We start from the raw sequence: 230,686 nt of genomic DNA, 5'->3' as shown, positions 1-230,686 counted from the left end.
ACCGGAACTGGCTGCGCGGTTGTATCAGCAATTGCAAAAAGTCAGCCCGATAGCACTGCCCGATGTCAGTCTGCCTCCGGATGACAGTGCGGCGCAGTTCAGCCTGCTGTAGCCCCCTGCTGTAACCCCCGCATGTTCTGTACCGAGTGCAAAGCCGGGGCGTGCCAGGTTGCAGCCCCGAACATCAACACTAAGTATTAAAACCGGGCTGAAGCACAAAACCCATGCATCACCACAAAATCCATGCATTACAGCGTAGGACACGCGGCACACTCGGCATAGGGCACAAAGGTCGATTCGGGCCAATCACGGCCGCCAGCCCCGTCAACGCCTCCCCTATCAGCGCTTTACTGCCGCCAAAGCAAATATAAAACACTAAAGACAAACGGGCGCAGATTCACTACAATACGCGACCTTTCAGACGGTGACGGAACACCCGAGCCCGGCTTCTTGCACAGAGCGCCGGACGATAGTTCAGGATCCCTACTCTCAAGTAAGATATTAATGAGGTTCGTGAGAATGGCAGGTCACGACAATATTTTTGCCGCGCCCATCGATAAATTGGGTGATTTCACTTTTGACGAGCGTGTCGCTGAAGTTTTCCCGGACATGATCCAACGCTCGGTACCGGGCTACAGTAACATCATTTCGGCAATCGGCATGCTGGCAGAGCGTTTCGCCAAACCACATACGAACCTCTATGATCTGGGTTGCTCGCTGGGTGCCGCGACCCTGTCAATGCGCCGCCATATCCGACAGGAAGGCTGCCACATCATCGCTGTGGATAATTCCAGTGCGATGGTTGAACGCTGCCGCCTGCACATTGAAGCGTACCGCTCCGACACCACTACCGAAGTGGTCGAAGCCGACATCCGTGATATCGCTATCGAAAACGCATCGGTCGTTGTGCTGAACTTCACCCTGCAATTTCTGGCACCAGAAGACCGCATGACGCTGCTGGAAAAAATTTACGCCGGCCTGCGTCCGGGCGGGATTCTGATCCTGTCTGAGAAATATATCTTCGATGATGAGCAGGTCCACGAGCTGTTAATAGACCTGCACCATGACTTCAAGCGTGCCAACGGTTACAGCGAGCTGGAAATCAGCCAGAAGCGCAGCGCTATCGAGAATGTCATGCGCCCTGACAGCATTGCCACCCACAAAGAACGCTTTGCAAAAATTGGTTTCAGCAGCTCGGAAGTCTGGTTCCAGTGCTTCAACTTCGGCTCGATGATTGCGATCAAATAAGGTTACTCGCTGTTTATGTTTAGTTTTTCAGAGTTTTATCAACTCATTGCCCAACACCCGACGCTGCGTCCCTGGCTTAACACCCTGCCACAACAGCTGGCCGACTGGGAAGAAGCCTCCCATGGCGACATGGCCCGCTGGATGCGTGCGCTGAAAAAATTTCCGACCGACAAGCCGGACATTATCGATCTGAAGCACGCCGTGCGTGTCGAGAACTCGACGCCGATTGCCGACGGTGAGATGAAACGCCTGGAAAGCCTGCTGCGTCTGCTGCACCCATGGCGCAAAGGGCCTTACCACATGCATGGTATTCATATTGATACCGAATGGCGCTCTGACTGGAAGTGGGATCGTGTACTGCCACACATTTCTCCGCTGAAAGGCCGTGCGGTGCTGGATGTCGGTTGCGGCAACGGCTACCACATGTGGCGCATGCTAGGCGAAGGCGCGCAGCTGACGGTCGGCATCGATCCGTCAAACCTGTTCCTGATCCAGTTCGAGGCCATTAAGCGCCTGCTGGGCCAGCAACACCCGGCTTACCTGCTGCCACTGGGCATCGAGCAACTGCCTGAACTGCGCGCGTTCGATACCGTGTTCAGCATGGGCGTTCTGTACCATCGCCGTTCTCCGCTGGATCATATCATTCAGCTCAAGAACCAACTGCGCAAAGACGGTGAGCTGATTCTGGAAACCCTGGTCATCGACGGTGATGAGAATGCGGTACTGGTGCCGACGCACCGTTACGCGCAGATGCACAACGTGTACTTCTTCCCGTCTGCTAAAGCGCTGAAGGTCTGGATGGAAAAATGCGGACTGGTTGACGTGAAAATCGTCGACGAGTGCGTGACTTCCCTCGATGAGCAACGCTCAACAGACTGGATGACTAACAACTCGCTGCCAGACTATTTGGATCCGGATGACCCAAGCAAAACGATTGAGGGCTACCCGGCACCTAAACGTGCGGTTCTGATCGCTCGAAATCCTGACTAAGTACTGACAAGGGATGCTGTTCGCATCCCTTTTTGTAAGTTAAAATACTGCTGCCTAAGAAAAAAATACCGACTTCCCGGGAGAAATAATGCTTCGCCGCTGTGTGCCATTACTGACCCTTGCCCTCCTTTCAGGGTGCTCTCTACCCCAACAACAAGAACAGCATGAACAAACCATGGATGCCTTAAACACCATGGAAAATCGCGTTCATTTCCAATTGGCGACTATGCTCAAGCAAATTGATGAGCAAAACAATTACATCGCTGGGCTGGAAAAAGATCTATCTACGTTGTCGGCAGACGTTGCCCAGCAAAATGCCCAGCTGGCAAAAGCTGCGGCAGAGGAGCGCAGGAAGCAGAAAGCGCTGACATCAACAATCAGTATCACGGATGACACGCGTACTGCTCACGGCAAAGTTATATTAGGTGAAGAGGAATGGGTCTGGTTAGATTCCCTTAAAGCCTCTTTCAAGGCGCGAGTGGATACCGGTGCCACAACCTCTTCACTGAGTGCGACCGACGTTCAGGTATTTGAGCGCGACGGCAAACAATGGGCTCGTTTCAATCTGAACCATGATGCCAATGAACGCCCTGAAGATGCCGATATGGTTGAGGCTCCAGTTGTTCGCTGGGTGAAAATTCGCCAGGCTAACAGCGAGGAACCGCAGCGTCGCCCGGTTATTGAAGCTTGGGTGAAGCTGGGCCAGCTCCATGAAAAGGCTCAATTTACTTTGGCAGATCGGACGCAAATGACCTATCCAGTATTATTAGGTCGTGAGTTTTTCAAAGACATAGCGCTTGTGGATGTGGGTAAAACGTTTGTTCAGGGCAACAACGAACAACAGGTACAAAAAAACTGATAACAATTCGATGAGGATGTCATGACATCAAGAATCCCGTTCTACTTTCTGATCACCCTGCTTATCATTGCGGGTACAGCGCTGAGCATGTACCGTCATGATGTGTATGGTGTGCCCTGGACTCCAGGCGAACAACGCGCGCTATGGGAGCTGGAAGCCCGCATCGAGTTTGATGCTATTGGCGATCCGGTCAAGGTTTCTATGGCCGCGCCGGAAACACAACAAGGTTTTACTCAGATTGACGAAAGCACCTCATCACCGGGTTACGGTGTCGCTCTGATCGACACGAACCAGGGCCGCCGGGCAGAGTGGTCGGTTCGTCAGGCGACGGGCAAACAGGTTCTCTACTACAAGACCCAGATGCTGGTTGATGATCAGGCGAGCTTTAAAGTTGACCCGCCGAAAGGTGAGACGCCGGCTGTCAGCCTGGACAACCCGCAGCAAACCGCGGCCACTGCCCTGCTGACTCAGGCCCGGACTTTATCTTCTGACAACATCACGCTGGCCCGCGAGCTGATTAAACAGTTCAACGACAAGAACAACCAGAACTCCGCACTGCTGCTGAACAGCCTGAGCCGTGAGCGGGCGATCATCAGCCTGTTGTCTCTGGAGAAGATTCACGCCCGTATCGTCGGTGGCCTGCAACTGGAAGATGGCCGTCGCCGCCAGAGCATCACCCCGATGGTTGAGGTCTGGAGTGGCGAGCACTGGGAACTGTTCGACCTGCAAACCGGTCGCGAAGGCAAGCCTGACAACATTCTGTTGTGGAACCAGGAAGGCCATTCACTGCTGGACGTCATCGGTGGCCGTAATTCCAATATCAGCTTCTCGATCATTGCGCAGGATATTACGCCGCAGCAGGCAACCCGTGAAAAAATCCAGGCTGAAGATCTGCTGAACTTTTCGATTCACAGTCTGCCGGTTGAAGAGCAGGCCATGTTTAAGACCATCATGCTGATCCCTATCGGCGCACTAATTGTAGTGTTCCTGCGGATTATCGTCGGTCTGAAAACCTCCGGTACCTTCATGCCAGTCCTGATTGCAGTCGCTTTCGTGCAGACACAGCTGATCACCGGTGTGCTGGGCTTTTTGCTGATCGTCGGTACCGGTCTGATCATCCGAAGCTATCTGTCCAGGCTCAACCTGCTGCTGGTCGCGCGGATATCGGCGGTCATCATTACGGTTATCATGATTATCTCAGTATTTACCGTCGTGGCCTTCAAAATTGGCCTGGTGGAAGGTCTGACCATTACCTTCTTCCCGATGATCATCCTGTCATGGACCATCGAACGTATGTCCATTCTGTGGGAAGAAGAAGGTGCCAAAGAAGTCCTGATTCAGGGTGGTGGCTCGCTGCTGACCGCGATTCTGGTGTACATGGCCATGACGAACCCGATGATTCGTCACCTGACCTTTAACTTTATCGGGATGCAGCTGATTGTGCTGGCCATGATCCTGATGCTGGGTAACTACACCGGTTATCGCCTGAGTGAACTACGTCGCTTCAAGCCGCTGACGGAGGACTAAACCATGTCATTTCTGTCGCAGTTTACTTCGCCTTTCAAGCTGCGCCATCGCGGCATTATGGGCATGAATAAGCGTAACCACAGTTACATTGGCCGATACAATGACCGAAGCCTCTACCCGCTGGTTGATGACAAACTGAAAACCAAAATCATTGCTCAGCGATCCGGTGCGACGGTACCTGAACTGATTGGGGTCATCGACAGCCAGGTGAACGTAAAACGCGTTCATGACATGGTGAAAGACTGGCCGGGCTTTGTGATTAAACCGGCCCAGGGTTCCGGAGGTAAGGGCATTCTGGTGGTGATCAAGCACAAAGACGGCATCTATGTGAAGCCGTCGGGTGCTGAGATGAACAAAGAAGATGTGGAACGTCACATTACCAACACCCTGGCGGGTCTGTTCTCTCTCGGGGGCAAAAACGATGTTGCCATGGTTGAGAACCTGATCCAGTTTGATGATGTGTTTGACGGCTTCAGCTTTGAAGGGGTGCCGGATATCCGGGTCATCGTTTTTAAAGGCTACCCGGTGATGGCCATGATGCGCTGCTCAACAGCTGCATCTGACGGCAAAGCCAACCTGCACCAGGGTGCGGTCGGTGTGGGTATTGATATCGCCAGCGGCAAAGCCGTGCGCGCCGTTCAGTTTAACCAACCGGTTGAGCGCCATCCGGACACCGAGCGCCTGCTGAGTGAGCTCACCGTTCCTTACTGGGAAAAGCTACTGACTCTGGCAGCCAGCGCCTGGGAAATGACCGGACTGGGCTACATAGGCACGGATATGGTGCTGGATAAGTACAAAGGCCCGATGGTTCTTGAGCTGAATGCCCGTCCCGGACTGGCGATTCAAATTGCCAACGGATGTGGTCTGCTGCCTCGACTGCATCACATCGAAAACTTGGGCGTTCCGTCAATCCCGCCTTCTCCGGCTGAGCGGGTGGCCTATGCCGCTGAGCAATTCGGCGCCAAACCTCAATTCTGATCCTTAAGCCCCCATTTTTGGGGGCTTTTTTCTGCCTCGCCGAGACGCCATAATGCTGTCTGATTTTCTTTGCATGGATTGACTCAGTAACCGTCTTCACAGCGTGTGACTTGAACACTCTGGGCAGACCCCGTTTTGAGCCATGTAGCCATATACTGAACCACCTGAAACTAAATCACTTGCTCCGCCCCCATTCACTCAACAAGGATGTCTGCCATGGCGAACGACCCGTTATTTGACCTGCACATTGACCGTACCCAGAGCAACAGTATCAAATGGAATAAATACAAAGGTCAGGACATTCTGCCAATGTGGGTTGCTGACAGCGATTTCCGCGCGCCGGATGCCATTATCAATGCTCTCCACCAGCATGTTGATCACGGTATCTTTGGCTACGGCAGCGCACCCGAAAGCCTCACTGCCGCGCTGATTGAACGCATGAAGCATCTTTACCAGTGGGAAATACAGCCGGAGTGGATTGTGTACCTGCCGGGGCTGGTGTGCGGCATCAATCTGGCCGTTCGGGCACTGACGACCCCGGAACAAGCCGTGGTCTGCCCAACCCCCATTTATCCACCGTTTAAGTCATCCGCCAAACTGGCACAACGGGAGTTAGCCACCCTGCCGGTGACGTTGGATAAACAGCGCTGGCTGATGCAACTGACGCCCAGTCACGTTACTCCGGCATCGCGCCTGCTGCTGTTCTGTAACCCGCTCAACCCGGGGGGAACCGTATACCGAAAAGAGGAGCTGGAGCAGGTGCTGGCCTTTGCCGAACAACATGACCTGCTGGTATGTTCCGATGAGATTCACTGCGATCTGCTGCTGGAGCCCGGCTGCCGACACACTCCGTTTGCCAGCCTGAACGACAGCGCGGCACAACGTTCGGTGACACTGATTGCACCCAGCAAAACGTTCAACATCGCCGGTCTGGGCGCGTCAATGGCGATCATCCCGAATCCGGCATTGCGCAAAGCCTTTCTCCGAACCCGTGCGGGCATTGTCCCGGATGTCAATGTACTGGCATACACAGCCGCCGAGGCTGCTTATACCCAAGGTGAACCCTGGCTGGAGCAACAACTGGCGTTTCTGCGCGGCCATAAGGCCAAGCTGGAGGCTGCAATCAATGCCCTGCCATACCTGAAACTGCATCCGATTGAAGCCACCTATCTCGCCTGGATTGATGCAACGGCTCTGCCAGTTCCGTCACCGCACAAATTTTTTGAGCAAGCCGGTGTCGGACTATCTCCGGGAGCGGACTTTGGTCACCCGGGCTTTGTCCGGCTCAATTTTGCCTGCCGCACGGAAACACTGGATGAAGCATTGCGCCGTATAACCAACGCCATCAACGCACTTGGCTGATTACGCGAAAATTTTCTAAAGTTATCTGTCACCTGACCGATACCCTGAACATCAGCGAGCTTTTCGACTTGTCGCAATGCTCGCATCAGAACATCAGTTCCCGGTAGGTTCGGTCAGGCTTCCATGCAAATCCATACATTAGACAAAGCACAGCTGATAAACGAAGTTCAGCTCGGCAGCCAGCTCAACCAGGCGGTTGAGACAGGTCGTCGTGCTGATTTTGCGCTTATGCTGGCAATGTTGTCTCCGGATCGCCTGGAAACCGTACCGGTTGATACCCTGCCGGCAACGGAACAAACCGAAGGGGATCTCCGGGCATACTTTGAGCTGCAGCCGCCCCGACCGCTTTCAGCCAGCGAATCTTGCTATGAAAACAGTGCCCGACAAGCGCAAGCTTTTCATGATGGCGGGATGGCTGACGTACGCTTGCTCAGCGGATTATCCCCCACAGCCCTGACGTACCCGCCAACTGGCACCAAAGGCATGCCGGAAGAGCTGTACCATAATCTGTCCGGCCATGAACGCCGGATGCTGCCACCTAAAGAAGACGTTGCCTTGAAAGCGTCACCTCAAGACCTGTATTTGTCTCTGGTTCAAGCCAAACGTTTCGCAGAAATGAGCCATCATTTCACGGTATCTGCTTGATTTTACCGCAACAGATCACACTACAATTCTTCCCGCGAAGGACACCCGATATTTTTCGTGACCATCTTCATAGCTTTGTCATTTCGATGCGGCACGATGTCGGCTGTTCGCTAACATTCAATAACAGACATGCACGGTTGGGCTTCAGGATCCTGTTTGATCCCTGCCTGTAATGTTGGGTTATTGATTGAACAACAGGCTGTAGGACGATGCGTCAGGCCACGAGTGAACCAGATGCCTGCCCATCCCTCCGACACGGTGAAGGGAAACCGGAGACCGTTTGCAGTCACCTGAACGAGAGGAAGAGCCATGAATATTGCTCAATCAGTCATACTCGTCACCGCCGCCGGCAGCCCTTTGGGGAAAGCCCTTTCCCTGCATTTCGCTTCTTTGGGGGCGATGCTTGCTCTGGTGGACAGCCACCCTCAGTCGCTACAGCAGACTTTATCGGCATGTCGAGCCGTCGGGGCGCACAGCCAATCCTTTCTGACCCAATATGACGATGAACAACATGTTGCTGAGATTATCGACAATGTCCATCACCATTTTGGCAAAATCGATGTGCTGGTGAATTGCTGGTTAGGAGCAGAACTGCCCTCGTTACTCGGTCCCAGCTCCGTTGATCAATTCAGCCAAACGCTGATCAAATCCATGACCCCTTTCTTTATTTTCGGCAAGATGGCGGCGCGCTATATGTGCGCTCAGAGTTGCCGGGGGGTGATCATCAATCTGGCAGCCGATACTAACTGTGCGCACACAGCGATCCACTCTGGCTCAAAAGCCATGGTTTCGGGACTCACCCTTAGTTGGGCCAAAGAGCTGGCAGAGTTTAATATTCGGGTGGGAGGCGTTGTGCCACTGACCATTGACTGCCCGTGCCGTAACCAATCCCAGAATGTCATCAGCCTGCCGCTCCAGTATGAAATTGTTCGCAGCGCGGAATACATTGTTGCCAATGACTATTTCAATGGCCGAATGATTGAGGCCGAAGTTAGCTGAAGGTGCAGCAAATTAACGTGCATCAGCAGTGAATTTCAGAGAAACACCCACTGAATCAGCTCAGAGACATACACCAAACCAGCCTACGGGCTGGTTTTCTGTTTGTGGGGTGCCTATTTTTTTCTATTTGTGTAGCTGTATCTGTATCTGTATCTGTATCTGTATCTGTATCTGTATCTGTATCTGTATCTGTATCTGAAGGATATTTCTCTTAGTGGCACAGCGGTGCCAGTCGATTCTTTCTTGAGGCGAGTAAATGGCCAGAAACACGCAGATAAAAAAAGCCCGCCAAAACGGCGGGCTGAACGTTAATGTTGTGCGCTAGCGAAAACAGTGATTAGGCTTCAGCTTTCGCTTTTTTTGCTGTAGCAGGTTTCTGGTCTGCTTTTTTCTTGATAACAGTAGTGCCTTCGAAAGTTTCACCTTCTACATAAGCTTTACCGTAGTAAGACGCGACCAGTACATCTTTCAGCTCGCTGATCAGTGGGTAACGAGGGTTCGCACCAGTACACTGGTCATCGAATGCTTCTACAGCCAGTTCGTCCAGTTTCGCCAGGAAGTCTGACTCTGGAACACCCGCAGCCTGAATTGACATTGGGATTTCCAGGTTCACTTTCAGCTCATCCATCCAACCCAGCAGACGCTCAATTTTCTGTGCTGTACGGTCACCCGGCTGAGACAGACCCAGATGGTCAGCCACTTCCGCATAACGACGGCGCGCTTGAGGACGGTCGTACTGAGAGAACGCCGTCTGTTTCGTTGGGTTGTCGTTAGCGTTGTAACGTACCACGTTAGAAATCAGCAGGGCATTCGCCAGACCGTGCGGCAGGTGGAACTCAGCACCAATTTTGTGTGCCATTGAGTGACAAACACCCAGGAAGGCGTTGGCAAACGCGATACCAGCGATAGTTGCCGCATTGTGCACTTTTTCACGGGCAATCGGGTCTTTCGCACCATTTGCGTAGCTAGATGGCAGGTACTCTTTCAGCATCTTCAGCGCTTGCAGAGCCTGACCGTCAGAGTACTCGTTCGCCAATACAGATACATAGGCTTCCAGAGCGTGCGTAACGGCATCGTAACCACCAAAGGCTGTCAGCGATTTAGGCATGTTCATCACCAGGTTCGCATCAACAATTGCCATGTTTGGTGTCAGTTCGTAGTCAGCCAGTGGGTATTTTGCACCTGTTTTGTCGTCGGTAACAACAGCAAACGGTGTCACTTCTGAACCTGTACCTGATGTGGTAGTGATACAAACCAGCTCAGCTTTTTCACCCATTTTCGGGAACTTGTAGATACGTTTACGTATATCCATAAAGCGCATTGCCAGTTCTTCGAAGTGTGTATTCGGATGCTCGTACATTACCCACATGATCTTCGCAGCATCCATTGGTGAACCACCGCCCAGAGCCAGGATAACGTCAGGCTGGAAGCTCTTCATCGCTTCAGCACCTTTCTCAACCACAGACAGCGTTGGATCCGCTTCCACGTCGAAGAAAGTCTGCACTTCCATACCTTGTGCTTTCAGCAGCTGAACCACGTCATCGGCATAACCGTTGTTGAACAGGAAGCGGTCAGTTACCAGGAATGCACGTTTCTTACCAGCCAGGTCACCCAGTGCGATTGGCAGACTACCACGGCGGAAGTAGATAGATTTTGGAAGTTTGTGCCACAACATATTCTCAGCTCGCTTCGCTACTGTTTTCTTGTTGATCAGGTGTTTAGGACCGACGTTCTCAGAAATTGAGTTACCGCCCCAAGAACCACAACCCAGAGTCAGCGAAGGCGCAACATTGAAGTTGTACAGGTCACCGATACCACCATGCGTGGTTGGGATGTTAATCAGGATACGCGCTGTTTTCAGCTTGTCGCCGAAGTATTTGATACGATCCTGGTTAGTGTCCTGGTTAGTGTACAGGCCAGATGTGTGACCGATACCACCGATTTCAACCATAGTCACAGCCTGAGCCACCGCATCTTCGAAGTCGGTCGCACGGAACATACCCAGGGTTGGAGACAGTTTTTCATGAGCAAATGCGTCGTCATAAGACACTTTGTCCAAGCCTTCACCGATCAGTACTTTCGTATCCGCAGGCACTTTCACACCCGCCATTTCAGCAATTTTCGTTGCTGGCTGGCCAACGATTTGCGCATTCAGGTTGCCGTCAATCAGCAGCACTTTACGAACTTTGTCTGCATCTGCTCGACTCAGTACATAGCCTTTGTGAGAAGCAAAACGCTCTTTCACTTCATCGTATACTTTATCAACCACGATAACGGCCTGCTCAGAGGCACACACCACACCGTTGTCGAATGTTTTAGACATCAGAACCGAAGCAACAGCACGCTTGATATCAGCGGTTTCGTCGATAACAACTGGTACGTTACCCGCACCTACACCAATAGCAGGTTTACCTGAAGAATAAGCCGCTTTAACCATGCCCGGGCCACCAGTCGCCAGGATAAGGTTAATGTCATCGTGCTTCATCAGCGCGTTAGACAATTCCACTGATGGCTGATCAATCCAACCAATAATGTCTTTTGGCGCGCCAGCCGCGATTGCTGCATCCAGAACCAGTTTCGCTGCAGCGTTTGTCGATTCTTTTGCACGTGGGTGTGGTGAGAAGATGATTGCGTTACGGGTTTTCAGGGCAATCAGCGATTTGAAAATAGCAGTAGAAGTTGGGTTAGTGGTCGGAACGATACCACAGATGATACCGACAGGTTCGGCGATAGTGATAGTACCCAGGTTGTCATCCTCTTCCAGGATGCCACAGGTTTTTTCGTCTTTGTATTTGTTGTAGATAAATTCAGAAGCAAAGTGGTTTTTGATCACCTTGTCTTCAACAATACCCATACCGGATTCTGCTACGGCTTGTTGAGCTAGTGGGATACGCGCGTTGTTGGCCGCAAGAGAGGCTGCACGGAAGATTTTATCAACTTGCTCCTGAGAGAAAGTCGCAAACTCTTTCTGAGCTGCTTTAACACGTGCAATCATTGCATCCAATTCAGCCATATTAGTTACAGGCATAGTTAACTCCTAACTTAATATTGAAAACTTTTTAGTAAGGATACGTCTTACATCCTTATTGTTACCTTACGAACATCCCGCTCAAACAAATTGGTAACACACACGCTTAGTAAACCGCTTTCGAAACTGATTATATTCTTTCACACCTCGAAAAAAATTGATTTAGATCATTTGCACCTATTTATAGTTACAATTTGATACTCTCAATTTAATATCAATACAAATCAAATGGTTATTATCATTACTTCGAGATGAAGAAAGACAGCAATACGCATTCAAATGCACAAATCGTTCTTTAGCGACCCTCTGAATTTACGTAATAATCCTACACATTTTGTAAAATAGCGTAATAAACTCGACCGAGATCACACAAAAAACCGATGTTCAAATCAACGTCGGATACCGTTCTGTAGCACAGCGCTATCCCACTAAAGGGTAAGCCATAACGAAGCCTTTTTACAGGTAAGCAACAAGAACTTCATAAATTACTTTTTGGGTTTTGGAGTGACAGCGAATTTTATTGTTGGACAACGGACTTTTGGCTTAAAGTATCACCAATCAACAGCCCTACTTGATCATATCTACTGCGACTTCGGGGACTTTTCAGGGGAAAATGGCGCCAGTAAATTGTGCCCCATTTCCCTTGCCGTTCGGTCTCAGCCGGATCATTTGTTGAGATGCACTATCCTGTATCAACGACGACAAGAACCACTACAACACAATGCCATCTATAGAACTTGCTATATTTTTGCAATTTTTCATCGGCCTTATCGCCGCTGTAAACCCCATTGGAATCATGCCTGTTTTCGTTTCGCTGACCGGACATATGACGCCGGAAGAACGGAACAAAACCGCTATCACCGCTAACGTGGCCGTTGCCGTGATCCTCACAGTGTCACTGCTGGCCGGTCAGCTTCTGCTGGATTTATTCAGCATCTCCCTCGACTCGTTCCGGGTGGCCGGCGGTCTGCTGCTGCTGACCATCGCTTTCTCGATGATGAGCGGTAAGCTGGGTGAGGATAAGCAGAATAAACAGGAGAAATCGGAATCAATCAGTCGTGAGCAAGTCGGCGTCGTCCCGCTGGCGATGCCATTGATGGCCGGGCCTGGTGCGATCAGCTCCACCATCGTCTATGGCTCACGCTATCCCTCGCTTGGCACCACATTGGGGATTGTTGTGACAATCGCCTTTTTTGCTTTCTGCTGTTGGCTGCTGTTTCGCGCCGCCCCAATCATTGTCCGCTTCCTGGGACAAACGGGGATCAACGTTATCACCCGTATCATGGGTTTGATTCTGGGCGCACTGGGTATCGAGTTTATTGTCAACGGATTGCGGGTTCTGCTACCAGGTTTGGCTTGATCCGCTTCCCGTCATCAAAGAAAGAAATAAAGATTTCAAAGAAAACCAGGGTAGCTAAGGCTGCCCTTTTCTTTATAGATTACATGGATTATCCGCACACCAGACTAAGCATCTGCGCTTACATTGTTTCCCTCAGCAATCCCCGATATCCTTGTGCGAAAGCGAAAATATAAATATTAAAAAGCAATGCTCCCAAAGCATGCCTCAAAAAGTAATGGCCAAAGAAAAAGGAAAGTAAGCCAGTGGACTCTCCCCGCTTAAAAGACACCCTGTATGAGGTGATTTTCGGTACCCAGACTAAAGCCGGTCAGTATTTTGATATCGCCTTAATCGTTACCATCATTTGTTCTGAGCTGGTGCTTATCCTCTCAACCGTGGGGTCAATCAACACCCGCTACGGGGAAGCGCTGTTTATTCTGGAATGGGTCTTTACCCTGCTGTTTACCATTGAATATGGTGTGCGTCTGTATTGTTCGCCCAAACCCTGGGCTTATGCCAAAAGCTTTTATGGCATCGTCGATTTGATAGCGGTGCTGCCAAGCTACCTGGCCTTCCTTTTCCCGGGCTCACACTACCTGCTCATTGTCCGCCTGATCAGGGTCATGCGTATTTTCCGGATCCTGAAACTGGCCCGCTTCCTGAAAGATTCTAATATCCTGCTGCGTTCACTGCTGATGGCGCAGCGTAAAATCTTTGTCTTTTTCAGCACGGTAGCCATTCTGGTCACAGTACTCGGTTCACTGATGTTTGTCGTTGAAGGGCCGAACAACGGATTTACCAGTATTCCGATCAGTATTTACTGGGCTATCGTGACAATTACTACGGTGGGTTATGGCGATATTGTGCCACAGACGGAAATCGGCAAAGCGCTGGCCGCCTTTACCATGCTATTGGGTTACTCCATTCTGGCGGTGCCGACCGGGATCATCACTGCCGAGCTGAGTCAGGAATTGCGCACCCAGCGGGATTTAATCCGGTGCACCAACTGCTCCGTCAGCGGCCATGAAACCGATGCGCGCTACTGCCGCAAATGCGGCACTGAGTTACCCGAACATCTGTAAGTCCTCGGGAAGCCGAGCGCGCCCTACGTGGGTTAGTCCATGTGGCCGAATCGAAGAAAAGCTAAGTTAAAAGAATACAGATAAAAAAATAGCGGCTTACAGGCCGCTATTTTTTTGATAAACGCTCGGTATTGGCAAAAAGCCCGAGGATGTAGCGCTCGTGATTAGTGCTTTTCCGTCGCCAGGAAGTTTACTGCTTTATCCGGAAAATCGGTGAACACGCCATCAACATCTGCGGTATTGTAGAAAATGTTCAACATGTCATTGAAGTCATTGGCATAGGCCGGAATACGTCCCATATCGCTGCGGAAAGTGTAAGGATGCACCTGCATTCCCTGCGCATGTGCTGCTTTTACCAGCCCTGTCAGCTTGATGTTTCCTTTGGTTGACTCGTCAGAAACAACCATCGGTTTCCACGGACCAATGCCATCAGCATACTTGGCGACCGTTTCCATTCCGCCTTTTTTAAACATCCAGTCGTAGTTATAGGGTGCCGCCTGGCCTTTCTGATCATACACCATGGTCTCATTCCAGTCGGTGTAAGCCATCAGCTGAACCAATTTCACATCCATACCCAGTTTTGGCATCAGTTGGTCATGAATGCGTTTCAGCTCATCAAAATCAAAAGTTTGCAGGTATACCTTACTGTCTTTGCTGGTGTAACCGTATTGCTTCAACACGTTCAGCACTGCCAGACTGATATCTTTCCCTTCATGGCGGTGGAACCACGGCGCTTTGATTTCCGGATAGATACCGATGTCGTAACCCAGGGTTTTGTTTAGCCCCTGAATCATCTCAATTTCTTCCTGCAGCGTCGGCACTTTAAAATCCGATTTCCACATTGGGTAACGCTCAGGGAATCCCTGAACCTGCTTCCCATCTTTAATATCGAAACCTTCTGTCACACTGAGCTGTTTAATCTCAGCCAGTGTAAAGTCAATTGCATAGTAACGGCCATCTTTGCGTGCGCGGTCAGGAAAAACCTCTGCCACATTGGTGACCCGATCCAGGTAATGATCATGTAATACAACCAGTTGGTCATCTTTAGTCATGACCACATCCTGCTCGATGTAATCCGGCTTCATCGCATATGCCAACGCTTTAGCCGGCAGAGTATGTTCAGGCAGGTAACCGGAAGCGCCGCGGTGTGCAACAACGATTTTATCTGAGTCAGCCTGAGCCAGTGCGGGGGTACTGAGGATAGTCGCGCCAATCAGCGCAGTAAGTATGGTTTTCTTCATTATTATCATCCCGTTTGGTGAGCGGTGTTCTCTTCCGCCCAAATCCAGCGAATTACCGAGGCTGATGATAATGACTTACGAACATTAAACTAATATTTCACTTTCTAAATGTGATCATAATGCGCGATTTCGAAATTATTTTATTATCAATGTGATATGTATTGCCAAAATTGACAATAAAAAAACCGGTGCATATACACCGGTTTTTCAATTGGAATCCGAATCGTTGCAATCGGGATAATCGCAACCCGGAATTTACTTACGACGCCAGGTTGTTCCCTGTGGGCCGTCTTCCAGGATGATGCCCATTGCCGCGAGCTTGTCACGCGCTTCATCAGCAGCAGCCCAGTCTTTTGCTGCACGTGCATCCAGACGCTGCTGAATCAGTGCTTCAATTTCCGCCACATCTTCATCCTGACCTGCGCCACCTTGCAGGAAGGCTTCCGGCTCCTGACTCAGCAGGCCCAGCACATCAGCCAACTCACGCATGCGTGCCGCAAGACCAGCGGCCGCCGCTTCATCTTCGCCTTTCAGGCGATTGATTTCACGGGCCATGTCAAACAGTACAGAGTAGGCTTCCGGCGTGTTGAAGTCATCATTCATCGCTTCTTTAAAGCGGATCACGAACTCCTCACCACCGTTAGCTTCTGCAGCAGCATCCAAACCACGTAGCGCGGTATACAGACGCTCAAGCGCTGAACGGGCTTGCTTCAGGTTATCTTCACTGTAGTTCAGCTGGCTGCGGTAATGGCCAGACATCAGGAAGTAACGTACTGTTTCAGCATCATAGTGGGCCAGTACGTCACGGATAGTGAAGAAGTTACCCAGCGATTTAGACATCTTCTCGCGATCAACCATCACCATGCCACTGTGCATCCAGGTATTTACATACTTAGAGCCCGTCGCACAGCAAGATTGTGCAATTTCATTTTCGTGGTGCGGGAACTGCAGGTCAGAACCACCACCGTGGATGTCAAAGTGATCACCGAGGATCGCCGAGTTCATTGCCGAACACTCAATGTGCCAGCCCGGACGACCTGGGCCCCATGGTGATTCCCATGTCGGCTCACCCGGCTTAGACATTTTCCACAGAACGAAATCCAGCGGGCTGCGTTTTGCCGTTTCGATATCAACACGGGCACCGGCCTGCAGCTGATCCAGATCCTGCTTCGACAGCTTACCGTATTCGTCAAACTTGTTGACTTCGAACATTACATCGCCATTGTCGGCCACATAGGCAAAACCACGTTCAATCAGACGCTCACACATTGTGATGATTTCAGCAATGTAAGCCGTCGCACGCGGCTCAATGTCAGGACGCTTCATGCCCAGCGCATCGAAATCAGCGTACATTTCGCCGATCAAACGCTCGGTCAGTGAATCACAGCTTTCGCCGTTTTCTGCCGCACGTTTAATGATTTTATCGTCAATATCAGTGATATTACGAACAAACGTCAGGTCATAGCCCAGGTAGCGCAGGTAGCGGGAAACCACATCAAACGAAACGAAAGTACGGCCATGACCGATGTGACACAGATCGTAAATGGTAACCCCACAGACATACATGCCTACTTTGCCAGGCTGGATGGGTTTGAATTCCTCTTTCTGTCTAGTCAGTGAGTTATAGATCTTCAACATGTCTCTTTGCTACTCATTTGGTGGGGTTACAATATGAAGGAGTAATTACACCTCTAATGGCAGGCTAAGGCAAGGAAAATTGCGTATCTGCCTGACTCTGCCCGGCAATCCTGCTGTCTGATGCGATCTGCGGCACATACAGTGCTTTTGCTGGCCAGCCCTGTCATGCCAATGCCACTATCCTCTTCTATAGTTAAAGCCAACTCTTTCTGCTTTCAGCAGTCAGGCAATCCGGACTGTACAGTCAACATACCGTGAAAATGCAGGCTTTCTCTACAAATGACAGCCCGGCTCGTTATCCGCCGCCAATATTATTGACGCGTTAGACGAGTAAGTTACAATCCAACGTTTAAAGCAATAGATATCCATTAAAGGACAAGCTCATGGTAACGCTTCACACTACTTTTGGTGACATCAAAATCCAACTGAACGCGGAAAAAGCGCCAGAAACAAGTGCCAACTTCCTGCAGTACTGCCGTGACGGTTTTTACGACGGTACGCTGTTCCACCGCGTGATCGACGGTTTCATGATCCAGGGCGGCGGTATGGCGTCAGGCATGGTTGAGAAAGAAACGCGTGCACCTATCAAGAACGAAGCAAACAACGGTCTGAGCAACAAAGTCGGTACCATTGCAATGGCACGTACTATGGAGCCGCACTCTGCAAGTTCTCAGTTCTTCATCAACGTGAACGACAACAAATTCCTGGATTTCAAATCAGAAACACCAGACGGCTGGGGTTACTGTGTATTCGGTGAAGTGGTTGAAGGTATGGACGTTGTTAACAAGATCAAAGCTGTTGCAACAGGTAACTGGGGCTATGTTCACCAGGACGTACCGGTTGAAGAAGTCGCTATCAACGGCGTAACCATCGAAGAGTAATTCTTCATTCAGGGCGGCCTTATGCCGCCCTGCCTTCCTTTATTTATGACAACACTTTTTATTTCCGACCTTCATCTCAGTGCTGAACGGCCCGATATTACTGCCTGTTTTCTGCGTTTTATGGCGCAGGAGGCCCGCGGTATTGATGCGCTGTATGTGCTTGGCGATCTGTTTGAAATGTGGATTGGTGACGACGATGAATCGCCCTTCCACCAGCAGGTGAAACAGGCTTTCCGCGCACTGACCGACAGCGGAGTTCCCTGTTATTTCATTCACGGCAACCGGGATTTTCTGATCGGGCGCCGGTTCAGTGAAGAAACTGGGGTAACATTACTGCCGGAACACTCAGTGATTGACCTGTACGGTACCCCGACGCTGATCCTGCACGGTGATACCTTGTGCACCCTGGATGAGGGGTATCAGCGCTATCGTAAGAAAGTCCATAACCGCTTTATTCAGTGGTTGTTTTTCCGCCTGCCGTTGCGCTACCGCCAGCAAATTGGCCATAAGATGCGAAGTGGCAGCAGCCAGTCGAACCAGATGAAAAGCCAGGCGATCATGGATGTCACCCCCACTGAAGTGCTCAAAGCCATGAACCAGTATCAGGTCAGGCAGATGATTCACGGCCATACCCACCGTCCCGATGTTCATGACATTCTGGTACAGGGGCAACCTGCCCAGCGAATTGTGCTGGGGGATTGGTATGATCATGGCTCCGTGCTGGTTTGCACGCCGGAAGGCTGTGAACTTGAAACCCGGGACTTTCCGGCAGAACTCGCCACGCTGAGCACTCCGGCTTAACCGCATTTACGCAATACGGCCAACCAACAGAGTCACGGCAAACCGATACACAGCACTCAGTCTCACGGTGAACAAGCACGCGGTGAATACCAAGCTACTGATTGAAAAATAAAAGGTACGCAAATGCGTACCTTTTATTTCTTGTGGCATGGCGATATGTACGGTGACAGACCTGGTAGCCTGTAACTCAAAGATATTCCGTCTATTCGTGCCTTTTCAGCCAAGCAGACAACTGATACCTCTGGCTTTTACAAACCAAGCTCTTACTAACCGAGCTCCTCCGCACGGGCAGTCTGCACCGCTGCGTTCTCTTTCTTTACCGACGAGGTCGCTGGAGATGCCGTTGCGCCGAATTTTTCACTCGCCCAGGAACGGTACATAGTGAAAGAGGTATACATCACCACCCCAATCACCAACCAGGCCAGCAATTGCAGATCCAAAGACTTCACCATGTAAGCGGCAATCACCACCCCGATCGGACCGGTAATTGCCACCACCAGCGCAGCACGACTGTTGATTCGGTTGTTTCGGATAAAGCCACCAGCCGCGAAGAAGCTCAAAAATGCACATGAGCACATCATGATAGGAAAAGCTGCCAGCGGATGCATGCCCAGCAGATAAACCATGGTCATGCAGGGTGCATACAAACCAATGCCTACTGTCATCAGCGCACCGAAAAGAAAGTTACCAATCGCGGCCACCGCCAGTTTCCAGCCCGACAGCCCCAGAGCCGTGCCGCCTAACGGAAACAGCTCAAGCTGGCCAGCCAGCATCATTCCGGCTACTACCATCAGAGCGCCACACATGACGATGCGAATGATCTGGCGATCCCAGCCGGAAACCAACCTTGAGCCCATCGTCGCCCCGAAACACGCCGCCAGCACGAGCGTCACCAGCGTCATCGGGTCGACATCAACCGCGGTAAGAAAAATCAGAGACTGAACCACCGTTGCCATCACCGCCTGACAATTCATGGTGCCGGGCAGCAACTGATCGTCAATGAGGTTAAACTGCTTATAACCGACGGTCTTGATAGCAAAACTACCGACCCCGAGGGTATCGCAGAAATTGGCAAAGCCTCCGATGAGGCCAATTGGGAGAATTTTGGTATGTGCTTCCTGCTTTTTGTTTTTGCGCCATGACTTTAAAAGCATGACCACAAAAATACATCCACCTACAAGCAATCCAGCTTGTATGACTGTGAATACCGTCATGAGTTACACATATAATTACAAAAAGGCGGGGATTATCTATTAAGATGAGAGGTATTTCCATGCCTGAGATCAGCAAGTGCTGGCTTTATAGGAAACGCTGTTTATACAGCTTAATTTTTGTCATACTACTACGCCGTGACACGATGGGCCGATATAATCATAAGCCTGCCCGGCAACACCTAGAATAAATCACGACTTAAAGCCTTTTGCCGTATCCATGAATTCGTATCTTGCAAGACAGCCTGTACTCAACCGAAACAAGGAAACCATCGGCTACGAACTATTGTTTCGGGATGGCCCTCAAAACTGTTTCCCTGATGTCGGAGATGAACAGGCAACCCATCGCTTACTGACAGATAATTTTCTGAGTGCCGGGACCAGTGAAGTCACCGCCGGAAAAATTGCGTTTATCAACTTTCCTCAGAGCAGCCTGATCAAACGCACACCGCTGATTTTCCCAAAGCGCAGCTTCATTATTGAAGTGCTGGAAAGCTGCGAACCAAATGACGATCTCCTGCTTGCCATTCAGGAACTGCATCAGAAAGGCTACACTCTTGCTCTGGATGACTTCATTCCGACAGCAGAATGGAACCGCTTTCTGCCGTTTGTCCATATCATCAAATTTGATATTCGTGCCACCCCAATAGCCAAAGCCGGTTTCTTTATTCGACGCCATCGTGAGCAAGGCAGCAAGCTGCTGTTCCTGGCAGAAAAAGTAGAAACCTATGACGAATATCAGGCTGCCAAGCAGGCCGGATTTGATCTCTTTCAGGGCTTCTTTTTCAGTCGCCCGGAAATGGTCCAGCGTAAAACCCTGAATCCTTACGCCCTGACCACCTTACGGCTGTTTAGTGAAATCAGCCAACCCGTGGTGGATTTTGACAAAGTCGAACGGATCATTGCCTCTGATGTTTCCTTGTCATACAAGCTGTTGCACCACGTGAATTGTATGACTTACACCCGCGCGAAGCCGATCTCGTCGTTCAAGCAGGCGCTGGTCTATCTGGGCGAAGAAAAGCTGCGGCATTTCATCACATTCGTGGCTACTGCGCATGTCATGGAAGATAAGCCAATGTCGCTCTACCATCTTTCATTACAACGGGCCTGGTTCTGTGAAAGGCTCAGTATGAACTTCCCTGGCCAGATTGATAAAAATCAGGCATTTCTGACAGGGCTGTTTTCGTTGCTGGATTCCATCTTGGATCAGCCTATCGAAGTGCTGGTTGAACAACTGCCGTTGCCCGCCCAGGTACATCAGGCCCTGATCAAACAGCAGGGTCATCTGGGTGGGGTATTACGTCTGGTCAAAGCATATGATGAGGCCAACTGGCCTCAGGTGCAGCGTTTATGTCAGTTACTGGGGCTCGATGAATCAATCGTTGCAGAGCGCTATATGGAGTCATTAAAATGGTCGGCTGACTTTGAACAGAACATGCCGAAAAATTAATGTATCCACTAGATAAAGCGTGCCCTTGTGGCAGCCAGCGTCCGCTTCGGGAATGCTGCCACCCTATCCATGAAAATGCCTGTCTGGCAGAGCATCCTGAGCAACTCATGCGTGCCCGCTACAGCGCCCATGTCCTTGGCCTGGTTGATTTTGTCGTTGCCACCTATCACCCAAGCTGTGAAGCTGAGCAACACCGAGAGGCCATTGCTGAGTCAGTAAATACAACCTGGCTGGGGTTGGATGTACTACACAGTGAAATTGCCGATTCCGGCGAAGGCTTTGTTGAGTTTCAGGCCTTCTATCGTGATGGACAGGATGAGTACTGCCTGCATGAGCGCTCTCGTTTTTTACGTGAAGACGTACAAAGCGCCAGCAACATGAGCCAGCAGCAGTGGTTCTACATAGACGGTGATTACCCGCAACAACATGAACCTGCCACTGAGCCAAAAGCTGCACCTGTGGTGAGTGACAAAGTGGGTCGCAACGACCCGTGTCCTTGTGGAAGCGGCAAAAAATTCAAGAAATGCTGCGGCTAATCCGCCTTCCGCTTTATTACTCTCGGCGAGCATTCGCCGGGAGCTGTGTGACTGCCCGCCTTACAGTTCACCACGGTTCGGTTGACTCGGATGCCGCCGCTGTCTTGCATTCTGTACCAGCAGCCCTCTTATGCATAAAACCGTCAGGCTAATCCTCTTCTTTGGATGGATAAGGACGTTTACTCTGACTGAGACATTTGCATCCATCTGGCGCATTACGCAACCAAATATGTTACCCGTCTGCAACGCAGGTCTATTTTTAACTGGATGTGGCCTCAGTCACCCTACAATCAAAAATGCGATTAACCCACTGTAATTGAATGTAAATATATTAGTTTTACTGCATGTTCATGTACTGCAGGCAAGCTGGTTTAGCTTTTCTCGCCCATTAGGAAAAATTACCACTCATTAACCTTCCGCCAGAAAATTTCATTTTTCCGTAAAATTGCTATTGCAAAACATCCTCAGCTTGGTTAGTGTGATTGCTAAGCACAGCGTTAATAAAGATTTAAACAGAGTATATAATTATGCGTATCCAAATGGTTTCTCTACATCACCATCATCATCCTGACTAGTCTTTCAGGAGGATACGCCTCGCTCTGGAAGACGCAAAACTCTCTTCCAGCGGTCAGCGATACTACCCTATTCATGGACCCTCGGAAGAGCATTCTTCCGAGGGTTTTTTCGTTTTCGGATTCAAAAAAGTACAGGGATAAGCACCATGCAAACACAACGACTGAGAATTGCAATTCAAAAGAAAGGCCGACTGAGCAAAGAATGTCAGGAGCTGCTCAAACGCTGCGGCGTCAAATTCAACATGATGGGCGAGCGCCTGGTCGTACATTGTGAAAACATGCCAATCGACCTGTTGCTGGTTCGCGATGATGATATCCCTGGCCTGATTATGGATGGCGTGGTTGATTTAGGCGTGATTGGCGAAAACGAGCTGGAAGAAGTGAGCCTGGAACGCCTTGCCCGCAATGAGCCAGCTGATTATGTCAAACTGCGTCGCCTGGACTTTGGCGGCTGCCGCCTGTCTATCGCGATTGATAAAGACGCGGAGTATAAAGGGCCGCAGGATCTGAAAGGCAAGCGCATCGCCACAACTTATCCGCAGTTGGTAAAACGCTACATGGATAAGCAAGGTGTGCCATTCAGCGCCTGTATGCTAAACGGCTCCGTGGAAGTTGCCCCGCGCGCAGGTCTGGCCGATGCTATCTGCGACTTGGTATCAACCGGTGCCACGCTAGAAGCGAATGGCCTGAAAGAAGTGGAAGTGATTCTGCGCTCAAAAGCCGTACTGATTCAGCGCCAGGGCGAGTTCTCCGCCGACAAGCTGGCACTGATTGAGCGCCTGCTGACCCGTATGCAAGGGGTGATTCAGGCCAAAGAATCGAAGTACATCATGCTGCACGCTCCAACCGACCGTCTTGAGCAAATCAAAGACCTGCTGCCAGGTGCTGAAGACCCGACCGTGATGCCGCTGTCAAAAGACAAAACCAAGGTTGCCATTCACCTGGTCAGTGCCGAGAACCTGTTCTGGGAAACCATGGAACGCCTCAAAGAGCTGGGCGCCAGCTCCATTCTGGTACTGCCAATTGAAAAGATGATGGAGTAACACGATGAAAACTGTAGTCTGGCAATCTCTGAGCGATAACCAGCAGGAAAGCCTGCTTGAGCGCCCGGCCATCACAGATGGCCGCAACATCAGCCGTACCGTTTCCGATGTCATCGATGATGTCCGCCAGCGCGGTGATCAGGCCCTGCTCGAGCTGACTGAAAAGTTTGATGGTATTCGTCCAGCCTCGTTGAAAGTCAGTGCTGACGAGGTAAAAGCTGCATCATCGCGCCTCAGTGATGACATGAAAGCCGCACTGAAACAGGCTTACAAAAACATTGCCACCTTCCACAAAGCGCAGAAACCTGCAACGCTGCGGGTGGAAACCCAACCGGGTGTTGTCTGTGAGCAGATCACCCGCCCGATTCAGTCCGTTGGCCTGTACATTCCGGGCGGCAGCGCCCCTCTCCCATCAACCGTACTGATGCTGGGTGTACCGGCTCAAATTGCCGGTTGTCAGGAGGTGGTCCTGTGCTCGCCGCCGCCCATTGCTGATGAAATTCTGTATGTGGCTGAACTGTGTGGTATTACTGACATTTATAATGTCGGCGGCGCGCAGGCCATCGCGGCCATGGCCTATGGCACTCGAACCGTCACCAAGGTTGATAAAATTTTCGGCCCGGGTAACGCTTATGTAACTGAAGCCAAACGGCAAGTCAGCAATGACTTCCGCGGCGCGGCAATTGATATGCCGGCGGGTCCGTCCGAAGTGCTGGTGATTGCAGACAGCAGCGCTGACCCGGATTTTATCGCCGCGGATCTGCTCAGTCAGGCAGAACACGGGCCTGACTCTCAGGTTATTCTGGTCACTCCGGATCCGAGCATTGCCGATCGCACCGCTGATGCTATCCAGAAGCAGCTGAAAGCGCTGTCACGTGCCGATATTGCCCGTCAGGCTCTGGGTTCCAGTATCCTTATCGTCGCGGACAGTCTGACGCAATGTGTCTCTATCTCTAACCACTATGGTCCGGAGCACCTGATTGTACAAACCCGCCACCCGCGTGAGCTGGTTTCCCAGCTGACCAATGCCGGTTCTATTTTCCTCGGCAGCTGGTCACCGGAGTCGGTTGGCGATTATGCTTCAGGTACGAACCACGTATTGCCAACCTATGGCTATACCCGAACCTATTCCAGCCTGGGACTGGCTGATTTCAGCAAACGCATGACGGTGCAGGAGCTCACTGCCGAAGGACTGGCTGAGTTAGCCCCGACCGTCGTCACTATTGCTGAAGCGGAAGGACTGGATGCCCACAAACGAGCCGTTACAATTCGGGTCGAAAAACTAACCGCCCAATCACAACGCATTAAATAACGAGGCTAATTATGAGTATTGAACAACTGGCGCGAAAAACAGTACGTGAGCTGACACCCTATCAGTCAGCCCGGCGCCTGGGCGGAAGCGGAGACATCTGGCTCAATGCCAACGAGTCCCCATTTGCAAATGAGTACAACATCCAGTGCGCTCGCCTCAACCGCTACAGCACCTGCCAACCGGTTGAACTGATTGAAGCTTATGCGGATTACGCAGGCGTCCGTGCCGATCAGGTACTGACTTCACGCGGGGCTGATGAAGGGATTGAGCTACTGATCCGCACTTTTTGTGAGCCGAACAAAGACAGCATTCTGTACTGCCCGCCAACCTACGGGATGTACGCCATCAGTGCCGAAACTTTCGATATTGAGCGCAAAGTGGTGCCACTGACAGCCGACTGGCAACTCGATATGCCAGCCATCACGGCCAACCTGGATGGGGTGAAGCTGGTTTTCGCCTGCAGCCCGAATAACCCGACCGGCAACCTGCTTAACCGCAATGATCTCGAAGCGTTGCTGGATAAAACGGCCGGTAAAGCCCTGGTCGTGGTCGACGAAGCCTATATCGATTTCTGCCCGGAAGCGACCATGGCGAACCTGCTGGATCAATACCCAAATCTGGTCATTCTGCGCACCCTCTCCAAAGCCTTTGCTCTGGCCGGACTGCGCTGTGGTTTCACCCTGGCGAACCCGGATGTCATTCAGCTGCTGCTAAAAGTCATCGCGCCTTACCCGGTGCCGGTGCCGGTCACGGACATTGCAGTGCAAGCGCTCTCCCCGGCGGGTCGCGCCAAAACCAAATTCCAGGTTCTGGATTTAAGCGCCAACCGCGCGTACCTGCAAGCTGGACTGAGCATGCTAAGCGGCGTTACCGTCTATGAAGGATACGGCAACTACCTGCTGGTCAAGTTCCCGGATGCCGACAGCCTGTTTAACGCCCTGTGGGAGCACGGCATTATTTTGCGTCGTTCGCCGATTAAAAACTGTATCCGCATCAGTATCGGCAACCGGGATGAGTGTGAGAAAACCCTGGCATTTATCCGGAAACAGCTAGAACAGAATTAATTCAGTAAGGACAGCACTGTGAGCAAGGAAAAAATCTTATTTATCGACCGCGACGGCACCCTCATCGTCGAACCGCCCATTGATTTTCAGGTTGATCGGCTGGACAAGCTGGCCCTTGAACCTTTCGTGATCCCGGCTTTGCTGAAGCTACAGGAGGCCGGATACAAACTGGTGATGGTCACCAATCAGGACGGCCTAGGGACTGACAGCTACCCGCAAGCTGACTTCGATGCGCCACACAACATGATGATGGCGATTTTCGAATCACAGGGTATCCGGTTTGACGATGTTCTGATATGCCCTCACTTTGAAGCGGATAATTGCAGTTGTCGTAAACCTAAGCTGGGGCTGGTGAAAACCTACCTGCAGCAAGGTCGGGTCGACTTTGCTCACTCTGCCGTGATTGGCGATCGTCAGACTGACCTGCAACTGGCTGAAAATATGGCAGTGCGAGGTATTCAGTACCACCCACAAACCATGGGCTGGCAGCAGATCGTCAAAGATCTCACAACACAACCGCGCATCGCCGAGGTCGTTCGCACAACCAAAGAAACCGATATCCGGGTTAAGGTGAATCTGGATGAGACCGGCGGCAACCAGATCTCCACCGGGATGGGGTTCTTTGATCACATGCTGGATCAGATTGCGACTCACGGGGGATTCCGTCTCGAGCTGAATGTCGAAGGTGACCTGCACATTGACGATCACCACAGCGTGGAAGATACCGCACTGGCATTGGGTGAAGCGCTGAAAAAAGCACTGGGCGACAAACGCGGGATTGGTCGCTTTGGCTTCAGCCTGCCGATGGATGAGTGTCTGGCACAATGCGCGTTGGACTTATCCGGCCGACCGTACCTGAAATTCGAAGCAACCTTCAGCCGCGATAAAGTCGGCGATCTGTCCACGGAAATGGTATCCCACTTTTTCCGCTCGCTGACCGATACGCTGGCCTGCACCCTGCACCTGTCGTCGGAAGGCAATAACGACCACCACATTGTGGAGAGCCTGTTTAAAGCATTTGGCCGTACTCTGCGCCAGGCCAGTCGGGTGGAAGGTAATGAGCTGCCCAGCAGCAAAGGAGTGCTGTAATGACAGGGAAAAACCAACAAGTCGTCATTATTGATACCGGATGTGCCAATGTGTCATCAGTGCGCTTTGCCATTGAACGCCTCGGTTATACCGTCACTGTCAGCAAAGATCCTGACGTCGTGCTTGCTGCCGACAAACTGTTTCTTCCCGGAGTGGGAACAGCCAGCGAAGCCATGAAAAACCTGCGCGAGCGTGATTTGATCGAGCTGGTCAAACAAGTCGACAAGCCGCTGCTGGGCATTTGCCTCGGGATGCAACTGCTGGGAGAAATGTCTGAAGAACAAGGCCAGAACGGCAAAGAGCTGGTGCCATGTCTGGGGCTGTGTGAAGCCCCGGTCAGAAAAATGGAAACCGGTGCGTTGCCGTTGCCGCACATGGGCTGGAATACGATTTCCCCGAAAGCCGACCACCCGCTGTTTAAAGACATTCCGGATGGCAGCTACTTTTACTTCGTGCACAGCTACGCCATGCCAGTGTTTGAGCAACCGGGAGGGCGCACAATTGCCCGTTGCGAATATGGCCAGCCGTTCACTGCGGCAGTGCAAAGCGGCAATTATTACGGGGTCCAGTTCCATCCGGAACGATCCAGTAAGGCCGGTGCACAACTGATTAAAAACTTTCTTGAAATGTAAGGGCGACAAGGACTGGTTATGATTATTCCCGCATTAGATTTGATTGAAGGCCAGGTAGTCCGCCTGTTTCAGGGGGACTATGGCAAAGTAACTGAATACAAGGTCAATCCCGCAGAACAGTTTCAGGCTTACTACCAGGCTGGTGCCACCTGGCTGCACCTCGTGGATTTGACCGGAGCCAAAGATACCTCTGCCCGACAGCTCAGCCTCATCCAACAACTGCTGGCCAGCACCCCGGCCAATATTCAGATTGGCGGTGGCGTCCGGACCGAACAGGACGTGGCCAATCTGCTTGCGGCCGGTGCCCAACGCGTGGTTATCGGTTCAACGGCAGTCAAGCAACCAGAGCTGGTCAAAGGCTGGATCGAAACCTACGGCCCGGAACGCATTGTTCTGGCGCTGGATGTAAACATTGACCACAACGGCCAGCGCAACGTTGCGGTATCTGGCTGGCAGGAAGATTCCGGCGTGACGATTGAAGCACTTCTGGAAGACTTCCTGACTGTCGGCCTGAAACATGTCCTGTGCACGGATATTTCCCGCGATGGCACGCTGGCAGGCTCCAATGTCGAGCTATACCGGGATCTGTGCACGAGTTACCCGGATATCCGGTTCCAGTCATCCGGCGGAATCGGCTCGCTGGACGACATTGCCGCGCTGAAAGGCACCGGGGTTGCCGGGGTCATCGTCGGCCGGGCACTGCTGGATGGCAAATTCACCGCCGAGCAGGCTTTCGCCTGTTGGAATGACTAGACCGGGGAGAGACAGAAATGCTGGCAAAACGAATTATTCCTTGTCTAGACGTGCGTGACGGCCAAGTGGTCAAAGGCGTGCAGTTTCGCAATCACGAAATCATCGGCGATATCGTACCGTTAGCCAAACGCTATGCCGAAGAAGGTGCCGATGAATTGGTGTTTTATGATATTACCGCGTCCAGTGATGGCCGGGTGGTAGATAAAAGCTGGGTTGCTCGGGTAGCAGAAGTGATTGATATTCCCTTCTGTGTCGCCGGAGGCATTAAATCGGCCGAAGACGCCAGCCGGATTTTGCAATACGGCGCAGACAAAGTCTCGATTAACTCACCGGCGCTGGCCAACCCGCAACTGATCACCGATCTGGCCGATAAATTCGGGGTGCAATGCATTGTGGTCGGGATTGATTCCTACTTTGATGCCACTACCGGAAAGTACCAGGTGTACCAGTTCACCGGTGATGAAAGCCGTACTCAGGCGACGCAATGGGAAACGAAGGACTGGGTACAGGAAGTTCAGCGACGCGGTGCCGGAGAAATTGTCCTGAATATGATGAATCAGGACGGCGTTCGCAACGGCTACGATCTGACCCAGCTGAACATGGTCCGTGAAGTGTGCCACGTTCCACTTATCGCATCCGGCGGGGCCGGTGAGATGATCCACTTTGCCGATGCTTTCAAACAGGCGAATGTCGACGGCGCTCTGGCGGCTTCGGTCTTCCACAAGCAAATCATCAATATCGGCGAATTAAAGCAATACCTGAAACAGAATAACGTGGAGGTCCGGGTATGAGTCTGAGCAGTAAAATTAACTGGGAAAAAGTCAACGGCCTGATCCCGGCGATCATCCAGGATCACACCAGCGGTCAGGTGCTGATGCTGGGCTACATGAACGACGAAGCGCTAACCAAAACGCTGGCGTCCAATCAGGTAACGTTCTGGTCACGGTCGAAAAATCGCCTGTGGACCAAAGGAGAAACGTCCGGCAATGCGCTGAATCTGAAAAGTATCCGCCTCGATTGCGATCAGGATACGCTGTTGATACAGGTCGCGCCGGTTGGGCCAACCTGCCACCTGGGCACCACCACCTGTTTTGATACCGATGCATCTGGTGAAGAACAGACTGAACAACCGGCTCTGGTGTTTCTTCATCAACTTGAGCAGGTCCTGGCTGCTCGTAAAGGTGCCGATCCTGAGTCGTCCTACACTGCCAGCCTCTACGCGCGTGGCACCAAGCGGATTTCGCAGAAGGTGGGAGAAGAAGGTGTTGAAGTCGCGCTTGCGGCAACGTCGGGTGACAAGGCGGAGCTAGTGAATGAGTCGGCCGATCTGATTTACCACCTACTGGTGTTACTTCAGGATCAGGGGCTGTCACTGGCAGATATTACCCAGCGTCTTCAAGAGCGTCATAAATAACCGCACTGCTATTGAAGCCAAACATATAAACCTAGCGCTTAAACACAGCGGTTAAATAAAGCAATTAAATAAACCGTTTAAAGAGTACCTAAGCAAATCGAAAAAAACAAAAGCCCGGCTCTACAGGCCGGGCTTTATTATTCATTCATGCGTCCACCATGCCGGACAAAGCTATGCTGAAAAAACCAACTTCAGCGGACATATCCGACACAGCGCAAGGGCAGCGTTATTTTTCGAGCGCGTCTTTGTAGTGAGTACGACACACCGAGACATAACGTTCATTGCCGCCAATCACGACCTGATCACCATCAGCAATTGCATTGCCGTGCTCATCCTGACGAATCACCATATTGGCTTTACGGCCGCAGTGGCAGATTGTTTTGAGTTCAACCAGTTTGTCAGCCCAGGCCAGCAGATAGCGGCTGCCCTCAAACAATTCACCGCGGAAATCTGTCCGTAAGCCATAGCACAGCACCGGAATATGCAGCTTATCGACCACTTCTGTCAGTTGGTAAACCTGCTCTTTCGTCAAAAACTGACATTCATCAACCAGCACACAATCCAGTTTCTGCGTCGTATTCATATCCTGCAAACGCGCATACAGATCGTCCGTCACGGAAAATAGCTCAGCATCTTCCTGCAGACCAATACGTGAACTGACTTTCCCCTTCCCGTAACGGTCGTCAATTGCCGCAGTAAAAATAACCGGCGTCATCCCACGCTCACGGTAATTAAACGATGACTGCAACAAGGTGGTAGATTTACCCGCATTCATTGCCGAGTAATAGAAGTACATCTGAGCCATTAAGTAAGCTTCTCTGATTATCTTTAGAATGGTAAGAAAAAACTGGCGAGATGCTACAGAAATCCCAGCCAAATTAAAAGGAGCTCTGTCACCCGTTGCCCGATCGCTTGTATCATCCGGATCAGAGCAACTGCCGCAAACCGCCAAAAAGAAAGCCTGCACATGGCAGGCTTTTCATTACAGTATCAGGACTTAGCGTTCAAGCTTAACGCTGAACCTAAGAGATTGTTCAGGCTTTCGCGGCCAACTCACTAGGACGGCGAGACAACCAGGACAGGATCGCACACACCACCACAAACATAACAGTTGCGCTCATGAACGACACCGCCAGTGAGCTGGTGAAACCCAGTACCAGGAAACCCACTGTCGATACCACAGCGACAGCCAGCGCATACGGCAGCTGCGTTGACACGTGGTCAATGTGATGACAACGCGCACCAGTAGACGACAGAATAGTGGTATCTGAAATCGGTGAACAGTGATCACCAAACACCGAGCCTGCCAGTACAGCACCCAGCATCGGCAGCATCAGCATAATGTCAGTTGCCGCAGCCAGATCACCGGCGATTGGTAGCATGATACCGAATGTTCCCCAAGAGGTACCGGTTGAGAACGCCATCAGCCCTGCCAGCAGGAACAGGATCGCAGGCAGGAACATCGGATTGATGCTGCCTTCAACCAGGGTCGACAGGTATTTACCGGTCGCCATATCGCTGATCACACTACCAATGCTCCAGGCGAACAGCAGGATCAAAATCGCACCAAACATTGACTTAGCACCAATCCACAGTGTGGAAACTACTTCACTGGCAGGAATACGCTGACGCAGCACTGGAATCATGGCAGCCGCCAGGCCGATTAGCCCACCGTATACCAGAGAGGCACCCACATCGGTATTTTCAAACGCGCCCAGAACATCAAAGGCTTTACCGTCTGCCAGCAGCGTCTGATACCCAGTGAAAATCATAAAGAAGAACGTTGCCACGATCAGAGCCACAATCGGCATCACCAGATCGCCTACGCGGCCGTGCTCACTTTCCTGAATTTCCAGTTCATCGTTCAGGTCTTTCGCCAGGGTGTCATCATCCCCTTCATCAAAGCCGCGGCAATGGCTGGCTTCCAGCTCGTGTTTTTTCATTGAGCCGATATCCAGCTGGAACCAGGCAACAACAAATACCATCAGCAGGGCGAAAATCGCATAGAAGTTCATCGGGGCCAGTTGCAGGAATGCCCCCAGAGGTGTGTATTCAGTGACACCGTGTGTCACCAGAATGCCGCCGATAAGCGTGATAATGTACGCCCCCCAGCTAGAGGCCGGCATCAGCACACACATTGGCGCAGCAGTTGAATCAAGAATATAAGCCAGCTTGGCACGGGACACATAAAAACGGTCCGTGACCGGGCGAGAAATTGAACCGACAGCCAGGCTATTAAAATAGTCGTCTACAAAAATGAATACGCCCAGAAATGCAGCCAGTAGTTTTGCGCCACGCTTACTTTTAATTTTCGTTTGTGCCCACTCAGCGAACGCACGGGTTCCCCCGGACAGGGTCAGCAAAGCGGTAGTCATGCCCAGCAACACCAGAAACGCGACAATGCTCATATTCCAGGTGTTAATGCCGCCGTCCTCAATGAATAATCCCTTTACAGTGTTGCCGATATATCCGGCCATTCCCGTAACGGAATAATCATTTAGCAATAAGGCACCAAGCAGAATACCTACGCCCAGAGACAACAAGACGCGACGCGTCGCAATAGCCAGGCCCAGTGCCACCAGCGGGGGCAACACAGACACAGCGGAGTGTGAAAAATCTACAATATTCATGATCTCTACTACAACCGATCTTGGTTGGAGATCTACTGCTGGCCACGTTTTAAAAACGTGAAAAATGAGTGAAAGAAAGAGAGGTGCCCCTTTTCCGACTCCACAGTAGCGCTCCATAGTTAATGTAATTATATACTATGGCAGTGTTGCCTCTATTCGATGACAACCCCAGCGAGCAGGCATGATGACCCTCTCTCACTTCGGCACCGGCTCCTTTTGCAAGCCCTCATCGGAATCACCCTCCGACTTGCTACTGATAGACGATGCGCCTCTACCCTTGGTCAAGGTATAGTCGATTCTACGGCTTTAAGATCTGATTGCAACAACTTGAAGTGAAAAAATTAACATTAATAGTGAATAGTCTTGCCTGAGTGATTAAAAAACCACCACCCCAGGCAAACCGATATTAAGCCAGCTTATATGAAACTCATTCCGTTTTATTAAATTGGTCACTTATCCCCGGCCACAATGTTAATTCCTGTCGCTGTTAATCCCATTATTAAGAATGGTTAATTACTTAAGTTAACATGCCGATAATAAGCCCCAAATTATTTATATTCAGGCTCATAATAACCATTTTAGTTATTGCAATTATTGATTTAAGACTGCTAATATTATTTTCATAGTATTACTCCAACAGGAAATAAAAATGTCTGATGCAATGAAAGTGCTATTAAACCTCCGAAGCCTGCGTGCCCTATCTCGTGAATATTCTCTGGAGCAACTTCAGGAAGCGCTGGAAAAGCTTCAAACAGTCGTTACTGAGCGTGAAGAAGCAGAAGCTGAAGAGCGTGCAAAAGAAGAAGAACGCATGGAGAAACTGACTCAATACCGTGACATGCTAATTGCTGACGGTATCGATCCAGAAGAACTGCTTGCCGCTATCAGCAAAGCACCTAAAAAACGCGCTCAGCGTCCAGCGAAATACCGTTTCATTGATGAAAACGGTGATGAGAAAACCTGGACAGGCCAAGGCCGTACACCAAGCGCACTGAAAAAAGCGCTGGATGAAGGTAAATCTCTGGAAGATTTTGAGATCTAATCTCCTACCTCTGAATCTTATAAAAACCCGGTTTTATACCGGGTTTTTTCTCACCCGAAACACAACCATAAGCTATTGAAAATAAATAAAATAATAAAATCCGGATTACTTATAGAGTATTTACTTTACCTTGAGATGTCCCGCTGAAAGATTTTCATTTATTCATAATTTATAGTTACCATCACATTTTTGCTTATTTCAACTCGCCACTGTCACTATTCTAAATACCCGTCACTGAATATAGCGCTATCGCGTTATTCGATGCTTCATCGGCCAAAGATAATGGAAATATTTTGCTTGTGGTCTGTCCGCTGAAATGTACAAAAAAGCCAGACGTTAAAGTCTGGCTTTCCATTCATTTCACCAAGCAATATTTAGCGAATACTGTCTGCCAGATAACTCACAGCCAATGCAAAATAGTGAGACCGATTCCATTTTAATAGTGACTGATAATTGCCATACACCAAATATGCCCTTCCGTGATTATCATCAGGTTGAATAAGCCATGCATCAATCGCAGTATCTGGTAAATTCTGCCCATTCATACGGCGTACACCCAACTTCTGCCACTCAGACAACGAACGGCCTTTCTCTGGCTGAACACCCAGCAATGTGGCATCAATGTTATCCGGAATCGAAACTTGTCGGCCCCAGGTATATTCATCATTCCAGCCGGCTTCATGCAGATAATTCGCCGCAGAAGCAAAAACATCGTCTTTGGTTTGCCAGATATCCGCCTTGCCGTCATTATTTCCGTCACGGGCATAAGCCAGGAAAGAAGTTGGCATGAACTGAGGTTGTCCCATTGCCCCGGCCCAGGATCCTTTCATTTCTTTGGCGGTAATATGGCCGGCATCGATAATTTCCAGCGCCGCCATCACCTGATTACGGAAAAAGGCTTCACGACGACCTTCATAAGCCAGCGTCGTTAACGCTTCAACCACATTGTAATTGCCCGTCAGGCGACCGAAATTACTTTCAACACCCCACAGGGCAACCACAAACCGCGGCTGGACACCATATTGCTGACCAATTCGATCCAGCACCGCTTTATGCTCCTGATAAAGCTGGTTCGCTTGTTTCTTTTTCCATTCCGGAACGGCACGCGGCAGGTATTCATCCAGCGTCAACTTACGCTCAGGCTGATTTTTATCTGCTTTAACGGCACGCTCAATAAATGTAATACCATCAAACGCTGATTGAATGGTCTGCTCCGAAATGCCTTTTTCCCGCGCTTCGGTTTTCAGTACATTTACATAGGTATCGAAACCTTCATCCGCGGCCATCACCGCTGATGACATTCCTAAGCCCAGGGCCACCAGGGCCGTGATCAATTGCTTACGCATAAACTATTCCTGAGATGGTGAAGCGGCTTTCTTTGCGGCTTTATATTCTTCCAGTAAATTCGTCACCGGCGGTGGGACCTGCAGATAAAACCCTTTTTCCAGCAGTTCACTTTTCACTTTTTCAATATCGGCCAATGCCAGTTTCTTCCGGTCGCCAATTTTCAGGACCATGACAAACTGTGGTGTGCCAAAAGTGCTCAGCAGCGCTTCAGGCACCGCAGAGAAATCGTCTTTCTTATTGATGTAGAGATAAGTGTTGTCTTTCTTTGGGCTTTTATAAATTGCACACAACATGCTGATAGAACCTTTTGATAAAACTGACTCAGTATCAGACCACAACATCGCGACTTCTCTCCCTCCGGAACCCACAGCCCACGGGGGATGCGACGCCTGTCTGAATTTACAACGCTAAAGCAAGGATAGCTTGCTGATATACGGTTTGGAATATAACATGCAAGGTACTAAAGAGATAACGAACCTGAACGGCTAATTTAGCGACAGTCAGCTAGACAAATGACAAAAGTAGCAGAACTCAAGGGAGGCTCTTTCACCCTCTCTGCCCTTCACCTGGTGGACGGCGACATCCATAAGGCTGCCGACTTTCTGAAACAGAAAGTAGAGCAGGCTCCTCATTTTTTTGCATCCGCCCCCGTAGTTATCGATGTCAGCCAGGCTGGCGATTCCATCGATTTCTCACTGCTGAAAAATAAAGTCAGCGAAGCCGGTGTGATTCCGGTCGGCATCAGCGGATGCAAAGCGACCCGGCTCCAGGAGAAAGCCAAAGCAGCAGGATTTGCGATCATGAATGCTGCGCGTCAGGCCAAGGCGACAGAGCCGGTTATGGCCCCTACTCGCATCATTCGCACCCCGGTTCGGTCAGGCCAGCAGATTTATGCTAAGAATTGTGATCTTGTCATCATGAATCATGTCAGTGCGGGCGCGGAAGTCATTGCCGACGGCTGCATTCACATCTACGGTACATTGAGGGGACGCGCAATAGCCGGTGCCAGCGGGCAACAGGAAGCGCAAATCTTTTGTCACAACCTGCAACCTGAGCTGATTTCAATTGCGGGTAACTATTGGCTGAGCGACAACATCCAGGAAGATTTCTGGGGGCAAAATGTCGTTATCTCGCTGAACGAAAATAATTTGAACATAGAGCACCTGGCTCTATAGCGTTTAATAAGGAATCAAGAATGGCACGAATCATCGTGGTAACCTCTGGTAAGGGTGGCGTTGGTAAGACGACCTCTAGTGCAGCTATCGCATCGGGCCTTGCTCTGAGCGGCAAGAAAACAGCAGTGATCGATTTCGATATCGGCCTGCGGAATCTTGACCTTATCATGGGCTGTGAGCGTCGTGTGGTGTATGACTTTGTTAATGTCATTAACGGTGAAGCCAATCTGAATCAGGCGCTGATTAAAGATAAGCGTGTTGAAAATCTATATGTTCTGCCTGCTTCACAAACCCGTGACAAAGATGCTCTGGCTCGTGAAGGTGTTGAGCGCGTCCTGAAAGATCTGGATGAAATGGGTTTTGAATTCATTATCTGTGACTCACCAGCGGGTATTGAGTCCGGTGCGCTGATGGCTCTGTATTTCGCAGATGAAGCGATTGTAACAACAAACCCTGAGGTCTCATCCGTGCGTGACTCCGACCGTATCCTGGGTATCCTGGATTCGAAATCACGTCGTGCTGAGCAAGCCGAGTCTCCGGTTAAAACTCACCTGCTGCTAACACGTTACAACCCTGCCCGCGTGACACTGGGTGAGATGCTAAGCGTGACTGACGTGGAAGAAATTCTGCATATCCCGCTGCTGGGTGTGATCCCTGAAAGCCAAGCTGTACTGAATGCCTCCAACAAAGGTGAACCGGTGATCTTCGATACAGACTCTGATGCCGGTTTGGCATACCAGGACACAGTTGCTCGTTTGTTGGGTGAAGAGCGTCCATTCCGCTTCCTTGAAGAAGAGAAGAAAGGTTTCCTGAAACGTCTATTCGGAGGGTAAAGACATTATGGCACTGTTAGAATTCTTCCGCCCCAAGAGGACAACAACGGCCAGCGTCGCCAAAGAGCGCTTGCAGATTATTGTTGCGGAGCGCCGTTCAGCCGATCAAAGTACACCAAGCTACCTCCCGCAGCTTAAGCAGGACATTCTGGAAGTGATTCGCAAGTACGTTGCGATTAGCCCGGATCAGGTAACGGTTAATCTCGATCAGAAAGAAGAAGATCTCTCTGTTCTGGAGCTTAACGTCACGTTACCGGACGAAGACAAGTAAAAGATTGAAGATATAAAAAAAGCCCCTTTATGGGGCTTTTTTGTGGATGCTAAATACTGATTATCTTTATAACCGACGTGTCTTACACAGTTTTCAGCAACGGCAAAACACGCTCTTCAAACAGCGGCTTACGCCAGCTTTTCAGCATTTCCGGCAGGCTATCTTGTGGATACTGTTTCTTCCACGCCCAGCTGATTAGCTGGTTAATCTGTTTCTTCGACGCCAGAAATTCACTCATCAGCCCGGTTTCTTCAGCAACCGCATTGACGACATCTTTAATCTCTTTAACCCGCTGCTTGTACCCCGGTAGATCCACTAATCGGACAATCTTTTCCGGATACTCCGCCGGTGACATGCGCTCGACTTCATTCACCAGTGAAATCAGGCGATTACCATGACGCTGGATTTCCATATTATCGAAGCCTTCTTTATCCATCACAGCTTTCGACTTGATTTCAAAGCGAGCCAGCTTCCACAAATTCAGCTCTTTTAGTACGAAGTTCAACGCAAGATCGCGTTTCCTGGCTTCAAGAATTCGCCATTTTGCTACTTTTTGCAGGATAGCCAATTGTCTCGGGTTAAGCTGCCATGCATTTTTCACATCCAGGTAAGCCATATCAGGGTCGACGGTTCTCATCCGTTTAAGTACCTGTGCGGCACATTCCTGCTCCAGTGCCTCAGACCAGCCTTTTGCTTCCACTAGCGGCAGCAACTTATCAAACAGGGGCTTTAGGTAATACACGTCAGCCGCAGCGTAATCGAGCTGGCGATCGGTCAGCGGACGGGCCAGCCAGTTCGTGCGGGCTTCACCTTTGTCCAGTTCCACCCCGAGAAAATCTTTCACCAGTGTCCCGAAACCGGCAGAGACCCCGTATCCCAGAAATGCAGCCATCACCTGAGTATCGATCATTGGCACCGGCATGGTGCCTGCGTAGTACTGGAAAACTTCCAGATCTTCACCGCACGCGTGCAGTACTTTGGTCACCGACTGATCACGCAGCAGCTCCCACAACGGCTCCAGGTTGTCGATCTCCAGCGGATCAATCAGCGCAAGGGTTTCGCCGTCATACAATTGCACCAGTCCCAGTTTTGGGTACAGGGTTCGGGTCCGGACAAACTCAGTGTCCAGCATGACAGCCTTCTGGTTTCGCGCCTGAAGGCAAACAGTTTCCAGGCGCGTGGCACTGGTAATTACTTCAAAATTCACAATTTTCCTACCAACAAAATGCCGGCTTACGCCGGCATTGGATTCGTTTTCGTCCGTCAGGCTTGCTGAGCAACCTGCTTATCGGATTCTTCCCGCAAGGCGCGGCGCAGAATCTTGCCGACATTGGTTTTCGGCAGTTCATCACGGAACTCGACAATTTTCGGTACTTTATAGCCGGTCAGATGCTCCCGACAATGGCTGAGCAATTCTTCACGGGTCAGGCTGGCATCTCGCTTCACAACGCAGATTTTCACCACCTCGCCGGACACCTCATGCGGCTGACCGATTGCCGCCACTTCCAGCACTTTACTGTTCAGTGCGACCACATCTTCGATTTCATTCGGGTACACGTTAAAGCCGGACACCAGAATCATATCTTTCTTACGATCAACAATGTGCAGGAAACCTTCGTCATCAAAACGCACAATATCGCCGGTCGACAGCCAACCGTCATCCGACAGCACTTCTTTGGTCGCTTCCGGACGCTGCCAGTATCCCTGCATCACCTGCGGGCCACGGACCTGCAGTTCACCTGTCTGGTCGTTACCCAGTACATTGCCTTCATCATCAACAATACGTACTTCTGTTGACGGTACTGGCAGACCAATAGAGCCATTATAGTCGACCAAATCATAAGGGTAAGCCGCCACCAGTGGTGAACACTCAGTCAGACCATACCCTTCTAGCAAGTAATTGCCTGTGATCTGCTTCCATTTTTCAGCAACGGCACGCTGTACAGCCATGCCTCCGCCGACCGACAAGCGCAGATTACTGAAGTCGATTTCGTGGAAATCTTCGTTATTTACCAAAGCGTTAAACAAGGTGTTCACGCCGGTAATCGCCGTGAACGGGTAGCGCTGCAATTCTTTCACAAACGTCGGAATGTCACGCGGGTTGGTGATCATCAGGTTACGTCCGCCCATTTCAATAAACAGCAGGCAGTTCACCGTCAGTGCAAACACGTGATAAAGCGGCAACGCGGTCACAATCAGCTCGCGGCCTTCCGTCAGGACCGGGCTATAGGCCCCTTTCGCCTGCATAACGTTTGCCAGCATGTTGCGGTGAGTCAGTATCGCCCCTTTCGCAACTCCGGTGGTACCACCGGTATATTGCAGGAATGCCGTATCTTCACCGGACATAAATGGCTTCACATACTGCATGCGGCGGCCTTTGCGCAGCGCCATGCGCATAGATGTCGCGTGTGGCAAATGATACTTAGGCACCATCTTCTTGATGTACTTCACGATGAAGTTCACCAATGTCCCTTTCGGTCGGGACAACTGATCCCCCAGGCTGGTCAGTACAACGTGCTGCACTCCGGTATTTTTCACAATACTTTCAAGCGTGTGCGCGAAGTTTGACACGATAACAATGGCTTTGGCACCGGAGTCATTCAACTGATGCTCAAGTTCGCGCGGCGTGTACAGTGGGTTAACGTTCACCACCACACAACCAGCACGTAAAATACCGAACAGTGCAATCGGGTACTGCAGCAGGTTTGGCATCATGACCGCCACGCGATCACCTTTTTGCAGATTGAGTTCATTCTGCAGATAGGCAGCAAATGCCCGGCTACGCTCTTCCAATTTACGGAAGGTCATGACCTGACCCATGTTGATAAACGCAGTCTGATCGGCATACTTCTGAACAGACTGCTCAAACATTTCGACTAACGACGGATACTGATCCGGGTTAATTTCTGCCGGTACATCTGCCGGATAGCGGTTAAGCCAAACCTTATCCACTTTGCACTCTCCTTATCGATTCTGGCGCGAGGCCAATGCTGTGCTGTAGGGAAAATCAAACATCTGTTTACACCGCATTACAGCACAAGTAACAACTAATTAACACCAACTTGTCAGACCAGTGTTTTGAATTTTGACGCGAACGACACTATATGTTCAACGGTTGCCCGAGGGCTTTCGAGGTGGCAATGATGCCCCCCGCTTACCCGGGTCTGGCTCAGGTTCTGCCACTGCTGCTGTTGCTCTGACGTCAGCTGCAGGCTTTGATAACCCTGCTCACCAATAATGGATAGCACCGGACAGCTGACCGCAGCCCGCATCGCCAGGCTATGCCCATCCGCCATGCGATACAACGAATCGCAACGCAGCCGCGGATCATGGCGCCAGTACCAGCGGGAATCCTGACAATACGTCGCCCGCTCCACCAGCGGAATAACTTGCTCGGGAGTTAACGCATTCACCTCACACCGTAATGTGACTGCCTGATCGAAAGAGGTCATCCCCCGTCGGACAGACGCACGTTTACGGTATCGCTCCCGACTGAGAATCCCGTCTCGCAGTCGCGTCGCGGCATGCTCAGGAGGCTCGGATAATGGCCCCAGCCCTTCAATCAATACCATGGATGCAACCCGCTCAGGAAAAGCGGCGGCATAACAGGTACTGACCAGCGCCCCCAGAGAATGCCCCAGTAAATGCACACGACTAACCGGCAATAGACTCAATAACTGCGCCAAATCGTCTACGTAGTCGACAAAATGGTAGAAGTTACCGTCAGGTCTCGCCTGAGACAGTCCATGACCGGGCCAGTCAATTGCCAGCAGGTGGAAATGATCCGCCAGCGGCTCAAACAACGGCGCGAAACTGGCCGCATTGTCCTGCCAGCCATGCAGCATCACCAACACCGGTTTATCCGGTGTCAAACAGTGCGTGTCCTCCGGCCAGGCTTGCGGGTCAGTTATGACCTGATCGCCCGGCGAGCACGAACAAAGTCCGGCAAGACGTAACGCATCCAGCTGAAACGTAATACTTTCCATCGTGAAATGTGTCATGAGTTCCATTCGCAGTATGTTTCCGTGTTTTGCCCAGTGCTTAGTGGGTAACACGCTCCCGAATTTCACCGCGGGTGTATCCGTCCCGGATCCACACCGGCGGGCAATAGGCACCAACGCAATGGGAAAAGCGGTCAAAGTCATCCAGCCAGACTTCCTGTTTCACCTGCCAGAGCTGGACTCCGGAGGCTTTCACGACCGGATAAAGGTAGGGATAATCTCCCACCTGCCCGGATTCCGTTCCGCTTACCTGACCGGCAACCGTAATCAGACGTCCCGGCTGATATTGCATGGGTTCCAGAAATCCGCTGACATAAGCCGCAAACCGCTTCTGCAATGCTTGATCCGGTTTGGGTTTACCATCGCGGCCAATTGGCATAGCAACAATTTCCAGCCTGGTTTCAGTGGCATCATTTCGAATGGCTGCAATCATCCCACCGAGTCGCACTTCCTGACCCACCGCCTGCGTGCCCTGCTGGTGCAAAGCTGTAATATCCGTCAGCGGGTGATCGGTGGTCGTCTGCAAGCTCTCCGGTACTGCGGCGCAGCCTACCATAATCCCAGTAAGCAGCCCAGCCAATAGCTTCCTAAACATCTTGAATTCCTACCTGATTGATGAATATGCGCGCAACATCAGGACCGTTCGCGACCGCAAGCCGGGAACCCGCCTCATGGCTAAGAAACAATGAAGAGCACAAGTGGATCAGACATACACATCGACACCAACCATTGCCGAGAGTTCATCTCGACGCTGTTGATGCATCACACCAAGGTAAGAAGCTAAGGCTTCGCGATGCTTACCTTCCGGCTGATCATACTGAATGTGCTGACGGGCATCCTCAAGGGTCTGGGGATCACGAACAGAAAGGGCAACCGCGGTAGCCACCGCTTTGGGTTTACCGGGCGCAGCAGGGGACTTGCCGGGTTTCGTGCTGGAATTGGGTTGAGTGAGAGTAACCGGAAGACGCTGAATCGAAACCATAAGCAATATCCAGAAAGAAAACCGACAGATGGGGGATTGGCACCCTCCCCAGCCAGTCCTTCCCTTACGTCAACTCAAGAGAAAAGAGACATAAGTTAAGTTGTGACCGGGGATTCCACCACCATACCGCTTTAATAGTACGGCATAGTGGTCAAATTGCCTTATTCACGACCTGGTAATTTTTTCCAGGTCACGGTATCACGCAGATACACCGGACTAGCCGATTCTGCGGCCACCACTTCACCACGGGCCAGAGCAAATTTCGCCAAATGCACCATATCCGCAGATTCAGGGTAAAGCACCGACCCTTTCACGACCTCTGTTGGCAATTGCGCTAAAACCTCAGCATAGCTTTCCCAACCTGTCCCGGCCGTAAACCAGCGCGCATTCAGCGTTTCAATCTGGCCAACCAGCAATTCTGGCTTGATCACCTGCTCTTCACCGTGTACCAGCCAGTCACCATCAGCCTGACGGATATACTGTCCCCAGTATACCTCATCCATACGAGCATCAATTGCCGTCATGACATGCTCAGCCTGGTGAAGGCGGTAAGTGCCCTGTGCCATCGCGGCAAGGGTCGAGACCCCGATCATCGGCAAATCTGCACCAAATGCAAGTCCCTGCGCAATACCAATGCCGATACGCACACCGGTAAAGCTGCCCGGACCACGGCCATAAGCCAGAGCATCCAACTGATTCAGGGTAATTCCGCCCTGAGCCAGAACCTCATCAACCATTGGCAGAATTTTTGTGGTGTGCTCACGCGGTGCATATTCACAACGTGAAATCACTTCATCGCCCATTAAAAGGGCAACAGAACAGTTTTCGGTAGCAGTATCTACTGCAAGAATTTTGTTGCTCATTCAAGCCTCTGAATGCTGGTCTTCAACGGCTGACGGCGCTTGCTGGCCATTAATTGAAGACAAAAAGTGCCCGACCTGTTCCACGTCTCGGGTACGAGGAATCGGCGGCAGGCTGCGTAAAAAAACCGCACCGTATGGGCGCGTTACCAATCGGTTGTCGCAGATCACCAGTACACCCTTATCCTGTTTATCACGGATAAGTCGCCCCACTCCCTGTTTCAGGGTAATGACGGCATCGGGGATCTGGACTTCAGAAAATGGATCGCCACCACGCAGGCGGCAATCTTCAATCCGAGCTTTCAGCAGCGGGTCATCCGGTGCTGTAAACGGTAGTTTGTCGATAATAACACAGCTTAATGCCTGGCCTCTAACATCCACCCCTTCCCAGAACGCACCGGTGGCAATCAGCAGGGCATCCCCCCGCTCCAGATACTCGGCCAGCAGTTTCTGCTTGGTGGTTTCCCCTTGTGCCAGCACCGGAAGCGCCAGTCGGGCACGAAACCCTTCGGCCAGATCACGCACCATCTGATGAGAAGTACAGAGGAAGAAACAGCGGCCATTGTTGGCCTGAATCACCGGTGCCAGCATGTCGACCAGACGATCGGCCAGGCCAAAGCTATTTGGCTCCGGTAGAAAGCGAGGAACGCAGAGCAAGGCTTGCTGCTGATAATCAAAGGGACTTTCCAGGGAAAACTGCTGCTTCGGTTTTAAACCCAGACGCTGGCTGAAATGCCCGAAATCGTCGTTCACGGCCAGGGTAGCAGAGGTAAAAATCCAGGCACCACCCTGCTCGGTGATTTGCTCATGAAACTTGTCAGCAACAGACAGCGGGGTTATGTGCAAACTGAAATGGCGGGGAGTACATTCGTACCAGTACGAATAGCCAGTGATGCTGGTGTCGCACACCCGCTCCAAACGGGCTTTCACCAGGGTTGCCCGTTCAAATGCACTATCCAGCAGCTGACTGCGGCCAAGGGCCAGTTTCAGCACTTCATGGGTCAAGTCCAGCGCATCCTGCAAACGGGTGATTTCCCGTTGTACCGCCGGACTATTGATCACCTCTCGCCAGTTGCCCCTAAACCCCGGCTCGCCCAGCACAATCCGCAGATCAGACGCAGCCTGATGCAGGCGATCCGCCGTTTTCTGGAGTTGGCGCATGTCTTTGGCTTCAGTGCGATAGCCAATTTCAATGTCCTTGGCCAGCTCTTGCAGCTGACGGCTGGACAGACTCTGACCAAAATACTGACTGGCAATATCCGGCAGCTGATGGGCTTCATCAAAGATGAACATGTCTGCTTCGGGGATCAGCTCGCCGAAACCGGTCTCTTTAATAGCCAGATCCGCCAGAAAAAGATGGTGGTTAACCACGACCACATCGGCTTCCATCGCCCGACGTCGTGCTTTTACGACAAAACACTCATCATAGGACGGACATTCCCGGCCCAGACAGTTGTCGTTGGTTGAGGTAATCATCGGCAAAACAGGGCTATCTTCGGCGATATCATCACATTCACCGAGATCCCCGCTTTTGGTCGAGGACGACCAGCTGCGCACCTGAACCAGCTGGCTCAGCAGCTTGGGATCTGCATGGATACCATGGCTTTCGGCAATCTGACGGCTCATCCGATCCAGACACAGGTAGTTGGCACGGCCTTTCAGCAGCGCAACCCGGCCAGTAAAGCCCAGCGCCTGTGTCATTAACGGAAGATCCCGGTGAAACAGCTGCTCTTGCAGGTTTTTGGAACCGGTAGAAATGATTGCCTTCTTGCCACTGACTAATGCAGGCACCAGGTAGGCAAATGTCTTGCCCGTTCCCGTCCCCGCTTCGACCACCAGCTGGGATTCGGTCTGGATAGCATCGGCAACCGCTTCAGCCATATCGATTTGAGGCTGGCGCGCCTGAAAACCCGGGATCGCTTTATCCAAAGCGCCTCCGGGTGCAAAAAACTTGGCAATCATAAAATCAGAATCGTGGCCGTCAGTATTGGTTATTTATACAGTAACTTGACTGCCCATTATGCCAACTTTCCCCTCAGGCGACCATCATTAATTCCCAGGCTGATTCCCGGGCTTAGGTGCGCGGTTACTCCGATTTCGCGTCATCCGAACCCTCGGCCGATTTCACAATGGCAGCTTTGGTCGAATACACGACTTCCAGCATGTCTTCCTGTTCTTTTTCAGGAATTTGATATTTATTGAAGGTTTCCCGCAGCAACTGAACCATACGTTGCCACTCTTCGAGGGTGATGTTCAAATGACTGTGTGCTTCTTCCATGGTGCGGCCGGTATAAGCACATGGCCCACCTGTGGCTTTGCAGACCATAGAGGTAACCTGGTATTTCAGGTACGGCGACGGGACTTTTTTGCGGGCGGCATCAATCGCCGGGTTCGCATTCAGCACGTCATCGACCACCATGACGTTGATGAAATCATCCACCACAACCGAAATGGCTGATAACCCACCAAGGCGGTCATACAGGCTTGGTTCTTTTGCTTCTTCCGCAGACACAGTCGCAGCCACGGTTCCGGCCAACAATGGTCCCAGCAGGCAGAGTGATTTAAGACAAAATTTGCGTTGAACAAACATAGTTTATCCTCGTATTGCACTCACGACGAATACCCCAAATCCTTTTGCCCAACATTTATGTTTTGACCCCAAAATCAATCCAAGGTAAATATCAATAGAGACCCAGACCATTGACCTTTCGGTACGCACGTCGCTGGCGCGCCGAAAGGTCAATTGATCTCGTACTACAGTTTAGTTCAAGGAAGAGCATGGAAAAGAAAACACTGCTGACAGATTGCCCGGATGCCATCGGCCTGATCAGTAAAATTACGAACATTTGTTACAAACATCAGCTGAATATCGTTCATAACAACGAATTTGTGGACCATGCTCATAACCAGTTCTTTATGCGTACCGAGCTGGAAGGCTACTTCAACGACAGCACCTTCCTTGACGATTTGGATCGTGCCCTGCCGGCCGGCAGCCATCGCCGACTCATCAGCTCAGCCCGCAAACGCGTTGTGATTCTGGTTACCAAAGAGGCGCACTGCCTGGGGGATATTCTGGTTAAGACCTTCGACGGTACACTGGATATTGAGATTGCGGCCATTGTCGGTAACTATGACCATCTGGCCGATCTGACGACCAAATTCAATATTCCGTTCCACCATGTCAGTCATGAGGGGCTTAGCCGGGAAGAGCACGAGCAGAAACTGCTCAATGCCATTAACCAATACACACCCGACTACGTGGTACTGGCAAAATATATGCGGATCCTCTCGCCCAACTTCGTGGCGCAGTTTCCACATAAAATCATTAACATCCACCACAGCTTTCTGCCGGCGTTTATTGGTGCTAAGCCGTATCAGCAAGCCTTTGAGCGTGGCGTCAAAATCATCGGGGCCACGGCGCACTTTGTCACCAATGACCTCGATGAAGGTCCAATCATCACCCAGAACGTTATTCCGGTCGATCACAACTTCAGCGCGACCGATATGTCACGTGCCGGTCGGGATGTCGAAAAATCGGTACTGAGCAAAGCCCTGGGGCTGGTGATTGATGACCGGGTTTTTGTCTACGGTAACCGTACCGTGATCCTGTAAGAGGCAGCTTTACACGTCAGTTTCGCTGTCAATCACGGCTTTCAGTGAACAAGGGTGGAGTTTGATACAGACTCCGCCTTTCTTAAAAGCATACGTCGGGTTCGCCAGACGTTCTTTCTCACCAGATGGCGAACTGGCTTTTACTTTGATCCCTTTGTCTGTCAGATTTTCCCACTGCGCTGCCAGGGACGGGAACCTTGCGTCCAGCTCCAGCTTCAGAGTATCGGTATCGGCCGCATCAGACGGAATCACAAATTCCACATGCTCCCACCCTTCCTGCGGATATGCTTTGTCACCCGGATACGGCAACTCCAGCGCCTCAATGGTCCAGCATCCGATTTTAATCGGTTCATGGAAACCAATCACAATAATGGGGCGGCCATTAATCTGGTTGTTCGACCATTCATCGCCATAAGCCAGCCATGCCTGATGCAGGACTTCCGCCGTTTCCCAGTCATTGACCCGTAAAGCAAGGTGATCAGCCTGAAACTCAGACAAAGCCAGTCCCAATTCGGCAGCCAACGCTTCTATCCGCGCAATGAAAGCCGGTAAATCTGCCAGCATCTGAGCCGGAAGCAGCCCCTTTTGTTCAAGCTTCTGCATGTATTTTCTCCAATTTTTCGAGCCAAGCCGTTCAACGCATAATTATCCATAGTTTTGGGTTTAAACAACAGCCCCGTCAAGTCTGTAAAGGCCTTGTGGCGACTTGCTTCCTGCATAATTTTCACCCATCGGACAAAGTAAAAAAAAATTCGCATACTGAAGCCTTTATACCTTGCCAAATGACCTAAATTTGTGGGTATTATTAGGGCAATGCAAGCAACGTATTCAAGATGTTCCCCCTCTCCGAGCAATCAGAGGCGGCCCCGTCAAAAATACTCACGTTATCCACTGAACCCTAGGTGCTATCTTTAAGCCCATTGGGCGTGATTATTTTTGACGGTCAGTTCCTTGAATACGGTGACGCTTTTGCCTCGCCAGTCAGTCCTGGCGTTCCAAACGAATTTGAAGGATATGCGTGTGAACATTCAAGCACTAATTAACGACAAAGTCTCTCAGGCGCTGGAAGCCGCTGGTGCCCCAGCTGGTAGTCCTGCTGCAGTCCGTCAGTCTGCGAAAGCCCAGTTTGGTGATTACCAGGCTAACGGTGTTATGGGCGTTGCCAAGCAACTGGGTACTAACCCACGCGAGTTCGCACAAAAAGTCATTGAGCAACTGGATCTGGACGGTATCGCCGAGAAAGTTGAAATCGCCGGTCCTGGCTTCATCAACATCTTCCTAAGCAAAGAGTGGCTGGCTGAGCAGGCTGAAAAAGCCCTGGCTGACGAGCGTCTGGGTGTGGCAAAAGAAGAGACCAAAACCATTGTGGTTGACTACTCTGCGCCAAACGTTGCCAAAGAGATGCACGTGGGTCACCTGCGTTCAACCATCATCGGTGATGCGGTTGTACGTACCCTTGAGCACCTGGGCCACAAAGTCATCCGTGCGAACCACATCGGTGACTGGGGTACTCAGTTCGGTATGCTGATTGCTAACCTGGAGCGCGTTCAGAAAGAATCTGGCGAAGTGTCCATGGAACTGTCAGACCTGGAAGCCTTCTACCGTGAATCGAAGAAACTTTACGACGAAGATGCTGACTTTGCCGAGCGTGCACGTAACTACGTGGTGAAACTGCAAGGTGGCGACGAATACTGCGCTGAGATGTGGAAGAAGCTGGTTGATGTAACCATGATTCAGAACCAGCGTAACTATGACCGCCTGAACGTATCACTGACGCGTGATGATGTCATGGGTGAATCCATGTACAACGACATGCTGCCTGGCATCGTGGCTGACCTGAAAGAGAAAGGCCTGGCTGTTGAAGATGACGGCGCGCAGGTTGTTTTCCTGGACGAGTACAAGAACAAAGACGGCGAACCTATGGGTGTGATCATCCAGAAGCGTGACGGCGGTTTCCTGTACACCACCACTGACATCGCATGTGCTAAATACCGTTACGAAACTCTGGGTGCAGACCGCGTGCTGTACTTTATCGATTCCCGTCAGCACCAGCACCTAATGCAGGCATGGACTATCGTTCGCAAAGCTGGCTACGTGCCAGAAGATGTGACGCTTGAACACCACGCATTCGGTATGATGCTGGGCAAAGACGGTCGTCCGTTCAAGACACGTGCTGGCGGTACGGTACGTCTGGCTGATCTGCTGGATGAAGCAGAAGAGCGTGCGACTAAGCTGATCGAAGCGAAGAACCCGGAACTGGATGCAGAAGAAAAAGCAAACATCGCGAAAACAGTAGCGATGGCTGCCGTGAAGTACGCTGACCTGTCTAAGCACCGTACTACCGACTACATCTTCGACTGGGATAACATGCTGGCGTTTGAAGGTAACACCGCGCCATACATGCAGTATGCTTACACCCGTGTAGCGTCTATCTTCAAGCGTGCCAACGTTGAGCAGTCTGACCTGACTCACCCAGTTATGATCACCGACGAGAAAGAGCAAGCGCTGCTGTCTAAACTGCTGCAATTCGAGGAAGCCGTACAAACTGTTGCCCGTGAAGGTCACCCACACGTAATGTGTGCATACCTGTTCGAGCTGGCAGGCCTGTTCTCAAGCTTCTACGAAGCATGCCCAATCCTGAACGCTGAAGAAGCTGTTAAGCAAAGCCGCTTGAAGCTGGCTCTGCTGACCGCCAAGACCATCAAGCAAGGTCTGGACCTACTGGGTATCGAAACCCTGGATCGCATGTAACAATTCGTCGCACCGATAACGTGCTAATTCGCTAATATTATTGAGCCTTCTAAGGTATCCTTAGAAGGCTTTTTATTTCTGTATCATTTACATGGATATCCACCTTCCGGATGTTGACGGGGATAATCCCCTCGCCTCCTCGCTGCTGAACATGGATAAAGGTTATGCGTAACGACAGCTTTGTGAAATCAACAGAGACACTCAAAAAAACAGTGCCTTTGATGATAAAACACAAGGTCCCAACGACTCCTACCAACTATGCACTCTGGTATACCTATACCTCCCAGCAAAACCCGGCACTGAATGCCGCACTGGACCAGAGCCTGGCCGAGCAGGGGCATTGTACCCCCACCCTTTGTGATGAGCTTTATCAGGCCTACCTTGCCAGCGAAACAGACCGCGATGTCCAGCAAATCAAACTTAGCCTGACCGCGATGATGCAGGAGCTGTCGCACAGCATGGCCGACACCCTGAGCAGTACGACTGACTTTGAGGATGTCCTCGAACATACCTTCGATAAGCTGGAGCAAGCGGAAAATGACGGGCTGTCCCTCGAAGAAACAACGAACTTGGTGAAGGGTCTGCTGAAAGAATCGCGCCATCTGCGCCAATCAGCAGGTAACTTCAAAGGCCAGCTCGACTCTGCCCAAAAAGAGATCGCCAGCCTGCGCGCCGCGCTGAATAAAAGCCAGCAGGAGGCGAACGAAGACGCCTTAACCGGGCTGTACAACCGTCGAGCCTTTGACCGCGACATAGAAAGCATTAGTCAGAAACAGGTTCCTTTCAGCCTGATCCTGCTGGATATTGACCACTTCAAATCGTTTAACGATAACTACGGCCATCAGTTGGGCGATCAGGTTCTGAAGCTGGTTGCCAGCCAGCTCAAAGTCAGCTGTCAGGACGGCGCAACTGCCTACCGTTACGGCGGGGAGGAATTTGTGGTACTGCTAGCCGACCAGTCACTGTCTGCAGCCCGCCAACAGGCTGAGATCGTGCGCAAAGCCATTGAGCGTATTTCATTGCAGGATAAAAAGTCTCGTGAGCGAATGAAGCCAATCACAGCTTCCATGGGGCTGGCCTGCAGCGAAAAAAACGAGAGTCCGGTTCAGGTCATCACCCGCGCCGATCGATATCTCAATCAGGCCAAACAACTGGGACGGAATCGGGTCTTACCGATTGCTTGAAGCCTTGAACCGATTACTTAAGGTCTTGAACAATAAAAATTGCCCGGTTTAACCGGGCAATTTTCTATATCACATAAATTTATTGAAATCCGGGTATCTTACTGTCCGAATCGCTGCCCGCCTTTGTGCAACCAATCCAGCTCCTCCTGAGTGGAAAGGCGACCATAAACAGAATTACGATGAGGGAAGCGGCCAAAGCGCTTTATCACCTCATAATGACTGAGTGCATACTGGTAGAACTCATCAAATTTCCGGGAATGTGCCGGTGTCACCGACTGGCGTAACCGATCGTACCGAAATACGGCCTCTTCCTGATCTTCCATAACCTCCGAATGCTCAAGCGGCAGGTAAAAAAAGACCCGCTCAATCGGTGTCAATTCAAGATCCTGATTCTGGGCCAGACCTCGCTTGCACAGCGCCAGCGCCAAGGAGTCATAGCGAAAAGCCGCGCCCAGCCCGCGGTAAATATTGCGGGTAAACTGATCGAGCAAAACAATCAGCGCCAGCGTTCCCTGCGGCTCTTTCGACCAGTGACTGAGCTCGCCGAGCCCAGCGCGGCTCACCGTATCCCGAAAACGGTTTGTGATCAGCACATCGGTCTCAGGGCTGCCACCGAACCAAAGCTGAGAGTGGTCCTCAACGGTCATTTCCTCGCCCACTTCACCGAACCAGAAATCCAATACTTCTTGATACTCTGCCACCATGGTTCCCCCTTGATGATGGAGACAATAAAACGCCTTCCACCTGAAATTTTGCGCTATTCCCTGAATGAATACCGAGGTTTATCAGCTATCAATCATTGCCTCACTGATTGATAGCCACTATCTTACTGGCATCATAATTTTTTCTTCTGCCTCTATCCTACCTCAGCCAGCGCAATAGGCTGTGGCAAAACTCCCAGCCTGTGAGCTGAGCAATACAATTAAGGAATACAGAAATGCAGTTTTCACTTCATCCGAGACTCGAAGCAGATACCACAGTACTGGGTGATTTCCCTCTGTGCCGGGTGCTCCTGTCGAAAGAAGCTCTGGGGCCATGGGTCATCTTAGTGCCTCGTAAAGCAGAGCTCAGAGAAATTCATCACCTGCCGCAGGAAGAACAATTCCAGCTGATGCGTGAGTCCAGTGCTGTTGCCGGTTTACTGGAGACCCAATTTCAGGCCGACAAAATTAACGTCGGTGCGTTGGGCAATCTGGTGCCTCAGCTGCATCTTCACCATATTGCGCGATTTAAAGAAGATATCGCCTGGCCAGGACCAGTTTGGGGAAACACGGACGGCACTCAGCGTTCCGAGGCCGTTCAGCAGGCTCTGGCGGAAGAGCTTCAGGCCCTGATGGCTGAACTGGACGGTTTTGTTGCCGCGGCGCTTTAACCCAGTCACGAGTTAACTCTCCGGCCGACGTTCACTAGCTTACCGGGAATCCGAAACAAAGCGACTGAAGCAGCGTAGCTAGAACAGAAACACCAAAGAAAAGAAACCAGAACAAACAAGCTGGAATAGTAAACTGAAAAAGGCAACCCGAAGGTTGCCTTTCTTGTCAGTGACGCGCTGTAAATACTAATCCCGTATGTAACAGGACGAATTGGCGTTAATTTCTCACCACAGTTACAGAAAGCTCTTGTTCGGCCAGGCAACGATACCAGACGTCACTGGCTCCCTGACAGCACTGGCGGCTGTCACAGCCTACCAGTTCACGCCCCAGCTTGCCTTTTCGCACCCAGACTTCCAGCATGGCATCAACGCCATCTTCTGACATCGCAAAGTGCGATGCCATTGCTTTACGACTGCTACGCCCGTGTTGCTCGATGTACGCTTTAAGCTGATGCAAAATCATACGGCCAACACCTGTTCATCTGCCTGCTTGCGCCCCTGACGCTTAAACCACACCAGCAAGGCCGTGTTCAGTATCACAAAGAACGCTATCCACAATGCACTGGCCATCGGATGATCTGTAAACGTTGCCAACTGGAAGTAAATACCGGCAAACGTGTAGGCCATCAGCATGGTCCAACTGGCGATAAACAGCGCAAATTTCTGGCCGAATTCACGTACATACGCACCCATTGCCGCGGCACAAGGGGTATACATCAGAATGAAAATCAAATACGCCATCGCACCGGCTGCGCCGGTAAAGTGCGCCTGAATATTGCCAAAGATCGAGGAATCGACTTCCTGCTCTTCCGCAGCCACCGCCTGATCTTCCAACTCACCCACCGTAATCCCCAACGGATCGCTGTAGCTCAGGTCAGCCAGGTTCGCCGGAATAGACGCGACTGCCTCATGCAGACTTCCCAGCAAATAATAGTCAGCCTCCTCACCAGACTGTGATGGGGCATACAGATTATTCAGGGTGCCGACCACCGCCTCTTTGGCAAAAATACCAGTGATAATACCCACGGTTGCCGGCCAGTTGTCTTCCTGAATACCGATCGGGGCCAGAACCGGAGTCACAACCTGCGCCGCCTTAGACAGCACAGAGTTGGCCGAGTCTTCATTGCCAAACGTACCGTCAGTACCCAGCGAGTTGAAGAAGCTCAAGACTGCCACGACAACCACAATGGTCTTACCGGCCCCCATGACGAATTTCTTCAGCTTCTGCCAGGTTTTGATCCCAACATTGCGCATGGTTGGCAGCTCGTAGTCCGGCATTTCCATAATGAAGCTATCACTGCTTCCCGGATAAATGGTATGACGCAATACCAGCCCCGTCAGTACGGCAGCGGCAATCCCCAGCAAATAAAGGGCAAACACAACGTTCTGGCCACTTTCAGGGAAAAAAGCGGCGGCAAACAGTGCATAAACTGGCAAGCGTGCTCCACAAGACATAAACGGTGCCATCGCCGCAGCCAGCTTACGTTCACGCTCCTGCTCCAGCGTACGGGTCGCCATGATAGCCGGCACATTACAACCAAAGCCCAGCACCAGAGGAACAAACGCTTTCCCCGGCAGGCCAACTTTCTGCATCACCTTATCCAGAACAAAGGCAGCCCGCGCCATGTAACCGGAACTCTCCAGTACAGCCAGGAACAGATACAGACAGGCAATCACCGGAATGAAGGTCGCCACGGTCTGAATACCGCCGCCCAGACCATCCGCAATCACGGTCACCAGCCAAACCGGCAGGTGACCGTCCAGCAGGTAGTGGCCGCCGTCCACCAGCAACGCGCCGACGCTGATATCAAAGAAATCAATGAATGCACTACCAATGTTGATGGAGAACATAAACATCAGGTACATCACGATGAAGAAGAACGGAATACCGAAGGCGCGATGCAGCAGAACCCGATCAATTTTATCACTCAGGCTGTGGCTCAGTTTTCCTTCCTGGCGACGCACCTTCTGACAAACATTATGCAGATAACTGTAACGGGTATCCGCCACCTGAATATCAGGATCCAGATCCACCATCAATCGGTTACGGGCATTACACGCAGCGTTCTTTGATTCGTCATCCAGTCTATTAATTACCAGGGTATCGTTTTCCATCACCCGGATAGCTTGCGCTCGTGGTTTCAACTGCTGGCCGTCAAACAGCGACTCAATCTCAATCACTGCCTGCTCGAAACGCGTCCCGTAATCCAGACAGAAGTCGCTCACAGCAATGCCCTGCGCCAGCATCTTGTGCAGCTTCACCTTAAACTCATTGACTTGTTTAAGGTTGTTCGCCGACAGGCAAATCACCGGGCAGCCAAGCGCTTTTTCCAGCCCTTTGACATCCAGTACCTGACGCTGGCGAGCCAGCACATCCATTTTATTCAGCACCACAACCATGGGACGGCCAAGTTCGCGAAGCTGCAATGTCATATACAGACTGCGCTCCAGGCAGGATGCATCAACCACGTTGATGATCACATCGGCAGGTGTGGTCAGAATCGCCCGAGAAGCAATGGCTTCATCAAGACTGTTGGCATCGTTGGCACTGTCCAGGTTGTAAATCCCCGGCAAGTCCGTCAGGGCAAAACTGTCACCGGCACACTCGTAGCGGCCGGTTTTCTTTTCAACCGTCACACCCGCCCAGTTACCCACCTGCTGACGAGCGCCCGTCAGGCCATTAAATAAGGTTGTTTTACCGCTGTTTGGATTGCCGACAGTGAGAATGTTGTATTGCATTATTTGACCTCTACCTCGATATCTTCAGCCAGCTGCTTACGCAGCGCGATATCCACACCACGGACGCGAATCTGAATCGGGTCACCCAGAGGGGCAACACGTACAACAGCGACTGGCGTATTCGGCAATACGCCCATCACCATTAATTTCTTTCGGGTTGCTGCGGAAAGGCCGGACATCCCGGTCACGATACCTTCACTGCCACAGGAAAGTTCTGACAGTTTCATATAACCAACACCTTAAATGGTAATAATTTTCATTCATTTTTATCAATGTTACAGATTGAAACACATTTGGCTTTGTTTTAAATCAATAAACCCTTTCCATTTATGGGTTCATTGATTGCAGCTTTGATTTCACTGATAGAAATATCGCCAAGTAGACGCTAGATAAGAAAATAAACCGTGTTTTTCCATACCGGGCTGGAGCCATTCTGAGATGAACGGCTCCGTAAACGGGTCATCCCACAACGGTTGAAAATAAAAGACGGGGTTAAACAGGCAAGAGCAACATTAGAAGATGGGAAATCAATGTGGGCGAAAAGAATCTAGCCCATATAGAATCAGACAGGCACCGAGTCGAACAGAGGGTAACTGTCATATCAGATCTGAATGAGTACAGATAAGCCGTAATTACCACTGTATCCTTACCCCTACCGTTCATTTGGCGATCCTCACTTGGAAAGCGGCTCACTTGGCAAGCAACTCTCTTGGCAAGCTTAGTAAGAAGGCTGTTCTCTTAGTAAGCCGCTATCATCAGCTATACTGGGCAATCAGCCAAAATCTCTTCGGGTTCACGGCCTGTTGCCGCTCTGAACCGGGCGATGAAGACCTCGACATCCTGAAAACCGCATGACCGGGCAACCTCACTGAGGGGCTCCCCCTGCTCTAGGTGGCTCATTGCCTGCTCAATCCGGTACTGCGTAACATAGTCTTTGAAGGCGAGACCAAACTTCTGTCTGAATTTACGTTGCAGGCTTCGTTCCGATAAGAACAAGGCCTTGGCTGCGATAGAGGTACTGAACTGAGGGTCATGATAATGGGTCGCGATAAGAACCCGGACATTATCACACCACAGCTGATCGGGCGTAGGGACGGCCTTATCGTCCGTTGAGCTATCCTCCTTGGGATGCATCAATTTATTCAGGCGTGCTCTGACATCCCGGTTATCCGCCGGCCATGTGATCAGCTCATGTGCCCAACCGGAAAGCAGGATATCCGTGCTATCAAGGCTACCACTGTCATCAACCAGCAAAATACGGGGCTCATACCCATCGGGCAACTCTTCAGCCAACCGCTGCAGCAGCGGCACTCCTGCCAAACCGGGCAACGTCGCAGAAGCAACTAATAGATCCGGGGTATTTTCCAGCATAGCGATCAACGCTTCATAACCATCTCTGACGCAAGTCACCCGATACTCTTCACTCAACAGGGACTGCCACCAGGCAATCATCGGTGTTTCTGCGCACGCCAGCAACACGGCGGGTTTACTGGTGGCTGGTGCCTGCGCAGCACAAGTCTCAGCTTCCGACGCCATTTCCGGTTCGGCATGTTGTGCTGCTGAATGATAGAGCGGTAAACGTACAATAAATTCGCTGCCCACGCCCTGGTAGCTGATCACCGAGATATCCCCCTGATACCTCTCCACCAGCTGTTTCACTGTGCTGAGCCCCAGACCGAATCCGGCTTCCGGGCTGAATACCGGCTCTTCCTGATAATAGCTTTCAAACAAATGTGCTTTGGTTTCGGCGCTCATGCCTTTGCCGGTGTCACTGACCGAAATCACCAGCTGTTGCTGCCTTTCTTTGACAGTTACCGTAATGCCACCGTTACGATCAGTGTACTTCAGCGCATTAGACAGCAAATTCCCCAGAATGATTTCCAAATGGTATGGGGCAAGAAACACACTGCATCCGGCGGATTCATCCTCCAGACAAAGGGCTATCTGTTTTTTCTCGGCCTCAACCTGCCAGCTCATGCAGCTCGCCTGTACCACAGGGCTGACCCATTGCTCACACAGCTTATCCGGCTCTGCCAGTGCCAGCGCATCTTTCGACAGCAACTGCTCAGCCACGTGCAAGGCATGAGCTAGATTTTTTTCGATAATCGCGAGCTTACCTTGCTCGCTGCCCTGCGGTTTTACCCCTTCGAGCAGGCTGAGAGACAGACTAAGCGGTGTCCGTAGTTCATGTGACAGTTGTGCCATCATGTTCTGCCGAACTTCCAGTATCCGCTGCAACTGCATATTGCTGGCATTGATTTGTTTTTTCTGCAGCTCAATACGGGCCGTTTTCTTAAAAACAGCCTGCTTAAGCTGCATATTCTGCTGGTTATTAAGCACATTTCGCCAATAGAGGGCTGCTGCCACCAAAGACACTACGCCAGCCATTACCAGTAGCGTGATACCTGTCGACAGATACCATGGCCGTTCAACATCAAAGTCCAGTCTCAAAACCTTGTGGCCCCCCAAGGCGGATTCCGGTGAAGACAATGAGGCTTCCAGCACGAAATGTCCTGGTGACAGGTGATCCAAAAAGACGTTAGGACTCGAAACAGACTGCCACGCGGAGTCCTCTCCGTCTTCAGAACGAATCCGGTAGAAGAAATTGGTCTGCTGCTGCCAGGGGGTGATCGTGAATTCAAAACTGATCGCGGCACCATAAGGTAACTGCAGCGGCTCATCGCTGGTTCCGCCCATCTGGTACAACTGGTTATCGGCTCGAACCTCACTCAGTGTCAGTTGCTCCGGTAACTGCTCGTGCGCCAGCAAGGTATTTGGTGTAAATGTCAGCAATCCCTCACGGGTCGCAAACAACAAATTACCCGCCGATGATCGCAGGCAAACCGGTGCGGAAAACTCTTGTGGCAGCACACCGTCAGACTGCGATAGGTGCCGGATCAACTGCGCTTCAAAAGAGAGGTGAGACAGTCCCTGACTGGATGAGACCCAGACCCCGTTACTGTCCCCCACCACACAATAAGGATATGCGCGAGATCCCACTATCGGCACCAGCTGTAAAGCCAGCGGTGTCAGGGTTTGTGAATATTGCAGCCCGTAACGATTAGCCACCCAAAGCTGCCCCAGGCGGTCTTCGTAGATGTCCCTTACCCCGCCCAGCTTTTCCGTGTCTGACACCAGATACAGATGACCAGATTCAAACTGATACAACCCGTAATCCGTCCCCACCCAGATTTGATGTTCACTGTCTGCATACAGCGACGTAATTTTCTCCTGCCCTAACGGGTCTTTAAGCCAGTGCTCGCCGAATTCCATCCACTCGGCAGAATCCGGCCAGTAACGATAAAGTCGTGAACCGGCGGCCAGCCACAGCGAGCCGTAATGATCCACCATCAGAGTGGTTAGGCTCTCATGGTTTAGCCCCGGCGGCAGGGCCAGCGGCAACCAGTGATGCCGCAACCTGGAGTATTGATACACGCCAGAGGCTGTCAGCAGCCACAAATTATGACGATAGCTGTCAAGCTTCTGAACCGCTCCCAGCCCTTTATGGTGGCGTAAAATATCAAAAAACAGTGAGACTTCAATCAGGCCATTGTCCGTAGCCAGCCAGTAACTCCCGTCACTGGTGAAAGCAATATCGTTGACCTCCGTTGCCGGCAGCAACCCCTTGCCATCACCCAGCCGCAGCCGCTTCACCAGCCCCGCCGCCTGAGGCAAAAAGCGAATCCCCCGATCAGTGGCAATCCAGAGCGCGCCGAGCGGATCCCGATGCAAATTCAGAATTCGGTTTCCCGGCAGCATAAAATCTTCCTGGACCGAGGCGGTATAGCGACGGGCAGTCAGCTTGCTGCGATCCAGCAGATACAGCCCCTGCTTTGTGCCCACCCACAGACCTTGCTGAGTCTGGCTAATAGCGGTAACCGCTGTCGTACTCTGGCGCCTTTCCTCACTCGGCAAGGTCACCGGCTTACCGTCACGTCCTTTAAATAACCCCTCGTAAGTGCCAAACCATAACTGCTTATCATCATCCATAAAAACGGCGGTGACTGTTTGCTCCGGCATCAACAATGTCGCAGGACGAAGGCTGTCAGCATATTCATACACACCTTGCTGGGCAGCAACATACAATGCGTCACCAGCGACATGTATACCAGTCAGCCGCAGCGGGTGGGCGAAGGGGGTAAAAGCAGGAGGCGTTTGGGGTTCGGAGAGCTGGTACAAGCCTCGTCGGTTGGCAAACCAGACGTTTTTTGAAGTGGTCGCCACAGCTTCCACCGGGATCTGGCTGAGATTCAGCTTAGAGAGTTTTGCCGTCGAAGGTTCATAGTAATAGGCACTGCCCTCTTTAACCAACCAGAGTTTGTCGGCCAATAAGGCCGCATCGGTAACCCCAGTAATGGCATTACCCTGTCTGTCTTTGGCCGGTTTCAGGCTTCTGCCGTCATAGTAATAAAGCGCCTGGGTGATATCTATCAGCCACAGACCACTCTGACTGCCATTGAGCACTTTTTTTGCTACCACCACACTACTCGGATCCTGGCTTGGTAGCGGATAAAACAAATAATCAGACGCATAACTGTTGGCAGTTCCAAACCAAACCGCTAACAAAAAACACCAAAAAAGCAAAATCCGCCTAATCATAGTCTGTGGTAAAAAGCCCTCACCCTTGTCATAAAAGTTGGACTCATTATGCAATATCCAGAGTATTTAGATAAGCTGGCATTTATAAAATGAGGTTAAATGCATAAAAAAACGCACCGAAGTGCGTTTTTTTAGACCTGTATCAGAAAACCGTTTAGTGATTCCCAATGAGGAGATTCCTTCATTACCCGGGCACAACTTCCTTGAGCTTGTCACGTTCCTGACGAGCCTGTTGCAGGAATTGCTTACGTTCCGCAGACGGAACCGGCGCCGCCTGAGGCAATGGGACTTTCATTGCATTAACCGGTCGGTTCTTCTTGATCAGTTCATAATGCAAGTGTGGCCCGGTTGAGCGCCCGGTATTGCCACTCAGCGCGATACGCTGCCCCATGGTGACCTTATCGCCGACTTTCACCAAAATGCGGTGCAAGTGCAGATAGCGGGTCATATATTCCCGGCCATGCTTAATAACGACAAAGTTACCGGCTAACGGGTGTTTCTGCGCCTTTACTACAACCCCATCACCAGATGCCAGCACCGGCGTACCGACTGGTGTGGCGAAATCCGTCCCGTTATGCGGAGAAATACGTCCGGTTACCGGGTGTTTACGGTTAGGATTGAATGAGGAGCTGATCCGGTAGCGCTTCGCCAACGGAAAACGCCGTAACGCCCGATTCAGGCTGTGGCCTTCCACATCATAAAACTGCCCGTCACTATGACGCATCACAAACACTTCACGGTTGCCGGACAGGTAGTATAACGAGCGAATATCACCACGGTTCACCGCAGTTCCATCAATAAATTCACGATCAACGGTGACCGCAAAGCGATCCCCTTTTTGGCTCTCACGCCCCAGATCAAACCGCCATTGCATCGCCTGTACCAGAGTCTGAATCTGGTTAGGCGACAGCCCGGCCGCCAATGCAGAATTATAGAAACTGCCCGAGATACGACCGGTCAGGAAAACGGGTTTAATCTCCCCTTTTTCCTCAATGGTCTGAAAACGGTATTGCTTGCCAACCAAAGTATACCGATCCGTTTCTTTGGCATTTCGCTTAATCGCAAACTCACTGACCTGGCCATCATCATTCAAAGTCCAGGTCAGGCTTTGGCCAACGCCAAGACGTTCGATGGCTTTGTTCACCCCGATCATCTTGTACATATCCGCAATCGGCAACGCATATTGGTTAAAGATGGAGCCCAGATTGTCACCGGAGGCAACATTATGGCTGTGTGCCGTTTCAACCACTTCATCCAGTTGTTGTTCCAGCTCATCTTTCTCAACCTGGAATTCAGGATCCTGCGGGTCAATAACCGCACCAAGCGGTTCACTGTTCTGCTCTGACAGCACTTCGATATCATCCAGCGGCAGCAAGATATCTTTGCGGCCGGAAACCGACGAGTGATCGACATGAACCCCAGCGGGCTGCCACAAAATGACAGCCGCCATCAAACATGAGGTCGTAAGTAGCGCAATTCGGTGCTGACGCGGCAGCCGGGAAAGGGCTTCCGTTGCAACCTTTACTTTTGCTTTCATTATTATTTAAGACACTTGGTAAAACTCTGCCCCAAATGGCGCAAAAACTGGACGTATCCACCCTGCTCTTCAGCAATCTCTGTTGCCATCGGATCCAGGGTGCCAACGCTTACTTCCGTGCCGTTAATAACACTGTTCACCACAGCAGGCGAGAACTGAGGCTCACTGAACACGCATTTCGCCTGCGCTTCTTTCAGTGAGTGACGAATTGACACCAGCGTTTTTGCGCCTGGACGGCGGTCCGGTTCAACCGTAAAATGACCCAGCTTATTCAGACCAAATTGATCTTCAAAATACCCGTAGCCATCGTGAAAGACGAAATAGCCTCGACTTGAGAGCGGCTGCAGCTCCTGCTCAAGCGCCTGAATTGTGTTATTGACCTCGGAAGTAAACCTGGAAAGGTTAGCTTCATACTGTTGTTTATGCAATGGATCAAGATCAATCAGCTTAGCAGTAATCACTTTTGCCGCCTGTAGAGACTGTTTTGGCCCCAGCCACAGATGCGGATCAATGCCGTCATGGCTGTGCCCGTGATGGTCAGCATGGTCAGCATGGTCAGCATGGTCAGCATGGTCAGCATGGTCAGCATGGTCAGCATGGTCAGCATGGTCAGCATGGTCAGCATGGTCAGCATGGTCAGCATGGTCAGCATGGTCAGCATGACTGTCTTCGCCATAGTAGCGGAAGTCAATGCCTTCCTGAGCGGTTAGCGCCAGTGCACGAGGATTATCCTTAAGCATTTTTGTCAGAAACATTTCCAGCTCTGGTCCGGCCCAAATCACCAGATCAGCCTGTTGAATTTTTTTCGCATCTGACGGCTTCAGCGCATAATCATGGGGAGAGCTGCCCGCAGGAAGCAGACTTTCACTGGACGCCACGCCGTGAGTCAGCTCCTGCACAATCAGGTTTAGTGGCTTCACGGTTGTGACCACGTTCAGATCAGCAGCGTGCAAATGAGAAGAAAACAGTAAGCCCAGTGAGCTACATGAAAGAAGGAGTCGACGCATACTTTGTTCCCTGAATAATTCTTGATTACAACAACCGGCACAGATGTTATATTATAACATCTCACTTTGGCAAATATCTTAAGCAACGAAATAATGGCAACCTTAGTTGAATTACAGGCAGTGACAGTAGCGTTTGAAGGACGCCATGTCTTGGATCAGGTCTCTGTCAGACTTGAGCGCGGCCAAATCACTACCCTTATCGGCCCTAACGGTGCCGGCAAGTCGACCCTTGTCAAAGTCATCACCGGTCTGCGCAAGCCGACCTCAGGTAACGTTATCCGCTCCCGCGGGCTGCGCATCGGCTATGTTCCGCAAAAACTGGCTCTCAATACCGCCCTGCCACTGACGGTGGATCGTTTTCTTCGTCTGGCAGGACGCTACCGTGAACAGGAGCGTATTGAGGCCCTGGATATGGTCGGCGGCCAGCACCTGCATCACAGTAGTATGCATGCACTCTCAGGTGGCGAAATGCAGCGCGTCCTGCTGGCCCGCGCCCTGCTGCAAAAGCCGGATCTGCTGGTTCTTGATGAACCGGTTCAGGGCGTTGACGTCAACGGCCAACTGGAACTTTACAGCCTGATCCAGTCACTGCGCGATCGGCTGAACTGCGCCATTCTGATGGTGTCCCATGATCTGCATCTGGTGATGGCAAAAACGGATCACGTTATTTGTCTTCATCACCATGTCTGCTGCTCCGGAGAGCCGGAGGCGATTACCACGCACCCTTCATATGTCGCCCTGTTTGGCCGCCAGCAGAGCGAACAACTGGCGTTGTACCAGCATCATCATAATCACGACCATGATTTATCCGGCAGTCCGGTAGGCCCTTGCCAACACGATCATCACACTCACGAACACCCTAAGAATCAAGAGAAACACAATGCTTGAGTTTTTGCTTCCCGCTTTGATTGCCGGCATTGGCATCGCCCTTTTAGCCGGTCCGCTGGGGTCGTTCGTTGTATGGCGAAAAATGGCCTATTTTGGCGATACCTTATCTCATGCCTCGCTGCTGGGAATCGCATTGGGGTTCCTGTTCAACATTAACCTTAATCTGGCACTGATCATCTGCTGTCTGTCACTGGCCGTCATTCTGGTGAGCCTGCAGAAGCAGAAATATGTCGCTACTGATACCTTGCTGGGTATTCTGGCTCACAGTGCGTTATCTCTGGGCTTGGTGGCTGTCAGTTTTCTGGACCATGTCCGCATCGACCTGATGTCGTACCTGTTCGGCGATTTACTGGCGGTAACAACACAGGATCTGCTGTGGATTTACGGTGGGGGAATTGTCGTTATTGCGATGCTGGTTGTACTGTGGCGCCCACTGCTGTCCATGACCATTAATGAAGAACTGGCTCAGGTGGAAGGTGTTAATGTAGAGCTGATGCGTCTGCTGCTGATGCTGATGATCGGCTTGGTTATCGCGGTGGCAATGAAGTTTGTCGGCGCATTGATCATCACTTCTCTGCTGATTATCCCTGCGGCAACCGCACGCCGCTTTGCCCGAAGCCCGGAAGCCATGGCGGCCATCGCCTCAGGTTTAGGCACGGTCGCTGTCATACTGGGTCTGGCCATGTCATGGCACTACGATACGCCAGCTGGCCCGTCTGTGGTTGTCGCAGCGGCAGGGCTCTTTATGCTGAGTCAGTTTAAACGTACTCATGCGTGAAGAACTGCATAGATACAGCACAAAACCGCACAACAGGCTGCCACGCGCAGCCTGTTTTTTTATGTTTTGCCAGTTTCAAAACTCGAACAAACCGAGATGCCGACGATAACAAATGTTTCTGATTTTGTGGGTCACCTGCTCACTTTTTGAAGCCGGTAAGTACTCCAGCAAACAAGAAAAATACGCCTCGTCTTTGCCCGACAGCATGAAATTATCGATGTAAAGTCGATGACAGGCGTAGGTGATGACATTCACTGCCAACGCCTCTTCCGCTCCGGACACATGCTCAAGCACGCAATCCTCATATCCGGCTTTGTCTTCCTTTGCCGATACATTGCTGACCGTAACGAAAGCGCCCAGCAATAACGCAACGACTCGTTTCATCACCGGCCTCCATCTCCGCTCGTACACCCTTGAAAATTTGCAAATCATATTCCCGTTAATACAGGTTTCATTCTGGCGGAGGATAGTCTTGAATTGACAAACGCCAGAATTTCACAATTTATTAACAGGCTTTTTGGCAGCCACATCAACACACCCAATGAGTATGAACCATCCATGGAAAGGAGTTAACCATGTCGACTGAAACTGTTGGCTTTCAACAGTCCACACTGTTGCAACGCTTTTCGTTCCTTTGCACGACCCTGGTGCAGCGCTACCTACCGGATCCTTTTTTATTTGCAGCAATCCTGACCTTTGTGGTCTTTTTGATTGCGATGCCTGTAACCCAACAAAGCCCGATGCAGATGGTCGATGCTTTCGCTGGCGGATTCTGGAACTTGCTGACGTTTGCGATGCAAATGGCGATGGTCGTGGTAACCGGGCATGCCATGGCGTCAGCCCCGGTGTTCAAGCGCAGTCTGGCCTACCTGGCGATGACCGCCAAAACGCCGGGCCATGCTATTTTTATTGTTACCCTCGTCAGTGCCATTGCTTGTTGGATTAACTGGGGATTTGGTCTGGTTGTAGGGGCTATTTTTGCCCGAGAACTTGCAGCCAAAGTCAAAGGCGTCGACTATCGCCTGCTGATTGCCTCTGCCTATACCGGTTTTTTGTTCTGGCATGCCGGTCTGTCAGGCTCGATCCCGTTAGCGCTTGCCAGCGGAAGTAATCTGGAGGTTGTCACCGCCGGGGCCGTCACTCAGGCGATTTCTACCAACGAAACCCTCTTTTCTGCATCCAACCTACTGATTCTGGCTGTCATGCTCCTTGTGATTCCATTGCTAAACAAAGCAATGCACCCGAGCCAGGCTGGCGAGGTCGTTACTATCGACCCGGCGCTGCTGCAAGAACCGCCGACTTCGCAACCCTCTCATCCGCTTACGCCAGCTGAAAAACTGGAACATAGCCCTTGGGTCAATCGCCTGCTGGCCTTACTCGGTTTTAGCTACATTATTAGCTACTTCGTTGAGCACGGATTTGCCCTGAACCTAAATATTGTTAACTTTATTTTCCTGTTCACCGCCATCCTCCTGCATGACTCACCAAAGCAATTGATCGCTGCGGTGGCAGAAGGCACCAAGAACACTGCTGGAATTTTGCTGCAATTTCCATTTTACGCCGGGATTATGGGGATGATGGTCGCTAAAGGTCCGGAAGGGATCTCTTTGGCGGGAGCCGTTTCCGACTGGTTCGTCAGTATTTCCACACCAGGTAGCTTTCCGCTCTTTACTTTTCTGAGCGCAGGCATTGTCAACTTCTTCGTCCCTTCTGGGGGTGGTCAATGGGCCGTCCAAGCACCAATTATGATGCCGGCAGGTGAAGCACTGGGTGTCCCAGCCGCGAAAACCGCCATGGCCATCGCCTGGGGCGACGCATGGACCAACATGATCCAGCCGTTCTGGGCCCTGCCAGCCTTGAGTATTGCTGGCCTGAACGCCAAAGACATTATGGGCTATTGCCTGGTTGCGCTGTTGGCTTCCGGCCTGATCATCGGCTTGGGACTCGTACTGTTCTAAACGGGTAATTCAGTGGCCTGCGAGGTTTAACCGCCGAGCAGGCTGCTTTTTTGCCAACGATTTCCATCATTTTTCAGCCCCGCAATCGACCATTCTCCACAATAATCACTCACAATAACCACTCAAAATAACCACCAGCATTACCAATGCACTATCATCAACTAACACCCAATTCCATTCCCGGCCTGCATGTGCTGGCGCGAACGCCCTGTGCCCGATCCCAGGATTCAAGTCTGCATCACTGATACCACTAAACATATCAGTTACATTGGTCAATTCCGCTCAATTCGGCGAGGGGTATCTCATCGACGCTAAACCCGCCGGACAGCGCTTTGAAAAACTTTCCGGCACTGCACTTGAGAATGACTCTCCTGTCGCCGTTTTATCAACCTGTTATCAAGCAAAAGGGATCTCATGCTGGATAAGATGGCTTTTTTCGTTAATGTCATACGCTGCGGTTCAATCTCGGCCGCTTCTCGTAAATTTGATATATCTGTCTCTGCTGGCAGCCGCTGGCTGCAAAGTTTAGAGTCACAATTTGGCATGCCCCTGCTCAGACGCACCAACAAACTACTGACACCCACTCCAGCCGGACAGAAACTGTTCGAGGAATTTGCGCCGCTGGTTGATAGCGCCCACCACATTCAGCAGTCCCTGCTCGACTATCAGGAGCATGATAAGGGACATATCAATATTGCCTGTACTCCCGTCTATGCCAATCATTTCCTGATGAAAGAAATCAACGACTACCTGGTCGAGCAACCGCACGTCACGTTCTCTTTAAATATTACCCCCTGGGCTTTAGATCATGCCGGTGAAGCGGACTTGATGATCAGTGCCAATGCCACCTATCAGGGCTATCGGGAGCAAGATCTGCACCTGGTGCGCAGAGAGATTATGCAGTGTCCGTTTGTTCCCGTCGCCTCACCCGCTTATCTGGCGTTATACGGCACCCCGCAGTCTCCCGAAGCACTGAGCCACCACCGCTGCCTGTTTGCATCAACATTGACGGGCAGCAACGACTGGATCTTTACCTGCGGACCTGAAACCCAAATGATTAAGATCCCGAAAAATCTGGAGGTCAACGACAGCGACATGCTGCTGCAAGGGGTAAGAAATGGCACGGGGATTGGTTACTTACCCGAATTCGTCGTACGAAATGACATTCAAAACGGGTACTTAGTGCCTTTATTCAGCGACTATGGAACCAGCACCTGGAGCCTCAACTTGTACTATTACCCTCCGCAACGAGCGTCAGCGGCAGCCAGTAGTTTTAAGGCCTTTCTGCTTGAGCGTGCATTGGGCTAGCCCAGTTTCAGCGAGACCGACCCCGCGTCTCGCTGGCCTTCTTCCAAACAACACCCTCGCTTGCATATTCGCAAATTCGCTTTGCCGCAATAGCGCTAACGCTCCACTCTTCTCGCCCCATACACTCAAATGAACCACGACCCCAGTTTCTAAGCGCCCCACATCTGTACTAGCATGTGGCTGACGCTGACTGTTTGAGGCAAAACCAATGAAGAAGAATATCAACCGCAGCGAAATCGAGTCTCTCCTTCGTGATGGCATGACCATCATGATCGGCGGATTTATGGCAAATGGCGCTCCGGAACAACTGATTGACATCCTGCTGAGCAGCTCAGTGAAGAATTTAACCCTAGTCACCACTGACACCGGCACACCTAACTCCGGTTCCGGACGACTCATTGCCGCCAGACGTGTCCGCCGGTTGCTGGCATCACATATCGGCACCAACCCCGAAACCGGTCGGCAAATGGTTACCGGAGAACTGGAAGTTGAGTTAATCCCACAAGGCACTCTGGCCGAGCGGATCCGAGCAGCTGGCGCCGGACTGGGTGGATTTCTGACCCCAACGGGGCTGGGCACTGTAATTGCGGAAGGAAAACCAGTCATCGATGTCGATGGCCAGATGTTCTTACTGGAAAAACCGCTGCGTGCTGATCTGGCGTTAATCCGCGGCTCTGTCGTCGATAGCAAGGGAAATACTTTCTATCGCCGAACCACACAAAATTTCAATCCGCTGATGGCCATGGCGGCGGAGACGGTGATTGTCGAAGCCCACGAGCTCGTTGAAACCGGTGCCATCGCGGCGGAGAACGTTCACACGCCCGGCTTATTTATCGATCACATCTATCACCAGGAGGCTTGAGCCATGTCAAACGACAATGATAAACAACACGTCCGCTGTACCATTGCCCGGCGGGTTGCCCGGGAGCTGCGTGATGGCGATATCGTTAATCTAGGCATTGGCCTGCCTTCGTTAGTTGCCAACGAAATCGATGCTGACATTGAAGTGTTATTTCAATCCGAGAACGGGCTGTTAGGGATCCAGGGTCTGGCCAATGAGCACAACGTTGATCCGGATTTGGTCAATGCCGGAGGACAAGCGATCTCCGCCATTCCCGGTGCCAGCTATTTCAACAGTGCTGACTCCTTTGCCATTATTCGAGGTGGACATGTGGATGTCACTGTCCTGGGCGCGCTTCAGGTCGATGCGCAGGGAAATTTAGCGAACTGGATCATCCCCGGAAAAATGGTACCGGGTATGGGCGGGGCGATGGATTTAGTGGTTGGCGCCAAAAAGGTCATTGTGGCAATGGAGCATACCGCAAAAGGACAGCCTAAAATTCTTAACCATTGCAGCTTGCCACTCACTGCAGCTGGCCAGGTCAATGTCATCATCACCGAAATGGCCGTTTTCGTTGTGGAGCCAGAGGGGCTTGTGCTGACCGAAATCTCACCACATTTTACGATCTCGGATATCGAAGCAGCCACCGAGGCCCCCTTCACCATTAGCCCTGCACTCAAGCTCATGGCAGCATAGCCACTGGCTGCAACGGCTGCTATAGCGTCAACTCATCACTTTTCACTATAAATATAAAAAAACCGCTATCCATTAAACTGGATAGCGGTTTTTATTGTGCATAGTCAGTAACTGAGGAATTACCAGCCAGTTACTTCGCGCAGCGCCTTACCGATATCGGCCAGGCTCTTAACCGTTTTAACGCCAGCCGCTTCAAGTGCCTGGAACTTATCTTCTGCAGTACCTTTACCGCCAGAGATAATTGCACCTGCGTGACCCATGCGCTTACCTGGAGGGGCTGTTACACCCGCGATGTAAGAAACAACAGGCTTAGTTACATGCTCTTTGATGTATGCTGCCGCTTCTTCTTCCGCTGTACCACCGATTTCACCGATCATTACGATGGCTTCTGTCGCTGGATCTTTCTCGAACATCGCCAGGATATCGATGAAGTTTGAACCCGGGATTGGGTCACCACCGATACCAACACAGGTAGACTGGCCAAAGCCTTCGTCAGTCGTTTGCTTAACCGCTTCGTACGTCAACGTACCTGAACGTGAAACGATACCAACTTTACCCGCTTTGTGGATGTGACCAGGCATGATACCGATCTTACACTCGTCCGGTGTGATCACACCCGGGCAGTTTGGACCAATCATGCGAACGCCAGCTTCATCAAGGCGTACTTTCACGTCCAGCATATCCAGCGTTGGGATACCTTCAGTGATGGTAACGATCAGCTTGATGCCAGCATCGATCGCTTCCAGAATCGCATCTTTACAGAAAGGTGCTGGAACGTAGATAACCGTCGCCGTTGCGCCTGTTGTTTCAACAGCTTCACGAACAGTGTTGAATACTGGCAGACCCAGGTGCGTTGTACCGCCTTTACCCGGAGATACACCACCAACCATTTGCGTACCGTACGCAAGCGCTTGCTCAGAGTGGAATGTACCCTGACCGCCGGTGAAACCCTGACAGATTACTTTGGTGTCTTTGTTGATTAGGATTGACATTATTTACCCTCCGCTGCAGCAACTACTTTTTCCGCTGCTTCAGTTAGGGATGTCGCAGCAATAATGTTCAGGCCACTCTTAGCCAGTGTTTCTGCACCAAGGTCAGCGTTGTTACCTTCAAGGCGAACAACAACCGGTACTTCTACGCCAACTTCTTCAACGGCACCGATGATACCTTCGGCAATCAGATCACAACGGACGATACCACCAAAGATGTTAACCAGTACGGCTTTCACGTTTGCGTCAGACAGGATGATCTTGAAGGCTTCTGTTACACGCTCTTTCGTCGCGCCACCACCAACATCCAGGAAGTTTGCAGGCTTACCACCGTGGAGGTTCACGATGTCCATGGTACCCATTGCCAGACCAGCACCGTTTACCATACAGCCAATGTTGCCATCCAGAGCAACGTAGTTCAGTTCCCACTTCGCTGCATGCGCTTCACGCTCATCTTCTTGCGATGGGTCGTGCATTTCGCGCAGTTTTGGCTGACGGTACATTGCATTCGAGTCAATGTTAATCTTACCGTCCAGGCATAGCAGGTTGCCTTCGCCAGTGATGATCAGAGGGTTGATTTCAAGCAGCGCCAGGTCGTAGTCAGCAAACATTTTGCCCAGACCCAGGAAGATTTTGGTGAATTGCTTGATTTGATCGCCTTGCAGACCCAGTTTGAAAGCCAGCTCACGACCTTGGTATGGCTGAGGGCCAACCAGTGGATCGATAGCCGCTTTGTGGATCAGCTCAGGGGTCTCTTCAGCAACTTTCTCGATTTCAACGCCGCCTTCAGTAGACGCCATAAATACGATGCGGCGAGTAGCACGGTCTACAACCGCACCCAGGTACAGTTCGCTCGCGATGTTAGAGGCTTCTTCTACCAGGATTTTTGAAACAGGCTGACCGTTTGCATCTGTTTGGTAAGTTACCAGGTTTTTACCCAGCCACTTTTGTGCAAATTCTTTGATACCGTCTTTGGTTTTGTGCAGTTCCACACCGCCCGCTTTACCGCGGCCGCCAGCGTGTACCTGACATTTCACGACCCATTTGTCGCCACCAATTTTGCCAGCAGCTTCTGCTGCTTCTTGCGGTGTATCACACGCATAACCTTCCGGAACTGGCAGACCGTACTCAGCGAACAGCTGTTTCGCCTGATATTCATGCAGATTCATGATGTTCTATCCGTTTTCATATCCCTTAAGGGACTTGTTATATCCATGCGAAATACGCTGGGGTATTTCTTCGTTCTTCACTGCATATTAAATAGGCCGGACGTTGAGCCTGCCCGGCCTGATACAGTGTTATACGTCCAGAAGCAGACGTGTTGGGTCTTCTAGAAGCTCTTTGATAGTAACCAGGAAGCCTACTGACTCACGGCCATCGATCAGGCGGTGGTCGTAAGACAGTGCCAGGTACATCATTGGCAGGATTTCAACCTTGCCGTCTACCGCCATTGGACGGTCCTGGATTTTGTGCATACCCAGAATCGCAGCTTGTGGCGGGTTGATGATTGGCGTAGACATCAGGGAACCGAACACACCACCGTTGGTGATAGTGAAGTTACCGCCAGTCAGCTCTTCAACTTTCAGCTTGCCGTCACGGCCTTTGATAGCCAGGTCACGGATGCCTTTTTCAATTTCAGCCAGGCTTAGCTTGTCACAGTCACGCAGAACCGGAGTTACCAGGCCGCGAGGTGTTGACACAGCGATGCTGACGTCAAAGAAGTTGTGGTACACGATGTCGTCACCGTCGATAGAAGCATTCACTTCCGGGTAACGTTTCAGCGCTTCAACCACAGCTTTCACGTAGAAAGACATGAAGCCCAGGCGAATGCCGTGACGCTCTTCAAAGATGTCTTTGTACTGCTGACGCAGATCCATGATTGGCTTCATGTTCACTTCGTTGAAGGTCGTCAGCATCGCAGTGCTGTTCTTCGCTTCAAGCAGACGCTCAGCCACACGCTTACGCAGACGAGTCATCGGAACACGTTTCTCGCTACGGTGAGCAAGAGGCGCTTCTGCTTTCACTTCAACCGCAGTGTCAGCAACCGGTGCCGCTTTCTTACCGTCTTTCACGTAAGCTTCAACGTCTTCACGAGTGATGCGACCGCCAACACCAGTGCCTTTCACATCCGTTGCGTTAATGCTGTGCTCAGCCAGCAGGCGACGAACCGCAGGGCTCAGTGCTTCATTTGTTTCTTCACTCAGCGCGGCTGTACTGCGCTTGTTTGGTGAAGCTTCGGCTTCCGCCGGTACATCTTTAGTTGGTTCGCCAGCAACGGCGCCCACTTTGATCTTACCCAGCAGCTGCTTGGTCAGAACTGTCGTACCTTCCGCTTCCAGAATAGATTCCAGAATACCGTCTTCAGGTGCTGGTACTTCCAGCACAACTTTGTCTGTCTCGATATCAACCAGAACTTCATCACGTGTAACTGCATCACCTGGTTGTTTGTGCCAGGTTGCCACTGTCGCATCAGCAACTGATTCAGGTAAATCGGGAACCAGAATTTCGATCGTCATATCGGCTTTGTCCTTTTTGTTCCAGTTCAAATCAAGCTATTGTTAGTGCGTCTTCAACCAACGCTTTTTGTTGTTTCAGGTGAACCGACATGTAACCTACCGCCGGTGAGGCTGATGCCGCACGGCCTGCATAGTTCAGTTCAGCGCCTTGAGGCAGAGCAGCACGGAAGTTGTGCTGGCTTGAGTACCAAGCGCCCTGGTTCTGAGGTTCTTCCTGACACCAGATAAAGTCTTTAACGTGCTGGTAATCCGCCAGCGCCGCTTCGACGTCCTCTTTCGGGAATGGGTAAAGCTGTTCGATACGCACGATGGCAACATCGGTCTGCTCATTCTTACGACGCTGTTCCAGCAGATCGTAATACACCTTACCTGAACACAGGACGACACGTTTCACCTGTTTCGGATCCAGATCATCAATCTCGCCGATAGCAGGCTGGAAGTTGCCGTTAGCCAGGTCATCCAGAGTAGAAGTACACAGTGGATGGCGAAGCAGCGACTTCGGAGACATCACAATCAGCGGGCGACGCATTGGGCGTACAACCTGGCGACGCAACATGTGGTAAACCTGAGCCGGTGTGGATGGGATAACCACTTGCATGTTCTGCTCAGCACACAGCTGCAGGTAACGCTCAAGACGGGCTGATGAGTGCTCAGGGCCCTGACCTTCATAACCATGAGGTAACAGCATAGTCAGACCACACATACGGCCCCACTTCTGCTCACCCGAGCTGATGAACTGGTCAATCACTACCTGTGCACCGTTAGCGAAGTCACCAAACTGGGCTTCCCATACAGTCAGGCCGCCCGGCTCAGCCGTGGCATAACCGTATTCAAATGCCAGTACCGCTTCTTCCGACAACACAGAGTCAAACACCTGGAAAGGCCCCTGCTTGTCATGAATGTTTGCCAGCGGGATATAAGTGCTTGCATCGTTTTGGTTGTGCAGAACCGCGTGACGGTGGAAGAATGTACCACGTCCTGAGTCCTGGCCAGTGATACGAATGCGATTGCCTTCGTCAACCAAAGTGGCGTACGCCAGTGTTTCTGCCATACCCCAGTCGATAGCTTTTTCGCCGCTCGCCATAGACAGGCGATCGTTGTACAGCTTCTGAACCCGGCTTTGCAGAATGTGACTTTCAGGGTACTGACAGATACGTTGCGCCAACTCAATCAGGCGGCCTTCGTCGTACTGGTTTTTCCACTCAACAGTCCAGTCGTGGCCCAGATATGGAGCCCAGTCAACGGAATGGAGTTTCATTGGACGCCATTCTTTCACGACGCAATCACCACGATCCAGCGCATCACGGTACTCATTGATCAGTGCAGTCGCAGTTTCCAAATCAACCGAACCTGCATCAGTCAGCATGTCAGCATACAGCTTACGTGGCGTTGGGTGCTTCTTGATCTTCTGGTACATCAGCGGTTGAGTCGCATTCGGCTCATCCGCTTCGTTGTGACCATGGCGACGGTAACACACCAGATCAATCACGACATCGCGCTTAAAGGTGTTACGGAAATCCAGTGCAATACGAGTAACGAATGCAACGGCTTCCGGATCATCAGCGTTAACGTGGAAGATTGGTGACTGAACCATCTTGGCGATGTCAGTACAGTACTGAGTCGAACGGGTATCCATCGGGTTGGATGTAGTGAAACCAACCTGGTTGTTCACGACGATGCGAACAGTACCACCCACACGGTAACCACGAGACTGGGACATGTTGAAGGTTTCAGCTACCACACCCTGACCGGCAATTGCAGAGTCACCGTGGATGGTAATAGGCAGAACTTGCGAGCCATCTCTGTCGCCAAGGCGATCCTGACGGGCACGAACCGAGCCCACAACAACCGGATTCACAATTTCCAGGTGCGACGGGTTGAATGCGAGTGCTAAATGCACGTCACCGCCTGGCGTTGCGAAGTCAGCAGAGAAACCCTGGTGGTATTTCACATCACCAGTACCCCAGCTTTCGCCGTGCTTACCGGCAAACTCGTCAAACAGGTCCTGCGGCTTTTTACCCAGAACGTTGACCAGCATGTTCAGACGACCACGGTGTGCCATACCGATTACCACTTCACGGGCACCATTAGTACCTGCGTAGCGAATCAGTTCTTTGACCATAGGGATCAGGGCATCACCACCTTCCAGTGAGAAGCGCTTCGCACCAGGGAACTTCGCGCCCAGATAGCGCTCAAGACCTTCAGCAGCTGTCAGCTCTTCCAGGAATGTCTGTTGCTCTTCCTTCGTGAAAGTACCACGACCCACCACAGATTCCAGACGCTGCTGAATCCAGCGTTTTTCTTCTGTATTAGTGATGTGCATGTACTCGGCACCGATCGAACCACAGTAGGTTTTCTTCAGCGCATCATACAGCTCAGAAAGTTTCATGGTCTCTTGGCCGATAGCGAAAGAGCCCACGTTGAATGTTTCGTTGAAATCATCCGCTGTCAGGTTATGGAACTCAGGATCGAGGTCTGCGACTCGCTCCTGTTGCCACAGGCCTAACGGATCTAAGTTCGCGTGCTGATGTCCGCGGAATCGGTAAGCATTGATAAGCTGCAATACCTTAACCTGCTTGGCATCAACGTCTGGATCGCTGACGGTAGCACTTAGATGAGTCGTCTCTTTCGCCAAACGCCGGAAGTAGTCACGAACCCGTGAATGCGGCTGCTCAACGGCAGTTTCACTCACAACAGGCAGATCACTGAATACGTGACGCCATTCTTCGTCCACTAACTCTGGGTCGCTAAGATACAACTCGTAGAGATCCTCTACATAAGTTGCATTGGCGCCAGCCAGGTGTGAAGACTCTAACCAAGTCTTCATAACGCCGTTCTGCATTGTTTTCCCTTAACCACTAGTTATCGCCATTTGCGCCGGATTGGGTACCGGGCTAAAAGCCGGCTCCCGATTGCGAATCAGAGAGCCAGCATATCGATAATTCGAAAAATTATACTGCGCGCTTGAGCAACATCGACTTGATGTGGCCAATCGCTTTTGTCGGATTCAAGCCTTTCGGACAAACATTTACACAGTTCATGATGCCATGGCAACGGAAAACACTAAAAGCGTCGTCCAGATCAGATAAACGTTCGTCAGTCGCGGTATCACGACTATCAATTAACCAGCGGTATGCCGCCAGCAGGCCAGCCGGGCCAATAAATTTATCCGGGTTCCACCAGAATGACGGGCACGATGTGGAACAACATGCACACATGATACATTCGTACAGACCATCAAGGTGGGCACGATCTTCTGGTGACTGAAGGTTTTCACGAGCCGGTGGCTGTGCGCCTTCATTAATCAGGAACGGCTTAACCTTGGCATAGTTGGTGTAGAACTGATCCATATCGATGATCAGGTCACGAATCACAGGCAAACCAGGCAACGGACGGATAACAATGGTCTTTTCGCCTGTCAGCGCCGACAGCGGCGTGATACAAGCCAGACCGTTTTTACCGTTCATATTGATGCCATCAGAACCACATACCCCTTCACGGCATGAGCGACGGAACGCCAGTGACGGATCCTGTTCTTTCAGAAGAATCAGGGCGTCCAGTACCATCATGTCAGAGCCTTCCGGCACATCCAGGGTGTACCCTTTCATGTGCGGCGCGTTGTCTACGTCAGGGTTGTAGCGGTAAATCGAGAAATTGAGTTTCATAATCTATCTTCCCCTTAGTAAGTACGCGCTTTTGGCGGGAACGCTTCACGATGAACTGGCGACATATTTACATCACGCTTCGACATTTCTTCTGTCTCAGGGTTGTAAATAGAGTGGCACAGCCAGTTTGCATCATCACGCTCAGGGAAGTCGAAACGTGCGTGCGCACCACGGCTCTCAGTACGGTAGTTAGCCGCAACAGCGGTGGCAAACGCCGTTTCCATCAGGTTGTCCAGTTCCAGACATTCGATACGCTGGGTATTGAATTCTGATGAAGTATCGTCAAGACGGGCTTCTTTCAGACGCTCACGGATCACTTTCAGCTCTTCCAGACCGGTTGCCATTGCTTCACCCTCACGGAATACCGAGAAGTTGTTTTGCATGCAGCGCTGCAGATCTTTACGGATTTGAACCGGATCTTCACCTTTCTGGGTGCTGTTCCAACGGTTCAGACGAGCCAGTGACGCTTCGATGTCAGATTCAGTTGCAGGGCGGGCTTCAGCCTGCGCCAGCAGTGTTTCACCCAGGTGAAGACCGGTTGCACGGCCGAATACCACCAGGTCAAGCAGTGAGTTGCCACCCAGACGGTTCGCACCGTGTACTGATACAGAGGCGATTTCACCACATGCGAACAGACCTTGAACTTCAACGTCCTGACCGGAAGCTGTTTGTTTGATTGCCTGACCTGAAACCTGAGTCGGTACACCACCCATCATGTAGTGACAGGTTGGGATAACTGGGATTGGCTCTTTCACCGGATCAACGTGCGCGAAAGTACGCGACAGTTCACAAATACCTGGTAGACGAGATTCCAGTACCTCTTTACCCAGGTGATCCAGTTTCAGTTTGATGTGTGGACCCCATGGGCCATCGCAACCGCGACCTTCACGAATTTCGACCATCATTGAACGCGCAACAACGTCACGGCCAGCCAGGTCTTTCGCGTTCGGTGCGTAACGCTCCATGAAGCGCTCACCGTCTTTGTTCAGCAGGTAGCCCCCTTCACCACGACAGCCTTCCGTTACCAGAACACCGGCACCGGCAATACCCGTCGGGTGGAACTGCCACATTTCCATATCTTGCATCGGTACACCGGCACGCAGAGCCATACCAACACCGTCACCGGTATTGATGTGAGCATTCGTCGTCGATGCGTAGATACGGCCAGCACCGCCTGTTGCCAGGATGGTTGCTTTAGACTTGAAGTAACAGATTTCGCCGGTTTCCATGCACAATGCAGTACAGCCCAGAATAGCGCCATCTTGGTTCTTAACCAGATCCAGTGCATACCATTCTGAGAAGATAGTAGTTTTGTGCTTCACGTTTTGTTGGTACAGCGTGTGCAGCAGTGCGTGGCCGGTACGGTCAGCTGCAGCTGCAGTACGTGCTGCCTGCTCACCACCAAACTCTTTCGACTGACCGCCGAACGGACGCTGGTAAATAGTGCCATTGTCAAAACGAGAGAACGGCAGACCCATTTTTTCCAGCTCAATTACGGATTGTGGGCCAGTCTTACACATGTACTCGATCGCGTTCTGGTCACCGATGTAGTCGGAACCTTTTACGGTATCGTACATGTGCCATTGCCAGTTGTCCGGGTGTGAGTTACCCAGAGCAACGGTAATACCACCTTGCGCAGATACCGTATGTGAACGGGTCGGGAAAACTTTAGACAGCAGCGCACATTTCAGGCCCTGCTCAGAAATTTGCAGTGCGGCGCGCATCCCAGCACCACCAGCACCAATTACAACGGCATCAAATTCTCGAACTGCAATGCTCACTTACGCACCCCACACAATGAAGAAACCTGAGAACAGGTAAACCAGAAGAACAGCAACAACACCAAACTGAAGACCCGCACGTAGCGCAGCAGGTTTAATATAATCAGTCAGTACCTGCCACAAACCGATCCAGGCGTGAACCAGAATGGATAGCAGTGCCAGCATGGTGAAGACTTTAGTGCTTAGCTTGCCGAAGAAAGCACTCCAGGTTTCAAAGGTCAGATCAGGCCCGAAGGCAAAGAAACCAACCATATAAAGGGTGTAAAGCGTAAGAATGATTGCCGTTGCGCGGATCAGAATAAAATCATGAACGCCATTACGGCCGACTGTAGAAACGTTGCTTACCATACCAGGCCTCCAGCGAACAGAGACAGTACAGCAACGATTGCAAAACTTACTTTTGCACTCGCAATACCGGTTTCCATCTCTTCAAAATATCCCATATCCATCAACAAGTGACGAATACCGACTACAATGTGATAGAACAGTGCAGTTAGTACTCCCCAAAGAACGAACTTCACAAAGAAACTGTCGACAATGTCAGCAGCACTTGCGAAACCTTCCGGGGAAGACAGGGAGAGGCCCAGTAGCCACAACAGGATAGCTACGGATACAAAGGTGATCACGCCTGAAACGCGATGCAAGATAGACGCTATCGCAGTTAGAGGGAAGCGAATCGTCTGTAGGTCGAGGTTAACAGGTCTTGGCTTGTTTACTTTCACGGTGATTGCCCACTCAGCTCCATTGAAGCAATTTTATTGTTATCACTCTCCGCTTCCGCTTAAGCCGTACAACTGCGTTAACCGTTAACATTGTTGTAACTTGAGGTTGCAATTATGTTTTACCCTGAAATAGCGATAAAACGGTGCCTTACCTAACTTACGAAAATTATTGATAACTTGAGCATTTGTATCTGGCGGCGGCAGAACCAGAGACCTGCGGCGAGTATACGCCTCGCAACAGTCAATTACAAATCCTGTTACATGACCTCTAACACGCTTTTAGAAATTTACCCCTTTTATCCAAAGTTATTAACAAGCGCACACAAGTGAGCACAAAAATTGACAATCACTCCACCGATCGGTACAACAAATGCACATCCGCCTAGGACTAGGATCGGATTAGGATTATAAAAAAACAAAGGAGATTGTTATGGCAGACAAGAAAGCTACTCTTCATATTGAAGGGAATGCACCGATCGAACTGCCGATTATCGGGGGCACTGAAGGGCCTGAAGTAGTTGACGTACGTAAGCTTGGCGCTAACGGTTACTTTACTTTTGACCCGGGTTTTCTAGCCACTGCGTCATGTGAATCTCAAATTACTTACATTGATGGTGATAACGGTATTCTGCTTCATCGCGGATACCCGATTGACCAGTTAGCCAATAACGCTGACTACTTGGAAGTCTGTTACATTCTGCTGTATGGCGAAGTACCGACCCGTGAGCAGTACGAAACTTTCCGTACCACGGTGACACGCCATACTATGGTTCACGAGCAAATTTCGAGTTTCTTCCACGGTTTCCGTCGTGATGCACACCCAATGGCTGTTATGTGTGGCGTAGTAGGCGCACTGGCAGCGTTCTATCACGATTCTCTGGATATCAATAACGATACCCACCGTGAAATCACGGCTTTCCGCCTGCTATCGAAGATGCCGACTCTGGCAGCAATGTGTTACAAATACTCGATTGGCCAGCCGTTTATCTTCCCGCGTAATGACCTGGACTATGCGGAAAACTTCCTGCACATGATGTTTGCCACTCCGTGTGAAGAATACGAAGTGAGCCCTGTCGTTGCTCGCGCGATGGATAAAATCTTCACGCTGCACGCCGACCATGAGCAAAACGCGTCAACATCAACAGTCCGTCTGGCAGGTTCTTCGGGTGCTAACCCATTTGCCTGTATCGCTGCGGGTATTGCTTCTCTGTGGGGTCCTGCCCACGGTGGTGCAAACGAAGCTTGTCTGAAAATGTTGGAAGAAATTGGCAGCGTAGACAAGATTCCTGAGTACATTGAACGTGCTAAAGACAAGGATGACCCATTCCGCCTGATGGGCTTTGGTCACCGTGTTTATAAGAACTACGACCCACGTGCAACCGTAATGCGTGAAGCGTGTCACGATGTACTGCAAGAGCTGAATATTCAGGATCCGCTGCTGGATGTGGCGATGGAACTTGAGCGTATCGCTCTGTCTGACGAGTACTTCATTGAGAAGAAACTGTACCCGAACGTTGATTTCTACTCAGGTATCATCCTGAAAGCAATCGGTATTCCGGTATCTATGTTCACTGTGATCTTTGCAATGTCTCGTACCATCGGCTGGATTGCCCACTGGAACGAAATGCACAATGATCCGCACAACCGCATTGGCCGTCCTCGCCAGCTGTACACCGGTTACAAGCAGCGTGCGTTCAAACCTCTGCATGAGCGTGAATAAGTTACTTCACTAAAAAAGGGCCTTACGGCCCTTTTTTAATTCGTCTTTCTTTCGCATCATCGCTTGGCACGACGAACTTAGTTACTACACTGGGTTATCGATATCAATAAAGGTCACGTCAAAGCCATGGTTAGCTGCCAGGTATTCACCCAGTGCTTTCACTCCATAGCGCTCGGTCGCATGATGACCCGCGCTGAAATAATGAATACCCAGCTCGCGGGCAGTATGCACAGTACGTTCCGAAATTTCCCCGGAAATAAAGGCATCCAGCCCTTTCTGAGCAGCCAGTTCAAGAAAATCCTGACCTCCCCCAGTACACCAGCCAACGGTCTTGATCTCTGCCGGCCCCGTATCACCGATGTGCAGCGGTTCACGATGTAATGCGATGGATAAACGTGCTGCCAGCTCATCACCACTCAACGGTTCAGCAAACTGGCCAAAAACAGATACTGAGTTCGGATTACCCGCCTCAAGCCCGCCCAGCATTTCAATATCCAGCAGCTTGGCTAATTGCGCATTGTTCCCAAGGGTTGGGTGCACGTCCAGCGGTAGGTGGTAAGCGTACAGATTAATCCCGTTTTCAATCAGCGCCTTAATACGACGGTATTTCATACCACGAATTTCAGAAGGTTCCCCTTTCCAGAAATAACCGTGGTGGACCAACAATGCGTCTGCTTTTTCTTCAATCGCTCGGTCAACCAGCGCCTGGCTGGCCGTCACGCCGGTGATAATGGTTTTTACCTCAACTTTCCCTTCAACTTGCAGCCCGTTTGGGCAGTAATCTTTGATCAGGTGCGGACTCAGTAATTCATTGAGCAAAGTTTCTAATTTTAAGTGATTCATGGTCATTTCCTTTTGCGTCTATGATCCTATTCTAACGTGAAACCGGGCTGAAAAAAGCCGTGATAAGGCCATACACCCTGCTCCTAACCTGTTACCATCAAGAGTAATAAAGGCAGCATGCCCGACATTGCAGGAAAATCGCGATAGGTAAGGCACAAATACCATCTCGCTACCCACTGACGACGCAAAAAATAAACCAGAGCTGTTTATAAGTCGCCATAGTTATCCACAAGAGCCATTATTGGCATGGTGATATCGAAGAAATCTCCTGCGATATGAGAATCGGACGAACTTTTTAGTCCATCTATTTATATAAAAAGGCGATTTATATCAAAATGTCATCAAACCAGCTATTGCAAAACCAGCCGCTCAACCATAAGCAGAGCTCGCCTAACCCGTTTGAGGCTGTCTTACATCTGCCGCCCCTGCTCACGGGGCATGACTACATCATCGACCAAGATTGGCTGGCGCAATTTCGCCAATCCGCCAATATTCCAGCGGATTCATCCTACCAGGGCAATCCACGGTTGGGCTTTTACTATCAGTGGCTTTGGCAACAACTCATCCTTGAACACCCGCATTATGATCTGGTTGCGGAAGAACTTCAGCTACACGACAACAAACAAACATTGGGGGCGATCGATTTCCTGGTTCGCAATCTGATGACAGGTGAACTGGAACACTGGGAAGTGGCAATCAAATTTTACCTAGCCTGGGAGCAGAGTTGGCCGGGTCCTAACGCCAAAGACAACTTAGATAAAAAAGCAAAGCGAATGCTGGAGCACCAGTTAGCCCTTTCTGATCACATGGCTTATCAACAACAGCTCTCCCCAATCTTCGGTCAGGTTGCGGTTAGACGTCTCATCATGCAGGGTCGACTGTTTTACCCGGAAGATCAAACCAGCCAAGGTTCCGGCATTTCTCTTAATCCGGGAGCCAGCATCGGACGCTGGTGTTACAGCCACCAGCTTCAAGACAAGATATTACGACCGCTGACAAAACGGGAATGGATTGCTCCACCGCCATTTTCAACGCTGGCGACGCCGCCTTTAACGGGCGTGATTTCTCATCCGGCCATGGCGGTCGATGCGCAAGAAAACCTCTGGTTCGTAATGCCGGATCACTGGCCTGCTCAGCAACCTGAACACAGGCTAGGACATCAGATGGTGAAATAGAACAGTTCGACATACAGGATTGAAGAAAACACGGGATCGCGATAGGCCCTATGAAACAATAATAAAAGTGGAACAATATAAAACGAGCAATATAAAACGAGGCAATAAAAAAACGCCCGGCAAAGCGGGCGTTTTTAAATTTCAGTCAGCAATCGACCTGATCAGTAACTCGAAAGCTGGAAGCTTACATACCAGCGTCAGCGAAAACCTTACTGACAATCTCCTGCGCTTCTTGTTCAATCAGAGCGAGGTGTTCCTTGCCCTTAAAGCTTTCACAGTAGATTTTATAGATGTCTTCTGTACCTGACGGACGTGCAGCAAACCACCCGTTCGCAGTTGTTACTTTCAGGCCACCAATTGCGGCACCATTACCTGGTGCATGGGTCAGACGTGCAGTAATAACATCCCCAGCCAGCGTCTCAGCAGCAACCATTTCCGGCGACAGTTTGCTCAGCACGGCTTTTTGCTCGCTGTTTGCGACCGCTTGCAGGCGGCTGTAGGCCGACTCACCGTGCTTGGCAGCCAGTGCTTCGTAGTACTGCTGCGGGTTCTTACCCGTTACTGCGGTAATTTCCGCAGCCAGCAGACACAGAAGAATACCGTCTTTGTCTGTCGACCAAGGCGTACCGTCCATTCGCAGGAAAGACGCTCCGGCACTTTCTTCGCCGCCAAAGCCCAGCTCACCACTGTACAAACCGTCCACAAACCACTTGAAGCCAACCGGTACTTCGCAAAGCTCACGCCCCAAATCAGCTACAACACGGTCAATCAGTGCACTAGATACCAGCGTTTTACCAACCGCAACATCTTGTCGCCATTCAGGGCGATGGCGATACAGGTAGTCAATACAAACAGCCAGGTAATGGTTCGGGTTCATTAATCCGGTAGGCGTTACAATACCGTGACGGTCATAATCCGGATCGTTACCAAAAGCCAGATCAAACTTATCTTTGTGTGCCAGCAGACCCGCCATCGCGTACGGTGACGAACAGTCCATCCGCACGACGCCGTCTTTATCCAACGACATAAAACGGAACGATGGATCAATCGACTCATCAACCAAAGTCAGATCCAACCCGTAACGAGCAGCTATCTGACGCCAGTACTCAATACCCGAGCCACCCAGCGGATCCACACCCAGTTTCAGGTTCGCTTGCTGAATCGCAGCCATGTCGATAACGTTAACCAAATCATCAACATACGGAGCAACCAGATCACGCTCTTCCACCAGCTCACTGGCAAAAGCATCCTGAATCGTTACACGCTTAACGTCCTGCAGCCCAGCGGCGATAATCTCGTTGGCACGAGATTCAATGGCACTGGTCAGGTTCCCTTCAGCCGGGCCGCCATGTACTGGATTGTATTTGATCCCACCATCTTGAGGCGGGTTATGTGACGGGGTAATAACGATACCATCGGCTTTTGCCTCATGGTTTTTGTTATGGCACAGAATAGCGTGTGAGATCCCCGGCGTTGGCGTATAGCCACGGCCTTGTTGAATCACAACCTGTACGCCATTGGCAACCAGCACTTCCAGGGTGGAGGTGAAAGCAGGCTCAGACAGCGCATGGGTGTCTTTACCTAAGAAAAGCGGACCCGTTACCCCATTCGCAGCGCGAACTTCTGCAACGGCCTGGGCAATTGCCCAAATATGATGCTGGTTGAAGGTTCCCTTGTCAGCCGTTCCCCGGTGACCGGAAGTCCCGAAAGCCACTTTCTGCTGCGAGTCTTGAACGTCCGGCTCGATCAGAAAGTAATTTGCCACTAACGCAGGAATATTATGCATATCTTCTTGCTGGGCACGCTGCCCAGCTCGAGGATGAATCGCCATTAACTTATCCTTGTAAAATCAAAGGCTTTTGCCTGTTAAATTTCACCGCAAACTTTTTCGATGATATCCGCGCCGAAGCTCATCTTGTTCATCAACTGCTCAACCATCTGGCGTTTGCGATCAGTATTGGTATTCGTAATGACCCAGAATGGCGTCTCCGGGATAGCTTTCGGCTTCGTCGTTTTACCACTGGCCAGCAGCTTTTCTTCGCTGTCAGCAAAATACACGCGTGTACGACCTTTGATTGCCGCGGCTTCTGCAAAGCCTTCCGGATCGATACGATAAAGCGAAGACAGAACCAGCATAAATCGGCCAATCGCTTTTTCCTGAGCGGCAAACTCATCGGAGATCAGCAGAGATCGCATTTCTTTGACACGATCAGCCTGCTCGACCTTGCCCGCATCTTTGCTGACTACGATCCCTTTTTGGCGAACCGGTATAGCAACTTCAGTGTGAACGGCTAATCCGGATTGATCAGGCATCATCAGCAAGCGGCGCAGGATATCGGATGCACTCTCGCCAATATGTTGAGTCTGGCTGGCGATGTAGCGATATAGCTCTTCGTCTACCTCAATAGTCTTCATCGTAGTGTTCATTGTCGTTCCGTTTAAAAATCACCGGGAGATTATAACGTGAACCGAGGTTATACTCTACGGTAAAGCGTTAACAACAAGAGAAATTAGTCAGTGAAACTTCATTATCAGGTTGATGGCGAAGGCGATGTGATCGTCTTGATCCACGGTTTATTCGGCAGTGCAGATAACCTTGGCCTGCTCGCCAGATCCTTGAAAGAACAATACAAAGTGATCAGCGTGGATCTTCGCAATCATGGACGCTCCCCTCACAGCGACCGTTTTACCTACCGTGACATGGCCACTGACGTGCTGAATGTTGTGGATCAACTGGATATTGAACGTTTTTCCGTCATTGGTCATTCCATGGGCGGAAAAGTCGCCATGGCGATGACTGAGCTGGCCACTACCCGCCTGAATCACCTGATGGTGCTGGATATGGCACCGGTCCACTATCAGGTTCACCGTCATCAAAATGTCTTTGCCGGATTACGTGAAGTTGCCAGCCATCCGGTCAGCAAACGCAGTGAGGCCGAGCAGTACCTGGCCATGCATGTGGTTGAGCCGGGCGTCCGTCAGTTCCTGTTGAAATCTTTCGCCAAACAAGAAAGCGGCGACTACGGATGGCGTTTTAATGTCGATGGGCTGATTGCTAACTACGACACAATTATGGGTTGGCCGGAAGTCGCGCCTTACGCAGGAAAAACCCTCTTTATTAAAGGACAGAATTCAGAGTACATTCTGCCAGAGCACCGTGAGGCGATCAGCCGCCAGTTCCCGAATGCCAAAGCTCACATGGTTGCCAATACCGGACACTGGCTTCATGCCGAAAAGCCGGACACGGTTAACCGTATCATTTTAAACTTCTTACAAGCTGCTTAACGTTAACAGTACCATTATGTCTGTGGTATAGTTCGCGCCTGACTCAGCAACAACGTTATGGCTGTAAGGAGACGCAAATGCTGTATGAGCACATGGACTTGCTTGAATCTATCGGGCTGGATTTAATGTTTGCCGCCATTTTCTTCTTAATCGGTATGGCGATCAAAGATGTGCTGAAGCAAGGTAATGTTCCGCCTTTTGGCCGCAAAATTGTGTGGCTGGTCCTGTTTTTGGGCTGTGCAGGATTCGTTACCAAAGGGCTGATCCAGATTAGCTGGGAAGGCGCCGGCATCGGTTAAGCTGAATTTTACAACGCCAATGGTTATCATTGCAGGTATAATCGCTGCTTTCAGCCGAATGACCATTGGCGACCGGAGCATTTGGCTCTCGGGTTAATTTATGTATATCGTGAGCGTTTTCGCTGACGGTCAACAATTAAATACGGGTAATCTCTACTATGGCGAGTGTAGGACTCTTCTTTGGTAGCGACACAGGTAATACAGAAGCTGTCGCTAAAATGATCCAGAAGCAACTGGGTAAAAAGCTGGTTGAAGTCAAAGATATTGCAAAAAGCAGCAAAGAAGACATCGACAATTTTGACCTGCTGCTACTGGGTATCCCAACCTGGTACTACGGCGAAGCACAGTGTGACTGGGACGACTTCTTCCCAGAGCTGGAGCAGATTGACTTTTCAACCAAGCTGGTAGCGATTTTCGGTTGTGGTGACCAGGAAGACTACGCAGAATACTTCTGTGATGCCATGGGCACAGTACGTGACATCGTGGAAGGCCGTGGCGCAACGATTGTTGGTCATTTCCCAACAGAAGGTTTTGAGTTCGAAGCATCTAAAGCCCTGGTGGACGATAGCCACTTTGTTGGCCTGTGTATCGACGAAGACCGTCAGCCAGAACTGACGCAAGAGCGTGTTGAGAAATGGGTTAACCAAATTTACGAAGAAATGTGTCTGGCAGAACTGGCCGACTAATTTCCTTCTCACACAAGCAAAACGCCAGGTTTTACCTGGCGTTTTTTATTGGCTGACGTTTGAACCGAGACATGCAACCTAATCTTTTAAAAAGAAAAATTACTCGTTGCTCTCTGGCTTAATTGTCGATTTGTACCACGTTGTTCATTGCCCGGCTTAAGATAACACCTCGCTTTCCGCCTCATTGCCGGCTTCACGGTATTGCGGCTTTTTACGGACATACAGTACCCGTTTCACCTGTGACACGACCTCACCGTTGGCATCTTTGACATGTACAACGAATTCAGGAAAGTACTTATCTCCCCCTTCCGTCGCTTTATGAATGTCGCTCAGGCAGTCTTCACTGATGACAAAATCTGCAAATAAATCAGTCTGTCCCGGTTTGATAAAGTTAATTTCAGCGTGCTTGTCCCAGACAAAATATTCTTTACCCAGAATCCCCATCAGCATCAACGCGTAGACAGGATCCGTCAGAGAAAAAATACTGCCGCCGTATTGAGTACGATTAGCATTTTTATTCCACCATCTTAACTTCAGCCTGATCTTAACTTCCCGAAAATCGTCGGAAATATGGACGATACGAATGCCGGCTCCCCAAAAAGGCGGCCATATATTCAGGGCTGCTTTGACAATGCCCGGTTTGTAGAATCGATACACGTAGTTTCTTCCTGAATACTGGTACGATGAGCCAAAGCTTACTCTACACCGCGACAAATGTACATTCCATTAACAAGAAAGCAACAGAAGAAAAAGTTAGAGATCAGCAAGATTGACCCGCTTTTAGGTTTATTGTTACCTTGTGGTCACTTATAATGAATAAAGAAGAGAAAGACTACCGTGCCATGAGGGTGCGGATAGCCAATAGGAAAATCCAATGTCAGATAATAATCACGCACTTAAACAAGCTGGCCTGAAGGTAACGCTTCCACGTCTAAAGATTTTGGAAGTGCTGCAACAGCCTGAATGCCAGCACATCAGTGCTGAAGACCTATACAAGAAACTCATCGATATCGGTGAAGAGATTGGCCTGGCAACTGTTTACCGTGTACTGAACCAATTTGATGATGCAGGCATCGTCACACGCCACCATTTTGAAGGTGGTAAATCGGTGTTTGAGCTGGCTACCCAGCACCACCATGATCACCTGGTTTGCCTGGATTGCGGTAAAGTGATTGAATTTTCTGACGATCTCATTGAGCAGCGTCAGAAAGAAATCGCAGCCAGCTTCAATGTCACTCTTACTAACCACAGCTTGTACCTGTACGGTCACTGTGCGAATGGTAATTGCCAGGAAGACGAAAGTCTTCACGACGAGAAATAATCAGTCACAACCATAACGACCAGGGCCGGACGGCTCAACACTGGCCACTGACACTGATATTTCTCCCTCTATAAAAAAACCAGCCTTTCGGCTGGTTTTTATCTTTGAGCTACTGAGACTTAGTCTCAGTCACCAATTTTTGCCCAAGTATCACGCAGACCAACAGTACGGTTAAATACCAGACTCTCTGCTGATGAGTCTTTGCTGTCGGCACAGAAGTAACCCATACGCTCAAACTGGTATGCTTTTTCTGCTTCTGCTGAAACCAGCGCTGGCTCGACGAAACCTTTCAGTACCACCAGAGATTCAGGGTTGATGACAGAAACAAAGTCTTCTGCTGCTCCTGGGTTTGGTACAGTGAACAGGCGATCGTACAGACGGAATTCCGCCGGAACACCTGCTTCAGCCGATACCCAGTGAATCACACCCTTCACCTTACGACCATCTGCCGGGTTTTTGCCCAGAGTGTCATTGTCGTAAGTACAGAAGATCGTGGTGATATTGCCCGCTTCATCTTTTTCGATACGTTCAGCTTTGATGATATAAGCACCGCGCAGACGTACTTCTTTACCCAGCACCAGACGCTTGTACTTCTTATTCGCTTCTTCGCGGAAATCTTCACGCTCAATGTACAGTTCACGCGTGAATGGTACCTGACGGTTACCCATTTCAGGGTCGTTAGGGTGGTTCGCGATTTCCAGCATTTCAGTGGCACCGTCGAAGTTTTCAATCACCACCTTCACCGGATCCAGAACCGCCATTGCACGCGGTGCGATGTCATTCAGATCATCACGGATGCATGACTCCAGAGAGCTCATCTCAATGGTGTTGTCTTGCTTAGTTACACCAATACGCTTACAGAACTCACGAATAGACGCAGGCGTAAAGCCACGACGGCGCAGACCAGAGATGGTAGGCATACGAGGATCATCCCAGCCAGAAACCAGCTTTTCAGTCACCAGCTGATTCAGCTTACGCTTGGACATCACGGTGTATTCCAGGTTCAGACGGCTGAACTCGTACTGGCGTGGACGGCAGTCAATGGTGATGTTATCCAGCACCCAGTCATACAGACGGCGGTTGTCCATGAATTCCAGCGTACACAGAGAGTGAGTAATACCTTCCAGTGCATCGGAAATACAGTGGGTGAAGTCATACATCGGGTAGATGCACCACTTGTCGCCTGTCTGATGGTGAGTAGCGAAACGCACACGGTACAGAACGGGATCGCGCATTACCATAAACGGTGATGCCATATCGATTTTCGCACGCAGGCACATTTTGCCTTCTTCCACTTCACCGTTCTTCATTTTGTCGAACAGCTCAAGGTTTTCTTCTACGCTGCGATCACGGTATGGACTGTGCTTACCCGGCTCAGTCAGGGTACCACGGTACTCACGGATCTGCTCTGGGCTTAGCTCATCCACGTAAGCCAGGCCTTTGTTGATTAGTTCAATGGCAAACCCATGAAGCTTGTCAAAGTAGTCAGACGAGTAACAAACTTCACCGTCCCATTCGAAACCTAGCCAGTTAACATCTTTCTTGATTGACTCAACGTATTCGATGTCTTCTTTCTCTGGGTTCGTATCATCGAAGCGCAGGTTACATTGACCCTGGTAGTCCTGAGCGATACCGAAGTTCAGACAAATAGATTTCGCATGGCCGATGTGCAGGTAGCCGTTTGGCTCTGGCGGGAATCGGGTATGAACGCTGGTATGTTTGCCACTGGCTAAATCCGCATCAATGATTTGACGGATAAAGTTCGTTGGACGAGCTTCAGATTCACTCATCTAGGTACACCTCGTGTGCTGAAGGATTTTTGATTTCCCTATGATCCATAAATATGGGGTATGACTCAACAAATAGTATGCATTGTTTGTCGATATGGATAAAAAAACCCCGCTATTCGCGGGGCAATCGAGAGATTATTCTCAGCAATTAAATGGCTTTCAGATAAAAGCCGAATACAACATTCCACTCAGGTGCCTATCAGGGATAGCGGCAGCCCGGTTTGAAGCAGTGCAAACCGCTTCTATATCGATACTGCGCAAAGCGAAAAACAGATACAGAAACGACCTAACGCCACACCTTTCCCCTACTCTGTTTTTGTATTTTGTACTCACGTTAGCAGACCAAGCAAGTGGGAAAAAAATCGGCCTCTTACTGAGGCCGATTTGCAGAGAACCCTTTGGTTTCAGATAACCAGCGGCATTTCTCTTATGGCAGTTTTACTGCGGACAGATCTTCGCTTGCTGGGATTTTCTTCATTTCACCAGCCACAATCTCTGCCAATGGACCCAAGATAACCTGCAGGTTATTTGAACCCAGTTTGACAACTCCCATCGCACCCAGTGCTTTCAGAGTTTTCTCATCTGCCAGGCTACGATCTTTCAGAGTCAGACGCAGGCGAGTGATACACGCATCAATATTTTCCAGGTTTTCATGACCACCCAGCGCTTTCAGATACTGTTTCGCCAACTCACCCGTTTCCTGTGAACCGGTAACAGCAGACGACTCGGTATCTTCGTCTTCACGGCCCGGTGTTTTTAGGTTGAACTTCACAATCACCGCACGGAAGATAAAGTAGTACAGTGCGAAGAACACCAGACCCTGAACAATCAGCATGTACCAGTTAACCGCCAGTGGGTTACGCGTCGACAACACAAGGTCAACCAGACCGGCAGAGAAGCCAAAGCCCGCAATCCAGTGCATTGATGCCGCAATGTACACAGAGATACCCGCCAACAGTGCATGCAGAACGTACAGACCCGGAGCCAGGAACATGAACGCAAATTCCAGAGGCTCAGTCACACCAGTGAAGAAAGACGCGAAGCCCGCTGCAATCATGATAGAGGCAACTTTCTCTTTGTTCTTCGCTTTCGCAGTGTGGTACATCGCCAGTGCAGCACCAGGCAGACCAAACATCATGATTGGGAAGAAGCCCGCTTGGTACATACCCGTTACACCCGGTGTTGCTGTACCTTCCGCGATTGACTTAGCGCCACCCAGGAAGTTAGGAATGTCGTTGATACCCGCTACGTCGAACCAGAATACAGAGTTCAGCGCGTGGTGCAGACCAACAGGAATCAGCAGACGGTTAAAGAAGGCATAGATACCAGCACCCACTTCACCCAGACTCTGGATACCTTCACCGAACGATACCAGACCGCCATAAATTGCAGGCCAGATGTACATCAGGATAAAGGCAATGAAAATCCCTGCAAACGACGTCAGGATAGGAACCAAACGCTTACCAGAGAAGAAGGCCAGAGCTTTGTGAAGCTCAACATGGGAGAAGCGATTGTAAATTTCAGCCGATACAATACCAACCAGAATACCAACGAACTGGTTGTTAATCTTGTTAAACGCAGCCGGTACTGAGCTTGGGTCGATACCTTGGATTTGTGCAACAGCCCCCGGAGACAACAGCGTGGTTACCACCAGGAAGCCAACGAAGCCAGACAGTGCCGCCGCACCATCCTTATCTTTAGACATACCGTATGCGACACCAACCGCAAACAGTACCGACATATTATCAATGATGGCGGAACCGGCTTTAATCAGAAAAGCTGCCAGAGCGCTGTTCGCCCCCCAGCCATTCGGGTCAATCCAGTAACCAACACCCATCAGGATTGCAGCAGCAGGCAGCGTGGCGACTGGCACCATTAACGCTTTACCTACTTTTTGAAAGTATCCAAGAATATTCACCCTCAGTTCCCCCTATGGTTTTCTCAGATGCGATATGAATAACTTATTTTAGTTATCCGATTAAGTAATATGCAGTGTAAGAAATTAATTTCGCCCCGCAAATTAAAACCTCTTCAATTGTGATCATAATCACCTGCAAACCCAATCAAACAGCGATTTTGCTAGCTCGATCATAAAACTTATTTTATTATCCAAAACAAACCCCGAATCGCGCTAGAATTGACCCATAATCGAAACTTGGAATGAGGTGTCGCCGTGAGACTAATCCCACTGAACAATGCTAAAGATGTAGGTCTGTGGTCTGCTCGCTATATTGCTGATCGTATTAATAAATTTAAGCCTACCGCAGAACGTCCTTTCGTTCTTGGACTGCCTACCGGCGGTACGCCACTGGCTACATATAAGCGCTTAATTGAGCTTTATGAAGCAGGAGAAGTAAGTTTTAAACATGTTGTAACATTCAACATGGACGAGTACATCGGTATCCCGTCGGATCACCCGGAATCTTACCGTAGCTTCATGTACAACAACTTCTTCAATCACATTGATATTCAAGAAGAAAATATCAATCTCCTGAACGGCAACACTGGCGATCACGACGCAGAATGCCAACGTTATGAAGCAAAAATTAAGTCTTACGGCAAAATCAACCTGTTCATGGGTGGCGTAGGCAACGACGGTCATATCGCATTTAACGAACCAGCCTCATCGCTGGCTTCACGCACGCGCATTAAAACCCTGACCGAAGATACTCGTATTGCCAACTCCCGCTTCTTTGACGGCGATATCAGCCAGGTGCCGAAATACGCACTAACCATCGGTGTCGGGACGCTGCTGGATAGCGAAGAGATCATGATCCTGGTAACCGGCCACGGTAAAGCACAGGCTCTTGAGGCCGCTGTCGAAGGTTCAGTTAACCATCTGTGGACAGTATCAGCCCTTCAGATTCATCCTAAGTCACTGATTGTCTGCGATGAACCTGCCACGCAGGAACTGAAAGTGAAGACTGTGAAGTACTTCAAAGAGCTTGAAGCAGAAAACATCAAACATCTGTAATTGAAGGAGTTATTCATGTACGCGCTGACCAACTGCCGCATTTTTACCGGGAGCGATGTGCTGAATAACCACGCCGTCATCATTGACGGCGTGAACATTCACGCTGTTTGCCCTGAGTCTGACCTACCTGCCGGAATAGCAACCTACGATCTGGAGGGGGCTAACCTCACACCGGGTTTTATTGATTTACAACTGAATGGTTGCGGTGGCGTCATGTTCAATGACGAAATTAACGCCGACACCATTCATACCATGCATCGCGCCAACCTCAAGTCGGGCTGCACCAGCTTTCTGCCCACTCTGATCACCTCTTCAGATGAAGACATGAAAGCGGCTATCCAGGCGGCTCGTGAATACCAGAGTAAATACCAGAATCACTCTCTGGGCCTGCACCTTGAGGGACCATACCTTAACGTGATGAAAAAAGGGATCCACTCTGTTGACCATATTCGTCGTTCTGATGATTCGATGATTCACGCGATTTGCGAGAATGCTGATGTGGTCACCAAAGTGACCCTGGCACCGGAGCTAAACGCCCACAGCCATATTGAACAGTTGGTTGAGGCTGGCATTATCGTCTCGGCAGGCCATACCAATGCAACGTATGTGGAAGCCCGTAAAGGCTTTGCGGCCGGTATCAGCTTCGCTACCCACCTGTTCAACGCCATGACCCCAATTGCCGGACGTGAACCCGGTATGGTTGGTGCCATTTATGATACCCCTGAGGTATATACCGGTATCATCGCCGACGGTTTCCATGTGGACTACGCCAACATCCGAATGGCGCATCGCATGAAAGGTGACAAACTTGTTTTGGTCACCGATGCAACTGCACCCGCAGGAGCAGACATTGATCACTTTATTTTTGTCGGTAAGAAAGTATATTACCGAGATGGTAAGTGTGTTGATGAAAACGGCACACTGGGTGGTTCGGCACTCACTATGATTGAAGCAGTTCAAAACAGTGTCGAGCATGCAGGTATCGCCCTGGACGAAGCGATTCGTATGGCTACCTTGTATCCTGCTCGCGCAATTGGCGTTGACAAGAAACTGGGGGCCATCAAAAAAGGCATGGTTGCTAACCTGACTATTTTTGATCGTGACTACCGTGTCCGGGCGACTGTTGTTAACGGCGAATACGAGCAGAACTAAACTATGACAGGCGGACAAATTGGTAATGTAGATCTGGTAAAGCAGCTAAATAGTGCAGCTGTTTACCGGCTCATTGACTTGCAGGGCCCTATTTCACGAATCCAGGTTGCTGACGTCAGCCAGCTAGCCCCGGCAAGTGTTACTAAGATCACCCGCCAACTGCTGGAGCGCGGCCTGATTAAAGAGGTCGCGCAGCAGGCATCTACCGGCGGTCGGAGAGCTATCTCCCTGACAACGGAATCAACCCCTTTTCACTCAATTGCGATCCGTCTGGGCCGCAATTACATCGAACTGACGCTGTACGATCTGAGCGGTAAATTCATTGCCGGTACCGGCCATGCATTTCATTACACCAGTCAGCAAGCACTGATTGACGGCCTGCTTGACCATATCCGGCAGTTTATCGCTGATAACCAGAGCATCATGCGCGAACTGGTAGCATTCGGTATCACGTTACCGGGATTGATTGACCCGGAGACCGGTGTGGTGGATTACATGCCGCACATCGAGGTTGATAACCTGCCACTGGCAGACATCATTACCGACAAATATGGCGTAGCCTGCTTTGTCGGTAACGACATCCGTGGCTTGGCACTGGCCGAGCACTACTTTGGTGCCAGCCGTGACTGCCATGATTCAATTCTGGTCAGTGTTCACCACGGTACCGGTTCAGGCATCATTGTTAACGGCCAGGTATTCCTGGGATATAACCGCAATGTGGGCGAAATCGGCCACATCCAGATTGATCCATTGGGCGACAAATGCCAGTGCGGTAATTTTGGCTGTCTTGAGACCGTTGCCTCTGAACCGGCGATCATCAAGCACGTTCAAGCTCTGCTGGCTCAGGGCTACCCAAGCAGTTTACAGGAGCTGGAAGAGGTCACGATGCCCGCTATCTGCGAAGCGGCAAACAAAGGGGATGAACTGGCTACTCAGGCACTGATTAAAGTCGGTAACCATTTGGGTAAAGCACTGGCGATGACGATTAACCTGTTCAACCCACAGAAAATTGTCATTTCCGGCAACATTGTACAGGCGAAAAACATTGTGTTCCCGGCGATTCGTCGCTGCATTGAGACCCAGTCGCTGTCGACCTTCCACAAAGATTTGCCAATCGTCGAATCAGAGCTGTATACCCAGCCGACAATTGGTGCATTTTCAATGATTAAGCGTGCCATGCTAAACGGTGTATTGCTGCAGAAATTGCTGGAAGAATAACCAAACAGCTAGCCGATTCAGCGGGTAGACAGCTCGCTAAGTTATTCATATTGTAACAATTACAAGGAGCATGTTCCTATTCGGAGCATGCTCCTTGTGTTATATTTCTGCGCAAAATGTGTCCCCCGTCAGACGGGGCATCGTCTTCTAACCATAAGAAATTTCAGTCAAGCCATGGAACTTGTATATATCATTGCTGCCTTTTTGGCAGGTTACATTGCCCTCAGGTGCAAATTGCCTCCGCTTGTGGGCTTTCTTGTCGCCGGGTTCGCGTTAAACATCTCAGGCTATGAATCCACCGCCACCCTCTCCTCACTGGCAGATCTGGGTGTCACATTACTGCTGTTTACCATTGGCCTGAAACTCGACGTCAAAACCCTGCTGGCAAAAGAGATCTGGGGCGGTGCAACCCTGCATAACCTGCTGACAACCGGCCTGTTTACCCTGGCTCTACTGGCGCTCAAGCAGCTCGGTATTGGTATTATGGCTGACCTGGATATCACGCAACTGGCTCTGCTGGGTTTTGCATTGTCCTTCTCCAGTACCGTTTTTGCCATTAAAGCGCTGCAGGAAAAAGGCGAGCTGAATGCCACCTACGGTACCTTGTCGATCGGTATTCTGGTGATGCAGGATATCTTTGCGGTCATTTTCCTGACTATTTCGACCGGAAAAGTCCCGGACATTACCGCCCTGGCGCTGTTCGCACTACCGCTGTTGCGCCCTTCCCTGTTTAAAATTCTGGATCGTGCCGGCCACGGTGAGATGCTGGTTCTGTACGGCGTATTCCTGGCGCTGGTTGCCGGAGCAGGATTGTTTGAAGCCGTCGGGATGAAACCGGATCTGGGGGCATTGATCATGGGTATGCTGCTGGCCGCCCACCCGAAAGCATCAGAAATGTCGAAGTCACTGTTTAACTTCAAAGAGCTGCTGCTGGTCTGTTTCTTCCTCAATATCGGTCTTTCGGAAACCCCGACCATTGATGGCCTGCTGATGGCACTGCTGCTGATCGCCCTGTTGCCACTTAAAGGGATCCTGTACTACGTCATTTTCAATATGTTCCGCTACCGTGTCCGCACTTCGCTACTCGGTACCCTGACGCTGTTTAACTACAGTGAATTCGGTCTGATTGTGGGTGGACTGGCATACAGCATGGGCCTCCTGCCTGGCAGCTTCCTGGTCGCCATTGCCATTGCAGTATCGATGTCATTCCTGATCGCCGCCCCACTCAACAGCCTTGGCCACCGTCTGTACAAAGATGCCGCCAAATGGCTTAAAGAATTTGAACCGGAAAAACTTAACGCCAGCGATCGCCTGATAGACCTCGGTGAGAAGCAGATTCTTATTCTAGGGATGGGCCGTATCGGTACCGGTGCCTATGATGAGCTGGTTGCTCGTTACGGGGATCAGGTGATTGGCGTCGAAACCCGTGAAGAATCCGTGGCCCAGCATCGAGAAGAAGGCCGTCATGTCATTCACGGCGATGCAACTGACCCGGACTTCTGGGCCAGGGTCATCTCCAAACGCAACACCAAGCTGATCCTGCTGGCAATGCCACACAGCCAGGCCAATAACTTTGCGCTGGAGCAGATTCGCGAACGTGACTATCAGGGGCAAATTGCCGCCATCGCAAAATACAATGATGATGAAGCCGAACTGAAAGAGTTGGGTGTCGATGCCGCCTTCAATATCTACAACGAAGCCGGTAGTGGCTTTGCTCGCCACGTCGTTGAGCATTTGTCGCCACAAATTAAGTCAAAGCTTTAATCCTCCTTTCCCCCTCCAACGGCAGCTCAGGCTGCCGTTTGTTTTTTCGTACGAAATATCGCCTCAATATAGAAAATATTCTGTATTTTTTGTTTTTATTAAAAAATATTCACCATAGGTGCTTTTTGTTTATTGAATTGGAGTTAGAGGTTGCATTTCATTATCGAATACGCAATTTTAAAAACCAACAGGGAAACGACAAGTATGTAGTCAGGATCTGCCTGACAGATTAGTCAGCCGGCTACATCTCGATTCCAACAGTTACATGGATAGCAATCAGCCATTAGATTTGGGGTAGGAAGTATGTGTTCAGTATTCGGGATTCTAGACATTAAAAGTGATGCAACCGCGCTGCGTCAAACGGCACTCGAAATGTCAAAAAAAATGCGCCACCGTGGCCCGGACTGGTCCGGTATTTATTCATCAGACCGTGCGATTCTGGTGCACGAGCGTCTGGCCATTGTTGACCTGAACAGCGGCGAGCAGCCTCTCTACAACGCCGACAAAACTCATGCCCTGGCTGTTAACGGCGAAATTTACAACCACAAAGAACTTCGCGCAGAGTTTGCCCCTGATTACCCGTTCCAGACTGAATCTGATTGTGAAATCATTCTGGCACTGTACAAAGAGAAAGGGCCGGAACTGCTGGACTACCTGAACGGTATTTTTGGCTTCATCCTGTACGATGAGCAGGAAGACGCATACCTGATTGGCCGTGACCACATCGGTATCATCCCGCTGTACCAAGGTTATGATGAGCACGGAAACTACTACGTAGCCTCTGAAATGAAAGCGCTGGTACCGGTTTGTAAAACCATCAGCGAGTTCCCTCCAGGCCATTACCTGTGGAGCAAAAAAGGTGAACCGGTTCGCTACTACAAGCGTGACTGGATGGAGTTCGACAGTGTTGCCGAAAACGTTACTGACAAAGTCGCTCTGACCAACGCGCTGGAAGGTGCCGTAAAACGCCAGCTGATGACCGACGTACCATACGGTGTATTGCTGTCCGGTGGCCTGGATTCTTCCGTGATTTCCGCAATCACCAAAAAGTTTGCGGCTCGCCGAATTGAAGATGATGAGCAATCTGAAGCCTGGTGGCCAACCCTGCACTCATTTGCGATTGGCCTGGAAGGTGCACCGGATCTGAAAGCCGCGAAAAAGGTTGCCGACCACATCGGTACGGTTCACCACGAACTGACCTACACCATTCAGGAAGGTCTGGATGCGATTCGCGACGTGATTTACCACATCGAAACCTATGATGTGACCACTATCCGTGCATCAACCCCGATGTACCTGATGTCACGTAAGATCCGTGCAATGGGTATCAAGATGGTTCTGTCTGGCGAAGGCGCAGATGAAGTATTCGGTGGTTACCTGTACTTCCACAAAGCACCAAACGCCAAAGAGTTCCACGAAGAAACCGTACGCAAGCTGCTGGCTCTGAACATGTTTGACTGTGCTCGTGCGAACAAATCAATGGCGGCATGGGGTATTGAAGCTCGTGTTCCGTTCCTGGATAAAGAGTTCCTGGAAGTGGCCATGCGTATCAACCCACAGGACAAAATGTGTGGCAACGGTAAAATGGAAAAACACATTCTTCGTGAATGCTTTGGCCACTACCTGCCGGAATCTGTGGCCTGGCGCCAGAAAGAGCAGTTCTCTGACGGTGTAGGTTACAACTGGATTGACACGCTAAAAGAAGTGGCTGAAGCAAAAGTCACGGCACAGCAGCTGGAAACTGCGAAATTCCGCTTCCCGTACAACACGCCGACCACCAAAGAAGCGTACGTGTACCGCGAAATCTTCGAAGAGCTGTTCCCACTGGAAGACGCAGCGAAATGTGTACCTGGTGGTCCATCAATTGCCTGCTCAAGTGCTAAAGCGATTGAATGGGATGAGAGCTTTAAAAACAGTGCCGATCCATCTGGCCGTGCAGTAGCCGCCGTACACAACGAGGCATACCAGAAAGCGTCGGTATAAATGTATTCATCAACACCTGTACGTTTCTGACTCAGCACGTTTTTGACTAAGAACAACGTTACATTCGGACACATGCAGCGTCGGGGCTGGCAATACCAAACCAGCCCCATAACCATAAAAAAAGCGAGAGCCTTGGCTCTCGCTTTTTGTTTGTTCGCTGATTGAAATGTCATCAAGCCATAGTTCAGTAGCTTGTGACAAGTACTCCATCAGAAGTAGAAACGGGTACCGAAGATGAAACGGGTAAAGCTGTCTTCCAGACCATCTTTGGTGACACTGATATCATCAGTTGAGATGTTGTAGTTCACTTCGGCACTCAGCGCGACATGCGGGTTGATGAAATACTTGATACCACCGGCAATCTTAATGTTCAGCGCCGTCACATCTTCAAAGTCAAATTCAAAATCCCCGTTATCCCCTGACAAGTTCGCCACCTGTGCGGCAGCCCCCAGGTAAGGCACCCAATTCGACTGGTTCGTAAAGTTATACTCCGTAAAACCACCAAACTGGAAGGTCTGAGTGCTGTCACTCATATTGATATCCAGTACCGCACCAATCTCCCAGTCTTCCCGGATAAAATAACCATAAGATGTATTTAGGATGAACAGGTAATCATCAACGTAGTCAAGATCCAGACTACCTTGTAAAGCCAGTTCCTGCGTCCCTTGCGGTAAAGAAACCTGAGCCCACACAGACGGCGCGCTGAGCGCTCCCATCACAGCCAATGCCACTGCATATTTTTTCATTTTTATCCCACTCCTTGTTGAGGTAACTCAAACTAAGACTAGGAGCCGGTCATAAAATATGCCAAAAAATTTGTGTAAAGTTTGTCCTAAACAGAATAAAAAAGGCCAACTTACGTTGGCCTTTGTATTCTCTATGGGAATTACCGTTCCCAGTAAGCTTCCTCGAGGCTGTCCTCTCGTTCTGGCAGGCCACGAGACAAACGCGGCGAATGCTGTGCCAGTACTTCATAACTGACTCGGTTTGAGTACAGACAAATTTGCGAGAAAGACGAGTACGTCAGGTAAGTGTACTGGTGCTTACTAGATTTCGGCACATTTTCGCGATGGTAGCGGTTTGCTGACATGTCGTGCAGCAAGGCTGACAACGCACCATCACCCGCACCGTTGGTATTTTTGATACGCTCCGGGCCACCCATGTAAGGCGCGATGTGAGAGTATACCTTAATGGCATCCTGGCAGTCGGCTTTCAGCATCGGGCGGCTGAATTCGTAGCGATTGAACTCAGGAATTTCCCCCGGTAGCAGCGGCAGGCTGGTTTCACGCTTCGCTGCGTTTTCTGTATAACCCGCCATGTACAGGCCCACAGGCCCCGCGGTACACAGCACCAGGTCAACCCATTCCAGGGTTTTTTCAGACGCCATCAGCGGATCGGTTTCCCCGGTCAGCGCTTCAGCTTCGTCTTCATTCATAGCAACCACAGTCACGTGTTCACGCAGGAAATCACGCCACCACTGCGGGTCATCAGCAATCACAAACTTGGTACCCAGCGTCAGTACCACAGGAACATCATACTTTTTCGCGTATTCGATGGCCTGCATCGTTGCAGCTGGCATTGGGTCACCTTCTTTACAACGCACCAGATACGCCGTCAGTACCAGCGCTGATGCATCTTCAAAGACGTGTTCCGGGATGCTGTCCGGACGCAGTTGGTTCATGCGGCCTTCGTTGATAGCAAACGTACGTTCGCCATCGCTGGTAATGAGCGCAAAACAACGGCCAATCGGACCTTCAACCGGTTGCAGGTAGTTCATGTCCATACGGCTGGATGTGTTGCAAAGATAGCGGTAAGCGTAGCTACCGATTTCAATGTCTTTACTCATCACACCCAACAACAGAGATTTGTCATCTGCCAGCACTGAGTAGTTGTGCAGCGTGTTACCAATGGTACCGCCGGCAAACTCGTGCGTGATCAGCTCTTTCTCTTTCAGTTCACGGTACAGGGCTTCCGCCTTTTCATCCGTGATCACCAGTGAGTGACCTTTACTCAGCTCATAGCGCTCCAGGAATTCATCATCAACACAGGCTTCAATATCCACCAGCGTCTGATCAATACCGATGATGTGAGTACGAGCGAGTCGCTTTTCTTGTTTTGACTGACTTAGAAGAGGATCACGTGCGTGTACTGGAAAGTAATGCTTGGACTTTCGTTGGCCTGGAAATTTCATGTCGATGAGCTGTCTGTAGAGAAATTTTGCGAATTCTATCACAGAATATAGAACAAGAAAGAAAAAGCTCTCGAACAAATCGAGAGCTAGTTAACGGAATGAGAATTTCCAGGACGCCGTATTTCAGCTTGTCAGCACTGGCCTACCAGCCTTGGGTGTGCTGTTTTACCAGTGCCTGCATCATTGCAATATGCTCAGGCTGGTCGTTCAGACAAGGGATCAGATTGAACGTCTCCCCGCCAGCTTCAAGGAAAACTTCCTTACAACCCACAGCGATCTCTTCCAGGGTCTCCAGGCAGTCCACCGAAAACGCCGGACACATAACATCCAGCCGTTTAACGCCTTTCTCAGCCAGAGAACGAATCGTCCCTTCCGTATATGGTTGCAGCCACTTTTCCCGGCCAAAAATGGACTGATAGCTCATGCTCATTTTTTCCCGCGCCATCCCCAGCTTCTCCGCCAGCAACGCCGTGGTGCCATTGCAGTGTTCCGGATACGGATCGCCATTGTCAGCATACCGCTTCGGGATGCCGTGGTATGAACACAGCAAATAATCCGGCTCACCATGTTCTGCCCAGAACTGTGTGGCGGAATCAGCCAGCGCTGAAATATAGTCCGGGTGATCGAAGTAGTGATTGATAAAACGCAGCTCCGGCAAATACGGACGCTGCCTCAACCCCTTCGCCACTTTATCAAATACCGCCGCGGTGGTTGTGCGCGAGTACTGCGGATAGAGCGGTAACACCACCACTCGCTGACACCCCTGAGCCTGTAAAGCGGCCAGACCGTCCTCAATGCTCGGCTTGCCATAGGTCATCCCCAGCTCGACAGGCACGTCCAGCGCTTCAGCCAATTTTTGCTGCTGGCGACGCGAATACACCATCAGCGGCGAGCCCTCTTCCATCCAGACGCTCTGGTACAACTTGGCAACTTTAGGGGACCGGATTGGCAGGATGACCCCGTGCAGAATCGGGCACCATAACCAACGGCTCATATCAACGACACGCTGATCGTGCAGGAATTCAGACAGGAAATGCTTAACACCTGCCGATGTCGCACTTTCCGGCGTACCCAGGTTAACCAGGAGAACACCGTAGGAAGGCGTATGTTCAATGTGGTCTGTGCTTTGTTCGCTCATAATGTCCTTCGTACTTCACGCAGCCAAATAATTGAAGTGAAACGTTTGTCACTTTAACAGTTTTTAATTCAGCTGGTTATACCGAACTTAACAATAATACGATCACTGGCGATTTCCTCACCAACTATTCAAGCATATAAAATCAGGCATAAAAAAGGGCCAGCCTGACAGGCTGACCCGATTCAAAGTGGTTTAGCTACCCGGCAGAATTACGCCAGTGCTTTCTCCAGCTCTGCACTTACTTCTGTTACAGGCTTAGTACCATCGAATTTCAGGTACTTAGTGTTGCCTGCTTCAGCTTCTTTGGTGTAGTAAGCGATCAGTGGAGCAGTTTGCTCATGGTATACACCCAGACGAGCACGTACTGTTTCTTCTTTGTCGTCATCACGTACAACCAGGTCTTCGCCAGTTACGTCGTCTTTACCTTCAACCTTTGGCGGGTTGTATACAACGTGGTAAGTACGGCCAGAAGCCAGGTGAGCACGACGACCCGCCATACGCTCAACAATTACTGCGTCTGGCACGTCAAATTCGATCACGTAGTCAACGTCAACGCCGATTTCTTTCAGACCGTCAGCCTGAGGAATCGTACGAGGGAAACCGTCCAGCAGGAAGCCTTTTGCACAGTCGTCTTCAGCAATACGCTCTTTAACCAGACCTAGGATAATGTCGTCAGACACTAGTTGACCAGCATCAATAACGGCTTTCGCTTGCTGACCCAGCTCAGTCCCTGCCTTGATTGCTGCACGTAGCATGTCACCGGTTGAAATTTGTGGAATACCAAACTTCTCTTTGATGAATTGTGCCTGAGTACCTTTACCTGCACCTGGAGCGCCCAGAAGAATGATGCGCATCTTGATCCCCTTAGATTTGAATGGAGTTTTCAAAAAAATGAAAAATACACTGATTAGCCCTTAGTCGCAAGCCCGGCTGCCCTGCCTGACTGCTATTACATACTGTCTCAGCATACAATTTGACATAGATAGGGGGGATTAGACCTTAGTCACATCCCCCCGCCTGTTTATTGATTTAACTGGCTGATTAAATTTCTTTATACCAGCAGCTGGTTCACTGCTGACAGGAACTTGGATGGATCATCCATGGTACCTTTTTCAGCCAGCATCGCCTGTCCCAGCAGCATCTCGACCCAGCGACCGAACACTTCCTCGTCGGCTTCGTCAGCCATCTTGCGGACGACCGCGTGCTCCGGGTTCAGCTCAAAAATGTATTTTACTTCAGGAGCAGAATGACCCGCTGCAGCCAGCAGTTTCGCCATCTGTGTTCCCATTTCATTTTCGCCGGTCACAACAACCGCTGGCGTGTCTTTCAGTTTGAAGGTAGTACGCACATCCTGAACGCGATCGCCCAGGTAGGTTTTCGTGCGCTCAACCACTGACTGGAAGGCTTCCTCTGTTTCTTTACGCTTCTCTTTTTCTTCCTCGTCATCAAACTTGGACAGATCCAAATCCGCTTTGGTAATCGCCTGGAAGGCTTTGCCTTCAAACTCCGGCAGGTGACCCATCAGCCACTCATCGATGCGATCAAACATCAGCAATACTTCCAGACCTTTAGCACGGAACTGCTCAAGGTGCGGGCTGTTCTTAGCTGCCGTGAAGCTGTCGGCAGTCAGGTAGTAAATCTTGTCCTGACCTTCTTTCATGCGGCCGATGTAGTCTTCCAGCGATACCGTCTGCTCTTGGGTTTCCGCATGGGTAGAGCTAAAGCGCAGCAGTTTGGCAATTTTGTCACGGTTAGCGAAGTCCTCAACCGGGCCTTCTTTCAGCACCATGCCGAACTCATTCCACAATGTCTGGTACTTCTCGGCATCATTGTTTGCCAGACGCTCCATCATGGTCAGGGCACGTTTGGTACAAGCTTTGCGCAGCGACTGCGTGACTTTGTTGTCCTGCAGAATTTCACGTGACACGTTCAGCGGCAGATCGTTAGAATCGATCAGACCACGCATGAAGCGCAGGTACGACGGCATGAACTGCTCGGCGTCGTCCATAATAAACACGCGCTGCACATACAGCTTCAGGCCATGCTTGGCATCACGGTTGTACATGTCCCACGGGGCTTTTGACGGGATATACAGCAAGCTGGTGTAGTCCTGCTTACCTTCTACGCGGTTGTGGCTCCAGGTCAGCGGCTCCGCAAAGTCATGGGATACGTGTTTGTAGAACTCTTGGTATTCTTCATCGCTGATATCGGCTTTGTTTCGTGTCCACAGAGCCTGAGCCTTGTTGATTTGCTCCCACTTACGGCCGGTTTCTTTGCCTTCGTCATCACGCTCAACAGTCTGGATATACACCGGAATGCCAATGTGATCCGAGTATTTACCGATGATGTCACGCAGACGGTATTCGCTCAGGAATTCTTTTTCATCGTCACGCAGGTGAAGAATAATCTCGGTGCCGCGGCTTGCCTTTTCGATGCTCTCAACGGTGTAGTCGCCTTCACCGGTCGATTCCCAGGACACCGCTTCATCGGCTGCTACACCCGCCGCACGCGTATTCACGGTTACCCGGTCGGCGACGATAAAGGCCGAGTAGAAGCCCACCCCAAACTGACCGATCAGCTGAGAATCTTTCGATTCCTCTTCGCTCAGCTTGGCAAAAAAGTCTTTTGTTCCGGATTTCGCGATCGTACCCAGGTGTTCAATCACCTCATCTCGCGTCATACCGATGCCGTTATCACTGATCGTCAGTGTTCCTGCTTCCGCATTAAACGACAATTTCACACCCAGATCCGCATCATTTTCATACAAGTCTGGTTGAGACAGTGCACGGAAACGCAGCTTATCTGCAGCATCCGACGCATTCGAAATCAACTCCCTCAGGAAGATTTCTTTGTTCGAATAGAGAGAGTGAATCATCAACTGAAGCAGCTGTTTGACTTCAGACTGAAAACCACGGGTTTCCTTATTTTTGTGGATAGTTTGTTCGCTCATTTCGACTCCGAAACTTGTATTTTGCACTTGTAACTTGCATTAAGAGGACGTGCAGACGTCGAATCTGAAACCCCGGTGACACAGCTGTTATAAAGTGAGTCACCGCTAACTTTCAGACGATTTTCGCTGTCTGGAATACCTTTTCCCACCCTGTTTTTTCATCACCGGATGGCCGTCCCAATTCACTACTCTGTATACATGTGGGCTTCTCGGCGGTTTTCAACCTAAAAGTTTGCATTTATCTCTTTGAGGTTTTTTCAGAACACTTTTTTATGTTTTTTACATTCAGGCATAATTCAGCCTTTTCATGCTATATATCTGCATGATTTAACTTTGTTAATGCTAAAAATGAATAAAATAGAAAGTAAGTTACTTATTGGGCAGCGTTTTGTTTTTGACCCATACGATAATAGTCTGGTCGACAAGCTCGAAGAGGATGAGCTCACCCGTCTTGGGACAAATGAAAGCCGGGCACTGTGCTTGTTGGTGGAAGAACCGGGTGCCATCATTACACGCACCCGATTACATAACTATGTCTGGCGCGAGCAAGGATTTGAAGTCGATGACTCAAGCCTGACCCAGGCAATTTCCACCCTGCGAAAAGCCCTGAAAGATTCCACCAAATCACCTGAATTTATCAAAACCGTGCCAAAACGCGGCTATCAGATGATTGCATCGGTGGAAACCCTGTCTGACTCGACACCACCTGTTTCTGAATCGGAGCCTGCGGAAGCAATTCTGGATGGCCTGCCAGTCGCTGAGCTTGACGACGCGGTAACCGTTTCAACGCCTTCTGCAAGCGGTCAGACTAACACGGCGGCAGGTGCCAGCCACGCTTCAGTCAGTCATCACTACATGGCACAAAACCATGCCGGTTTTGGCAGCTTAAGCCACACCAGCGCCGGGCTGAAACTGGCCAGTATCATCGCTTTATTGCTGGCTTTCGTCATGCCGCTGATCGTTACTGTGATCATGCCGCAAAAATCCTCTGCGTTTACCCAGCTGACGCAAATCGACGGTATTCCGGTACTGGTACCGCAGAACCACCCTTCGGTATCGCAATGGGAAACCATGATCAGTCAGTGCGTTGAATCTTATCTGGAATATCACCAAGGTGATCGTCGGCCGACCGAAGTCATTGCAACCGGCGGACAAAGCTCTCAGCTATGGCTGAACTATGTACACAATGACAAAATTCCCAATGAAAACGTGACTCTGCGTTTGCTGACCAGTAACAAGGACAACGCCACATTATGTCAGTAACAATTAAGCCTTCAGCTCTCAAATTCCTGGCTGCAAAATATTGGGCATTTATTCTGTTAGGCATTTCCTGCCTGTTTAGCGGTTGGCTGTACTTTTCCAGCGATTATAAGCTGGAGCAACTGCTGACCTCGCGTGAGTGGCATGCTAACTCGGTCAGCCGCATCAAGGACACCACCCTGGAAGAGCTGGGGATGCTGCGACAGGTCGAGCAGACCAGCCATGTGATTTACCTGCCAAACAATACTTACTCGCGAATCACGGTATTGAAGCTGTTCAGTGATGAAGCTACACCACTGACGCTGCATATTTCCGAGTCCGGTAACTGGGATGTCAGCGGTGGGTATTTACTTACTAAGCCATTGGAATTTAAAGATATCACATCTGGCCACAACCTGGACTTTAAACCCAAGCACCTGAGCATTGTGAAGCAGATTTTCCGGATGGATGCCGAGCAAAGTCGCCGGGTTGATATCCGCAATGACAAGTCGATTCTGCTGACCAGCCTGAGCTTTGGTTCCACGATCCTTTACTCACTGTAAGCACTGCTACTCGCCGTCAGTGGCGTCCTGAACCTGCCTCCTGAACGCTATCAGGGGGCAGAGACCAGCTTTATCTCCACATCTCACGTTCTTAACTTTCCCCCTCCGTCTTGCTGAGTCGCCATACACCTAGCGTTCGTCCCGCGACGTTGTTTTTCTGTTCGCACGGTAATTGCGTTCTGGGTTCGTGGAAAAAGAGCGTTGGGCTTGGTATCAGGACATACGCTTGGACTTGGGCTTGGATTTAGGCTTGCTTGGACTCAGGCACGGAGGGATTAACACTCAGTGCCTCAGGGGTTTTGACTCGATTCGACCAGCCAGTTTGGGAACACTGTGTGGGCAACACCTAGATTATCGGTGTTGGCTAGACGGCTATCGCTTTGTGTTATCAATACACTGGCGTTACTTGCGGCAATAAAAAAGGGAAGCGAACGCTTCCCTTGATAATGAACAAAACAGACAAATTATTAGAAGTACAGACGCATACCGATGGTGAAAGCACTGTCATCCATCATCTTCTGGCCATCAATTGCGGTTTTTTCTTCATCGTAGCTCATGTCAGCGTATTCCATGTATGAAACCACTTGGCTGGTCAGCCAGTAGTCGGCACCCACGGTGAACTGATCCAGCGTGTTGTCTTTGGTGTCGTAGTCAACATAATCATACACACCGTACAGGCCCACGCCGATTGGGAAATCGTAGCGTACCATCGCACCCACACCGGTTTGCTCATCGCCCGCAAAATCATAGTCTGAGTACATCGCTGCCAGTGACAGGCTATTCCACGCGTATGTGGCGTTCAGTGTCCATGAATCATCTTTGTCATCGCCAAAGTTCTTGTCTTTTTCCGTACGCTCAGAGCTGGTGTAGGTACCGGACAAACCCAGACCGAAATCTGATTCCCATGCTACACCCAGTGCATAGGCCTGATCGATTTCGATGATGTCACCGCTGATCACACCATCACGGTCATCATATTCCTGGCCAGTGTGGTACTGAGCCATCACAGTGAAACCGTTCTTTTCAAATTTGTACTGCACGCCGTTGGTCAGGCGATCTGTTGCTGACCAGTCGTTTTTAATGTTGGCCGTACCACCGTATTCCCAGGTGATATCGTACTGACCGGCCAGCGTATCCTGCACTGCTGACATTCGACCAATTCGGAATTCACCGAAATCACCACCGATCGCAGCAGAAGCGAATTTCGTGAATTCTTCATCATCAAAGCCGTTGCCGTCTTCAGGAATGATGTTCAGCTCTTTAAGGACATCACCGTTCACGTACAGGCCGTTTGGCATGAAGTAGGTCATGTTCAGACCCAGCTCTGTCCCTTCGCCGGTGAACGTGTCGTCAGCGCCCATGATGCCGTTATCGGTCGTCTCGTAACGAACACGCAGGTTACCGTAAATGTTTACTGAAAGGTCATCGGATTTATATACTTCCGCTGCCATTGCTGATGCACTGGCAACCACAGAACCGATCACAGCTGCTACAACTGTCTTTTTCATGTTCACTCCTAATTATTGTCTCTATCAGCCCTTCTTTGGGCGTCAGTTTTTTATTTTTCACTGCTACCTGCCGGATGAAAGCGGTACAAAAAGCACACAACTTCAGCCAGCATGTTTCCCGTAAGGTGTGTTGGCCATTAGGGAGACACGGACTATTAAACACATAGAAACAAAGGGTTATGAACAAAAACAGTCTTAAACGATATTTAAATAGTTATCCTTAGAAATTAAGGTGATATAAAAACTAAATCAGACTCTAAAAATCTCAATCAGCTAAAAACTCATCATTGAGCGCAAAGAAATACGGGCTTTTGCCGCGGAAAGATAAAAAAATACCAACGCCCGACTAAATCGAGAGTTGGTATTTTTTTGAGTTAGCTAACGCTACGTATTGCGCTGCCGTCAGATCAGCTTGTGTCGACCGGCCAGAGAATGGGATAAGGTCGTGCCATCCACCAGCTCCAGCTCACCGCCAACCGGTACACCATGAGCAATGCGGCTGGCTTCAACCTGGTACTCGCCACACAGTTCAGCGATGTAGTGAGCTGTCGCCTCCCCTTCTACGGTCGGGTTGGTTGCCAGAATCACTTCACTGATGGTTTCGGTCTGCATCCGGAATTCCAGAACATCCAGCCCGATATCCGATGGCCCGATGCCATCAAGCGGCGACAGGTGTCCCATCAGCACGAAATACCGGCCGGAAAACTGCCCGGTGGCTTCGACCGCCAGAATATCTGCCGGACTTTCCACAACACAGATTTGGCCGTTTTCCTGACGACGCGGATTTGAACAGATGGAGCACACCTCTTCTTCCGTAAACGTCCGGCAATCACGGCAGTGACCGATTTCCGTCATGGCTTTTTGCAAAGCATCCGCCAGTTGCAGGCCACCCTGACGATTTCGCTGTAACAAACTGAAGGCCATCCGCTGTGCTGACTTGGGGCCAACCCCAGGCAGACAACGTAAGGCCTCCATTAATTGCTCCAGTAATTGACTGGTACGCATTTATCAGAATGGCATCTTAAAGCCAGCTGGCAGGTTCATACCGCCAGTCACGCTTGCCATCTTCTCTTTTTGAGCTTCTTCAATACGACGTGCCGCATCATTGAACGCCGCAGCAATCAGATCTTCCAGCATGTCTTTGTCGTCTTCCATCAGGCTGTCATCCAGCTCAACACGACGCACGCTGTGGCTACCAGTCAGAGTCACTTTTACCAGGCCGGCACCGGACTCACCAGTGACTTCCATACTCGCGATCTCTTCTTGCATTTTCTGCATGCGCTCCTGCATTTGTTGCGCCTGCTTCATCATGTTAGCCATACCGCCTTTACCAAACATATGTTCTCTCTCTATGGTCTGGTTAATCTATAAGGGTCTTACGCTATCTTCATCCAGTACAGCAGCAAACCGCTGACAAATGAAATTCACGTTGGGATCAGCCATCAGGCTTTGCCGGGCTTGATCCAGTTTTTCCTGATAGAGGCACTCCCGCCATTCCAGCGGTGTACGTCCCCTATCACTTAATTCGATGGTGAGGCTGATAGCCGCACCAAACAATTCGCTCAGTGCCTGAGCCAGTTGCTCACGCGCTTTCGGTGTATCCAGGTGCTTTTGACTCGGCCGCAGCGTCAGTGTTACCGCATCGCCACTGCGCTCAAACGCAGAGTTCAGGGCAAGCTGTTGAACCATACGACCTACATTAAGCTTAGTCACCCAATCCGACCAACTATCCTGATTTGCCGCTTCGTTGACAAGCAAATTCACCATTTCAGGTGTTTTTTCATGCTCCAACGCCTGTTTCATCTGGGCAGGAGCAACTTCGGTTACAACAACAGACTCATCAGGCTCCGCCGTTGGCCGCCACTGGTATTCCTGCGGTGCGGTAGAGTGCGGTGCCGCTTGTGACGATGAACCGCCTCCCGGCATACCCGGTACCGGCATCGCATCAGGTGCGGCAGCATGACGACCGTTTTGCTTACTGGCAATTCGATCGAGAACGCTGACGGTCGCGACTTTTTTAGCCTGTACCGGTTGGGTCTTTTTTCCGCTGGCCGGTGCCGCGCCATCACGCTTCACCTGACTCCGTAATTTGTTCCTTGCCGCCAACAGACCAGAAGCTGCCGAAGCCGGACGCTCTGCCGCCGGTTGCGCTGACTGAGTGTGCACTGGCTGATTATTCGCTTGCTGATTATGCACGGGCTGGCTGAGCGCAGCCTGACCAGACGGTGGCGATTGCGGATACGCCACACTCGGATCCACATGCTGAGACTCCGGACCGTATGACTCAGAGTAATCAGGCACTGGCGGCGCGTCGTAAGCTGGCGGATTCTCATAGTGGTGAGTCGCAGGCATCGGCCTTTGCGCCGCCGTGTCCACCGAAGCAGGCGTCGCCGCCGGCTGAGCCATTGGCTGAGCAGCTGGTGTCTGCATCTGCGCTCTCAGGGCCTGTACGCGCTGCATCCCCTGGCCTTGTCCGGCAGGCGTTTGGCCCGCGGGATGTTGCCCCATAGGACTTGGCGTTCGTGCGACCGATGGAGTCGCCGGTTGCGTTGCTGGTTGCGTCTCAGGAACAGCAATCGTCTGAGGCGTCACCGTTGACACTGCAACAGGACGGAACGCCAGCATGCGTAACAACACCATTTCCAGACCGGTACGGCCATCCGGCGCGTAAGCCAGATCCTGTCGCCCTTGCAACGCAATTTGATAGCACAGCTGCACTTCCTGCGGCGATACCGCTTTACTGAGCAGCACAATACGCTCGGCATCCGGTACAGAATCATCAAGCGATGCCGGTAATGCCTGGTACATGGCAACGCGGTGAAGCTGGGAAGCCAGCTCACGCAGCAGGCTGTCCCACTCAACGCCGACACCCGCCAGTTCTTCCAGGCAAGCCATGGCTGGCTGCGCTTCCCCTTGGGCAACCGCTTCCAGCAAATACAGAGCTTGTTCCGTGTTCAGGGTGCCCAGCATTTCCGACACCGCAGTCGCGTGAACATTGCCGTTCCCCAGTGCAATGGCCTGATCGGTCAGGCTCAGTGCATCACGCATACTGCCTTCAGCTGCACGGGCCAGCAGACTTAATGCGCGAGGTTCAAATTCAACCTGCTCTTGGGTAAGTACGTACTCAAGCTGCGCCTGAATCTGAGTATTATCCAGATGTTTGAGATGAAACTGCAGACAGCGCGACAAGATCGTCACCGGCAGCTTTTGCGGATCTGTGGTCGCCAGAATGAATTTAACGTATTCCGGCGGCTCTTCGAGTGTTTTCAGTAAGGCGTTAAAGCTGTGACGAGAGAGCATGTGCACTTCGTCAATCAGGTAAACCTTGTACCGTCCCCGAGCTGGCTTGTATTGCACGTTATCCAGCAGATCTCGAGTATCTTCAACCTTGGTGCGTGAGGCGGCATCGATCTCTAACAGATCGACAAAGCGTCCCTCATCGATTTCACGACAAGTCTCACACTGCCCACACGGTGAAGCCGTGACACCCTGCTCACAGTTCAGGCCTTTCGCAAAAATACGGGCGATCGTGGTTTTACCTACCCCTCTTGTTCCACTGAACAAGTAGGCATGGTGCAAACGGTTATGGGCAAGCGCATTTTCCAGTGCTGTCAAAACGTGGGACTGACCCACCACATCAGCAAACTGGTGCGGGCGCCATTTACGTGCCAGAACCTGATAACTCATGTTAACTAACCTTACAGAATCAAGAACTCAATGCTAGCACAGGGAGGATAATGGGGCGAGAGGGCGCTCGACGAGCGCCCAATGATTAGCCAGTCACCTGGCCAGACAGCCTGTCAGTGGCCGTCAAAATCACAGATGCTGAAGACCTTCAGGCCGATACCTTGCAGACGCTGTTCGCCGCCGATATCAGGCAGGTTAATGACAAATGCTGCATCTTCAACAATACCGCCCAAACGACGTACCAGCTTAGTGGTCGCTTCAATCGTACCGCCTGTTGCCAGCAGATCATCTACCAGCAGGACTTTGTCCCCTTCGCGGATAGCATCTACGTGGATTTCAAGCGTATCCTGGCCGTATTCCAGCTCGTAGCTTTCGCCGATCACTTCACGCGGCAGTTTGCCCGGCTTGCGTACCGGCACGAAACCGACACCCAGTTCCAGTGCGAGCGGTGCACCAAACAGGAAGCCACGCGCTTCAGTACCAATCACTTTCGTAATGCCCTTGTCTTTGTACTGATCAATCAGCACCTGCATCGTTGCACGGTAAGCCTCAGGATCTTCCATCAGGCTGGTCACATCACGAAACAGAATCCCTGGTTTTGGGTAATCAGGGATTGATTTAATACTGTTTTTAATCAACGCGAGCTTATCTTGATTCATATTCGATTATCCGTGCCCCTCCCAACGGGGCAAATGTAAGTGAAACGGCTAAAAGCCGATAAAAACCGGCTCAAATAGTAGTGATTTTCCGCAGCAGGAGCAAGGACTGGCGCCAGATCTGCACCACCCAATGTCACATAGAGAGTGTCACTTAGAGAGGATCAGATAATGGCGGGTTTTCCCTGACTGGCAGACGGTTAAACCAGAACAACAATATTGCCAGCATGACCAGCAACATGACTTTGTGCCAAATCAATGGCACCCAATAAATAGAGAAGGCAAAACTAAGCACCATCATAATGTTGGCGCGGCGTTTCACCCGAGGTGAAACCGAGCGGTGACGATGCCAGTTCTCAAGCACCGGGCCAAATTGCGGATGGCTCAGCAACCAATGGTTCAGACGCGGCGAGCCCCGCATGAAACAGGCACTGGCCAGCAGCAGGAAGGGTGTTGTTGGTAACAGCGGCAGAAAAGCACCGATCATGCCCAATACCACGCAAATCCAACCACAAACCAAGAGTATTGTTCTTTTTACCATACATCACATTCCGGTACTGTCCTCTTGGCAGTGTAGCAACAAAAGAAAACGGCCAACAACACTCTTGTTGCTGGCCGTTCAGAAAGACGGGAGTTTCTGCCTGATTAAGAAGACAGAATGCCCAACCAGGTCAGACTTGCTGGCAGTGTTGGCAATGCCATTGCCAGCAGAAAACCGAAAAAGTACTTTACGCTGTATGGGTCTTTAAAACCATGCTCCATGGTACACTTCCTTTATTGGCTGATTGATTTTAGGCTGATAATCGTTCACGGCTCTTGGGCCGCTCATCTCATTAACCCTGCTAATATAGCGGATAAAGGGTGTCGCAAAAACCGAGAGAAAATACGGGTATTCCGGAATAACCCCGACTTTGTTTGATTCAAATCACAATCAAAGTTAAGAATCGACTTAGACTAAATTTACCTAAAACAAAAATGATGATCTTATGGCAACGTCAGAATTAACTTATGAACCGCTGCGGGTTCGCCTTGAGCAGGAGCACGCTGCACTTTATTCCGAGCTTAAGCAAGAAATGTTGCTCAATACTCTGCTTCCGTCATCAGCTGCAATTGAAGGCGCGGAATTGAGTGATTTAATTGTTATGGCTAAATCATCATTTATTCCGAATTTGTTTGATTTAGCAACCCGACTGGAAAAAGTGGATGCCGCCATTTGCTCAATTAAACTGGGCATGTACGGCCTGTGTGCTGATTGTGAAGATGAGATCGATATAGAAGATCTGGAAACAGATCCGGCTCAGCCTCGCTGCCAGCACTGCCGAGAGCACAGCCGCTATCACCATGAGGCCTGAAAAATCCGTTCAGCGCCGTTAAAACGGCAATAAGCGGGACATTCCCGCCTATTGTTTTTCATCAGTTCTGCCTGACCTGGTTTCGTCAGGCCGACAACGCCGTCAAGCTTCTGACGGCTTATAGCAGATTACTGATTCGCCTGAGTTTTTACCCACTGCTCAAACGCTGCTTTTTCATCAGCATTGGCTTTGCTATACCACAGTTTCAGCTGAACCAGCGCATCACCGGTGATACTGATTTCACCTTTATCGCTGACTTCTACCGCGGCTTTTTCCAAATCTACCGCATAACCTTCTTCAAAGGTAATGCCGTGCTCGCGGTTGTATTCCGCAACCAGCGCTTCCATGTCACTGAATGCGGCAAAACCTTTACCTTGCAACTCTACGTATTCCAGCGGTTGTTTTGCACCACCAGCCAGCTCCAGTTGCCACTCTGGGCCACGCTGAAAATAAGATTCTGCCTGAGACAAAGTCGAAAGACGAGGCAGTGTAATGGTCGCGTTCTGGGTAGGTACTTCCATCTCAAACAGATAAGGGCGAGTCGTATAGATACGGGTTTTCGAGCCGTCTTTCACTTCTCCGTCATAACGCACAACAATCTGGTGTTTGCCTGCAGGCAGATTCACAGCGCTGGTCTCAGACCAGAAGGAAGACGCTACCTTTTTGCCGTCAACCACCAGTAATTTAATGTTTTCACCCGTGCTTAATGTGCCTGCCTGTGCAGCCAGAGGCAGCGCCAGGCTACCAAGCGCTAGAAACCACTTTTTCATGTCCAAGTTGTCCTTTTTTGTCCTGTTATAAGCCCATCAAGATAGCAAAAAGCCGCCATAAAGGCGGCTTTTTTCAGAAAGTTTTCTAACTGTGGCTCACAATTAGAATTTAACTTCCATACCAACCAGGTAACCTAGATCTAGGTCAACATTGTCAGCGTCTGCCCAGCCCAGCTCACCGTAAACTTTTACGTTGCTGTGTAGCTGGTGAGTGATGTTCGCGTAAACGTTGTCTACGCCGTCACGAGTGATGTAGTGACCAACACCGTCGATGTCTGTATCAGCATGGTTGTAACCCAGAGCAAAAGTGTTTTTGCCCATAGTGTAAGAACCGTTGATTTCGTAAACGTCTACATCAGACTTGTTAGCACGGTTAGTGTTTTGCTCGTACTCAGCGTTGCCGTAAGACGCTGCGAATGCGAATGCACCCATTACGTATTCAGCTTCGATGTTGAACGCGTCAACATCAGTGTCGCCCAGGTCTTCAGCTGTGTAGTAGTAACCACGAACGTCGAAGTTTGCAAAACGTGCACCGATACGAACGTCAGTAACAGTACCATCGCTGTTCAGGTAGTCAGTTGCAGGGCTAGAGCCGTCTGCATCCAGGTCGTGAGTCAGACCGAAGTAGAACTGACCGTTGTCGAATACGTATTTGATTGCTTCGTTACCTTCAGTTTTAACGAAGTCAACTTGGTCGAAGCCCAGCTCGTAGTCTTTACCGATGCCCATGTCATCAGAGATGTACAGCATACGACCGAAAGTCAGTGTACCGAAGTCACCGCCAAGACCAACCCACAGCTCGTCGTTTTCAACGTCGCGCTTTTCGAACTTGAAGCCGATACCAGCAACAGCGTTCAGTTGGTCAGTTACAGCGATAGTGGTGTTCAGTTGCAGATCACCATCATCCAGGTGCAGGCCAGCGTCATCAGTGTTTGATGCATCGCTGTCTACGTAGTTTTGGAAGTACTGAACTTCAGCTGCACCAGACAGGTCAACTGTTACACCGTTTGCATCGTATAGGTTGATGCCTGCGTTTGCAGAACCTGCTGCTAGTACTGAAAGTGCTAGAAGTGTTTTTTTCATGATATCCACTGCCTTTTCTTATTTAGACTGGAATTCCTGTTTCCAGAATTCCTTTTCATTATTTGTCTCTCAGCTTCCGTCATCCTCTATAAACATAAAGAATGATAAAAGAATCCAAGAGCAAGAAATTTGCGGACTTCATCCTGACAGAAGATTCCTCTGAATGTCAAATACCTCTAAACAAAAACTAAAAAAACATCAAAAACATCAAATATCAATAACTTACACCAACAAAAGCCTACTAATTGAGCATTGTTTTTATCAAAAAAGCATGAATATTTGATGACAATCAAAACACTCAACCAAGATTAAAAACTGAAATTTAGATAAAAAAACAACACATACAGGACAAAATATTACTAACAGCAGGTTTTTACAGTTAATTTCTTCACCTCAAAGGGTGTTCACCATATTGATAGAATAGTTCAATTACAATTCGTGAGGTGATTCGCATTTTGGATAACTATTTGAACAAAATATGCAGCCGCTCACATTCAGACCTTCGTGCTATAATGCCCGGCCCTGCCACTACGAAGTTTCAAAAATGTTACACAACCAGATTAAGCAAGATATCAAAAAGTGCTATGAGAACCTGGGTAACCAGCTCGATAACTTTATACCCAGAAGGGCTCAAAACTATCTGGTTGCTGAAATCGCCAAAACCCTTGGTGGTGAATACCATAAGAAACATCGGATGTTGGTGGCCGAAGCCGGTACCGGGATTGGTAAGTCGCTTTCTTACCTGCTCGGGGCGATTCCCTACGCGATGTTCAACAATAAGAAAGTCCTGATTTCTACTGCGACCGTGGCCCTGCAGGAGCAGCTCATCAACAAAGATCTGCCTCTGTTTAATCGTATTTATCCTAAGGAATTCAGTTTCATCCTGGCTAAAGGCCGCCAACGCTATTGCTGCCACCACAAACTGGAAGCCAGCTGTAGCAGTGAAATTGGCCAACAGGCCGCTTTATGGGATGAAAAACCCAAAAAGTCAGATCTCGATTTGCTCAAGCGGATGCTCAAAGCAAGTGAAAGTCAGAAATGGGACGGTGACAGAGACAGCTGGCCAACCACCATTCCCGACCGTGTCTGGCAGCAGATTGTGGCAGATAAACACAGTTGCCATTCCGGACTGCCAAAACATCGACACTGCCCGTTTGCCAAGGCCAGGGAGCATTTGGAAAAGGCTGATGTGATCATTGCCAACCATGCCCTGTTAATGGCCGATATTGAGCTGGGCGGCGGGATTATTCTGCCTGAGCCGGAAAAAACCATTTATGTGATAGATGAAGCCCATCACCTTCCTCAGGTTGCCCGCGATTTTTCTGCCGCCGCCGCCAGCCTGAAAGGGGCGGCAAGCTGGCTGGAAAAACTCAACCAATCCGTCGGGAAATTGGCGGAGCTGGCCGACTATAAAAAATCCGGCCGTTTCCAGACAGCACTCAATGAAAACATCGCCCTGCTCATCCCTTCGTTAAGACAAATTGCCAGCACGATTGACCCGGCCATGTTTAATAAAGACGGAGTTTACCGCTTTGAGCATGGTGAGTTGCCCGCCTGGCTGCAGGAAGAAGCGAAAGGGTGCAAGGAATCTTGCAAGAAAGCCTTGCAGGCACTGGGAAAAATTCACGATCTGATTGCGGAGCGCAATAAAGACAATGAACTGGCCCCTCGTTTAGCCGAACCCGCGCTGGCCGAGTCCGGTTTTTACCTGCAACGTCTGGAAAACCTAGAGAAAGTCTGGAGCCAGATGGCCCAGCCAAATAAAGATAAAGGGGCGCCGCTGGCACGCTGGCTGGAAAAAAGCCCGGATCGGGAGAACGACTATATCGTAGAAGTGTCGCCATTGGAGGTAGGACACCGTCTGGATCAGTTACTGTGGAGCCGGGCGGTCGGGGCTATTTTGGTATCGGCGACCCTTCGAGCGTTAAACAGCTTCGACTATTTCTGCCGTCAGGCGGGAATTTTTGAAAAAGAAGCAACACGTTTCCTGGCACTGGCTTCGCCGTTCGACTATCAGAATAATGCCCGGCTGGTTATCCCAGCAATGCCGCTGGAACCTCAGGCTGAACAGTTCACAGAGCTGCTTATCGAGAAACTGCCGGAGTTCCTAGAAGGTGAAACCGCCAGCCTGGTGCTTTTTTCTTCATACTGGCAAATGAACCAGATCGCGGACAAACTGCGCCCACTGGCAGTAAAAAATCGCTGGGAGCTGCTGATTCAGGGTGAGGAATCCCGTCACATTATTCTAAAAAAACATAAAGAAAACTGTCAAAAGGGTAAAACCAGTATATTATTTGGAACGGGCAGTTTTTCAGAAGGTCTTGATCTTCCTGGCAATTTGCTGACCAACCTGATTATTACGAAAATTCCGTTTGCCGTTCCCACTTCTCCTGTAGAAGAAGCACATGCAGAATACATCGAAAGCCGTGGCGGAAATCCCTTCTTGCAGATTGCCGTTCCTGAGGCCAGTAAGAAACTGATCCAGTCGGTAGGACGTCTACTGCGTAAGGAAGAAGATTCTGGTAGAGTCGTGCTGCTTGATCGCCGTGTGCTGACCCGCCGCTACGGTAAAGCCCTACTCGACTCACTGCCACCGTTTAAACGTGTCATCGAACAGAGCCTGAATACAAGATAAGACTGAATGATTGAAATGATAGAACCAGGCATGCTGTTGGTGCTTGGTCTGGTAGCCCTGATTGCTGGATTTATTGATGCCGTCGCCGGTGGCGGGGGCATGCTGACTGTGCCCGCTTTACTGTCTATCGGCTTACCGCCGCACATTGCGCTGGGCACAAACAAGCTGGCGGCGACTTTCGCCTCGTCAACGGCCGCCTGGACCTATTACAAGAAACAGCTGTTTTCTCCGTCGTTCTGGAAACTCTCATTCATCGCCACACTGGCCGGTGCGATTCTGGGCACACTGGTCGTCGATTTAATCAGTACCGAGTGGCTGGAAAAAGTGCTGCCGCTGATTATTCTGGCGGCTGCGGTCTATACCGTCTGGCACCCGCATCCTAAAGGCAACAACCATGAACTGCCCGAAAAGTGCGAAAAATTTGCCCGGAAACAATGGCTGCAAGGCACCACGCTAGGGTTTTATGACGGACTGGCCGGCCCCGGCACCGGCGCTTTCTGGACCGTTTCGAACATGGCGCTGTACCGGTTAGATATTTTGATGGCATCTGGTTTGGCAAAAGCCATGAATTTCACCAGCAATCTGACCTCACTGGTGACCTTTGCCATACTGGGACATATCAACTTTGCACTGGGTTTGACCATGGGGGTCTGCCTGATGTTGGGCGCTTACATAGGGGCCCATTCTGCCATCCGTTTTGGAGCTAAATTCATCCGTCCGGTATTCGTGACTGTGGTGATTGTGCTTGCCGTTAAACTGGCCTGGCAAGCCTGGTTCTGATTTCGCTTCCTGAGGAAATAGCATGCCTGATCTCCAACGTCTTGAAACGCTTATTGATCAGCTGGGTAAAGACGCTGCCCAGCTTGACCGTACCCGCGGGGAATCGGAACGTCCTCTGTTCGACGAGCATCTGTTCCATTGCCGCAGCAAACTCCTGACGCCTTGCGTTAACGAGTTGCGGGATGAAATTCGCGCGTTACGTATGGAACGTCGAACCGGCCGACTTGAAGCGGCTCGCACCCAGTATGTGTGTGAAAAGCTGGTGTCACAAATCCAAGCCATTCAGCGCGAGCTGGCGACTCAGCAAATCCGCAAAAATGAACCTAAGCGCACCTCTGGCTGGCGTAAACCCATCCATCAGCTCTATCAGGATCTGGCCCAGCACCAGGACTGGGAACGCCGTTTGGCGGCGATGCTGCGTGATAAAGAGCACCTGCTCAACCGCAGTACCTCACTGACAGAGCGCCAGACACTTCAGCAGGAAGTGCTGGCACTGGGCGGTCGCCTTACCCGCTGCCGTGCTGCGTTGAGAAAAATTGAAAAAGATATCAGCCTGCAGGAGCGAAAAGGCTAATGACGTTACCTCTGGTTTATCACCCTATTTACTCCGAACTCGATCTACCGCCGGCGCATCGTTACCCGATCAGTAAATATCGACGTCTGTACCAGTACCTGCAGGACACCCTGAACATTGAGCAGCACCCGGCCATCCGGCTGTTTCAGCCGGAGCCCATCAGTGTCGACGAAATCAAGGCATTGCATGACCCGGATTATATCGACGCGTTGTTTTCCAATGCCCTGCCCGCGGCGAAAATGCGCCGTATCGGCTTTCCCTGGAGTGAGCAGCTGATCACCCGAACCTGTATGTCATCCGGCGGCACCAAACTGACCGTTGACTTGGCTCACCAGTACGGGTTGAGTATTCACCTCAGCGGTGGCTACCACCATGCCCACAAAGACTTCGGCAGCGGTTTCTGCCTGGTCAATGACCTAGCGCTGGCAGCGAAGCATGCACTCACTTTGCCCGGTGTCGATACCGTGATGATCATTGACTGCGACGTCCACCACGGTGATGGCACCGCGACCATTTTGGCCGATGAGCCGAACGTGATTACGTTTTCTGTGCATTGTGAGAAAAACTTCCCGGCCCGCAAACCGGACTCAACGCTCGATCTGGCCCTGCCAATAAACACCACGACTGAAGAGTACCTGAACGCCTTTGAGGGCTTGTTACCGCTGGCACTCGCCCAGTATCAGCCGGACCTGGTGATTTACGATGCCGGGGTTGATATCCACCAGGATGACGAGCTGGGCTATTTCAATGTGTGCGTCGAAGGTATCTATCAACGGGATCACCTGGTGCTGAGCCGATGTCGCGAAGCGGGCATTCCGGTGGCGGCGGTCGTGGGTGGCGGTTATCGCCATGACCATCAGCTACTGGTCAATCTGCACGCCCAGCTTATATACTCAGCCATGAATATTCTGGAGCTGGGCTGAACCACCAGCCCGGCTGTCTATCCCGCCGTTACGAGTTGTCCCATGAGCGAAAAAAACACCGCTTCCCTGAATGATGCCCCTGCCGATATTAAACTGGCAGTCGATTTGATTTACTTGCTGGAAACGAACGAGATTGACCCCAAAACGGCGCTGTCAGCGCTGGAAATCGTCAAATCTGACCTGCTGGCCAAGTTAAAAAAAGACAACAGCGAACAGTAAAAGCCGCGACTGCCAGCGTGAGTCTCAGCGTTACAACATGAAAAATTTGACCTTTCCCTAGGGGGAAGGTTTACACTTCAAGGGTATATTTTTGTAACTTGAACGCTGTTGCCGTTCTCGCTTTCAATCGGTTGTGACATGACGTTTTTGCGTGCCCCGTACAAATTGACAGCTTTTACCCTGCTACTGGTGGTCAGTCTGATCACCGGTCCGGCTATGGGCATGTCTTTTTCGCACGCGACCACAATGGCGAATGCTACCGTGGCAATGAAAAACGACGGCATGACGATGACTGACGCCAGCATGAGCATGATGCATGGCGACATGACAAAGCACGATCCATCAATACACGGCTCTGGGTTGCACGGTGAAAATCCGGCTAACGCGGCGTCGCCTGCTCCACATACCGGACATCACTCAGGCCAGAACAGCGCCTCGATGGTTCATGCCACACCCGATACCCCGAATCCAGATTGTCAGCACTGCGGCAGTGGGGCCGAAGCCGCCGACAACTGCACCTCTTCCGATATGTTTTCCGATTGCAGCAGCTGTGACAGCCGTCACTGCCAGTCCTCGGTCATCATTGTTCTGAATTCTGAGCCAAGCACTCTCTATCCTGACAGTGTCCGTCCTGTGCTGACGACACTGCAGCCTGTCTCGCGCGCGGAAAACCCGCTACGCCCGCCTATTCACTGAACGCACTGCGCCCTTTTTCCGGGGCATATGTCAACGATGACAACTGATCGCCATTTGCAGGCCGTCAGTCAGTACTAACTTCGTTCAAGTGAATTTTTATGTCAAAACATTACCTTGCCCAGCCGTTGGGCATGGCATTGATGCTTATGATGCTCAACCAGGCATACCCAGCCCTGGCGCACGCCGCATCCATGCCGATTTCTTCATCCCCTGAGCTGCAGCCATATGCTCAGCCTGATTTAACGACTCTGATTCAGTGGGCCATTGACCACGATCCGGGCCAGCAGCAATTTCACTATCAGGCTGATGCCATCAGCGAAATGGGGATCGCCAGCAGCCAGTTGATGGATCCGAAGCTCAAACTGGGCGTGGGTGGTCTGCCTGTCGACAGTTTTGCGTTTGATGAAGACCCGATGACCAACATTTCCGTCGGGCTGATGCAGGAATTTGGCCGCGGCGACACCCAGACTCTGCAACAAAAGCAGAGTGAACAACAGGCAAGCGGTGTACGCCAGCAGGCCGATATTCGCAAGCTGGATATCACCAAAGCTGTGACCAACGCCTGGATTGAGCTGGCCTATCTGAACCAGACCCGTACGCTGATGGTGCAAAACCAGTCATTGTTTCGCGAGTTATTGAGCTACCTTGAAACCAACTACGGGTTGGGTGCCAATCAGGCTCAGGACATTATTCAGGCCGAGCTGCAAATCAGCCGCATTGACGAACAATTGCAGGCTAACCAACAACTGCAGCAGCGCTGGCGGGCGCAGCTGTCAGAATGGTTAGGTAGCCAGTCTGCATCGTTAGTGGTCACCTCCTATCCGCAATGGCAGACCCTGACCCAGTACCTCACCACCCAACCGGCCAATCATGTCTCAACGCTGGCGTCGCACCCGGCGGTGCAGGTGCGTGATGCCCTGATCAAAACCTCCGAAACCGGCGTCGATATCGCCCGTGAAGCCTACCAGCCCCAGTTCGGTGTGGAAGTGATGTACGCCTACCGTCAGGCCGATCGCATGGACGGCTCGCCGGCTCCGGATCTGGTCAGTGCTTATCTGACCATGGATCTGCCGCTGTTTACGGAAAAACGTCAGGACAAGAAACTGGCCGCGGCTCAGCATCAGGTTGGCGCCGCGCGTACCCAGCGCGATCTGCTTATCCAGCAAATGCAGGCGCAAGCCGCCGCGACCGACGCAGACCGCAGCCATATTCAGCAACGCCTGGCCCGCTATCAGCGCACCCTGCTCAAGCAAGCCAGAGAGAAAACCCGCGCGGTGGAGCGCGGTTACCAGAACAACACCAGCCAGCTAGACGAATACATCCGAGCGGCCAGCGATGAGCTGGCGCTCGAACTCGAACAAGCGCGTCTTGAGGCCGATCTCAACCAGGCCAATAACAATCTGGCGTATTTGCTGAATCAATATTAAGGGACAACATGAACAAAACATTTTCTGTCGCCGTGCTGGCACTGGCCATCGGTGGCGCGCTGGGGTATCTCATCGCCACGACAACGACCGAGCCGACCAGTGAAGCGTCTGCCGCGGCCAGCAACGAGCCCCTGTATTGGGTGGCTCCGATGGATCCGAATTACAAACGGGATAAGCCGGGCAAATCCCCCATGGGGATGGATTTGATCCCGGTGTATGCCGAGGATTTGGCGGGTGACAAGCAGGATCCTGCCGGCACAGTGACGATTACGCCCGCGGTTGAAAACAACCTCGGGGTCAAAACGGCTGCGGTTCAGGTACAGGCACTGGTGCCGAACATTGACACGGTCGGGTATATCGCCTTTGACGAAAGCCAGTTATGGCAGATCAACAGCCGGGTCAGCGGCTGGATCCAGACCCTGAACGTCAATGCGATTGGGGAACGCGTGCGCAAGGGTGAGATCCTGTTTGAACTCTACTCTCCCGATCTGGTGCGCGCGCAGGAAGAACTGTTGAATGCGCAACGTCTGGGCAAAGCCGTACTGGTCCGGGGAGCCAAAGATCGTCTGCGCTCTCTGGGCGTCGATAATGCACAAATCGATGAGGTGCTGCGGCGTAGCAGTGCCAAACAGCATATTGCGGTCAAGGCGCCGGCCGATGGCGTTATCGCGACGCTTAATGTCCGCAACGGGGCGTACCTGTCACCGCAACAAACTGTGATTACAGGCGGGAACCTCGACACCGTCTGGGTCGATGCCGAAGTGTTCGAACGCCAGGCGCAGTGGATCACACCCGGCACTGCGGCGGAGATGTCCGTGGATGCCCTGCCGGGGAAACCATGGCTGGGAGAGGTTGATTACATCTACCCGATTCTGGATCCCAAAACCCGTACCTTGCGTGTACGTCTCAAATTTCCAAATAAAAGCGGCGAGCTGAAGCCGAACATGTTTGCCAACCTGCAACTGCGTCCCAACAGTCCCGAGGCGGTGATAGTGGTGCCTGAGCAGGCAGTGATCCGCGCCGGGAATATGAGCCGGGTCGTTCTGGCGGCTGGTGACGGGAAATACCGCTCCGTGCGCATCGAGACCGGGCGCAGTGCCGGCGGTATGGTGGAAGTGCTGGCCGGACTGCAAGCCAACGACCATATCGTGACATCCGCCCAGTTCCTGCTGGATTCCGAATCCAGCCAGAGCGCCGATCTGGGCCGGATAGAAACGTCATCCGCCGGTGAACCGCCGACATCAGTCACCGTCACCGGTGTGGTTCGTCACGTCATGGCTGCCCACAACATGGTGACCATTGAACACGACGCTGTTCCGGAATGGGACTGGCCGGCCATGACCATGGATTTCACTGCCAGCGAGGATACCGATCTCAGTGCCCTGATTGGCGGTTTGCGCATCCGGTTTCTGATCCACCAGCAACCGGATGGCCAATACACCGTCAGCGATGTAGTCGCGGCAGACGCGGCTCATCGTCAGATGGATCACAGCAAGATGGATCACAGCAAGATGGTGCCGGCCACCAAGGCAGGTGAGCAATGATTGGAGCAATCATCCGTTGGTCAATCAAAAACCGCTTTCTGGTGCTGATTGCTACAGCCTTTCTGGTGGCCGCCGGATTGTTCAGTGTCAGGCAGACCCCGATCGACGCCATCCCGGATCTGTCGGATGTTCAGGTGATCATCAAAACCAGCTATCCGGGCCAGGCACCGCAGGTAGTGGAAGATCAGGTGACCTACCCGCTGACCACCGCCATGCTCGCGGTACCGGGGGCTGACACCGTACGCGGTTATTCCTTCTTCGGGGATTCCTACGTTTACATCATCTTTAACGATGACACCGACCTGTACTGGGCCCGTTCACGGGTGCTGGAGTACCTCAGTCAGGTGGCGCCCAAGCTGCCGCCGAGTGCCAAACCGACGCTGGGTCCGGATGCCACCGGGGTGGGCTGGATTTACAGCTATGTGCTGGTTGATCGCACCGGCCAGCACGACCTGAGCGAGCTGCGCAGCCTGCAGGACTGGTTTCTGAAATATGAGCTGCAAACCGTCAATGGCGTGTCTGAAATTGCCACCGTCGGCGGCATGGTCAAGCAGTACCAGATTCAAATTGATCCGGCCAAGCTGCGTGCCTATAACCTGACTCTGCAACAAGTAAACAAAGCGATTCAGGCCGGTAATCAGGAAGCCGGAGCCTCGGTGGTGGAGCTGGCAGAAGCGGAACACATGGTGCGGGCCACCGGCTATATTTCCGGTATCGACGATCTGAACAACCTGCCGCTGAGCGTTACCGATAAGGGCACACCGCTGCTGCTGGGCGATGTCGCCACCATCAACACCGGTCCGCAAATGCGCCGCGGCATTTCTGAATTCAACGGCGAAGGGGAAGCCGTCGGCGGCGTTGTGGTGATGCGATTCGGCGAAAATGCCCGCGAGGTCATCGGCAATGTCAAAGCCAAGCTGGAAACCCTGCAGCGCAGCCTGCCTGACGGGGTTGAGATTGTGCCGACCTATGACCGCGCCGGGCTGATTGATCGGGCGGTCGACAACCTATACGACAAGCTGCTGGAAGAGTTCATTGTGGTCGCCGTGGTGTGCGCCCTGTTCCTGTTCCACTTCCGCTCGTCACTGGTTGTGATGATCAGTCTGCCGATTGGCATTTTATCGGCCTTTATCATCATGCACTGGCAAGGCATTAACGCCAACATCATGTCGCTGGGCGGCATTGCCATTGCGATTGGCGCCATGGTTGACGGCGCCATCGTGATGATTGAGAACGTCCACAAGCATATCGAACGTACCCCGCTGACCGATGAGAACCGCTGGCAGGTGATCGGTAAAGCCGCAGAGGAAGTCGGTGCGCCGCTGTTCTTCTCGCTGATCATCATCACCCTGAGCTTCGTGCCGGTGTTCGCGCTGGAAGGTCAGGAAGGCAAGATGTTCTCGCCACTGGCGTTCACCAAAACCTATGCCATGGCCGCGGCGGCCGGGCTGGCGATTACCCTGGTGCCGGTACTGATGGGTTACCTGATCCGGGGCAACATTTTGCCGGAGCACAAAAACCCGGTGAACCGTCTGGTGATCGCCCTGTACCGGCCGCTGCTGAACATCAGCCTGGCCTATCCGAAAACCGTCATCATCCTGGCTCTGGCCCTCATGGCCTCGGCGCTCTACCCGCTTCAGCGCATGGGCAGCGAGTTCATCCCACCACTGGATGAGGGCGATCTGATGTATATGCCGACCACCTACCCGGGCATCTCCATCGGGAAAGCACGCGAACTGCTCCAGCAGACCGATAAGCTGATCAAAACCATTCCGGAAGTCAACACCGTGTGGGGCAAAATCGGCCGTGCGGACACCGCCACCGACCCAGCACCGCTGACCATGATTGAGACCATTATTCAGCTCAAACCACGGGAAGAATGGCGGGAGGGAGTCACCACCGAAAGCCTACGCCGCGAACTTGATGCCTTGATCCAGTTCCCGGGCCTGACGAATGCCTGGGTGATGCCTATCAAAACCCGGATCGACATGCTGGCCACCGGTATTAAGACCCCCATCGGAATCAAGATTGCCGGGCCGGATCTCAAGGAGATTGAGAAAATAGGCACGCAGCTGGAAACCCTGCTCAAACCGGTACCGGGGACAGCATCGGTCTACGCCGAACGGGTGGCTGGCGGACGTTACATCACCATGGATATCAAACGCCGGGAAGCCGCGCGCTACGGTCTGAGTATTCAGGATATTCAGCAGGTCATCAGTACCGCCGTGGGTGGCATGAATATCGGTGAAACCATTGAAGGGCTGGAGCGCTACCCAATTAACGTGCGCTACCCGCAACATTACCGCGACTCGCTGGTGAAACTGCAAAACCTGCCACTGGTGACGCCGAACGGGGCGCGCATTGCCCTGGCCGATGTCGCGGACATCCGCTTTGAAGACGGCCCGCCAATGATCAAGACCGAGAATGCCCGTCCGAACGGCTGGGTATTCATCGACATTGACGGCCGGGATTTGGGCTCTTATGTGCAGGAAGCGCAGCAGGCGGTGGCCGAACAACTGGCCTTGCCACCCGGATACTCGCTAGTCTGGTCCGGTCAGTATGAATACATGGAGCGCGCCAAAGCCCGGCTGATTGTCGTCGTGCCGGCAACGCTGGCCATCATTATGGTGCTGCTGTACCTGAGTTTCCGTCGGGTCGGCGAAGTGCTCATCATCATGGGGACGTTGCCGCTCGCCATGGTCGGCGGGATCTGGCTGATGCACCTGCTCGGCTACAACTTCTCGATTGCCGTCGGGGTCGGCTTTATCGCCCTGGCCGGGGTTGCCGTCGAAATCGGCGTGATCATGCTGGTGTACCTCAACCAGGCCTGGCACACCCATCAGCACCAGGCGGAACAGTCACAGGAACCGCTCACCCAGCGCCTGCTGGTACGCGCCATTCGCGAAGGTGCCGGGTTACGGGTACGCCCTGTAATGATGACCGTTGCCACCGTCATCATCGGTCTGATCCCAATCATGTACGGGTCAGGTACCGGATCGGAAGTCATGCAGCGGATTGCCGCACCGATGATCGGCGGAATGTCATCAGCCCTGCTGTTGACGCTGGTTGTGCTGCCTGCCGTTTTCAAGCTCTGGAAGAGCTATCACTACAAACTTAATCCTTAATTCATCCCATCATTCCCCGGCACGGTGTGCCGGGTAAAGGAGTTACCATGACATCAACAAAACTGCTTTCTCTGGCCTTTCTTCTGGCAGCCGGTAATGCGTTGGCCGCTGGTGGCCATCATGATATGAGCAACATGAACGGCATGAGTGATCATGGCATGGCTGGTCACGATATGGCAGGCCATGGTCAGATGGCCTCATCCGTCGGTATGCCTGCACCAGCGGCTCAGGCAAGCAAAACTTATCAGGTCATCCTGACCGATGACATGAAAATGCGCTTTGAGCCAGCGCTGTCATTGAAACAGGGCGATGTGGTGAATTTCATGGTTAAAAATGAAGGTAAAATCCCGCATGAGTTTTCCATCGGCAGCCTTGATGAGCAGGCCAAACACCGTGACATGATGCGAGAAATGCCCAATATGGAACACCATGACGGCACCACAGTCACGCTGGCTCCGGGAGAAAGCGCCGAGATGGGCTGGAATTTCATGGGAGAGCGCTTTGTTGAGTTCTCCTGCAACATTCCCGGCCATTCGGAAGCCGGTATGAAACGTAATACCGTGTTGAAATAATCAGGGAGTCACACATGAACCTCGTATCCCGTTACCCACTGATCGTCGCTACCCTGCTGTCACTGTCTGCCCCTCAGGCCTATGCCGAGACACAAGCCGACACGTTTCGCCAGCTGTCTGCCGAAGACGCACTGGAAGCCTCTCACCAGTGGCACCATACCGGTGAAGCCAGCGTCAAAGTTTATCCCGACCGGATTGAAGCCAGTTTTGCCGACCAGTCCAGCGCCACAATTCCAACCGGCGACCAGTTCCTGCTTTCTGTCGCGCCATATGAAGACGTCACCCACGGCTGTACTTTCCACGTCCCGACCGGTTGTCAGGGCGAAATGGTGGAAAAAGCCATGATGGTCAAAATCACCAATGCCGAGACTCAGGAAGTGATTCAGTCCGGCATGGTGCGTACACAGAAAGACGGATTCATTGATTTCTGGCTGCCAAAAGACCATCGCTACCAGTTCACTTTTACATACAAAGGAAAGACGACATCGGAAGTATTGAGTACCGATGCCAACAGCCGCACTTGCATCACAACCATGCAATTGCTGTAGCGAATAATCCGCATATTGAGCATATGCAGAACCTCCGGGTTCAGGAGTACTCATCCCAAAATCAAAGGGCGGAATTCCGCCCTTTTCCCTTCGTTATCCCGCCATTTTTTTTAATTTATCGCCGCATTTTTCCCTTAAAAAGCGTACCTCACGATCCCCCTCAGAAACACAATGTACTTAACATCCCAATCCCTTTGTAAACCAAAATATTTGACAGTCAAAATAAATAAAACCAATATACTTTGACATTCAAACTATATTGCACTCAAACCACTATACTTATTCGAGTGCGCCATTTTCTTTTTCATTGAAGAGCAGGTATCCAAGCATGCACCGCACCGATCTCTCATCCTGGCAACACCGCCATGATTTTGCAGAAAACAATATTTTGGGTGAAAAACGAACATTCTGGGTTTTTCTCCTTACCCTCGTCACCATGATCGCGGAAATCCTTGCCGGGACTTTTTACGGCTCCATGGCACTGCTGGCGGATGGCTGGCATATGGGGACGCATGCTGCCGCTTTTCTGATTACACTGTTTGCCTATCGCTATGCCCGCAAGCATGCCGACAACCCGGTTTTTTCGTTTGGTACCGGCAAAGTCAGTGTGCTAGGCGGTTTCAGCAGTGCAATTGCGCTGGGCATTGTGGCTTTGATCATGCTGGTTGAGTCTACGCACCGCCTGTTCAGCCCCGCACAAATCCATTTTAACGAAGCGATCCTGGTGGCCGTCATCGGATTGATCGTGAATGTGGTCTGTGCCTTCCTTCTTCATGACGCCGATCACCCTCATGGCCATACACACTCTCACCATCATCACCTTGAACATGGGCATGAGCATGAAGATCACAACCTGCGGGCGGCCTACTTTCATGTTCTGGCCGATGCACTGACTTCGGTACTCGCCATCATCGCGCTGGTTCTGGGTAAATACCTCGGCCTGAACTGGCTCGATTCCGTCATGGGGATCGTCGGTGCACTGATTATTTCACGCTGGGCGTTCGGGCTGATCAAACAAACCAGCCCTATCTTGCTCGACAACAGCATCGATCCCCATTATCAGCAGCGCATGATTGATACCCTTGAAGCGGCCGACGATAACCAGGTCTGCGATCTGCATATCTGGAAAGTCAGCGCCGATCATTATGCTGCTGTGATTTCGCTGGTTACCCAACACCCGAAACCTGCTCAGGAATACAAGCAATTACTGACAGAATTCGATAAAATCAGCCACCTCACCATTGAGGTAAACCAGTGTCGGGAGCCACACTGAGGTACGGGATACGAATGAAAGACATTGAACAGTTAAACCACACCATCATCGAGTTTTATGAAAAGCTCTCTTCCTGGGAGCAATCGGTCGTGCGTGGCAAAGGGTTTTCCCTGCCGCAGGTGCATGTGGTTGAGATTCTGGGTGTCCACGGTGCCATGCGGATGAAAGAGCTGGCTGACAAGCTGGGGGTCACGACCGGAACACTGACTGTTCAGGTCGACAAAATGGTCAAGATGGGGCTGATTGAGCGGCGTCCTCATGAATCTGACCGTCGCTCGATTCTGGTCGTTCTGACCGCAGAAGGCGAAGCGCTTTATCAGGAGCATGACCAGCTGCACCTGAGCCTGACCCAGGATCTGACGGCGAAACTGAGTGATACTGACCGTCAGCATCTGCTGGCGTGTCTGACCGCAATCAACAAAGAGTTTTAGCGGCGCACACTCCATATAACGAGTCTGTTAGTACTCACCCGTCACTCACCGCTGAGATGTAAAAATATCAGTCCTATCACAAACACAAAGAGCCTGAATAATCAGGCTCTTTGTGTATTTTTGGTCTTCAGACCTGTCTCACGCCGCTGTCTATTTCGGCATCAGGCATTCTCTAGGATGCTGACTCGCATGCCCTCTTCCACCTGCTGCAGTGCTTCCACCAGTTGCTCGGTATCAATATCAACTGGCACATCGAGATGTAACTCGGCAAAGAACAACGTTTTCCCGATATCCTGTACCCCGATTCGGTGGTTTTCCATTTTCACAATACCGATCCCGATGTTATCGAGAATATGCGTCAGATCATGAACAAGACCCGGACGATCCGCCGACTCCACTTTCATCATCACATGATCCGTTTTGATCTGCGCCTGTGCCGTTAACGCCTCTATCACTCGCACATCCAGCGTCGACTGAGAAGCAAAGGCTTGCTTGAGTGCAGGCACCGCCTCTGTCGGCAAGTCAATTTTCAGAATACCGACGACCTGATTGTCGAGGCGGTTTATTTTGCTGACCAGCCACTTGCCCCCCAGCTCATGGGTTTTCGCGGCCAGGGTATTGATCAGTTGAGGGTGATCTTCACCCGCCAGTGTTACGGTTAATAAAGTATTCATAGGCGCCCCCTCTACAACGTAGCTTAAATGCTGCTTGTCCTACTCAGACTAGCAAGCAAGTCGCTCTCCTGCCGTGATTTGCCTCTCTATTGCCGGACAAACCTTCCCCCGCCACATCTGGCAATCCTGATATTAGGCGGGTTGCTGCAAGGCCGCGGAAAACAAAACCACAAAAAAGCCAGCGACGAGCGCTGGCTTTTCGAGCTTTTATTTTATGGCAACTATCACTACATCTGAGAAAACATGTTCATGATCACTGCGCCGGTAATGATTAAGCCCATTGAAATAATCGCAGGGAAATCCGGTTTTTGCTTATAAAGCACCATAGAGAAAATGGTCACACCAATAATCCCGAAACCACACCACAGTGAATAGGCGATTCCAACAGGAATGTATCCCATGGCTTTTGTCAGAGCAAAATAACAGATACTGTAAGCACTGATCACCAACAGTGATGGTGCAAGTTTACGGAAGTTATTGGTTTTTTTGATAAAAGAAGTGCCTGTAATTTCTGAGCAAATTGACAGTGCCAACCATAGTACGCCTGCATTTAACATTGTGCTTCTCCTTCTTTATCCGCGACAACCCGTTGCGTGTCTTCCGCTTCTTCTTCGCCCATTTTCGAGAATAAGTTCATAATGATGATGCCGCTGGCAATGATAGTCATCCCGATCATAGCGGCCATGTCAGGGTGCTGACCGTAGAACAGCATCCCCAGTGTCGAAACCAGCAAAATACCGGTACCGGACCAAGTCGCATAAGCCAGACCCACCGGCAAATATTTCACCGCTTGGGACAGCGCGTAGTAACACACGATGTACAGCAGGACAATGACCGCAAGCAGGGCAGTTTTAGTAAATCCCTCACTGGTATCAAACATTTTCAGGGTTGAGGTGGCTGAGGTTTCAGATGCAATGACCAGCACCATCCATAGCCATTTTTTTATCGATTCAGACATAGGAAGCTCCTAAATTTAAGTAATAAAATTGTCTAACGTTTGGATTTAAAAATTACGATTGTTGTTGTTCTCTCAGGTATTCTGCTGCCAGATCGGTAAGATTATCCTGAAGCGTAAACGTCCCCACGCCACGTTTTTTCACGTCACTGAGGGTGATATACCCGCTAGGTTTACTGAGTTCAGACGACTCGGACTCTGCCACGTCTTTGCCGTTAATAGCCGCCTCGACCTGTGAGAGAGTGCCGGTAATCATTCCCAAGGCCCTGACTTGAGCCAGCTGAGACACAACCCGTGCCGCCATGGCTTGGCTACGATCCAGTCCCACTAACTGATTCAACTCACTGGCCGGATTGCATTGGTAATCAAAAGCAAAGACCGGAATCCCCTTCATCAGGGCATACTGACAAAGCTGGCTGGCCGGGCTGTGATACACACCCAGGCTGATTTCCGCCAAGGTGGCAAAATCGAGAAACGGCATCACAATCTGGTCAAAGCGATCTAGCCACTCTGTCGGTAACTTACCGTCCCACTGGACAGGCTGTCCTATTCCGTCCAGCACCACCAACTCCTCTTCCGTCCCCTCGCAGGCAAGGATTTCCCATCGGATGCTTTCCCACTGGCGGAGACGGGCGGCGATTTCCGAACGATAGCCCGTTGCCGGTGTGACTATCATTAACGTGCGAGCACGCTGCTCGGCCAATATGCGGTCAACCAAGACCCGAAGTTGTTGCTCATCCATCCGCGATTCCTTCTAACCGACCAGATAAACAGGATCCCCCGACCGAATCCCGGCGGCGTTGGCTTCATCGGTATCAATATGAAATTCGAGGGCAAAGCGCTCATTCACCCGTACCACAACCTGCTCGAACACCAGACCACACTGCTCACCGGCCCGCACTTTCACCTTCTGGCCATGCTGTACGCCCAATTGCCGCGCATCCTGCGGCGACATATGGATATGACGCTGAGCACAAATCACCTTGGACTGAAGATTAGCGTACCCTGCCGGGCCAACCAGTAAGGCATCCGCTGACTGGTAAAGGTCACCGGATTCACGAACCGGCGCTTTGATCCCCAGGGCGTAGCAGTCCGCCTTTGAGACTTCCAATTGCGTTTCAGCTCTGGCGGGGCCCAACACCCGCACTTTACTTATCGAACCTTTAGGACCAACCACCATCACGCACTCTTTGGCCGCAAACTGTCCCGGCTGACGCAGGGACTTGAGCGGGGTCAGCTGATAGCCCAGGCCAAACAAGGCCTCGATATCCGTCTGAGACAAATGAACATGGCGATTTGACACACCAGTCGGAATACCAACCTCCGTTGCTATCTGCCCTGCTGACCAGCGCTGTGGTAATACCGTTAAACGCTGTTCAATTTGCGTCATCAACGCTGCGTTGATCATGACTTGCCTCCCCGTGAACTAACCTGGCCCGCACTTTTTTTCTGCCGAGTGGAAGTTGAACGGCTGGTGGTCACTTTCGCGTGAGTTGAAGCCAATGCCGATACAGGAGAAGCCATCTTGACCGCTTCTACGGTATCCACCTTGCTGGCATCCAAAGGCTCCTTACTCGCCTGCCCCTGGAATTCGGCATTCTGAGTGCCGGCCTCCTGAGCCATCTGCGCCAGATGTTCGGCTGCTTGGGCCTCCGGCATTTGGATAAGAACGTCCTCCCCCGGTAGGTCAGTTTCCGGCGTCACGCTACTGCTCAGAGACTCCGCTTCGGTGACACAACCACCGGCGTTTTCCAGCATTGCCAACACACTGGGATCTGGCCGGGCCATCACGATCGCGGCCGTTACATCGGTTTGGTTTACTATCGCTTTAACCCCGCTATCGACCGCCACTTTAACTGCGCTGATTTCCCCCTGTAAGTAAATAGAAACCAGACCAGAGCCGACTTTGCGGTAGCCGGTCAGAGAAACCCCAGCCGCTTTACAGGCTGCATCTGCGGCGTGAATTGCCGCAGTCAGCCCTATCGTTTCAATCACACCAAGACTGATTGTCATAGCGCCTCCTTAATGCCTTACCAGGCGGATATCGAAATCAAACTGCTTGAAGAAAGTGCTGAGCTGATCCAGTTCCTCGTTGCTGTAACCGATGTCTTGCGTAATCGGATAAATCATGTCGAGTTTGTCGTATTTGGTTTTGCCAAACTGGTGGTATGGCAGGACATCAATTCGCTGAATGTTGCCGCGTTTGGCCAGTTCCATCACATATTCAAAAGCACCGGTAATGGCATCGTAAGAATCGTTATAACCACGGATTAGCGGCATGCGAATCACGATGTTGGCACCCAGCTCAACCAGACGCTCCAGATTGCGCTTCACCCCTTCGTTACCAATACCAAAGAGCTGGCGGTGTTGGTCGGTATATATTTGTTTGATATCAAATAAGAAAAGATCGGTGCAGGTGGCCAGCTTCTCGTAATTGTCGATGCTGGTGGTACCCTGGGTTTCAATTGCCGTATTGATCATCTGCTTTTTGCATTCAGTCAGCAGGGCGGCGGCAAAATCGGTCTGCAAGCTCAGCTCGCCTCCCCCCAATGTCACGCCACCGCCGGATGACATGTAAAAGTCATAATCCTGCATGATCACCGCCATCAACTCGGCAACCGTGACATCTTTACCCATGACATCCAGTGCGCCACCTATACAAACGTCCTCACACTGACGACAACCGATACAGTCCACATTGCGGTCAATTTTGTGCACCTTGTTGCCTTCGGCATCCGTGGTCATGACATGCACCCCAGCCGGACAAACATCAGCACACTTACCGCAAGACACACACTTATCGTGGCTGCACATCACCTGAAACTTGCTGCTCAGTCCTTCTGGATTAGCACACCAGTCACACCGGAGGTTGCACCCTTTAAAGAAGATCAGTGTGCGAATGCCGTCACCGTCATAAATGGAATATTTCTGGATATTGAAAATACGACCTTTCAGCTCGCTGCCATTGCTCACTTGTGCTGTCCCAGTCATTGTGACTACTCCTCACTGCGTCTGAAGGCAGTGTTTTTACAGCGGGAGCCATAGCGGCCCCCGCTTCTGGGTTAGAATTTTTCCAGTACAGTACGGCTAATGATTTCGTCCTGAACTTCTTTACACAGTTCAACAAAGTAGGCGCTGTAACCGGCCACCCGCACAATCAGATCGCGGTACTTTTCAGGCTCTTTCTGAGCTTTCTTGAGCACTTCGTTATCCACGTAACTGAACTGCATCTGGCCGTTACCCAAAATGGACGCGGTGCGCAGCAGGGTGATCAGGCCATTTTTACCTTCCGGCGTGTCAAGCAGCCCTTTGAGGAACTTGAAGTTGTGCACCATGCCGATGTTCATGGTTTCCACATTCATCTTGCTTACTGACTTGATGATGGCGGTAGGACCGTGCTTATCCGCCCCTTGCGTCGGGCTGATACCATCAGACAGCGGCATCCAGGCCAGACGACCATTCGGAGTGGCGTTGGTCAGTTCACCAATCGGGGTGTTGTTTGAAATAGACAGCGTGCCGTGGCTCAGACGCGAATAAAGCATCTGGTACTTGCCACACTCGCGCTCGGTCCACTCGGTGATATCCAGCGCGAACTCATCGGCGTAGTTATCATCGTTGCCGAACTTCGGCGCATTGAGACAGTCACGGCGCAGCTCTTCATAACCGTCGAAGTTGGCCAGCATCGCATCGCGCATTTGCTCCAGGGTGTATTTCTTGTCTTCGAATACCAACTTGCGGATCGCTGCCATGGAGTCGACATAGGTTGCCAGGCCGGAGAAGATCAGCCCCGGACCGTAGTTCACCACGGCGCCCCCGGCACTGACGTCTTTGCCCTGCTCCATACAGCCTTCAACCAACAGAGACATCAAGGGTTTGGGGGCCACATCACGGTGCACACGCTGGCTGATCACCGTACCAATGGCCGACAGTTTGATGATGTATGCCACCTGCTCTTTCACTGCGGCATCAAAGGCTTCAAAACTGGTCAGGCTATTCAGATCGCCAGTATCCAGTCCCTGATAGCTGTCAAACAGCACCATGCGGCCACGGTTCAGTACAAACTCAATCGCAATCGGCCATTGGGTGTAACCGGTAGAGGTCCACTGGTAAATTCGGCCAGACTTCTGCGGCTCAACGCAACCCATCAGGCAGTAGTCACGGGCATCTTCAAAATCGTAGCCCTTGCGCAGCATCATCTTGATGTGGGAGTCATCGAAGTGACAGGCCGGGAAGCCCATCCCCGCTTTGACGACATCAACGATTTTTTCCATGTAGTGCTGCGGTGACTGATTATGAATGCGGCAGGCCAGAGATGGTTGATATACCTTCACGAAGCGCACCGCATCCATGATCAGCAGCGTCAGATCGTTGGTCGCATCACCGCCGGTACGCTTCTGGCCACCCACGGTCAGGTTGATGAACGGCTGATAACCGGCAAAATACTTCGCCCCCAACTCACTCGACATCCACATCAGCTCGGCACACTTGATAATAAAGGCCTGCATCATTTCCAGCGCCTGTTCGTGCGTCAAACGCCCCGAGTCAATATCCGCGCGGAACATCGGGTAGCAGTACTGGTCCAAACGTCCCAGCGACAGGCCAGTCTGGTTCTCTTCCACTTCAAACAGTGACTCGACGGTCCAGATACTTTGCAGAGCTTCTTGTAAGGTCTTCGGCGGGTTCGCCGGTACATTTTCGTTGACGTCAGCAATAGTCAGCAGTTCAGCGCGACGCTGCGGATTCATTTCTTTTGCGGCAAGCTCGCGGGCATGAGCAGCCAGACGGCGGCCATACGCCATCACACCTTCGCAGGTTTCGATTGACGCTTTGTAGTAATAGATCTTGTCGATATCATCCGGGTTTTCCATGCTCAGCGCTGCCAGCTTAGCTTCGGCATCTGCTTTAATGCCGTTCATTCCTTTGGTGAACAGCAAAATGTCGTAGCCCGGACAGGTATCACCCCCACCGTTAATCTGGTGGTAAGACAAATCACTGACATATGTCTCACCACTGAATTCCCACAAACCGGCTTCGCGATACTGCGCTTCACAGATTTCATCCAGCGAACGGCCTTCCCAGAATGGCACCAACTCTTCGCGAATGACTTTCTTATCTTCTTCAGAGATCAGGAACGGATCCTGAGGGCGGGTACTCATGGTATCGAGTTCATCGCGAACCCAGCGCCAGGCGATATCCGGCGAAAATGCTCCGGCTCGAGGCTTACCGCAAGGGTGACCGACAATCAGCTCGTCATCCTGAATCAGCAAAGGGGCGGTTTCACAGGCTTTACGGAACGCTTTAGCTCGCAGCAATATTGGCGGCAAACCCAGGTTTTGCTTGGTCACTTCAGTGAACGCAATCGCCCGATAAATGGACACACTTGGTTTGGCTTTCAGGTAGTTACTGCGAAGGCGCTGCATACGAGGGGTCAGTCCTTCCATCGCCGGAGTGCTTTCATCGACAGGCAGAACATTGCCATTACACAGTGTAACCTCCGCTGGTTTGGCACCGCCCTGATACAGACGGACTGTCAGAGAGCGATTTAACGCAGCCAGGTTATCCCGGGCAGCAAGCAGCATGGCGGACAGTTCATTCTGTACCATCTGGCTGTCACCGTTCTGACCGCCCTGAACCAGCCAGTCAAACATCGGGTAACCGTCAACAGCACGATCGGCACGTACTTCTGACAACTCGGCCAGTTTCAGCCACAGGCATTCCACCAGCTCATACGCCTGCGCCGGAGTAATGAGGCCGGCATTGATATCCCGCTGGTAATACCCAAACAACGCCTTATCAAAACCAGTGCTGCCAATGGCATAACCGCCGTTATCAAGGTGCATCAATAGCTGAATCAGATAGAAAGCCTGACAGGCTTCTTTGAATGTCCGGGCAGGCTGAGCCGGAATATGACGTAACATCGCCGCAGATTCTTCCAGCTCTGCTTTGCGGTAAGGATGACTCTCTACACTGGCTTTGGTTGCCAGCGTATCGGCCAGTTTATTGGCAAAATAGATCGCCCCCTGGCAGGCCATGATCATCGCGCGGCCCTGATTGACTTCATCCATGCCGCTACGGCTGATCGCGCTACCGATATTTTTCAGGCGCGTTTCCATGTGCTGTTCCAGTACCTGAAAACCGGTACTGATAACGGTCATGTAGTCAGGCGTTCCCGTGGCATCGCTGCTCAGAAAACCAAAGACAGATTCACTGCTCAACTCTTCTTCGGTGTGGAAAATCGCGCCTCTCAGCGCAGATGACTGGCTGCCGACAATCAGTTCATCCTGACCAATGTAAATCGGTAACTCCGAGACCAGCTGATTAAAGCGCTGGGCTTTTTTAACCAGAGGCGGCATGCCGGCAATATCATCACCGATAGCAGCCAGGATATTGGCTCGCTCAGCACAGATGATGCTGTTTTTGGCCAGCAGTTGTTCTGCCAGCACTTTTACGCGTGGCGTCAGGGTATAGTGGGCCATGGGCCTCTCCTTATAATTTTGTTTCACGATGGCAGGCTGCAACCTACCACTGGGTATTAGGGTGTCGTGTTAGCGCCCGGTCGTCGCTTTGGGTATCAGCTCTTGGTATTCGCTTTTTGTGTTCACTTTTGGGCACTAGCGCTTGGCATTCGCATCACTGAGTTGCCGCCGATCGAAAGCTCTGTTGGTATAACTGCTCAATGTCGAGCGCCGATGCTTTACGCGGGTTTGTCGGGGTACAGTTGTCTTTCAGTGCTTGTGCCACCAATGCTGGCAACGCCGCTTCAAATGCCGGCCTCTCCACACCGGTTGCGGCAATGCTGGCCGGTATGTCCAGTTGTTCACGCAACACATCAATGGCTACCAGTAAGCTCATCACGCCTTCTCGGGTATCGGAGGCTGGTAGTCCAAGCAACTTGGCCAGACGCGCATACTTACAGGCCGCCGCGTTATTACACTGGCCGTGGTAATCTGCGTTAAAGGCCACCACCTGACTCATCAGCAGGGCATTCGCACGACCATGGGGAACCCGAAATCCGCCACCCAAGGCATGAGCAAGGCTGTGAGTGATCCCCAGCGAAGCATTGGTAAATGCCATACCGGCAATACAAGAGGCGTTGTGCATTTTCTCCCTGGCCACCAAATCCTGGCCGTTACGATGACAATCCGGCAGGTGAGCAAAAACAAGTTGAACGGTTTTTTCTGCCAGCGCATCGCTGAAATCCGATGCCTGATTCGACACATAGGCTTCGAGGGCATGGCACAGCACATCCATTCCGGTATCGGCAGTGATTGCTGCCGGCACCGATGCCACCAGCTCGGGTGCCAGAATGGCGAGATCAGGCAACATAAAGCCATCGACCAGTGCCCATTTTTCGGTTCCTGACTTAATCACCGAAAAGGCGGTAACTTCCGAGCCAGTCCCACTGGTGGTCGGAATTGCAACAAACTTCGGCTTTTCAGCCAGTTCTCCGGCTTGGTGCAAGGTGTACAGCACCCCTTTTGCCGCATCGATCACTGAGCCACCACCGATCGCGATAAGCAGATCCGGTGCTGCCGCCTTGTAAGCCTTCATGCCAGCAGAGATCACTGCAACGTCAGGGTCAGGCGTTACCTCGGCAAACAGGCTTATCATTTCAGGTGTGCCGGAGAGGTAGCGACGCACCTGCTCCACCAGCCCAAACGTCACCATTGCCTGATCTGTGATGATCAAAGTGCGCTGATGGCTTAACGCTGTCAGTCTTTCTAGTGCCCCGGCGCCGAAATGAAGAGTGGGCTTGATCTGAAAGGTATTCATCGTGGTTTCTTCCTAGCATCCCTTGTGGATCTTCTCGACGATGGCGACAATCGACATCGCTTTGTATTGCTCTTTGTAAAGCGCAAAATAGTCTTCAACCAACACCTGATCAGCCACCCCGGCACCCACACTGTCGACAGCGACATAAGTTCTGTCTTTGATCGGTTTGAGGTCATCTCCCAGGGCAGTCACCAGCAGAAGGTTGGATCCCCGTAGTTGGTCGCATTTCTGCGTTGCGACAACATGGCCTGTTACTGTTGCAAGAATCATCAGCAGCTACCTTCCGTTACTGTCGGCCAAGAGCTTGTCGGATAATCTGCTCAACTCTGGCTTCATTCATCTCGTTGTGAGCAACAGGTGATACGCAAGCAAAACGATCATCACCTCCCATCGACGTATTGGCTGTATGGGCCACAGATGGTGCTGACAACTCCCCGGTAAAGCGCGCATCGTCAAAAATGCTCACTGGACGAGTGCAGGCAGCCTGCGTTGCCACAGACGTAGCATGGTGAGTCGGTATCAGGGTTGGGGTAGCAACAGCAACCGGTTGGCGCAGGTCGTCGACAGAACACACGCCGTAGCCGACTTTACGGACGTTCAGCAGGTTCATCGGGCCAACATTGTCTGAGCTTGAGCCTCCCCCCAGCGCACCACATCCCAGAGTCAGAGCCGGTGTCAGGTTGGTTGTCGCACCGATGCCGCCCAGCGCGGCCGGAGTATTAACCAGCATACGGAACACCGGTTTTTCCAGAGCAAACTGACGGACAATTTCCGGGTTCTGGGTATGAATCACCAAGGTGTGCCCTTTACCTTCATTGGTTAACAGCTCCACCACCCGATCACAGGCCGCATGCCAGTCTTCTTCAATATAAAGGCCAAGAACTGGGCACAATTTTTCTCGTGAGTAAGGATTTTGAGGCGATACCGTGGTTTGATGAGAAATCAAGACGGTGGTCTGGGCCGGAACGCTAAAGCCCGCTTTTTCAGCCACAGTCTGAGCACTTTGTCCCACAAATTCAGGGTTAATCATGCCGTTAGGGCGAAGCAGACGACCTGCCAGTAATGCAGACTCCTGCTCGTTCATGAAGTAAGCGCCTTGTTTAATCAGCGCCTGATGAACTTGTTCATAAATGCAGCGTTCAGCAATAATGGATTGCTCTGACGCACAAATCACACCATTGTCAAAGGTCTTACTGGTGATAACATCTTTCACCGCCTGCTCAATGTCAGCGCTGCGCTCAATAAATGCCGGACCGTTGCCCGGGCCGCCGCTGATCGTTGGTGTGCCGGAAGCATACGCTGCACGTACCATCCCTTCCCCACCGGTTGCCAGAATCAGAGACACATCTTTGCTCTTCATCAGAGTTTCGGTCGCTTGCATAGTCAGCAGGCTCACACCGTCAACAATGCCATCAGGGGCACCGGATTCCCGTGCTGCGCGTTTAACAATTTCAACGGCTTTGTGACTGCACTGTTTCGCATTCGGATGCGGAGAGAAAATAATGGCATTCCCCGCTTTGAGGGCGATAAGGGTTTTGTAGAAAATGGTCGAGGTCGGGTTAGTTGAAGGCACCAGTGCCGTAATGACCCCCAGTGGCACCCCCACTTCCATCACTTTGCGTACAGGGTCTTCAGCAATCACCCCGACGGTTTTCATCGCGCGAATGTGGTCGTGTACTTTCGTGGTCGCAAAAACATTTTTCAGCACTTTGTCCTGCCAACGCCCAAAACCGGTTTCTTCGTGGGCCAGTTTCGCCAGTTCTTCCGCGTGTTTCGCCGCTTCGGCAGCAATATGCGCAACCACCTGGTCTACCTGCTCTTGCGTAAATTTCGCGAACAGTGCCTGCGCTTGCTTGGCATTTTTCACCAATTCACGCGCAGCCTGAATTGATTGCAAATCTTTATCTAGCATCATGGTAAATTTTCATCCTTTTCTGCTGCCGATAGCGGTTTGGAGTGGCCTTGCCCTGATTGGCAAGGCTCCTTCTGTGTTTCACATTGCGGCAGCTATGCCCTCAGGCCTTGTGCTTTGACGCAATTTTTTCAATATCATTGTGGGGACGGGCGATGATTCGGGACGATACAACCGTACCGATCTTTCTTGCCGCTTCGATGCCCGATTCCACTGCCGCATTGACAGCTCCCACATCACCACGCACCATCACAGTCACCAGGCCGGAGCCTACGTTTTCATAACCGATCAGCGTAATGTTGGCGGCTTTGCACATTGCATCGGCAGCTTCAATACTCGGAACCAACCCTTTGGTTTCGATCAAACCTAATGCCTCTTTCATAGGTTTTTCCTTTTTATTCAGTCACGGTGTACTGAGAAACAATCTTTTCGATGTCACTGTGGGGACGGGCAATCACCAGAGATGTCACGACCTCACCAACACGCTGAGCCGATTCCACCCCCGAGTCCACGGCAGCTTTCACTGCCCCCACATCGCCACGAACCATTGCGGTTACCAGGCCTGAACCCACATTTTCATAGCCAATCAGTTCAACATTGGCGGCTTTACACATGGCATCGGCCGCTTCAATACACGCAACCAGCCCCTTTGTTTCAATCAGTCCCAAGGCATCATTCATGGTTATCTCCTTGCTTCCTCAGGCTTTGTGTTTAATCACAATTTTGTCGATATCGTTATGAGGGCGGGCAATGACCAGCGACGTCACGACTTCCCCCACTCGACGCGCTGACTCAACACCGGAATCCACCGCCGCTTTCACTGCGCCCACATCACCTTTCACCATAGCCGTCACCAAACCTGAGCCAACATTCTCATAACCGATCAGCTCGACATTGGCGGCTTTGCACATGGCATCGGCGGCTTCTACACACGCCACAAGACCTTTGGTTTCAATCAAACCCAATGCATCACCCATACTTCTTTCCTCCGTAGCTAGGGTTTCATCGTTCGTTATTGGAATTGGGCCGAAATACCCCCGCCTGAATGTGACAGGTAGATCTTTCATGGCATTTGATACATCGCATTCAGGCAGCGTATTCGACCAACGCAAACGACTATATTCCCCCACAAAAAGAAATGGCATTTGATTCCACCAATCATGGAAATTTAGGTAATTACTCCATAATTTAGAAAAATTGACGCCCATATTTATCGTTTTGCTCTGCTAAATTGCATTCCACAGCTTTCAATAAAACTCTAAATTCACAACAAAAGTGCTTCGGTTCACACTTTTTCCCGAGCAAAAAACAGCCGTTTTTCACGCCTTATTTATTCTTTATATGGCGTAACATTTGCGTATTAATTGGCAACAAAAAGCCCCTGTAATATTACAAAGCAGCAACATACATCCATGAAGAACAAGGTATTCAAAACCGTGAAAAGCCAATGTCCAATGTCCAATGTACTGAACAGCAAAAACAACCAGCCAAAAGGAACCAGCCTGATGTTAATCACTGAAATGACCATCTCGGTTTTTATAAGGTTTGTGCGGATAGATTCGGAAGCAATAATAGATTGGTTGAGCGTAATGATTGGAGGAGGATGGAGTCACCACCCAGTGTATTTACAACCTGACTGTACCTGACCAGTAAAAAGAAAAAGCCTTTGATGGCAGGAAAAATAGGAAGAAAATCAAGATAAGTTCGAAGTAAATGGACATCCAATTAACTCAGAGTCCAGGAAGCCGCATGTGGAAAAATTCAAGGCGTATTAACAGAAAAAGCAAAGTTCAGCATAGGAAACAGCTAACAACAATACCTTAACGTTATTCCGTTGTGTTGAAATACATCTGCGCTAGCCATTCAAATTTTCTCTCTCAAACCAGCTCTCTCAAACCAAACAGACTTTAATGTTCCAGCACGCAAACAAATAACGGCGAGTTCAGTGAACTAAGTAATACCGTTTCATAGTTGAGCTGCTGGACTTTAATTTGCAGGGCGTCATGACTGTCTGACATTTCTCTCATGAAATAATCAAACAACACGTCAGGAGACTCATCAATTGATGACTTAGTCGCATTCCAGCTTTGCACCTGATAAACACGCTCTAAATCAGATACACGCTGACTGAAGTAATTAAAGGTGACATAGCGCTGCAGATACAGCCAACCGGCTTTAGAATCAGAATAGCCTTCAACCACCATAGATCCTTCCCCATCACGGGCAAAGCGGAAATGAACATTCACATTCAAGGTTTCCGTCTGGGTATCCTCGAAGTGCATGATGGCACGAGCGCTACATCGCATTTCACCGCTGTTTTCGGGAATCACTTTAGATAAGAAAGGCAAGGTACAAAGAAGAAATAAAATTAGCGCATAAAAGAAAAAAATCCTTCCGCTTTTATTTGATGTCATGACTATTTCCATGAGTAATAAAAATAATTATCACAGTAGGCATAAGGATTGTTTTCATTTTTTGCACACTGAGCCAGAAATGTTCTGCCTAATCCCTTATTCTGAAACTTATCTCCGTAGTAAAACACAAATCGGCGTTCTTTATTGCACTCGATACCTAGTGCATTTGTGACGGCCGTAAAGCTATGGTTATAACTTTGCTGCATTTCGTCATTGATCATTTTTTCTGTTGAGAAGAGTTCACAAACACTATTTTGCACCTGATTAAGTTGCAAAATATTGATAGAACGTTCTGAAATGATCGCCGTCCAGAGCAATACCAGCGCCCCGGTGAACAGTACTGCGCTAGCCATCAGCCAGTTTTTTTCCTGCTCTTCTGTTTGAGGTGGTAAATCTTCACCAAATAGCGGTTGCTTTTTCGGACTAGGAGACAATAGCGGCGATACAGGTTGCTCAGTTGCCGTGCCGTCTTCCTCTTCTTGCTGAATTAAAGGATGCAGCTGACAATCATCAACAATTTCTATAACCAAATCCGGGTTAATTTCAATCCGACCCCGAGGAACAGAAACAACGATATTGTCGATGTCATAGAATCGAAACGCCTTTCGCAACATGCTTAGATATTGGTTAAGGTTACCATTGGATGATGTCAGTCCATTGTCATCCCACACTTTTTTCATCACTTCATCACGAGTGATAATGCCGGGGTGCTGAATTAAAAAGTAAAGTAAAGCATTTGCTGTTATTGAAAGCTGCGTATCAGAAACGCCTGAGTCGTTCAAACTCAGAGTTGCATCCGTCACATCATAAAAAAGGAAATCGTTAATTTTATACTTCATTGCAATCAGCTAATCCGTTACATTGCTTGCTTAGTTACCTTTCCCTTCGTCTGACGCTTCAATCCATCTGAATAATAATGATAAAAGTGATGAACTTACGTGACGGAAAATAGAACAGACTTGAATACTAGCCCTGCCCCTATAGCAAGGTTATGACTTAGATCAAAATAGAACAGTCGGTCAGTTTGGCAATTTGCCAATCTGTCAGAAAGGTCACAGAGTACACATTCCGTCGCCCAATTTTCAGCAAGAAATCAGCAGATAACTGTAGAGCATAAAAAAACGGCGCGTCCTTGTTCAGGACACGCCGTTCTATCAAATATCAGCTCAATATCGGGACAGATTAAATCCCGGCGCGCTTCAGCAGGCCAGCCATCAGAGGTGAACTGGCTTTAACTTGCTTGGCTTTGTTCTTAAATTCACGCGCCAGAGAGGCGTCCTGAATATCATTGGCAATGTAAATCATTGACTGATACATATCGCGCGCAGTTTTGATGCGCTCTTTATCATTCAGCGGGCTCAGCAGTTTCACCACATCACCACCGGTTCTGCCTTGCTCTTCAGCATAGCTTTGCACAGAAACCAGGAGTTTATCTAAGTCATTAACGAAGTCAGAGTTTTCGATACCTAACTTCTGAATCTCTTTCAGGTTACGCTTTCTCACCTGATTAATAATAAATGCTGGCTTGTTGATTTTCTTGTAGCCGAAGAAACCGGCCAGGATCAACAAGGCTACACCGCCCGCTACATAGCCCCAGATCGAACCGGAAGACTCTGCCACCGGCTGGATCACTTCAGCAGCTTTTGCCACAGACACTGGTACATCAGACATATTGGTAACCTTTTACTTCTATGGAACAGAATACTGAGACATTATGCACGCCTGCCTCAGAGAACTATGCGTTTTATCAAAAATTCATTTAAATAGAGTGACAGAGTTCAAGGTTTACGAAGAATCCACCCGATTTCGACCGAAATCTTCAGCGCATCTCGTTTTTTCACGGTAAATCTGTCTCCGGTTGTGCATCATTTTGCAACCGAGACTCTATCTGTAACACACCAAACGCGACGAGCCCACAGGTTACCACAACTGCAGAAAAATGCTGACTCCATCCTGCTAACATCAGACCACCCGCCAGTAGCAAGTAGTAAAACAGGCCGAATATCGCCCCGGCGCTCCCCTGACAGGCTCGGTATTTGACTAACGCTCCCGCCAGAACATTAGGGATTGCCATGCCATATGCGGCCACCACCAGCACAACCGGTGCCACAAAGCTGATGTGCCCATCAAGGACGTGTACTGTTACCCCGCCGACCACAAGAAACCCGACAGACAGATGCAAAATTCGCTTTTCCGGCCAGTGACGTGCCAGCAGCCATTTGTTGAGCCAAGCACCAGCGCCTACGCCCAGTGAAAGCACAATACCAGCCAGCCCGAAGATTTCCGTTTCCATACCCAAACGAGCGAACATAAACGGCGCAAGCTGGTAAAAACTGAACAGACAGACATTGAACACCGCCACCAGCACTGCGTTCCCCCAGAGCCGGGTATCACTCAGCATAGTAAAAAACACGCTCTTGAAAGCAGCCTTGTGATAACCGTCAGGTCGAGTTTCCGGTAACCGCAGTACTGACCACGCCAACAGCATCGACGCCAGTACCGCCAGCCCGATAAAGACGCCGCGATACCCCCATTGGCTGGTCAGTAATGCCCCGCTCATCACCCCCAATGCCGGACTGACCGCGATTGCCATTCCCAGTATCGAAAATACCCGCGCCAGTTGCCGACCGGTATAACGGTCACGCATCATCGTCTGGGTAACAATAGAGCCAGTCGCCGCCCCTAACGCAGTCAGACATCGTGCAGCCAGCAACAGCGGAAAGCTCGTAAGGAATACGGCCCACACAGAGGCTACCGCATACAGGGTTAAACCAGCCAGCATCGCAGGGCGTCGCCCGATACGATCCGACAACCATCCCCATATCACCACCCCAAGCGCAAACGCCAGAAAATAGAGCGATAAAGTTTGCGCCGCTTCAGCCGCGGTGATCCCGAAACCAGCCGCAATGCCCGTCAGTGCCGGACTATAGATGGTTTCCACTATCTGCGGAAACATCATCAGTGCCATCACTAATGCCATCGACAAGGGTCGCCTAACCGATTCGGCAGAACAGAGGGAAGTCTTCTGTTCGGGTGCGTTTTGTTCAGGTGCATTTTGTTCAGGTGCATGGTTCACAGGTGTACTGTTTTCAGATGCCCTTTTTTCAGGTGCATTAGTTTTAGCTGAATAGTTGTGCCAGATTTTCATCTCATCTCCTTGGGCCCGTCTTTCTACGAGCACAAGGTAGCATCAGGCAAAAAGGGAAATTACAATAATCAGGACGACTTATTTACAAAATCGGACAATATTCCAGGTATCACTCATATGGCATGGTTAAACAAAGACGACACCTTTGACCCGGATAGCTTTCACAACAAGGTGCTGGGCATTGCGGCAGAACTTGGCGTACATGATTCCGGGGTGCATCATCATGCGATGGGCCAGCTGTTGTTTACCCACTGGGGATGTATTCGCATCACGCTCGCTGAGGCCATTTGTCTGCTGCCACCAACCCGCATCGCCTGGATTCCACCTGAGCTACCACACCGCGCCGAGGTTACCGGGGCTGTCGGCTACCGCTCTGTCTATCTCGACACCGCAGCGATTCCCGATTTGCCGGAGACCGTTGAGGTGCTTGAGGCCTCCCCTTTACTCCAGGCCGTTCTGGAACGTATCGCGATGGCCGATTTTTCCACTCAGTGGGAGCAAGGTCCGCCAGCCAACCTGCTTGCTGTGTGTCTTGATGAGCTGCACCAGGCCCGCAGCGAGCCGACAGTGTTACCCCTGCCACGCGATCCTCGCCTCAGACACCTCGCGTCACAGGCCAGCCACACCTTACCCCCCAGCCTAAAACTGCTTGCCGATCACACCGGCGCATCGGAAAAAACCATCAGTCGGATCATGCGCCGAGAGACGGGTATGAGCTACCAGCAGTGGCGACAACAATGGCGGCTGATCAAAGCCATCGAGATGCTGGCAGAGCAGAACTCTCTGACCACCATTGCCGCGGCGCTGGACTTCAGCTCAGACAGTGCCTTTTCAACCTTTTTTAAGTCGATGACCGGCTTGCCACCCCGAGAGTACATGGCCGACTCTGGAAGCAGAACAGCCCAGAGATAACACCGCTGAACCTTCTCTGCCTAGCCTCAACGTACTGATAAGCAGGGACTTTTTGAGATCGGGAGCCAGACACGCAACACTGTATCTTGTTCTTTCTCTTTGTCAGGCTGCGCAGGGAACAGCTCAAAGCATCCCTGACAATCCCGGATAATGGCGCGGGCGATAGCCAGACCGGATGCCGGGAAGTCCGGATCCTCGTCGAACGCATGATGTGAAAACGGGCCTTGGAACTCCGCCGTGAGCATCTCCGGTAGCCCGAGGGCAGATTCTGCCGGATGAAACTCAGCGCTCAGCGAGATACACAGAGCTGTGTTATCGGCTACCGCGGCCAGTAAAGTGTCCATCACGTTCGCCACTGCCAGCTCCAGCAGCGCAGGATCCCCCTGAACGGCGGGCAACTCCGTATCGGCATTAATAACCAGTCTCTGGCAGCACCCCGGAAACTGCGCCATGACACGGTGCAGAAGAGGTACCATAGCAACGGATGACACATTCTTCTCCTGAACGTGGGTATTTCCCCTGACGGCTAACGCCAGCTGATGGGCCAGCCCGAGGGTTTGCAGATGCCGCTGCAGCCGCCATGATTCGGTTATCGCCTGATGCAGCAGCCCTGCCTGCCGCCGGTTCAACCCGGAGCTATCCCGATGTATCTTCTCCAGCGCTCGATTTACGGCAGCCAGGGACGTCTGAAGATCGGAAGAGACTTGCGCCGACAGCAACGGATACCGATGACGATGGGATCGGGCTGGATTGGTCTGGCAAAAATGGCTGGCCAGCTGACTGATGATGAGGGCGACGAGCAGAAACACGCCCAGATTGACGACATCCTCCAGGTGAAACATCTGAAAAGAATATCGGGGAGCCGTAAAGAAGTAATTGAAACTCAGCGCGCTGCAGATCGCTCCCAGACATGCCCAGCGGCGGTTCACCCGCATAGCAACCAGCACAACCCCTAACTGCAGAATTAACAGGACAACCGCCGTCGATGCCGCCAGATAATCTGACAGACAACTGATCAGCAGCGCCACTGCAATCACAGAGAACGAAAAAATGCCGGGGCGAAACTCCACAATCAGCGACCTCAATATCAACTCAGGCTCTTATTAAGTGACGTTACTCTAGCAAAATCCCGTTCTCTGCCCGCGTAAAGAAAGCGTAAAAAATGCAGGTAACAGCACAGAGCTTTCTCTATTGATTTCAGACTCAATCAAGTATTATCCGACACCATAAGTAAGTACTGGCTATTATTTCTGGCATGATCCAACTTCAGCATTTTTTTATTACCGGTGAACCTGATGCCTCCCTGCTGGTAATGGGACATCATGACACACCACTGGTTGTCCTCTCATTGCTGATCGCGATTGGTGCCTCCTACATGGCATTAACTCTGGCCGCAGCGGCAAAACGCAAAGCCTCTCCGGTCATGCAGCGTATTCACCTGACCACTGGCGCAGCGTCACTCGGGCTCGGGGTATGGGCAATGCACTTTATTGGTATGCAGGCGTTCACCTTGTGTACCACTGTTGCATATGACCCCGGTATCACTCTGCTTTCACTCCTGCCCAGCCTCCTGGCGGCCTGGGTCACGCTAAACCTGCTGGCCAGACATACGGTGAAGCCGTCGCTGCTCATCGCTGGCGGGATCATGGTCGGTGTCGGCATCGGCGCCATGCATTACATTGGCATGGCTGCGATGATAATGGCACCGGAGCTGCGCTATGAACCCGTGTATTTCACCCTGTCAATTGTGGTGGCCATCGCACTAGCGACACTGGCACTGTGGATCAGCTTCGGATTAAGGCGGAAGCTGTCGCTACCGGGTTATCAGATACGGTTTATCGCCAGTATCGTGATGGGGCTGGCCATTGCCGGTATGCACTATACCGCCATGGCCGCCACCCGTTTTGTCGGCAACGCCGATCCTCAATTCAACCCCACCAGCCAGCAGCACTACACCCTGGGATTCACCGTCGCGATTGTCACTATTTCCCTTAGCCTGCTGATTGCCGCTGTCAATGCCATCATCCGTTACCGCCTGCTGCTGAGCCAAAGCCGGGAAACCACAGCAGAACTGAAAGCCATGATTGATACTGCCGTGGACGGCATCATCAAGATTTCCCCCAAAGGCACCATCCTGTCCTTTAACACCTCAGCAGAACGTATTTTTGGCTACCGTGAAGCCGAAGTATTGGGTCGAAATATCAAAATGCTGATGCCAGAACCGCACCGGGGCAACCACGACAGCTACCTGCGAAACTACCGGCAAACCGGTATAAAGCAGATTATCGGTGCCGGACGTGAAGTACAGGCCCAACACAAAAACGGTGAGCTGATCACCATTCGTCTGGCAGTGGGGGAATCTCGCCATAAAAACACCCTGAATTTTGTCGGCTTCATCTCTGATATTACCCAGCAGAAGGCAACCGAACGCGAGCTCCAATTGCGTGAATTGCAGTACCGGACCCTAATGGGAAATATTCCCGGCACCACTTTACGCTGTTTGTGGGACAGCAACTGGACCACCTTGTTTGTCAGTGATGCCATTGAACCACTCACCGGCAGGCAGGCCAGCGACTTTATGGAGGGACGGGTTCACCTGAAACAGCTGGTTCACCCGGAAGACATTGCGCCGGTAATGCGCACCGTCAATGAGGCCATTGCCGCACACCGCTCCTACACCATTGAGTACCGAATTTCTCACCTGGATGGCAGCTGGCGCTGGGTTGAAGAACATGGCACCACAATCTTCGGGCAACATGGCCAGTTCAAGTGGGCAGATGGTATTTTGCTGGATATTTCCGATCGCAAACAGATGGAAACCGAACTGCTGACTGCCAAAGATCAGGCAGAGCAAGCGGCACAGGCCAAAAGTGCCTTTTTGGCCAATATGAGCCATGAAATTCGCACACCAATGAATGCCATTCTGGGCTTTACCGATCTGTTGCTGTCGACGCCGGTCGATGACGAGCAAAAGAAAAACCTGACGATCGTCCGCAGCTCCGCACAGTCACTGCTGGAACTACTCAATGACATTCTCGACTCCGCCAAGCTGGAAAATGGCTCAACCGAGCTGGAACGGCAGCCTTTTTCACTGCGACAGTTATGTGAACAGGTCGTCGCCACCCTGTCACTGTCAGCCAGTCAAAAAGGGCTGGATCTGAGCCTGCACTATGACGCCAGCACCGGCGATCATTTTCTGGGGGATGCCCTGAAGATCAGGCAGATCATCATGAACCTCTTGAGTAACGCGATTAAATTTACCCCGCAGGGATTTGTCCGTTTATCTGTCCGGCTGCGAGCCTCTGCAGGCGTTCAGAATCCAAAGCAGGATCCCATCCTCAACATCGTGGTGGAAGACAGTGGTATCGGGATTGCGGCAGATCGGCTGGATAAAATCTTTGCACCGTTTTCGCAAGCCGATTCCAGCATGACCCGCCGGTTTGGCGGCACCGGCCTGGGCACCACCATCGCCCGGCAACTGGCCCTTCTGATGGGCGGTACCATCCATGTTTGCAGTACTCCCAATCAGGGCTCGACGTTTACCGTCAGTCTGCCGCTGCCCGCGATCGAAGGGAAAGCGGTACCTTCGCCGCAAAGCCATACCGCCTCCCTCCCGCCCCTGCGTATTCTTATCGCCGATGATGTTGAGCAGAACCGACAGTTGCTCACCCGCCATCTTGAGAAGCAAGGACATCACGTGCTTTGCGCTAAGTGCGGCCAGCAAGCCATTGAACTTTGCAGCCAACACCCGATCGATGTGATTCTGATGGATATCCAGATGCCGGGCCTGAACGGCCATGACGCCTGCCGGGTAATTCGTCTGCAGGAGCAGTTGTCGGGTCAGGCACGCACACCAATCATTGCCCTGACAGCCAGCCATACCCAACACGCCAAAGAGCGGGCCTGTGAGTCAGACATGGACGGCTTTTGTACCAAACCGGTTGATATTGAGGCGCTCTATACCGAAATTGCCAAAGTCACCGATATTGCCAGAGTCACGCAAAAGAACATCAGGGGTGACCACGATCAGGGCATTAGCGATGAAGGCAGTAGCAACCAGGACAGTGACTTAGCCGATGCAACGAGTCCGGGGAGTGAACAGACACACGTAGAAAGCGGACATCGCCCGTCCCTGCATATCCCGTTACCCGCATCTGCACCGATCATCGACGTTGCCCGCGGCTCTCAGCTTTGGGGAAGTACGGTCAATCACCGGCAGGCAATCCAGCACTTTATCGCGCGCGAAAGCACGCATCTTGAAAGGCTGGCTCAACAGACACTTCCGCCCGACGAATTGGCTCATGCCCCTGATGAACAGGCGCCCCTGCCGACGATACATCGCCTGAAGGGCGTGGCAGCCAACCTGGGGCTAAACACATTGACCCAAAGCCTAACCGCACTGGAGGCCGCCTGGAAACAAGGTGAGCACAACGCATTGTCCACGCAACAGCAACAACTGACGGTGGCCTTGGCAGAGCTCAACGCGTCCCTGTCACACTCTGCTGAGTTTCTTGATCACACTTCGAAGACAGCAGTCACCAAGCAAGGGTCCGACACTCTGGAGAAGCCGGATATCGACCTGCTGAACCGTTTCATTGCTCTGTTGCATCAAGGAGAAATTCCCGATGCCTTATATGCGCAGATCCGGCCTAAACTTCCGTCAGAAGTGGCCGACAACGTGGCTGCTGCATTAAACGATTTTGAGCCCGAGTTAGCGGCAAAGGCACTCACCCCGTTCTGTGATGCCAATACCGACGACCGGACCAACCGGCCCCTGTCAAAAACACAACATCAAGCAAGCGCAACACACACTATTTTCGATACACAATGACAAGAATAATTAACTGAATCATGCGACTGGACGACAAGCCAACCCTGTTGGTGGTGGATGACGAGCCCGCCAACCTGCAGGTACTCAAAAATATCTTAGCCGGTACTTATCGGCTGCTGTTTGCCAAAGACGGGCAACGCGCATTAGCGCTGGCCGCCACTGAAGAGCCTGATCTCATTCTGCTGGATGTCATGATGCCCGATCAATCCGGTTACGACGTCTGCCGGGAGCTCAAACTCAAGGAATCCACTCGCCATATACCGGTCATTTTTGTGACGGCATTAACCGGCGAAAATGAAGAAGCCTTAGGGTTTGAGCTGGGGGCCGTGGACTACATTCCGAAGCCAGTGCGACCGGCAATTGTTCGGGCCCGAGTCAAAACCCATTTGTCGCTGGTACGGGTGGATGAGCTGAAATCAACCCGCCTGTCTATCGTGCAGCGTCTGGGCCGGGCAGCCGAATACCGTGACAATGAAACGGGTTTACACGTGATCCGGATGAGCCGCTACGCCCAGATTCTGGCGCTGGCCGCCGGATTCAGCGAACATCAGGCGGAAGAGATTTTACATGCCGCCCCAATGCACGACATCGGTAAGATCGGCATCCCCGATGCCATTTTGCAAAAACCCGGCAAACTGACACCGGATGAGTGGCAAGTCATGCAACGCCATACTGAAATCGGGGCTGAAATCATTGGTACCCCCGACTCCTCACTGATGCGCATCGCCAAGGATATTGCCCTGTATCACCATGAAAGATGGGACGGCAGCGGGTATCCCACAGGCCTAACAGGAAATGCCATTCCCGTTGCGGCGCGGATCGTGGCTATCGCAGATGTGTTTGATGCCCTGACCAGCGAGCGCCCGTACAAATCCGCCTGGCCCGTCGAGCAGGCCACCCAGTTAATTCGCGAGGAATCCGGTAAGCACTTTGATCCGAATCTGGTCGAGGTCTTTTTTCAGTGTCTACCGAAACTGCTGGAAGTCAAAGAGCAGTGGCGGGAGCCGGAATTCGCCTGACAACGAAGATCCTGACATTCTGGCTCTGGTGCTGAGATGTATTGCTTGCCTTGAAAACTTAGCTGTTGCTTACCTGTTGCCGCTCATCACTTTAGCGGCACAGGTCAGTGACCGTTAGCGCGGGTAAGACCACCTCGGGAAAAAAGGGGCTTTCCTGAAAAGCACCATACTTATGGCAATGGATACCAGCTGACTGGGGTTATTTCCTTCATCAGGTTTCATCCGTGTTGATGGAGCATGCCTTGAGGCCAGTTCTGGGCAAGTTTTGCCTTCTGTTTATCTTTCTTCTCTTTATCTTTCTTCGCTTTTTCCTTTTATTACCCGAAAAATCATTGCTGATTTTTCATTCGATTTTTTAAATTCACTGACTGTTAACCAGCAATAAACATTGTCTTTTTCATGCATATTTTACGCATGGTTTATCGCTGTTTTTTCAATCAAATCCGCCTTTATTTATATGGTTATTTGTAAATGTGAAAGCCAAGCAACGATTCACGTATCCACAATAAATAAAATCATTAATATGAGTTGCATATCAAAAATGGATAAGCAGTTAGTTTACCGCCAAGTCCAAAAATAAAAAACACATTAACTCATATATATACTGACTCAGTGAGGCACACATGGTTTGTGAACATAAACGTTTTTATAGAGTAAAGCGGACTTTCTGGCAACGCTTGGTGTATAAAGAAGTTCATCGCTGTTACCACTGTGGCGATACAATTAAAATTTAATTCACTTATCTGTGATAAAAAGGGGACGTAAACTGTCCCCTTGTTATTCATTATCAGTTTTATTTAATCGTCAGATTTTGAGAACAAGCAAACTCCAACATATCCCGCAAATTAGTCATGGCGGATATATCCTGATCCATTTCTTTTTTGATCTCTTCTAACTCATTCGCACTGACTTTACCGTCCACCAGCGCATCGCGGATCTCCTGCTGTACGTCTCCCCGTTCCTTATCCCAGTCCATCCAGGCATGCAGGACGTTACGATAGGTAATGTCATAGCTTTCCTCCGAGTTATGGCGCTTACACTTCATGCCAAAGACCCGGAGCATCTCTTCCAGAATGTAAACATGCTTTTCGTCTTCCTGGAGCACTTCCAGCATCAGCATTAGCTCTTGTACTGTCAACTGATGGGCTTCCTGACTAGGATTCAGCTTGTTTGAAAAGGTACGCGCACTCAGTTTTTTACCACTGCGATCTTTTATCTGATGAAAGATATTTTCGATGCCTACTGACTTTGCCTGGTGATGAATTGCTCGGTAAAAGCTGGATTCACGGTATTCTTTATTCATTTATAATTTTTATCAATATTAATTAACGTAAATATGATGAGTTTATATGTTTAAATATTAATTTTGATATAATCCTATTTTCACCCCCAGATATAACCTTTTCCATTTCAATATTTATTTTTATACAATTTACTATGAGTTATTTTTAATAATCAGATATCGCGTTATGCGATAAAAAGGTAAACACAGTGAATATCCCATTCATCAATGTACCAACCGTTAATGATAATACAAACAACAAGGATTGAGTAGTTTTCTTCTGTGGCAAGAGTCAATCTGATTCACATTCAGCTACGCAGATCTTTTTCCGTCAGGTCGCGGGAGGAGCAACCTTATCCATTGTTATTCATTCTCTTTACTTGCCCCCTGCTTTTATTCCCCACCCCGCTATCAGTCGCAACCTGTATTAATCACAAGTTGGTCATCTCACAACCTCCCATTGATCATACTGAGGCACCATCTCTCCACTCCGTCGCCGTCTCATTAACGCTCAAGTGTTAATAATTGGTAATCACCGTGTTTCATCCCACACTTTTGATTCACCACCGAGTGAGAATCCAATCATGTTATGCACCAAAACACGCATGATGTATTGACCACCTGAATTATTTTGTAAAAAAATGTGTCGCCGGTATTGGCAAGACTCCGTTCCTTCTTTGCTCGAAAATTTGTACGAGCGATTTGTGCAATAACGTAGGCCTCATGCTTGCCCTGCGCCCTGACCGATGAAGAAACGCAAACCAATGACCAGCGTTGTCCTGACTGAATACATTCACACAGGATAACCAATACATCATCGCCCGCCGTCTGCATCGTACAGATACCATAAACCACTGCCTGTGCAGTATGTACCAGCGAGCCGTTCAACCCGGTATTGAACACCGTTTTGTTTAAGGCCGGAGGATTTTTTGTAAGGAACTCATTTATGAAGCTAAAAGGTATCTTGCTCTGCGTAGCCACTCTCTCAATGGCGGGTTGTGGAGGTGGAGGCGGCGGCGGTGACGGTACAGACACCGACCACAAAGCCTCCTCGTCGGTAACCCGCCTTTCCAGTCCGTATTTACCTGCAGAGCAGGGCGCAGTCTGGCGTTATACGGTCAAAGATTCGGGTGAAAATCTTTCGCTTTCAAGCAGTGCCATCAAGCAAGCCAACGGTAAAGAAACTGTCGATCTGACCTGGGATCACAGCGGATACCGGCAAACCTTACGCTATCAGGGAAATACGCTGTCCATCGAACACCTGCATTTCGACAAAGTCACCGTAAACAACACCGACTATAAGGTAGATATGGATTTGTCTACTGCCCCAGCCCTGCTGTTGCCGGAATTTAGTGTCATAACGCCCGAGGGAGGCATTAACTCCCGTCAGCAAATGCAGGTCACCATATCCCCGGACGCCGGCAGTACCTATGGCGAGTACTCCTTGTCCTGGTCATACAAAGGAATTGAGACCATCGAGACCCCGGCTGGCCGTTATGAAGCCTTACATGTTCAGTACAGCCTTAACCTGGATGTGTTTGTCGCCTTGCCTGACGATGCCTATCAGAGCGACAGCCCACAAGGAGATGGCACCTTCAGAACGCAGGTACCTGTCCTTCAGGATCTCTGGTTCTCACCCGGTATCGGCATTGTGAAAATCTCTGACAGCAGCGCCAGAATCTACTCCCCGGTCGTCGCTGAACTGGCCGATTTTAATCGCTACAGGGACAATGTCGGCAATCTGACCAACATGCCTGACAGCACTGCGATTCCGGCTGACAGTCCATGGAAAAATATCCGCCAAGCCTACAAACTGGATCAGCTTTACGGCAATTGGGAAAGCGCTTATCACTGCAACCCGGCAGAAACACAATCGCCGTCTTTTCAGTTGTCGCTGACAGAAACAAACTACACCCTGACGACCCGCCTGACGGACAACGAGAACTGCTCAGGGGATTACTGGAATGACTATGTTGAATCCGGCACGTACATACTTCGCGGATTTGATCCCCAAGATGCTGGTTTCCTCTTGCTTGACCTTATTCCTAGCTCGTCAACACGCCAGGAATACCGCTTTGGCCACCTGTTATACGAAACACCGGACTGGGGACAAACCCGTTTTATTTCCCTTGCGCCAATGGCGGATAAGACAGCCAGACTAGGAATTGATGAGATTCCGAATTTACCCAATTTGGCCACGCGTCTGTATGCCGAGTTAACAGCCGTTGAAAAAGAGCCCAAAGATACCGAAACCCTCAACAGCACTGCGCTGGTTTACTTCCAGATTGAAGATGAGAACTACCAGATGCTACCGGAGGAGGCGCATGCCGGCTGGGGAATGCAAGTCTGGAATGACGCAACCTGTGATGCAATCATGGACTCCCAGCTCAGTACAATCAGCTGGGAGCAGCCTTTGCAACCCGCAGGCTTCGACCCATTATTAGGCCTGTACTTTGAACTGCAGATTAAAGAAAATAACACCGGGTGCGCGAATGTCATCTTCCACAAAGGCGAGGAGAAGTCGGTTGAGCAAAACCAAACCATTGACCTTAATGCAAGATACTTCTATCAAGCCAAGTATGGGGCTCAGGGGATTACCAGCAACTGATATTTTCAGGTACACGCTGGGATAACCCGAGCCTAACTCGCTAGACAGCTTGCCTCAGCCATCGCGTTGTTTGTTTGCCTATCTTGTTACTTATCGAGTCTGATACCTAACACAGATGTAAACAAAACCGTGTCATATGGCTGAGGCAATCTACCCCCATAAATAGCCAGTTGCCAAAGCTCACCGACCACTAACTCTCAATACACAGCCGGTAACCAACGCCCGACTCCGTCCTGACATACGTCGGCTCTGTCGGGTCATCCGCCAGTTTTTGCCTGAGGTGACTGATCACGATACGCAGGTAATGGGTATCGGCGGTATGGCTGGGACCCCAGATTTCTTTTAACAACTGAGTCTGGGTAATCACGCAATTGGGCGATGACGCTAACATCGCCAACACCGCGTATTCTTTGGGCGTCAGATCGACACTGGCGCAGTTAACAGAAACCTGTCGCTTCATCAGATCGATTTTCAGCTTACCGTCATCCAGTACCGGCATCTGCTCCGGCTTGATATGGTCCCGCAAACACACCCGTACCCTTGCCAGCAGTTCCATAACGCTGAACGGCTTGGTGACATAATCCTGCGCGCCGGTATCGAGCGCCTGAACCTTTTCTCTGTCCTGATTACGCACCGACAGCACAATAACCGGCACCGAACTCCAGCTGCGTAGTTCCTGTAGCACCTGATGACCGTCCATATCCGGCAGCCCCAAGTCCAGCACCACCAGATCCGGCTGCTGACGCACCACCGCCGCCAGCCCTTGTTCGCCGTTTTCAGCTTCGGTAACGTCATACCCTTCACTGGCCAGCGCAATACGCAGCATACGCCGGATCTGGGTTTCATCATCAATGACAACTATCTTTATACTCAAGAGCTTACCTTCCCTAATGCCCGTTCCGGATAGTCTAACGGCAGTTCTACTTCAATTCGAGTACCCTGCCCCTGGCTGCCATCTGTCGCCCTCACCTTGCCACCGTGGGCACTGATCATACCCCGGCAAATAGCCAGCCCCATTCCGGTGTTCTGTTTTTTCTGATCGCCGTCGGCCACGACATAAAACATATTGAAAATCTGCTCCTGCGAGGCTTTGGGGATCCCCGGCCCTTTGTCTTCAATAGCGATTCGGCAGCGCTCGGGGGTTGTTTCCATCACAATGGTGATCGGCTCGCTTTGTGGTGAAAAGCGCACCGCATTTTCCAGAATATTGAACAGCGCCTGCTCCACCAGCGCAGCATGCACATACAACAGCGGCGGCTCGTGCCTGCGGACATAATCGATTTTCACGGCCGGAAAATACCGTTTCAAGCGGCTCAGCACGCTGCCGATAATGTCATCCACCGATACCCAGTCCCGCTCTATTTTCAGCGAGCCGTGCCCCAGTTTGGTCATGTCCAGCAGGTTCTGGATATAACTGTCCAGCCGGCGGCTTTCCTGCAAAATGGTATCGAGCAGTTCATAGCGGTCCTGATTGTTCAGCTGTTTATCCAGAATGCGCAGGCTTTCAGCCGCCCCCATCATGGCTGACAGCGGCGATTTCAAATCGTGGGATACCGAGGACAGCAATGCGGAGCGGATCTGCTCCACTTCGGTTTTTACCCGGGCACTTTCCAGATCCGTGACCAGTTGAATCCGCCGCCAGGTACCGGCGGCCTGTTGCAACATCGCTTGCAGCAACTCACGTTCAAAATTGCCAAACTGGGTTTGCGCCGGGTCCCAGTACAGAATCACCGCGGCAATAACGGTATTTTCCTGCACGACAGGGACGACCGTCACCTTAGAGGCACTGAGGGTATCGGTAAACCGACCGGCCATATGGCCGTGCTGCATCGTCCAGTCAACCACGGATTCGTCGAGCTGTTGCAGGGTAAACCGCGGCGGCGGGATGAAACGTTTCTGACGATCATCACCGGTTAACGCAATGGTGCATTTAACCTCCAGCGCCCGGCCGATGTGACGGCTGATTGACTTCCACAGCGCTTTTTCATCATCCGCAACCGAAAGTGCCTGCGCCAGCTCCTTAAGGGTTTCGGCATAGCGGTTCGACTCTTTGAGCAGGATAAACTGATGCCGGATGCGCGAGGCCGCCGGCCCGCTGATAAGACCGATACAGATCAGAAAAATCAGGGTCGCGACATCGTCCTGATTGGTCACCTTGAGGGTATAAATCGGCGCGGTTAGAAAGAAGTTGAAGCTCAGGAAAGACCAGACCGCGGTGGCCATTGCCGGGCGGGCACCAAATTTCAGGCCAATGCCGAGTATCGCCAGCACATAGAGCAGTACCAGATTGCCCCGGCTCAGGACATCCAGCAGCAACACGGCCAGTACCGTTGCCACTGCCGTGTACGCCAGGCCAAACAGGTGGCCTTTTTTATCGCCCAGCGGCGAGTCAGGCAGGTCATGCTCTTGCGGCTCGGCCAGCTGTCCCGGCGCCCGATAGACCGACACCTCAACCGGCAGGCCGGATTCAATCAACCGCTGATACAGGCGCTTCTTCCACCAGAACAGGCGATGCCGGGTACCGGCCCCCACCAGAACGGTGTTGATCCGTTGCTCGCTGAGAAACGGCAGGATGCTTTTATAGGTGCTGGAGCCACGCAGCACCTCAACGGTGGCGCCCAGCTCTTCGGCCACAGCCATAGCCTCATTCAACCAGGTCCGCTTTTTCTGATCACGGGTTTTACCGGTATCGACCCATACCACTGTCCAGGGGATCTGCCGCCGCTCGGCCATCTGCCTGCCGATCCGGATCAGATAACGGTGATCGCTGTTAGCACTGATCAGCACCAGCAGTTTGTCTTTGAGAATGTACTCAGTTTTCTCGGCCCGGGCTTCCAGCTCACTGATCAGGCTCGCATCCACCTGCTCGATCACCCGCTTCATCGCCAGCTCCCGCAGGGCGGTCAGGTTCGAGACGGAAAAGAACGTGTCCATCGCCAACCGGGCATATTCCGGCAGATAGACCTTCCCCTGCTGCAACCGCTCAACCAGATTGAGCGGCGGCAAATCAATAAAGCGGATATCGTACGCGTCATCCACAAAACTGTCCGGCACCGTCTCTCTGACCCGGATACCGGTGATTTGCTTGACCACATCATTGAGGCTGGCCAGATGCTGAATATTCACTGTAGTGTAAACATCGATACCCGCCGCCAGCAATTCAGCCACGTCTTGATAGCGCCGCTTGTGGCGACTGCCGGGCACATTGGTATGCGCCAGCTCGTCCACCAGGATCAGAGCCGGTTTGCGGGCAAGGGCACCGTCCAGATCAAACTCCGTTAACACCGTGCTGTGGTAATTAACCTGTTTGCGCGGCAGCACTTCCAGCTCCGCCAGCATAGCCTCGGTTTCCGCCCGGCCATGGGTTTCCACCAGCCCCACCATTAAATCGGTGCCTTGCTGCAAACGCTCCTTGGCGGCACTGAGCATGGCATAAGTTTTCCCTACCCCGGGCGCAGCCCCGAGAAACACGGTTAACTTGCCTTTTCCCTCATGTATGACCTTACTGAGTAACGCATCGGCCTGCTGAGAGCGGACATTTTCATCCACGGTTCGGCTCTCCTCTGATTTTCCTGCCCGTCAACATACCTTATCAACGGGCAACTTACATATGAAATTAGCTGCAACAATATAAACACCGACGGACCGCAAAAAGACGAAAAGCAGGTCAGCAATGTTGCTGACCTGCCTGTGTGGCTTTTCGCTATTGACTGAGCGTGACGCTTACTCCTCGTGATGCATCCGCCGATAATTTCCCCTTCACTGACTATTGCGAAGATGCGCTCATGGCATCCAGTGCCAGATTCAGCTTGAGCACATTGACCCGGGGTTGACCCAGCATCCCCCACTGCGGCGCTTCGATGTGCGCGCTGATTACCGCCTTGACCTTTGCTTCATCCCATTGCCTTTCTCTGGCAATGCGTGGCACCTGCAAGTATGCCGCTTGCGGTGAAATGTGCGGATCCAGCCCGGCACCGGATGCTGCCAGCATATCGACCGGTATATCCGCCGCCTGTACGCCTTCGCGGCGTTGAATCACCGTGCTGTCAGCCGCCACCCGCTCACGCAGTTCCGGGTTATCTGACGCTAAGTTGCTGCCGCCGGTCGCCATCGGATCATAACCAGCGGCACTGGGGCGGCCATGGAAATAGTGGTCGCTGACAAAGGCCTGACCCACCAGCTCTGAACCCAATGTCTTCCCATTGACCTGAATTAAGCTGCCGGTCGCCTGATGCGGAAACAACCACTGCCCCAGCATCGTCACGCCACCGGTATACAAGCCACCGCAAAGCAGCAGCATGATCACACTGGCCTTGGTCGCTACCACCACCTGATGCTGCCAGGAATCAGATGCCAGCTGGCCACGCTCGCCTTGCAGATCCAGATCGTTAATAGATTGAGGGTAATTCCAGTTCATTTTTCTGTTCCTATACCAGCGTGCCAATCACGACATCGAACATTTTGATCGCCAGGAATGGCAACACCACCCCGCCCAGCCCATATACCAGCATGTTGTTTCGCAGCAGTTTTTCCGCACTGATCGGTTTCACCCGCACGCCACGCAACGCCAATGGGATCAACACCGGAATAATGACGGCATTGAATACCAGCGCTGCCAGTACCGCGGAAGCCGGACTGCTCAGGTTCATAAAATCGAGCGCCGCCATGGCCGGAATGGTGCTGACAAACACCGCCGGAAGAATGGCAAAGTATTTCGCCACATCATTGGCCAGCGAGAAGGTCGTCAGTGCGCCACGGGTGATCAACAACTGCTTACCCACTTCAACAACCGCCAGCAGTTTGGCCGGGTCAGAATCCAGATCCACCATGTTACCGGCCTCTTTCGCAGCCTGCGTGCCGGAGTTCATCGCCAGACCAATATCGGCCTGAGCCAGAGCCGGAGCATCGTTGGTGCCGTCACCGACCATGGCTACCAAGCGGCCTTTGGCCTGCTCACGGCGGATCAATGCCAGCTTGTCTTCCGGTTTGGCTTCGGCAATAAAATCATCAACCCCGGCTTCCGCCGCTATCACCCCGGCTGTCACCGGGTTATCGCCGGTGACCATCACGGTTCTGACGCCCAGCGCCCGCAGGCGGGCAAAGCGCTCGGCGACACCCGGTTTAATAACATCCATCAGGGCAATCACCCCCAGCACTTGAGTCTCGCTGGCGACGACCAGTGGCGTACCTCCTTTCTGGGCAACAGACATTACCTGCTGATCAATATCCTCCGGCCAGCGAAGGTGCCTTTCTGTCGCCCAGTGACGCATCGCATCACTGGCCCCTTTCATGCGCAAGCTGCCATCGGGTAACTGAATACCCGATACCCGGGTTTTCGGTGAAAATGGCAGGAATTCCGCACCCTGCGGTTCTTCTTCGATCACGGCGCCTTTATCTTCCGCCAGTTGCAGGACCGATTTACCTTCCGGGGTTGGATCATCCAGTGAAGAAAGCACCGCCGCGTGCATCAGATCCGCCTCACTGACTCCCCGCACCGCAAGAAACGCCGTGGCCTGACGGTCACCGAACGTGATGGTGCCGGTTTTATCAAGCAGCAGGGTGTCAATATCCCCGGCCACTTCAACGGCTTTACCGGATTTCGCTACCACGTTGGCTTGCAGGGCCCGGTTCATCCCGGCGATCCCGATCGCGGGCAGCAATCCTCCAATCGTGGTCGGGATCAGACACACCAGCAGCGCAATCAGCATGGCGTAGTCCAATTCGCCCCCGATGAAATCAGCCATCGGCGGCAGGGTGATCACGATCAGCACAAAGACCGCCGTCATGGCTGACAGCAAAACGGTCAGTGCCAGCTCGTTCGGCGTTTTCTTACGCTGTGCTCCTTCCACCAGCCCGATCATGCGATCCAGAAAACTGTTGCCCGGGTCATTGGCGACCTGCAGCAGGATACAGCCGGTCAGCACCTTGGTGCCGCCAATCACACTGGAGTGATCAGTCCCGGCTTCCCGCAGCACCGCCGCTGACTCACCGGTAACCGCCGACTCATTGACCGTGGCAACCCCTTTAACGATGTCGCCGTCTGCCGGGATATACTCGCCCTGATTCACGCAGACGATATCCCCCTTGCGCAGTGCCGACGCCTCGACCCACTCCTGATTTTCACCGTGCATCCGGCAGGCACGCAGCGCCTTCTTAGCCGAACGCAGGCTGGCTGCCTGACCGCGGCTTTTGGCTTCCGCGACCGATTCGGCAAAGTTGGCAAACCAGACGGTGAAAAACAAAATCAGCGTAATGGCCAGCTCAACCCCAAAACTGTTGCCGGACAGCATTCGCTGCACCGTCATCACGGCGCTCAGTGCCGTACCGAGCCACACCACAAACATGACCGGGTTCGCGGCCATTCTTCTGGCCGACAGTTTTTTCAGCGCGTCCAGACTTGCCAGCTGTATATCAGCCATTGACATCACCTGTCCTTGTTCTTGTTTCATGAATCAGTTCCCCATCCCGGCCTGAGCCAATTGCAGAGCTTCCCCAATCGGGCCCATCACAGCGGCCGGAAGGAAAGATAAGAAGTTAATAATCAGGATAACGGCGACCAGCGTGACGCAGAAGGTCGGATTTTCGAGTCTCAACGTCCCCGCACTAACCGGACTGACGCGTTTGCTGGCCAGTGAGCCCGCCACAATCAGCGCCAGGAACAGCGGCAGATAGCGGCCCGCAAGCAGCACCAGTACACAAGTCAGGTTCCACCACGGCGTGTCATCGCCCAGTCCCTCATAGCCGGAGCCATTGTTGGCAAAGGCGGAGGTGTATTCATAAAACACCTGCGAGATCCCATGCAGGCCGGGGTTACTGGTGCCGCTCAAGCCTGGAAACGCCACAGTGATTGCCGTCAGCCCGAGGATCAGGAAGGTAGGCAGCACAATCAGGCTCGCCAGAATCGTGATTTCTTTGGTTTCAATTTTCCGTCCGAAGATTTCCGGCGTGCGCCCAATCATCAACCCGGACAGGAACACCGCCAGCCAGACATAGACCAGGAAATTGACAAAACCGCAGCCAATCCCGCCCCAGATGGCGTTGATCAACATACCGGAACGAATCATCAGGCCGCCCAGCGGGTTGAATGAGTCATGCATGGCATTGACTGACCCATTGGAGGTTTGGGTGGTAAACGTGCCCCACAGCGCAGACAGCTCCGGGCCAAAGCGCACTTCCTTACCTTCCATGTTGGGACCGGCCGCACTCAGCTGCGAAAACGCCGCATTGGGCTGAATTTCACTGTATACGGTGGCGACAATGAAACTCACGCTCAGTACCCCCATGGCCGCGATCGACATCCAGGAAAAGCGTTTATTGCGCAGCAGACCGCCCGCCATAAACACCACTGCCATCGGGACCAGCACCAGTGCGATAGTTTCAATGGCATTACTCACCGGGGTCGGGTTTTCCAGCGGGTTACTGCTGTTCGGGCCATACCAGCCACCGCCATTGGTGCCCAGTTGTTTGATAGCCACCATGGAGGAAACCGGGCCAATCGGCACCTGTTGCTCTGCCAGCGGCGAAGCCGTATCTAAGGTTGTCACCGGCTGTGCCCCGCTGAAGCTGCTGGGTACTCCCTGCCACGTCAGCAGCAATGCCACAATGGCGGCCAGCGGAATCAGCACACGCACCACACCGCGTACCATATCGACATAGTAGTTACCCAGATCACGGGCTTCGCCTTCTTTGGCGGTGTCACGGTTCAGGCCGCCACGCATTCCGCGCAGTACTGCCACACAGACCGCCAGCCCCATAGCCGGGGTCACAAATTGCAACGTAACAATCAAAAAGCCCTGTGAGAGATAGCTCAGCTGAGCCTGACCGGAATAGTGCTGCTGGTTGGTATTGGTCAGAAACGACACCGCAGTATGCAGCGCCAGATCCCACGACAGCGGCCCGATGTTATCCGGGTTCATGGGCAGAATGTGCTGAAACTGGAGGATCAGATAGGCAAGCACACCCAGCACCAGATTACTGAGCAGAAAAGCGGCGCCGTAGGTCTGCCAGTTCATGCCCTGGGTGTGATTAATTCCAAGCAACCGGTAAATGCCCCGCTCCAGCGGCGCAAACACTTTGTCGCTGACATGTGCCTTGCCGGAAAAAACGCCGGTCATGTAGGCCCCCAGCGGCATGGCCAGCAGAAGCGCCAGCGAACAGATAATAACGATATCTAACATAGCGCCTCCTAAAACTTCTCGGGCTCGAAAACAGCCCACATAAGATAAACGAGTAGCGAGGCAGACAGTGCTAACAGTAGCCAGTCCATTGTGATTCTCCCTAAGTCATTAAGTCACCATGGAAAGGTATGAAAACCGGGCGTAAATTCTCTAGGCAGGAAAACCGCAAAGGCGTAAAGATTTCGTAAAGTAAGGTGTCAGCCCCTCGCTTCGGCTGTTGCCGTCCGCTCCCGACTGATGTTTGGCGGTATACTATGTTCATGCGATCCCGTCGGTAGTACACTTACCGGGCAGTCGCATACAACCCTGCTGTTAACCCTTTGATCTCGATGGCTCTTATGAATAATTCAGGTTCACTCGTCTCCCCAACCAATCAACACTCCGAAACGGACAACCCCGTCAAACCGCGCGGTCGACGCGGCAGGCCGGTCGGTGATCGTGAATCGAAACGGGCTGAATTGCTGGCAGCGGCTATCGCAGTGACGGCCGAGGAAGGGTATACCGGGGCTTCGTTGCGCAAAGTAGCAAAGCGGATTGGCGGGACGACCGGCACGGTGACCTATTACTTTGCGAACAAAGAAGAAATGATCACCGCCGTTGCAGAAGAGCTGTTCAGCAAACTCGCAGCGTTGCTCGATGTGAATGACGAGAACCTGGATCTCAACAAGTTACTGCAAAAATGGCTGGTCTTGAACGATTCCAGTGAAACGGATTTATGGCTGGTCTTTATCCAGTTACTCGCCCATGCCCGCCATGAACTTGCTATCGCCGCGGTGATTCAACGCCACAGTGCACAATTTCGCTCGAGGCTGGCGTCTATCGTGGAGACAGGGCAAGCGCAAGGCACGATACGAAACGATATTCCGGCCGAGCTGCTTGCCGATCAACTGTGTGCTTTGTGCGACGGATGGGTACTGATGATGCCCATTGAGCCAGAGCGGTTCACACCGGAACGAGTCCAGGTATTACTGCAAACGGTATCGACCTTGATCGCACCGCCGTCGGCGAGCTCTGTCTGAACACAACGCCCGAAAAAAACGCTGAAAAACACTACTGGAAAACACCGCTGAGTGGCCACTACCCTCGGAATAAAAAACGGCCGGACTTTCTGTAGAAGAAAACCCGGCCGGTTTATTCTCTGGACTTCATCTGATCTGTCTCTGGTTTCCCTCTGACTTACCTTGATTATCCGTTTACTAACTTGTTATTGCCAAGAGTTAAAACCGGTGCGACGGTACCCGGTAAATGGACGCATAAAACACTGGCAGCACAACCATCGTCAGGAGCGTCGCGAATGCCAGCCCGCCAATAATGGTGATCGCCATCGGGGCAAAAAATACGTCTAAAATCAATGGCACCATCCCCAGCATCGTTGTCAGTGCCGCCATGGAAACAGGCCGCAAGCGGCTGACTGCAGCATCAACAATGGCCGGTAACAAACTTTTCCCATCGGCACATTCCAGGTTTATCTGCTCAATCAACACAATCGCATTCTTAATCAGCATTCCGGCTAAACTCAGAAAGCCCAACAACGCCATAAACCCAAAAGGTTGGCCTGAGGCCAAAAGACCGACAGTCACTCCAATCACCGCCAGTGGCACGCAGAGCCAAATAACCAGTGGCTGGCGTAAAGAATTAAACATCATCACGGTGATGAGGATCATCCCCAGCATAAAGGTCGGAATGGTTTCCATCAGCCCCACCTGCGCTTTTGCCGAATCTTCATACTCGCCGCCCCACGTCAGGGTGTAGCCCGGTGGCAGAGGTAACGCTTCCACCTGTGGGCGAAGACGGGCAAACAGTTTGGTCGCGTTGCCTTCTATCGGGTCGGCAAACACGGTAATCGTTCTTTTTCTGTCACGACGATGAATAATTTCGTCTTCAAACCCGGTTTCAAACGCGCTCACCACTTGTCGCAACGGAATCATATGCTGTGCTGCCGGACTCCAGATTTGCAGGTTAGCCAGATTATCGATACGGCTTCGGGTTGCTTCATCGGCACGAACGATAATAGGTAAAATCAAATCGTCTTCGCGATATACCCCTGCCGTCACGCCCTGAAACCCTTCCTGAATCGCACTCGCGACCATCGGCCGGGTAATGCCGTTAATGTTCGCTTGCTCCTCAGCCAGAACAGCCCTAACCACTTTGACCGTTTGTCGCCAGTCTGTTCGGATCGACTTAGTGTTAGGATCCTGACGGTAAATCGCCTCTACCTGCTCTGCCAAGCGACGCAGTTCAGCGGGTTCCGGACCACTGATCCTAGCCTGTATCTTGCCATTGGAGCCGGGCCCTAACTGGAATGTTGAGGCATATGCCTGCGAATCCGGGAACGCCTTGGCCAGTTGCGCCTCAATTGCTAGCAGCAATGCGCCAATCTTATCCGCATCATCAACACTGACTAAAAACTGCGCGTAAGCACTGTTGGGTTGCTCTGGCTGGTAAGTGAGCAAAAAGCGTAGCGCCCCCTCTCCCAATGTGGTCGTAACGTGTGTCACTCCCTCATGTTCCAGTAACAGCTGTTCAATTTTGGCCGCATCTTTCCGGGTGGTGTCGATATGCGTCCCTTGGGGCAACCAATAGTCAACCATAAATTGCGGACGGGTCGCGTTGGGCAGGAAGTTCTGCTCAACGAATGTAAAGCCCCAGAGTGAAAGTGCAAAAGCCCCAATCACCGAAGCCGAACTGAGATATCGGTGGCGAATACAGGCCCGCAAGAGTTGCTTATAGCGCAGGTAAAACCTGCTCCCATAAGGATCGACGCCAGCGTTCTCTTCTACTGGCGCTTTCAGGAACATCACGCACAGCAACGGGGTGACCGTCACCGCTGTCACCCAGCTTAGAAGCAAGGAAACCATGACGACCTGAAACAGCGAACGACAATACTCGCCGGTTTCATCCTGTGAAGTACCAATGGCCGCAAAAGCCAGAATCGCGATCAGCGTCGCCCCCAACAGCGGCCAGGCCGACTCTTTAACCACCTCAATCGCCGCATGCTCTGCCGATTTACCGCGCTGTAAGCGCACCAGCACACCATCAACCACGACAATGGCATTGTCGACCAGCATCCCCAGCGCGATGATCAGCGCCCCAAGCGAAATCCTTTCTAGCGCGACCCCCATTGAATCCAGGAAGATGAAAGAACTGACAATCGTCAGTACCAGCACAAAACCGATCAGCAGGCCGCTCCGCAGCCCCATAAATAAAAACAGGATACCCACCACAATCGCAGCCGCTTCAATCAGGCTGCTCACGAACCCTGAGATGGCGCCTTTGACCGATTCTGACTGCATCGAGATAGTCCGGATTTCCACCCCAAACGGACGCTGACTTTCCAGTTCAGCCAGCTTGGCCTGTACCGCCTCTCCCATGGTGACCACATTGCCGCCAGAGACTGTCGAGATACCCAGGCCAATCCCCGTCTGACCATCAAACCGAATTTCTGAGCCGATAGGATCGACATAATCACGTTTGACACTGGCGATATCACGAAGATAAATCTGCCGGTTGTTGATGCTGCTAATTAGCAGTGACTCAAAATCAGCGACAGAATGGAGCCCTCCGGTTGGCTGAATCGCCACAAACGAGGCTCCCAGTGCGGCACGGCCTGCATCAACCGCTAATCCTTTTTGACGCAGTGATTCCAAAATAGCGTCAGGATGTATGCCCAACTGTGACATCCGGTTACGGTTAAACTCGACATAAACAGCTTCACTACGCTCAGCAAATGAGGCCACTTTGCCAACATCTTTCACCAGCAACAGCTCACGCTTTAAGTCATCGACATAATTTTTGAGTTCGGCGTAACTGTACCCTTCACCGGTCACGACCATGAAAATACTGTAAACATCGCCGAAATCGTCGATCACAATGGGCTGACCAGCCCCCGGGGGCAAATCGCTCTGCGCATCACTGATTTTTCTGCGCAGCTCATCCCATACCTGTGGCAGGGTTGTTTTGTCGTAATTGTCTTTGATGCGTACCGTAAGCGTTGATAAGCCCCGCTCTGATTTCGAAGTCACCCGCTCCAGTTGGCCAAGCTGTTGTACCGCTTTTTCCAGCTCGTCGCTAACTTCCAGCTCAACCTCCTGCGCTGAGGCCCCTGGGTATGGGGTAATAACCAGTGCATCTTTGATGGTAAATTCAGGGTCTTCGAGACGACTCATACTTGAATAGGAGTGCAAACCGGCAACAAACATGACAACGGTAAGGACCAGCGTAACGATACGGTTTTTAATAGCGACTGAGGCAAAATCCATTTCTGTCACCCCTTCAGAGCATGTACTGGGTAACCTTCGCCCAGCGAACGCACCCCGGAGACAGCAATGATGTCGCCCCGTTCAAGCCCCGCTTTCACATGAATACTGTTCCCAACCGGATCCCCCAATGTGATGATCCGCTGGAAAACCGTGCCAGTCTTCTTGTCATAGAGCCAGACGTAGGGAACTTTATCTGCCGTGGAAAGCACCGCACTTTCCGGGACCAGCAACAAGCTAAACTGAGCCAGGACAACCGCGTTGGTTGGCACCAACAGGCTAATTTTATTTGGGTCGTGAGGCATTTCATAAATCACACTTCCGGTCATACCTGGGCTGATACTGACAAGTTGCGGTGTCTCAAACCCCACCGTTACCTCAAACGTGCGGGTTATCGGATCTGCCATGCTGGAAAAAGACGTGATTTTTGCCGGAAACATCTCGCCGGGCAGCGTACTCAGTTCAACGCTGATATTTGAATTAATCTCGATGGTTTCGATATCTTCAACGCGCTTGTTACGCACCCAATCCGCTTCCGAAACGTGGACTTTCATCTCTAAGGCATCGTCTGTTTGCAGAATCAACACGGTCTGCTTCGCCTGCACATTGGCATAGTCTTCCACGACTTTTCGCGCAATGCGGCCAGTAAACGGGGCACGTAACACGGTATCCTCCAGCGCTTTCTTCGCTTGACGTAGCCCGGCCGTTGCCACTTCCAGATTTCGCCGCGCAAGATCCAATTGCTGCCTAGTCACGGCCTGTCGGTTAAACGCGATCTCGTATCGCTCAAAATCCGCTTGAGCCGCATTGCGTTCCGCGAGTGCCCGATCGCGTTCCGCCGCCAGGGTTGTTGGATCAAGCTTTGCCAACACTGTGCCGGCTGGTACTAACTCTCCTTCTGTAACAAGAAAATCCGTGATTTTACCTGCCACCTCAAAGGCCATATCTGACTGCTTCGCAGCAGAAACACTGCCGGGAAACCGGAAAACCCGCTGAGCGTTATCGTCTCCCACTTGAAATAATTTCACCGGGCGCGAAAAAACCTCACGGACACCCACAGCCTCATCATCACATGCAGTGAGTGTCGCTATTGAGACGAAAAACAGCATTAATAGTTTGAAAAATGGATACTTCTTTAACATTCAGCTCTCCAGATCAATATCCTGAATTGATGCTCTGAATTGATAAGGTCGGAATGACCTGTCACGGTAATTGCCATTTGAACCTGAGGGATCCCCATCAGAATCTGGCCCAACCGTTTGGTCGCCAAGCTTTTCCAGCTCCAGCATAAAAACCGCACCAATCCTGGTACGGGCTGCGCGCGAAAAGACAAAAAAACCACTTTTTCAAAACGTTGCTTGTTGGTTTCTAGCCGGCATAACCACCATTGAGCAGTGTTTTCTTCAAGTAATTCGGGCGAATTATAACAATGAATTCAATTAACACAACAGTCGTTATTTTAAATAAAAAGGAAAAGACGTTCAGTGAGTTCTGTAAAAATCACACGCCTTGGGGCTAAACGCACTCTTAAAACCGCCTAACACAAAAACAGCAAAAACTCTTAAATTCAGACACTTAAGATAAGACATGTAAAATCAAGCCGATGAAAAAGGTATGCAGGAAGAAGTTGGAATAGACGAATGCCCAGACGAATACCTAGATGAGTTGTTGAAAAAAAACCTCAGGATGACACCAAAGGTTCTCTTCAGGCAGACCAGACAAAGCCTCTCGGGTCGCCGCCCGATCCAAACAAAAAAGGTGTAAGAGATTCTCTTACACCTTTTTATTCAGAACGTGATGTTCGATGACTCAAGGATTATGAAGTCATACCCTTATGCTCAGAAGACAAAGCTTGTGCTGCTTTGTACTCCTCCAGCACAATGCCAAATTGCGCAATGATCGCTAAAGCCTTCTCAAAATCGTACGTGGCAACCGCATCGGAAAGTTTATGGCTGAGCTCCAGATTGAGCTTATCGAAACATTGCTGATACTGTGAGTAGTAATACTCTGACTCTAAGTCATATTCTTCCAGTAACAGTGTCAGATACTGTATCTTTTGTTCAAACACTGCTATCGCGGTACTGTCACAGCGCAACTGCACGGGTTTCACGGGTTTGATGTTGATTTCTGGCAATTCATGAGAACGACAGTCCGCAGCTGAACCAGTGCGGTCAATCGCAAGATCAATCGTGAACCAGAAGGTACTGCCTAAACCACATTGGCTTTCAACGCCCACGGTTCCTCCCATTAACTCAGCAATATGCTTGGAAATCGCAAGCCCGAGGCCAGTACCGCCGTACTTACGCGTGGTTGATGAGTCGGCTTGCTGGTAACTGTCAAAGATCTTCGACTGTTCAGCGTCAGACATTCCAATCCCGGTATCCTGCACACTAAAATGCACCCGTACCGATTCCACCGAGAGCACTTCGACCTCAACACGAATCACAATATCGCCATTGTTGGTGAACTTAATGGCGTTACTCACATAGTTAAGCAACACTTGTTTAATTCTGAGCGGGTCGCCCAGCAATGGAGGGATGGAACGGTCTAGCTCGGTGTGTACTATGACTCCCCGCTTCTTCGCCTTGTATTCAAAAATATCCTGAACATCGTGCACCAGTGACGGCAGGTCAAAAGAGATATGCTCAATTTCCACTTTACCCGCATCAAATTTTGACAAATCAAGTATGTCACTGATTAGTGAAAGCAAATGTCTCCCTGATTTGTCGATTTTCATTAGACTGCTCTTTTGCTCGTTATTCAGCTCGGAATGCAACAGGATGTACGACATACCGAGGATCGAGTTCAGCGGTGTTCGAAGCTCATGGCTCACCGTGGAGATAAACTGACTCTTTGCCATGTTAGCGTTTTCAGCTTCCAGCTTCGCCTCTTTCAACGCGGCGGTCAGCGTATCCAGCTTACTCCCCATATGGATAATCGCATTGGCCGTCTCATTGATCTCTTTGAGCCTGAATCCCTCATGAGAAACGTTAAAGTCCCCGGTACTGACTCTGTCCACCATGTTCTGAATTTGCGACAACGGCGCTGCGATAGACTCACTCATTTTTTTAGACGAACGCCAGATGAAGATCAGGAAAAGCGAGTAAAACGAAATCAGGCCAACGATCAGAACATAGCCAATATGCTGGTATTTCTCTTCCAGACTTCTTGATTTGGAATACATTTTATTTTCATCCACGATCAAGAGTAGCCGCCACTGCGTTTCTGGAATCGTCGACCAGGAGATCAGTTTACTCGCGCCATTCAGCGTGATTTGCGTGATCCCTTCTTCACGTTGCTGTAAATGCTGATTCAGCTCAGCCGTGTCTTCGCGTTTGTATAAGTTAAACGACTCAGGTTTGAACACTTCTTTGCTGATCGCCTGCTGGTAGTTGTAATCCGTGAGCTCCTTGACCCCAAAATCCACTTCCCCCTGCGGCGGTAAAGCCATGATCATACCGGTATTGCTGGCCAGTACGGCATAGCCGTCCCAGGGCACCGCCAGCTCTTGAATACTGTCAACAATGGAACTGACAGTGATATCCAGACCAACCACACCTTCAAGAAGTCCCTGGTCTCCATTTTGTGCGGTGCGATACACAGGGGCAATTGACGATGCCATCCAGCCGTGGCCAGCCGGGTCGATATACACATCCGTCCAAACAATCCCTCGCTCGGGATTGTGCTGCTCATCAGCCAAGTAATAAAAGTTATACTCGGGGATATCCATATCGCTTGGGTACTGCGCAACCGTATTAAACCAAGGATAAATTCTGTTGTAGGAGTCCCAGCTGTTGAAATAAACCGAGGCGATCTGCTCATTGCTTTCTTTGAATTGCTTCATCATCGGATCAAGACGAGCCAGTTTTGCAATTTTGCCCCAGTCTTTGTCGACCGTCTTTGCGGAATAGAAAGAAGCCGCTCCGCCCAAGTCTTGCTGAGAGTACAATACACCGTCACGACTCAGCGCGAGATTGGAAAACTCAGAGAGCAGATCTTGTGGTAGCTCTTGTAATAGCTCTTGCGAAAACTCTGATGGCTCTGGTAATAGATTTTGCAATGGCCCCCGCAATCGCTCAGGAAATTCATCGGGTAACGATTCGAAATTATCCACCGGTAAACGCTGCGCTAATGCTCGCTCTGTTTCACTCCGGTAGAGTGCCGTTAAGTTTTCGACCGCTTTCAGCTTTTCCCGAATAATATCCGTTTCCCGGCGAGAAGATATTTTCAGCTCTTCATTAACCTGATGGTAAATATACGCCATATTATCAGTGCTGATGAAATGGTTACTCATCAAGTAAACCGCGATAAGCACGGACTCAACCAGAATAAGGGGAATGATGCCGGTTTTCACCATTGAGCGCCATACCCAGGCTTGGGTGCTTATTTTGGATTTTTCCATCTTTATTCCTGGCTATCCGAAGGGATGAACGCACTTAATTGTTATATCGCAGCGAAACTTCATACAGCTCATCGGCTATCTCGATGAATGCATCAACAATATCGGGATCAAACTGTGTTCCCTTCCCAGACAAGATAAGCTGGACGGCATCCTGGTGCGTAAAGGCGGGTTTATAAACCCGTTTGCTGATTAATGCATCATATACATCAGCGACCGCCATCAACCGGGCAGATAACGGAATATTATTCCCTGCTAACCCCTGCGGATAACCACTGCCATCCCAGTATTCATGATGGGAATACGCAATTTCTTTGGCACATTTAAGAAACTTCATCGGCTGACCACTTATCTTTTCGGCATTTTCAATCGCTTCAAAGCCAATTGTCGTGTGGGTTTTCATCACATCGAATTCTTCAGGTGTCAGCTTGCCTTTCTTGAGCAAAATATTATCGGGGATCCCAATTTTTCCAATGTCATGCAGCGGCGCCGATTTGTAAAACAGCCCAATGGTGTTGTCATCTAAGACTGCCGAATAACTAGGGTTCTCGCGCAGTTTTTCAGCCAGAAGCTTAATGTACGTTTGCGTACGCCGAATATGATTGCCGGTTTCGTTATCACGGGTTTCCGCCAGAGAAACCATGGCATAGAAAGCCACATCCTGGATCGCGTGAAGCTCTTCTCTTTGCCGGAGAATTTCACTGGTGCGACGCTCAACCTCCTTCTCCAGAGCTTCATTTTTCCCCTTTAGCAAATCAGAAGCGATCTTAAGCGCGACATGCGTTTTAACTCTCGCTTTTACAATCTCCGGGTTAATGGGTTTCGTCACATAATCAACAGCTCCCATCTCCAGCCCTTTTTGCTCATCAATTCGGTCAACTTTTGCGGTCAGGAAGATGACCGGAACATCACGCGTTACCGGATTGTGCTTCAGTCGACGACAGACTTCGTATCCGTCCATTTCCGGCATCATAATATCAAGCAGGATCAAATCCGGATTAACCGATTCAGCCACGGCAATGCCACGCGCTCCACTGTTGGCACCTTTAACCTTATAATCATCTTTAAACAGCTGATACATCAGCGTGAGGTTTTCAGGAATATCATCAATAACCAATAAAGTCGGTTTGGAAGACGAAAAATCGTACATCCTTTACTCCTTTTCACAATGACACAGCAAGAGCTCAATAAATCCTGCCTTCCTGAATGAATAAGCTTTGAGCGTATTAGTGTAATTACTCATTAATTAAGTCACTACTAATATAGTAAAAATACACCTCACATTCAGTGAAGTAGCTCAATCTATAATAACAATGGTCATCGCTAACAAAATAAAAAAAACATCAGGAACAAGCTTTTCAATAATATAAATTGATATTTAAACTTTCGCTTTTAAATTAACACTTATTTTATACATTTTATTAAGCTTATCTTAAGTCTTGATAAAAAAACCAACGCATCATTTTTCTTTTCATAGACGTATATTTTCAATTCCATTTTGTCACCCATCTAGAATGGGATAATTCTCATTTCCATTAAAATATCGATGTTCCGTATCTTGAGTTAGTGACTGAATATAAATTATTCAAAAGTGGAGAGATAGATTAATGTATCAATAAGTTATTCACTGAAAACATTAAATAACGATATTTATAATAGCAACAGATAAAATAGCAGACCATTTAAGAGCTAAATGTTAGATATTCAACTTAGAGAAATAGAAATAATTTTTTGAACTGTTAAGAGGGGAAATAAAAACAGTGCAGCTATCATCAGTACTGATAAAGCTGAAAAGCAGATGATAAGTATAGACTTGTGGAAAATTTTCAAGCTTGTAGCTTGCACCATAAGGCTACATAGCCAACCACTTATAAATCAGAAGCTTAGTTATTGCTCTTCACCATAAGCATGCATAAAAAGGCAGCATAACCCGACATAACACTACATGCGAACATTCTGCCTCTCAGTTACATGTAAGTTATTTTCTTACATGAAGAACAGAACCAGATGCCTCAAAGAAACAAAACCCGCATCAAGCGGGCTTATCTTGCTTAGAGCTATTAACGACTCTTATTGGATTGCGCTAACACTGACGCAGCAAACTCTTGGGTATCTTCACTGTACTTGTCACTTTTTAGTACAGCAGAAGCCTTTGACTCCATCTCCTTACCTGTTTGCTTTGACTTATCAACCTGAGCCATAGCACTCGCAGCCAGTGACTTTTGAATTTTTGATGTATTCGGATTAGCAAGAGCTTTCGCTGCTTTAGAAGCAACCCCCTTGGAAGTGGTTTTCTTATTCATAAATCCCCCTGTCTTAGATACTTACAGAAAGATATGGAGATTAAATTTTCGCTTTCAACCATCTGTAGCTTGCACCATAAGGCTACATAGCCAACCACTTATAAATCAGAAGCTTAGTTATTGCTCTTCACCATAAGCATGCATAAAAAGGCAGCATAACCCGACATAACACTACATGCGAACATTCTGCCTCTCAGTTACATGTAAGTTATTTTCTTACATGAAGAACAGAACCAGATGCCTCAAAGAAACAAAACCCGCATCAAGCGGGCTTATCTTGCTTAGAGCTATTAACGACTCTTATTGGATTGCGCTAACACTGACGCAGCAAACTCTTGGGTATCTTCACTGTACTTGTCACTTTTTAGTACAGCAGAAGCCTTTGACTCCATCTCCTTACCTGTTTGCTTTGACTTATCAACCTGAGCCATAGCACTCGCAGCCAGTGACTTTTGAATTTTTGATGTATTCGGATTAGCAAGAGCTTTCGCTGCTTTAGAAGCAACCCCCTTGGAAGTGGTTTTCTTATTCATAAATCCCCCTGTCTTAGATACTTACAGAAAGATATGGAGATTAAATTTTCGCTTTCAACCATCAACAAGCTATTGATAAATAAGACACCCCAGTAATCTCTGGAGTGTCTATATCATTGGCTGCCTCCACGGCAGGTCTTATGTTGTCTGTTGAGGTTGTTTACTTCTTGGCCTTATCTCAACTGCCTATCCGGCAGGTCACTGCCACAATGTCATATTCATAAACCGCAACACTTTCTCAGCTGCCTATCCGGCAGGTCACTTAATATCGCCATGCGTATGCTTCCACCAGGATTTCTCAGCTGCCTATCCGGCAGGTCACCGTAAAGATTTGTCGATATTACTCAAATTAACAGCTACTTAGACCGAAAAGTGCTTTTATACCCTATTTTTCCAATATACTTTATAAACTTGATTTTAAAGGGTAATTTTTCACCCTCAAAAAAAGGGTATTATCGGACTTAAATCAGGCACCGTGCCCATGCACTCAATGTTGGTTGCTAGCCCATATTGCGAATACTGACTCACACTCGATCCTGTAACTGTTTCTCTTTGAATATGCAGTAAGTATTTTTGGCCTGTGCTTTTACTGGTCATAACCGCTTTGTGAAATAGGCTCACTTCACGATCTGACATACCGTGCTTTGGATTAAAGACTTCACCTCTTGCTTCTGCTCGACGCTTTGCCCTAGCTAACCTTCTACGTTTTTCACCTGCAAAGCACTTCGCGATTCCTTGGTTACGTTTGAATCGTATTTCTGATAAGCCTGATGGTACTGCTTGGATATGCGAGATATCAAAGAGGTTATCCCCCTTCATCACAGCAAAGTAATGTTGCTGGCTTAACTGTTCTAAATGTCGCTGATTATCGGAAACAAATGCGATACTCCGCCCTAAAGACGTACAGCTCCATTGCGGAAAAACCACGCCAATACCGCCATCAATATCATTCTGATCCGAGGACAACACACCATGCAAGATACTAATACAACGCCCAGCTAATAACCCCTCATCCACATCTTCTGGCATATAACGAATCAGAAAATAAAAACGATTAGCCATCAGCTTTTACCTCGCTGAAACATACCGGCTTTGCACAACACAGCCATTAGGTAATGAACTTGAGGCGGAATTTCCCCCCCTTTATCCCTGACGTTCCTAAGCTGCCTGATAAACACAGCAGTTAGTGTCAGTAACGAATAAAAGTCTTGCTTCTTCATTGGGTGGCGGCGAGCGATCAGGTAGTCTCGATCTGCCCCGTATTCATGAGTTCGCAGCCTCTTATCTGCAACCTCATCCCACCAATCATCAATCAGATGTAGCGCCGCCCCAACCTTCTCGGCATGAAAACATGCAGCTTGAATACCATTAGGACATTCTACCGTGGCGTACTGTTTAGATGACTCTCCTTGTTCATGACTATCAGTAAACTTCTGGCTGGGATGAAGCTCCTGACAAAACCCCGTTTTCAACGTCGCTTTTATGTCTGCAAACCAAAATTGTTTGGGTTCACACAATGCCGCCGCCATTTCTGAAGCCAAGTCATTCAGCATTACTTGTTCTTCTTCCGGCCAATCAATCCAATCCAAATAACGGGCATCGTCAATGGCGTAACAGCGGCCACTCGACGTAATCACATCAATCCGAGTTCCTAACGTGTGATTATTGCGCCATAACCATGTACCCATCAGAATATTTTTACAGTAACGCTTTGCCAATTCTTGGTAGCCGCCCACTTGCGCATAAATTGATGCTAATTGAATAAGATATCGCCTTACTTTCTGATCTTCACAGCTATCAGGCTGAAGAGAGTTAGCTTCTACTCTGAGTGAAAAACGGCAATGTATCTCTGAAATATTCGGCGGGACATAACAAGCATCAATGCACTGAGGATTACTGTAAGCGAGATCTTGCGGGGCAACATTTTTGAGATTTTGGTTCTTATCATACGCTTCAGTAAAACCACTTTTTGCTGCTCTAATTCGGTTCGTTTCTACCTGAATCGGTACAAAATCAGACTCGGGTGTTTGATAGTAAAACACCGCCTTTCCCGGTGATAATGAGCGAACATAGTTTAAGTGGCGGCAAATTTGCATTTCACATGACCTCATGTTGCCTTTTTCATAAGCATAGCGTCATTTGCAATATCAAAGTGCCAAAAAGCCGACTGATAGAATTGCTGGCTACCTGAGAGCCTAACGTTAATGGGGTTCATACACCGAACAACACCAATGCATGGTTCGACATAACAATGGTAAGGCGCGATACTCCCTACTCGGCAATGAGGCTCTTCCAGTGGGATAAAACCCAGACCAACAGGCTTTAAGTCAGGGTCATTATCCAAACGAGAAGCCAGTTCATCAAACGAACTCACACCTTTATCATCAGGATAAACCCAACACCCACTTCGAGGTAAGCGAGCTAAAACAGAAAACAATTCACTTTGGTTGGAGTAAACCGATAACCAATCTGTTTGCTCAAACAATGATGGAGGGTGAAGCGTCCCGCCTGCAAAACGCGATGGGAACGCGGCTTGTAAAAGGGATAGTTCAGGTATTGATACTGACTCGGGTAACTGTAATTCCAGCACCAAATTCATGGTTAAGTCACCATATTTTCCATCGGTAATACCTGGTCGCTGAACATCTGATCTTTTCTTCAGATATCTCACCTTATCCGGTTCGGGAAGCTTCTTGATCTTCTGCTGATGATAGTGGGCAATAAACCAAGCACCTCGTTGAATTAAGCATTCACACTCCATCAATGCACTCAATCTTCTCTGATAGTTATGCATCAATCCCCCCAACGCTGTTAAGGCAGGTATTCCTGAAACATAAGGGTTAGACAGAAGTGAAGCGTCATGAACCACAAGTTGCTGAAGATGCAGGTACACACAATTTGGCTCAGGCGTTATAAGTGCATCTTGTTGATTTGCCATATAACGAAGCAGCCATTTCAATTGCTGTTTAATCGGAAACAAGACCTCTGGATGGTAGGCATAACGCGCCCCTCGACGATGGTATTGCAATGCTTGATGAAAACGTGTGTTTAAATCGCTAAGGACATCCGGTAAGTGTGCAATGGGCAGGTAAAGCAACTGTTCTTCTAGTGTTTCAATGGGAGAATGACGAGATTCCCCACCAATACTATCTCGCCACTCCATCATCGGAGCTAGCCATAAGGCAAGCTGCTTTCGTACAAAGCGTAATGCAGATACTCGCAGTTGTCGTCGCTGCCTCAGTGTTGGTGTAGGGTTCTCTCCCGCAATCCGACTCAATGCATCCAGAAAGCGCTTCTCTTTAATAATCGAGTGATCAAATACCTCCTTTTCACTTACCGCTCGGTACAGTGAAAAAGCTTCTGATGTTTTCTGACGAACATTAGGAGGATAATCCAGTACCCGAATATTCCCCCCTAACGCAGCAACCAAACTTCCCACACTCGCGGGATGATGATGTTCTACATTGCTCGATTTCACCTTTCGGCCAAATGCCATCTTTTGGATTTTCGATTGAACGCTGTGACTGATGACAGGGGTTAGAGCACAATAATAGCCCTGATATGGCACGCGTATTTGCGTTGAATAATCACTGACTTCAGATGGGATCTGACTAGAGGTATAGTAGGTCGAAAATATTTCCCTGAACTCCGATAACTGTTTTTTTATTATCCCTAAAGATCGAAATGCCACCTTCCATTCAGAAGGAGCATCAATCACGGTCTCAAGCAGTGACATTGCTCGGCCTTGCCAAATAAAGCGAATAGAGAAAAATTTAGCAGGATTAACCTGAGAACTGTTATGCGCCCAACCCAATGATGAAGGAAGATTGGCACTACACAAAACCCCGTCAACCTCATCTTGTTTCAGGGAGATAATGCGTTGCCCCTTTACCCGAGAATCAGGGTATTTCACATTGTGGGTATGGAACCATTGCACTTCATCAATACAACGTTGAAGGTGCTTTGTATTGGTCAGCAATGATTTGGCTAGCTTCTTATCCAAAACATCGTCTACATCTTTTCTCGGCACCGTTATATTAATAGCAATCATCAATAGCTGGCGTTCATAGCCTGTTACGTCAACGAGACATGTATAAGGCGCAAGTGCTTTTCTCAATAACTGATTGCGTTCTTCTGTATCTTGAACGAGTAGTAACTCCGATAAATGCATTGATCTCACCATGATGGAAGATAAACATCATTAGCACTGTAATCCGATGCCATCCCAGCCATACGTAACTCCACAACATGCCGTAGAAAAAACACCGCATCATTAGGCGATAACTTTGAATGCAGTTTAAAACGCACAGATGATTGCAAGTACCCTTCTTCATAAAGCCGATACACTTGTTCTGTCGAAGTTGTTAACAGGGCTGCGGCCTCCACGACCGTCAACTTCACATCAGCAATATTCGTCTCTTTGGCTTTCGGGTTATCTCGCACCAACTGCTGAAGAAAATCGATCACGGCCTTGAGGATGAAATTTTGTTGAGTATCGCTCGATGGCAATTTACGTGATGAACTCAGGAGATCGCCAAATACCTCCGAAAAGCGCGTGTGATTAAATCCTCTGACAAGTTTCATTTCAGCCTGTGTAGCCAACTCATGCAAATCACGCACAAACGCATTGGGCCACTGTGAAAAATATTCAACTGCCCGGCCAAACTCAGGTTCTTTGACCACATTGAGAGAAAGCTGAGACTGCTTGTACCGATAAAACCAAAGTAGTGCGCCTAACCAATGACTAATTGAGAGAGCATTTTGCATTTCCCCTTCAACAACAAGCTGGCTGATTGCAATTTGCTCTGATGAAGCAACATTTGTCCCTGCATCACGAAGATCAAACCCACAACTACAAGTCTCGATTTGCTCAGTATCTTGATAATTCAGAACGGCACTGCATGATGGGCAATGGAACAACATGGCAACACCATGACGATGACAGCTCTGATAAGGCTTTAAGTGCCAATATTGGCGAATGTATGGAGCTTCCGTTAAACATGCCGGACAGACAGGCGTGTAACTTTGCCGAAGAAAACAGCGAGGGATATGTATACCAGCCCGAAAGACTGACGTTAAGTTGGGGGAAAAAGTTACGGCTGAATGCAACAGCGCATGTTGCATCAATGGTCTAGCGTTCCCCTTAAACAATGAATCTAGTAGCTCAAAAGCTCGTACTCTAAAACCACTGGAATGCTTGGCATGATAAAGGTTTATCTCACACAACTGACGGGAAAGCGCCCCTGCTGCTTGATGGTCGTTATCAACGAGCCATTCCCATAGCGCACCACTCAACAACCGAAACGACTCAAAGCCATTACACTCACAAAGCCGAATCAAAAAGCTTTCAAGGGACTCATCTTGGTAGTGTTTTTCGGGATGAATGAGAAACATAGCCAACCTAAACTAAGTAATTCTTAGTTTAGGTATAGCAGAGAAATGAACTATCTACGTAAGTAGTTTTTGGACAGAAACGTGTTAGAACTAATGATCTAAAAGGTTTCTGTCGGATTAGGAAAAGTATGTTGATGCCTTGATCGTTTGTTATAACCCGTTTGATGCATCAGGGTAATAGGTAACCCCAACCTCCCATGACTTAATTTTATCCAACCAATCATGGTAGACACTTGGATACAAGTGCTGCCTAACGACACCAAGTTTTTTAAGGGCTTGTTCCAAACCCACGACTATGTCTAGTTTGTCCTCTAAATGCTGCTCTGAATTAAAATCAAGACGACTACATGGTTTTACTAAATCTCCATTCGATAAGAAGAAGTCTGGTAGTTCAAGAGCACTAAAATCATCAAAATACCAATCTTTGTCTTTAAACTGTATGGCAAGGCTATTTGCTAAATACGCTCCTTTTTCCTCTAATAGTGCCAACAACAGTTCAAATTCAAGATTATAGTGAGTTTGTAATTCATTTTTTACATCATCTATAGATTGATCCTGTCTTTGATATACTTTTAAAAGTACATTTTCCATCTCTCTTAGACTAGTTGAGTCATCGATTTTTCTAGTAGTTTCTGAGTGTATAGCTAAACACAGCAATAAAACCAGACAAAGCGAACTGCGGTGCATACCTCTAGACATTTCCATTTTCAATGTACTGATTAACTCTTCCGGTGCCCCATGAAAGATATGCCTTAAAATATACTCGGGAAATGAACCAATGAAAAAAGTTGGAGCATTTAGAGAAAACCTAGAAATTAGAATCATGATCAAAAGCTGCTGACGTAATTTTAATTCTGGAAATAATTGATTTATTAAGGCTAAAAAACATGAATATTCACTACCGTTGAGCGAACCAATATCCTCACTAACTTTTGAAGATAATAAAGCTGATGACACTATATCGACCTCTTTATCATATAGTTCACACGATAGTAATTGTTCTTGTGCATATGCATGCCCTTCCAGAAGGGATAACATGGTGATTGGTGTTGATTGAATGACATCACCATACTCGTCTAAGTAATGAATATGCACAAATACGCCACAACTTTCGTCATGTTCGAGGGAATACTTCAATTTTAGTAAGCGACGAAATTTAGAAGGCACTTTCAGCAAATGTGAGTGCATTTGAATCTCAGCATCATTTAATGAGATAACTTTTAAGTACTCTTCTGATTGGGTACTAAACCAGTTATACATCCTACACGTATACTCCATCCCCCAAAGAGTGGAGGTGCTGTCTAGCAAATGAGTTGTCTCATGTTTATAAGTCTTATATATTTCAAACTCTGTATCACTTAAGTCCGCAAGGTTAACTACTTTGATGATATCCTCAATATCTGCAGCTGTTTTCCCTGTGTAATCACTGTTGATCTGAATTTGTTGTAAACCGAAATCATACTGTCCTAAGGCTTGATCGTTAAAAATATACCTACTCAAAGGATATCCTCGTTTTAGGGTTATAACAGTGTCTTTTCAGCAGACATTGTCTTTATAATATTTTAAAAAATACAGACACTATGACAGTAACATACTGTTCTAGCAGTCATATTATTATTTGCACTCACAAACTAAAGATTCTGTCTGTATAGTCGCGATTGCTCAACTAGGCTTATAATCTGCCATGAGGGAATGTAGGTCAAGAAATGGCAAGCAGAAGCGGTCAAAAATCGGAGGCTAAATGATTTTGGGGCAGGTATGAGCTAGCCGATAGTTGGCTGACTCGATGATGGACAAAACCGTGCTGATTTTTTTGTTATTTTAGTAAATAATGAATAACCTTTAGAAAGGAAAATCCCACTCTATCTGTTTAAAATTAAACTATAATTTAACTTGTCCTTTCTCATACTTATCAATTGCAGCCACGCCCATATGAACAAACTCTGGAATTTTCATTATGTCTAGGTAATGAAATAAAAATGAGTTCCTGTTGTAACCCAAGAAAGATGATTTAGCCTTAGGCGTAGTAGTTTTAATATTATAGAAAAACTCGAAATAATAACCCAGAAAAACGAACACCCAAGCCTTGGCACCTTCATCATAAGTAATATGATGAGGCTGAATGATAAGGCTACGTAGCTTAGCTTTATCAATATACCCTGATAAATCTGTCAGTCTTCTACAATCGATATACAAATGCTTATCTTTAAACTCTATACCTGAATTTAAAGATACTCTGAGTTTTTCGGATAACGAATCAGGCAATTTTATATTTTTGTATGCCTCTACATTCGATACAGAGCATCGCCAAAGTATAGATAACAAACACATTTTTACTCTTTTTGTATCAAGATTCTCAAAAAGAACCCCTTCATCAGTCTGGCTAACAGTACATTGGCCTCTATTAGTTAAGACTTTATGTAAATAATCTTCATATTTTGAGTTTAGTTTTCTTTCACAATCATCACATAGTTGATAACTAGCCCAGCTATCAGCACAAGGTATTACAGGAATTCCCTCTTCAGTATTTACCAATACACCTTTGCCGTCACCTTGTCGAAATATAAACTTAAAATATGCATTTGGTATTGCGTGTGAATTCCTTAAGTCACGAGGGAACCGACACAATTTACATTTAGATTTAGCCATAACATCCTCAATATAACATCAGTACTCTCAACACTATACATACATTTTTAATGATGTATAAAGAAATTCTTAGAATTTTTGGGGAGAAGTTTTCGCCCCATATTACTAATAAGGAAAAATATTCAACACAAAAGCCAAAAGCCAAAAGCCAAAAGCCAAAAGCCAAAAGCCATGATAGCGATAAACCTATCGGATAAGTTTTGGTAGGGGAAAAACACATTTACAGCATTTGAATGAGCTTCTACTCTAAGTGATAAAGGGGCACAAACGAGTCAGCCTGGAACTGACTGACTCGAATCTGGACATTTCTGAGTTACGACCCATAGAGCATTCTGATTTTTCGGATTACTTCTAGTAGTACAACCATACAATCAGTCTACATGAGGCTGGCCAAATTCCGTTATCCACTACAATTAGACCTAAAAATCAATCCTACGATTCAGATTACGATAAGGAGATAAGGCAGGCATAGATTAAGGGGAGCAGGTCAGAATGTCTTCACTTACTTCGGATAACCTGAGCTTAGTTAAATCAAAGCTGGCGACTTTAATTAAATGCGATTTTAGAGTGTGGGCCAAACCACGTCAGTCATGATTGTAGTAGCTATTATTACAAATGATACGTATCAAAAGCCTACCTGTAGGAGATGGCCTTTTTTATTAGAGTGAGTATGAGACGATACAGAAGACAATGGTTTAGGTTAACTAGGAATTGATTCCGAGTTTTTTGGTATTTAGGAAGCTCGAAGTTGCATCGGTATTTTTGGTATCACTAATGTCAGTTACTCTTTCGACAAGTCACTCATGAGTGTTGATAACGGGATATAAAACATAATCCCAACTAAGAAAGTAACTATCTGAGCTATGTAAAAGTTGAAGTTAATATCAGGTATCAACTGGAATCCGATATACATTGCCATAGACAAAATAGACGCAACAAAGATGTATACCTGATAAGTGCTGAACCTATCTCTTTTCTTGTTTTTATCAGGTACATCAAGTGTCTTAGCTAGTAACTGTCCGTACATGATAGAAGTCGCTAGAGAGAAGTCAGACAGCTTTAAGAATGACATCAGCTCATTGTTAAGCATCTTTATCAAGAACAGCACCAGAAGCGGCAACGCTATGAATACCGCTTCTTTCTTCGCTGTGTCATAACTTCTAGTCATGTTCTAAGTCCAGTGTGAATTGCTCTATCTCGCTTTGCGGGACAACTCGAATCACTTTTAAAATCTCGGTTTCGTATGATACTTTTTTCTTGAGCTTGTTCGTTCTTCTCTTCGTTCTTACTTGAACATGCAAAGCATCACCAGGCCATATTTGTTCTTCATGATTCGACCATTTTTTGAACCATTTCGCGTCTGACATTTTTGCGCTGAAATTCTTAGGTTTACGTGTATTGCACTCAAAGTCCCATTGCAGATTCTCAACATAAGACGGACGACGAACAATGAACATCTCTTTAGACGGAAAAGGCTGAACAGTGTCTTCAAAAATTTGGTCTCCCGTTCGAGGGCAAGAGAAATCTTTATTGATGTCATCAAAGTCTAGTTCACGACCGAATTGAACCAAATCGGATGGTGAAAGCATACCCTTGGCTTTGTAGATTTTGTTCAATGCGTTTGCCACATCTATCAAGTGAGCATCACCCTCACAAGTGAATTGCTCAAAAGATGATTCATTTGCAGATGCTATTGTATAGACGTTATCCACGAACGTTCGTACATCACTTTCTGAATCAATCTTTTTAGCCGTGGCGATTTCTTTTCTTACGCCATTATAGATGCCGTCAAAGATGTTATTCAGCTTTGCATTGCGAATTTTGTCTTTAACCTTTGTTCCAATATCCGCGATACAAGAGCCTTCGCGAGTACTGTTTAATGAAGAAATAAACTCTATGTCTTTGCCGTAGCCTTTAATAAAAGCTTCTTGAAGCTCGTTGAACCCCTCGATGTATACAGCCATTGCGTGAAAGACTCGCTCTGGTCTTTCCTCTGTTTTGTCGAAGTCGATTCGGATTGAGTAGCCAACAGACATATAATTCTCCATTATTCAGTCTGTTAGATTTTCACCTGTAACTGGCAGTGACACAAGTAGTTTGTCGTTGCATATTAATGCTAGTTCATCAAGAGCAATAACAGGAGTGAGTGAAGTAGAGCATTAAATTTGGCCTCCTCTTTGGAGGTTCTGTTATTAACTACTTTAAAGCAAGTCGGCTTAGTTTCATCAGCAGAGTACGCGGCTGTAACTCGTCTTGGGGCACAAACGAGTCAGCCTGGAACTGACTGACTCGAATCTGGACAAAACCTTGTTAGATCACATCTGTTAATGCCATCAGTTCGGAAAAGATAAAGTATCTTGGCACCTTAAATGGCGATGATGTCTGCCATCCAATGTAACCCTGTTTTTAAGACTACATACGAACGATTACTTGCGGCAGGAAAACCCAAAAAAGTAGCCATAGTTGCCTGCATGAGAAAGATGGTTGTGATCTTAAACTCTATGCTCAGAGACGGGGTAATGTGGGATAACAATAGCGCCAAAAATTAACTATTGACGCCATAGTCTCTTGTTATACGTATACCTGACGCTGCACGTTGAAAATCGAATAGGTCACAAGCCATGTAAGGTTAGCTGTAATTTTTCAGGTGACCAACTCCATCATTCCAGTCGTAATAATTCACTGATAACTGATTAATCAAAACGTTGTTTAATGTAGATGGCGGTATTACTGCCTCAAACACTATAAGCCGCGACACCTTTGGTCATTTTCGAACTCAAGTAGAGTCTTGATTCGCTAGATCTCTTCTAGTTTGAATAGCCTTTTGATGCTTATTCAATGTACATATAACAAAACCTACAGATGTCACACCTAGAGCTAGCAGTTCACTGATTGTGATTGTTTGTTCGAACAAAACAATTGCGAGCGAGATTGATACTAGAGGTATTAGTGCAGGAAGAGTTGACGCGAGAGTTGCCCCTAAATACTTAACTGCATTAGCGAAAGTAAAAACTACGACAATTGAAGCGACCACACTCTGAACTACAATCTGCGTAACCCAATGCTCAATGGGCAGGCTAGACAGTCCAGAATGGACATTGGTAATGTAAACTGGAAAATAGATTACACCCGACACAATGTTCATCATGAAAATTGTGGAAACAAGCTCAATCTTCCACCTCTTCAACAAAATTGTGAAGGAAGACCAAGCCACCCCTGCAAGTAAAAACGCTGCTACCCCTATATTGCTTTGAGGCTCGCTACTCGAAGGGCTGTTAATCAATGAATACAAACCGAATACAATGACTAGAGTACCAATCACCTGAGCCTTGCTAACTTTCTCCCCCATCCTAGATAGCAACAACATGGTAATTACCATCGTAAATGTAGGAACCATAACACTTGCATAGGACAAAGGAGTGAGTTGCATTCCCTTATTTACTAACCAGCCATATAACGGTCCGGCTAACAGTGCGAATACTGTCGATCTCAGCCAAAATGATGATTTCGCAATTTTTCGATAGTTAATTATTACAAAAGGCAGACATATCATACCCGCGACACAATAACGAAGCATCGTTAGGTCATTGGGCAAAAAGCCATTTTGTAGTGCATTGTGCGTACTAATATTCAATGCTCCCCAGCAACTTACCGTCACGAGGCCATATCCAAGTCCTTTGGCTAAATTCCCTTTTCCAGTTTTTTTCGAGTTATTAGTGTTCATTAATTCTTCTAGATTGTGTTTTTACGAAGAGTACCCCATGCACTTGATAAAAAATATTGATATATTCTTATATATTGATGCCTAATAGTTAACAAAGTGGTCATGATGGAGCTTAGACAAATTAAGTATTTTCTCGCTGTTGCTAACTCTGGGGGGGTGAGAAAAGCATCGCAATTGTTAAATGTCACCCAGCCTGCAATCTCACGCCAAATCAGTGATCTAGAAGAGGAACTCGGGGTTCTATTGTTTGACAGGGTATCAAGAAGACTCTCACTTACGTTGGCAGGCGAATACTATAGAGAGCAAATGATTGAAATTGTTGACAGTATCGAAAATGCAACCCAAACAGTAAAAAGAGTAGCTTCTGGTTCAATAGGGAATCTAAAGTTAGGCTCAGTGGAATCTGTGTTGTGGGAAGGCATGGTTCCAAACTATCTAAGCAAGTTCAGAGAAGAAAACCCAGATATTGCGATGGAAATGGTGACAGACAACACGGTAAAACTATTAAAGCATATTGAGAAAGGGGCTTTGGACTGTGCGTTCGTGTACTTATTTCAAGATTTAGATGACTCATACGACTTTATTGAACTACGCAAAGATAAAATGACGCTCGCTTACCCTGTGTCATGGAGTGAACGTATTGGCGAGAGCATTACAGTAGAACAACTCAATTCATTGCCTTTCATTCGTTTTCCCAGAGTCTCGTATCCAGCCTTTTATGACTGGCAGGAACAGAAGTTCAAGTCTATTGGTCTATTTCCAAGTGTGTTGCACTGGGCGCATCATGAAAGCTCTATGCTCGCATTGGTTGCCGCAGGGCAAGGTGTCGCTATTGTAAATAGCAGACATGTCGCAAGGGCTTCTCCACTTATTCGATTTATACCATTAAGCGAGGTAGAACTACATTTACCTCTTTGCTTTGTTTGGAAAAACGAAAAAATAAAACCCGTTGTAAAAAGGTTATCTAATCAATTGGTAGATAGTTTAAGCCTTCTAGACATTACGTAACCTAATCCAAGAGAGAAATTGGTCTTTAACCAAGCCTACTAGCACTAACAAGGAATGGGGCAAAAATGAGTTACAGCTAGACCTACACCCATCAAGATAAGCTGTTATTTCAGTTCTTTCAGTCTTCTTAGGATTTCTTGGCGTGCCTGAACATCGAGCTTCCCAATCTCGCTAATCAACTCGGCCATCAACTCATCATCACAATAAAAGTACGCCACAGGCACGCCAAGCTCATCCGCTATGCGCTTCATGGTTTGATAGTCAGGCGTATGCTTGCCCTTCTCGTACTGATTCATCCTTGCACTTGCTGTATTCGGCTCCATACCCAAGGCCATCCCTAACTGTTGTTGAGTGTACCCTGCTGCTTTTCTGGCAGATTTAAGGCGAACAGGAATTGGGTTTGTCATAACAAGCTCTTAGCAAAATGATGATTTAGCTAAGATTGTCTTAGTATGACACCTTCAAATGTACTAAGGATTACTTAGTTTTTCTACTTTTACGCAATAGTTGCGATAAAGGAAGGCGATCTGTGTACTGAGTCGGGATAATGGCTTCAAATTCATTGTCTGCACCACTGTCGTAATGAGAGGGTAAACTCACTTCTTGCCCTTCTATTTGCTCTATCGACGCTAAGAATGGATTAGGGATGGCAGGGAATATCATACGGAAGACATCCGCTAAATGTTCATTGGTTAACGTCACCGCATTCTGAACTAAAGCCAGTTTAACGGCTTCATTTAATAATTGCTTTAAACGCCGAGTCTGGCCGTTAGAGGCAGAGAACAGAGCCAGTATCGTCTGCTTGTTATCCAGTTTTGGCAGTTCGGTAAAAGGCATTCTGGCGGCAAGCCCTTTGATAAACCGGATGAAGTGTTCTGGTTCTTCGGAGAGTTTAAAGTATGGTAATTCTCGCCTGATAAGCAGTCTTGACGCCCATTGCGGCTCATTGGCTATCTTCGCAGCCCAGGGCATGCCAACCAACACAATTGGTACTGTCGCCTCTTCACTGATGTGCTTCAAGCGCGTTGCTATCTCATTCAATGCTCGCCCTGTTTTAAACTCTACCAACTCCTGAAACTCATTAATGATAATGAGTTCTACGCAAGATGCCTTTAAGCATTTAATCAATGAGACGGTTAAGGATTGATCTTTGCTTTTCCCTTTTCGGTACGTCGCACCAAAATGGCCAAAATCTTTGAGCAATTCAATGATCGTGGATTCAAGAGTCGGTTTACTGGGGATGCGACTTGAAAGTACCAATGCTTGTTTCATTGGGTTGGTTTGAGCAAGACGCCGACAATACTCTTTGATTAAAAAAGACTTCCCAGAACCCGTATCTCCCGTGAGTAACATACATTGCTGATCACCACCAAATTGTCGGTTGTATCTCAATCGGTCAAAATCAGCCATAACCATTGTGGCTATCGGCTGCTCGACAAAAATATCAACAAACGCCTGATACTTCGCTTCATCTTCAGGAGACAAACTATCCATCAATATGGTTCCAGATCAGATATGAAATCATCCCATTCATCAGAGTCCGGCAACTGTTTGGATTCTTTCCCTTTATCTGGCATCGACAGTTCCGGTAGTGTTTCTGGTACACAACTGGTTTGAACATCGCTAGCAACACCGTTATGTTTAGCTAATCTCGCCATACCTTTTGTAGTACGTCGAGGCCTCCCTCGGTTAAGGTTCTTAATCTCGTCTGCTTCTTGTTCAATCCGATCATGAATATACATTCTGACGCGAGCCAACCCTTCTAGGTCTAGTTGACTGTCAATGAAATCTCGATGCAAGCGTTGATTAATATGATGCTGAGTGAGAGATAGGCTCTTCGTGTAACCGATAGGGTCGATGCATGGCACTTTCAAGTATTGCTGCTTATGCTCTAAATAGACATAAATGCTTGAAATATCATCAGGGTTAGTTTTCGTGAGTACGTCGATATCTCGCGAGTACATTCGGCGGTAATCCGCTAACTCTTCGCTGTCATAGCGTAACCCATGAAGGTGAATACCACCCCGTCGATGTTTGCGTAATTCTTTGATCCCTAAAACCACAGATAGCTTTTCCAGATCTTCCGGCTCATAACTAATGGGTGGCATCACCACAACCCCTTCCTGCCATTTCACATAAGGAATTGCACGCTTTCGGGAATCCGATTCATAGTGATACACATCAATAATCCATTTATGAAACAGTTCATTGAATACTGAAAAATGCATCACCGCATCTTTTCGCGGATCATACTCTTCACGCGCTAAAATATTAGAGAAGGTCTTTCCGGGAATAGTCACTAGCAACTTGCTGCCGATGGTTCTAAAAATTCGCTCCACCAACGGCTTCAACCAAGGTTTGCGAACGGGGTTATATTGAATATGAATACCAACTTCAAGGCAGGACTGCTCAAGACTCTTACTCCAAAATTCCGCCCCATTATCAACAACCAGTGACTCCATCTTGCCCTGACAATACCAGTCATGCACAACACCTGGAAATCGCTCCGCAATATCATCTTTAGGCTTTATCGCATTAAGGATGGCCTTCATTACCGAATAGTAGCTGGGTTCTTTAAACCCTAAATGAAAACCCATAATGCTTTTACTGTACTGATCAATCAGTAGTGTCAGATAAGGGCGTCCTAGCGGAATATTTAGCTCATCATCAAGTAGGATAAGATCTAATGGTGAATGGTCTATTTCAACCTTTTCCAATACTCGGCTAGGTGGTTGATGCGCATCGATCTTGTTGAATTCCATGTCAGCGAGGTATTTACCATGTCTTGCTACTGCAACCTCATAAGCTGGCATTTTTTTATTCGGTTATAGAAGCCTTTGTATGAGAGGGCTTGAACTTTCTCGCCGACAAGATGCTGATTCTCAATGCGAATAAGATCGGTGTAATACTGATAAACAGCGGAAATAGAAGGACGTTCGGGGACTAAATAACGTTCAACAGCGCGATCAAAAAATGATAATTCATTGGTTATTTTTAGATTTCGATTACCTTTACGATGCAGCTTAGGCACTAATGACGCCAACATTTTCCCAGATGATGAATAGACACTCCACCACTTCGCTAATGCTCGCCATTTTGGAGGAGGAAAGTCTATTTCTCTGGCTGCTTTTTCAATCAGTGGGTCTAAGTTTTTTTGTGTCCAGCCTCCGACAAGGTGCTTTTCAATCCATTGAAGGTATTCAATCCTACGTCTGACTTCTATTTGAATTTCATCAGGATAAGAAGCGAGGTCACGTTCGAAAAAATCATCCGTTGAACTGGGTAATGCTTCAACTGGCTCACTGCTGGATGCAACTGCCATCTCATCTTGAAAAAGTCCGGTACTGATATCTTTAGCCATTGTGTTCACTCCAAACAATGGAATGTAAACCCAATTCATCATGTACTAAATCAGCCGTTAGCATACCGGATGACACCAAGCTAAAAGCCGATTTCACCATCATCCCCTGATCAATACCTAACCGACAGGCTGCATCACTCACGCTTATTTTTCCGACCGTTTTAACCAATGACAAAAGACGGATATGTAAATCTGTAAGCGACTGAAAACCCGAATAACGGTGCAGTATCTTGAGATTATTCAAGACGGGATTCACCCTGATTTGTTTCTCTGTCACCAAAATGAGAGGAACACCAAGCGCTAAGGCTTTTTCTTGTTTCACTTTAAAACGCTGAAGAAAATCTGGACGTTGAGTTTTCACGAAAGGCTTCACTTCAATCCACTTTACCTCTTCATTTTCAAGTATTTGAAAATCTGGCGTATAAGAGCAATCTCGGCCATCAATACGATAGATGAAACCTTCCGGCTGAGCCGCAAAAGAGATGATGGATGATGAATATTCTAGGTGAAAGCAGGTATCGAACTCTAAGTAGGATTCAACCGTCATAGCCTGATTCATTTTGGCACTGACGAACTTAAAAAGATTTTTTACGCGGGAATGTTTGAGCTTTCGGCGGTACATAGTAGACCAGCCTGTTTGTTGTTAAACTACAACAAAAATAGCTTATGCACGCTTATTGTACCAATTATGCAGGGTATCAAGGAAGATATGCAGGCTTATGGTGCAAACTACAAAGCTTCAGATGGGTGGAAGCCCCACCAGCCACATCCCGGCACACACGTCATTTGCTGCGGCTGCTCCCTTCCGGGCCTGACCGAGTTCACAAACTAGTGTTGCGGGAGGACCAGCAGGGCCTCCATAGATTCGTTATCTCGAACAAAATCGTTATCTTGTCGCGAGAACGGGATGATTATCAGCCATGCATGATTGGAATGCAAGCTCTGTGATCCCCCAACAACGCCAAGTGCTTAATTATCACCCAAAACCCCGTATTTCGGGTAGTTCCTGACAAACGGCCGCCAAACCGCGGCCTCAGACTTCTTCTTCTGGATCTTCTAAGAGGTATTCGCCCAGCAATGCCCCGCCCAAAATCAGTAACCACGACACCAATACCGGGTTAGGGACATCCAGCCAAGGCGTCAGCACCAATGTCGCAAAGCCGATGGCCGGCAGAATCCAGATCATACGGGGAGCCAAATCTTTTAGCTGGCTTTTTTGCATTCCCTGAAGCGATGCAATCAGCCCGGTAATACAGAGTGCGACCAGTGCGGCGTACTCCATCCCCCCCACCCAAAGCGGAAACACCAAAAACAGCGGCCACCAAGTATTCCCGTTAACGGGACGCCAGCTACGCACCGCGACCCAAATCACGAGCACAGCGATAATCTGAACAATGGTATGAGCCGGACTACCGATCAGTTTTCCTTCGCCCTGCAATGCCATCAGACCAATGTCCATGGCCAGCACGATAGAAATCAACAGTGTCGCCAGTTGCCAGGAGCCTTTAGGGGAGAAGCTGACAGCAAAAACAGGTAACATCATGAACAAACTGATGGAAAGTGCCAGGGGCTGATCCTGTAACACGACACCATAGGAGCCGAGCCCAATTAATAACAACCAAGCAGACACACCACCTTGTGGCAACAACCACAACGCGGGAATCGCCAGCGCCAATGCCGGAAGTTCTCCCTGACTCTGCCCCAGCGCACTAACACCAACAACGGTCAACATAATGCTGACCACAACAAGCAACGCGGCATACAACATGGCAGCACCTCCTTGCGTTTCTGATAGTCGCAAGGAAATCAATCAATTATAGCGCAACTATCAACCTTTATATGGCACAGATATAAATATGGACGATTTCGCAAGTCAAATCTATAGCCAGGTTCACCAAATTCCATACGGAAAAGTCTCAACCTACGGGGATATTGCACGTTTTGCGGGTTACCCCGGTTATGCGCGCCATGTTGGCCGTCTGATGGGGTCACTGCCGGAGGGGTCTGCTCTTCCCTGGCATCGCGTGATTAATGCGAAAGGAGAGATTTCTCTGAAAGGGGAAGATTTAGTGCGGCAAAGAAACAAGTTACTGGAAGAAGGGATAGAGGTGTCGCAAGCCGGAAAAATCCGACTTGCGAGATACCGATGGGACGGACGGTGATTGCGCGTCGAATTAACGCGTACGAATCAGCATCAGTTCCAGTTTTTTCGTTTGTTGCGGGTCAGTGATCACGTGATTGGCTGTATCCGTGATAAACATCAGCTTACCGTCAACTTCAATACGCGCGCTTACTGCATAAGTAAAGCGAGGGTCGATTTCAGTACGGTCGAAGTTCAGTTCAAAAGCAAAAGGCACTTGCTTGCCGTCGGCCAGGAATGATTGGCGGCTAATTACTTCGGCCGGAGCATCCATCTTTGACACATCAGATAGCGTAACAGTAATGCGGGCATCTGCCGGTAGCGCAATACGTTCACGATACATCAAGGTCCCTGTCACTTGTTCCATATCGGCGTCCTTCTGTACCAGGGTGGTACACGCTGAAATGACCAATGCGGTAATCAATACCGTAATCAGCGCAAAAACCTTTTTCATAGTGTCTCCTGTCGAAACTTGTCGGTAGGTTCTGTGACAAGTCCGTAAATTCAATACTAAATCAGATGATTTATCATTTATCATTTAACAAAATTGATATCTTTAAAAGAGATACCGCGTTTTCAGCCCATACTTGAAGCCAATCAGGTATGAGCGGGCGCAAGCATAACATGATTTTGGGAGATCCGATGAGTAAAGAGCTGAATGAACTTCTCAATCTGTTACAGCTCGAACAGATTGAGCAGGGATTATTCCGTGGCCAAAGTGAGCATTTAGGCTTACCACAGGTATATGGTGGCCAAGTTCTCGGGCAAGCTCTGTCCGCCGCCAAAGAAACGGTCGAAGAGGATCGCCAGGTACATTCTTTCCACAGTTACTTCCTGCGCCCGGGCGATCCGCACAAACCTATTATTTATGATGTGGAAACCCTGCGCGATGGCGTTAGCTTCAGCACCCGCCGCGTAAAAGCGATTCAGTATGGCCGCCCGATTTTCTATATCACCGCGTCTTACCAAATCGAGGAAGAAGGATTCAGCCACCAGGCCGAGATGCCGCAGGTTCCTTCTTTTGACACCCTGAAATCGGAACGGGAACTGGTGCACGAGATTGCGCACCTGCTGCCGAAAGCGGCTCTGGATACATTTGGCCGTGAGCGCCCGATTGAAGTTCGTCCGGCCAACGTCATCAATCCGCTGGATCCGAAACCAACCGAGGCCAAACAATATCTATGGATTAAAGCTAACGGAGAAATGCCGGACGACCCACGTATTCACCAGTACTTGCTGGCTTATGCCTCTGACTGGGGATTTTTGGTCACCGCTTTGCAACCGCATGGCGTAACGTTATTTTCTCCGCGCATGAAAGTGGCCACCATTGACCATTCCATGTGGTATCACCGTCCGTTTCGCATGGATGAGTGGTTGCTTTACGCGATTGAAAGTCCGTCGGCCAGTGGTGCCCGCGGCTTTGTCCGTGGTGAGATCTTCAACCAGAAAGGGGAACTGGTCGCTTCCGCAGTACAGGAAGGCTTGATGCGCCACACCGGCAAATCGTGATCCTGGCATAACCCCCACAAGGCGTAGTCAGTCAGGTAGACCACGCAATATGAGAGCGTCAACATACAGAAACGGCGCAAAAACAAAAGAAGAAGAATAAAGAAAAGGCGGCTCACAAGCCGCCTTACGTTTTTCAGTTGCTATCAATAGTTAATTCCACCCATCGCATATGCTTGCGATTCCGGCAAAAGCGCTTATGCGCCCATTCGGGTCTCGGCACAACTGTCCTGACTTTCCGCTTCCAATTGCTGCAAGTGCTCGCCGGCCTGCTGCAACTGATACATTTGCCAGTAATGACCTTGCTGCATTAGCAGATCTCGGTGGGTGCCGCGCTCTGTCACATGGCCATGACTCAGCACCAGGATTTCATCAGCCTCCATGATGGTCGACAACCGGTGGGCAATCACCACGATACTCATGTCCTGACGCAGCTTATCCAGAGCCTGCTGAATATGCTGCTCCGTACCGGAGTCAATATTGGCGGTCGCCTCATCCAGAATCAGGATTTTCGGCTTAGCCACCAGCACCCGAGCCAGCGCCAGCAACTGTTTCTGACCAGCCGATAAACTGGCCCCACCGCTGCCAAGAATGGTATCCAGCCCCTCGCTGTACTGACGCACCTGCTCCGCCAGACCGACCTGCTCAAGGGCTCCCCAGAGTTGCTCATCGGCTGTTTGTCCTTCAAGAAGCGTCAGGGTTCGTCCCAGTGTGATATTCTCGCGAACGCTATCACTCAGGATATGCGGATCCTGTTGCACCATCGCAATTCCCTCACGCAGTACCGCGTGAGACAAACTGTCCAATGGCCGTTCATCCAGCAGCACCTGCCCCTGCGTTGCCGGGTAAAATCCCATCATTAGCGATGCCAGCGTACTCTTACCGCTTCCGGTATGCCCGACCAGAGCCAGAAAGCCGCGATGAGGCAAGGTCACCTGGATATTCTCCAGCACGTTCTGCTTGCCGTCGTAACTGAATGTCAGATCCTGACAAGTTAATACACCACTACGAAGAGCGTTCTCATCCTTCCCATACTGCTGCTGCGGAGCATCAATGAATCCGAAGATCCGCTCACTGGCGACCAGCGCCTGCTGCAACAAAGACAGCTGTTGAGTCAGTTCGATCAGCGGCTCGGTCACCCGTCCTAGATAACTGATGAAAGCATACAAGACCCCCACCCCGATCAGCTCCACCCCACTGACGCCGAACACGGCCACCAGAGAAATCAATGCCACCCCGGAGAGAAAGTCGATCAGCGGACGCAGCAAAAAGCCATTGAGTTTAGTCACACCGATCTGCGCATCCAGATGTTGCTCGGTCAGTTCAGAGAACTGCTGATAAAACGCTTTTTCCTGGCGCATCAACTGAACCAGACTCATCCCCTGAATGGTTTCGCTCATCGCGGCATTGATATCAGTCAGCAGATCCCGCATCCGGCGATACGCCGCGGCGCTTTTCCGCTGGTACAGCACCATGATGCCAACCACAATCGGCAACAGGATCAGCACCACCACGGTCAGTCGCCAGCTAATCATACTCATGACCACAACCATGACAGACACCAGCGCCACGTTCTTCATCACAGTGCCAATAACATGGACATAAAAATCTTTGATCGATTCCGTGTCATTGGTGATCCGTGAGATCAACTTACCGGACGGCATGTAATCAAATGCCGCAAGCGGCTGGTTGAGGATCCGGCCAAACAGCTGCTTGCGGATCGTCTGCACCACGCCAATTGCAATCTGGTTAAAACGCATGGCTTGCTGGTAACGGAACCAGGCGGTGGCGATATTCAGCACCACATAGGTCACAGCCAGCAGGACGACCTCCTTAACCGGGAAGTCATCTCTCGCGATGTTGTTATCAATGAAATGCTGGATTAACCAAGGGCCTGACACATCGGCTATCGTGGCAGCCAGCAGCAGACCCATGGCCACTCCCAGCTTTTTTTTGTCTGCCAGCGCGTAGCTTAGCAAGCGCCGGATAATACGCGTATTTGTTGCCTGATCTGCCATTACGCCTCCTCAATGGCCTGCTCTAGTTTCTGGTAGCGATACATTTCGGCATACCAGTTCTCTTCCTTGATTAAGGAGGAATGCGTCCCCTGCTCGGCAACCCTGCCCTGCTGTAACACCAGAATCATGTCGGCCTCTTCCAGCGCCGTCAGGCGGTGGGCAATCACAATGACCGTTTTACCGCGCTGCTGGCGTAAATTGGTCAGGATTCGATGCTCGGTTTTGCCATCGACCGCAGACAGGGCATCATCAAGGATCAAAATCTCGGCATCGAGCAACAGCGCCCGAGCGATGGCGATCCGTTGCTTCTGACCACCAGACAGGGTGATCCCCTTTTCCCCCACCAGCGTCTGATACCCTTCCGGAAACTGCATGATGTCGCTGTCGATACACGCCGCTTCCGCCGCCGCCCGAATTTGTGCCATCGAAGCCTCCGGCCGACCCAATGCGATATTATCTGCAATCGAGCGCGAGAACAGGAACGGAGTCTGGCTAACCACAGCAAACCGGCTGCGCCACTGATCAAGATTGGCTTCGCGCAGGGCAACGTCGCCATAATGAATCGTGCCATCGGTCAGCTCCTGCTGACGCAGTAACAAGGCAAGCAACGTCGATTTACCACTGCCAATCGGCCCTGCCAGCCCCAGCATCTTGCCGCTTTCCAAGGTGAATGACACATCCGCCAACGCAGGTTGTTTTTGCTCCGGCCAGTAAAATTGCGAGATCGCCACCTGCAGAGGTTGCCGTTGTTTAGTCAGTTGCTGCTCACCGCTGACTATCTCCGGATGCTGATCAAACAGCTGCTTCAGACGGTTCCAGGCGGCGGAGCCGCGCTCCAGAATATTGAACAGCCAGGCCATTGCCAGCATCGGCCAGATCATCAGTCCCTGATACAGGGTAAAGGCCGTTAAATCGCCGAGTGACAACCGGTCGTGGTGAACCATGTAAGCACCGCCGGCGATGCTGAGGAAGAAAGACATCCCAATCGCCAGCTGGATCACCGGGTCAAACTTGGCATCCACCCGTGCGACGCCGAGGTTTTTATCCCCGACAAAATCTGTCACGGCCGCAAAGTCTGCCTGCTGACGTTTCTCCAGGCCAAATGCCCGAATCATTCGCACCCCATTCAGACTTTCCTGCGTTTTGTCCATCAGATCCGAAAAAGCGGCCTGAGACGCTGAAAAGCGGCTGTGCAACTGACGTCCGAGAAAGAACACCGCTATCGCCATCAGAGGCATAGGTGCCAGTGCCAGCAAGGTTAGCTCCCAGCTCAGCATCGTGGTCATGACGAACAACACCGCGATGCCGGTGATCAGGGAATCCGCCGCGGTCAGCACCCCTTCCCCGGCGGTCATTACTACGGCGTTGACGTCATTGGTTGAACGGGCCATCAGGTCCCCGGTTTTATGACGTTCAAAAAACACCGGAGGGTGAAAAGAGAAATGTTTATACAGGCGATTGCGCAGCACGGTGCCCATCTCTGCAGCCGCACCAAACAGCCAGACCCGCCAGATGATGCGCAAAAAATACACAAAAAACCAAATCGCGACCAAACCACCCAGCCAGCCAAACATGACGGTCAGGCTCATTTCTCCGGCCACCACGTCATCGACAATCCAACCGATCGCCCGGGGCGGTAACAGCTCAAACAAAGAAACCAGGATCAGAATACCGATAGCGCCGCCGTAACGGCGCCATTGCTGGCGGAAATACCATCTCAGCTGCCAGAAAACCTGCATAGTCCCTCCACAGAAACAGGCAATGCCTTCATTTATGATGAATCAAAGTTGGTCAGAGCAGCAATTGCCCTGTAAGACAAACTCAGAAGACGAGATACGCATCCATGCACTGCGTAAAGAAGGGCCGACGAAGAAAGCCGGCACACTGTAAGAAAACACAATGAGAACAGAATTATTATCTGAGAAAACGGATATAATTCAACCAACTAGAGTGCTGTTTATAAAAAACCCTGCGATTGGCTGCAATCTTATAGAAAACAGGGCGAATATGCTTTTTTGTACAGGGGATTAAAGCGGCAAAGCAGTCGTATATTTCAACGGCTCCATCGCAAATGTCGAGGTCACTTTGGTCAGCCCCTCAATACTGTTTACCAGCTTCTTGTAAAACTGATCAAACGCGGCCATATCAGCCACCTGCACCTTCATCAGATAATCGTAATCACCGGCCATACGGTAGAACTCGGTCACTTCAGGAAATTCCGTAACCGTCTCTACAAAACAGTGATACCACTCCCTGGAATGGTTACTGGTTTTGATTTGCACGAACGCGGTGAAGGACAAGCCGAGCTTGGCCGGATCCAGCAGAGCAACCCGCTGCCGCAATACGCCGTTTTCCTCCAGCCTGCGCAGCCGTTTCCAGCAAGGAGTCGTGGTCAGATTCACAGCTTCTGCCAGTTCCGCCAGTGATAATGTGCTGTCATCTTGCAGCATTCGGAGCAAGGTACGATCGGTTTCATCCAGAGAAGGTAATACTTTACTCATAAAAATAAGTTAGATAGAAAAATTTTCTCTTTGATAGCATTTTTAGAGTAAATATAGCAAAGAATTTTTCCTGTTTTGGGATTAGATTATGACTATATCAATTGCAGTAGACCCGCGTAGTCAGAAGGATTCCCCCATGCGTAACGATGCCCAATGGATCAGCACCGCCATCCGTAAAATTGAAGCGGATTTTCAGCGCTCGGCTGATACCCACCTCATTAAACTGGAACTGCCTGTTCTGGAAGGCATTGATATTTACCTGAAAGATGAAAGCACGCATCCGACCGGCAGTTTGAAACACCGTCTGGCACGCTCGCTGTTCCTGTACGCGCTGTGCAATGGCTGGATTGGCAAAGATACGCCAATCATTGAGTCATCTTCCGGTAGCACAGCCGTTTCTGAGGCATATTTTGCCCGCCTGCTGGGCCTACCTTTTATTGCAGTGGTGCCACGCCGTACTGCCCGTAAGAAAATTGAGCAGATCGAGTTTTACGGCGGTAAAGCGCATTTCGTCGACAATCCTTGCGAGATTTACGATGAATCACGCCGCCTGGCTGAGGAGCTGAACGGCCATTACATGGATCAGTTCACTTATGCCGAACGTGCCACTGACTGGCGCGGGAACAACAATATCGCCAACAGTATTTTTGAGCAGATGAAACTGGAAGAGCACCCGGTGCCAAGCTGGATTGTGATGAGCCCGGGGACCGGCGGTACTTCGGCGACCATTGGCCGTTACCTGCGCTACCAGAAACAACCGACTCAACTGTGTGTGGTGGATCCGGAAAACTCGGTTTTCCATCAGTATTACCGGACTCGTGATCTGTCCCTGAAAGGCACCACTGGCAGCCGCATTGAAGGTATCGGGCGCCCTCGGGTGGAACCGAGCTTTATTCCGGATGTGGTGGATGAAATGCGCACTATTCCGGATGCCGCCAGTATTGCTACCGTACACTGGCTGGAGAAACTGCTGGGTCGTAAAGCCGGTGCCTCTACCGGCACAAACCTGTACGGGGTATTGCAGCTGGCGTGCGAAATGAAAGCACGGGGCGAAACCGGCTCGATCGTGACCTTGCTGTGTGACAGTGGTGAACGCTACCTTGATACCTACTTCAACAGCGAGTGGGTCCGGGAACATATCGGTGACATCTCAGGCTATCTGGCGCAGCTGGAGCAATTTGAACAGACCGGTCAGCTGATTTAAATCCACGGCCACTGCATTCGCACCATCGCTGACATGCGATAAACCTCACTCAAAAGTCAGCCCCTGCGGCTGACTTTTTGTTATCAAACGGCACGGTTTGCCAGCACCTTACCGGTTTCTTTCCTCTTTCCTCAAGCCAGCCTCTACGGTAGCATGGCGATGCCAATAGAGAACCTGCTGTTGGTCTATCTTGTTGATAGCACCTACCGACTGTTTTTCGGTAAGAATCTGAAATAGGAAATAGACATGCGCAAAGCCGTAGTTGTATTTAGTGGCGGTCAAGATTCCACGACCTGCCTGATCCAGGCCATGGCCCAATACGATGAAGTCCACTGCCTGACCTTTGATTATGGTCAGCGCCATAAACTGGAAATTGAAGTGGCAGAATCTGTCTGCCGTGAGCTGGGTGTCACCGCCCACAAAGTGATGGATGTCGGCTTGCTGAATGAGCTGGCGATCAGTTCACTGACACGCGATAACATTCCAGTCTCTCATGAACTGCAGGCCAACGGACTGCCAAACTCGTTTGTACCGGGCCGCAATATCCTGTTTCTGACGCTGGCAGGCATTTATGCTTACCAAATCGGCGCCGAAGCAGTAATCACCGGGGTGTGTGAAACCGATTTTTCCGGTTACCCGGACTGCCGTGATGAGTTTGTGAAATCCCTTAACCAGTCTCTGGTGCTGGGTATGGATCGTCCGTTGCGCATCGAAACGCCGCTGATGTGGCTGAATAAAGCTGAAACCTGGGCGCTGGCCGACCAGTACAGCCAACTGAATTTTGTACGTGAGAAAACCCTGACCTGCTACAACGGCATTATTGGTGATGGCTGCGGCCAGTGCCCGTCATGCGATCTGCGTAAAGCCGGTCTTGATGAGTACCAGACTAACCAGGCAGCCATTATGGCCGAGTTGGAACGCAAGCAGAGTTCGGGTCAGGCCTAAAACCGGCCGGACGGGCATAAAATGCCTTCCCCGGTGAAAAAAGCGATCAAACGCGCTCCTTTCACCACCGAATCAAATAAAAAAACCGAAGCCAGTGCTTCGGTTTTTTTATTGCGTAAACCAGACCAATTAGTCGCGGTAAAGCGAGAAATCGTCTTTACAGGCCAGCAGTTCATCACGGGTCATCATGAACACACCGTGGCCGCCGTTTTCAAATTCGATCCAGGTAAACGGAATATGCGGGTACTGCTCTTCCATATGGATCATGGAATTACCTACTTCACAAATCAGAATACCGTCATCTTTCAGGTAATCCGGCGCATTTGCCAGAATACGACGCACCAGTTTCAGGCCGTCAGTACCGGCCGCCAGACCCAGCTCCGGTTCATGACGGAATTCTTCCGGCAGGTTATCCATGTCTTCCTGATCCACGTAAGGTGGGTTCGTCACGATCAGGTCGTATTTGTCTTTTGGTACATCACGCAGCAGATCCGAACGAAGTGGGATTACTTGCTGCTCCAGGCCGTGATCCTGAATGTTTTGTTCTGCCACCGCCAGCGCGTCAGTTGAAATATCAACAATATCAACTTCCGCTTCCGGGAACATGTGCGCACAGGCAATACCAATACAGCCGGAACCGGTGCACAGGTCCATAATGCGGGTCGGACGTTCTTTCAGGAACGGTTCGAAGTGGTTTTCGATCAGTTCACCGATTGGCGAACGCGGCACCAGCACACGCTCATCCACGAAGAACTCCATGCCGCAGAACCAGGCTTTGTTCGTCAGGTAAGCGACCGGTGTCCGCTCGTTAATACGGCGGATCACACGCTCAACAATACGGTGACGTTCACTGCTTGTCAGGCGGGAAAAGCGGACTTCCGACGGAATATCCAGTGGCAGGTAAAGCGTAGGCAGCACCAGCTGCACCGCTTCATCCCAGGCGTTATCGGTACCATGACCGTAAAAAAGACCAGCAGCATTGAAACGGCTGACCGTCCAACGTAGCATGTCCTGCAATGTGTGTAATTCGTTGACGGCTTCGTCGACAAAAATCTTATCCAAAATAGCCTCCGAATGGCGCTACAATACCGCTATAAAGTTGTTGGAAATTCAGTATGAGCAAAAAAGATTTTAACCTGGATGACGATTTTGCACTCTTCCAGGAAGCGGTTAAGGGCGTAAAAAAGATATCAAATGATACCATAATCGCGCCACGCCGACAGATCACAAAGTCGGATACGCCGAAAGTCTCTACAAAAGAAGCACAAAATCACGAATTTTATTTTTCCGATGAGTTCGAACCGCACCTGAATGAAAACGGGCCGACCCATTATGCCCGTACAGGGGTGTCTAAATACGAAGTCAAAAAACTCCGCCGCGGCGTCTATGTTCCGGACATGTACCTTGATATGCATGGCATGACACAGCGGGAAGCCAAACGCGAACTTGCTGCCATGATAGCTGCGTGTCTGAAAGAAGACATCACCTGCTGTTGCGTGATGCACGGGATTGGCAAACACATTTTGAAACAAAAAACGCCACTTTGGCTCGCCCAGCATCCCGATGTTCTGGCATTTCATCAGGCCCCGCTGGAATTTGGGGGCGATGGTGCCCTGCTGGTCCTGCTGGATATTCCGGAAAAATAGCCCTCTTCTGCCTTTGCTCAGCAGGATTTCGCCGCCAAGGAGCCACAAGGTAAGGTTTGCCCCTTGCCTTGCCCTCATCTCTCCTATCCATATTAAGCATGACGGGCTATTAAACGCTCCAAGCCCACAAAATATTGGTTAGGTAAGTGTAGCGCGGTTAATAGGTGTAACTCGTTAATAAGTGTAGCGCGCCATGGCTCCGACGTTCGCCACTTTGCCTTCCACAATCAACACCACTTCCCCGTTATCACAAATCTGCATTCGGGTTTTCATCGCCTGCTCACTGTAATAATGCTCGCAGTTACCGTTTCGGGCGCTGTCAATCCGGGAAAAAATGGCAATGCCTTCGGAACGGAACAGGCTCGGTGGGGCGGCAAAGGTCAGACTGCTGCCTGACGCTGAAATGTGCATTTCTTCGGTCACACCATTGGCCCATTTAATGGCGCCATTTGCGTGAATCCCCGGCCCCGAGGACGTGTTAGCACAACCTGCTAACAACACAGTCCCCAAAATCAAAGATGGTTTTATTTTCATGGTGGTTTGTAATCAGGAAATGATGGCTCTAATAGAAAGAGCTATCGGCATCCGGCTGAAAAACTTGAGGAAAATAACCGGATACCGACTGAGCCATTAACCTTCAGGGTTGGCTTGCCACAAAAACTCACCAGCATCGGTTTCCGGCAGAAAATCGATCGCGATGATTGAGGAGGTAATAAACATTGGCGGCTGCATGCCGGCCACCAGCTCTGCGGTCAGGTAGCCCACTAATGGCAGGTGAGACACCAGCAATACTGTCTCCGGCTGCTCAATTGTGATCATGGCTTTGAGGTAGGCGGCCACATGCTCAGCGTCACCGTACGGCGTGATTTCCTCCACGTCCATCAAACGTTTCGGCTCAGGCAACGCTGATGCCATCGCCTGCCAGGTCTGCTGCGCACGCAGGTACGGGCTGACCCAGACCAGATCCAGGCCAGTTGTCAGCTGAGGCGCAAGCTGTTCAGCCATTTGCGCTGACAGTCGCTCACCACGTTCGGTCAGCGACCGCTCGGCGTCAGACGAAGCGAATGTCTCCGCTTCCCCGTGACGCATGATATAAATTCGCATAATTCTTCCATTAGTACGGTCGATTCCCGGCAGTGGCGACACTCCCCGGCACTTTAATTGTCATTACTGGTGGCTCTGTGGAATCGATCAATCAGGCTTCTTATCCGGTCCCGGGGCACTGTCCGCCTGTGCTGACACTCGCTCCGGTTACCTGCGACTATGCTAGCAAGAACCCCTCAGCGAAAACAGACATTCTCATCACAGCATGAGCGATACGTGATCTCGGTTATCCCCGCGTCCACAAGAAGTCTGGAAACCCAGAGAACCCCGTATAACCCCAGTGCAACTAAGCTTTTGTTTCTTCACCCATTAACCTGGGATTCATTTGCCAGCACCTCTATTGAGCGTCATAATTACTTTACTTCCCCTCAGAAAAATAGGCGCTCCCCGTGCACACAAGTCCCAATGACCCTAAGCAGTATCGCTATCTCACCTTACCGAATTCGCTGAAGGTGTTACTGGTACATGATGAAGAAGCCCCACGTTCTGCTGCTGCCTTGTCTGTGAAAGTCGGTCATTTTGACGATCCCCTGGATCGCCAGGGCATGGCACATTTTCTTGAGCACATGCTGTTTCTCGGTACCGAGAAATACCCGCGTGTCGGTGAGTTTCAGACCTTTATTAACCAGAGCGGCGGCAGCAACAATGCCTGGACCGGGACAGAAAACACCACCTATTTTTTTGAAGTCAGCCCCCATGCTTTTTCTGAAGGACTGGATCGCTTCGGGCAGTTTTTTACCGCGCCGCTGTTTAATGAAGATGCCGTCGATAAAGAACGTAATGCCGTCGATTCTGAGTACAAGCTCAAGCTGCGTGACGATGTTCGCCGCCTGTATCAGGTGCATAAAGAAACCGTGAATCCGTCCCACCCGTTCGCCAAATTTTCGGTCGGGGACATCACCACACTTGAAGACCGCCAGAACAAGCCGGTCCGAACGGAGCTGATGAAGTTTTATCAGCAACATTACTCTGCCAATCTGATGGGGCTGGTGCTGCTGGGCCCGCAATCTCTGGATGAGCTGGCATCTTTTGCCCACACCTATTTCAGTGACATCCCCAATAACGGCCGACAAAAAACACCGATCCCGGTGCCACTGGTGACCGACAACGAAAGTCGCCAGTTCATTGCCATTGAACCGCTGAAGGAAGTCCGCAAACTGACCCTGTCCTTTGCGTTGCCATCGGTTGACGGCTATTACCGCCAGAAGCCGCTCTCCTACATTGCTCACCTGCTGGGAAATGAAGGCACCGGCAGCCTGATGTCCGTACTGAAAAAAAGCGGCCTGATTAACACCCTCGCGGCGGGCGGAGGAGTCAGCGGCAGTAACTTCCGCGAATTTACCATTAGCCTGAACCTGACCCCACACGGGATGGAGCATGTGGACGATATCGTGACGGCAGTGTTTCAGTACATCAACCTGATCCGCGAACGCGGGCTGGATGAATGGCGTTATCAGGAAAAACGGGCGGTGCTGGAGATGGCGTTCCGCTATCAGGAAAAAAGCCGTCCGCTCGATACCGCCAGCTACCTGGTGATGAACCTGCTGCACTACGCCCCGGAAGATATCATCTACGGCGATTACATGATGGCGGAATACGCACCGGCTTTGATTCAGGAGCTGCTGGACTTCCTGACCCCGGACAACATGCGGCTGGTGCTGGTTGCTCAGGGCCTGGAGTATGACCGGGTAGCCCAGTGGTACCACACCCCGTACAGCGTCACACCGTTTACCGACAAGCAACTGGCACAATGGCGTGAGCCCGACACGGATCCATCGATGCAGTTACCGGAAGCCAACCCGTTCCTGAGTGAACGTTTCGATCCGCATGCCCTGCAGCCGGGTGCCGACAAGCCGCCACAACTGATTCAGGAACTGCCGGGCTTTCGTCTGTGGTACAAGCAGGAACACGAGTTTCGCGTGCCGAAAGGGATTGTCTATGTCGCCATTGACAGTCCGCATGCGGTCAGCTCATCCCGCAACATTGTCAAAACCCGCCTGTGCGTAGAAATGTTGCTCGATGCCATCAATGAAACGGCCTATCCGGCTGAAATTGCTGGAATGTCTTACAACCTGTATGCCCATCAGGGCGGCGTCACGCTGCAATTATCCGGCTTTAGCGAAAAGCAACCGCTGCTATTGAAGCTGATGCTGGATCGCTTCGCCAACCGGGAGTTCAACCAGGATCGCTTCAATAACATCAAGGCACAGATGCTGCGTAACTGGCGCAATGCCGCACAGGATAAGCCGATCTCTCAGCTGTTCAATGATCTGACCGGCCTGCTGCAGCCACACAACCCACCTTATCCGGTGCTGATTGAAGCGCTGGAAACCATTACGGTGGATGAGCTGCCGGCGTTTGTGGAAGCCATGTTTGCCGAGCTGCACATTGATACCTTCATTTACGGCGACTGGCTGGAGTCCGATGCGCTGGCACTGGCCGAGATCCTGAAAGATGCATTCCGGGTGACCGATCAACTTTATGGCGAATCTCAGCGTCCGCTGGTCAGACTGGGCAACTGCGGCACCCTACGCAAAGAGGTTCAGTGTGACCATGCCGATTCGGCGCTGCTGATGTATTACCAGTCCCGCCAGACGAATCCGCGCAAAATTGCGATTTATACCCTGGCCAATCATCTGATGTCGTCAACCTTCTTCCATGAACTGCGCACCCGCCAGCAACTGGGTTATATGGTTGGCACCGCCAATCTGCCGCTTAATCGTCATCCGGGACTGATTCTGTATATCCAATCCCCTGTCGCGGCACCCACGCAGTTGCTCGAAGCCATCGATGAGTTTACCAATGCGTTTGCCCTGGTGCTGCTGGAACTCAATGAAGCGCAGTGGCAGGCATCGAAGCAGGGGCTGATTGCCCAGATTTCTGAACCTGATACCAATCTGCGAGCCCGTGCCCAGCGCTTTTGGGTCAGCATCGGCAATAAAGATGAAGCTTTTAACCAGCGGCAAAAAGTGGCACAGGAGTTGAGCAAGCTTACCCGCGCGGATATGGTGCGCTTCATTGTGGAAGTGGTGAAACCACGGACTGCAAACCGAATTGTCATGCACAGCCAGGGCCAGGCTCACAGTAACCTGGAACCGATGTTGATTGGCAAACCCATTGATTCTGTTGAGAAGTTCCAGAAGAAAGCCCGCTAAACCGCGTTTCCTGCGCCAGCCATCGCCCTTTCCGGCATCAGAACCGGGAAGGGCTTTTTATTTGCATCCATTTGATATTGATAGCTTTTGTTAGTTTTTGCGCAAATTTGACGGGGTTTTAGCGGATTTCAGTTGTTCATTCCTTAATCTTTATGAAGTCTAATCCGCCTTATTAACGTGAAGTCAGTTCCATAATGCGCGGAACGGTTCGGGAGAAATGGTAACTATGCTTGCGGGTACCACACCACGACCGTTTCCGGACAGGATGAATATGGATATCCCACTACACGTTTATAACAAGTATTCCTGGAGAACAGCACATTGAATACCCAGCATTGCCCTCAGTGCCGCCACCCGATTTCGGCGCCGTCGCTCCGCCAGTACGACGATTATTTTATCTGTCCCCACTGCCACGGCGCCTTGTCCCACAATGAAACCGATATCATGATGTATGCACTGGGCTTTATCACGCTCTTCACTCCGGTGCTGATGATGGCCGCTGGCATGAATATTTTCATTGCCATGGTTGTGGTCATGCTGTCTTACCACCTGCTTCGCCCTGTGCTCATCGAGCGGTTTTTCCGCTTGCGCCTGCTCGACCTGTCTCCGCTCTCACAGCCCGAAAACCAGCCAACTTCGGACTGACCACCGTGCCAAGGGCTGCTTGTGATACACAAAGAAACTCGAAGCTAGTGATACTGAAGCCAGTTATTCTCAGACTCGAAGATACCCGAAGTCACAGAAAACCAAGGTCAAAGAAAGCCAAGGTCCAAGGCATTCAAATGCAATCACCCTGAAATTCAAGCTCCCTGACACATGTGCACCAAGCCGCTATGCTCACTCAGAGGCTTGGCTCACTAATAGTCCTAGCTATGAAAGCGACTTGGTTCACAGAAAGGCCTGGCTCACAAAGCGGCTTAGCTCATCAAGCACCCTTTCACTCAGCTGTCCTACCACGAGTATACGGCACCATAAAAAAAGGCCTGTCATCTGACAGGCCTGATTGGTTTTACTCTTAGCACAGCAATAGTCTGCCACCGCAACGATTAAGCCGGATAGAAAACCTGCCCTTCTTGCGCCATGGCAACCAGTTTGTCACACGGCTTGAACCGCTCGCCGTATTTATTCGCGTGCTCGTTGAGCATTTCAACCACCCGGTCAATGCCCAGCTGATCCATGTAGCGGAACGGGCCACCAAGGAACGGTGGAAAGCCAATCCCAAAAATAGCGCCGATATCGCCATCACGGGCAGAGCGCACTACACCTTCATCCAGACAGCGTGCCGCTTCGTTCAGCATCATCAGAGTACAGCGCATAGCGATGGTCTGACCGTCAGCTTTCTGCTCCGGATCCAATCCCAGAAGTTTATAAACGCTCTTATCGACCGCTTTCTTCTTGCTGTCGTACAGATAGAAACCCTTGCCGCTCTTGCGCCCTTTTCGACCGTCGTTCAGCAATGTATCGAACACATCCGGCCCCTGGAAACGCTCGCCCAGCTCACTCACCAGTATCGGCATGATTTTAGCGCCAATGTCCACGCCAACCTCATCCAGCAGCGTGATAGGTCCGACCGGGAAACCAAAGTCCAGCAATGCCGTATCAATGTGTTCAATCGGCTCACCGCTCAGCAGCACATTGGCCGCCTCGTTCATGTACGGAGCCAGAATCCGGTTAACGTAGAACCCGGCGGTATCGCCCACCACAATCGGGGTTTTGCCCTGCTTCTTGGCCAACGCCACCACCGTCGCGATGGTTTCCTGCGAGGTGCCTTCATGGGGAATCACTTCCACCAGCGGCATTTTTTCAACCGGACTGAAGTAATGCAGACCCACTACATTTTGCGGGCGTTCCGCCGCTTCTGCGATCTGATGGATAGGCAGCGATGATGTATTGGTGGCAAAAATCGTGGCCGGCTTGGCATTCGCTTCAATCTCTTTCACCATCTGATGCTTGAGTTTCAAATCTTCAAACACCGCTTCCACCACCACATCCATCCGATCAAAGGCGGTGTAGTCAATGCCGCCACCGATCGACAGCATCTGCTTTTGCAGTTCTGCCTTGGTGATAATACGGCGCTTACGCTTCTTATCCAGCAGCTTATAGTTGTAGGACAGCGCATTCAGGATGCCATCGTTGCTGATGTCTTTGATACGAACCGGATACCCGGCTTTGGTGGCAGTAACATGGCTGATCCCGCCGCCCATCAGGCCACCGCCCAGCACACCCACCTGACGGATCTGATGCGGCTCGGCTTCTGAACCTGTCTCTTTTTTCATTGCCGTGGTGGCAAAGAAGATGCTGCGCAACGCCGCCGACTCCGGTGACATCACCAGCTCACCAAAGCGCTTGGCCTCCAGCTCCAGGCCCTTTTTCATGCCATGCTGCAGTCCATATTTGATCACGTCCAGAATCGCGTCAGCTGCCGGGTAATTGCCGCGGGTTTTCTCTCGGGTTTGCTTCGCAGCCTGATCAAATACCACAGATCGCCCGAGTGAACTGCCCATCATGCGGTCTTTCAGTGCCAGGTGACGTTTTGGCTTCGGCTGCAGTGCGCGTTGTTCTGCAACGTCCAGCAAAATGCTGTGTGGCACAGACTCATCCACCACGCCCAATTTCTTGGCTTTTTTGGCTCGTAACTGCTTTCCGGTCAGAATCATATCCAATGCACCAGCCACCCCAATCAGGCGAGGCAGACGCTGCGTACCACCAGAGCCCGGCAGCAACCCCAGTTGCACTTCAGGCAGACCCAGTCGGGTTTTATCGTCATCAGAGCACACACGGCTGTGACAGGCCAGTGCCAGCTCCAGGCCGCCCCCAAGGCACGGACCGTGAATAGCGGCAACGGTATGGAATGGCAGGGCTTCCAATTGCTCAAACAACTGCTGTCCCTGCTCTGCCAGAGCCTGCGCTTCTGCGGTCGTGGTGCAGGCAGCCAGCATACGAATATCAGCACCGGCGATGAAGTTATCCGGCTTGCCGGAATACACCACCATACCTTTCAGGTCGTTTTTACCTTTGAGCTCATTGAGCACAGCCGTAACCTGCTCACTGAAGGCGGCCTGGAGGGTATTCATTTTCTCGTCCGGCACATCAATTTTCAACCAGGCAATCCCGTTATCGGCATAAGTTAAGGTAAATGCGGATGCTTGTTCAGTCATTATTCGGCCTCCAGAATCATCGCTGCGCCCAGTCCACCTGCGGCACAAGCGGTATTCAGTGCCAGTCCTCCCCCGCGGCGTTGTAATTCACGCAGGGTCTGAGTAATCATCCGAGCGCCGGTCGCGGCAAACGGGTGACCGTAGGCAATGGAGCCTCCCAGCACATTAAACTTATCCATATCAATGTCACCAATGGCATCGCTGCGTCCCAGCTTTTCGCGGGCAAACTGCTTGGAGCCAAACATTTTGACGTTTGCCAGCGTCTGCGCCGCAAACGCCTCATGCATATCAATCAGGGTCAGATCTGACAACGTGATGCCAGCGCGATCCAGTGCCAGCGGCGTGGCGTACGACGGCCCCATCAGCATGTCCTGCTCAACCCCAATCGCTGTAAATGCGTAAGAGCGAATATACCCCAGCGGCGTCAGCCCCAGCTCTTTAGCCCGGCCTTCACGCATCAGCAGAATGGCCGCAGCACCATCCGTCAGCGGCGTGGCATTTGCCGCCGTGACCGAACCAAACTTACGGTCAAATGCCGGGCGCAGCTTGGCATAGCCTTCCAGCGTTGAGTCTTCGCGAATGTTGTTATCTTTGTCGATCCACTGACGGTAAGGCTCAGGGAAAGCGGTCAGCACTTCATCTCGGATCAAGCCTTCATTCCAGGCTTTGGCAGCCAGACTATGGGAGCGGTGTGCCAGAGCATCCTGCTCAGCTCGGCTGATCCCGTGAGTTTTGGCCATCTGCTCTGCCGTTTGCCCCATACTCAGGCCCGTCGAATACTCGGCGACGGCTGGCGGTACCGGCATCAAATCTTTAACGCTCAATTTGCTCAGCAGCTTCAGACGCTTGCTCATGGTTTTGGCTTTGCTCAGTGCCAGCAAGGTTGCCGCCAGATGTTTTGACACCCCAATCGGCAGCACAGAGGAAGAGTCCGCACCACCGGCAATACCGATATCAATGGTGCCGGAGATGATGCTTTCCGCCACGTTGGCTGCGGCCTGAAAACTGGTGGCACAGGCACGGGTTACACTGTAGGCATCGGTGTGAATGTTCATGCCGGTGCCCAGCACAATTTCACGTGCAATGTTCGGCGCTTCCGGCATTTGTACGACCTGGCCGAACACCACCTGATCGATGAGCTTAGGGTCAATATCCACCCGTTGCAGCATTTCACTGACAACCATCTTGCCCATATCCAGCGCTGGCACGCCATCAAAGGCCGTTGCCTGGCGGGCAAACGGGGTACGTAATCCACTTACTACGGCGATGCGCTCACCCTGTCGCGTGGTGAGATTCTGGAGACGTGTCATCGCTACTCCTTATTCTTCATGAGTTGAGCGTCAGGGCATGAGCCCAAACAGATACTAGAGGTCAGACCACATCAATTGTAATTCGTTTGTTATCAGAAACAAACAAATGTTTAAAAAATTGAGAGATCCGCAACGCTCAAAGAATTCTCAGTTTGTCAGGCTTTTTCAGCCGCGTGCCAGAAAAGGAAAAACAACAGGATGGCAAAGTAGAGATAAAAAAAAACCATACCGAAACGGTATGGTTATAATCTACACGGAAAGCAATCCATGTATAGCATAAGTCAATTAACGTAAAGCCAATTGCAAATCAGGCAAGCCTGATAGGAGAAAGTAAAGTCAGCCTTCAAAAGGAAGTTGTCATCTTGCTCAACAGATACTAACCCTTGGTTCACGAACCTAATCCCCGGCTCGTTTGCCACTGCTTAATATCAGATGACGAGGACTACTATAGCTTTCTCGCCAAGACACAATTTGAACCAGATCAATTTTAAGGCGGATTATTGGATGAATCGCGAGATCATTGCGTTAAACCTCCATTTTTCTGGCAATGTTCTGCTCATTAATAGGCAATTTTTATGATTAAGCATTTTTTTCGTAAGAAAAAGCCGGATGCCTCGGTCTCTGTGGATATGAATAAACAAAGACGTTACGAGGCCCTGGTTCGGGCCTGGCATCGGGACCTGTACCGCTATGCCTACTGGCTGTGCCACGACCCGCATATCGCGGAAGATTTGGTTCAGGAAACCTGTTTACGCGCCTGGCGCTCTCTCGACAGTTTGCAGGATGACAGTGCAGCCAAATCCTGGTTGATCACCATCTTGCGGCGGGAGAATGCACGCCGTTTTGAAAGGAAGCAGCTGGATCTGGTCGATATCGACGATTATGCCCTGGCTGATACCCAGCAATATGGCAGCGAACAGGACGCCGAGCTACAAATGCTGCGCAGGCAAATCATGAAGCTGGCTCCGGAATATCGCGAACCGCTGGTGCTGCAGGTAATGGCAGGATTTAACGGCGATGAGATTGCCGACATTTTGGGACTGAATCGTAATACCGTCATGACACGTTTGTTCCGCGCCAGAAACCAGCTGAAAGAGCAGATAGAAAAGCAGTCAGAGCAGAGGGGTCAACATAATGGATGATTTAGAATTCAGACGTCGTCTGCTGGCCGATCCGAACGACAACAGCCAAGAGATGATTAACGCACGCAACGCTTCGCTGACAAACCGTAAGTTGTCAGATGAACTACTGGCACTCGACAGCCAATTAGAAAAAGCCATGAAAGTGGATGTGCCGGATGATTTAGCCGATCGCATTCTGTTTCGCCAAACCGGACAGGCCAGCAACAAGTCACCCTGGAACCTTAAAACGTGGAAACCCAAGACACTGATTGCCATGGCCGCGTCAGTTGCATTCATTTTCGGCTTATTGTCTGGCCAGTACACCCAGGGGATTTTCACGGCACACCCGCACAATGAAATCGCAAACCTGGCACTGGAGCATGTTTACAACGAAGCGCCATTTATCGATCACATTGATGAAGCAGTGTCGCTGACTCAGGTGAATGCGAAACTGTCCCCATTCGGCTCGCAACTGACCTCACTGCCGGGACACATTTATTATGTAAACCACTGCGGTTTTGGCGATCAAAATGCCCTGCACATGGTGATGTCAACTCAGCACGGTAAAGTCACGGTGTTTATTGTGCCGGTTACGAGCCAGAGAATGACCACTTTCAGTGATAACACCATGAGTGGCGTGGTGTTACCCACCCGAGATGCCAGCCTGATCGTACTCGGAGAAAAAGGACAGGATGTTGCCCCTATCGCCCGGACACTGGAAGCGGATCTGAAGTGGGAAATATGACAACTCACGCATTTTGACGCTTTTCTCCCCTTAGCGACAAAAAAGCCTGGCAACTTGAAGCCAGGTTTTTTTGTGTCACAATATTTCACTTACTTTTCATACGGATAACCATACAAACCCCCAGCACAGGCGGGGATTATTGTTCAAACCTTCACCAACTGCCTGTTTTGCGTCTAATTTCGCCCATCTTCAGCTAACTGGTCTGATTTGATGAGATTCGTTCCATCAATACAATCACGCGCCTTCTGCTTAAAAAAGCAGAGAAAAACATCCAAAAAATCGGAATAATTATAAATATGAATAAGAAGCGTCTGTTTTCCAAGTCTGTAGTAACTGTGGCAGTTACTCTGGCTTCTCAACAAGCACTGGCAGCAGGTTTCCAGCTGAATGCGCAATCAGCAACAGGTCTGGGCCGTGCATTTGCCGGTGATGCCGTGATTGCCGACAATGCCTCCGTCATGGCACGTAACGCCGCAGCAATGTCACTGTTCGACAAGCCGGCACTGTCTCTGGGTATCAATGCTATTGATACTGATATCAAAGTTAAAAACGGAAGTTACCAGTCAACCAACCCGTTCCTGACCGGTGACCTGGGTTCTCAACAGGTTGGCGACACTTCCTATGCGCCAAACATTTACTACATCCATCCAATCAACGATAAATTTACCGTGGGTGCTGGCCTGTATTCCAATTTCGGCACCAAAACTGAGTTCAGCAGCGACTATGCAGCGAATGCCTTTGGCGGCCTGACCGACGTGAAAAGCGTTAACCTGGCACTGAGCGCCTCTTACCGCCTGAACCAACAGTGGAGTGTTGGTGGTGGTGTGGATGTGATTTATGGCGCTGGTAAGCTAAAGCGTTACATGCCAGCAGCTGAAATTCTAAATACCGGCGGTATGACCACCCCTGAAATGAGCCTGGTCGACATTGATGCTGACGGTGTTGGTTTTGGCTTCAACCTGGGTACCGTTTACGAGCTGAATGAAGACAACCGCTTTGGTCTGTCATACCGTTACAGCCCAGAACTGAAAGTAGATGGCGACATGCATTACGCTGGCGGCGACATCTCCAACAGCGAACTGAAAATCCCGCTACCTGATATGGTGGAATTCTCGGGTTACCACAAGCTGAACCCTAAATTCGCTGTACACTACAGCGTTCAATGGATTGGCTGGAGTGTATTTGATCAACTGGAAACCACAAACGGTTATAACCTGAATACCTATGAGTGGCAGGATGGCTGGCATTACGCGATCGGTGGTACGTACTACATGAACAAAGACTGGACTCTGCGTGCCGGTTACATGTACGACACCAGCGCTCAGGATAACCGCACGTCAATCTCTGTACCGGATTCAGACCGTCAGTGGTTCTCAGGCGGCTTCACGTACCATTTGGACAGCAAGTCAAACATCGATGTGGGTGTAACTTACCTACGTGGTGAAGACGTGCGTGCCTCAGAATCCAACCCACTTCTGGGTACAGTGACAGCGACTACCCGTGCTAACGCATGGCTATACGGTGTTCAGTACAGCCGCTCTTTTTAATTTGAGCGAACAGAACCAGTAGGAAATATCAGGGAGAGCCAATGGCTCTCCCTTTTTATTTCGCTATTAAACCAATGATTGATAAGATCATTTGCAACATACCTATAACTTTACACGCCATTTTCAGCGAACACACAATCGCTGAAACCCGCCATTGCAAGTACATGCGTACGCTGAAATCTCATCCGACCAGAACTCATTGCTCACTATTTGCCACACATAAAACCACAGATTAAAATAAAAACAGATTTTAATTTTGAAATAAAAAAGAAATACCCGTTTGGCTTAACGCTTACTGACGGAGGCGTATGATGCGCGCTATTCGATTTCAGCGAACAAAATAGATTGATGAACAAGAACAAAATTACACTTTCACTGACAGCAGCCCTGACTCTGGGCATGAGCGCCAATGCATTTGCCGCCGGTTTCCAGCTGGCTGAGTATTCTGCAACCGGCCTTGGCCGTGCTTTTGCCGGTGAAGCTGCAATGGCAGACAACGCCAGTGCACAATTCCGCAATCCGGCAATGCTGACCTACCTGAAAGGTACACAAATCTCTGCCGGTGCCATTTACGTTGATCCAAACATCGATGTAAAAGGCGACCTGTCTGTCGCTGGTCACACTGTAGCCACAACGGAAGCGAAAGATATCGCGCATTCTGCTGTGATTCCTAACTTTTACCTGTCTCACCAAATCAACGATCAGTTGGTAGCGGGTCTGGCCGTTGCAACCAATTACGGTATGGAAACCGAGCTGGGTGGCGACTTCTATGCGACCCTGTTTGGTAACCAGGCAATGGTCAAAACTGTTGAGATCAACCCAAACCTTGCTTACAAAGTGAATGACCAATTCAGCGTGGGCGGTGGTATTCGTTATGTTATGGGTGAAGGTCACTTTGGCGCTGCTATGCCAGGTTCGCTGCCTGCCAGTATGGCATCCATGCTTCAAGCCAACCCGCAACTGGCAGGGCAATTTGACAAACTGCGCGGTCAGGATCTGAAGTACATGGAAGGTGACGATACGGCATGGGGCTGGCAGCTGGGTATGGCCTGGCAGATCAATCCAAATCACCGTGTCGGCGTCAATTACCGTTCCGCAGTGGATCTGACTCTGTCTGGCGAAGCATCCGGTGTGATGTACGGCATGACTCGCCCTGGCAGCATGGATCTGACGCTTCCAGCGACCGCTGAGCTGTCAAGCTTCCATCAACTGACTGATAAACTGGCTATGCATGCCAGCTTCAACTGGACTGACTGGAGCACTTTCGACAAGCTGGTTGCTGATATTCCGACATATCCGAACAGCCCGGATCTGATTAAAGAAGAAAACTGGGAAGATAACTATCGCATCGCTCTGGGTGCTACTTACCAGTACACGAACCAGCTGGCTCTGCGTACCGGTGTGGCTTATGACACCTCCGCTGTCAGCGAAAAGCACCGTACCCAGACGATCCCGGAAACTGACCGTCTGTGGCTGAGCCTGGGTGCTGGCTACCAGTGGTCTTCAAACCTGAGCTTTGATGCGGGTTTCACTTATATCTTTGCTAAAGATGCACCAATGGAAGAGCAGGAAAACATCAAAGGCCTGCCAATCTCTTTCAAAGGTGAAACCACCGGCAGTGTTTGGCTGCTGGGCGTGCAGGCGAACTATCGTTTCTGATAACCTCGCCTCAATGTTCCCGTTAAATTTAACGGAATCAAGAGAGCGCTTCGGCGCTCTCTTTGTTTTTGCACTCTCTTTGTTTTGGTGCTCTGTTTGTTTCAGCATTATCTTTGTTGTGTTGGTTTCTTTGTATAGCGGCAAAATGAACGACATGTAATCACTTCATTTTCCAATACGGCACCCGTTCCCTTTCTCTGATCGTCGAATCCCTCTGCGACACATTTTTGTGATTCATGTCGAGGTCATAGACTATTTTCGACATCTTCACCCCACCAATACATGAACCAAATTCATGCTTATTTGCAAACATTTCATTCGACGCCAAATATACCGCTACTTACAATCACCAATATCTTAACGCATTCAATTTACCATCATTTGTTTTCATGTTGTTAACAACTCTTTATATTATTGGTATCACCGCTGAAGCAATGACCGGCGCTCTGGCAGCAGGACGTCGCCATATGGACTGGTTCGGGGTGATGTTAGTGGCCAGCGCGACGGCCATTGGTGGCGGGACGGTTCGGGACATTCTGCTGGGACACTATCCGCTGGGTTGGGTCGCTAATCCGCAATACCTAGCCATTACCTGTCTGGCAGGCTTGCTGACCACGCTGATCGCCCCTCTGGTTGTCCGTTTCCATAAGGTGTTTGTCCTGCTGGATTCACTCGGCCTGATCGTATTCAGTATTATCGGCTGCCGTATTGCGATGGATATGGGGCTTTCTCCCCTGATCTGCGTCGTTGCTGCAGTGGTTACCGGGGTTTTTGGCGGGTTGCTTCGCGACCTGATCTGTCGTCGCCAGCCACTGGTACTGCACAAAGAGCTGTATGCTTCGGTCTCTTTCTTTGCTGGCTGTATGTACTATGGCCTGTTGCACTTCGGACTGGAAGAAACACTGGTCACAATCAGCACCTTAGTGGTCGGATTTATTTTGAGAATGGCAGCTGTGAAATTCAGCTGGCGCCTGCCGGTGTTTCGTATTGAAGAAACAGAGTCGGAGGGCGACAGCCAAAAGAAGCTCGAGCACAACGCATAACTCTGACAAAAAGCAGTAAAGAGGGCTCTCTTCCGCCCTCTCACTGAAGACATATCGAAACAAAATCACCCAAACAAAAACGCCGGTAAATACCGGCGTTTTTTATTGTTTTCAACAAGCACGTCTCAGCGGCTTAGGAGCGACGAAGAGATTAAATTTTTGGTGTCTCTGTCAAAACGTCTGCGTTCTGACCACGATGGCGCAGCAGGTGATCCATCAGGGTAATCGCCAGCATGGCTTCAGCAATCGGCACCGCACGAATCCCGACACATGGGTCATGACGGCCTTTGGTAATCACCTCAGCTGAATCTCCCTGCGTAGTGATCGTTTCACCCGGCACCGTGATGCTGGAAGTCGGTTTCAGCGCCAGGTGCGCAATAATATCCTGCCCGGAAGAGATCCCTCCCAGAATGCCACCAGCATGATTGGAGCGGAAACCTTCCGGCGTCATAGCATCGCGGTGTTCACTGCCACGCTGTTCAACCACACCAAAGCCATCGCCAATCTCCACCCCTTTCACGGCGTTGATACTCATCAGGCCATGGGCAATGTCAGCATCCAGACGATCAAACACCGGCTCACCCAACCCCACCGGCACATTACGTGCTACAACCGTCACTTTGGCACCGATAGAATCACCGTCTTTTTTCAGCTTGCGGATCAGCTCGTCCAACGCTTCCACCTTGTCGGCATCGGGACAGAAAAAGGCGTTTTGGGCAATCTGCTCCCAATCAACTTTGTCGATTTTCACATCACCCATCTGCGACAGGTAACCGCAAATCTCTACACCATGCACCTGTTTCAGGTACTTTTTAGCAACTGCCCCGGCAGCAACACGCATCGCCGTCTCACGGGCAGACGAACGACCACCACCACGGTAGTCACGGATACCATATTTCTGATGATAGGTGTAATCGGCATGGCCCGGACGGAACAAGTCCTTGATGTTGGAATAGTCTTTCGAGCGTTGATCGGTATTTTCGATCAGCAGTCCGATAGAAGTACCGGTAGTACGGCCTTCAAAGACGCCGGATAAGATTTTCACTTCATCCGGTTCACGACGTTGTGTCGTGTATTTTGATGTCCCAGGACGACGACGGTCCAGATCATGTTGCATGTCCGCTTCGGTCAGTTCCAGACCCGGAGGGCAACCATCAATAATACATCCCAGCGCCAAACCATGACTCTCACCAAATGTGGTGACACGGAATTGTTGTCCAATCGTATTGCCTGCCATTACTTCCTCTGTGTCTTGTTAACGCTGTTTCCCCGGTTCACCGGGTGTGCCACATCCACGCGCTGTCACGCGCCGTGGCGCTGCTATACTGTTTTCATTAATGAGTACATAGTGCAAATTCATTGCCGGGAATGCAAGCAGGAATGTAACCGGGCCGACATAAAGCGACCAGCCCTCTGCCATTCCCCCGGTAGCCGCAATCACCACTTTCCTACTCAGGCTTACCAACCTGTTCCGCGGCTTCTTCTGACTTTCCTTTTGTGAAGAGGCGATACTGACTAAAAGCGGATAAAAAAACGGGAGCTTTTGCTCCCGTTATCGTGTCAGTCTGCGATACATTTTCGCCTGAAAATCAGTGTTCTTTCTTGGATTTCCACTGCTGAATTCGGCTCGAGCCGCCTGACTGCTCGTGATTCTGACGTCCCTGACCCGGGCGCTGCTCATTTCGCTGATCATTTCGGCGACGGTCATTACGTTGATCATTGCGTTGGTCATTACGCTGACCCGCGCGAGGGCCTTTACGTTGCTCATTGCGCGACTCATCACGAGAAGCACCACGCGGAGATTCGTCGTCACAATGGTTACGGAAATGGCTAGGTTGTGGGCCACGTCCCGGACGGCTGCGGCGCTGATCATCACGACGCGTGTCGTCACGACGCTGTTCATCACTTCGGCCACTGCGCGGCTGACGGTTAGCTTCCCCTTTACCCGCGTAGGTTTTGTACCGCACCTTATCGCCCTGCTGCTCCGCTTCGCGACGTGCCTGCTGGCGGCTGTCATAAAGCTTGGCATCGGTCGCTTTCGCGATCGATTTACCCTGAACTTCCACACGGGAAGCTTCTTCAGTTTTGCTCGAGTCAGAAATCATGGAATGAATTTCCGCGATCTCAGCATCCGTCAGGTAACGCCATTTGCCATTAGGTAAACCATCGATAGTAATGTTCATAATACGAACACGGCGCAGTTTGAGTACATCGTAGCCCAGCGCTTCACACATCCGGCGAATCTGACGGTTTAAGCCCTGGGTCAGGGTAATACGGAACGAGTAATTCGTTTCTTTTGTTACCTGACAAGGCAGCGTCACGGTATCCAGGATCTCAACCCCTGATGCCATTTTGTCGATAAATGCCTGCGTCACAGGTCTGTCGACCCGCACGACATACTCTTTCTCGTGGGCATTACCGGCACGCAGAATCTTGTTAACGATATCACCGTCGTTAGTCAGGAAAATCAGGCCATCAGAAGGCTTATCCAGGCGACCAATCGGGAAAATACGCTTACGGTGACCAATGTAATCTACGATGTTATCCGGTACATGGCGCTCAGTCGTACAGGTGATCCCCGCCGGTTTGTTCAGCGCAATATAAATAGGTTTTTCTTTCGCACGCAGGGGTTTGTCATCAACTAGGACGTCATCCTCAGGATGCACTTTCATCCCCATTTCCGGCAATTTGCCGTTGATCGTCACGCGTCCCTGTTCAATCAGTTTATCTGCCTCACGACGAGAGCAGTAACCGGTATCACTAATGTATTTATTCAAACGCACGGCGTTTTCCTGCGCGCCCTGAACGGCGTCAGGACGAGGATGATTCTGAGACATGATGTTCTTCTACACTCTGCGTTTCGCAACGCTTAGGTTAATAACTAGAATATTAGGCGATGCATTCTACCAATACCCAACTGCGCGGGAAATGAAAAACTCCCTTAAACAGAAAAAGCCCTTACCTTGCCACCTGAGATTGTTTAGCGCTGGCAGATAAAGGCTTCTGTACTAAGAGAAAGACCGGGCAAGTCAGCGAATAACAAGCCTGCCGTTCAGCACATGACGCTCAAATGTCTTCTCTTGTGTTTTTACGCGCTGTGCTTTTCATATAACCGGATACGGGTGCTGACTTTCTTCAGGTAATGCTTGGTTTCATCGTATGGCAGATCCGCCATCAGCTTGTCATACACTTGCTGTGGCGTCATGCTGTTGATGATTTTCGCCGCCTTGTAAATTTTTCGCGAACCGTCCGGGTTAAACGCTTTGGCCACGTTACCGGCACCCGTGTTATAGGCCGCAATCGTACAGTACAGACGGCTTTCATCATTGGTGATCGCCTTCAGGTAGCTTTTATCCAGAATGTTCAGATAGGCGGTACCGGTCTCAACATTGACATCCGCTACATACAACTCGGCCGGACTCATCGGTTCATCTTTGCGGCGAATACGCACGTTAACATCCCGCCCGGCTGTCGTCGGTACAATTTGCATCAGTCCATACGCCGGAATCGGCGATTTCGCTTTCGGGTTGAAGCTGGATTCCGAATGCATGATCGCCATCACCAACGCCGCCGGAATATCAAATCGCTGGCTTTCTTGCTCAGCAAACCCCACATATTTAGCCGCTCGCTTCCCTATACCGTTAGCAGGCAGCTTGATGCGGTATTCCATCACTGTTTTCGGTGGCTGTTTCGCCGCTTGCTGGCGTACTATCTGATACGTTTTTTCCAGCTTTTTAATTCGCAGCTGTTCCTGCTGCAGAAGCTGTACTTTTTTCTTCTCAATCGCCGAAGCAACCACAGGCGTATCAATGAGATCCGTGGATACCGTCGCCCCAAGCTGGGCCACTAACGCTTCAGATTCTTTTTCAATTTCCTGCAACTGGGTTCGAGTTTGCGCCTGAATCACTTTTTTTGCCGCTGTTTCTGTCACGTTGGAGTAATTCACCTCGACCATCACAACAGAGCCGGACTCCAGCACTTTAGGGCTTTCCACAACAGATGCCAGCGTTGAGCCCGATTCCCCCATAACTGTTTTAGCCGCTTGTTTGACCGCTTTCTCAGCCTCCTCAGGCAACATATTAGGTTCAACCAAGACCGCAACAATTGCTTCGTTGCGTTCCAGATCCACAACCGTTCGCGTCTTTTGATCACGACTGTAATCCACTGTCACCAAAGGTTCGGAAACCAGACCATCTCCCCATTTTTCAATAATCTGCGCGCGGTATGCATCATATTCCCGAAGATACTGACTACGCCAGTTTTCGTACTCATTCATATAAGCCAATACAAACTGCAGATATTCCTCTTGCTCAGTTTGTGCCGATGAATAGACTGCGGTCACCTCGGAGTCCAGTTCATCAAAGGGATTATCGGCTTGTACGGTTCCTGCCCATACCGTACCTGTCAGCACGAATGCGCAGCAGCAAGCTAAACGTGATAGCTTCATCGACCTTTCCTTTATTTAATAAAAGGGCTAACAGTTCGAGCCCCATTTTTTGTTATTTATTTTTATGCCAATAATTGGAGTATTCACTTAAAAAATGCGACAAACTCATAACGTGTCAACATTGATTCAATCATTATTTCAGGTGATGTTTCGGACAGCGCAAACATATTGGGCTGACTCTGACGAATGATTTCCATGTCATTCTCCATAACATCCTCTCCTAAATTCAGTTGATAATTCAATGACTGAATCTTCTCTTTAACCCCAGGCAACATCTCTCCATAGTCAACCGTCGCCAGTAAGAGGTTATAAAAAAGCGCACTGCGGCCTAAGGTATTCACTTCCGCATAATAATTAATGTTGCCGAAGTCCGTCAGATAGTTCTCGTATTCTGGTGAGTACTCGGAAAGAGGTGACTCAGTTAGTACCATATCGGTATAAGGGATCGCCATAGCAAAGTCGTCGGTTAAAGCCGTAATGCTGTATCCCGATACGCGCTCTCCTTCAACAATGACACTTAACAGGTATTTATCAGTGCCATAGTAGTAATAGTGAATCCCGGGCTGGAGACGAGAAGGTTTGGATGCAACCGGTACACCCATAAATGACTGAACATACTCATAAGTCTGCCCAACCTTGAGTTGTGATAACTGCTCATACTCAACCTGATGAGTAAAGTTTGTCACAACCGACTCATACACCGTTTCGATAGCATCTTTGGTATCGTTCCATTGTCCGAGTGACAACATAATGGCGACGACGGTAACGGCAATACTCTGCATTTTTATCCATACAGTTGGATTATTTGAATCAGTGGCCAGTTCTTCACTTTGCATAATGAAAGGTTCTATCCTTGCGAAATAATAATATCTGTCGACATTACCAATGACATTTGAATTTTTGATCATAGTAATCAGGAGATATTGGTTCAATAATCAATTTATCAATTAGATTGAAAATCGACCACATTACGCTAATTTAGATGTAAAAAACAGCTACCAAAGGTGATATAAATGAAATAAAAATTGACAGGCAATCTTTATTTATTAAGTGAACGTAGTTTTTAATTTTATTCTTTTTCCGCCTATCTTACGCATCACTAATAAATGGTTTAATAAAGTTATTAATAGTGAAATTCGTATCAAGGATAAATAGTGACAGAGTTAACAATATATATAACCAATACCAGGTCATTTTCAGGGAATAGTTAATCATTTATCCCCAATTATATCTCTTTGCTGTTTTAGCCTTAGGTTAAATACGCACTCTTAATTCGTCAAAAAGCCGTCACTTGGACGGCTTTTTTCATCTCTTAGCGACCTGGCTTACAGCACAAGGTACAACGAGCGCTTAGGCTTGATTCCCCTGATCATTTCATCACAGGAGTCTCATCCAACCCTTCTTTACCCATTCCGGCTTGATCCTTCTGCTTCAAAGCCTTTTCCAGTTGCGCGGCAACGTATCCCGGCGACTGGGTTCGGCCTGACATCAGGCGGTACATTGCCGGTATCACCAGCAAAGTCACGAAAGTCGCAAAGGCCATACCGAAGAACACCACAGTCCCCACCGCAACCCGGCTTTCCGAACCGGCGCCAGTCGACATGATGAGCGGAATCGAACCAAACAACGTCGTAAAGGCCGTCATCAGAATCGGGCGCAGACGGCGCTCTGAAGCGTCAATGATTGCCTGTTCAAACTCGACACCCTTATCACGCAGCTGATTGGCAAACTCCACAATCAGAATCCCGTTCTTGGTCACCATGCCAATCAGCATGATCATGCCAATCTGACTGTAAATGTTCAGGCTTTGCTCCATCAGTACCAAGCCGGTCAGCCCGCCGAAAATCCCCATAGGAACGGTCAGCATCACCACCATCGGGTTGATAAAACTTTCAAACTGCGCCGCCAGCACCAGATAAGCCACCAACAGCGCCAGCCCGAAGACCACCAGAATACTGCTCTGGTTTTCACGGAAGTCCTTCGACTCACCGGCATAATCGATCACAATGTCGCTCGGTAATATCTCCAGCGCCTGCTCATCCAGATAATTCAGTGCCTGCCCCAGGGTATAGCCCGGCACCAGGTTTGCCTTCAGAGTGATCGATTTTTGCTTCTGGTTATGACTCAGGCGCTGCGCCGAAGCCACTTCCTGTACATCCGCTACCGATTCCAGTGTAATCAGCTGGCCGTTTCGCGCCCGCAGATAGATCTGGCTCAGATCCGATGCGTTATTAAAGCTGTTCTCATCACCACGCAGGTATACGTCGTACTCTTCCCCGCGTTCCACAAACGTGGTCTCAGTCCGGCCTCCCAGCATGATTTCCAGCGTCTCGGCAATATCATTGACCGGAATACCCAGTTCTGCGGCACGCTGGCGGTTCACATTCACCACCAGTTCTGGCGTCGTTTCGGCGTAATCCAGATCGACCCCTTCCATCATCGGGCTGCTTTCTGCCAGTAGCTGAAGTTTGCTGGCCCACTGGAACAGTTCTTCATAATCAGCACCGTTAAGCACAAACTGCACCGGTTCGGACGAGCCTCCCCGGAATCCCGGCATAAACGGCCATACCCGGATATCCGGAATACCTTTGAGCGCACCGCGGACCATGTCCAGTGCTTCAGTAGCCGTCATCTGACGATCTTCCCAGTTTTCCAGTGCCATGATCACAAAGCCGGTCTGATCACCTGCGCGACCACCAAAGGCTGGGGTCTGGATAGACAGCGATTTAATGACACCCTGTCCGACCATCGGCAGCAAGCGGCTCTCAACCTCTTCTATATTGCCAACCATGCGGTTATAGCTGGTGCCTTCCGCGCCTTTCACAAAAGCGAAAATCACCCCGCGGTCTTCCTGCGGAGTCAGTTGTGACGGGACAACTGTCATCAGCCAGCCACTCAGTACCACAAACAAAACAACCAGACCCGGTGCCACCATACGGTGGCGCACTGATGCCGCGACCACTTTACGGTATCCCGCTTCCAGCCGGGCAAACATGCGATCAACCGCCTGGTTAAATTTGCCATGTTTGACATTCGCTTTCAGTAACTTACTGCCCAGCACCGGACTCAGGGTCAGGGCAACCAACGACGAGAAAATCACCGCCACGGCCAACAATACGGAAAATTCCGTAAACAGCGGCCCGACCATCCCGTCCATAAACGAGATCGGCAGGAACACCATCACCAGCACCACCGTTGTGGCAACCACCGCAAAACCGACTTCCCGGGTGCCTTTATACGCGGCCAGCAGCGGCGGCTCTCCCCGCTCAATATGGTGATAAATGTTTTCCACCACCACGATGGCATCATCGACAACCAGACCGATCGCCAGAATCAGCGCCATCAGGGTCAGCAGGTTGATGGAGAAACCCAGGAAATAAGCCACCATAAAGGCTGAGATCAACGAAACCGGTACGGTCACCGCCGGAATCAGCGTAGCGCGCGCCTGACCGATAAAAATGTACAGCACCATCACGACCAGAAATGCCGTCAGCATCAAGGTGCTGTAGACTTCCTGAATCGAGCGATCGATAAACACGGTCGAGTCATAATCAACGTACAGCGATGTTCCTTCCGGTACAAAGCGCTGCATGCGTTCCACTTCATCATGTACTGCCTTGGCGACATCCAACGGATTCGCGTCGGTCATGGCGACAATGCCCAGGCTGAGGTTCGCGACCCCGTTATTTTTAAACGTGGCATCTTCATTCTGAGCACCGACCGCGACGTCGGCGACATCTTTCAGGTAAATCGGAGAACCATCAGACGCCGTACGCACCACCAGATACTCGAAGTCAGCAGCCGTGCGGTAGAGGCGTGCCGTTCGAACTGACATGGTGGTAGTGTCATTACGCACCTGCCCCCCAGGCAGTTCAACGTTCTCATCTTTCAAGGCGTTGACGATATCTTTGGTGATCACGCCACGGCCGGCCATTTGATCCGGCTTGAGTTTGACGTACATCACCCGATACAGCGCACCGCTCAGATCCACCGAACTGACCCCGTTAATCAAGCTGAAACGATCCATCAGTACCCGCTCGGCGTAATCGGTCAGCTGAGTGCGGTCCATATTACTGGAGGTCAGGTTAACGTATACGGCCGGTTCACCGCTGCCGTTATCTTTGGAAACCACAGGATCATCCGCTTCATCCGGTAGACGGCGCTGGGCACGGGCCACAGCGTCACGGACATCACTGACCCCTTCAGTGAGGTTCCAGCCCAGCTGAAATTCCACGGTGATCCGTGATGAGCCATTACGCGTGGTGGAGGTAATACTGTCGATACCACTGATCCCGGACAGCTGATCCTCAAGCACCGAAGTGATCCGGCTTTCCATGATCGAAGCGGAGGCCCCGTCGTAGCGGGTCGATACTGTGACTACCGGATTTTCCACATCCGGCATTTCGCGAACCGACAGCTTGGTAAACGATACATAGCCGAAAACACACAGCAACAGGCTGAGCACGATGGCAACGACAGGGCGTTTGACGGAAACATCAGATAACCACATCAGGCATCGTCTCCTTTCCTCTCACCGCTGGCAGCCGTCAGGTCATTAACCTTGATACCGTCGCGCATGTTAACCAGCCCCTGTACCACAATGCGATCGCCGATTTGCAGGCCAGATTCAATCACGACTTCATTGTTCACCCGTGCTCCCAGCGTCACTTCCGTGCGGTGCGCCTGACCGGCCTCATCCACCCGGTAGACAAAACGCTTGGTACCAGAATATTCCAGGGCCTGTACCGGAATCACCGGCGACTCCTGTGGCAGGAAGCCAATTTCCGCCGCCATCAACATGCCGGGTTTTAACAAGTGCGATGCATTTTCAAAACCCACCCGAACCCGGATATTCAGCGAATCCGCCTGCACGCGGGAATCAATGGCCTGAACGGTGCCGCTAAATGACTGTCCCGGCCACGCTTTGCTGGTTGCCCTCACAGTCATCCCTTCCCGTAAAAAGGAGAGATATTGCTCCGGCACCTGGATATCCAGCCGCATCGAGGATAAATCGTCCAGCGAGAAAAGCTCACTGCCCACGGTCAGCATGTGGCCAACACTGAAATCAATCAGCCCCACCGTGCCGTCAAACGGCGCCCGAATGGCATGATCATCCAGATCAGCCTTCGCTGCCTTAAGACGCGCATCGGCAATACTCACACTTGCCAATTGGGCATCCAGTTCGGTCTGTGTAATGGCGCCACGTTTAACCAGTCGCTGAAACTCGTTGTATTTTCGTTTTTCATTATTCAGGTACGCCACCGCTTCAGCGTAAGCCGCCTTGGCTTTGGCATCATCCAACTGCACTAGCAACTCGCCTTTTTTTACCTGGCTGTTGACTCCGACCACAATGCGGTCGACTTTTGCCGCGACCTGAGTCGCCACCTCGACCGAACGCTGAGCTTCTAGCTTACCGATAAGGGAAAGGGATTGTGTAACAGGGTGAGAGGTCACCACGCCGGTCGTGACCGGGATCTGACGCCCGCCCCGAGCAGCGGCTGGTTGCTCAGCAGCCTGAGATGGCTGATAAAAGTAGCCATATCCTCCGCCCAGTAATGCAGTCGTCACCAGAACTGCAACAAGGACTTTTTTCATTCTAATATCCATCTATTTAAACTGAGGAAATGATATCCGATGCCGCCCCGTAAGGGGGTAAAGAAGTGTAAAGATAAGCAATATTCCGTTTACGTCTGCCGGTAAAGCCGGGTTTTTCCATCACGGGTTGCCATGTCCGACGGCAATATGATGAAAATAGCAGCAAGCAATCGGAATTTATGAGGAAAAAGGTTTACAGCGCCAAGTTGTCTGCTACTATTCGCCCCGCACTTGTGGAGGGGTTCCCGAGTGGCCAAAGGGAGCAGACTGTAAATCTGCCGGCTCCGCCTTCGATGGTTCGAATCCGTCCCCCTCCACCATTTTTCTTGAAAGCTGTTCCTTATCTGGTGTAAGGTACGTCTTTCCGACAAACAAGCAAATGACTTGTTTGCCAAACTCCGTGGAGGGGTTCCCGAGTGGCCAAAGGGAGCAGACTGTAAATCTGCCGGCTCCGCCTTCGATGGTTCGAATCCGTCCCCCTCCACCATCATTACTGAGAATGGCAAATGCGGTTCTCAACATTGCTCCGACAAACTTGAGCAATAACACAATTTGCAACACCCCGTGGAGGGGTTCCCGAGTGGCCAAAGGGAGCAGACTGTAAATCTGCCGGCTCCGCCTTCGATGGTTCGAAT

At 50.4% G+C, this 230,686-nt stretch carries 196 protein-coding genes, 2 tRNA genes, 1 other RNA gene, 1 pseudogene, 1 riboswitch and 1 other annotated feature (1 of these 202 cut by a window edge); of the genes and pseudogenes, 85 read left to right on the top strand and 115 right to left on the bottom strand.

All coding sequences use genetic code 11. The annotated features are described in order from the left end of the window. From C9I92_RS11545 to C9I92_RS11505, 9 genes are all read left to right on the top strand, one after another. Positions 1-112: the 3' end of a DUF72 domain-containing protein gene (locus C9I92_RS11545; RefSeq protein ID WP_047883275.1), read on the top strand. It extends 770 nt beyond the left edge of the window; only the last 112 of its 882 coding nucleotides appear in the window; its start codon lies off the left edge, out of view; its stop codon occupies positions 110-112. 407 nt (positions 113-519) lie between these two features. Then, on the top strand, positions 520-1,248 hold the full coding sequence (gene cmoA / locus C9I92_RS11540; protein WP_047883274.1) for a carboxy-S-adenosyl-L-methionine synthase CmoA: 729 nt from the start codon (positions 520-522) through the stop codon (positions 1,246-1,248). 15 nt (positions 1,249-1,263) lie between these two features. Further along, positions 1,264-2,238 carry a tRNA 5-methoxyuridine(34)/uridine 5-oxyacetic acid(34) synthase CmoB gene (gene cmoB / locus C9I92_RS11535; protein WP_047883273.1) on the top strand — a complete coding sequence of 325 codons (975 nt, stop codon included), beginning with the start codon at positions 1,264-1,266 and terminating at the stop codon, positions 2,236-2,238. A gap of 88 nt (positions 2,239-2,326) precedes the next feature. Beyond that, complete coding sequence (locus tag C9I92_RS11530; RefSeq protein ID WP_047883272.1) at positions 2,327-3,097, top strand: putative ATP-dependent zinc protease; 771 nt, start codon at positions 2,327-2,329, stop codon at positions 3,095-3,097. A 21-nt stretch (positions 3,098-3,118) separates the two neighbouring features. Beyond that, entirely contained in the window at positions 3,119-4,624 is a 1,506-nt protein-coding gene (locus tag C9I92_RS11525; RefSeq protein ID WP_047883271.1) for an inactive transglutaminase family protein, read from the top strand. Positions 4,625-4,627: 3 nt separating this feature from the next. After that, entirely contained in the window at positions 4,628-5,602 is a 975-nt protein-coding gene (locus C9I92_RS11520) for an alpha-L-glutamate ligase-like protein (protein ID WP_047883270.1), read from the top strand. A gap of 216 nt (positions 5,603-5,818) precedes the next feature. Then, on the top strand, positions 5,819-6,964 hold the full coding sequence (locus tag C9I92_RS11515) for a MalY/PatB family protein (protein WP_107193855.1): 1,146 nt from the start codon (positions 5,819-5,821) through the stop codon (positions 6,962-6,964). A 123-nt stretch (positions 6,965-7,087) separates the two neighbouring features. Further along, the gene (locus tag C9I92_RS11510; protein WP_047883268.1) at positions 7,088-7,609 is read left to right on the top strand and encodes a VC2046/SO_2500 family protein; all 522 of its coding nucleotides are present in this window, start codon (positions 7,088-7,090) and stop codon (positions 7,607-7,609) included. A gap of 309 nt (positions 7,610-7,918) precedes the next feature. Continuing rightward, on the top strand, positions 7,919-8,608 hold the full coding sequence (locus tag C9I92_RS11505; RefSeq protein WP_047883267.1) for an SDR family oxidoreductase: 690 nt from the start codon (positions 7,919-7,921) through the stop codon (positions 8,606-8,608). 337 nt (positions 8,609-8,945) lie between these two features. Here the strand turns inward: C9I92_RS11505 and adhE are convergent, their stop codons facing one another. Further along, complete coding sequence (adhE, locus tag C9I92_RS11500) at positions 8,946-11,636, bottom strand: bifunctional acetaldehyde-CoA/alcohol dehydrogenase (RefSeq protein ID WP_047883266.1); 2,691 nt, start codon at positions 11,634-11,636, stop codon at positions 8,946-8,948. Between the two features lie 721 nt (positions 11,637-12,357). Between adhE and C9I92_RS11495 the strand changes: the two genes are divergently transcribed. Both C9I92_RS11495 and C9I92_RS11490 read left to right on the top strand, forming a co-directional pair. Continuing rightward, positions 12,358-12,996 carry a YchE family NAAT transporter gene (locus C9I92_RS11495; RefSeq protein ID WP_047883265.1) on the top strand — a complete coding sequence of 213 codons (639 nt, stop codon included), beginning with the start codon at positions 12,358-12,360 and terminating at the stop codon, positions 12,994-12,996. Between the two features lie 242 nt (positions 12,997-13,238). Further along, positions 13,239-14,057, top strand: a complete 819-nt coding sequence (locus tag C9I92_RS11490) for an ion transporter (RefSeq protein WP_047883264.1) — start codon at positions 13,239-13,241, stop codon at positions 14,055-14,057. 164 nt (positions 14,058-14,221) lie between these two features. On the opposite strand, the gene glpQ is transcribed toward C9I92_RS11490, so the two are convergent. Continuing rightward, positions 14,222-15,298 (bottom strand): glycerophosphodiester phosphodiesterase, encoded by a 1,077-nt coding sequence (gene glpQ / locus C9I92_RS11485; RefSeq protein ID WP_084712419.1) that lies wholly within the window; start codon positions 15,296-15,298, stop codon positions 14,222-14,224. 255 nt (positions 15,299-15,553) lie between these two features. Continuing rightward, entirely contained in the window at positions 15,554-16,936 is a 1,383-nt protein-coding gene (cysS, locus tag C9I92_RS11480; RefSeq protein ID WP_047883262.1) for a cysteine--tRNA ligase, read from the bottom strand. Between the two features lie 383 nt (positions 16,937-17,319). Here cysS and C9I92_RS11475 point away from each other — a divergent pair, with 383 nt between their 5' ends. Together C9I92_RS11475 and lpxH are read left to right on the top strand one after the other, a co-directional pair. Next, positions 17,320-17,817 carry a peptidylprolyl isomerase gene (locus C9I92_RS11475; protein WP_047883261.1) on the top strand — a complete coding sequence of 166 codons (498 nt, stop codon included), beginning with the start codon at positions 17,320-17,322 and terminating at the stop codon, positions 17,815-17,817. A 45-nt stretch (positions 17,818-17,862) separates the two neighbouring features. After that, positions 17,863-18,618: a UDP-2,3-diacylglucosamine diphosphatase gene (gene lpxH / locus C9I92_RS11470; protein ID WP_047883260.1), complete on the top strand. Its 756-nt coding sequence runs from the start codon at positions 17,863-17,865 to the stop codon at positions 18,616-18,618. 266 nt (positions 18,619-18,884) lie between these two features. Here the strand turns inward: lpxH and C9I92_RS11465 are convergent, their stop codons facing one another. Continuing rightward, entirely contained in the window at positions 18,885-19,832 is a 948-nt protein-coding gene (locus C9I92_RS11465; protein WP_084712418.1) for a sulfite exporter TauE/SafE family protein, read from the bottom strand. Between the two features lie 217 nt (positions 19,833-20,049). Between C9I92_RS11465 and C9I92_RS11460 the strand changes: the two genes are divergently transcribed. From C9I92_RS11460 to hisIE, 10 genes are all read left to right on the top strand, one after another. After that, positions 20,050-21,279 (top strand): EAL and HDOD domain-containing protein, encoded by a 1,230-nt coding sequence (locus C9I92_RS11460; RefSeq protein ID WP_047883259.1) that lies wholly within the window; start codon positions 20,050-20,052, stop codon positions 21,277-21,279. Further along, positions 21,279-21,815 (top strand): YchJ family metal-binding protein, encoded by a 537-nt coding sequence (locus C9I92_RS11455; protein ID WP_053061692.1) that lies wholly within the window; start codon positions 21,279-21,281, stop codon positions 21,813-21,815. Before C9I92_RS11460 ends, C9I92_RS11455 begins: the two co-directional genes overlap by 1 nt. 550 nt (positions 21,816-22,365) lie before the next feature. Continuing rightward, positions 22,366-22,503: a sequence feature (His leader region), on the top strand. 33 nt (positions 22,504-22,536) lie between these two features. Beyond that, on the top strand, positions 22,537-23,433 hold the full coding sequence (hisG, locus tag C9I92_RS11450; RefSeq protein WP_047883257.1) for an ATP phosphoribosyltransferase: 897 nt from the start codon (positions 22,537-22,539) through the stop codon (positions 23,431-23,433). 4 nt (positions 23,434-23,437) lie between these two features. After that, complete coding sequence (gene hisD / locus C9I92_RS11445; RefSeq protein ID WP_047883256.1) at positions 23,438-24,745, top strand: histidinol dehydrogenase; 1,308 nt, start codon at positions 23,438-23,440, stop codon at positions 24,743-24,745. Positions 24,746-24,756: 11 nt separating this feature from the next. Next, complete coding sequence (gene hisC / locus C9I92_RS11440; RefSeq protein ID WP_047883255.1) at positions 24,757-25,809, top strand: histidinol-phosphate transaminase; 1,053 nt, start codon at positions 24,757-24,759, stop codon at positions 25,807-25,809. Positions 25,810-25,827: 18 nt separating this feature from the next. After that, on the top strand, positions 25,828-26,898 hold the full coding sequence (hisB, locus tag C9I92_RS11435) for a bifunctional histidinol-phosphatase/imidazoleglycerol-phosphate dehydratase HisB (RefSeq protein ID WP_047883254.1): 1,071 nt from the start codon (positions 25,828-25,830) through the stop codon (positions 26,896-26,898). Then, positions 26,898-27,530: an imidazole glycerol phosphate synthase subunit HisH gene (gene hisH / locus C9I92_RS11430; RefSeq protein ID WP_047883253.1), complete on the top strand. Its 633-nt coding sequence runs from the start codon at positions 26,898-26,900 to the stop codon at positions 27,528-27,530. The genes hisB and hisH overlap by 1 nt, the downstream gene beginning before the upstream one ends. 18 nt (positions 27,531-27,548) lie before the next feature. Beyond that, positions 27,549-28,283, top strand: coding sequence for a 1-(5-phosphoribosyl)-5-[(5-phosphoribosylamino)methylideneamino]imidazole-4-carboxamide isomerase (hisA, locus tag C9I92_RS11425; protein ID WP_047883252.1), 735 nt, complete (start codon positions 27,549-27,551; stop codon positions 28,281-28,283). A 17-nt stretch (positions 28,284-28,300) separates the two neighbouring features. Then, the gene (gene hisF / locus C9I92_RS11420; protein ID WP_047883251.1) at positions 28,301-29,074 is read left to right on the top strand and encodes an imidazole glycerol phosphate synthase subunit HisF; all 774 of its coding nucleotides are present in this window, start codon (positions 28,301-28,303) and stop codon (positions 29,072-29,074) included. Continuing rightward, a complete protein-coding gene (hisIE, locus tag C9I92_RS11415) occupies positions 29,071-29,697 on the top strand; it encodes a bifunctional phosphoribosyl-AMP cyclohydrolase/phosphoribosyl-ATP diphosphatase HisIE (protein WP_047883250.1) in 627 nt (208 codons plus the stop codon). Before hisF ends, hisIE begins: the two co-directional genes overlap by 4 nt. Positions 29,698-29,923: 226 nt before the next feature. On the opposite strand, the gene C9I92_RS11410 is transcribed toward hisIE, so the two are convergent. Next, on the bottom strand, positions 29,924-30,502 hold the full coding sequence (locus C9I92_RS11410; protein ID WP_047883249.1) for a thymidine kinase: 579 nt from the start codon (positions 30,500-30,502) through the stop codon (positions 29,924-29,926). Positions 30,503-30,731: 229 nt separating this feature from the next. After that, a complete protein-coding gene (locus tag C9I92_RS11405) occupies positions 30,732-32,327 on the bottom strand; it encodes a Na+/H+ antiporter NhaC family protein (protein ID WP_047883248.1) in 1,596 nt (531 codons plus the stop codon). A 98-nt stretch (positions 32,328-32,425) separates the two neighbouring features. Then, positions 32,426-32,609: riboswitch (Lysine riboswitch) on the bottom strand. A gap of 340 nt (positions 32,610-32,949) precedes the next feature. On the opposite strand from C9I92_RS11405, the gene C9I92_RS11400 reads away from it, so the two are divergent. Next, positions 32,950-33,369, top strand: a complete 420-nt coding sequence (locus C9I92_RS11400) for a DUF3037 domain-containing protein (RefSeq protein ID WP_277991785.1) — start codon at positions 32,950-32,952, stop codon at positions 33,367-33,369. A gap of 374 nt (positions 33,370-33,743) precedes the next feature. Here C9I92_RS11400 and C9I92_RS11395 read toward each other — a convergent pair whose 3' ends face one another. Continuing rightward, positions 33,744-34,715, bottom strand: coding sequence for a lytic murein transglycosylase (locus tag C9I92_RS11395; protein ID WP_047883246.1), 972 nt, complete (start codon positions 34,713-34,715; stop codon positions 33,744-33,746). Between the two features lie 3 nt (positions 34,716-34,718). Continuing rightward, entirely contained in the window at positions 34,719-35,009 is a 291-nt protein-coding gene (locus C9I92_RS11390; RefSeq protein ID WP_047883599.1) for a YcgL domain-containing protein, read from the bottom strand. A gap of 219 nt (positions 35,010-35,228) precedes the next feature. On the opposite strand from C9I92_RS11390, the gene minC reads away from it, so the two are divergent. Genes minC through minE form a run of 3 tightly spaced genes read left to right on the top strand, consistent with a single transcriptional unit; the run spans position 35,229 to position 36,995 of the window. After that, positions 35,229-35,891: a septum site-determining protein MinC gene (gene minC / locus C9I92_RS11385; protein ID WP_047883245.1), complete on the top strand. Its 663-nt coding sequence runs from the start codon at positions 35,229-35,231 to the stop codon at positions 35,889-35,891. Positions 35,892-35,911: 20 nt separating this feature from the next. After that, complete coding sequence (gene minD, locus C9I92_RS11380; RefSeq protein ID WP_047883244.1) at positions 35,912-36,724, top strand: septum site-determining protein MinD; 813 nt, start codon at positions 35,912-35,914, stop codon at positions 36,722-36,724. 7 nt (positions 36,725-36,731) lie between these two features. Then, the gene (gene minE, locus C9I92_RS11375; RefSeq protein ID WP_047883243.1) at positions 36,732-36,995 is read left to right on the top strand and encodes a cell division topological specificity factor MinE; all 264 of its coding nucleotides are present in this window, start codon (positions 36,732-36,734) and stop codon (positions 36,993-36,995) included. 82 nt (positions 36,996-37,077) lie between these two features. Here minE and rnd read toward each other — a convergent pair whose 3' ends face one another. From rnd to C9I92_RS11335, 8 genes are all read right to left on the bottom strand, one after another. Beyond that, the gene (gene rnd, locus C9I92_RS11370; RefSeq protein ID WP_047883242.1) at positions 37,078-38,202 is read right to left on the bottom strand and encodes a ribonuclease D; all 1,125 of its coding nucleotides are present in this window, start codon (positions 38,200-38,202) and stop codon (positions 37,078-37,080) included. Between the two features lie 56 nt (positions 38,203-38,258). Then, positions 38,259-39,947, bottom strand: coding sequence for a long-chain-fatty-acid--CoA ligase FadD (gene fadD, locus C9I92_RS11365; protein WP_047883241.1), 1,689 nt, complete (start codon positions 39,945-39,947; stop codon positions 38,259-38,261). Between the two features lie 113 nt (positions 39,948-40,060). Further along, a complete protein-coding gene (locus C9I92_RS11360) occupies positions 40,061-41,005 on the bottom strand; it encodes an alpha/beta fold hydrolase (protein WP_242551851.1) in 945 nt (314 codons plus the stop codon). A gap of 31 nt (positions 41,006-41,036) precedes the next feature. Beyond that, positions 41,037-41,591, bottom strand: coding sequence for a Slp family lipoprotein (locus C9I92_RS11355; RefSeq protein WP_047883240.1), 555 nt, complete (start codon positions 41,589-41,591; stop codon positions 41,037-41,039). 108 nt (positions 41,592-41,699) lie between these two features. Then, positions 41,700-41,978 (bottom strand): hypothetical protein, encoded by a 279-nt coding sequence (locus C9I92_RS11350; protein ID WP_047883239.1) that lies wholly within the window; start codon positions 41,976-41,978, stop codon positions 41,700-41,702. 161 nt (positions 41,979-42,139) lie between these two features. Then, positions 42,140-42,841, bottom strand: coding sequence for a tRNA (adenosine(37)-N6)-threonylcarbamoyltransferase complex dimerization subunit type 1 TsaB (gene tsaB / locus C9I92_RS11345; RefSeq protein WP_047883238.1), 702 nt, complete (start codon positions 42,839-42,841; stop codon positions 42,140-42,142). Beyond that, positions 42,842-44,800: a DNA repair helicase YoaA gene (yoaA, locus tag C9I92_RS11340; RefSeq protein WP_047883237.1), complete on the bottom strand. Its 1,959-nt coding sequence runs from the start codon at positions 44,798-44,800 to the stop codon at positions 42,842-42,844. A 124-nt stretch (positions 44,801-44,924) separates the two neighbouring features. Beyond that, positions 44,925-45,428 carry a group I truncated hemoglobin gene (locus C9I92_RS11335; RefSeq protein ID WP_053061691.1) on the bottom strand — a complete coding sequence of 168 codons (504 nt, stop codon included), beginning with the start codon at positions 45,426-45,428 and terminating at the stop codon, positions 44,925-44,927. Positions 45,429-45,616: 188 nt separating this feature from the next. On the opposite strand from C9I92_RS11335, the gene purU reads away from it, so the two are divergent. After that, complete coding sequence (gene purU, locus C9I92_RS11330) at positions 45,617-46,450, top strand: formyltetrahydrofolate deformylase (protein WP_047883236.1); 834 nt, start codon at positions 45,617-45,619, stop codon at positions 46,448-46,450. Between the two features lie 9 nt (positions 46,451-46,459). Here purU and C9I92_RS11325 read toward each other — a convergent pair whose 3' ends face one another. Further along, positions 46,460-47,053, bottom strand: coding sequence for a VOC family protein (locus C9I92_RS11325; RefSeq protein WP_047883235.1), 594 nt, complete (start codon positions 47,051-47,053; stop codon positions 46,460-46,462). Positions 47,054-47,470: 417 nt separating this feature from the next. Between C9I92_RS11325 and argS the strand changes: the two genes are divergently transcribed. Then, complete coding sequence (gene argS / locus C9I92_RS11320; RefSeq protein WP_047883596.1) at positions 47,471-49,201, top strand: arginine--tRNA ligase; 1,731 nt, start codon at positions 47,471-47,473, stop codon at positions 49,199-49,201. Between the two features lie 221 nt (positions 49,202-49,422). Then, positions 49,423-50,385 (top strand): GGDEF domain-containing protein, encoded by a 963-nt coding sequence (locus C9I92_RS11315; protein ID WP_248827357.1) that lies wholly within the window; start codon positions 49,423-49,425, stop codon positions 50,383-50,385. 98 nt (positions 50,386-50,483) lie between these two features. On the opposite strand, the gene C9I92_RS11310 is transcribed toward C9I92_RS11315, so the two are convergent. Then, positions 50,484-51,089 carry a DUF924 family protein gene (locus C9I92_RS11310; protein ID WP_047883233.1) on the bottom strand — a complete coding sequence of 202 codons (606 nt, stop codon included), beginning with the start codon at positions 51,087-51,089 and terminating at the stop codon, positions 50,484-50,486. A 233-nt stretch (positions 51,090-51,322) separates the two neighbouring features. Between C9I92_RS11310 and C9I92_RS11305 the strand changes: the two genes are divergently transcribed. Continuing rightward, positions 51,323-51,757, top strand: coding sequence for an HIT domain-containing protein (locus C9I92_RS11305; protein WP_047883232.1), 435 nt, complete (start codon positions 51,323-51,325; stop codon positions 51,755-51,757). Between the two features lie 217 nt (positions 51,758-51,974). Here the strand turns inward: C9I92_RS11305 and C9I92_RS11300 are convergent, their stop codons facing one another. From C9I92_RS11300 to znuA, 6 genes are all read right to left on the bottom strand, one after another. Then, positions 51,975-52,220 (bottom strand): FeoC-like transcriptional regulator, encoded by a 246-nt coding sequence (locus C9I92_RS11300; RefSeq protein WP_047883231.1) that lies wholly within the window; start codon positions 52,218-52,220, stop codon positions 51,975-51,977. Next, positions 52,217-54,496, bottom strand: a complete 2,280-nt coding sequence (gene feoB, locus C9I92_RS11295; protein WP_047883230.1) for a Fe(2+) transporter permease subunit FeoB — start codon at positions 54,494-54,496, stop codon at positions 52,217-52,219. Before feoB ends, C9I92_RS11300 begins: the two co-directional genes overlap by 4 nt. Next, positions 54,496-54,723, bottom strand: coding sequence for a FeoA family protein (locus C9I92_RS11290; protein ID WP_047883229.1), 228 nt, complete (start codon positions 54,721-54,723; stop codon positions 54,496-54,498). The genes feoB and C9I92_RS11290 overlap by 1 nt, the downstream gene beginning before the upstream one ends. Positions 54,724-55,255: 532 nt before the next feature. Further along, positions 55,256-58,978 (bottom strand): two-component regulator propeller domain-containing protein, encoded by a 3,723-nt coding sequence (locus tag C9I92_RS11285; RefSeq protein WP_047883228.1) that lies wholly within the window; start codon positions 58,976-58,978, stop codon positions 55,256-55,258. Positions 58,979-59,279: 301 nt separating this feature from the next. After that, positions 59,280-60,632, bottom strand: a complete 1,353-nt coding sequence (gene mepM / locus C9I92_RS11280; RefSeq protein WP_047883227.1) for a murein DD-endopeptidase MepM — start codon at positions 60,630-60,632, stop codon at positions 59,280-59,282. Between the two features lie 2 nt (positions 60,633-60,634). After that, complete coding sequence (gene znuA / locus C9I92_RS11275; protein ID WP_107193853.1) at positions 60,635-61,639, bottom strand: zinc ABC transporter substrate-binding protein ZnuA; 1,005 nt, start codon at positions 61,637-61,639, stop codon at positions 60,635-60,637. A gap of 93 nt (positions 61,640-61,732) precedes the next feature. On the opposite strand from znuA, the gene znuC reads away from it, so the two are divergent. Together znuC and znuB are read left to right on the top strand one after the other, a co-directional pair. Beyond that, a complete protein-coding gene (gene znuC, locus C9I92_RS11270) occupies positions 61,733-62,527 on the top strand; it encodes a zinc ABC transporter ATP-binding protein ZnuC (protein ID WP_047887753.1) in 795 nt (264 codons plus the stop codon). Next, complete coding sequence (znuB, locus tag C9I92_RS11265; protein ID WP_047887754.1) at positions 62,520-63,305, top strand: zinc ABC transporter permease subunit ZnuB; 786 nt, start codon at positions 62,520-62,522, stop codon at positions 63,303-63,305. Before znuC ends, znuB begins: the two co-directional genes overlap by 8 nt. A gap of 75 nt (positions 63,306-63,380) precedes the next feature. Here the strand turns inward: znuB and C9I92_RS11260 are convergent, their stop codons facing one another. Continuing rightward, positions 63,381-63,689, bottom strand: coding sequence for a VF_A0006 family four-cysteine protein (locus C9I92_RS11260; protein ID WP_047887755.1), 309 nt, complete (start codon positions 63,687-63,689; stop codon positions 63,381-63,383). A 191-nt stretch (positions 63,690-63,880) separates the two neighbouring features. Between C9I92_RS11260 and C9I92_RS11255 the strand changes: the two genes are divergently transcribed. The 4 genes from C9I92_RS11255 (at position 63,881) to C9I92_RS11240 (ending at position 68,108) form a co-directional block, all read left to right on the top strand. Continuing rightward, a complete protein-coding gene (locus C9I92_RS11255; protein WP_047887756.1) occupies positions 63,881-65,263 on the top strand; it encodes a short-chain fatty acid transporter in 1,383 nt (460 codons plus the stop codon). A gap of 414 nt (positions 65,264-65,677) precedes the next feature. Then, positions 65,678-66,571, top strand: a complete 894-nt coding sequence (locus C9I92_RS11250; RefSeq protein WP_047887757.1) for a LysR family transcriptional regulator — start codon at positions 65,678-65,680, stop codon at positions 66,569-66,571. 208 nt (positions 66,572-66,779) lie between these two features. Beyond that, positions 66,780-67,433, top strand: coding sequence for a CoA transferase subunit A (locus tag C9I92_RS11245; RefSeq protein WP_047887758.1), 654 nt, complete (start codon positions 66,780-66,782; stop codon positions 67,431-67,433). A gap of 3 nt (positions 67,434-67,436) precedes the next feature. Then, the gene (locus tag C9I92_RS11240; RefSeq protein WP_047887759.1) at positions 67,437-68,108 is read left to right on the top strand and encodes a 3-oxoacid CoA-transferase subunit B; all 672 of its coding nucleotides are present in this window, start codon (positions 67,437-67,439) and stop codon (positions 68,106-68,108) included. A 119-nt stretch (positions 68,109-68,227) separates the two neighbouring features. Here C9I92_RS11240 and sucD read toward each other — a convergent pair whose 3' ends face one another. The 8 genes from sucD to sdhC form a co-directional block, all read right to left on the bottom strand. Continuing rightward, on the bottom strand, positions 68,228-69,100 hold the full coding sequence (gene sucD, locus C9I92_RS11235) for a succinate--CoA ligase subunit alpha (protein WP_047887760.1): 873 nt from the start codon (positions 69,098-69,100) through the stop codon (positions 68,228-68,230). After that, positions 69,100-70,266, bottom strand: coding sequence for an ADP-forming succinate--CoA ligase subunit beta (sucC, locus tag C9I92_RS11230; RefSeq protein ID WP_047887761.1), 1,167 nt, complete (start codon positions 70,264-70,266; stop codon positions 69,100-69,102). The genes sucD and sucC overlap by 1 nt, the downstream gene beginning before the upstream one ends. Positions 70,267-70,395: 129 nt before the next feature. Beyond that, on the bottom strand, positions 70,396-71,613 hold the full coding sequence (odhB, locus tag C9I92_RS11225; RefSeq protein ID WP_047887762.1) for a 2-oxoglutarate dehydrogenase complex dihydrolipoyllysine-residue succinyltransferase: 1,218 nt from the start codon (positions 71,611-71,613) through the stop codon (positions 70,396-70,398). Between the two features lie 31 nt (positions 71,614-71,644). Then, positions 71,645-74,455, bottom strand: coding sequence for a 2-oxoglutarate dehydrogenase E1 component (sucA, locus tag C9I92_RS11220; protein ID WP_047887763.1), 2,811 nt, complete (start codon positions 74,453-74,455; stop codon positions 71,645-71,647). Between the two features lie 109 nt (positions 74,456-74,564). Next, entirely contained in the window at positions 74,565-75,278 is a 714-nt protein-coding gene (locus C9I92_RS11215; RefSeq protein WP_047887764.1) for a succinate dehydrogenase iron-sulfur subunit, read from the bottom strand. Between the two features lie 14 nt (positions 75,279-75,292). Further along, a complete protein-coding gene (sdhA, locus tag C9I92_RS11210) occupies positions 75,293-77,059 on the bottom strand; it encodes a succinate dehydrogenase flavoprotein subunit (protein ID WP_047887765.1) in 1,767 nt (588 codons plus the stop codon). Further along, positions 77,060-77,407 (bottom strand): succinate dehydrogenase, hydrophobic membrane anchor protein, encoded by a 348-nt coding sequence (gene sdhD / locus C9I92_RS11205; RefSeq protein WP_047887766.1) that lies wholly within the window; start codon positions 77,405-77,407, stop codon positions 77,060-77,062. Beyond that, entirely contained in the window at positions 77,401-77,781 is a 381-nt protein-coding gene (gene sdhC, locus C9I92_RS11200; protein WP_047887767.1) for a succinate dehydrogenase cytochrome b556 subunit, read from the bottom strand. Before sdhC ends, sdhD begins: the two co-directional genes overlap by 7 nt. A 430-nt stretch (positions 77,782-78,211) precedes the next feature. On the opposite strand from sdhC, the gene C9I92_RS11195 reads away from it, so the two are divergent. Further along, complete coding sequence (locus C9I92_RS11195; protein WP_047887768.1) at positions 78,212-79,501, top strand: citrate synthase; 1,290 nt, start codon at positions 78,212-78,214, stop codon at positions 79,499-79,501. An 84-nt stretch (positions 79,502-79,585) separates the two neighbouring features. Here the strand turns inward: C9I92_RS11195 and C9I92_RS11190 are convergent, their stop codons facing one another. Next, on the bottom strand, positions 79,586-80,344 hold the full coding sequence (locus tag C9I92_RS11190; protein WP_047887769.1) for a Nif3-like dinuclear metal center hexameric protein: 759 nt from the start codon (positions 80,342-80,344) through the stop codon (positions 79,586-79,588). A gap of 335 nt (positions 80,345-80,679) precedes the next feature. Between C9I92_RS11190 and C9I92_RS11185 the strand changes: the two genes are divergently transcribed. Beyond that, entirely contained in the window at positions 80,680-81,519 is an 840-nt protein-coding gene (locus C9I92_RS11185) for a DUF1853 family protein (RefSeq protein WP_047887770.1), read from the top strand. A gap of 184 nt (positions 81,520-81,703) precedes the next feature. On the opposite strand, the gene pgm is transcribed toward C9I92_RS11185, so the two are convergent. Together pgm and seqA are read right to left on the bottom strand one after the other, a co-directional pair. Continuing rightward, on the bottom strand, positions 81,704-83,350 hold the full coding sequence (gene pgm, locus C9I92_RS11180; protein ID WP_047887771.1) for a phosphoglucomutase (alpha-D-glucose-1,6-bisphosphate-dependent): 1,647 nt from the start codon (positions 83,348-83,350) through the stop codon (positions 81,704-81,706). 35 nt (positions 83,351-83,385) lie between these two features. Then, positions 83,386-83,934 carry a replication initiation negative regulator SeqA gene (seqA, locus tag C9I92_RS11175; protein ID WP_047887772.1) on the bottom strand — a complete coding sequence of 183 codons (549 nt, stop codon included), beginning with the start codon at positions 83,932-83,934 and terminating at the stop codon, positions 83,386-83,388. A gap of 102 nt (positions 83,935-84,036) precedes the next feature. On the opposite strand from seqA, the gene C9I92_RS11170 reads away from it, so the two are divergent. The 3 genes from C9I92_RS11170 (at position 84,037) to fldA (ending at position 85,789) form a co-directional block, all read left to right on the top strand. Then, on the top strand, positions 84,037-84,804 hold the full coding sequence (locus C9I92_RS11170; RefSeq protein ID WP_047887773.1) for an alpha/beta fold hydrolase: 768 nt from the start codon (positions 84,037-84,039) through the stop codon (positions 84,802-84,804). 77 nt (positions 84,805-84,881) lie between these two features. After that, positions 84,882-85,103 carry a DUF2788 domain-containing protein gene (locus C9I92_RS11165; protein WP_047887774.1) on the top strand — a complete coding sequence of 74 codons (222 nt, stop codon included), beginning with the start codon at positions 84,882-84,884 and terminating at the stop codon, positions 85,101-85,103. A gap of 158 nt (positions 85,104-85,261) precedes the next feature. Then, the gene (gene fldA / locus C9I92_RS11160) at positions 85,262-85,789 is read left to right on the top strand and encodes a flavodoxin FldA (protein ID WP_047887775.1); all 528 of its coding nucleotides are present in this window, start codon (positions 85,262-85,264) and stop codon (positions 85,787-85,789) included. Positions 85,790-85,945: 156 nt separating this feature from the next. Here fldA and C9I92_RS11155 read toward each other — a convergent pair whose 3' ends face one another. Next, positions 85,946-86,446, bottom strand: coding sequence for a DUF4442 domain-containing protein (locus C9I92_RS11155; protein ID WP_047887776.1), 501 nt, complete (start codon positions 86,444-86,446; stop codon positions 85,946-85,948). A gap of 217 nt (positions 86,447-86,663) precedes the next feature. Between C9I92_RS11155 and fur the strand changes: the two genes are divergently transcribed. Further along, complete coding sequence (fur, locus tag C9I92_RS11150; RefSeq protein WP_047887777.1) at positions 86,664-87,110, top strand: ferric iron uptake transcriptional regulator; 447 nt, start codon at positions 86,664-86,666, stop codon at positions 87,108-87,110. A gap of 125 nt (positions 87,111-87,235) precedes the next feature. Here fur and glnS read toward each other — a convergent pair whose 3' ends face one another. Together glnS and nagE are read right to left on the bottom strand one after the other, a co-directional pair. Then, positions 87,236-88,900, bottom strand: coding sequence for a glutamine--tRNA ligase (gene glnS, locus C9I92_RS11145; RefSeq protein WP_047887778.1), 1,665 nt, complete (start codon positions 88,898-88,900; stop codon positions 87,236-87,238). 427 nt (positions 88,901-89,327) lie between these two features. After that, a complete protein-coding gene (nagE, locus tag C9I92_RS11135; protein WP_047887779.1) occupies positions 89,328-90,818 on the bottom strand; it encodes an N-acetylglucosamine-specific PTS transporter subunit IIBC in 1,491 nt (496 codons plus the stop codon). A 255-nt stretch (positions 90,819-91,073) separates the two neighbouring features. Between nagE and nagB the strand changes: the two genes are divergently transcribed. From nagB to asnB, 5 genes are all read left to right on the top strand, one after another. Continuing rightward, positions 91,074-91,874, top strand: coding sequence for a glucosamine-6-phosphate deaminase (nagB, locus tag C9I92_RS11130; RefSeq protein ID WP_047887780.1), 801 nt, complete (start codon positions 91,074-91,076; stop codon positions 91,872-91,874). A 15-nt stretch (positions 91,875-91,889) separates the two neighbouring features. Continuing rightward, on the top strand, positions 91,890-93,026 hold the full coding sequence (nagA, locus tag C9I92_RS11125; RefSeq protein WP_047887781.1) for an N-acetylglucosamine-6-phosphate deacetylase: 1,137 nt from the start codon (positions 91,890-91,892) through the stop codon (positions 93,024-93,026). Positions 93,027-93,029: 3 nt separating this feature from the next. After that, positions 93,030-94,244 carry a DNA-binding transcriptional regulator NagC gene (gene nagC / locus C9I92_RS11120; protein WP_047887782.1) on the top strand — a complete coding sequence of 405 codons (1,215 nt, stop codon included), beginning with the start codon at positions 93,030-93,032 and terminating at the stop codon, positions 94,242-94,244. A 174-nt stretch (positions 94,245-94,418) separates the two neighbouring features. After that, positions 94,419-96,008 carry a cation:proton antiporter family protein gene (locus C9I92_RS11115; protein WP_047887783.1) on the top strand — a complete coding sequence of 530 codons (1,590 nt, stop codon included), beginning with the start codon at positions 94,419-94,421 and terminating at the stop codon, positions 96,006-96,008. A 303-nt stretch (positions 96,009-96,311) separates the two neighbouring features. Continuing rightward, positions 96,312-97,991: an asparagine synthase B gene (gene asnB, locus C9I92_RS11110; protein WP_047887784.1), complete on the top strand. Its 1,680-nt coding sequence runs from the start codon at positions 96,312-96,314 to the stop codon at positions 97,989-97,991. A 209-nt stretch (positions 97,992-98,200) separates the two neighbouring features. Here asnB and C9I92_RS11105 read toward each other — a convergent pair whose 3' ends face one another. From C9I92_RS11105 to htpG, 5 genes are all read right to left on the bottom strand, one after another. Beyond that, complete coding sequence (locus C9I92_RS11105; RefSeq protein ID WP_047887785.1) at positions 98,201-98,737, bottom strand: outer membrane beta-barrel protein; 537 nt, start codon at positions 98,735-98,737, stop codon at positions 98,201-98,203. Between the two features lie 140 nt (positions 98,738-98,877). Then, positions 98,878-100,182: an inosine/guanosine kinase gene (locus tag C9I92_RS11100; protein ID WP_047887786.1), complete on the bottom strand. Its 1,305-nt coding sequence runs from the start codon at positions 100,180-100,182 to the stop codon at positions 98,878-98,880. A gap of 142 nt (positions 100,183-100,324) precedes the next feature. Next, entirely contained in the window at positions 100,325-101,320 is a 996-nt protein-coding gene (hemH, locus tag C9I92_RS11095; protein WP_047887787.1) for a ferrochelatase, read from the bottom strand. 209 nt (positions 101,321-101,529) lie between these two features. Then, on the bottom strand, positions 101,530-102,174 hold the full coding sequence (gene adk / locus C9I92_RS11090; RefSeq protein WP_047887788.1) for an adenylate kinase: 645 nt from the start codon (positions 102,172-102,174) through the stop codon (positions 101,530-101,532). Positions 102,175-102,371: 197 nt separating this feature from the next. Beyond that, the gene (gene htpG / locus C9I92_RS11085) at positions 102,372-104,270 is read right to left on the bottom strand and encodes a molecular chaperone HtpG (protein WP_047887789.1); all 1,899 of its coding nucleotides are present in this window, start codon (positions 104,268-104,270) and stop codon (positions 102,372-102,374) included. Positions 104,271-104,618: 348 nt separating this feature from the next. Here htpG and C9I92_RS11080 point away from each other — a divergent pair, with 348 nt between their 5' ends. After that, positions 104,619-105,533 carry a winged helix-turn-helix domain-containing protein gene (locus tag C9I92_RS11080; RefSeq protein WP_047887841.1) on the top strand — a complete coding sequence of 305 codons (915 nt, stop codon included), beginning with the start codon at positions 104,619-104,621 and terminating at the stop codon, positions 105,531-105,533. Then, a complete protein-coding gene (locus C9I92_RS11075; RefSeq protein WP_047887790.1) occupies positions 105,524-106,072 on the top strand; it encodes a regulatory protein ToxS in 549 nt (182 codons plus the stop codon). The genes C9I92_RS11080 and C9I92_RS11075 overlap by 10 nt, the downstream gene beginning before the upstream one ends. A gap of 467 nt (positions 106,073-106,539) precedes the next feature. Here C9I92_RS11075 and C9I92_RS11070 read toward each other — a convergent pair whose 3' ends face one another. The 6 genes from C9I92_RS11070 to C9I92_RS11045 form a co-directional block, all read right to left on the bottom strand. Next, positions 106,540-107,580, bottom strand: a complete 1,041-nt coding sequence (locus C9I92_RS11070; RefSeq protein WP_047887791.1) for a porin — start codon at positions 107,578-107,580, stop codon at positions 106,540-106,542. 402 nt (positions 107,581-107,982) lie between these two features. After that, positions 107,983-108,585 carry a recombination mediator RecR gene (gene recR, locus C9I92_RS11065; protein WP_047887792.1) on the bottom strand — a complete coding sequence of 201 codons (603 nt, stop codon included), beginning with the start codon at positions 108,583-108,585 and terminating at the stop codon, positions 107,983-107,985. Between the two features lie 3 nt (positions 108,586-108,588). After that, complete coding sequence (locus C9I92_RS11060) at positions 108,589-108,918, bottom strand: YbaB/EbfC family nucleoid-associated protein (protein ID WP_047887793.1); 330 nt, start codon at positions 108,916-108,918, stop codon at positions 108,589-108,591. A 27-nt stretch (positions 108,919-108,945) separates the two neighbouring features. Then, positions 108,946-111,267, bottom strand: a complete 2,322-nt coding sequence (gene dnaX, locus C9I92_RS11055; RefSeq protein WP_047887794.1) for a DNA polymerase III subunit gamma/tau — start codon at positions 111,265-111,267, stop codon at positions 108,946-108,948. Positions 111,268-111,380: 113 nt separating this feature from the next. Continuing rightward, positions 111,381-111,926 (bottom strand): adenine phosphoribosyltransferase, encoded by a 546-nt coding sequence (apt, locus tag C9I92_RS11050; protein ID WP_047887795.1) that lies wholly within the window; start codon positions 111,924-111,926, stop codon positions 111,381-111,383. 151 nt (positions 111,927-112,077) lie between these two features. Then, positions 112,078-112,464 (bottom strand): YbaN family protein, encoded by a 387-nt coding sequence (locus C9I92_RS11045; RefSeq protein ID WP_047887796.1) that lies wholly within the window; start codon positions 112,462-112,464, stop codon positions 112,078-112,080. Between the two features lie 445 nt (positions 112,465-112,909). Between C9I92_RS11045 and C9I92_RS11040 the strand changes: the two genes are divergently transcribed. Further along, positions 112,910-113,275, top strand: a complete 366-nt coding sequence (locus tag C9I92_RS11040) for a dksA-type zinc finger protein (protein ID WP_047887798.1) — start codon at positions 112,910-112,912, stop codon at positions 113,273-113,275. A gap of 128 nt (positions 113,276-113,403) precedes the next feature. Here the strand turns inward: C9I92_RS11040 and C9I92_RS11035 are convergent, their stop codons facing one another. Both C9I92_RS11035 and C9I92_RS11030 read right to left on the bottom strand, forming a co-directional pair. Next, positions 113,404-114,045: a YccT family protein gene (locus tag C9I92_RS11035; protein ID WP_047887799.1), complete on the bottom strand. Its 642-nt coding sequence runs from the start codon at positions 114,043-114,045 to the stop codon at positions 113,404-113,406. 102 nt (positions 114,046-114,147) lie between these two features. Continuing rightward, positions 114,148-115,128, bottom strand: coding sequence for a porin (locus tag C9I92_RS11030; protein ID WP_047887800.1), 981 nt, complete (start codon positions 115,126-115,128; stop codon positions 114,148-114,150). Between the two features lie 544 nt (positions 115,129-115,672). Here C9I92_RS11030 and dinG point away from each other — a divergent pair. The 13 genes from dinG (at position 115,673) to C9I92_RS10965 (ending at position 129,875) form a co-directional block, all read left to right on the top strand. Then, positions 115,673-117,763: an ATP-dependent DNA helicase DinG gene (gene dinG / locus C9I92_RS11025; RefSeq protein WP_047887801.1), complete on the top strand. Its 2,091-nt coding sequence runs from the start codon at positions 115,673-115,675 to the stop codon at positions 117,761-117,763. A 6-nt stretch (positions 117,764-117,769) separates the two neighbouring features. Next, entirely contained in the window at positions 117,770-118,543 is a 774-nt protein-coding gene (locus C9I92_RS11020; RefSeq protein ID WP_047887802.1) for a sulfite exporter TauE/SafE family protein, read from the top strand. A 22-nt stretch (positions 118,544-118,565) separates the two neighbouring features. Continuing rightward, complete coding sequence (gene priC, locus C9I92_RS11015; RefSeq protein ID WP_047887803.1) at positions 118,566-119,117, top strand: primosomal replication protein PriC; 552 nt, start codon at positions 118,566-118,568, stop codon at positions 119,115-119,117. Next, a complete protein-coding gene (locus C9I92_RS11010; protein WP_047887804.1) occupies positions 119,117-120,040 on the top strand; it encodes a histone deacetylase family protein in 924 nt (307 codons plus the stop codon). The genes priC and C9I92_RS11010 overlap by 1 nt, the downstream gene beginning before the upstream one ends. 42 nt (positions 120,041-120,082) lie before the next feature. Further along, positions 120,083-120,259 carry a pleiotropic regulatory protein RsmS gene (rsmS, locus tag C9I92_RS11005; protein ID WP_047887805.1) on the top strand — a complete coding sequence of 59 codons (177 nt, stop codon included), beginning with the start codon at positions 120,083-120,085 and terminating at the stop codon, positions 120,257-120,259. Positions 120,260-120,397: 138 nt separating this feature from the next. Then, positions 120,398-120,955, top strand: coding sequence for a hypothetical protein (locus tag C9I92_RS11000; RefSeq protein ID WP_047887806.1), 558 nt, complete (start codon positions 120,398-120,400; stop codon positions 120,953-120,955). A 98-nt stretch (positions 120,956-121,053) separates the two neighbouring features. Further along, a complete protein-coding gene (locus C9I92_RS10995; protein ID WP_107193851.1) occupies positions 121,054-122,382 on the top strand; it encodes a TolC family protein in 1,329 nt (442 codons plus the stop codon). Between the two features lie 8 nt (positions 122,383-122,390). Beyond that, positions 122,391-123,926: an efflux RND transporter periplasmic adaptor subunit gene (locus C9I92_RS10990; RefSeq protein WP_047887807.1), complete on the top strand. Its 1,536-nt coding sequence runs from the start codon at positions 122,391-122,393 to the stop codon at positions 123,924-123,926. Continuing rightward, on the top strand, positions 123,923-127,051 hold the full coding sequence (locus C9I92_RS10985; RefSeq protein WP_047887808.1) for an efflux RND transporter permease subunit: 3,129 nt from the start codon (positions 123,923-123,925) through the stop codon (positions 127,049-127,051). The genes C9I92_RS10990 and C9I92_RS10985 overlap by 4 nt, the downstream gene beginning before the upstream one ends. 47 nt (positions 127,052-127,098) lie before the next feature. After that, positions 127,099-127,623 carry a cupredoxin domain-containing protein gene (locus C9I92_RS10980; RefSeq protein WP_047887809.1) on the top strand — a complete coding sequence of 175 codons (525 nt, stop codon included), beginning with the start codon at positions 127,099-127,101 and terminating at the stop codon, positions 127,621-127,623. Positions 127,624-127,637: 14 nt separating this feature from the next. Continuing rightward, positions 127,638-128,171 carry a CueP family metal-binding protein gene (locus tag C9I92_RS10975; protein WP_047887810.1) on the top strand — a complete coding sequence of 178 codons (534 nt, stop codon included), beginning with the start codon at positions 127,638-127,640 and terminating at the stop codon, positions 128,169-128,171. 328 nt (positions 128,172-128,499) lie between these two features. Further along, positions 128,500-129,444, top strand: coding sequence for a CDF family Co(II)/Ni(II) efflux transporter DmeF (gene dmeF / locus C9I92_RS10970; RefSeq protein WP_047887811.1), 945 nt, complete (start codon positions 128,500-128,502; stop codon positions 129,442-129,444). Positions 129,445-129,458: 14 nt separating this feature from the next. Continuing rightward, the gene (locus C9I92_RS10965; RefSeq protein ID WP_047887812.1) at positions 129,459-129,875 is read left to right on the top strand and encodes a MarR family winged helix-turn-helix transcriptional regulator; all 417 of its coding nucleotides are present in this window, start codon (positions 129,459-129,461) and stop codon (positions 129,873-129,875) included. Between the two features lie 161 nt (positions 129,876-130,036). Here the strand turns inward: C9I92_RS10965 and C9I92_RS10960 are convergent, their stop codons facing one another. The 18 genes from C9I92_RS10960 to C9I92_RS10875 all read right to left on the bottom strand — a co-directional run bounded on the left by C9I92_RS10960 (position 130,037) and on the right by C9I92_RS10875 (position 146,583). Continuing rightward, complete coding sequence (locus C9I92_RS10960) at positions 130,037-130,549, bottom strand: glycine cleavage system transcriptional repressor (RefSeq protein WP_047887813.1); 513 nt, start codon at positions 130,547-130,549, stop codon at positions 130,037-130,039. Positions 130,550-130,776: 227 nt separating this feature from the next. Next, positions 130,777-131,106 carry a DMT family transporter gene (locus C9I92_RS10955; RefSeq protein WP_047887814.1) on the bottom strand — a complete coding sequence of 110 codons (330 nt, stop codon included), beginning with the start codon at positions 131,104-131,106 and terminating at the stop codon, positions 130,777-130,779. Then, positions 131,100-131,507, bottom strand: coding sequence for a DMT family transporter (locus C9I92_RS10950; protein ID WP_047887815.1), 408 nt, complete (start codon positions 131,505-131,507; stop codon positions 131,100-131,102). The genes C9I92_RS10955 and C9I92_RS10950 overlap by 7 nt, the downstream gene beginning before the upstream one ends. 52 nt (positions 131,508-131,559) lie before the next feature. After that, positions 131,560-132,246: a hypothetical protein gene (locus C9I92_RS10945; RefSeq protein WP_047887816.1), complete on the bottom strand. Its 687-nt coding sequence runs from the start codon at positions 132,244-132,246 to the stop codon at positions 131,560-131,562. A gap of 12 nt (positions 132,247-132,258) precedes the next feature. Next, entirely contained in the window at positions 132,259-132,912 is a 654-nt protein-coding gene (locus C9I92_RS10940; protein WP_047887817.1) for a phosphate propanoyltransferase, read from the bottom strand. Then, positions 132,909-133,517 (bottom strand): BMC domain-containing protein, encoded by a 609-nt coding sequence (locus tag C9I92_RS10935; RefSeq protein ID WP_053061957.1) that lies wholly within the window; start codon positions 133,515-133,517, stop codon positions 132,909-132,911. The genes C9I92_RS10940 and C9I92_RS10935 overlap by 4 nt, the downstream gene beginning before the upstream one ends. A 9-nt stretch (positions 133,518-133,526) precedes the next feature. Next, the gene (gene cutD, locus C9I92_RS10930) at positions 133,527-134,495 is read right to left on the bottom strand and encodes a choline TMA-lyase-activating enzyme (protein WP_047887818.1); all 969 of its coding nucleotides are present in this window, start codon (positions 134,493-134,495) and stop codon (positions 133,527-133,529) included. 71 nt (positions 134,496-134,566) lie between these two features. After that, the gene (cutC, locus tag C9I92_RS10925) at positions 134,567-137,980 is read right to left on the bottom strand and encodes a choline trimethylamine-lyase (protein WP_047887819.1); all 3,414 of its coding nucleotides are present in this window, start codon (positions 137,978-137,980) and stop codon (positions 134,567-134,569) included. A 154-nt stretch (positions 137,981-138,134) separates the two neighbouring features. After that, positions 138,135-139,277, bottom strand: coding sequence for a 1-propanol dehydrogenase PduQ (locus C9I92_RS10920; RefSeq protein WP_047887820.1), 1,143 nt, complete (start codon positions 139,275-139,277; stop codon positions 138,135-138,137). Between the two features lie 12 nt (positions 139,278-139,289). Beyond that, entirely contained in the window at positions 139,290-139,547 is a 258-nt protein-coding gene (locus C9I92_RS10915; RefSeq protein ID WP_047887821.1) for a EutN/CcmL family microcompartment protein, read from the bottom strand. 16 nt (positions 139,548-139,563) lie between these two features. After that, complete coding sequence (locus C9I92_RS10910; protein WP_053061958.1) at positions 139,564-141,192, bottom strand: acetaldehyde dehydrogenase (acetylating); 1,629 nt, start codon at positions 141,190-141,192, stop codon at positions 139,564-139,566. 100 nt (positions 141,193-141,292) lie between these two features. After that, entirely contained in the window at positions 141,293-141,571 is a 279-nt protein-coding gene (locus tag C9I92_RS10905) for a BMC domain-containing protein (protein ID WP_047887822.1), read from the bottom strand. Between the two features lie 13 nt (positions 141,572-141,584). Then, the gene (locus tag C9I92_RS10900) at positions 141,585-141,869 is read right to left on the bottom strand and encodes a BMC domain-containing protein (RefSeq protein WP_047887823.1); all 285 of its coding nucleotides are present in this window, start codon (positions 141,867-141,869) and stop codon (positions 141,585-141,587) included. 18 nt (positions 141,870-141,887) lie between these two features. Beyond that, the gene (locus C9I92_RS10895) at positions 141,888-142,166 is read right to left on the bottom strand and encodes a BMC domain-containing protein (RefSeq protein ID WP_047887824.1); all 279 of its coding nucleotides are present in this window, start codon (positions 142,164-142,166) and stop codon (positions 141,888-141,890) included. A 930-nt stretch (positions 142,167-143,096) separates the two neighbouring features. Continuing rightward, a complete protein-coding gene (locus C9I92_RS10890; RefSeq protein ID WP_047887825.1) occupies positions 143,097-143,603 on the bottom strand; it encodes a FidL-like protein in 507 nt (168 codons plus the stop codon). Positions 143,604-143,605: 2 nt separating this feature from the next. Continuing rightward, complete coding sequence (locus C9I92_RS10885; protein ID WP_047887826.1) at positions 143,606-144,442, bottom strand: transcriptional regulator; 837 nt, start codon at positions 144,440-144,442, stop codon at positions 143,606-143,608. Positions 144,443-144,785: 343 nt separating this feature from the next. Then, the gene (locus tag C9I92_RS10880; protein ID WP_047887827.1) at positions 144,786-145,274 is read right to left on the bottom strand and encodes a hypothetical protein; all 489 of its coding nucleotides are present in this window, start codon (positions 145,272-145,274) and stop codon (positions 144,786-144,788) included. A 166-nt stretch (positions 145,275-145,440) separates the two neighbouring features. Beyond that, positions 145,441-146,583 carry a multidrug effflux MFS transporter gene (locus C9I92_RS10875; protein ID WP_047887845.1) on the bottom strand — a complete coding sequence of 381 codons (1,143 nt, stop codon included), beginning with the start codon at positions 146,581-146,583 and terminating at the stop codon, positions 145,441-145,443. Positions 146,584-146,868: 285 nt separating this feature from the next. Here C9I92_RS10875 and C9I92_RS10870 point away from each other — a divergent pair, with 285 nt between their 5' ends. Further along, complete coding sequence (locus C9I92_RS10870) at positions 146,869-147,663, top strand: AraC family transcriptional regulator (protein ID WP_047887828.1); 795 nt, start codon at positions 146,869-146,871, stop codon at positions 147,661-147,663. Between the two features lie 26 nt (positions 147,664-147,689). On the opposite strand, the gene C9I92_RS10865 is transcribed toward C9I92_RS10870, so the two are convergent. Further along, positions 147,690-148,733, bottom strand: coding sequence for a DUF4118 domain-containing protein (locus C9I92_RS10865; protein WP_047887829.1), 1,044 nt, complete (start codon positions 148,731-148,733; stop codon positions 147,690-147,692). A gap of 185 nt (positions 148,734-148,918) precedes the next feature. Between C9I92_RS10865 and C9I92_RS10860 the strand changes: the two genes are divergently transcribed. Further along, entirely contained in the window at positions 148,919-152,494 is a 3,576-nt protein-coding gene (locus C9I92_RS10860) for an MHYT domain-containing protein (protein WP_053061959.1), read from the top strand. 20 nt (positions 152,495-152,514) lie between these two features. Next, a complete protein-coding gene (locus tag C9I92_RS10855; protein ID WP_047887830.1) occupies positions 152,515-153,513 on the top strand; it encodes an HD domain-containing phosphohydrolase in 999 nt (332 codons plus the stop codon). 793 nt (positions 153,514-154,306) lie between these two features. Here the strand turns inward: C9I92_RS10855 and C9I92_RS10850 are convergent. Continuing rightward, on the bottom strand, positions 154,307-154,816 hold the full coding sequence (locus C9I92_RS10850) for a phage regulatory CII family protein (protein ID WP_047887831.1): 510 nt from the start codon (positions 154,814-154,816) through the stop codon (positions 154,307-154,309). Between the two features lie 925 nt (positions 154,817-155,741). Here C9I92_RS10850 and C9I92_RS10845 point away from each other — a divergent pair. After that, positions 155,742-157,403: a pullulanase-associated domain-containing protein gene (locus tag C9I92_RS10845; RefSeq protein WP_047887832.1), complete on the top strand. Its 1,662-nt coding sequence runs from the start codon at positions 155,742-155,744 to the stop codon at positions 157,401-157,403. Positions 157,404-157,593: 190 nt separating this feature from the next. Here the strand turns inward: C9I92_RS10845 and C9I92_RS10840 are convergent, their stop codons facing one another. The 6 genes from C9I92_RS10840 to C9I92_RS25890 all read right to left on the bottom strand — a co-directional run bounded on the left by C9I92_RS10840 (position 157,594) and on the right by C9I92_RS25890 (position 165,669). Then, positions 157,594-158,277, bottom strand: coding sequence for a response regulator (locus C9I92_RS10840; protein WP_084712710.1), 684 nt, complete (start codon positions 158,275-158,277; stop codon positions 157,594-157,596). Beyond that, positions 158,274-160,952, bottom strand: a complete 2,679-nt coding sequence (locus tag C9I92_RS10835; RefSeq protein ID WP_047887833.1) for a sensor histidine kinase — start codon at positions 160,950-160,952, stop codon at positions 158,274-158,276. The genes C9I92_RS10840 and C9I92_RS10835 overlap by 4 nt, the downstream gene beginning before the upstream one ends. A 217-nt stretch (positions 160,953-161,169) precedes the next feature. Continuing rightward, positions 161,170-161,820 (bottom strand): potassium-transporting ATPase subunit KdpC, encoded by a 651-nt coding sequence (gene kdpC, locus C9I92_RS10830; protein ID WP_084712711.1) that lies wholly within the window; start codon positions 161,818-161,820, stop codon positions 161,170-161,172. A gap of 10 nt (positions 161,821-161,830) precedes the next feature. After that, on the bottom strand, positions 161,831-163,852 hold the full coding sequence (gene kdpB / locus C9I92_RS10825) for a potassium-transporting ATPase subunit KdpB (protein WP_047887834.1): 2,022 nt from the start codon (positions 163,850-163,852) through the stop codon (positions 161,831-161,833). Between the two features lie 3 nt (positions 163,853-163,855). Then, on the bottom strand, positions 163,856-165,580 hold the full coding sequence (kdpA, locus tag C9I92_RS10820) for a potassium-transporting ATPase subunit KdpA (protein WP_047887835.1): 1,725 nt from the start codon (positions 165,578-165,580) through the stop codon (positions 163,856-163,858). Positions 165,581-165,588: 8 nt separating this feature from the next. Further along, complete coding sequence (locus C9I92_RS25890; RefSeq protein WP_084712712.1) at positions 165,589-165,669, bottom strand: potassium-transporting ATPase subunit F; 81 nt, start codon at positions 165,667-165,669, stop codon at positions 165,589-165,591. 249 nt (positions 165,670-165,918) lie between these two features. On the opposite strand from C9I92_RS25890, the gene C9I92_RS10810 reads away from it, so the two are divergent. After that, complete coding sequence (locus C9I92_RS10810; protein WP_047887836.1) at positions 165,919-166,599, top strand: TetR/AcrR family transcriptional regulator; 681 nt, start codon at positions 165,919-165,921, stop codon at positions 166,597-166,599. Positions 166,600-166,797: 198 nt separating this feature from the next. Here C9I92_RS10810 and C9I92_RS10805 read toward each other — a convergent pair whose 3' ends face one another. From C9I92_RS10805 to C9I92_RS10740, 14 genes are all read right to left on the bottom strand, one after another. Then, positions 166,798-169,839 (bottom strand): efflux RND transporter permease subunit, encoded by a 3,042-nt coding sequence (locus C9I92_RS10805; protein ID WP_047887837.1) that lies wholly within the window; start codon positions 169,837-169,839, stop codon positions 166,798-166,800. 5 nt (positions 169,840-169,844) lie between these two features. Next, positions 169,845-170,978, bottom strand: a complete 1,134-nt coding sequence (locus tag C9I92_RS10800) for an efflux RND transporter periplasmic adaptor subunit (RefSeq protein ID WP_047887838.1) — start codon at positions 170,976-170,978, stop codon at positions 169,845-169,847. A gap of 674 nt (positions 170,979-171,652) precedes the next feature. Next, positions 171,653-174,238: a sensor histidine kinase gene (locus tag C9I92_RS10795; protein ID WP_047887839.1), complete on the bottom strand. Its 2,586-nt coding sequence runs from the start codon at positions 174,236-174,238 to the stop codon at positions 171,653-171,655. 34 nt (positions 174,239-174,272) lie between these two features. Continuing rightward, positions 174,273-175,385 (bottom strand): response regulator, encoded by a 1,113-nt coding sequence (locus C9I92_RS10790; RefSeq protein WP_047887840.1) that lies wholly within the window; start codon positions 175,383-175,385, stop codon positions 174,273-174,275. A gap of 910 nt (positions 175,386-176,295) precedes the next feature. Next, complete coding sequence (locus C9I92_RS10785) at positions 176,296-176,538, bottom strand: hypothetical protein (protein WP_047887337.1); 243 nt, start codon at positions 176,536-176,538, stop codon at positions 176,296-176,298. Between the two features lie 290 nt (positions 176,539-176,828). Next, positions 176,829-177,071 carry a hypothetical protein gene (locus tag C9I92_RS10780; protein WP_047887337.1) on the bottom strand — a complete coding sequence of 81 codons (243 nt, stop codon included), beginning with the start codon at positions 177,069-177,071 and terminating at the stop codon, positions 176,829-176,831. Between the two features lie 438 nt (positions 177,072-177,509). After that, positions 177,510-178,133 (bottom strand): type I-F CRISPR-associated endoribonuclease Cas6/Csy4, encoded by a 624-nt coding sequence (gene cas6f / locus C9I92_RS10775; protein ID WP_047887338.1) that lies wholly within the window; start codon positions 178,131-178,133, stop codon positions 177,510-177,512. Next, positions 178,133-179,167, bottom strand: a complete 1,035-nt coding sequence (gene csy3 / locus C9I92_RS10770) for a type I-F CRISPR-associated protein Csy3 (protein ID WP_047887339.1) — start codon at positions 179,165-179,167, stop codon at positions 178,133-178,135. Before csy3 ends, cas6f begins: the two co-directional genes overlap by 1 nt. Before the next feature lie 11 nt (positions 179,168-179,178). Then, complete coding sequence (locus C9I92_RS10765; protein WP_047887340.1) at positions 179,179-181,242, bottom strand: type I-F CRISPR-associated protein Csy2; 2,064 nt, start codon at positions 181,240-181,242, stop codon at positions 179,179-179,181. Positions 181,243-181,247: 5 nt separating this feature from the next. Beyond that, on the bottom strand, positions 181,248-182,465 hold the full coding sequence (locus tag C9I92_RS10760; RefSeq protein ID WP_047887341.1) for a TniQ family protein: 1,218 nt from the start codon (positions 182,463-182,465) through the stop codon (positions 181,248-181,250). A gap of 150 nt (positions 182,466-182,615) precedes the next feature. Further along, positions 182,616-183,965, bottom strand: a complete 1,350-nt coding sequence (locus tag C9I92_RS10755) for a hypothetical protein (protein ID WP_047887342.1) — start codon at positions 183,963-183,965, stop codon at positions 182,616-182,618. 381 nt (positions 183,966-184,346) lie between these two features. Then, positions 184,347-185,114, bottom strand: a complete 768-nt coding sequence (locus C9I92_RS10750) for a hypothetical protein (protein ID WP_047887343.1) — start codon at positions 185,112-185,114, stop codon at positions 184,347-184,349. 781 nt (positions 185,115-185,895) lie between these two features. Next, positions 185,896-186,282 carry a hypothetical protein gene (locus C9I92_RS10745; protein ID WP_047887344.1) on the bottom strand — a complete coding sequence of 129 codons (387 nt, stop codon included), beginning with the start codon at positions 186,280-186,282 and terminating at the stop codon, positions 185,896-185,898. Next, complete coding sequence (locus tag C9I92_RS10740) at positions 186,275-187,150, bottom strand: hypothetical protein (RefSeq protein ID WP_047887345.1); 876 nt, start codon at positions 187,148-187,150, stop codon at positions 186,275-186,277. Before C9I92_RS10740 ends, C9I92_RS10745 begins: the two co-directional genes overlap by 8 nt. Before the next feature lie 333 nt (positions 187,151-187,483). Between C9I92_RS10740 and C9I92_RS10735 the strand changes: the two are divergent. Further along, positions 187,484-187,663: pseudogene (locus tag C9I92_RS10735) on the top strand (IS110 family transposase); the annotation flags it as partial. Positions 187,664-187,890: 227 nt separating this feature from the next. On the opposite strand, the gene C9I92_RS10730 reads toward C9I92_RS10735, so the two are convergent. After that, positions 187,891-188,838, bottom strand: a complete 948-nt coding sequence (locus C9I92_RS10730) for a DMT family transporter (RefSeq protein WP_047887346.1) — start codon at positions 188,836-188,838, stop codon at positions 187,891-187,893. 102 nt (positions 188,839-188,940) lie between these two features. Between C9I92_RS10730 and C9I92_RS10725 the strand changes: the two genes are divergently transcribed. Next, positions 188,941-189,846, top strand: coding sequence for a LysR family transcriptional regulator (locus C9I92_RS10725; RefSeq protein ID WP_084712688.1), 906 nt, complete (start codon positions 188,941-188,943; stop codon positions 189,844-189,846). A 104-nt stretch (positions 189,847-189,950) separates the two neighbouring features. Here the strand turns inward: C9I92_RS10725 and C9I92_RS10720 are convergent, their stop codons facing one another. The 7 genes from C9I92_RS10720 to C9I92_RS10690 all read right to left on the bottom strand — a co-directional run bounded on the left by C9I92_RS10720 (position 189,951) and on the right by C9I92_RS10690 (position 194,975). Continuing rightward, complete coding sequence (locus C9I92_RS10720; protein WP_047887348.1) at positions 189,951-190,253, bottom strand: helix-turn-helix domain-containing protein; 303 nt, start codon at positions 190,251-190,253, stop codon at positions 189,951-189,953. Between the two features lie 70 nt (positions 190,254-190,323). Beyond that, the gene (locus C9I92_RS10715; protein WP_047887349.1) at positions 190,324-191,340 is read right to left on the bottom strand and encodes a TniB family NTP-binding protein; all 1,017 of its coding nucleotides are present in this window, start codon (positions 191,338-191,340) and stop codon (positions 190,324-190,326) included. After that, positions 191,340-192,659, bottom strand: coding sequence for a Mu transposase C-terminal domain-containing protein (locus tag C9I92_RS10710; RefSeq protein WP_053061935.1), 1,320 nt, complete (start codon positions 192,657-192,659; stop codon positions 191,340-191,342). The genes C9I92_RS10715 and C9I92_RS10710 overlap by 1 nt, the downstream gene beginning before the upstream one ends. Beyond that, on the bottom strand, positions 192,635-193,207 hold the full coding sequence (locus C9I92_RS10705; protein ID WP_053061936.1) for a hypothetical protein: 573 nt from the start codon (positions 193,205-193,207) through the stop codon (positions 192,635-192,637). Before C9I92_RS10705 ends, C9I92_RS10710 begins: the two co-directional genes overlap by 25 nt. Beyond that, positions 193,200-193,829: a TnsA endonuclease N-terminal domain-containing protein gene (locus C9I92_RS10700; RefSeq protein ID WP_047887350.1), complete on the bottom strand. Its 630-nt coding sequence runs from the start codon at positions 193,827-193,829 to the stop codon at positions 193,200-193,202. Before C9I92_RS10700 ends, C9I92_RS10705 begins: the two co-directional genes overlap by 8 nt. A 132-nt stretch (positions 193,830-193,961) precedes the next feature. Then, an RNA gene (ffs, locus tag C9I92_RS10695) (signal recognition particle sRNA small type) lies at positions 193,962-194,058 on the bottom strand. A gap of 182 nt (positions 194,059-194,240) precedes the next feature. Beyond that, entirely contained in the window at positions 194,241-194,975 is a 735-nt protein-coding gene (locus C9I92_RS10690) for a VP0952 family biofilm-associated protein (protein WP_047887351.1), read from the bottom strand. An 88-nt stretch (positions 194,976-195,063) separates the two neighbouring features. Between C9I92_RS10690 and C9I92_RS10685 the strand changes: the two genes are divergently transcribed. Further along, complete coding sequence (locus tag C9I92_RS10685) at positions 195,064-195,369, top strand: MGMT family protein (RefSeq protein ID WP_047887352.1); 306 nt, start codon at positions 195,064-195,066, stop codon at positions 195,367-195,369. A 12-nt stretch (positions 195,370-195,381) separates the two neighbouring features. Here C9I92_RS10685 and C9I92_RS10680 read toward each other — a convergent pair whose 3' ends face one another. Further along, the gene (locus tag C9I92_RS10680; RefSeq protein ID WP_047887353.1) at positions 195,382-195,801 is read right to left on the bottom strand and encodes a YbaY family lipoprotein; all 420 of its coding nucleotides are present in this window, start codon (positions 195,799-195,801) and stop codon (positions 195,382-195,384) included. Positions 195,802-195,989: 188 nt separating this feature from the next. Here C9I92_RS10680 and tesB point away from each other — a divergent pair, with 188 nt between their 5' ends. Then, positions 195,990-196,856, top strand: a complete 867-nt coding sequence (gene tesB / locus C9I92_RS10675; RefSeq protein ID WP_047887354.1) for an acyl-CoA thioesterase II — start codon at positions 195,990-195,992, stop codon at positions 196,854-196,856. Between the two features lie 194 nt (positions 196,857-197,050). On the opposite strand, the gene C9I92_RS10670 is transcribed toward tesB, so the two are convergent. From C9I92_RS10670 to C9I92_RS10660, 3 genes are all read right to left on the bottom strand, one after another. Next, positions 197,051-198,871 (bottom strand): SmdB family multidrug efflux ABC transporter permease/ATP-binding protein, encoded by a 1,821-nt coding sequence (locus C9I92_RS10670; RefSeq protein WP_047887355.1) that lies wholly within the window; start codon positions 198,869-198,871, stop codon positions 197,051-197,053. Next, positions 198,871-200,610, bottom strand: a complete 1,740-nt coding sequence (locus tag C9I92_RS10665; RefSeq protein ID WP_047887356.1) for an ABC transporter transmembrane domain-containing protein — start codon at positions 200,608-200,610, stop codon at positions 198,871-198,873. Before C9I92_RS10665 ends, C9I92_RS10670 begins: the two co-directional genes overlap by 1 nt. Positions 200,611-200,898: 288 nt before the next feature. Continuing rightward, entirely contained in the window at positions 200,899-201,372 is a 474-nt protein-coding gene (locus C9I92_RS10660; protein ID WP_047887357.1) for an Lrp/AsnC family transcriptional regulator, read from the bottom strand. 136 nt (positions 201,373-201,508) lie between these two features. Between C9I92_RS10660 and C9I92_RS10655 the strand changes: the two genes are divergently transcribed. Together C9I92_RS10655 and queC are read left to right on the top strand one after the other, a co-directional pair. Beyond that, a complete protein-coding gene (locus C9I92_RS10655; protein ID WP_047887358.1) occupies positions 201,509-202,576 on the top strand; it encodes a PLP-dependent cysteine synthase family protein in 1,068 nt (355 codons plus the stop codon). 246 nt (positions 202,577-202,822) lie between these two features. Then, the gene (gene queC / locus C9I92_RS10650) at positions 202,823-203,521 is read left to right on the top strand and encodes a 7-cyano-7-deazaguanine synthase QueC (RefSeq protein ID WP_047887359.1); all 699 of its coding nucleotides are present in this window, start codon (positions 202,823-202,825) and stop codon (positions 203,519-203,521) included. Between the two features lie 129 nt (positions 203,522-203,650). Here queC and prmB read toward each other — a convergent pair whose 3' ends face one another. Beyond that, positions 203,651-204,583, bottom strand: a complete 933-nt coding sequence (gene prmB, locus C9I92_RS10645) for a 50S ribosomal protein L3 N(5)-glutamine methyltransferase (protein WP_047887360.1) — start codon at positions 204,581-204,583, stop codon at positions 203,651-203,653. A gap of 53 nt (positions 204,584-204,636) precedes the next feature. On the opposite strand from prmB, the gene smrB reads away from it, so the two are divergent. Then, a complete protein-coding gene (smrB, locus tag C9I92_RS10640; RefSeq protein ID WP_047887361.1) occupies positions 204,637-205,167 on the top strand; it encodes an endonuclease SmrB in 531 nt (176 codons plus the stop codon). 174 nt (positions 205,168-205,341) lie between these two features. Here the strand turns inward: smrB and C9I92_RS10635 are convergent, their stop codons facing one another. Together C9I92_RS10635 and sixA are read right to left on the bottom strand one after the other, a co-directional pair. Further along, positions 205,342-205,701, bottom strand: a complete 360-nt coding sequence (locus C9I92_RS10635; protein ID WP_047887362.1) for a hypothetical protein — start codon at positions 205,699-205,701, stop codon at positions 205,342-205,344. A 96-nt stretch (positions 205,702-205,797) separates the two neighbouring features. Further along, entirely contained in the window at positions 205,798-206,271 is a 474-nt protein-coding gene (sixA, locus tag C9I92_RS10630; RefSeq protein WP_047887363.1) for a phosphohistidine phosphatase SixA, read from the bottom strand. A 389-nt stretch (positions 206,272-206,660) separates the two neighbouring features. On the opposite strand from sixA, the gene C9I92_RS10625 reads away from it, so the two are divergent. Both C9I92_RS10625 and C9I92_RS25280 read left to right on the top strand, forming a co-directional pair. Further along, entirely contained in the window at positions 206,661-209,426 is a 2,766-nt protein-coding gene (locus C9I92_RS10625; RefSeq protein ID WP_047887364.1) for an insulinase family protein, read from the top strand. Between the two features lie 321 nt (positions 209,427-209,747). Then, positions 209,748-210,071 (top strand): hypothetical protein, encoded by a 324-nt coding sequence (locus tag C9I92_RS25280; protein ID WP_146149687.1) that lies wholly within the window; start codon positions 209,748-209,750, stop codon positions 210,069-210,071. Between the two features lie 401 nt (positions 210,072-210,472). Here the strand turns inward: C9I92_RS25280 and fadJ are convergent, their stop codons facing one another. Together fadJ and fadI are read right to left on the bottom strand one after the other, a co-directional pair. Then, entirely contained in the window at positions 210,473-212,584 is a 2,112-nt protein-coding gene (fadJ, locus tag C9I92_RS10615) for a fatty acid oxidation complex subunit alpha FadJ (RefSeq protein ID WP_047887366.1), read from the bottom strand. Further along, complete coding sequence (gene fadI / locus C9I92_RS10610; RefSeq protein WP_047887367.1) at positions 212,584-213,894, bottom strand: acetyl-CoA C-acyltransferase FadI; 1,311 nt, start codon at positions 213,892-213,894, stop codon at positions 212,584-212,586. The genes fadJ and fadI overlap by 1 nt, the downstream gene beginning before the upstream one ends. 575 nt (positions 213,895-214,469) lie before the next feature. Between fadI and C9I92_RS10605 the strand changes: the two genes are divergently transcribed. The 5 genes from C9I92_RS10605 (at position 214,470) to C9I92_RS10585 (ending at position 220,009) form a co-directional block, all read left to right on the top strand. Next, positions 214,470-215,036, top strand: coding sequence for a sigma-70 family RNA polymerase sigma factor (locus C9I92_RS10605; protein ID WP_047887368.1), 567 nt, complete (start codon positions 214,470-214,472; stop codon positions 215,034-215,036). After that, positions 215,029-215,760: a DUF3379 domain-containing protein gene (locus C9I92_RS10600; protein WP_047887369.1), complete on the top strand. Its 732-nt coding sequence runs from the start codon at positions 215,029-215,031 to the stop codon at positions 215,758-215,760. Before C9I92_RS10605 ends, C9I92_RS10600 begins: the two co-directional genes overlap by 8 nt. A 296-nt stretch (positions 215,761-216,056) precedes the next feature. Beyond that, positions 216,057-217,307, top strand: a complete 1,251-nt coding sequence (locus tag C9I92_RS10595) for an outer membrane protein transport protein (RefSeq protein ID WP_047887370.1) — start codon at positions 216,057-216,059, stop codon at positions 217,305-217,307. A gap of 348 nt (positions 217,308-217,655) precedes the next feature. Beyond that, complete coding sequence (locus C9I92_RS10590) at positions 217,656-218,966, top strand: outer membrane protein transport protein (RefSeq protein ID WP_047887371.1); 1,311 nt, start codon at positions 217,656-217,658, stop codon at positions 218,964-218,966. A gap of 389 nt (positions 218,967-219,355) precedes the next feature. Continuing rightward, on the top strand, positions 219,356-220,009 hold the full coding sequence (locus C9I92_RS10585) for a trimeric intracellular cation channel family protein (RefSeq protein WP_047887372.1): 654 nt from the start codon (positions 219,356-219,358) through the stop codon (positions 220,007-220,009). A 151-nt stretch (positions 220,010-220,160) separates the two neighbouring features. Here C9I92_RS10585 and aroC read toward each other — a convergent pair whose 3' ends face one another. From aroC to C9I92_RS10555, 6 genes are all read right to left on the bottom strand, one after another. Next, positions 220,161-221,246, bottom strand: a complete 1,086-nt coding sequence (gene aroC / locus C9I92_RS10580) for a chorismate synthase (RefSeq protein ID WP_047887373.1) — start codon at positions 221,244-221,246, stop codon at positions 220,161-220,163. 352 nt (positions 221,247-221,598) lie between these two features. Continuing rightward, positions 221,599-222,846, bottom strand: a complete 1,248-nt coding sequence (gene rluF / locus C9I92_RS10575; protein WP_047887374.1) for a 23S rRNA pseudouridine(2604) synthase RluF — start codon at positions 222,844-222,846, stop codon at positions 221,599-221,601. 251 nt (positions 222,847-223,097) lie between these two features. Further along, on the bottom strand, positions 223,098-224,456 hold the full coding sequence (locus C9I92_RS10570; protein ID WP_053061937.1) for a transglycosylase SLT domain-containing protein: 1,359 nt from the start codon (positions 224,454-224,456) through the stop codon (positions 223,098-223,100). A gap of 83 nt (positions 224,457-224,539) precedes the next feature. Then, entirely contained in the window at positions 224,540-225,292 is a 753-nt protein-coding gene (locus C9I92_RS10565; protein WP_047887375.1) for an ETEC_3214 domain-containing protein, read from the bottom strand. A gap of 533 nt (positions 225,293-225,825) precedes the next feature. Continuing rightward, positions 225,826-228,966, bottom strand: a complete 3,141-nt coding sequence (locus C9I92_RS10560) for a multidrug efflux RND transporter permease subunit (protein WP_047887376.1) — start codon at positions 228,964-228,966, stop codon at positions 225,826-225,828. Then, positions 228,966-230,051, bottom strand: coding sequence for an efflux RND transporter periplasmic adaptor subunit (locus tag C9I92_RS10555; protein WP_047887377.1), 1,086 nt, complete (start codon positions 230,049-230,051; stop codon positions 228,966-228,968). The genes C9I92_RS10560 and C9I92_RS10555 overlap by 1 nt, the downstream gene beginning before the upstream one ends. A gap of 235 nt (positions 230,052-230,286) precedes the next feature. On the opposite strand from C9I92_RS10555, the gene C9I92_RS10550 reads away from it, so the two are divergent. Beyond that, positions 230,287-230,371, top strand: a tRNA-Tyr gene (locus C9I92_RS10550). An 82-nt stretch (positions 230,372-230,453) separates the two neighbouring features. Then, positions 230,454-230,538: transfer RNA gene (locus tag C9I92_RS10545), tRNA-Tyr, on the top strand. Positions 230,539-230,686 lie beyond the last annotated feature (148 nt).

The organism is Photobacterium ganghwense (assembly GCF_003025595.1).
Taxonomy (GTDB): Bacteria; Pseudomonadota; Gammaproteobacteria; order Enterobacterales; family Vibrionaceae; genus Photobacterium; species Photobacterium ganghwense.
The sequence above is the reverse complement of the archived record's forward strand: the minus strand, read 5'-3'. Positions and strand labels throughout refer to the sequence as shown.

Coding starts and splice junctions, on each gene's coding strand:
- cmoA (WP_047883274.1), top strand. CDS start 520: ATGGCAGGTCACGACAATATTTTTGCCGCGCCCATCGATAAATTGGGT.
- cmoB (WP_047883273.1), top strand. CDS start 1,264: ATGTTTAGTTTTTCAGAGTTTTATCAACTCATTGCCCAACACCCGACG.
- C9I92_RS11530 (WP_047883272.1), top strand. CDS start 2,327: ATGCTTCGCCGCTGTGTGCCATTACTGACCCTTGCCCTCCTTTCAGGG.
- C9I92_RS11525 (WP_047883271.1), top strand. CDS start 3,119: ATGACATCAAGAATCCCGTTCTACTTTCTGATCACCCTGCTTATCATT.
- C9I92_RS11520 (WP_047883270.1), top strand. CDS start 4,628: ATGTCATTTCTGTCGCAGTTTACTTCGCCTTTCAAGCTGCGCCATCGC.
- C9I92_RS11515 (WP_107193855.1), top strand. CDS start 5,819: ATGGCGAACGACCCGTTATTTGACCTGCACATTGACCGTACCCAGAGC.
- C9I92_RS11510 (WP_047883268.1), top strand. CDS start 7,088: ATGCAAATCCATACATTAGACAAAGCACAGCTGATAAACGAAGTTCAG.
- C9I92_RS11505 (WP_047883267.1), top strand. CDS start 7,919: ATGAATATTGCTCAATCAGTCATACTCGTCACCGCCGCCGGCAGCCCT.
- adhE (WP_047883266.1), bottom strand. CDS start 11,636: ATGCCTGTAACTAATATGGCTGAATTGGATGCAATGATTGCACGTGTT.
- C9I92_RS11495 (WP_047883265.1), top strand. CDS start 12,358: ATGCCATCTATAGAACTTGCTATATTTTTGCAATTTTTCATCGGCCTT.
- glpQ (WP_084712419.1), bottom strand. CDS start 15,298: ATGAAGAAAACCATACTTACTGCGCTGATTGGCGCGACTATCCTCAGT.
- cysS (WP_047883262.1), bottom strand. CDS start 16,936: ATGTTGAAGATCTATAACTCACTGACTAGACAGAAAGAGGAATTCAAA.
- C9I92_RS11475 (WP_047883261.1), top strand. CDS start 17,320: ATGGTAACGCTTCACACTACTTTTGGTGACATCAAAATCCAACTGAAC.
- lpxH (WP_047883260.1), top strand. CDS start 17,863: ATGACAACACTTTTTATTTCCGACCTTCATCTCAGTGCTGAACGGCCC.
- C9I92_RS11465 (WP_084712418.1), bottom strand. CDS start 19,832: ATGACGGTATTCACAGTCATACAAGCTGGATTGCTTGTAGGTGGATGT.
- C9I92_RS11460 (WP_047883259.1), top strand. CDS start 20,050: ATGAATTCGTATCTTGCAAGACAGCCTGTACTCAACCGAAACAAGGAA.
- C9I92_RS11455 (WP_053061692.1), top strand. CDS start 21,279: ATGTATCCACTAGATAAAGCGTGCCCTTGTGGCAGCCAGCGTCCGCTT.
- hisG (WP_047883257.1), top strand. CDS start 22,537: ATGCAAACACAACGACTGAGAATTGCAATTCAAAAGAAAGGCCGACTG.
- hisD (WP_047883256.1), top strand. CDS start 23,438: ATGAAAACTGTAGTCTGGCAATCTCTGAGCGATAACCAGCAGGAAAGC.
- hisC (WP_047883255.1), top strand. CDS start 24,757: ATGAGTATTGAACAACTGGCGCGAAAAACAGTACGTGAGCTGACACCC.
- hisH (WP_047883253.1), top strand. CDS start 26,898: ATGACAGGGAAAAACCAACAAGTCGTCATTATTGATACCGGATGTGCC.
- hisA (WP_047883252.1), top strand. CDS start 27,549: ATGATTATTCCCGCATTAGATTTGATTGAAGGCCAGGTAGTCCGCCTG.
- hisF (WP_047883251.1), top strand. CDS start 28,301: ATGCTGGCAAAACGAATTATTCCTTGTCTAGACGTGCGTGACGGCCAA.
- hisIE (WP_047883250.1), top strand. CDS start 29,071: ATGAGTCTGAGCAGTAAAATTAACTGGGAAAAAGTCAACGGCCTGATC.
- C9I92_RS11410 (WP_047883249.1), bottom strand. CDS start 30,502: ATGGCTCAGATGTACTTCTATTACTCGGCAATGAATGCGGGTAAATCT.
- C9I92_RS11405 (WP_047883248.1), bottom strand. CDS start 32,327: ATGAATATTGTAGATTTTTCACACTCCGCTGTGTCTGTGTTGCCCCCG.
- C9I92_RS11395 (WP_047883246.1), bottom strand. CDS start 34,715: ATGCGTAAGCAATTGATCACGGCCCTGGTGGCCCTGGGCTTAGGAATG.
- C9I92_RS11390 (WP_047883599.1), bottom strand. CDS start 35,009: ATGTTGTGTGCAATTTATAAAAGCCCAAAGAAAGACAACACTTATCTC.
- minC (WP_047883245.1), top strand. CDS start 35,229: ATGACAAAAGTAGCAGAACTCAAGGGAGGCTCTTTCACCCTCTCTGCC.
- minD (WP_047883244.1), top strand. CDS start 35,912: ATGGCACGAATCATCGTGGTAACCTCTGGTAAGGGTGGCGTTGGTAAG.
- minE (WP_047883243.1), top strand. CDS start 36,732: ATGGCACTGTTAGAATTCTTCCGCCCCAAGAGGACAACAACGGCCAGC.
- C9I92_RS11360 (WP_242551851.1), bottom strand. CDS start 41,005: ATGGAACTCATGACACATTTCACGATGGAAAGTATTACGTTTCAGCTG.
- C9I92_RS11355 (WP_047883240.1), bottom strand. CDS start 41,591: ATGTTTAGGAAGCTATTGGCTGGGCTGCTTACTGGGATTATGGTAGGC.
- C9I92_RS11350 (WP_047883239.1), bottom strand. CDS start 41,978: ATGGTTTCGATTCAGCGTCTTCCGGTTACTCTCACTCAACCCAATTCC.
- tsaB (WP_047883238.1), bottom strand. CDS start 42,841: ATGAGCAACAAAATTCTTGCAGTAGATACTGCTACCGAAAACTGTTCT.
- yoaA (WP_047883237.1), bottom strand. CDS start 44,800: ATGATTGCCAAGTTTTTTGCACCCGGAGGCGCTTTGGATAAAGCGATC.
- C9I92_RS11335 (WP_053061691.1), bottom strand. CDS start 45,428: ATGTTTGTTCAACGCAAATTTTGTCTTAAATCACTCTGCCTGCTGGGA.
- purU (WP_047883236.1), top strand. CDS start 45,617: ATGGAAAAGAAAACACTGCTGACAGATTGCCCGGATGCCATCGGCCTG.
- C9I92_RS11325 (WP_047883235.1), bottom strand. CDS start 47,053: ATGCAGAAGCTTGAACAAAAGGGGCTGCTTCCGGCTCAGATGCTGGCA.
- C9I92_RS11315 (WP_248827357.1), top strand. CDS start 49,423: ATGATAAAACACAAGGTCCCAACGACTCCTACCAACTATGCACTCTGG.
- C9I92_RS11310 (WP_047883233.1), bottom strand. CDS start 51,089: ATGGTGGCAGAGTATCAAGAAGTATTGGATTTCTGGTTCGGTGAAGTG.
- C9I92_RS11305 (WP_047883232.1), top strand. CDS start 51,323: ATGCAGTTTTCACTTCATCCGAGACTCGAAGCAGATACCACAGTACTG.
- C9I92_RS11300 (WP_047883231.1), bottom strand. CDS start 52,220: ATGATTTTGCATCAGCTTAAAGCGTACATCGAGCAACACGGGCGTAGC.
- feoB (WP_047883230.1), bottom strand. CDS start 54,496: ATGCAATACAACATTCTCACTGTCGGCAATCCAAACAGCGGTAAAACA.
- C9I92_RS11290 (WP_047883229.1), bottom strand. CDS start 54,723: ATGAAACTGTCAGAACTTTCCTGTGGCAGTGAAGGTATCGTGACCGGG.
- mepM (WP_047883227.1), bottom strand. CDS start 60,632: ATGAAAGCAAAAGTAAAGGTTGCAACGGAAGCCCTTTCCCGGCTGCCG.
- znuA (WP_107193853.1), bottom strand. CDS start 61,639: ATGCGTCGACTCCTTCTTTCATGTAGCTCACTGGGCTTACTGTTTTCT.
- znuC (WP_047887753.1), top strand. CDS start 61,733: ATGGCAACCTTAGTTGAATTACAGGCAGTGACAGTAGCGTTTGAAGGA.
- znuB (WP_047887754.1), top strand. CDS start 62,520: ATGCTTGAGTTTTTGCTTCCCGCTTTGATTGCCGGCATTGGCATCGCC.
- C9I92_RS11260 (WP_047887755.1), bottom strand. CDS start 63,689: ATGAAACGAGTCGTTGCGTTATTGCTGGGCGCTTTCGTTACGGTCAGC.
- C9I92_RS11255 (WP_047887756.1), top strand. CDS start 63,881: ATGTCGACTGAAACTGTTGGCTTTCAACAGTCCACACTGTTGCAACGC.
- C9I92_RS11250 (WP_047887757.1), top strand. CDS start 65,678: ATGCTGGATAAGATGGCTTTTTTCGTTAATGTCATACGCTGCGGTTCA.
- C9I92_RS11245 (WP_047887758.1), top strand. CDS start 66,780: ATGAAGAAGAATATCAACCGCAGCGAAATCGAGTCTCTCCTTCGTGAT.
- C9I92_RS11240 (WP_047887759.1), top strand. CDS start 67,437: ATGTCAAACGACAATGATAAACAACACGTCCGCTGTACCATTGCCCGG.
- sucD (WP_047887760.1), bottom strand. CDS start 69,100: ATGTCAATCCTAATCAACAAAGACACCAAAGTAATCTGTCAGGGTTTC.
- sucC (WP_047887761.1), bottom strand. CDS start 70,266: ATGAATCTGCATGAATATCAGGCGAAACAGCTGTTCGCTGAGTACGGT.
- odhB (WP_047887762.1), bottom strand. CDS start 71,613: ATGACGATCGAAATTCTGGTTCCCGATTTACCTGAATCAGTTGCTGAT.
- sucA (WP_047887763.1), bottom strand. CDS start 74,455: ATGCAGAACGGCGTTATGAAGACTTGGTTAGAGTCTTCACACCTGGCT.
- C9I92_RS11215 (WP_047887764.1), bottom strand. CDS start 75,278: ATGAAACTCAATTTCTCGATTTACCGCTACAACCCTGACGTAGACAAC.
- sdhD (WP_047887766.1), bottom strand. CDS start 77,407: ATGGTAAGCAACGTTTCTACAGTCGGCCGTAATGGCGTTCATGATTTT.
- C9I92_RS11195 (WP_047887768.1), top strand. CDS start 78,212: ATGGCAGACAAGAAAGCTACTCTTCATATTGAAGGGAATGCACCGATC.
- C9I92_RS11190 (WP_047887769.1), bottom strand. CDS start 80,344: ATGAATCACTTAAAATTAGAAACTTTGCTCAATGAATTACTGAGTCCG.
- C9I92_RS11185 (WP_047887770.1), top strand. CDS start 80,680: ATGTCATCAAACCAGCTATTGCAAAACCAGCCGCTCAACCATAAGCAG.
- pgm (WP_047887771.1), bottom strand. CDS start 83,350: ATGGCGATTCATCCTCGAGCTGGGCAGCGTGCCCAGCAAGAAGATATG.
- seqA (WP_047887772.1), bottom strand. CDS start 83,934: ATGAAGACTATTGAGGTAGACGAAGAGCTATATCGCTACATCGCCAGC.
- C9I92_RS11165 (WP_047887774.1), top strand. CDS start 84,882: ATGCTGTATGAGCACATGGACTTGCTTGAATCTATCGGGCTGGATTTA.
- fldA (WP_047887775.1), top strand. CDS start 85,262: ATGGCGAGTGTAGGACTCTTCTTTGGTAGCGACACAGGTAATACAGAA.
- fur (WP_047887777.1), top strand. CDS start 86,664: ATGTCAGATAATAATCACGCACTTAAACAAGCTGGCCTGAAGGTAACG.
- glnS (WP_047887778.1), bottom strand. CDS start 88,900: ATGAGTGAATCTGAAGCTCGTCCAACGAACTTTATCCGTCAAATCATT.
- nagA (WP_047887781.1), top strand. CDS start 91,890: ATGTACGCGCTGACCAACTGCCGCATTTTTACCGGGAGCGATGTGCTG.
- nagC (WP_047887782.1), top strand. CDS start 93,030: ATGACAGGCGGACAAATTGGTAATGTAGATCTGGTAAAGCAGCTAAAT.
- C9I92_RS11115 (WP_047887783.1), top strand. CDS start 94,419: ATGGAACTTGTATATATCATTGCTGCCTTTTTGGCAGGTTACATTGCC.
- asnB (WP_047887784.1), top strand. CDS start 96,312: ATGTGTTCAGTATTCGGGATTCTAGACATTAAAAGTGATGCAACCGCG.
- C9I92_RS11105 (WP_047887785.1), bottom strand. CDS start 98,737: ATGAAAAAATATGCAGTGGCATTGGCTGTGATGGGAGCGCTCAGCGCG.
- C9I92_RS11100 (WP_047887786.1), bottom strand. CDS start 100,182: ATGAAATTTCCAGGCCAACGAAAGTCCAAGCATTACTTTCCAGTACAC.
- hemH (WP_047887787.1), bottom strand. CDS start 101,320: ATGAGCGAACAAAGCACAGACCACATTGAACATACGCCTTCCTACGGT.
- adk (WP_047887788.1), bottom strand. CDS start 102,174: ATGCGCATCATTCTTCTGGGCGCTCCAGGTGCAGGTAAAGGTACTCAG.
- htpG (WP_047887789.1), bottom strand. CDS start 104,270: ATGAGCGAACAAACTATCCACAAAAATAAGGAAACCCGTGGTTTTCAG.
- C9I92_RS11080 (WP_047887841.1), top strand. CDS start 104,619: ATGAATAAAATAGAAAGTAAGTTACTTATTGGGCAGCGTTTTGTTTTT.
- C9I92_RS11075 (WP_047887790.1), top strand. CDS start 105,524: ATGTCAGTAACAATTAAGCCTTCAGCTCTCAAATTCCTGGCTGCAAAA.
- C9I92_RS11070 (WP_047887791.1), bottom strand. CDS start 107,580: ATGAAAAAGACAGTTGTAGCAGCTGTGATCGGTTCTGTGGTTGCCAGT.
- recR (WP_047887792.1), bottom strand. CDS start 108,585: ATGCGTACCAGTCAATTACTGGAGCAATTAATGGAGGCCTTACGTTGT.
- C9I92_RS11060 (WP_047887793.1), bottom strand. CDS start 108,918: ATGTTTGGTAAAGGCGGTATGGCTAACATGATGAAGCAGGCGCAACAA.
- dnaX (WP_047887794.1), bottom strand. CDS start 111,267: ATGAGTTATCAGGTTCTGGCACGTAAATGGCGCCCGCACCAGTTTGCT.
- apt (WP_047887795.1), bottom strand. CDS start 111,926: ATGAATCAAGATAAGCTCGCGTTGATTAAAAACAGTATTAAATCAATC.
- C9I92_RS11045 (WP_047887796.1), bottom strand. CDS start 112,464: ATGGTAAAAAGAACAATACTCTTGGTTTGTGGTTGGATTTGCGTGGTA.
- C9I92_RS11040 (WP_047887798.1), top strand. CDS start 112,910: ATGGCAACGTCAGAATTAACTTATGAACCGCTGCGGGTTCGCCTTGAG.
- C9I92_RS11035 (WP_047887799.1), bottom strand. CDS start 114,045: ATGAAAAAGTGGTTTCTAGCGCTTGGTAGCCTGGCGCTGCCTCTGGCT.
- C9I92_RS11030 (WP_047887800.1), bottom strand. CDS start 115,128: ATGAAAAAAACACTTCTAGCACTTTCAGTACTAGCAGCAGGTTCTGCA.
- dinG (WP_047887801.1), top strand. CDS start 115,673: ATGTTACACAACCAGATTAAGCAAGATATCAAAAAGTGCTATGAGAAC.
- C9I92_RS11020 (WP_047887802.1), top strand. CDS start 117,770: ATGATTGAAATGATAGAACCAGGCATGCTGTTGGTGCTTGGTCTGGTA.
- priC (WP_047887803.1), top strand. CDS start 118,566: ATGCCTGATCTCCAACGTCTTGAAACGCTTATTGATCAGCTGGGTAAA.
- C9I92_RS11010 (WP_047887804.1), top strand. CDS start 119,117: ATGACGTTACCTCTGGTTTATCACCCTATTTACTCCGAACTCGATCTA.
- rsmS (WP_047887805.1), top strand. CDS start 120,083: ATGAGCGAAAAAAACACCGCTTCCCTGAATGATGCCCCTGCCGATATT.
- C9I92_RS11000 (WP_047887806.1), top strand. CDS start 120,398: ATGACGTTTTTGCGTGCCCCGTACAAATTGACAGCTTTTACCCTGCTA.
- C9I92_RS10995 (WP_107193851.1), top strand. CDS start 121,054: ATGTCAAAACATTACCTTGCCCAGCCGTTGGGCATGGCATTGATGCTT.
- C9I92_RS10990 (WP_047887807.1), top strand. CDS start 122,391: ATGAACAAAACATTTTCTGTCGCCGTGCTGGCACTGGCCATCGGTGGC.
- C9I92_RS10985 (WP_047887808.1), top strand. CDS start 123,923: ATGATTGGAGCAATCATCCGTTGGTCAATCAAAAACCGCTTTCTGGTG.
- C9I92_RS10980 (WP_047887809.1), top strand. CDS start 127,099: ATGACATCAACAAAACTGCTTTCTCTGGCCTTTCTTCTGGCAGCCGGT.
- C9I92_RS10975 (WP_047887810.1), top strand. CDS start 127,638: ATGAACCTCGTATCCCGTTACCCACTGATCGTCGCTACCCTGCTGTCA.
- dmeF (WP_047887811.1), top strand. CDS start 128,500: ATGCACCGCACCGATCTCTCATCCTGGCAACACCGCCATGATTTTGCA.
- C9I92_RS10965 (WP_047887812.1), top strand. CDS start 129,459: ATGAAAGACATTGAACAGTTAAACCACACCATCATCGAGTTTTATGAA.
- C9I92_RS10960 (WP_047887813.1), bottom strand. CDS start 130,549: ATGAATACTTTATTAACCGTAACACTGGCGGGTGAAGATCACCCTCAA.
- C9I92_RS10955 (WP_047887814.1), bottom strand. CDS start 131,106: ATGTTAAATGCAGGCGTACTATGGTTGGCACTGTCAATTTGCTCAGAA.
- C9I92_RS10950 (WP_047887815.1), bottom strand. CDS start 131,507: ATGTCTGAATCGATAAAAAAATGGCTATGGATGGTGCTGGTCATTGCA.
- C9I92_RS10945 (WP_047887816.1), bottom strand. CDS start 132,246: ATGGATGAGCAACAACTTCGGGTCTTGGTTGACCGCATATTGGCCGAG.
- C9I92_RS10940 (WP_047887817.1), bottom strand. CDS start 132,912: ATGATCAACGCAGCGTTGATGACGCAAATTGAACAGCGTTTAACGGTA.
- C9I92_RS10935 (WP_053061957.1), bottom strand. CDS start 133,517: ATGACAATCAGTCTTGGTGTGATTGAAACGATAGGGCTGACTGCGGCA.
- cutD (WP_047887818.1), bottom strand. CDS start 134,495: ATGACTGGGACAGCACAAGTGAGCAATGGCAGCGAGCTGAAAGGTCGT.
- cutC (WP_047887819.1), bottom strand. CDS start 137,980: ATGGCCCACTATACCCTGACGCCACGCGTAAAAGTGCTGGCAGAACAA.
- C9I92_RS10920 (WP_047887820.1), bottom strand. CDS start 139,277: ATGAATACCTTTCAGATCAAGCCCACTCTTCATTTCGGCGCCGGGGCA.
- C9I92_RS10915 (WP_047887821.1), bottom strand. CDS start 139,547: ATGATTCTTGCAACAGTAACAGGCCATGTTGTCGCAACGCAGAAATGC.
- C9I92_RS10910 (WP_053061958.1), bottom strand. CDS start 141,192: ATGATGCTAGATAAAGATTTGCAATCAATTCAGGCTGCGCGTGAATTG.
- C9I92_RS10905 (WP_047887822.1), bottom strand. CDS start 141,571: ATGAAAGAGGCATTAGGTTTGATCGAAACCAAAGGGTTGGTTCCGAGT.
- C9I92_RS10900 (WP_047887823.1), bottom strand. CDS start 141,869: ATGAATGATGCCTTGGGACTGATTGAAACAAAGGGGCTGGTTGCGTGT.
- C9I92_RS10895 (WP_047887824.1), bottom strand. CDS start 142,166: ATGGGTGATGCATTGGGTTTGATTGAAACCAAAGGTCTTGTGGCGTGT.
- C9I92_RS10890 (WP_047887825.1), bottom strand. CDS start 143,603: ATGACATCAAATAAAAGCGGAAGGATTTTTTTCTTTTATGCGCTAATT.
- C9I92_RS10885 (WP_047887826.1), bottom strand. CDS start 144,442: ATGAAGTATAAAATTAACGATTTCCTTTTTTATGATGTGACGGATGCA.
- C9I92_RS10880 (WP_047887827.1), bottom strand. CDS start 145,274: ATGTCTGATGTACCAGTGTCTGTGGCAAAAGCTGCTGAAGTGATCCAG.
- C9I92_RS10875 (WP_047887845.1), bottom strand. CDS start 146,583: ATGGCATTAGTGATGGCACTGATGATGTTTCCGCAGATAGTGGAAACC.
- C9I92_RS10870 (WP_047887828.1), top strand. CDS start 146,869: ATGGCATGGTTAAACAAAGACGACACCTTTGACCCGGATAGCTTTCAC.
- C9I92_RS10860 (WP_053061959.1), top strand. CDS start 148,919: ATGATCCAACTTCAGCATTTTTTTATTACCGGTGAACCTGATGCCTCC.
- C9I92_RS10855 (WP_047887830.1), top strand. CDS start 152,515: ATGCGACTGGACGACAAGCCAACCCTGTTGGTGGTGGATGACGAGCCC.
- C9I92_RS10850 (WP_047887831.1), bottom strand. CDS start 154,816: ATGAATAAAGAATACCGTGAATCCAGCTTTTACCGAGCAATTCATCAC.
- C9I92_RS10845 (WP_047887832.1), top strand. CDS start 155,742: ATGAAGCTAAAAGGTATCTTGCTCTGCGTAGCCACTCTCTCAATGGCG.
- kdpC (WP_084712711.1), bottom strand. CDS start 161,820: ATGAACTGGAATTACCCTCAATCTATTAACGATCTGGATCTGCAAGGC.
- kdpB (WP_047887834.1), bottom strand. CDS start 163,852: ATGAAACAAGAACAAGGACAGGTGATGTCAATGGCTGATATACAGCTG.
- kdpA (WP_047887835.1), bottom strand. CDS start 165,580: ATGTTAGATATCGTTATTATCTGTTCGCTGGCGCTTCTGCTGGCCATG.
- C9I92_RS25890 (WP_084712712.1), bottom strand. CDS start 165,669: ATGGACTGGCTACTGTTAGCACTGTCTGCCTCGCTACTCGTTTATCTT.
- C9I92_RS10810 (WP_047887836.1), top strand. CDS start 165,919: ATGAATAATTCAGGTTCACTCGTCTCCCCAACCAATCAACACTCCGAA.
- C9I92_RS10805 (WP_047887837.1), bottom strand. CDS start 169,839: ATGGATTTTGCCTCAGTCGCTATTAAAAACCGTATCGTTACGCTGGTC.
- C9I92_RS10800 (WP_047887838.1), bottom strand. CDS start 170,978: ATGTTAAAGAAGTATCCATTTTTCAAACTATTAATGCTGTTTTTCGTC.
- C9I92_RS10795 (WP_047887839.1), bottom strand. CDS start 174,238: ATGGAAAAATCCAAAATAAGCACCCAAGCCTGGGTATGGCGCTCAATG.
- C9I92_RS10790 (WP_047887840.1), bottom strand. CDS start 175,385: ATGTACGATTTTTCGTCTTCCAAACCGACTTTATTGGTTATTGATGAT.
- C9I92_RS10785 (WP_047887337.1), bottom strand. CDS start 176,538: ATGAATAAGAAAACCACTTCCAAGGGGGTTGCTTCTAAAGCAGCGAAA.
- C9I92_RS10780 (WP_047887337.1), bottom strand. CDS start 177,071: ATGAATAAGAAAACCACTTCCAAGGGGGTTGCTTCTAAAGCAGCGAAA.
- cas6f (WP_047887338.1), bottom strand. CDS start 178,133: ATGGCTAATCGTTTTTATTTTCTGATTCGTTATATGCCAGAAGATGTG.
- csy3 (WP_047887339.1), bottom strand. CDS start 179,167: ATGCAAATTTGCCGCCACTTAAACTATGTTCGCTCATTATCACCGGGA.
- C9I92_RS10765 (WP_047887340.1), bottom strand. CDS start 181,242: ATGCATTTATCGGAGTTACTACTCGTTCAAGATACAGAAGAACGCAAT.
- C9I92_RS10760 (WP_047887341.1), bottom strand. CDS start 182,465: ATGTTTCTCATTCATCCCGAAAAACACTACCAAGATGAGTCCCTTGAA.
- C9I92_RS10750 (WP_047887343.1), bottom strand. CDS start 185,114: ATGGCTAAATCTAAATGTAAATTGTGTCGGTTCCCTCGTGACTTAAGG.
- C9I92_RS10745 (WP_047887344.1), bottom strand. CDS start 186,282: ATGACTAGAAGTTATGACACAGCGAAGAAAGAAGCGGTATTCATAGCG.
- C9I92_RS10740 (WP_047887345.1), bottom strand. CDS start 187,150: ATGTCTGTTGGCTACTCAATCCGAATCGACTTCGACAAAACAGAGGAA.
- C9I92_RS10730 (WP_047887346.1), bottom strand. CDS start 188,838: ATGAACACTAATAACTCGAAAAAAACTGGAAAAGGGAATTTAGCCAAA.
- C9I92_RS10725 (WP_084712688.1), top strand. CDS start 188,941: ATGATGGAGCTTAGACAAATTAAGTATTTTCTCGCTGTTGCTAACTCT.
- C9I92_RS10720 (WP_047887348.1), bottom strand. CDS start 190,253: ATGACAAACCCAATTCCTGTTCGCCTTAAATCTGCCAGAAAAGCAGCA.
- C9I92_RS10715 (WP_047887349.1), bottom strand. CDS start 191,340: ATGGATAGTTTGTCTCCTGAAGATGAAGCGAAGTATCAGGCGTTTGTT.
- C9I92_RS10710 (WP_053061935.1), bottom strand. CDS start 192,659: ATGCCAGCTTATGAGGTTGCAGTAGCAAGACATGGTAAATACCTCGCT.
- C9I92_RS10705 (WP_053061936.1), bottom strand. CDS start 193,207: ATGGCTAAAGATATCAGTACCGGACTTTTTCAAGATGAGATGGCAGTT.
- C9I92_RS10700 (WP_047887350.1), bottom strand. CDS start 193,829: ATGTACCGCCGAAAGCTCAAACATTCCCGCGTAAAAAATCTTTTTAAG.
- C9I92_RS10690 (WP_047887351.1), bottom strand. CDS start 194,975: ATGTTGTATGCCGCGTTGCTTGTTGTGGTCAGCATTATGTTGACCGTT.
- C9I92_RS10685 (WP_047887352.1), top strand. CDS start 195,064: ATGGACGATTTCGCAAGTCAAATCTATAGCCAGGTTCACCAAATTCCA.
- C9I92_RS10680 (WP_047887353.1), bottom strand. CDS start 195,801: ATGAAAAAGGTTTTTGCGCTGATTACGGTATTGATTACCGCATTGGTC.
- tesB (WP_047887354.1), top strand. CDS start 195,990: ATGAGTAAAGAGCTGAATGAACTTCTCAATCTGTTACAGCTCGAACAG.
- C9I92_RS10670 (WP_047887355.1), bottom strand. CDS start 198,871: ATGGCAGATCAGGCAACAAATACGCGTATTATCCGGCGCTTGCTAAGC.
- C9I92_RS10665 (WP_047887356.1), bottom strand. CDS start 200,610: ATGCAGGTTTTCTGGCAGCTGAGATGGTATTTCCGCCAGCAATGGCGC.
- C9I92_RS10660 (WP_047887357.1), bottom strand. CDS start 201,372: ATGAGTAAAGTATTACCTTCTCTGGATGAAACCGATCGTACCTTGCTC.
- C9I92_RS10655 (WP_047887358.1), top strand. CDS start 201,509: ATGCGTAACGATGCCCAATGGATCAGCACCGCCATCCGTAAAATTGAA.
- queC (WP_047887359.1), top strand. CDS start 202,823: ATGCGCAAAGCCGTAGTTGTATTTAGTGGCGGTCAAGATTCCACGACC.
- smrB (WP_047887361.1), top strand. CDS start 204,637: ATGAGCAAAAAAGATTTTAACCTGGATGACGATTTTGCACTCTTCCAG.
- C9I92_RS10635 (WP_047887362.1), bottom strand. CDS start 205,701: ATGAAAATAAAACCATCTTTGATTTTGGGGACTGTGTTGTTAGCAGGT.
- sixA (WP_047887363.1), bottom strand. CDS start 206,271: ATGCGAATTTATATCATGCGTCACGGGGAAGCGGAGACATTCGCTTCG.
- fadJ (WP_047887366.1), bottom strand. CDS start 212,584: ATGACTGAACAAGCATCCGCATTTACCTTAACTTATGCCGATAACGGG.
- fadI (WP_047887367.1), bottom strand. CDS start 213,894: ATGACACGTCTCCAGAATCTCACCACGCGACAGGGTGAGCGCATCGCC.
- C9I92_RS10605 (WP_047887368.1), top strand. CDS start 214,470: ATGATTAAGCATTTTTTTCGTAAGAAAAAGCCGGATGCCTCGGTCTCT.
- C9I92_RS10600 (WP_047887369.1), top strand. CDS start 215,029: ATGGATGATTTAGAATTCAGACGTCGTCTGCTGGCCGATCCGAACGAC.
- C9I92_RS10595 (WP_047887370.1), top strand. CDS start 216,057: ATGAATAAGAAGCGTCTGTTTTCCAAGTCTGTAGTAACTGTGGCAGTT.
- C9I92_RS10590 (WP_047887371.1), top strand. CDS start 217,656: ATGAACAAGAACAAAATTACACTTTCACTGACAGCAGCCCTGACTCTG.
- C9I92_RS10585 (WP_047887372.1), top strand. CDS start 219,356: ATGTTGTTAACAACTCTTTATATTATTGGTATCACCGCTGAAGCAATG.
- aroC (WP_047887373.1), bottom strand. CDS start 221,246: ATGGCAGGCAATACGATTGGACAACAATTCCGTGTCACCACATTTGGT.
- rluF (WP_047887374.1), bottom strand. CDS start 222,846: ATGTCTCAGAATCATCCTCGTCCTGACGCCGTTCAGGGCGCGCAGGAA.
- C9I92_RS10570 (WP_053061937.1), bottom strand. CDS start 224,456: ATGAAGCTATCACGTTTAGCTTGCTGCTGCGCATTCGTGCTGACAGGT.
- C9I92_RS10565 (WP_047887375.1), bottom strand. CDS start 225,292: ATGCAAAGTGAAGAACTGGCCACTGATTCAAATAATCCAACTGTATGG.
- C9I92_RS10560 (WP_047887376.1), bottom strand. CDS start 228,966: ATGTGGTTATCTGATGTTTCCGTCAAACGCCCTGTCGTTGCCATCGTG.
- C9I92_RS10555 (WP_047887377.1), bottom strand. CDS start 230,051: ATGAAAAAAGTCCTTGTTGCAGTTCTGGTGACGACTGCATTACTGGGC.